The sequence below is a fragment of the Hymenobacter siberiensis genome (assembly GCF_018967845.1).
In the GTDB taxonomy this organism is placed as follows: domain Bacteria; phylum Bacteroidota; class Bacteroidia; order Cytophagales; family Hymenobacteraceae; genus Hymenobacter; species Hymenobacter siberiensis.
In genome coordinates this window covers 1,949,829-2,180,514 of the sequence record NZ_JAHLZZ010000001.1, presented here as the reverse complement: position 1 = coordinate 2,180,514, position 230,686 = coordinate 1,949,829, and the positions used below count along the sequence as shown (strand labels likewise).

Sequence of the window (230,686 nt, the reverse complement as noted above, 5' to 3'; positions counted from 1 at the left end):
TTGGTCAGGCCGGTGGCGGGGCTCCAGCTATAGGTGTAGCCAGCCACGGCCGCCGAGCCACCCAAGGAGGCCGAGCCGCCCGAGCAGAACGTCTGGGCCGTGCCGGCATTCACCGTTACCACCGGGTTCACCGTCACACGCACCGTGGAGCTGCCCACGCAGCCATTGGCCGAAACGGCCGTGAGGGTGTACACGGTAACGCGCGGGGCGGTGCCGGTGTTGGTGCCCGTAAGGGTAGGCTGCGCCGACGAGGTGCTGCTCAGGCCCGTACTGGGCGACCAGCTGTAAGTAAGGCCGGCCACCGGCGCGGTGCCCAATTGGGCAGTCTGCCCCGAGCAGAGCACCCGGTCGGGACCGGCGCTGGGGGCGGGCAGCGGCTCCACGGTAATGGTCACGGTGGCCGTGGCCGAGCAGTTGCCGTTGTCGCCGGTGAGGGTGTAGGTAGTCGTGGCGGTAGGCGAGGCGATGGGGTTGGCCACGCGGGGGTTGTTGAGGCCGGTGCTGGGGCTCCAGGTATAGTTCTGTGCACCCGAGGCCGTGAGCGTGGTCGAGCTACCGGCGCAGATGGTCTGGTCCGGCGATACGGTGAGCGCCGGCGTGGCACGCACCGTCACCGTGGTCTGGGACGTGCTGGCGCAGCCGGCGGCGTTGGTCACCGTTACGGTGTAAATGGTCGATGCCGTGGGCGTTGCCGTGGGGCTGGCCACGGTGGTACTGCTCAGGCCGGCGGCCGGGCTCCACGAGTAGCTGGCACCACCGCTGGCATTCAGCGTAACCGACTGGCCGGCGCAGATGGCCACGGCCTGCGGCGTTACGCTGGCGTTGGGCAGCGCGTTCACAGTCACGCTCACCGATGATGTGGCCGAGCAGCCGTTGGCGCTGGCCGTCACGGTGTAGGTGCCCGAACGGTTCACGGCGACGTTCGAGAGCGTGGGATTCTGCAGCAGCGAGGTGAAGCCGGACGGGCCGGTCCAGGCGTAGCTGGCCCCCGGCACGGTCGTAGCCGTGAGCAGCAGGTTGCCGCCCACGCACAGGGGCGAGTTGCTGCCCGCCGTCACGGTGCCGATGTTAGTGATGGTGAGGTCCTGACCATTGTCCGGGCCGATGGTGGCCGGGCTGGAGGCCACTACCCGCACGCGGTAGCCCGAGCCCGTGACCACGCCCACCGGCAGCGCACCGTTGATGGTGCCGCCCGCCGTGCCCGACAGCGAACCAATAGCGACCGGCGCGGCAAACGAGCCCGTTTCGTCCGAAAGTTGGGCCGTGAACACATTAGTCGGGTCGAGGCTGCCACTCACCGTGTAGCTCACGCGCACCACGGTACTTTGGCAAAAATTCGGCCCGTTCAGCACCGAAGTAGTGATGGTAGCGGCCTGGCCCGCGCGGGCCCCGATGATGCTGACCAGCAACAGCAAGTAAAAGAGTAAACGGTTTTTCATGGAGAATGATGTGAGAAAATGGACAGAACGATGGCGCAATGGCCGGCTAGTTAGCACCCCCACATGAGGGCCACATGATGAGCACGCCAAACCGCCGGTCCCGCCTTCGATGCCCCGCCGCCACGAAAGTTTAAGCCGGCATTAATCTTCTTAACTACTTCATTTTCCGCTCATTTCCCCTTCATCTTTCTCCGCTCCTCCTTTTCCCCAATGCAACAGCCCGCCGGCACTCCCTGAGCATCGGCGGGCTGTATTATTCTCAATGCATAGTGGTCAGACAGCCTGACCATTGTAGAAAGCACGTCGTGCCAAACGCAGCCGAAGCATGACGTGCTTACTTGCTGCACAAAGGCCGGCTACTGCGCCGTGATATCCGCAAACTCGTATTTCCGGGCTACTTCCAGCGGCTGGCCATCGGCTTCAGCGTAGGGGTACACGAAGTAATTGAGGGGCGGACCAGCTTGCCGGGGCGTCAGCTGCACATCACGGCCCCGAGTGAACTCGACGCGGTTTTCGTCGTGGGCCCCGAAGAAGTAGGCGCGCTTGTCGGGGTTCTTAGCGGCTTCGGAGGCATCGACGGGCACCCAGCCAGTTTCCGGGGTGAAGAACTCGGCCCAGCAATGGTAGCCTTTGATTTCGCCGTGGCCGCGCTCGGCGGGCAGCGGCAGCCCAATGCTGAAGCGCGCCGGAATGCCCAGGCTGCGGCAGTAGCCGATGATAATGGCGTGGAAATCGGTGCAGTTGCCGTGCCGGGCGTCGCAGGCGTAGTAGATATCGCCGCGCCCCCAGCCCTGGCCGGTTTTGTCGTAGGTCACGGTACTCACCACGTGCTCGTAGATGGCGCGGGCTTTTTCGAGCGGCGTTTTGGCTCCGGCTTTGGCCACCACTTCTTCGGCCTGCTGATGAATGGTGGGGTCGAGCGGCACGAGGCGGTCGGGGGCCAGCCAGCGGGCCAGATTGGGGTCGGTTTTTTCCTTGACGAATTTGGCCGTGGGCGCATTGGCGCGCAGGTTGAGGTGCTCGCAGCGCGTGATTTGGGCGGTGAGCTTCACCACCAGCGGCGCGGTAGGCACGGTGGCGGCGCGCAGGTGCAGCATCTGGGTACCGTATTCGCCCTGCTCGATTTTGTAGGGCACCGGCGACTCAATTTTGAGGTCGCGCACCTCCTGCGAGGCATCGGTGTGGGGCACGGGTAGCCACAAATCCAGGGTTTTGGTGCCGGCCGGGGGCACGGGCACGGTGGCGGTGCTGGTGAGCACGAAGGTGCGGCTACGCGGCGCGGCGGCCGGCTGGCCCGGGGCACTCAGGCCCGGCAGGTGCACGGCCGCACCCAGCAGCCCCACCCAAATGGCGGGGGAAATCAACAACGAAACGTTCACGGCAACAAGGCAACTGGTTGCTGCTGGCGGGCGTCGGCCAAGCTGGAAGCCGGTTTCTTGTTACTGGCTGCTGGTTGCCGGGTTTTAATTCGTGGGCAGTCGACAACGAATTAAAACCCAGCAACGAGGAGCGCGAAACCAGAAACCTACTCTCGGCGGCCACCACTGCGTGCGATGCCCGCCAACGCGACGCTTACATAAGCGCCCGCCAGTCGGGGCCGACCAGACCCCAGCAGTAAGGCAAAGGTACGGCGCGGCCAACCACGAGCCGAACCGTGCGTACCAGCAGCAGCTTCATATCTTCTGCGTTTCCATGCTCTTCCTCGCCAAATCCATCACGCCTTTCGACTGGCAGCACCTGCTCTGGACGGCCGACGCACCGCCTACTTTTCTTTTTGAAGTTGTGTTTCGGTGTGTGGTGACGTACTGCTGCTGCTGGCCACGCTCCGCGTGACGGGCCGGCGCGGCGTGCGGCAGCTCTCCATTTTCGAGCTGAGCATTATTCTGGCGCTGAGCTCGGCGGCGGGCGACACCATGTTTTACCACGACACGCCGCTGCTGCCCGTCATCATCGTGTTTGCGGTAGTCAGTGCCCTGTACTGGCTATTCAACCGCCTCACCGAGTGGTTCCCGGTCTTCGGCGACTGGCTGGAGGGCAAGCCCGTGCTACTCATCGAGAAAAGCCGCATCAACATGAAAAAACTCGACAGCCTGAACCTGACGCAAAAGGAGTTATTCGGTGAGCTGCGTCAGCAGCAGGTGGAGCACCTCGGCCAAGTGCGCCGCGCCTACATGGAAGCGACCGGCAACCTCAGCGCCTATTTCTTCGCCCCCGATGCGGCCGCGCCCGGCCTGCCCATCTGGCCCGAGCTGCTGGCCCAATCGCAGCACCGCGTGGCGGCGGCCGGCGCGCACGCCTGCGGCAAGTGCGGCCACGTACAGAAGCTGGCGCGGGGCCAGGCCGCCACCCGCCCGGTGTGCGAAGGCCAGGACTGGGTGCCGGTGTGCAGTGCGAAAAGGGAGGCGTGAGGTTAAGCGGCTCGTTGAAGCGGGCCTACCGGTCAGCCCGCCCAGGGCGGGCTGACCGATTTTTGTGAAAATGACTATCGGTGGTGCTTCAACCGGTCAGACCGCCCGGGGCGGTCGGACCGGAGCAAACGAATCTGGTGTCACTTTAGGCCTGCGCGGCTCCGCGCTACCTTCGCGCCATGAAGCCCACTGCCCCGCCGGTTCTTGCGCTGGCCTCGTTTCCGGGGCCGCTGGCCCGCACGCCTTACTACTGCGACCGGCTGGAAAGCCACGTCGTCCGGTTTCCGCACGTGAATGCGCCACATGGGCACGACTTCTACCTGCTGCTCTACATCACCGAAGGTGCCGGCACGCACACCGTCGATTTGGTAACGTATGAGCTGCGGCCGGGCAGCCTGTTTTTTCTGGCTCCGGGGCAGGTGCACCACTGGCACCCGGGGCTGGATGCGCGCGGCTTCGTGGTGTTTTTCAGCGCCGACTTCTACCTGTTTCGCTACCCCGGCAGCGGGCTCTACGACTTTCCGTTTTTCGACAGCGCGCACCCGCCGGTGCTGTACCTGCCGCCCACCGAAGCCGAAATCCGCCCGCTCATCGAGCACCTCTTTGCGGAGTTCACAGTTCCGCAGCCCAACCAGGCAGAGGTTTTCCGCGCCTACCTGCACCTGTGCCTGGAGCTGGCGGCGCGCCACTACGCCGCCCCGGCCCCGGCCGAAGTGGGCCTGGCCCAGCAGCAAATCCGGCAGTTTGGGGCGCTGCTCAACCAGCACTACCGCAGCCTGCGCGGCGTGCGCGACTATGCAGGGCTGCTCCACGTATCGGCCAACCATCTCAACGCCCAGTGCCGCCGGGTGCTCAACAAAACGGCCAGCGACCTCATTCACGAGCGCATCATCACCGAGGCGCGGCGGCTGCTAAGCCACTCGGCACTGGGCGTGGCGCAGGTGGCCTACGAGCTGGGTTTCGAGGATGCGTCGTACTTCGGGCGCTACTTTCGTAAGTACACCGGCCGCACGCCCGAGGCGTTTCGGCAGCAGCGTTGATTTGTCCGGTAAGTGCCCGCAAACGGGCTGCAAAGGCGGGCGCCGCACCGGGTAACTTTGGGCCACCAACACGGCAAGTGCCGCGCCGGCCGCCTGCGCATGGGCGCGGGCCGCATTTTCCCGTATAGCTCAGCTACTGTTATGCTCCCCTCCCCCACTCCGGTTATGGCCGACTCTACAACTGATACCTACGAACTCGTTGACTCCACCGCGCTGGCGCTGGCCCAGCTGCGCTGCCCACGCTGCCACCAAGGCAAGCTGTTCACCCACTCTGCCCTGAACCTCAGCAAATTTGCCCAGATGCCCGCGCAATGCCCCGTGTGCAGCCAGACGTTCGAGCCCGAGCCCGGCTTCTACTTCGGCTCGATGTACATCACCTTTGGCTTCAACGTGGCCACTACGCTGGTGCTGGGCGTGCTCATCTATTACCTGATGGGCAACCCCGATACCTGGGTGTATGTGAGCATCGTTACGGCCGTCACGGTGCTGCTTACACCGGTTATCCTGCGCTATTCACGGGCGATGATGCTGTATTTGTTTGGTGGCACCCGCTACAATCCCAACCTGGCCCGGCGGGGTGAATAGTTAAGAGTTAAGAGTTTAAAAAAAGCCCGCCTGAATCGTCAGGCGGGCTTTTTTTAAACTCTTAACTATTTCAACACCTGCGCCCGCCACACGTTATTGCCGGGGTTGGCATCGGGCAGCAGCTTGGTGGGGTTCAGCTTCACCAGCGTGAGGGGAGTGGTGGAGTTGTAGCGGAAGGTCCAGGTACCGCTGCGCTGCCACACTTCCACGGGCAGGCGCACGCGGGTGGTTTTGCCGCCGGTTTCGGTCACGTCGGCAATGATAGGCATGGCGGCCTGGCCCAGGTTTTCGACGGTGATGAGGGCGCCTTGGGCGGGGTCCTGATTCACGTAGGTGACGGTGGTTACGGCCTGGTCGAGGGTCCAGTTGTTGTACACCCACTCGCGCCAGAACCAGGTCAGGTCCTCGCCGCTGGCATCGTTCATGGTCCGGAAAAAATCTTTAGGCTGCGGGTGCTTGAAGGCCCAACGCTTGATGTAGGTGCGGAATGCGTAGTCGAACCGTTCCGGCCCCAGAATCTCGGCGCGCAGCAGAAACAGGCCATAGCCCATCTTGCTATAGGCCGCGTAGCCGAGGTAGTTGGAGGGCGTCACGTCGGGCACGGTGTAGGGCGGTACGGTGGCCGGGTCCATGATGTAGCGGATGTTGCCCTGCACCAGCCGGGCAGTATCATTTATCTGCTTGGCATATTCGCCGTTATTGAAATTGTTGCTCGACAAGATGTTGATAAAAGTGTTGAAGCCCTCGTCCATCCACGGGTACTTGCGCTCGTTCGAGCCCACAATCATCGGGAACCAGTTGTGGCCGAACTCGTGGTCCGTTACGCCCCACAAGCTGGCTTTGCGGGCCTTCGCGCCACAGAACACGATGCCCGGATACTCCATGCCGCCCACCACGCCGGCCACGTTAGTGGCCACCGGGTACGTGTATTCGTACCACTGCTTCGAGTTGTATTCGATGCTCTTCTTCACGTACTCCGTCGAGCGGTTCCAGGCCGTATCCTGGGCCGATTCGACCGGGTAGAGCGACTGCGCCAGCGACTTGCGGCCGCTGGGCAGGTTCATCTTCGCCGCATCCCACACGAAAGCCGCCGAGGCCGCCCAGGCCACATCGCGCGCCCGCTGGCACTTAAAATGCCAGGTGAGGCGGCCGTTTTTGCCACCGGGCCGCGAGCCAGCCTGCGTCACTTCGTCGGCCGAGCGCACCATCACCGTCTGGTCCGAGCCAGCAGCTTTGGCCAAACGGTTTTGCTGGGCGCTGGTCAGCACCTCGGTGGGGTTTACGAGCTCGCCCGAGCCACCCACCAGGTAGTTGGCGGGCACGTTCAGGGTGTAATCGAAGTTGCCGTATTCGAGGTAAAACTCGGCCGTGAGGTAGGGCAGCGTGTTCCAGCCTTCCACGTCGTCGTACACGGCCATACGCGGGTACCACTGCGCCACTTCAAAGATTTCGCCGTTTTTGGTTTGCAGGCGGCCCAGCCGGTCGGAGCCGTATTCGGGGATGCTGAAGCCGTAGGCGATGTCGATTTTCAGCTTGTCTCCGTTGGGCTTCAGGGCCTCGGGCAGCATGATTTGCATGCGCGTATCGGTTACGCGGTAGTTGGCTTTCAGCTTCTTGCCGTGCAGCTCGATGTTCACGGTCTGCAGTGAGTCGCCGCCCTGGAAGCCGCGCGAGTTGTTGCCGAAGCGCCCGCCGCCCACCGGCGTGATAGCCGCCCCGCGCGAGTCCTCGCGGTACAGGTTCTGGTCGACCTGCAGCCACACGAAGGCCAGCGCATCGGGCGAGTTGTTGGTGTAGGTGATGGTGGCGGTGGCCGTCACGCGGGCCGTTTTCTCGTCGAGGCGGGCGTCAATTTTGTAGTCGGCCGCGTTCTGCCAGTACTGCGCCCCGGGCTGGCCGCCGGCCGTGCGCGTGGGCGTGCTCAGCTGCTCAATAAAACTTGGGTTGAACAGCGTGCGCGAGTCGTAGGCCGGACCGGTATTGATGGTTTGGGCCAGGGCCGAGCCGGCCGTGAGCAGCGCCGCGCCCAGCAGGAATTGTAGTTTCATGTGAAGTATCAGGAGGAAAAGCGAAAATGAATCGCACAAAAGAACGTCATGCCGAGCGGAGCCGAGGCATCTCGCGTGGGGTAGTAATCAACTCCGCAGGACAAATGGATTAGTGGTGACACGCGAAATGCCTCGGCTCCGCGCGGCATGACATTGTTTATCAGCATTTCCCCGCCCTTACAGCCGCTCCCGCACCAGTTCCATCAGCCCGTTCAAATCCGCCGCGTCCATCTCCGACGCTTCGATGAAGGGCGTGAGCGCGCCGCCTTCGCCCACGGCGAAAGCGGCCGGCAGCGGGTGCCGCGCCCACTGCGGATAGTCGCGCACGAACTCGTCGCGGTGCAGAAAAGCCACCGGCACGGGCAGCGCCTTGATAAACGCGCGCCACTCCGGCTGCATCGAAGTAGCGCCGTAGGTAACCGCGCACAGCGAGCACTGGTAAGTGCTGGGCGAAAGGATTTTATGAAACATATCCTTGAGGCCGGCCAGGCGGCTGCCATCGGCATTGTACACGAAAACGAGGCGTTGGGGCATGAGCACGAATAGCCGGCAAAGGGCCGGGTCGCAAAGTAAGGCGCGGCCGGGGCAGGAGCTCCGACGCGCCCGCAGCACCCGCAGCACCCGCAACCCCAACGCGCCCAGCCTTGGCAACTGGTAGTTTCAGCAGCAGCGTGAGCAGGAGCTTTATAAAAACTTGGGAGAGGAATGCCGTGCCAAGGTACTGCCGGACGCATCTTTGCGTGTACACCCGTTTTCGCTACTCTTCATCTAGTTCTATCGCTGCCATGACTGCCTACGACCTGACGGAAATACTGCGCAACCTGTTGTCCCTGCCTGCCGAGTCGGAGCTAGTCGAATTTAAAGAAGCCAAAACCACTTTCGATTCCGACAAGCTCGGAGAGTATTTCAGTGCCCTGAGCAACGAGGCCAATTTGAAAAGCGCACAGGAAGCCTGGCTGGTTTTTGGCGTAAATAATGCCCAGGAAGTAGTTGGAACGGCATTTCGTGCCGACCCCATAAAACTGCAAAGCCTCACAAAAGAAATAGCCGACCATTGCACCAACCGACTCACGTTCCGGGGCATTCATGAACTCACGCACGAAGGCAAGCGCGTTATTCTGTTCGAGATTCCGCCGGCCACAGCAGGGTATCCCACTGCTTGGAAAGGTCACCACTACGGCCGCGATGGTGAAAGCCTAGGGCCACTAAATACCGACGAGCGGCACCGAATTGAAGGCCGATTTCAGCAGCAGCTCGGTTTTGAGCGCGGCATTGCCTACGCCAACGCCAGCATTTCGCACATCCTAGAACTGCTCGACTGGCAGAAGTATTTTGCGCTATGTGAATTTCCCGAACCGACCGATGCCCAGGAAATAGTGGTGCGGCTGGCAAGTATTAAAGCTGTAGTGAGGGCCGATGGGCAATTGCACATCACCAATTTAGGAGCGGTACTGTTTGCGCGCGATTTGCGCCTTTTTGAGCATTTGGCTTATAAACCCTATCCGCATCATACTCTATGAAGGAACCGGGCGAACGGGCGCCAAGATGGAACAGACAGGCCAGTTGGGTTACGCCATAGGATTCAATCGGGCGGCCAACTGGTTGAATGACCGGCTGCCTAGCCAAGAAGAAATTGGCCGGGCACTTCGCACCACGGTTCCAACCTACCCCATCAAAGCCGTGCGCGAGTTGATGGCAAACGCGCTGATTCACCAAGACTTTACTGTAAGTGGTTCAACTTTGATGGTAGAGGTATTCATCAACCGCATTGAAATCACCAATCCTGGCACTCCGCTAATCAACGTATTGGAGTTTCTGAACCACATTCCCGTTAGCCGGAACGAAGCCATTGCAGCCACAATGCAATCATTCAACTTCTGCGAACGGCAAGGCAGCGGCATCGACCGCGTTGTGGAAGAATGCGAGAAGCATCAGCTTCCCGCTCCTGACTTTATTCGCGGCGACAATTACACCCAAGCCATTCTCTATGCTCCTCGACCGTTGCGGGAGATGGACCGCCGCGACAAAATCAGGGCGTGCTACCAACACGCCTGCCTGAAACACGCCAACGGCCAACAAATGACCAACCAATCGTTCCGCGAGCGCATGGGCATTGCCGAAAAAAACTACTCCATTGCTTCCCGCATCATTGCCGAAACGATAGAAGAAGGCTTAATCCGGCCCTACGACCCAGAGAACAAATCCAAAAAACACGCTGAATACATTCCTGTTTTTCATTAAATCTTATGTGACTGTCATGTGATTTGCACCAATAAAAAGCCGGTTTTTATTGGTGCAAACACACTTTTTTTATGTGACTGTCATGTGATTTTGCCTTTTATAACGTGCCCGCCTCCCCCGCCCCCCTGCCCTACCTTGTTTTCGATTTCGACAGCACCTTCACCCAAGTCGAAGGCCTGGACGAGCTGGCCGATATTGCCCTGGCCGGCCGCCCCGACGCGGCCGAGCGCGTGGCCCAAATCCGGGCCCTCACCGACCAGGGTATGGCCGGCGAAATCGGTTTCCAAGAGTCGCTGGCGCGGCGGCTGGCGCTGCTGGGGGCCAATGAGCGCCACCTCGCGCCGCTGGTGGCCCGCCTCAAAACCAAGGTGAGCGAGAGCATCCGGCGCAACGGCGACTTCTTCCGGCGCTTCGCGGATAGGATTTACGTGGTGAGCAGCGGCTTTCGGGAGTTCATCGAGCCGGTAGTGGCCGAGTTCGGCATCACGCCCGGCCACGTGCTGGCCAACACCTTCACCTTCGATGCCGAGGGCGACATTACCGGCTGCGACCCGGCCAACGTGCTGAGCCGCGACGGCGGCAAAATCCGCCAGCTGGTGCTGCTCAATTTGGACGGGCCTGTGTACGTGCTCGGCGACGGCTACACCGACTACCAGATTCGCGAAGCAGGGCTGGCCCACCGCTTCTATGCTTACACCGAGAACGTTAGCCGCCCCACCGTGGTGGCCCAGGCCGACGAAGTGCTGCCCACGTTCGATGAGTTTTTGTACCAACTAAGACTTCCCATGACTTTATCATACCCCAAAAACCGCATCAAGGTGCTCCTGCTGGAGAATCCGGATGCCCGCGCCGCCGAGCTTTTCCGCCAGGAAGGCTACCAGGTGGAGGAGGTGAAAGGCGGCCTCGACGAGGATGAGCTCATTGCCCGCATCGAGGGCGTGAGCCTGCTCGGCATCCGCTCGAAAACGCAGGTAACCCAGCGCGTGCTCGACGCCGCCAACCGACTTGTCGGCATCGGCGCATTCTGCATCGGCACCAACCAGATTGACCTCACCGGGGCCATGAAAAAGGGCGTGGCCGTGTTCAACGCGCCGTTTTCGAACACCCGCTCAGTGGTTGAGCTCACCTTGGCCGAGCTGATTGTGCTGGCCCGCCGCATCCCCGAGAAGAATCCCAAAATGCACCGGGGCGAGTGGGATAAATCGGCCAGCGGCTCGTTCGAAATTCGGGGCAAAACGCTGGGCATCGTGGGGTACGGCAACATCGGCTCGCAGCTTTCGGTAGTGGCCGAAGCCGTGGGCATGAAGGTGATGTACTACGACATGGCCGAAAAGCTCCAGCTCGGCAACGCCGTGAAGGCCCGCACGCTGGAAGAACTATTGGCCCAATCCGACGTGGTGACGCTGCACATCGACGGCCGCCCCGAGAACGAGAACTACTTCGGCGAGAAGGAATTTGCCCAAATGAAGCCGGGTGCCCTGTTCATCAACAACGCCCGCGGCCATGTGGTAGATGTGCCGGCCCTGGCGGCGGTGCTGCGCAGCGGCCACCTCGGCGGCGCGGCCGTGGATGTATTCCCCCACGAGCCCAAAACGAACAACGAGAGCTTCGAAAGTGAGCTGCGCGGGCTCACCAACGTGCTGCTCACGCCGCACATCGGCGGTAGCACGACCGAGGCCCAGCGCAACATTGCCGAGTTCGTGCCCGAGCGGCTGATGCAGTACATCAACACGGGCAACACGCAGCAGTCGGTCAATTTCCCCAATATTCAGCTGCCCACGCAGCAGGCCCACCGCCTCATCCACATTCACGCCAACGTACCCGGCGTACTGGCCAACATCAACAACGTGCTGGCTGCCCACCAGGTCAACATCCTGGGCCAGTACCTGAAAACCAACGAGCACATCGGCTACGTGATTACCGACATCAACCGCGAATACGACCACGACGTGATTCAGGCCCTGCGTGCCGTAGAGCATACCATCAAGTTCCGGGTGCTATACTAGAAAGCAGGCATTCCGGTGCAGAACGAATCGGTGACACACGCTGAGCAATTCCCCTGGATTCCCCTATCCAACTGGTGCGTGGAATGCCGGAATGAAAACCCCTCAAAACGAACACGGCCCCGGCACTCCTTGCGGAAGCATGGGGCCGTAAGGCTACGCTACGCCGGGTTTTTCCGGATGATGTAAAAGCTCATCTCCCGGCGAGTCACAAACCCCAGGTGATGGTATAGCTTGATGGCCCGAACATTATCAGATTTTACGTGCAGAAACGGGATACCCGTTGCCGCCACAATGCGCTGTGCCTGAAGCAGAATGAGCTGGCCGGCATAGCCCCGGCCCAGGTGGCCAGGATGGGTGCACACGGCGCTGATTTCAGCATACGGCTCCGGATGCATGCGCTGCCCGGCCATCGCCACCAGCTCAGGGCCTTCAAAAATGCCTTCGTAATGCCCAAACGCAAGAGTATTGGGCAAAAACGGTCCGGGCTTGGTTTGTTTGGTGAGAGCCAGCATGGCGGGCACGTGCGCTGGCCCCAACCGGATGGGCGGCGGACCCGACAAAACGGCCGCTGCCGGCTGCTCCTGCACCATTTGCCCTATCTGTAGTTGCTGCACCACCTGCCATTGGGCCGGAATAGCCATTGGAACCGGGCTCACCACGCCCAGCACGCGGCCGGCGGGCACCAGCGCGTGCAGCAACCCAAAAGCCTCCGGCGTGAAAGCTTCGAACCCGACAAACGGCGACACATCTTCCGCAAAGCACTTCACCGATGCCGGACCCTGGGCCAGGGCGCTATTGCCCGAAATCAGCGCGTTCCAAACGGGGTTATCGAGTAGGTGGGCCATGGCAGTTACGCGTTTTGCGCGCAGCCAAAAGTAAGTACTGTGGCTATTTGCACGGCCGCAACTCGCAGAACTGGCACGGACGACAAAACCCAGGATGCGCTACTGCATAGCGAACAAAAAAGCGCTAATGTTTCCGAAAGAGTCCCGTTTACAGCCGCTCGCGCACCTGGCGCAGCACCCGTTCTACCTCGTTGCGCATGGGGCCGCTCTCCACTACATGGTTGTTGTTCATGAACGTGAAAGCCAGCAGCCGGCCGCTTTTGGTGCGCAGGTAGCCGCACACGTTCAGATTGTTGCTGAGGGTGCCGGTTTTGCCCCACACCCAGGGACCGGTGGCATCGTGGTAGCGCTTGCGCAAAGTGCCCTGGCCGCCGCCGGCCGCCAGCAGGCTCAGCAGGCGGCGCTCGGGCACTTCCTGGTGCAGCTTGAGGAGCAGGCCGGTGAGGGTGCGGGGCGTGACGAGGTTGAGGCGCGACAGGCCCGAGCCATCGACCCACAAAACCGGGTCGGACAGCGTGCTGAGCAGGCTTTTGCGGGCGTAGCGTATCACGCGGCCGGTGCTGAGCGAGTCGCGGTAGCCGATTTTGGTGCTGCACATCAGCAGCAGCTGCTCGGCCAGGAAATTATCGCTCACGCGCAGCATACGGCGGTAGAGGGAGTCCACGCGCAGCCCGTGGAGCGTGCGGATGGAGTCCTGCCCGGGCCGGGGCCGCCAGATGGCGCTACTAGTGGCCCGGCGCAGGGTGTCGCCCAGCAGCCGCAGCATCAGCCCGCGGCTCGTCATGAAGGGCGTTTCATCGACCCACCTGCGGGCGGTGGGCAGCACGTAGAAGCGGTTTTCGTGCAGCGCGCGGATGATATGCGTGTCGGCATCGAGGCCGGGTGTGCGCAGGTCGGCCGGGGCCGGGGCCACCAGCAGCGCAAAATAGCGCGGCAGCACCCGGATGCGCGACTGCGGCACCAGCCCCGGCCGCACGGCTGCCACGCCGCCGTGGCGAACCGGCGCGGGCGGCGTGGCGTAGAAGCGCACCGTATTGCCGTAAATCGGGAAGGCCGTGCGCTCGGCCTGGAAGTAGTAGCCGTAGTCGTCCCAGGTCCAGCCCGGGCCGAAGGGCGCCACGGTGGCTATGTCGCAGTAGGCCAGGGTGTGCTCCGGCCGGTTCAGCAGGAAGCTGAAGGCGCGGCGGCTGGGCACGTCGCCGTGCAGCAGGGTGGGGTCGCCGGTGCCCTGAAAAAACAGGGTGTCGCGGCGGCTGAAGTAGCGCAGGCTGGGCAGCGAATCGGTGAGGATGTGCAGACCGGCGTAGAGGCTGAACAGCTTCATGTTGCTGGCTGGGGTAAAGTATTTGGCCTCCTGATAGCCATAGAACGGCCGGGTGCTGTCGGCGTAGGCCAGGCTCATGCCCACCTGGTGCTGGCGCAGAATGGGCGAGGTGGCCAGCAGCGAATCGAGCCAGGGCAGCGGCTGGCCGGCCCGCACCGCCAAAGGCACGCCAGCCGGCTTATCGGAGACCGACTGGGCGCAGGCCGATAATTGGGTAATGCCCAAAGTGAGCAGCAGGAAATAGAATGGGCGTAGCATCGGCCGCAACTTACGCAGCAAATGGGGCTGGGGTGGCTTTTTGATTAGTGATTCAGGTTGGACGCATTTAAATGGAGTCATGGGCCTCCATTGTCTCACAGGGCATTTTAGGCTTTAAAAAAGCGTCAGGTCCAAAATGAAAAAGTGCCCTGGTAGGCTGGATTCAGTCCTCAAAATTTATATACGTTCAACCTGTTAGTAATTAGCGGTTTTAATATCACACAGCAAAAACGCCATGCCGAGCGCAGCCGAGGCATCTCGCGTGTGGTAGCAATTCAATCGTCAGGATTAATGGTGGCACGCGAGATGCCTCGGCTGCAATCGGCATGGCGTTCTGAAAAATCAAAATCTGCCCCCGCCCTGTTCTTGTCAACTTTTCCATCATACGAAGAAATCAACCCCTGAATTATGTCCACCCACGCCTTATTCGCGCCCTTCGCGCTGAAATCCCTCCATCTCAAAAACCGCATTGTGATGGCTCCCATGACCCGCTCCTTCTCGCCTAACGGCGTGCCGGGCACCGATGTGGCGGCCTACTACCGCCGCCGCGCCGAGGGCCAGGTCGGCCTCATCCTCTCCGAGGGCACCGTGGTGGAGCGCCCGGCCTCGTCCAACGACCCCAACATTCCGCATTTCTACGGCGAGCAGGCGCTGGCCGGCTGGCAACACGTCATCAATGAAGTGCACGCTGGCGGGGGCAAAATGGGCCCGCAGCTCTGGCACATGGGCGTGATGAGCGAGCACCGCTCGGGCTGGAAGCCGTCGGAAAACTTCGAAGGCCCCTCCGGCCTGCTCAAGCCCGGCGAGGCCACGGGCAAGACCATGACCGAAAATGACATCGCCGACACCATTGCCGCCTTCGGCCGGGCCGCCGCCGATGCCCAGCGCCTGGGCTTCGACTGCCTGGAGCTGCACGGGGCGCACGGCTACCTCATCGACCAGTTTTTCTGGGCCGGCCTGAACCAGCGCACCGATGCCTACGGCGGCGATGCCCTGGCTGGCCGCAGCCGCATCGCCGTGGAGCTCGTGCAGGAAGTGCGCCGTCAGGTGGGCGAGGATTTCGTCATCAGCCTGCGCCTCTCGCAGTGGAAGCAGCAGGACTACGAGGTGAAGCTGGCCCACACACCCCAGGAAATGGAAGCCTGGCTGCAGCCCCTGGCCGAGGCCGGCGTGGATATTTTCCACTGCTCACAGCGCCGTTTCTGGGAGCCGGAATTCGAGAATGAAGGCTCCGATTTGAACTTTGCCGGCTGGGTGAAAAAGCTCACCGGCAAAACCACCATCACCGTGGGCTCGGTGGGCCTGTCGGGCGAATTTCTGGCCGGCTTCGCGGGCGAAGCCTCCGAGCCGCGCGCCCTCGATGAGCTGCTGCGCCGGCTGGACCGCAACGAATTCGACCTCGTGGCCGTGGGCCGCCAGCTGATTGTGGACCCGAACTGGGTGGAGAAGATTCAACAGGGCCGCTCCGAAGAGCTGAAAGGCTATAGCCGCGAGGTCCTGCGCACGCTGGTGTAAGCCCGGCAGTTTGTTTTTTCAGTAGCGCGGATGGCAAAGTCCGCGCTACTTTTTATCGCTCAATGTGCTTCACCTTGGCCTCGTCCAAATCGAGCTGGGCTTCCTGCTGGCGCAACACCTCGTCGTCGTACGAGTCGTGGTGGCGCAGGTTCGTCAGGGCCTCGCGCTCTACCCGCAGCACGTCGAGCAGCACGCGGTGGTACTGGCGCAGCGCATCGCGCCCCGATTGGTCGGCATCGAGCGAATTGAGGGTATGGCTCGTGAGGCTCACCTCGGTTTCCATGCGCTGATGGAGGCGGGCAACCAGCTCATTGCTCTGAATTTCAACTCCGTATTTTTTCTGCATGTACTTCACGGCGGCCGTGCGCAGGTGTAGGCGCACGCTGGCTTCCTGCTCTTCGAGCGGGTCACGGTCTTCCAGGGCTGCCACTTTGGTGAGGCGAACGATGAGCGGCAGCGTGAGGCCCTGCACCACCAGCGTGACCAGAATGACCACGAAGGTGATAAACAGGATGAGATTGCGCTGCGGGAAAGCCTGCCCGTTGGCCAGCAAAGGCACCGACAGGGCCGCCGCCAACGACACCACCCCGCGCATGCCGGCCCACCCCAGCACCAGCGGCCCCTGCCAGCCGGGGCTGGGCTCGCTCGCCCGCACGCTCCGGCTCAGCCAGCGCGGCAGGAAGGCCCCCGGATACACCCACAGCAGCCGCACACCGATAACGACGCCACTCATAATCAGCCCATAAATGATGGCCTGCCACAGGGAGTAGTTCCCTAGCCCATTCACCACAATGGGCAGCTGCAGGCCAATAAGCATGAATACCAGCGCATTAAGCATAAATATCAAGCTCGACCACGAGCTATTGGCCTGCAGGCGCGTGTTGGCATCGAATACCCGGTGCGAGAAATACGACATCAGCAGGCCCCCGCTCACCACGGCCAGCACCCCCGATACCTTTAGCTCCTCGGCCAGCAGATACATCACGTAGGGCGTCATAAACGTGAGCACCGTGTTGATGTTGGCCGTGGTGGGCAGGTACTTATGAACGAGGTAGAAGCCGCCCGCCACCAGCAGCCCCACGGCCAGCCCGCCCCCGGCCACCAGCAGGAAGCTCACCGCCGCCTGCTGCCACACAAACGTGCCCGACACCGCCGCCGCCAGGGCAAACTGAAATACAATCAGGCTGCTGGCATCGTTCAGCAGCCCCTCTCCTTCTACGATGGAGGTGATGCGCTTGGGCACGCTCACGTCTTTGAGCACTGTGGCGGCGGCCACGGCATCGGGCGGCGAGATGATGCCGCCCAGCAGAAAGCCCAGCGCCAGCGTGAAGCCCGGAATGAGCCAGTGGGCCACCATTGCCACAACGCCCGACGTGAAAACCACCAGCCCGAAGGCCAGCAGCATAATGGGCCGCCGCCAGCGCCAGAAGTCGTGCCAGGGAATGTACCAGGCCCCCTCGTAGAGCAGCGGCGGCAGGAAGACCAAAAAAATCACTTCGGGCGCAATCCGCACTTCCGGCAAGCCCGGCACAAAGCTGATGCCCAGCCCGCCCAGCACCAGGAAAATCGGATAAGAAATACCGAGCTTCTGCCCCAGCATCACCAGCAGAAACGTTGCAAAGAGCAGGGCAAGCAGGAGCAGGAGGCTGGAGTGCAGCATGGGCAGTGGGTTGGGTTTAACAACCCAAAGAAACGCCAGCCAGCTTGCGCCCGCGCAAAGTCGGGCCGGGCAAGCCCCTCATGCAGAGTTGCAGAACGTGCTTACCCAGCGATGCTCCTACCTGGTGCCAGAGCCGCCGGCCCACCGTCGGACGCTTGGGCCGGTCGAAAAGCACCACGTAGAGCACCCCGAGCAGGGGCGTGAGCAGCAGGGGCGTTAGCAGCCGCAGGTGCCAGTAGTGAACCGGGCTCAGCCCCCAGGCCTGGACGAGGTGATTGGTAAAATGCGCCATTACTAAATATATACATTTTCCATAAATTCTGCAATCGTTCCCGAGCAATTCTGCAATCCTTTGTTCATACTGCCCCAATGTTTTTTCAAACGGCAGTATCTGCCCTGGCCCCATGAGCTTAGCGGGGCCCGGCAGGCTGCCGGGTCCTGTTTGCCAGACCCGCCCTGCGCAGATTTTTGGGCGTACCAAATTCGGCTGCCGTACTTTTGACCCCCGTCATGCCCGAACGCTCCAACCCCTCCCCCAGCGCGTCGGCAGCGAAATACATTTTCGTTACCGGCGGCGTCACTTCTTCACTCGGCAAAGGAATCATTTCCGCCTCGCTGGCCAAGCTTTTGCAGGCCCGCGGGTTCCGAGTCACCATCCAGAAGTTCGACCCCTACATCAACATCGACCCCGGCACCCTCAACCCGTACGAACACGGCGAGTGCTACGTGACCGACGACGGGGCCGAAACCGACCTCGACCTCGGCCACTACGAGCGGTTCCTGAACACGCCCACCTCGCAGGCCAACAACGTCACCACCGGCCGCATCTACGACCACGTCATCCGCCGCGAGCGCGAGGGTGCGTTCCTCGGTAAAACCGTGCAGGTGGTGCCCCACATCACCGACGAGATTAAGCGGCGTATGCTGCTACTGGGCCAGAACAGCCAGTTCGACGTGGTGATTACCGAAATCGGCGGCTGCATCGGCGACATCGAGAGCCTGCCCTTCGTGGAGGCCGTGCGCCAGCTCCGTTGGGAATTGCCCGATGCCGACTCGCTGGTTATTCACCTCACGCTGGTGCCGTATCTGAAGGCCGCCGGCGAGCTCAAAACCAAGCCCACCCAGCACTCAGTGCGCGACCTGCGCGAGGCCGGCCTCCAGCCCGACATCCTGGTGTGCCGCACCGAACACCCCATGCCGGCCGAGATGCGCCGCAAAATCGCGCTGTTCTGCAACGTGAAAATCAACTCGGTTATCGAAAGCCTCGATGCCGACAGCATCTACTCGGTGCCGCTGCTCATGCGCAAGGAGGGCCTCGATGAGCGGGTTATCAAGCGCCTGAAGCTGACCGGCGGCACGCTGCAGCCCGACCTGGAAGCCTGGAAAGATTTCCTCGGCAAGCTAAAAAACCCCACCGAGGAAGTGACTATTGCCCTGGTAGGCAAGTACGTGGAGCTACCCGACGCCTACAAATCCATCAACGAAGCCTTCGTGCATGCTGGCGCTCAAAACGAGTGCAAGGTGACGGTGCGCAGCATCCAGTCCGACAATATCACGCCCGAAAACATTGCCGGCCTGCTGCACGGCTGCGATGGCGTGCTGGTAGCGCCCGGCTTCGGCGAGCGCGGCTTCGAGGGCAAAATCGCCGCCGTGAAATACGTGCGGGAGAATAATATTCCTTTCTTCGGCATCTGCCTGGGCATGCAGGTGGCCGTGGTAGAATACGCCCGCAACGTGCTGGGCCTGCCCCATGCCAACTCGACCGAGATGGACGCTCTCACGCCCAACCCCGTGGTGGCCATGATGGAAGAGCAGAAAAACGTGACCCTGAAGGGCGGCACCATGCGCCTCGGGGCCTACGCCTGCGACCTGCGCCGGGGCTCAAAAGCCGCCAAAGCCTACGCCCGCAACCACATCAGCGAGCGCCACCGCCACCGCTACGAATTCAACAACCAGTATCTCAAGCAATTTGAGGATTCGGGCCTGCAAGCCACCGGCACCAACCCCGAAACGGGCCTGGTGGAGGTAATTGAGTTGCCCTCGCACCCCTGGTTTGTGGCCGGCCAGTTCCACCCCGAGCTGAAAAGCACCGTGGAAAATCCGCATCCGCTGTTCGTGCGTTTTGTGCGGGCCGCCATTCAGCATAGGAAAGGATAAGTGGCCGCGATTACAGGCAGTCGCCTGTCATCCTGAACGCAACGAAGGACCTTATCACCGCCAAGCAGTTTGCTGTAATGGGAAACCATGCAAACGCGATAAGGTCCTTCGCTGAGCGGACGCCAGATGAAGGATGACAGGCGACTTCATTCTTAATTCCTCATTCTTCCTTAAGCGCAGCGTCCCGCCGTACCTTTGCCCCTTCGCAACCTTTTTTACTAATGGATAGAAATTCAGCAACCGGCCTATTCCTTATCTCGGCCTTGCTCCTCGTGTACCTGTTCTTCTTCAGCCCGAAGAACCCCGACGAAAAAGCCACTGGCAAAACACCGCCCGGGACTACCGCCGCTACCAAGGCCCCGGCCATTCCGTCCGTAGCCGCCCTGGCTCCGGAAGCGGCTCTCGACACCACGGCCGGCGCAGCCAAGGACATGAGCCTGGCCAACGAAAACATCACCGTCACTTTTTCGACCCGTGGCGGCCGCGTCACGGCCGTGCGCCTGAACAAATACAAGACGTTCTTCGGCAAGCCGCTCGATTTGTTCGATGCCACGAGCGCCCGCATGGACACCAAATTTCGGACCGTAGATGGCAAAACCATCCGGTTTTCGGATTTGAACTTCCAGGCCGTTCCTTCGCAGTCGGCGGCCGGCTCGGTGCTCACGTTCAGCGCGCCGGTGGCGGGCGGCAGCATCGTGCAGACCTACTCACTGCCCGCCAACAGCTTCGAGCTGAAGTACGACCTGCGCCTGCTGGGCCTGGAGCGCACCGTGGCCCAGGAGCCGCTCACCTTCACCTTCGTGGACCAGGTGCGCCAGACCGAGCAGGACCTCAAACAGAACCGCAACCACACCACCATCAACCACTACCTGGCCGCCGGCGACCAGGGCGCGCTGGCCGAGGCCAGCGAGAAGCCCGAGGAATACAAGGCCGCCGGCCCCGTGAAATGGGCGGCTCACAAGCACGACTTCTTCGTGGCCGGCCTCATCGCCGACCAGCAGCCATTCGCGGGCGGCGCGTTCAACGCCGACGTGAACCTGGAAGACTCCACGACCATCAAAACCCTGAGCTCGACGCTGACCATTCCGGTGGCCGAAGTGGAGCAGGGCCGGGGCCAGTACCGCTTCTTCTTCGGCCCGAACGCGTTCAACCTGCTGAAGCAGGTAACGCCGGAGTTCGACCGCAACGTGTACCTCGGCTGGGGCCTCTTCCGCTGGGTGAACCGCTTCGTGGTGCTGCCGGTGTTCCACTTCCTGGAGCAGTTCATCTCGTCCTACGGCGTAATCATCGCGCTACTGGTGCTGCTTATCAAGCTGGTAACGTGGCCGCTCACCTACAAAACCTACGAGAGCCAGGCCCGCATGAAAGTGCTGAAGCCGGAGATTGATGAGCTGAAAGCCAAGCACGGCGACGACGCCACCAAGGTGCAGCAGGAAACGATGAAGCTGTACCAGGAATTCGGCGTGAGCCCCCTGAGCGGCTGCGTGCCCACCCTGCTCACGCTGCCGATTCTGTTCGCCATGTTCCAGTTCTTCCCGAACGCCATCGAGCTGCGTCAGCAAAGCTTCCTGTGGGCCAAGGACTTGAGCAGCTACGACGTATTCATCAAGCTGCCCTTCTACGTGAAGTGGTACGGCGACCACGTCTCGATGTTCACCCTCATGATGACGGCTTCGACCCTACTCATGACCTGGCAGAGCAACCAGACCAACACGGCCATGCAGGGCCCGATGAAGACTTACAGCTACCTGATGCCCATCATCTTCCTGTTCGTATTGAACAGCTTCGCGGCGGGCCTCACCTGGTACTACTTTGTGTCCAACGTCATCACCTTCGCCCAACAAGCCGCTACCAAGGCGTTCGTGGACGACACCAAAATCCGCGCCCAGCTCGACGCCAACAAAATCAAGAACAAAGACAAGAAGCCCGGCGGCATCCAGGGCCGCATTGCCGAGGCGATGAAGGCCGCGCAGGAGCGCGAGGCGCAAGCCAAGCGCAAATCGTAGCCAGCACTGCTACTATTTGAACGTCATGCTGAACTGCGTTCAGCATGACGTTTTTGGTTTAACTAATTCTAAAAGCCGGCAATCCGAAACCATAGGCACGGTTTTCGTATTGCCGGCTTTTTATTGCCATCTTTCACCCCAATCTTTCTGCACCCCAACCGCCATGCGCCATTTCTCGCTCCTGCTGCTGCTCAGTGTCTTTAGCCTCAGCTTCATGCTGCCCGCCTGTGCCCAGCGTGTGCCCACCAAAAAAGCAAAGGCGAAAACAGCCGGCCAAACGACCGTAGCTCCCGTTCAGGCGGCCACTCCTGCGGCCGAGGGCCCCGTTATCACCTTCGAGCGCACGCCCTGCTACGGCATCTGCCCGACCTACACCATGCAGGTGTATGCCGATGGCCGCGTGGCCTACGAAGGTCGCCGCGCCGTGCCAGTGCTGGGCAAGCACGACCTGAAACTGTCCGCCGCCGCCGTGGCCGATATGCTGCGCCAGGCCAAAGAAGCCCACTTCGATACATTCGATAAGCGATACTCGCGCAATACCTCCGACCTGCCCAGCACCGTCGTAGCCATCCGCCAGCCCAACGGCACGCTCAAAACCGTAACGGTTGAGGAAGGTGCCCCCGAAAACGTGAAAAACCTCTTCATTTATCTCGGCAACCAGTTCGACCAGCTGGCCCAGCTGAATGGCATAGAGAAGTAGTAATAGCGGCCCAGGCTGATAACGCCATGAAGCATCCGGTTACGTCTGAACCACTCGTTCGGACGTAACCGGATGCTTCATGGCGTTATCAGCCTGGGTGTTTGATTGGCGCGGCCACCAGTGCCATTACCGGAACACTGCTCGAAAAGCCCGCAGCGCCACCGGATGGTAAATGGTGGCGTGTATTTCCTGTGGCATGGCCTCGTAGTGCCAGTGGCCGGCGCAGGGGCCAGCGGCCTGCACCAGCTGGAGCGTGGCGGCCGTATCGCCCTAGCTGCTGGTAGCCAGGTAGGCGCTAACGGCCGGGCGGCCGGGTGCCTTCAGCCGGGTAGCAGCCTCTTTGGCCAACTGGCCATTGTTCCACCACAGACTGAGGTCGAAGGCGAGGTAGGCATTGAAAAGCTGGGGCTCCAGCAGCAGGGTTTCGACCACGAACAGGCCGGCCAGCGACTCGCCCACAATAGCCGTTTCGGCGGTGGTGCGGTAGCGCTGCCGCACCTGCGGCATCAGCTCCTCGCGGATAAACTGCCGGTAGGCGGCCGAGCCACCCACTTTGGGCGCGATTTTGCGGTCTTCGGCGCTGGTGGTGGGGCCGGTGAGGTCGCGGCGGCGCTGGGTATTTTCGATGCCAACCAGGATGAAGGGCCGCATGGTACCGTTGCCGGTCAGCACCTGCACCAAGCCCGCGATGTGCAGAAAGTCCTCCCCGATTCCGCCATCGGGCATGTACAGCACGGGCAGCCGGATGGTCGCGGAGTCGGTATAGGCCAGCGGCAGGTACACGTTGATGCGCCGGGTTTCGCCCAGCGCTTTCGATTCGAGGGTAAAGGTTTGGCCGATGGTCAGCGGGCTGGCGGCGGCAGTCGCCCTGGTGGCCTGCGCGCGCACGCCTTGCTCACCGGCCACTGCCAACACCACTGTCGAGAGCAAAACCAGCAAATTCCGCATCGCCAACACCGTTTAATTTAATGTGAATGGTTACTCCTTACGCACCCGCTCCAGCAGCAGCTGGTTCATGGGATTCGGGGTGAGGCCACGCACGTTGTTCTGCGTCAGGCGCACTACCTCGTCGTAATAAAGGCTGATAACGGGCGATTCTTCTACCACAATGCGGTCCATGGCCTGGTACAGCGCCGTGCGTTTGGCCACGTCCTGGGTGCGGCGGGCTTCGTCGTAGAGCTTGTCGTAGGCGGCATTTTTGAAGTGGGTTTTGTCGGGGCCGGCGGGGCTGAAGTTGGGGCTGTAGAACAGCGCCAGGTAGTTTTCCGCGTCGGGATAGTCGCCCAGCCAGCTTTTAGCGAAGAAGGCCACCCGGCCGTTGTCCACCAGGTCCTGCTGCGCGGCCGATTGGTTGATGTCAATCTGCACCTGCACGCCCACGTTGGCCCATTGTTTCTGCATGTATTCGCCCAGCTCCTTACGTTCCAGCACGGTGCTAAGGCGCAGTTTCAGGGGGCGCTGGGGGCCGTAGCCAGCGGCGCGCAGCAGCTGGCGGGCCTTCTGCGGCTGGTAGGTGTAGCCGGGCACCTCTTTTTCGGAGAACGAGGGCAGGGCGGTGGGCACGAAGCCCGAGGTGCCGGCGTGGCCCACCCGGTTCAGCAGGTAGGTCAGCATTTCGGGCTTGTTGAGGGCGTAGTTCAGGGCCTGGCGCACGCGCTTGTCGCGCAGGGCCCGGCCCTGCACGGCCTGTTCCCCAATCAGGTTGGCCGAATCTAGCTGAAAACCCAGGTACTCGGTGTTCAGGTATGGCGCTTTCTGCACCGTGAACTTGCCCTGGAAATCGGCCCGGATGGTACCATCGGGGTGCATAATGAGGTCGCGCGAGCCCGCCCGGATGCCCGACAGGAAATCGAGCTTACCCTGCATAAAGGTCAGAAACTCCGTTTTGCGGTCGGGCAGAAAGCTCACGGCCACGGCATCCAGATACGGCAGTTTGCGGCCCTGCTGGTCGGTGCGCCAGTAGTTGGGGTTGCGCTCGTAGAGCAGGATATTGCCTTCATCCCAGAGCTTGAACCGGAATGGCCCCGTGCCCACCGGATGCTCGCGGAAGTCCTTGCCGTATTTCTCGACCGCCTCGTGCGGCACCACGTAGGCATAGGGCATGGTGAGAATGCCCAGAAACGGAATAAACGGCTCCTTTAAGTGAATGCGCAGCGTGGAGTCGTTGGCCGCCACGAAGGCCGTGTCGCTGATGCTGCCATCGGGTTTCTCCAGCACCTTGCCCCGAAAAATCCAGCCGCCCGAGCTGGCCGTGGCCGCATCTAAAATTCGTTTGAAGCTGTAGACGTAGTCGGCCGCCTTCACTTCCCGGCCCTTGCCGCTGGCAAAAACGTCGCTGTCGTGAAACCGCACGCCCGGCCGCAGCACGAAATTATACGTCCGCCCATCGGGCGAAATCGTATAGCGGCGGGCCAGCGCGGGCACCGGCAACAGCGTCGAATCCAGCTCCATCAACCCGTTGAATAGCTGCGACACCGCCCACGAGTTGGCCTGGTTGCGGGCAAAAGCGGGGTCGAGCGAGGACAGGGCTTCGGGCTGGTTGTAGCGGAACACGCGGCGCTCATCGGCGGCCGGGCGGGCCGCGTCGTGGCAGCCGGCCAGCACCAGCGCGCCCACCGAAAGTCCAAACAGTTTAGCCGAGCAGCCAGCCCAACGAACCAAAAAAGGGGCCATGCGAACAGGGAAAGAATGTATCTTTGTGCAATGCTACGGCAGGAAAGTTTCTCGTTTCTTGTTTCTGGTTTCTTGTTTAGTAGTGCGGGCTCAGTGGGCCAGCACCCAAAACGACCATTAACAAGCGACTAGAAACCAGAAACTAGAAACTAACTCCAATGGGAAAAATCATCGCGGTAGCCAATCAGAAAGGCGGCGTGGGCAAAACCACTACCTCCATTAACCTCGCGGCGTCCCTGGCCGCCCTGGACTACCGGACCCTGCTCGTCGACGCCGACCCCCAGGCCAACGCCACTTCGGGCGTGGGCTACGACCCCAAGGACATCCAGAACAGCATCTACGAGTGCATGGTGGACGGCATTAATGCCCGCGACATCATTGTGCCCACCAACATTCTGCCCCACCTCGACCTCATGCCCTCCCACATCGACCTGGTGGGGGCCGAGGTGGAGATGATAAACCTGCCCAACCGCGAGGAGAAAATGAAGGAGGCCCTGCGCCCCCTCGCCGACGAGTACGATTTCATCATCATCGACTGCTCGCCCTCGCTCGGCCTCATCACCGTCAACGCCCTTACGGCGGCGCATTCGGTTATCATCCCGGTGCAGTGCGAATATTTCGCCTTGGAGGGCTTGGGTAAGCTCCTGAATACCATCAAAATTATTCAGAGCCGCCTCAACACCGAACTCGAAATCGAAGGCATTCTGCTCACGATGTACGACGTCCGCCTGCGCCTCAGCAACCAGGTGGTGGAGGAAGTGCGCATGCACTTCCAGCAGTTGGCCTTCGATACCATCATTCCCCGCAACGTGAAGCTGAGCGAGTCGCCCAGCTTCGGCATCCCCGTCATCCTGCACGATGCCGAGAGTAAAGGCTCTATCAGCTACCTCAACCTGGCCCGCGAAATCGTGGAAAAGAACAGCGTGGAAGCCACCGAGGAAACGGCGGAGGACGAGCGGATTTAGGGTTTGATTTTCGGTTCAGATTATGATTGATAGACGAACCGACCCGGCTGCTTGGGCAACTTTTATGTACGAGTTAGAGGATGCGCAAGAGCATCTATCAAACTTGTGCAAAAAACTGTATAACAACTGTGAATACGGCGAGATTGAACTCCAAATTGATATCGCCCACGTCTATTCCCATCTGAATCGGGCTTGGAATGGAAGGAATGCCACAGAGAAACAATCTGATGATGCATCACTTTGGCGCCAATGGAGCCGATTCCCAACTGATGTAGAACCTCTATAAAGATAATCTGAGCAGTTGAAAAGCCCCAGCGGGGCGACATATCGGTAGCAACTCCAGCTTCTCCAGATTCTTAAAGCCCCAGCGGGGCGGCATTCGTTGAACGAGTGTCGCCCCGCTGGGGCTTCGCCATTCTCACGCCCTGGTTTTGCTACCGATATGCCGCCCCGCTGGGGCTCAAATCTAACTGTATTAAAGCCTAATTTCAACCTCAACCGCTCGCCCCAAACTTATCGGCTTGCCCTTCGCCCAACAATCCGTAATTTTGACATCCGTTGCCGAGTGCCTTTTATGGGCCCGGCCGATGAACTATGGCTTTAGAGAAGAACGAAGAGAAATTGCAAGCTGCCCTGGCCGCCGCCGCCGCAGTGAAACGCAAGAGCGGGCTGGGCCGGGGCCTCAACGCCCTGATTGAAGGCAGCTACGAGAAAAAAGGCGACCGGCCCAACTCCGGCGACCGGCTCGTGTCGCACCCCGTCAATTCGGTGGGCTTCATTTCCGTCGAGCACATCGAGGCCAACCCCTACCAGCCCCGCACGCACTTCGATAAGGAAGCGCTGCAGGAACTGGCCGACAGTATTAAAATTCAGGGCATTATTCAGCCCGTAACGCTGCGCCAGCTCGGCACCAACTCCTACCAGCTCATCAGCGGCGAGCGCCGCCTGCAGGCCTCCAAACTGGCCGGCCTGGATACGATTCCCGCCTACATCCGCAAGGCCGACGACCAGCAGATGCTGGAAATGGCCCTGATTGAGAACATTCAGCGCGAAAACCTGAATGCCATCGAAATTGCCCTCAGCTACCAGCGCCTGCTGAGCGAGTGCAACCTGCGCCAGGAAGAGCTGGGCGACCGCGTAGGCAAGAACCGCACGACCGTGACCAACTACCTGCGCCTGCTGAAGCTGCCGCCCGATGTGCAGATTGGCCTGCGCGATGCCGAAATCAGCATGGGCCACGCCCGCGCCCTCATCGGCCTCGACGATGCCAAGCTGCAGGTCGAGCTGTTTCGCAAAACCGTGGCCGAGGAGCTCTCCGTGCGCCGCGTGGAGGAGCTGGTGCGCAACGGCTACGGCCGCAACGGCACCGAGGCCAAGCCCAAGACCGACGGCGATGCCACGCCCGCGCCGCCCGCCGTGCCGGTGGCCGAAATCCGCCGCGCCGAGCGCCACCTCACCGACCGGTTTGGCTCGCGCGTGCAGGTGCGCCCCACGCCCAAGGGCAACGGCGAAATCAAAATCGCCTTCGATTCGGTGGAGGATATGCAGCGCATTCTGCACATTCTGCAGCCATCGTAACCCGTCCGTATTGGTGCCCGCGCCCGTTAGGGGGCGCGGAGCACGCTAAATACCGGCCCTTGCCGTTAGCTGGTTTGTTATGAAAAAACGGATTTCCTTTCTGGCCTTTGCTGGGTTGCTTCTGGGTAGCCTGCTGGCCAGCCACGCTGGCTACGCGCAGGTATTCGACCCGAACCCGGCGCCCACTCGTACCCCGGCCGCCATTCTGGCCGACACCACCGAGCGCCGGGAAGTGGTGGTGACGCCCGCCGCCAAGAGGCAGAAAGCCGCCGCCGACTCGGCCAAGCGCACCGAGCACATGTTCCGCGCCTTTGGTTTCAAAGGCATCCGCCTTACGCGGCCCGGCAAGGCGGCCATGCTGGCCCTAGTGCTACCCGGCGCGGGCCAGATTTACAACCACCGCTACTGGAAGCTGCCGCTGGTGTACGGTGCGTTGGGCGGTGTGATTTACGGCGAATGGTATTACCAAAAGCACTACCATGATTTTGCCTACGCCTACAATGAGGTAACGTCCGGCCGAAAAAAAGTACTCGACCCGGAATTTAAAAGCGGTGCTGAACTAGTGCGTAGCAGAGAGGGTCTCAACAGCGGCGTGATATTCTACCGGGGCTACCGCGACATTTTCTACCTCTACATTGGCCTGGCCTACGGCCTGCAAATCGTGGATGCGCTGGTTGATGCCCACCTCCAGGATTTTGACGTGAGCGATGACCTGAGCCTGCACTGGGAACCCCGCATGCTAGCCGTGCCCGGGCAAACGAGCTTCCTGCCCACGGCCCCGGGCGTCATGTTTGCGCTGCGGGTGAAATAAGCATTCCGGCCACTTTCCCCTCTCCATCTGCCAGTTACTGCATTCCGACTACCTAAACAAATGAAAATTCTCCTCATCGGCTACGGCAAAATGGGCCAGACCATTGGCGCGCTGGCCGCCCAGCGCGGGCACGAAATTACGGGCATTGTGGACCCGCACGCCAGCCAGTCGAACATCCGCGATTTCACGCCGGAAACCGTCGACGTTGCCATCGAATTCACCCACCCTGACTCGGCTTTTGCCAACGTGATGACCTGCCTGGGGCAGGGTATTCCCGTGGTGTGCGGCTCTACAGGCTGGCTGCATCATTTTGAGGAAGCCCGCGCCCTTACCACCCAGCTGGATGGCAGCCTGTTCTACGCCTCCAACTACAGCGTGGGTGTGAACCTGTTCTTCCACTTCAACGAGTACATCGCGGCCAAAATGGCGCAGTACGGCAGCTATGACGTGGCCATGCGCGAAATTCACCACACCCAGAAAATCGACCAGCCCAGCGGCACCGCCCTCACGGCGGCCGAAGGTATCCTGCGCCACTTCCCCACCAAAACCACCTGGCGCAACGCCCCCACCGAACTGCCCGCCGAGCTGGCCATCATCAGCGAGCGCACCGGCGACGCGGTGGGTACGCACATCGTCACCTACACCTCCGACGTGGATACGCTGGAGCTGAAGCACGAGGCCCACAGCCGCGAAGGATTTGCCCTGGGGGCCCTGCTAGCGGCCGAGTGGCTGCCCGGCCGCCCGGGCGTTTTCGGAATGAAAGAGCTGCTGGATTTGTAGTCCTTCCGGCTTTAGAGGCTGGCGCTGCGCGGCCCCGGCATTCTGCTACGTTTCTTTGACTGATATTCATTGCCAAGCCCAAGCTTGCTCCCCCCATGTCCCTGCTCAAAACCGACCCCACCACTCCGCCCCAGCCGACCAAAACGAAAACCCGCGAATGGGCCGATTCGCTGATTTTTGCCATCGTGGCCGCCACGCTCATTCGCTGGGCCACGTTTGAGGCGTACACGATTCCCTCGCCCAGCATGGAATCGTCGCTGCTGGTGGGCGACTACCTGTTTGTGAGCAAGCTGCACTACGGCCCCATCACGCCCCAAACGCCCTTGCAGGTGCCCCTCACGCACCAAACCCTTTGGGGCACGGGCATGAAAAGCTATTCCGACCTCATCCAGCTGCCCACGTTCCGGCTGCCGGGCTTCTCGGAAATCAAGCGCAACGACGTGGTGGTGTTCCATGTGCCCCACGAAACGCAATACCCCGCCGACCTGCGCACCAACTACATCAAGCGCTGCGTGGCCGTGGCCGGCGATACCCTCGAAATCAGAGACGGCAAGGTATTCCTCAACGGGAAGCCCGGCGTGACGCCTCCCGGCCTGCAAACCACGTACTTCATGCAGGTCGACAACCCCAACGATGAGGTGCTGGCCGCCCTGCGCGCCCAAGGCGTGGTCGACTACGACCAGCCCGGCGGCATGCCCCAGGCCGTGCCCGGCCCCACCCAGGGCACCTACGGCTACACCATCAGCTGCACGCAGACGGCGGCCGATTACTTCAAAAAGCAGCCCTACGTGAAGGACATGACGGTGCTCCAGCCGCAGGTTATGCTATTCCCCGACGTGGCCGATTTCCACGGCTCGATGGCCATAAGCGCCACCCCGCGCAACTGGAACCTCGACAACTACGGCCCGCTGCCCATCCCCAAAAAGGGCCAGACCATTGCCCTCTCCCCCGCCAACGCCGCCATCTACTTCAAGATAGTGGCCCGCTACGAGCATAACGAAGGCATTACCTGGCAGGATGGCATGATTTACCAGAACGGTAAAATGCTCACCAGCTACACCCTGAAGCAGAACTACTACATGATGATGGGCGACAACCGCCACAATTCGGAAGATTCGCGCTTCTGGGGCTTCGTACCCGAAGACCACGTCGTGGGCAAAGCCGTCCTCATCTGGCTCTCAACGGACCCCAACGCCGACTTCTGGCACAAAATCCGCTGGAGCCGCTTGTTCAATATCATTCATTAGGTCAGTTGAGAGTTAAAAGTGAGGAGTCAAGAGTTGCCAGGGCCATTCCTGCTAACTCTTAACTCCTCACTTTTAACTCTTAAGTAGGTAGTCAGTAATGAGTATTCAGTAGTCAGATTTCAGCTATTTAGGAATCAGTCAATTGATTTCTGTCTGACTACCGATGACTGATGACTGACTACTTAACTCCCTTTACCATTTCACCGGCGCCAACTTGTGCTCTACCAGCCAGGCATTGGCTTTGCTGAAAGGCTTGCTACCGAAGAAACCCTTATCGGCCGCATAGGGAGAAGGATGTACTGATTTTATAACCAAGTGCTTGCGCTCATCAATGAGCTCCAACTTCTTGCCCGCGTAAGCGCCCCAGAGGATGAACACGACGTGCTCCTTCTCGTTGGAAACCTTGCGAATAATCTCATCAGTAAATTCTTCCCAGCCTTTTTTCTGGTGCGAGGCCGGCTCGGTGGCGCGCACCGTGAGCGTGGCGTTCAGGAGCAGCACACCCTGCTCGGCCCAGCGGTCGAGGTTGCCGTTGGGCGCGGGGGCCGTGCCGGGGATATCGGCTTGCAGCTCCTTGAAAATATTGATGAGTGAGGGCGGCGTGCGCTGCCCCTCCTGCACCGAGAACGACAGGCCGTGCGCCTGATTTTTGCCGTGGTACGGGTCCTGCCCCAGAATTACGACCTTAACCTTATCGAACGGCGTGGCCTCGAAGGCGTGGAAAATATTGGAGCCCGCCGGGTAAACCGTGGCCGTGGCGTATTCGCCTTTCACAAACGCGATGAGGCGCTGAAAATAAGGCTTTTCGAACTCGGCGGCCAATACGGGCCGCCAGCTTTCGGCTATCTTTACCATTGAAGTTTTTGAGAAAATAAACGGGATTTGTGCGGCGTTCTGGAGCCAAATTTGCGTAAAACCAATTCTGGCGGGCGGCTGTTACGCCCGCAGCTACCTTTTAGCTCCGCCGATTATGCCCACCACCACTACGCAAGGCGTCACCGTTTCGGTTACGACCAATTACCTGCCCGACTACTCCAGCCCCGGCCAGGAGCATTTTGTATTCGCCTACAAAATCGATATTCGCAACGACAGCGAGTTCACCGTGAAGCTGTTGCGCCGCCACTGGCACATCCACGATGCCAATGGGGTGGTGCGCGAAGTAGAGGGCGAAGGCGTGGTAGGCCGCCAGCCCGTGCTGGAGCCCGGCGAGTCGCACCAGTACGTGAGCGGCTGCAATCTGAAATCGGGCGTGGGTAAAATGTGCGGCACCTACCTCATGGAGCGCCTGGCCAACGGCCAGGAATTCACGGTAGAAATCCCGGAGTTCACCCTGATGGTTCCGTATCGTCTTAACTGAGCTATTAGCTGGCAGCCATTAGCTGTTAGCTTTGTCCTGCTGATGGCAGCAGTAGCTAACGGCTAGCAGCTGAAAGCTAACAGCTAAAATCAGGTTGTTTCAACTCCTCGCCTACCTCCGCTTCTGGCTTCGTTCGGGCAATGCCCATGGCCTACACTCGCCGTTCGTGTTCGGCCTATACACTTCGGCCGTTCGGCACGAGGGCACCTACGGGACCTACGGGGCCATTGAGGCGCGGCGGCAGCAATTACTCGGCAGCCCGACCAGCATCAGCGTTACCGATTTGGGGGCGGGCTCGCACACCGGCGCGGGCAGGCAGCGGCGTGTGGCCGACATTGCCCGCACGGCAGCAAAGCCGGCCCATCTGGCGCAGCTGCTGTTTCGGCTGGTCAATTATTTCCGGCCCGCTACCATTCTGGAGTTGGGCACTTCCCTGGGCCTCACCACGGCCTACCTGGCCGCCGCCGACTCGCGCCATCCCGTCATCACCTTCGAGGGCTGCCCCAACGTAGCGGCCGTGGCCCGCGAAACCTTTGCGGCGCTCAGCATCGGCAATGTGCGCATTGTGGAGGGCAATATTGATGACACCCTCGCTCCCACCCTGGCGGCGTTGGGCAAACCCGTGGACTTTGCCTTTTTCGATGGCAACCACCGCTACGAGCCCACGCTACGCTACTTCGAGCTATGCCTGGCCCACCGCACCGACGAATCGGTGTTTGTGTTCGACGACATTCACTGGTCGGAGGAAATGGAGCGGGCCTGGGAGGCCATCAAAATCCACCCCGACGTGACGGTGACAGTAGATTTGTTTTACGTCGGATTGGTCTTTTTTCGGAAGAACCAGCCCAAGCAGCATTTCTCGCTGCGGGTATAATTGTACCGTGTGTACCGTGGACTCTGCGAGTCCGCGCGTGGACGAATATTCTGAACTGATGCCTGCGCAGACTGGCCCACGCGCGGATTCGCAGAGTCCACGGCACAAGGCTACGGCAGCTGGTTCAGCTCCACCTCGCCCCGGTCCTGAATGGCCTGGCGCACGCGCGTCAGCTTTTGCAGCAGGGCTTCGAGCTGGTCGAGCGGCAGCATGTTGGCCCCGTCGGAGAGCGCCGTGGCGGGCGTAGGGTGGGTTTCGATGAACAGGCCATCGGCTCCTACGGCAATGGCGGCTTTGGCAATGGTTTCGATGAGGGCGGGCTGGCCGCCGGTCACGCCGCTGGCCTGGTTGGGCTGTTGCAGCGAGTGCGTCACGTCCATCACCACGGGCACCTCGAAGCGGCGCATGGTGGGCAGGTTACGGAAATCAACCACCAGCTCGGAATAGCCGAAGGAATTACCGCGCTCGGTGAGGATGACGTTGGGATTACCGGCCTGGCGCACCTTGTCCACAGCCCATTTCATGGCCTCGCCGCTCAGAAACTGGCCTTTTTTGATGTTAACCACTTTGCCGGTTTGGGCGGCGGCTACCAGCAAATCAGTTTGCCGGCACAGGAAGGCCGGAATCTGGAGCATGTCCACGTACTCGGCGGCCAGCGCAGCCTCGGTCGATTCGTGAATGTCAGTGACCGTGGGCACGCCGATTTCACGCCCTACTTTTTGCAGAATGCGCAACGCCGTTTCATCGCCAATGCCGGTGAACGAGTCCAGCCGCGAGCGGTTGGCCTTGCGGTACGAGCCCTTGAAAATGAAGGGAATCTGGAACTTATCCGTCATGTGCTTGATGCGCTCGGCAATGCGCAGGGCCATGTCCTCGCCCTCGATGACGCAGGGGCCGGCCATGAGGAAGAACTGACCGGAGTTGGTGTGGCGGAAGTGCGGGAGGGTGTTGGCGAGGGCTTGGAGCATGGGTTTTGGGGGATGTAGCGCGAAACGGAAGCTTCGCGGAGCGTAGAACAAATTGGCAAGTGACGCGGCCGGACGCGAAGCTTCCGCTTCGCGCTACAACCTATTTCTTCTTCAGACAAATAAACAGCTCCCGCCCCTGCCGGGGCTTGAGCGAATTGGTAGCCGTTTCGAAATGGCGAAACGCAAAGTAGGGCGCGAAGTACGCCCGGTATTCTTCCCGGCTGCCACCGAACGGCGGCTCCTGCACGGGGCCGAAATCGGTATCGAATAGCAGGCCCATGAGCGTACCACCGGGCCGCAGCAGGTGGGTGCACTGGCGGGCATACGCCGGGCGCAACGCGGGGTTGAGGGCGCAGAAAAAGGTCTGCTCCACAATTAAATCGTAGGCCGGGGCGTTGGGCAGGGCAAAGAAGTCAGCCAGCAGCAGGTGTTCCCGGGGAAATTCGGGTACGCGGGCGGCCAGCGCCGCCAGGGCTTCCGGGGCAATATCGGCCACGAATACCTGCTGGAAACCCAGCTGGTGCAGATATTCGGCCTCGTAGGCCCGGCCGGCTCCGGGAATGAGGATGCGCGGCTGCGCGGCCACATCGAGCTGGTCGAAATAATCGCGCAGCGGCGGGGTAATGGTGTGGGCATCCCACCCGTCGCGGCCGGCAGCGTAACGTGCTTGCCAGTAGGCCGCATCGAAGTTCGCAGAAACCGTTTCCATGTGGCCGAAGTATAGAATAAACTTGCCAGGGCAATAAAGTCCCCTATTTTTACGCCAAAGGTACGCGGCGCACCGCGCCACCATCCTTGATTTTTTTCCCGCTACTCTCGCTTAACTATTCCCGCATGGACCCGAACGAAACCCCCGAACCCCGCTCCAACAACAGCCGCGTCCTCCTTTGGGTAGCCCTCGTGCTGGTGCTCCTAGGCATCAACGGCGTTCTGTTTTACCTCAACCAGCAGAAAGGCCAGCAGAACGAAGTACTGACTACCGAAGTAAAAGCCAAGGACAGCAAGCTTCAGGAGCAAATCAAGCAGTACGAAGCCCTGAAGGCTGATTTTGAGCGCCAAAGCTCAGAGCTGCAGGCACTGGGCCTGAGCAACGACTCGCTCGAATCCAAAATCGCCGGCGTGAATGCCGACCTGCTGAAGCTGCGCTCCTTTAAGGCCGGCAGCTTTTCTATTGCCCAGCAAAATCTGTTCAAGAAGCGCGCCCAGAACCTGGAAGGCCAGCTGCGCAAAAAGGACGACGACATTGCCCAACTGAAGAAGGACAACGAGTCGCTCTACACCGAAACCACCACCCTCAAGGAAAAGCAGAACCGCTTGACCGACACCATCAGCACGGTGGTGCGCAGCAATAAGGAGCTGGCCGAGAAAGTGGGCGTGGCCTCGCGCCTGCAGGCCGACAACATCCACGTCGCCATCATCACCTCCAAAAACAAGGAGAAGGAGGACGATAAGGAGGAGTTCAAAGCCAAGCGCGTGGAGAAAGTCAAAATCACTGCCAACCTGGCCCGCAACGACGTATCGCCCAAAGAAACCAAAGCAATCTACCTGCGCATTCTGGAGCCCGATGGCGCGGCCCTCTACAACCTGAGCACCGGCGGCGGCACCTTCACCGTGGACGGCCAAGAGGCTTTCTACACCCAAAAGCAGGACGTGGTGTACGACAACACCAAGCAGAAACTGGAATTTGTGTATGCCAAAGGGGCCGAGTACAAGAAGGGCCTGCACACGGTGGAGCTGTATGAGAGCGGCCAGCTGATGGGTAAGACGACGTTCACGCTCAAATAAGTCTGAACCGCAGATTCGTCGGATTTTGTTGCCGATTTTCAACGTATACCGAATACCCACAGTCATCAAAAAAGGCTGCCAATCGGCAGCCTTTTTTGATGACCTAAATCGGCCACAAAATCCGACGAATCCGATAAATCCGCGGTTCAGACAGCTCGCTCGAACTCATCCAGCTGAGCTGTAGCAGCGGCAATATCCTCAGCAAACAGCGTGATAACTGCGCCTTGCGGGGCCGTTTTTAGCACGTGGGCGATGGCATCGGGCTCCTTCTCGATGTAGGTAATTTTCAGGTCGGGCTTGTCGAGGCGCAGGCCGCGCTCCATGATTTCACGCAGGAATTCCTTCGTCTTACCGCGCAGGTCGCGGTCCTGGCGCAGAATAACTTCATCGAAGATGCGGCCCGCGATGCGGGCAAAGCCCAGCGTATCCTCGTCGCGGCGGTCGCCCAGGCCCGATACCACCCCGATTTTGTGCGTGGCCGGCGTAGCTTCCATGAACTCGGCGAATTTGGTAATGCCCGCCGTGTTATGGGCGTAGTCCACAATCACGTCGAACTTGGGGAATTTATAGACGTTCATGCGGCCCGGCGTTTTCGTGGCCGAGGGTACGAAGGTGCGCAACGCGGTTTTGATGTCATCGCTCTCAAACCCGGCCAGGTAGCCGGCCAGTGCCGCCGCCAGACAGTTCTCAATGTTGAAGCCCGCCCGGCCTTCAAACGTCACCGGAAACTCGGCGGCCCGGTCGATGCGCAGCTTGTAGCTGTTGCGGTAAATCGTGACATAGCCTTCCTCGTACACCGCCGCCACGCCGCCGGCCTCCACGTGCTCCAGAATACGCGGGTTGTGCTCGTTCATGCTGAACAGGGCCACGCGGCAATCTACAGTGCGGGCCATGGCGTACACCAGGTCGTCGTCGGCGTTGAGCACAGCCCAACCGTTTTTGCGCACCGTGCGAGGCAGCACGCCCTTCACGGCGGCCATTTCCTCCACGGTGTAGATGTCGCGCATGCCGAGGTGGTCGGCCGCCACGTTGGTCACCACTGCAATGTCGCAGCTATGGAAGCCCAGGCCCGAGCGCAACATGCCGCCACGCGCCGTTTCGAGCACGGCGTAGTTCACCGTGGGGTCCTTTAGCACAAACTCGGCGCTCTGGCCGCCGGTGCAGTCGCCGGTTTGCAGCTGCACGCCCTGGATGTAGATGCCGTCGGTGGTGGTGAAGCCGACTTTATAGCCCTTGCTGGCCACAAGATGCGCAATTAGGCGCGTGGTGGTGGTTTTGCCGTTCGTGCCGGTCACGGCAATAATCGGAATACGGGCCGTGCTGCCGCGCGGAAACAGCATATCCACCACCGGCGCGGCCACGTTGCGGGGCAGGCCTTCAGTGGGCGCGATGTGCATGCGGAAGCCGGGCGCGGCATTCACCTCAATCACCGCACCCCGGCTCTCGTTCAGCGGAATAGCAATATCGGTGGCCATCAGGTCGATGCCGCAGATGTCGAGACCCACGATGCCGGCGGCGCGCTCGGCCATCAGCACGTTGTAAGGGTGCATCTGGTCGGTCACGTCGGTGGCAGTGCCCCCGGTGCTGATGTTGGCCGTACTTTTCAGGTATAGGATTTCGCCGGCGGGCAGCACCGATTTCAGCGTCAGCTTGCGGGCTTTGAGAATATCCAGCGTGTGCTTGTCGGCCTTGATGCTGGTGAGCACCTTTTCGTGGCCAATGCCCCGGCGCGGGTCCTTGTTTACCTCATCAATGAGCTTCTGAATGGTGCTTTTGCCGTCGCCGGTCACGGCGGCCGGTGTGCGCTTGGCAGCAGCAATGAGCTTGCCGTTCACCACCAGCAGGCGGAAGTCGAAGCCTTCGATAAACTGCTCCACAATCACGGCCCGCGAGTACACCTGCGCAGCTTTCAGGCCCTCGGCGGCATCTTTCCAGTTCATGATGCGGATAGTGGCGCCCTTGCCGTGGTTGCCGTCGAGCGGCTTGGTCACGATGGGGAAGCCCAGTTCGTCGATGGCATCGCGCAGGCCCGCCTCCGAATACACGGTGGTGCCGCGCGGCACGGGCACGCCCGCATCATTCAGCATTGCCTTGGTGCGGTTCTTATTGCCGGCCACTTCCACGCCCGCGTGCGAAGTCAGGCTGGTGGTGGTAGCCCAGATGCGGCGCTGGTTCACGCCGTAGCCCAGCTGAATGATGCTGGTGTTCTTGAGCTGGATATAGGGAATGTTGCGCGAAGCGGCCTCCGCCACGATGCTGTAGGTGCTCGGCCCGAAGAATTCATCTTCTCGGATTTCGTGCAGCTCGGTGATGATGGGCTTCAAATCCACCTTTTCCTTGCGACATACGGCTTCTACCACTTCCACGGCAGCCTCGGCGGCGCGGCGGCCAGCGCGCTCCTCCTGGTAGGCAAATACCACGTACTCCACCCCTTCCTCCTGCGCCGGGTAGCTCTTGCCCCAATACACGAGCATGGCGGCCTGCCGCTGCAGCTCCAGCGCTACATGCTGGATAACGTAGCCCAGCGGCTCGCCATCGTTCAGCGCCTCCAGGGTCAGGGGCTGGTGCTTGGCGGCCTGCTTACCGCTCATGCCGCCCGGCTGCACGGTCCCGATGTTGGGAAATAGCTTCATCAGCCGCCCGGCAAACCCCGGCACGGCATTCGACCACTGGCCGGCAAACTCCTGTAAATCAACTTTGGCAACGATGAGCTTATGGTGCTTCACAGACCAGTAGCTCGGCCCGCGCATGGTGCGGAGGTCAACAATCTTCATAAGGGATGGGGTGGTAAAAGTCGGAGTTCAGGCGCAAGTACGGCCAATGGCCCAGCTTGGCTACGAAATGTAGGCATAATGCGGCCAAAACCCGCCACCCGCCCCATTATCCACGAAAAAAGCCCCATCGGCCGGGTGGCAAATGGGGCTTTTCGAAGCATTGCTGCTGAGGTGACGGGCGGATTCGAACCGCCGTAGGAGGTTTTGCAGACCTCTACCTAGCCACTCGGTCACGTCACCAGTAGTGGTCTTTTGGGAGAGCAAAGGTAAGCAGCCGGTTTGGGCTGGGCAAGGTTTCGGCACAAAAAAAGCCCCGGCGCATGCGCCGGGGCTCCTTTCTGCAACTAAGCTAGGCGGTTAGGCTTTGGCTTCGTCGTCTTTTTTGTCGGCAGCGTCGTCACCGGCAACCAGGCCTTTGGCCTTGTCCACCAGGTCACCGGCTACTTCCGAAGCCTTGTGGAAAGCTTCCGAGTGCGTCACAGCGTCTACAGCGTCGGCAGCGGCGTGCTTCACGGTGTCGAGGGCAGCAGCAGCAGCACCGGTGATACCGGCCAGCAGGCTACCTTCCTCAGCAGCTTCAGCGGGAGCGGCTTCGGCGGCAGCAGGAGCAGTGCCTTCGATGGTGGCAGCAGCCTTAGCGGCAGCCTCCGGCGTAGCACCAGCGGTAGCACCTTTGCCAGCGGCAGCACCGTCCTCCAGCGCCTGGGCGTTGTCGGGGCCAGCGGCGGGAACGTCGGCAGGCTTGGTAGCAGCAGCAGCTTTCAGCTTCTGCTCACCAGCCTTGCGCTCGTTGCCCATCATCTGGTCGCGCAGGGCGCTCAGGGCGTCGAGGTCGCCGAGGGTCGACTTCTCTTCCGTCTTCTTCAAGTCGCTGATTTTGCCTTCACCCTGGGTTTCGCCCGCTTTGGTGTTGGTTTTCTTCTTGAACTTGGAGTTACGGCTATCGTCTTCAGCAGCGGCAGCCTTGTCAAACACAGCCGTGTGCGAAAGCACGATGCGGCGGTCATCCTTCGAGAACTCCGTTACGCGGAAGTCCAGCTGCTCGCCGTTCTCGGCGTTCGAGCCATCCTCTTTCACCAACGACTTGGGGTAAGCGAAGCCCTCGATGCCGTAAGGCAATTCGAGTACCGCGCCACGCTCCGACTTCTCGGTGATGGTAGCCTTGTGTACCGAGCCGGGGGTGAACACCGTCTGGAAAGTATCCCAGGGGTTTTCTTCCAGCTGCTTGTGGCCCAGGGCCAGGCGACGAGCGCCGAGGTCCAGCTCCAACACTACTACGTCCAGCTTATCGCCCACCTTCACCATTTCCGATGGGTGCTTGATTTTCTTGGTCCACGACAGGTCGGAAACGTGCACGAGGCCGTCCACACCCTCTTCCAGCTCAACGAACAGGCCGAAGTTGGTCAGGTTGCGCACGAGGCCGCTGTGCTTGCTGCCCACGGCGTACTTGTCGGCGAAATCGCCACGGGTCCACGGGTCTTCGGTCAATTGCTTGATGCCGAGGCTCATCTTGCGGTCTTCGCGGTCGAGCGTCAGAATCTGCGCTTCTACCGTGTCGCCCTGCTTGATGAAGTCCTGCGGGTTGCGCAGGTGCTGGCTCCAGCTCATTTCCGAAACGTGGATGAGGCCTTCCACACCGGGTACCACTTCCATGAAAGCGCCATAGTCGGCCACGTTCACGATGCGGCCCGATACTTTGGAGCCCGGCTGCAGGTCGGCCGGCAGCGAATCCCACGGGTGAGGAGTCAGCTGCTTCAGACCGAGGCTGATACGCTTCTTGGCTTCGTCGAAGTCCAATACTACGATGTTCAGTTTCTGGTCCAGGGTCAGCACTTCGCTCGGGTGAGCGATGCGGCCCCACGAGATGTCCGTGATGTGCAGCAGACCGTCGACACCGCCGAGGTCGATAAACACGCCGAAGTTGGTCATGTTCTTGATGTTGCCTTCCAGAATCTGGCCTTTCTCAAGGTTGTTCAGGATAGCCTCACGCTGCTTCTCGAGGTCTTTCTCGATGAGTACTTTGTGCGAAACCACTACGTTGTCGAAAGCGGAGTTGATTTTCACCACTTTCACTTCCATGCGACGACCAACATAAATGTCGAAGTCACGGATGGGCTTCACGTCGATTTGCGAGCCGGGCAGGAAGGCTTCTACGCCGTCGAGCTCCATGATGAGGCCGCCTTTGGTGCGACGCTTCACTACACCTTCGAGGATGGTATCCAGCTCGAGGGCATCGTAAATAGCCTTCCAGGCCTGCTTGATTTTAGCTTTCTTACGGCTCAGGATGAGCTGGCCGTTGATGTCTTCCTGGTCTTCGATGAATACCTCCACCGTGTCACCGATTTTCAAGTCGGGCAGGTCGCGGAATTCAGTAATCGACACCAGACCATCGGATTTGAAGCCGATGTTCAGGATTACGTCGCGGTCGGTGATGCCAACCACGGTACCCGTCACTACTTCTTCTTCCTGGACAGTGGTCAGCGTGTCGCCGTACATCTGCTCCATCTCGGCGCGCTGGTCGGCCGAGTAGTTTCCACCAAAACCGGTGGCTCCGACATTATCCCAGTCGAAATCGTCAATCAATTCTGCCATAATAGCTTTTGGGTACCGCTTAGATAAACGAGAAGGCCGGTACCCGGGCCAATTCGCGGTTCTTATTGAACACCTTGCCGTTGTGCACCAAGGCCCGCCACCCTGGCGGGGGCGCAAAGGTACGGGTTTTCAGACGGTTTTGCTAACAACTTATTCGGCCAGCACCCTAGCTATTCCTACATTTACGCACCCTTTCAGCCGCTATGCGCTACTTCCATATCTTCTCATACTGCACTTGCTCTATTGCTGGGCTGACAGGTTGCAGTGCGTACAATAGTGCCGTTCGCAGTTTTTATAATCTTCACACTAATAGCTACCGACTTGCAGAGGCACGCATTATTCAATTATACCGGGAAGGCACATTTCGAACAAACGCTGACTCCCTGACGAACCTAATCGGCCGTAGCATCCCCAATTTTCCCCTCGACAGCGCTACAAATGGGTGGTCGAGCGATGGGTACCGGAAGTATCCGCTCGGAACTGCTGTTCAGCAGGACTTTGTGGTGTTTTCGCCCATCAGTCAGACCTACTATTTCTATGAAATAACGAACTGCGGGGTGCTTTCGGATGTGATATACACCTGTCTTCTATCATGCAGCGAGACCCGGATACCGGACGAAGGATAAGTGTTCAGTGGCAGGATGCGGGCCCAAGCCTGCAGGAATTTGAAAACAAGTTGTTGCTAATCATCCTTCAAAAATTTGAGCAGCGCAAACAAAGGAGCTACAGCTTATTATTGTCGGAAGCCACAATCTTACTCTTGTACCACGCAACCTAGCTCGATACCATAGAGTAGAGGAAGAAGTCAATTCACAAAAAACTTCTTCTAATGGCTTACATCAAAGCAGGCAACGACGCAGCTGGGCATCCGGTCCAGATTTTTTACGAAGATTGGGGCCAAGGTGCACCGGTAGTGCTCATTCACGGCTGGCCGCTCGACCATACCATGTGGGAGCATCAGGCGGTGGCGCTGGCGAAGGCCGGCAAGCGCGTGATTGCCTACGACCGGCGCGGTTTCGGCCGTTCGTCGCGTCCGTGGGGCGGCTACGACTACGACACGCTGGCTTCGGACCTGAACGCGCTGCTGACCGAACTCGACCTAACCAGCGTGACGCTGGTGGGCTTCTCGATGGGCGGCGGCGAAATTGCCCGCTACATCGGCAACTACGGGCAGGAGCGGCTGGCCCGCGTGGCCTTCGTGAGCGCCGTGACGCCTTTCATGCTGCAAACCGGCGACAACCCCGACGGCGTGCCGCAGAAAGTATTCGACGGCATGCACGAGGGCATTCTCAAGGACCGGTTTGCTTTCCTGGAGAGCTTCGCCAAGGATTTTTACGGCCAGAGCATGATTAGCCACCCCGTGAGCCAGGCCGTACTGAACTGGAACCAGACGGTGACCACGCTGGCCGCGCCCAACGCCACCGACGACTGCGTAACCTCATTCTCGGGTACAGACTTCCGCGACGACCTGAAAAAGGTGACCGTGCCTACGCTCGTGATTCACGGCGACAAGGACCAGACGGTGCCCTTCGCGGTAAGCGGCGAGCGCACGGCCAAAATGGTGGCTGGCGCGGAGCTGAAGGTGTATGAAGGTGCGCCTCACGGCCTGTTCTTCACCGAGAAGGACAAGCTGACGGCTGACCTGCTGGCCTTTATTGGTTAGCAAAAGCTGTTTCGCAACAATGCAAAAGGCCCCGACGCAATTGCGTCTTGTCCTTACCCAAAACTTTTGAAGAGCGCCGGCCGAGAGGCCGGCGCTCTTTTTGTAGGCGGTTGGTAGCTTGCGGGCATGAGCATTTCAACCGGTTTTGGCAACGCGCAGCAGTGGGCGCACACGCATTTTGAGGGGGTGTCGCTCGGCGACGTGCGTCGCAGCCGGCGGGTATGTACGCTGGCGGCGGGCTGGGCGCGCGAGCCCGGCGCCAGTATTCCGCGCCTGAGCCAGGGGCAGGTCTACGCCGGTAAGGCCGCCTACCAGCTACTGGGCCACGCCCAGGCCACCCCCGATGTTCTGCAAATCCATCACCGTCAAGTGGTTGCACAGCAGCTGCAGGCCCCCGGCACGTACCTGCTGGTCGAGGACACCACGGAGCTGAGCTGGCCCGAAGCGGCCGAGCGCCGGGCGGGCCTCGGGCCGGTCGGGCCAGGCAAGGCCACGAGCCAGGGCGTTCTGCTGCACTCGCTGGTGGCCGCCGCCTGGCCGGCGCAGGACCCGAACCCGACGGCCAAACGGCCCGCCTTGCCGCTGCTGGGCCTGCTCGACCAGCAGTATCACGTGCGCCAGCCCGTGCCCGAAGCCGAAAAAGCGCACCCGAACGGCGGCTCGCGCCCCCGCCAGGGCCGCGTGCGCGAATCGGCCCTGTGGACCCAGAGCCTGCGGGCGGTCGGCAGTCCGCCGCCAGGGGCCCGCTGGGTGGTGGTGGCCGACCGCGGGGCCGACATTTACGAGCACCTACAGCAGTGCCAGGCCCAGGGGCTGGGCTTCGTGGTGCAGGCCGCCCAAAACCGGGCCCTGGTAGCCGGGGCGGCCAAAACGCCGGCCGGCCGCCTCTTCGCCTCGGCGCGGGCCCAACCCAGCGCCGGCACGTTCGTGCTGGCCCTGCGCGGGCGGCCCCGCCAGCCGGCCCGCGAGGTGGTGTTGCAGGTCAGTTTCACCCTGGCCCTGGCCCTGCGGGCCCCGCAGCGGCCGGGCGGGGCCACCGGCAAGGGCGAACCAGTGCCCGTCGGTCTGGTGCGGGTCTGGGAAGAACGGGGCCCGGACGCCGCAGGGCCCGGCCTGGAGTGGCTGCTGCTCAGCGACCAGCCCGTCACCGACTTCGCCCAGGCCCTGACCTGCGCCCGCCAGTACGCGAGCCGCTGGCTGATTGAGGACTTCCACAAGGCTCTAAAAACGGGGCTGGGGGCCGAAAAGCTGCAACTGCAAACCGCCCACCGGCTCTTCGCCGCCGTGGCCCTGCTCAGCGTGGTGGCGCTGGCGCTGGTGGACCTGCGCGAGAAAAGTCGGCTGGAACCGGATGCCCCGCCGAATCCGCCGGCTTGACGACCAATGAGTTGCGGGTGCTGCGCCACCAGCGCCGGCGCCCGCTGACCACGGTGCGCGAGGTCTACCTGGCCCTGGCCGCACTCGGCGGCCACCTGGGCCGCACAGGCGACGGGCCGCCCGGCTGGCAAAGCCTCTGGCTCGGCCGCCGGAGCCTGCGCCTGCTCGTGGAGGGGGTCAACAGGGCCGCCCAACTACTAGACGAATGACAGACAAAAAAAGCGCCGACCTACCGGCCGGCGCTTTTTGAGTTTTGGGTAAGGACAAGACGCAATTGCGTCGGGGCCTTTTCTGTTCTTCTGTTATCGTTCAACGACGAGACGCAAATATGCGTCTCTACGCGGCGCGGCCCATCTGGCGCAGGAACATGACGTGCGACACGACGGCCGAGCGGGTACGGGCGTAGTTATTGTATTTCACATCGAACTCATCGCACACCTGCTGCACAATCTTGCTGATGGCGGGGTAGTGCACGTGCGAAATCTTGGGGAACAGGTGGTGCTCAATCTGGAAATTGAGGCCGCCTACCAGCCAGCTAACCACTTTGTTATCGGTAGCAAAGTTGGCCGTGGTGCGTACTTGATGGATGGCCCACTCGTCTTCGAGCTTGCCAGTGGTGGCGTGGGGCATGGGGAAAGCGGCATCTTCCACAGTGTGGGCCAGCTGGAATACCATACTCAGGACCAGGCCAGCAACGGCAGTGCTCAGCATAAAGCCGGCAAACCAGGGCAGGAAGCCAACCATGTAGATGGGCAGAGCCACATAGAGCAGGAGGTTCAGGACTTTAAAGCCCCAGAAGCTGACGTGCTCGCCGGTATTCATTGGTTTGAGGCCGATGGCGCCGATTTGACGGGTGAAGTATTTCTGGTAGTCCATGGCGAAAATCCAGGACGTGTAGAGCATGCAGTAAAGGGCCCAGAAGTAGAGGTGCTGGTAGCGGTGCAACGGGTGCTTGGGCTGGTCGGGGGTCATCCGCATCCAGGGCTGGATGTTGATGTCGTCGTCGTGGCCCTCAATGTTAGTGTAGGTGTGGTGGATGAGGTTGTGCTTGGAGTTCCACATGTAGGGGCTGCCGCCGAGCACGCCGAGCGTGTAAGCCGCGATGCGGTTCATCCAGGGGTAGCGCGAGAAGCTACCGTGGGCCCCGTCGTGCATCACGTTGAAGCCGATAGCCGCGATAACGCAGCCCAGCAAGGCGCATTCGAGCAAGGCCCAGCCGGTAGCAGGCGTGAAGAATACGAGATGCACGTAGAGCGCCACCATGATGCCGACCAGCAATATCGCCTTGAACAAGAGGCTGGCATTACCCGTCATTGGCCGGCCGGATTCTTCAAAGTATTGATTTATCCGGGTTTTCAGCTCGGTGTGAAACGAGCGGGTGGCAGCGAATTTGGGTAAGGCCATGGACAGGAATTGGGGGATGATGAAGGACAAATGTACTTCGCCTCAACCCTGCCCGACCAAACTTAGTTTAGATAGGCGTGCCAGTTCTGGTCGATAGTGCCGGCCGAGAGGCGGAGGAAGCCCGCCAAGGTCGGCTTTTTGGGCTGCTGCCGGATGGTCAAACCCGCTTCATTAGGCGTTTGGTGGCCTTTGGCGTGGTTGCAGCGGGCGCAGGCCGTGAGCAGGTTGGTCCACGAAGATTCTCCACCGCGCGAGCGGGGCACGACGTGGTCGAGCGTGAGATTCTTGGGCGAGCCGCAGTACTGGCACTCGAAATGGTCGCGCTTGAAGATGTTGTGGCGGCTCAGAGCAATGCCCTTGTAGGGCACGCGCACGTAGCGCTGCAAGCGGATGATGCTTGGCTTGGGGTAAGCCTGCGAAATCGTTCGGAGCGTGCCGTCGGACTTGGCTACCATTTCCGCTTTGTCGAGAAACAGGAGCACAAACGCCTTTTGCACGCTGCACAGGGTGATGGCGGTATAGTCGCCATTCAGCACTAACACTTTTTGGTCCATACACGCGTTGGGTTTCGGATAACCCGCCGAAAGCTAGCGGTTTCCGAGCAGATAAACAAGCGTGTGGGGGTTAAGTTCAGCTGGGCAATCAGGGACGAAGCAAGACCGTCATGCAGAGCGCAGCGAAGCATCTTGCTCGCAGCAGTAATCCAATCGAATGAATTAGTGGTGGCAGGCAAGATGCTTCGCTGCGCTCTGCATGACGGCCTTTTTACTCTTGCTCCCCCCTACTCCGGCAACAGGCGCTTTATCAGCCGCAGCTTGTGCGAATACTTTTGCCGGTCGCGGTTGTAGATGCCGTTGTGGTCGAGCGGGTCGAGGCGGACTTCGCCGTGGGCGTGTAGAATCTGGCCCTCGTCCATCACCATGCCGACGTGCACGATGCGGCCTTCGGCGTTATCAAAGAAGGCGAGGTCGCCGAATTTGGCCTGGGGCACGAAATGCACGGGGCGGCCGTGGTCGATTTGCTGGCGGGCATCGCGCGGGAGCTGGATGCCGAGCAGGCCATAAAGCTGCTGGCAGAGGCCGGAGCAGTCGAGGCCGAAGACACTCTTGCCGCCCCACACGTAAGGTGCCTTCAGGTACATGACGGCGATTTTGCGCAGCAGAGCCGCCTGGCGGGCGGTATCAGGCGCGGCGGCGGGGTTGGTGGCAGTGCCGTTGTAGAAGTAGTTGCGCTCGCCGATACGCACATTCATGCCATCGAAAAACGGCAGGCGGCAGCCCAGGGTGAGCGGGATTTTGGTGGTAGCGTCGCTCACGGCCTGCACTACGTCGAGGGCGCGGGGGTGGTCCTGGGCGCGCCAGGCGGCGTAGTACTCGGGCGAAACGGGCGTGTGCTGCTTGGCATCAATCCAACCTATGTAGTCGTCGGCGGCGAGCTGGACCTGCAGCCAGCTTTCCTGCTTCACCAAAATGTGGTAGCACTCGCCAAAAAGCAGTTGGGTAACGAGCTCGGCCCGGTCGTTGGGCTCGGCGCGGACGGGGACGGCGCTGAGCGCGCAGATGCCGGGATTCAAAATAATGTGAGAATGTGGGTGATGTGGAAATGTGAAAATTAATTTCTGTTCACGCTTTCACAGACTGCAAAGATGCTACTATCGCCTCAAACAGAGTCATTCAATTATCACATTTCCACATCACCCACATTCATCACATTCTTTCCATGTCGCGCTTCTGGGCTTTTTCCTTGAGGTCGTTGCGCTTGTCGTAGAGCTTTTTGCCCTGGGCGAGGGCGATTTCGATTTTAGCAAAGCCGCGGTCTGTCACGAACAGGCGCAGGGGGATGATGGTGAGGCCCTGGTCTACAGCTTTGCCAGCCAGCTGCTTGAGCTCGCGCTTGTTGAGCAGGAGCTTGCGGGTACGCATGGCGTCGTGGTTGTTGTAAGTACCTAAGGAATAGGGCGCGATGCGGATGCTGTGAATCCAGAGGTCGCCGCGCTGGTCGAAGGTGCAGTAGCCATCGGTGAGGTTCACGTTGCCTTCGCGGATGCTTTTTATTTCGGTGCCTTGCAACATCACGCCCGCGTCGTACTTGGCCAGGAAGGTGTATTCGTGGCCGGCGCGGCGGTTTTTGATGTTGATGATAACAGGTTTATCGTCTTTGGCCATGATGGGAATTCGGTAGTCAGTGTGGCATAAGCTTCAGCTTGTGCGTTTTATCGTTGAACGTTCGTCCGCACAAGCTGAAGCTTATGCCACAAACCTACGTCAGCTTCAGGCGCGGGTTGGGGCTGCTGAGCTGGGTGGCGAAGTCGCCGGCTTCATACTGAAAATGCGCGGTCATGGCGACCATGGCGGCATTATCGGTGCAAAAGGCGAAATCGGGAATGAAAACCTGCCAGTTTTGGGCCACGGCTTCGGCCTCCAGGGCGGTACGCAGGCCGGAATTGGCGGCCACGCCGCCGGCCAGCGCCACCTGCGTCAGGCCGGTATCGGCGGCGGCGCGGCGGAGCTGGCGCAGCAGCGTAGCCACAATGGTGTGCTGGATGCTGGCGCAGAGGTCGGGCAGGTTTTCGGCCACGAAATCGGGGTTGGCGGCTACTTCCTTTTTCAGGAAGTACATCACCGACGTTTTCAGGCCGCTGAAAGAAAAATCGTAGCCGGGCATGGCACCTACCGGGAAGGCGAAGCGCAGCGGGTTGCCCTGGCGGGCCAGCTTGTCGAGGTGCGGGCCGCCGGGGTACGGCAGGCCGAGCAGCTTGGCGGTTTTGTCGAAGGCTTCGCCGGCGGCATCGTCGATGGTCTGGCCGATGACTTCCATTTCCAGGGCCGATTTCACTACCACCAGCTGCGTGTGGCCGCCGCTCACGGTGAGGCAGAGGAAGGGGAAATCCGGCTTGGGGTCGCGCAGGAAATGGGCCAGGATGTGGGCGCGCATGTGGTTCACGGCCAACAGCGGCTTGTCGAGGGCCAGGGCTAAGGTCTTGGCGAACATACCACCTACCAATAAGGAACCCAGCAGGCCGGGACCCTGGGTAACGGCCACAGCATCGAGGTCGTCTTTGGTGATGCCGGCTTCTTTGAGAGCGGCCGTGACGACGGGCAGCAGGTGCTGCTGGTGCGCGCGCGAGGCCAGCTCGGGTACTACGCCGCCGTACTGCTCGTGGACTTTTTGGGTGGCCACGACGTTGCTCAGCAGCTGGCCGCCGGCCAGGACGGCCGCGCCGGTGTCGTCGCACGACGATTCGATGGCGAGGATAATGGGGTAAGCGGGCATGGGTTTAATCGAAGTTGGGTGCGCAAAGGTCGCACTACGGCGCAATAGCGTTGAACCACGGCCCAATGGTGGCCGTTCCATTGGCCTGATAGTTGGCTACGCCGACCTTTGATTGCCGGTAACGACTAAAAAACCGCAACTTTGCGGATTAACCCGCGTTTCCCGCGTTCATTCCTCCTGCCCCGGTGCGTCGTTTCCTCTTCATTCTGCTAAAAATACTACTGGGCATGGGCCTGCTGCTGGTATTGGCTATTGTGGGGGCGCTGGTGGCGTTGCGCATTCCAAGCGTGCAAACACGGCTGGCCCGCGAGGCGGCCGACATGCTGACGCGAAAACTGGGCCAGCAGGTGACGATTGGCGGGGTTGATATCCGGCCCTTCTCCCGCGTGCTGCTCGATGGGGTGAGCGTGAAGGACCGGCGCGGCGGCGAGCTATTCAGCATTGGCCGGGCCGATGCGGATATTTCGTTGTTTTCGGTATTCGACCCGAGGCATTTGCACATTGCCACGCTCACGCTGAATGAGCCGCGCTTCGAGCTGAAAAACCTACCCGGCCAGCCCGACTCCACCACCTTCAGCCAGTTTATGGCCTCGGTGAAGCGGCTGATTGGGCCCTCGACAGACACCAGTAAGTCGGCCCCGTTCGATTTTCAGATTGCCAACGTAGCCCTGCGCAACGGCCATTTCGCCATTGAAAAAGGCGACCTGCCGCACGCCAAAACCTACGGCCAGAGCATCGACTACGACCATTTGCTGGTGGACAGCATCTACGCCGACATCTCCAAAATTCGATTCGAAGACACGCTGCGCATGCGCATCAGCCAGCTGCACGCCGTGGAAACGCCCTCCCGGACGCCGCTGCGCGAAATCACGGCGGATATGACGTATGGGCCGCATTTCTGGGAATTCAAGGACTTAAGCCTGCGCGTGGGCCGCAGCCAGATTAAGGATTATGTGCGGTTTGAGTTTCGGGTATTTGGCAACTTTACCGATTATAATGACTCGATGAAGACCATTGCGCACCTGCGCAACTCAAAGGTTTATTCGGATGATATTGCCAAGTTTGCGCCGCAGCTGAGCGAAATGCACGAGTCGGTAGCCATTTCGGGCGATGCCTCAGGCTACGTGCGCGATTTCAAGGTGAACAACCTGGACGTGCGCTACGGCACCGGCACCCACATTGTGGCCAAGCGCGCCCACGCCGACGGCCTGCCCAACTACAAGGAGAGCTTTATCGACCTACGCCTGCTGCCCTCGGTGGTGGTGGCCAATGACCTGAAAAAGTGGCTGCCGGCGGCGGCCAACACGATTGTGCAGCGCCTGGGCAAAGTAAAATTACAGGGCCAGGTGCTGGGATTCTACAACGATTTCGTGGCCAATGCCTCGTTTGATACCGCCCTGGGCTTCGTGGCGACGGACGTGAACCTCAAGACCAAAACCGACCTGACGCACGCTACTTACGAGGGCACGGTGCGCTCCAATGCGTTCGAGCTGGGCAAGTTTCTGGGCGATGAAAGTGTAATCCGGGACGTGACGCTGAATGGCCGTGTGGCGGGCACGGGCTTCCTGCCGGCTTTCGCGCAGGGCAAGGCCAAGCTCACGGTGCCGGCCATCTGGCTGAATGGTTACCGCTACCACAATATTGCGTTTGATGGCGACTTCCGGCCGCTGCACTTCAACGGCCACGCGAGTGTGAACGACCCGGCCGTGCGCCTGGTGGCCGATGGCCACATCGACCTGGAGCGCAAGCACGAAAGCGTTGACCTCAAGACCAAAATCGACTTCGCCAACCTGCGCACCCTCGGCCTGATGAGCCAGCCGCTAACCGTGAGCACCACGGCCGACGTGAAGTTTAAGGGCGTGCAGCTCGATTCGCTCATTGGCTACGCCTACCTGCGCCACTCGCGCTTCATGTTCGATGGCCGCAAGCTCGACCTCGATACGCTGGACGTGGTGAGCACCCGCAGCCGGCTGAACCAGCGCCGCGTAACGCTGCGCTCGGAGGCGCTGAACGCCAGCCTGGCCGGCACCTTCAATACCTCCGATGTGGTGCGCGACGTGCAGACGCTCATCACCGAGTACCGCCTCAATTTTGAGAGCAATGCCGCCGCTACGGCCGATTATTACCGGCGCAAGCGCCAGCGCACACTGCCGGTGTACCAGGTTGACTTACTGCTGAATCTGAAAAAAGCCAACCCGCTCCTGACGCTGTTTGTGCCCGATTTGCGGGTGGCCGATGGCAGCCGCATCGACGGCTCGTTCCGGAACGGGGCCACGTCGATTTTCCAGCTCGGCGGCCACCTCGACAGCCTGCGCTACGGCCCGGTGCAAACGGTGAACGACGACTTCGACTTCCTCACCTCGAAGCTGCCTTACAAATCCGATATTCTGGCCCAGGCCAGCATCACGAGCGACCGACAGGTACTACCGGGGCTGGGCCGCACCGAGAAATTTATTATGGAAGGCGTGTGGGACCAGCAGCGCATCAACTTCTCGACCTCGCTGGCTCAGACGGGCACTACCAACAAGGCCACCATTAACGGTTCGCTGGGTTTCCTGGCCCGGGCGGTAGAGGTGATTTTTCGGCAATCCGACGTGCACCTGCTGGATGAGAACTGGACCATCGCGGAGAACAACTCGGTGCGGATTTCGAACTACGGCAAGGAATTCGACATCAAGAACCTGACTTTCAGCAACGGCGAGCAGTTTGTGGGCGCGCAGGGCATCATCTCGCCCGATGCCAGCCAGCCGCCATTGCAGCTGCAAATCAAGGATTTCGAGTTGGCCACGCTCAAAACGCTGACCGGCCAGAACCTCTCAGGCCGCGTGAATGCCCAGGGCACCGTGAGCGGCGTGTACGGCCCGCTGGCCATCAGCAGCACGCTGGGCGTGGACTCGCTGAAATACGACGGCACGCTGATTGGGCAGGTGGCAGGGCGCGGCGACTGGGACAACGCCGCCGGCAAGTTGCGCGTGAACATGGACGTGGCCCGCGCCGGCCAGTCGGTACTGACCGTGCTGGGCGAAATTGCACCGCGAGACCAGACCAACCAGTTCAACCTCACCGGCACCCTGAACGATGCGCCCATTGTGCTGGCGCAGCCTTTTCTGGGGTCGCTGTTCAAAAACCTGGGCGGCACCGGGCGCGGCGAGCTGCGCCTCACGGGCCTGTTTGGCGCGCCCAATCTGCTGGGCTACGTGGATGTGAGCAACGGCCGCCTCACCTTCGGCTACCTGGGCACCACATACACTTTTGCCGACCGCATCAGCTTTACTGACAAGTCGATAGAGTTCCACAACATCAGGCTGCGCGATGTGCTGGGCAACACCGGCACCGTAGACGGCATTGTGAACCACCGCGGCTTCAAGGATATGAGCCTCGACATTGCGGCTAATTTCCGCAAGATGCAGGTACTCAACACCACGCGCAAGGATAATGAGCTTTATTTCGGCACCGCCTATGCCACCGGCACTGCCCGCATAACCGGCCCCACCGATGACCTGGACGTGACCGTACGGGCCAGCAGCGAGGCCGGCACCCGCGTCAGCCTGCCCCTCGACAACACGGCCAAGGCCGAGAAGGCCGGCTACATTAAGTTCGTGAATAACAATCCGGTGGGCGATACCGTCATCACGAAAAAGGCCATAGTGGTAGCCGCGCAGGACAAAGTGGACCTGTCGGGCATCAAGCTCAACATGAACCTGACCATCACCCCCGAGGCTTATGTTGAGATTCTGCTCGATGAAAGCACGGGGGATGTGATTCGCGGCTCGGCCGCCGGGCAGTTGCGCATGGCCATTGATACGCGCGGCGAATTCAACATGTACGGGCAGGTTGAGATTGTGCGGGGCGCGTACAATTTCACGCTGCAAGGCCTTATCAACAAGGAGTTTGTGGTGCGGCCCGGCGGCATTATTTCCTGGAACGGCGACCCACTGGCCGGCGAGATGAACGTGACAGCAACCTACACGCAGCGTACCTCGCTGGCCCCGGTGCTGGGCGCGGGCTCGTCGGGCAGCGTGGCCGTGGTGCCCGTGACGGCCGTGATGAACCTGACCGGGCCGCTGCTGCTGCCGGCCATCAAGCTCAACCTGGAGTTCAACGACACGCCGGGCACGCTCCAGGGCGACCTGGCGGCCTTCACCACTTCGCTACGCAACGACGAGCAGGAGCTCAACCGTCAGGTTTTTAGCTTATTGGTTTTCAAGCAGCTGTCGCCGCCAGGCTCATTTGGCAACACCATTTCCATTCGGGGGCAGGACAACACGGCCTTCAAAAGCCTGGGCCAGGTGCTGAGTACCCAGCTCGGCCTGCTCACTTCGCAAATCGACCAGAACCTGGAAATTGACTTCAACATCAACGGCATCACCCCCGAGCAGCTGCAGGCCCTGCAAGTGCGCCTCAGCTACTCGTTCTTGAATGGGCGCCTGCGCGTGACGCGGGAAGGCGGCTTTACCAACAACCCCAACCTGGTGAACAGCGCCACGGGCGGCACTTCCACCATCCCCACCAGCACCGGCAACACGGCCGGCCAGGCCTCCCTGCTCGGCGACCTCAGCCTGGAATATTACCTGCGGCCCGATGGCAAGTTTCGGGCGAAGCTGCGCTACGAAACCACCCCCCGCGACCTGGAAACCATCAATCAGCCCCGGGCGGGCCTTTCGCTGCTGCACACCGAGCAGTTCAACTCGTTCGGGGAGCTGTTCACCCGCAAAAACCCCGGAAAGAAGGAGCGCAACACCCAGAAAGCCCGCGAAAGCAAAGAAGTGATGACGGTAGACGAGGACCCGCGCACGAACTTGTGAGGAGTTGGGGGATAAGGAATAGGGGATAAAAGAATACTGCCCGTATTCCTTTATCCCCTATTCCTTATCCCCTGCTACCTTTGCCGGATATGGCTGCCCCAACCACCTCACATTCCCGCAAGAAAAAGCTCGGCTCCTACCCTACTTTGCTCGTGGTGTTCAGCATTACGCTGGCCTTGGTGGTGATTGGCCTGTTCGGTCTGCTGCTGGTACACGCCCAGAAGCTGAGTGAAGTGGTGCGCGAAAACCTGGAAGTGCAGGTGTACCTCGACCGCGACCTGCCCGAAACGGAATTGCTGCGCCTGCAGCAGGACCTGGGCCAGCAGCCCTTCGTGGCCGAGCGCAACGGCAAGCCCCAGATTCGCTTTGTGAGCAAGGAGGAAGGGGCCCGCCAGCTGCTGCAAAGCACCGGCGAGGATTTCCGCCAGTTCCTCGGCGACAACCCGCTGCGCGATGCTTACGTGCTCAAAATCAAGCCCGAATTCACCGACACTACGCATCTGGGCCAGCTCAACCGCAACATTTCGGCCCAACGCGGCGTGTTTGAGGTGCAGTATCCGCAGGATTTGTTCGCCAGCATCAACAACAACCTGACGCGGGTGAGCCTCGTGCTGCTGGGCTTTGCGGCGGTGCTGGTGCTGGTGGTGGTCATCCTGATTAACAATACGATTAAGCTGGCGCTGTTTTCGCAGCGCTTTCTCATCCGGTCCATGCAACTGGTGGGCGCGACGCGGCTCTTTATCCAGCAGCCGTTTTTGCGGCGGGCTACCTGGCAGGGCCTTGCCAGTGGCCTGCTGGCGGCCCTGATTCTGGTGGCGCTGCTGCAATACGCCTACCTCGAAGTAGAGCCGCTGCGCCTGTTGCGCGACGACCTGCGCCTGGGCTTGCTCCTGCTCGGCGTTATCGGGCTGGGCGTGGTGATTGGCTTCTTCAGCTCGGCCCGCGCTGTGCACAAGTACCTCAAAATGTCGCTCGACGACTTGTATTAAATCATTTATCAATTACCATTTAACAGCCGTTCGACGGGACTAATAGCGCCAATTGAACGACTGTTAAATGATAAATGATAAATGAAAAGATTGTTAAATGATAAATGTTAATTGTTAAATGAATCCTTCTCCCGCTTTCCGCTTCGCCTTTGGTCCCCGCAACTACCGCCTGATGTGGGCGGGCCTGGCCCTGCTGGCCGCCGGCTTCATCACCATGATGTTTGGCGACAAGGCCAATTACGGCGAGGATTTCGTGGGCATCACGCTTGGGCCGTTGCTGCTCATCGCCGGGTTTGCCGTGGAGTTTGCCGCCATTATGGTGCGCGATAAGTCGCTGGTTGCCGCCCCCACCGCCTCGGTGGTCACGCCGGCCTTCACGACCGATGCTCCCGGCGCGACCACTACGCCCGCTGCCGCGCCGGCTTACAAGCGCCCTTACTAGCGCCTGGCAGCGAGCGGTTGGCCTCTTCCATTTGCATTGGCCACGACTCGTTATTAGTTGCTTACCGTTAACCGACCACCTGTTTAAATGACTTATTGGCACGCGCTGCTCCTCGCCATCGTGGAGGGCATTACCGAGTTTTTGCCCGTTTCCAGCACCGGGCACATGATTATTGCTTCGGCCCTGCTGGGTATTCCGCCCACGCCGTTTTTCAAGCTCTACCTGGTGGTTATTCAGCTGGGCGCGATTCTATCGGTGTTTGTGGTGTATTACAAGCGCTTTTTTCAGAATATTGACTTCTATCTGAAGCTGTTGGTGGCTTTTTTACCCATTGTGGTGGTGGGGCTGCTGTTCAAAAAGCACATCGACGCGCTGCTCGAATCCGTGACCACCGTGGCCATGATGCTCGTGGTGGGCGGTGTGGTGCTGCTGTTTATCGACCGCTGGTTTCCGCAGGAAGACCCGCAGGAAGGCGGCCACCCCGTCACCAATCCCAGCTTTAAGGAAGCGCTGATTATCGGCCTGTTCCAGTGTTTGGCCGTGGTACCGGGCACCAGCCGCTCGGCGGCCACCATCATCGGCGGCCTCACCCAGAAGCTCACGCGCCGGGCAGCGGCGGAGTTTGCCTTCTTCCTGGCCATGCCCACCATGGCAGCGGCGGCGGTGAAAGACATTTACGATTACTACAAAGACGCCAGGGCGGCCGGGGCCGATGTATCGCACCTGTTCTCGGCCACGGAGCTGAAGCAGCTGGCACTAGGCAACGCAGTGGCGTTTGTGGTGGCGCTGCTGGCCATCCGGCTGTTTGTGGGCTTTGTAGCGAAGTATGGCTTCCGAGCCTTTGGTATCTACCGCATTATCGCGGGCGGTATTCTGTTGATTATGTTGGCATTGAAGCTGCCCTTAAACCTGGTATAATGACGAAGACCCTGGCCGATTACGACTTTGAAACGGGCGAAGTATTACTCCTCGACAAGCCCCTGACGTGGACTTCCTTCGACGTGGTGCGCAAGGTGAAGAACACGCTGCGCATCAGGAAAATCGGCCACGCCGGCACGCTCGACCCCTTGGCTACCGGCCTGCTCATCCTCTGCACGGGCAAGAAAACCAAGGAAATCGACCTCATTCAGGCCCAGGAAAAAGAATACACCGGCACCTTCCGCCTCGGCGAAACCACCCCCAGCTTCGACCTGGAAACCGCCGTGGACATGGCCCGGCCCTACGCCCACCTCATCGATGAGGAGATTATGGCCGCCACCGCTCAGTTCATGGGCCTTATCCAGCAAACGCCGCCCATTTTCTCGGCTGTGAAAATCGACGGCAAGCGTGCCTATGAGCTGGCCCGCACCGGCCAGGAGGCTGAAATAAAAGCCAAATCGGTCGAAATCAAGACCTTCGAGCTCACGCGCATCGCGCTGCCCGAAGTCGATTTTCGGGTGGTGTGTTCCAAGGGCACCTACGTCCGCAGCCTGGCCCGCGACTTGGGCGTGGCCCTGGGCTGCGGCGCGCACCTCACGCGGCTGGTGCGTACCCGCATCGGCGAGTATCGGGTAGAGGATGCCTTTACGCTCGAAGCCATTGAAGCCCTGCGCCCGCCCCGGCCCGAGGGCGAAACGCCCGCCCGGCCCCGCCGCGAGCGGCCCCACACTGCCCCCAACCGCGCTGGCCTGCAATATTTTGCCGCGCTCCAGGCCGATGCCCTGGCGGCCAAGGAGCACGAGGCCGCAAAAGATGCCACTGACGCACCCGAAACGCCAACGGAGTAGGTTGTAGAGGCGCAGGATTGTGCGGCTCGTTGTTGAACGACCGGAACCACACCGTTCGCACCGCATAAAGCGCATAAAGCGCGTAAACAACATCAGCAACGACGAGACGCCAAATAGGGCGTCTCTACCCTCGTACAACGCCATAACCGCTACCTTCGTGGCGCTCTATTTACCTTCCATTTGCATCCCCGGCGCCTTATGCACGTCATCCGCGACCCGGCTTATTTTCCGTTTCTTGGCAATGCTGTTGTTACCAGCGGCACGTTTGATGGCGTGCACGTGGGGCACCAGCGCATTCTGGCGCGGCTGTGCGAGGTGGCGCAGGCCAGCGGCGGGCCGTCGGTGGTGATTACCTACTGGCCGCACCCGCGCCTGGTGCTGGGCCCGCCCCCCTCCCACCCCGAGCTGCTGGATTTGCAGCTGTTGAACACGCTGGATGAGCGCATTGCCAGGCTGGCCGCACGCGGCGTGGACTACCTGCTCATCGTGCCGTTTACCAGGGAGTTTGCGCAGTGGACTTCGGAAGAATACATTCAGAACCTGCTGCTGAAAACCGTGGGCGCCAAGCAGCTGGTGATTGGCTATGACCACCGATTCGGCAAAAACCGCGAAGGCGGCTTCGACTACCTTAGTCAGAACGCCGACCGCTACGGCCTGACCGTGGAGGAAATCCCGCGCGAGGACGTGGACGCCGTGGGCGTGAGCAGCACCCGCATCCGGCAGGCGCTACGCGAGGGCGACATTGCCACCGCCAACCGCTACCTGGGCTACCACTATCCGCTCACGGGCCTGGTGGTGCATGGCCAGAAGCTCGGCCGTACCATTGGCTATCCCACAGCTAATCTGGCCATTCTGGAACCATTGAAGCTGGTGCCGGCTTTGGGCATTTATGCGGTGTGGGCCACTACGGCGGCGGGCACGCGGCATCAGGCCATGCTCAGTATTGGGGTGCGGCCCACAATTGGCACCGATTTGGCTCAGACAATTGAGGTGAATCTCCTGGATTTCGGCGGTGACTTATACGACCAGCAGCTGACGCTGGAGTTTGTGGCCTGGCTGCGGGGCGAAGAAAAATACAACGGCCTGGACGCGCTAACTGCCCAATTGGCGTTGGATGCGCAGAACACGCGGGCCGCGCTGGCTTAGCCGGCCGCTATTATTATACCTTATTGTTTCGTAATGAGATATTTGCGTTTATTATCGATTTGCTGCTGCTGGTTGGGAACGTGGAACGCGGCGCACGCCCAAGGCAAGCTGACCGGCGTAGTCCTGGATTCGGTGACGCACGAGCCGCTGGCGTTTTCCAGCGTATTCCTGGCCAACACCACGCTGGGTGCGACGACTACCGAGCAGGGCCAGTTCACGTTCCCGAAAGTGCCGGCCGGCACTTACGACGTGGTGGGCTCCTACGTGGGCTACCGCCTGGCCAAGCAGTCGGTGACCATGACGGCCGCCGCTCAGCAAATCACGCTGCAGCTGGCCCCCACCGGCAACCAGCTGGGCGAAGTGGTGGTGAAACCGGAGCCCAACAAGCCGGAGGAGTATCAGAAATTCGCAAAACTATTCATCGGCGGCAGCACGTTTTCGGCGCAGTGCCGCATCAGCAACCCCGACGATGTGCGGGTATTCTACGACGACTCGACCAAAACCCTGACCGCCCAGGCCAAGGAATTTGTGCAGATTGACAACGAGGCCCTGGGCTACCGCCTGAAATACTACGGCCTGTACTTCGCGGCCGACGACGACGACGGCTCGATTTCTTACTACGGCCAGCCCGTATTTGAGGAGCTGAAGCCGCGCGATGAGCGCCAGCGCAAGCAGTGGGCGGCCAATCGCCTCACGGCCTACACGGGCTCATTTATGCACTTTCTGCGCAGCGTGTACAATAACCGCGTGCAGGCCGAGGGCTTCCTGACGCAGCAAATCATCGTGGGCGCGAACCCACGCTTCGAGCGCGCCGAAGAGAAGCGCCTCGCCCTGCTGACCAGCCGGCCCGATAATAAATTCACGGCCGCCGAGCAGGACTCGCTCGATAAGTGGGAGGACATGGCCCCGGTTATCGCCACGCTCAACCAGAAGCCGCTGCCCATCGACAGCATCCGGCGGGTGGAAACCAACGGGCGGCGCACGTTCCTACGCTTCACGGGCGAGCTGCAGGTGGCGCACTTCGGCGAGGCCCCCGACCCGCTGTACCGGCGGCCGATGTCGCCGTTGGGCTACCCCAAAATCCCGTATCCGGCCAAGCGGCAGGTGTCGCGCCTCAAGCTGCAGGGCCGCGAGGCCGCCATTCAGGCCAACGGCTCGCTGCTAAACCCGCTCGACGTGTACAACGGCGAATACTGGGGCTTCGAGAAAATTGGCGAGTTTTTGCCGTTCGACTACATGCCGCCCACGGTATCTTCGGCCGCGCCGCGCCGGTAGGGGCCGGGCCGGTTTTTCCGTTTACTACTATTCCTGGTCTGCCCGAATGCGCTTCTCCCCGGTGCTTCTGCTGTTGTTGCTGCTGCTGATGCGGCCCGATGGTGCCAGGGCGCAGGATAGCCTGAGCGGCGTGGCGCTCGATTCGGTGACGCAGCAGCCGCTGGCCTTTGCCAGCGTGTTTCTGGCCAACACCACGCTGGGCGTGACCACCACCGAGCAGGGCCAGTTTAGTTTCCCGAGGGTGCCGGCCGGAAACTACGACGTGGTGGGCTCCTACGTGGGCTACCGCCTGGCCAAGCGAAAAATCACCATGGGTGCCTCGCCCCAGCAGCTCACCTTGCAGCTCGCGCCCATCCCCAACCAATTGGGCGAGGTGGTCGTGCGTGCCAAACCCCGACGCAACCCCGACCGGGCGGCAAACTACCAGAAGTTCGTGACGTTATTTCTGGGCCAGACCACGTTTTCGCGCCAGTGCCGCATCCGCAACCCCGACGAGGTGCTGGTGGACTTCGACGCCGACAAAAACGTGCTCACGGCGTCGTCGCCCACCTATGTGCAGGTCGATAACCAAGCCCTTGGGTATCGTATCAAATACTATGGATTGCAGTTCGACTACTATTTCAGCAAAAACCTGGTCAAATTTTACGGGCAGCCAGCATTTGAGGAAATGTCCCCGCGCAACGAGCAAGAGCAGCTCCAGTGGGAACAAAACCGCGCGAAAGCCTATCGGGGCTCGCTCACGCACTTCCTCAAAAGCGTGCATGACAATCAGGTATCGGCCGAAGGCTTTTTGGTGCAGCGGCTGCGCATGGTGCTCAACTCCCGCTACGCCCGTGCCGACAGTCTGCGCTGGTCGCTGTTTCGTGCGCGCCGCAATACCGGCCTCTCACGCGCCGACAACGACTCGCTGGCGCGCTGGGGCAAGGAGGCGGAAATCTATTCCACGCTTTATACCGCGGCCCGGCCCATCGACAGCCTTCGCCGGGTGAGTGCACCTGCGGCACAGGTTTTCCTGCGGTTTACCGATTATTTGCAGGTGACTTATTCCCGCGAGTCGCCTGACCCGCATTACCTGCGGTCTGCGGTCAGCAACGTGCGGATTGCGATGAACCCGCCCACCGAGCAGGTGTCGCAACTGAAGCTGCTGGAGCCCGAAGTGGAGATTCAACCCAACGGCCAATTGACGAACCCGATGGCCGTATTTACCGACGAATACTGGGGGTTCGAAAAAATGGGTGAATTTTTACCCGTGAATTACCTGCCGCCGGCTTCGGCCGCCCCAATCCCAACCCACCCATGATAGACAAAACCGTTCCCAACGTGCAAGCCGCCCTGCAGGGCCTCGCCGATGGCATGACCCTGATGCTCGGCGGCTTCGGCCTATGCGGCATCCCCGAAAACTCGATTCAGGAAATCCTCCGCCTCGGCATAAAAGACCTCACCTGCATCTCCAACAATGCCGGCGTCGATGACTTTGGCATTGGCCTGCTGCTGCAAACCAAGCAGGTGCGCAAGATGATTTCGAGCTACGTGGGCGAAAATGCCGAGTTTGAGCGCCAGCTGCTGAGCGGCGAGCTGGAAGTGGATTTGATTCCGCAGGGCACCCTGGCCGAGCGCATCCGGGCGGGCGGGGCGGGCATTCCGGCCTTCTTCACCCCCGCCGGCTACGGCACCGAGGTGGGCGAAAACAAGGAAAGCCGCGAGTTCAACAGCAAAATGTACCTGCTGGAAATGGGACTTACGGCCGATTTTGCCTTCGTGAAAGCCTGGAAGGGCGACACGGCCGGCAACCTCATCTACAAAGGCACGGCCCGCAATTTCAACCCGATGATGGCCACGGCCGGCAAAATCACCGTGGCCGAGGTGGAAGAGCTGGTGCCCGCCGGCGAGCTCGACCCCAACCAGATTCACACGCCGGGCATTTTCGTGCAGCGCATCTATCAGGGTGAGCAGTATGAGAAGCGCATCGAGCAGCGCACGGTGCGGGAGGAAGCGAAGCGTCAGTAGTCGTTGATGAGTAAGCGTATGCTCCGGTCTGACCACCTAGAGCGGTCAGACCGGAGCATACGCTTATATTTAAAAGTTACCATAACCTACTACTACAACTGCGCCTTCCCCCTTTCAACCCTTCCCTTTTAATTTTTAACTGACTCATGCTAGACAAACACGGCATCGCCCGGCGCATCGCCCAGGAAGTGAAAGACGGCTCCTACGTCAACCTCGGCATCGGCATTCCCACGCTGGTGGCCAACTACATCCCGGCCGGCATCAACGTGGAGCTGCAGTCCGAAAACGGCCTACTCGGCATGGGCCCCTTCCCCACCGAAGACCAGGTCGACCCCGACCTCATCAACGCCGGCAAGCAGACCGTGACCACCCTACCCGGCTCCAGCATCTTCTCCTCAGCCGATTCGTTCGGCATGATTCGCGGCGAGCACGTCGACCTCACCATTCTCGGCGCAATGGAGGTATCCGAGCGCGGCGACATTGCCAACTGGAAAATTCCCGGCAAGATGGTGAAGGGCATGGGCGGCGCGATGGACCTCGTGGCATCGGCCAAGAACATTATTGTAGCCATGCAGCACGTGGCCCGCGACGGCTCCAGCAAGCTGCTATCTGACTGCACCTTGCCCATTACGGGCCTGCGCTGCGTGAAGAAAATAGTGACCGAGCTGGCCGTAATCGACGTGACGCCCGACGGCTTCGTGCTGCGCGAGCGCGCCCCCGGCGTGAGCGTAGCGCAGATTATTGCTGCCACCGCCGGTAAGCTGGTAGTGCCCGAAGGCGAAGTACCCGAGATGACGCTGTAGCATAACTACCTGTATCATAATCTTCAGCTTGTGATGAGCGCGGCGAGTTATGGCAACCGCGCCGCCTGACGATACTACTCGCGGCGCTCGTCACAAGCGAAAGCTTATAGCACTTGGGCTCAGGCCTATTACCGGCCGTATCTTCGTGACCACCCATTTGCCCCGACAATATGCGCCAACTCCTACCCTTACTGCTACTTACTGCTGTTCCCACGCTGGCTCTGGCCCAGGTTTCGCCCATAATTGACCGGTCCGATATGCCGGCCACCACGACTACTGTGGATAGCCTGCGGCTGAGCGTGGCCAGCCTGGTGCTGCCCAACACGGTGCCGCCCCTGAGCCGGCGCGGGGCCAACCAAACCTGGAACTACAGCACCCTCACCCCCACCTCGCAACGGGTCGAATCGTTCGTATCGGTGAGCAGCGTGACGGCTACCTCGCTCACGTATTCCTTCATATTCGGGCCGTTTGGCGGGGCCAACCGGGCCACCGTGGCTTCGCCGCAGGCGCTGCCGCTGCCCGTGGCCCTGCCCATTCCCCTCACCGATTCTTACCAGTTCTACGCTACTTCGGCGGCGGCGGCGGCGCAGCAGGACTTCCGCTCGGTGGGCTTCGGGGCTTCGCTGAATGGCACGGCCATTCCGGTTACGTATGCCAGTGCGGCCCAGCAGGACGTGATTTACCGCTTCCCCCTGAGCTTTGCCAGCCTGCCCGATTCCAGCAACTCCTACTTTTCGACGCCAACGGCCATTGCTACGGTCGGCTACCTGAGCCAGAAGCGCAAGCGCGTGAACAAGCCCGATGCCTGGGGCACGCTTACCACGCCTTTTGGCCAGTTCCAGACGGTGCGCGTGGTCACCAAACTCATCGACCACGACAGTGTAGCCATTGGCGGCACGCCCGGCCAGGGTTTCGATGTGCCCCTGACCCGCGAGTATAAGTGGCTGGCCAAGAGCCAGCACGTACCACTGCTCACCATTACCACCCGCACCATAGGCGGCACCGAAACCGTGACCGGCGTGGAGTACCGCGACAGCTACCGCCGCATTATCCGCACAGCCAACCGCGACGCGGCCACCAACGCCATGCTCACCGCCTCCCCCAATCCCTCGGCCAGCGGCACGTCCCTTACCCTGACGGTGCCCGCCGGCAGCGGGCCGCTCACGGTTTCGGCCACCGACGTGGTGGGCCGACAGCTGTTTCAGCGCGACTTTAGCAGCAATTCGGGTACCCTTCGCATTGATTACGAAGCTTTTGGCACCTTCCGAGGCGTGCTGCTGCTAACGGTGCAAACGGCGCGTGGCACGGCTACCCGCCGACTGGTGCGCGAGTAGTATTGGGCGAACATTGCACCGTTTTGGCAGTTTTTCCGTTGAAGTACCCGTTGGCGAACGCCGCCAGCGGGTTTTTTTACGGGTAAATTTGTTGCGCCGGGCCCCGCCCGGCCACCGGGCCCATTGGCGGCCCGGCTTTTTACACAGCGCTTTTTCGATATTATGGCAACTTCTTCTAACGGCAAACCGGCCGCTTCCAATGGCCACGCCGCCCCCGGCGGCTCCCACGCCAAAAAGGTAGGCAAGGCAAGCCTGGCCCTCACTGCCGAGCGCCTCACGCCTACCGCCGTGCCGGCCCACAAGCTGGTGCTGCGCACGCTGCGCCGCTCCGATTTCAAGGCCATCAAGGAAATTATGGACCAGGTGTATTCCAACATGGAAGGCGCGTGGTCGGCCGACGAGTTCAGCGCCCTGATTCGCAAGTTTCCGGAGGGCCAGATTGGCATTGAGGACAACGGCCAGCTGGTAGCTGCCGCGCTGGCCATCATCGTGGATTACAGCAAGTACGGCGACAAGCACACTTACGCCAAAATTACCGGCAACGGTAAGTTCGATACCCACGACGATGCTGGCGATACGCTTTACGGCGTCGATGTATTTGTGGACCCTGCCTACCGCTCGCTACGCCTGGGCCGCCGCCTCTACGACGCCCGCAAGGAGCTGTGCGAAAACCTGAACCTGCGCGCCATGGTGGCAGGCGGCCGCATTCCCGGTTACGCCGCCTACGCCAACGAAATGACACCTGCCAAGTACGTGGAAAAGGTGCGCAACAAGGAGCTGACCGACCCCATTCTCACGTTCCAGCTCTCGAACGATTTCTATGTACGGAAAATCATCCGCGGCTATCTGCCCTACGACTCCGAATCGAAAGCCCACGCCACGCTGCTGGAGTGGATTAATGTGTACTACGAGGAAACGGAAAAGCTCATCGGCAACGAGAAAACCAACGTCCGCATCGGCATTGTGCAGTGGCAGATGCGCGCCACCAGCAGCCTGGAGGATTTGCTCCAGCAAATCGAGTTTTTCGTGGATACCGTGAGCGGCTATAAGGCTGACTGCGTGATGTTTCCGGAATTCTTCAATGCCCCGCTCATGGCTCTCACCAACGAGGATTCGCCGGCGGTGGCCATCCGGGCCATGGCGGCGTTTACGGAGCCCATCACGGTTAAGATGATGGAGCTGGCCGTGAGCTACAACATCAATATCGTGGCCGGCTCGATGCCCGTGTACCGCGATGAGAAGCTGCACAACGTGGCCTTCCTCTGCCGCCGCGACGGCACCGTGGACGAGCAGTACAAGCTGCACGTCACACCCGATGAGGCCAGCTACTGGGGTATGCGCGGCGGCGATAAGCTGAAATGCTTCGACACGGATTTTGGCAAAATCGGTATTCTGGTGTGCTACGACGTGGAATTCCCCGAGCTTTCGCGCATGCTGAGCGACGAGGGCATGAAAATCCTGTTCGTGCCCTTCTGGACCGATACCAAGAATGCCTACCAGCGCGTGCGCCTCTGCGCCCAGGCCCGCGCCATCGAAAACGAGTGCTACGTGGCCATTACCGGCTCGGTGGGCAACCTGCCCCGCGTCGAGAACATGGACATTCAGTACTCGCAAAGCGCGGTATTCAGCCCTTCGGACTTCGCCTTCCCGCACGATGCCATCGTGGCAGAAGCCACCCCGAACACGGAAATGACCCTCATCGCCGACCTCGACCTTGACTTGCTCAAAGACCTGAACAGCAGCGGATCCGTGCGCAACCTGCGCGACCGCCGCAAGGACCTGTACTCGGTGAGCTGGGTAAAGAAAACCGAGCGCGACGACGAGCTACTGGCCCAGGGCGAGGAGCGGCTGCCCAAAACCAGCTCGCGCCGCAAGGCCATTGCGGCGGGGTAAGCCCGCTGTCTCTCCATCTTTTAAAAGGGGCCCCGCACTTGCACGTGTGGGGCCCCTTTTTATTTCCCAACAGTACGGCTCGTTGACAAAACCCGAATTATTTTTGGCCTCCTGATTTTCTTCCTTTCCTTATTCACACTGCCTTCTTTATGAAAGCTATTCTACTGGTTGGCTTGGTTGTTCTGAGCGCGGGGCCAATTCATGCTCAAAAAAAGCAGGAAAACGCGGCTACCTCCCGGCCAAAGCTGGAGCAAGGCACCACGACGGCCGAAGGCAAGCGCACCGGCAAATGGAACTTCTACAACAACAAAAAAGCGCTGGAGCTAACGTTTGATTACGATTCGAGCCGCATCAATTTCCTGCTGCCCGATACCACCCGCTACCTGGTGCGCATCGGCGAGGAATGGACGCCGCGGCGGATGGCCCGTGCGCCGCGTCTGCTGGGCAGTACCGACCAGCGGCTGGATGACCTGCTTCGCAGCCTGCGCTACCCGATAAGTGCCCTGCGCCAGCAGCTGCAAGGCACGGTGGTGATGGGGTACACGGTGGACGTAACCGGCCACACCCGGGACTTTACCGTGGAAAGCAGCCTGAGCCCCGACTGTGACCAAGAAGTGTGGCGAGCTATAAAAACCCTGCCTGACAATTGGATACCAGCCGTTTATACCGGCCGGCCAACCCCCAGCCGCTTCTACTTATCGGTAAAATTTCAGATGATAAACGAAGCTGAACACGAACGCCAGCAACGCGAGCTAAAGCGGCTGGCTCAGCAATCGGCCGATGGAGCTAGCCCTTCCGTGGCACCCGTACGGGCCAGGTATGCCCATGAAATTATCGTCACGGCGCTCGGCATCGAGCGAGGCACCCGCTGAGCGAGCTGGCCCTTCATTACCGCCGCGTGGCAGGGTTTTACGCAGTAGCAAGGCTGAAATCTGACAATGAAGCTGTTTGGAAAGTCAGCCCAAAGTCGTTGCTCCGGTCCGACCGCCCTAGGCGGTCGGACCGGAGCATACGCTTACTTCTGCGCCAGCACTTAAGATTGATGCGAACGGCGCGGGGACGCGGACTACAAAGTCCGCGCTACATCCCCAACGACACTTTGACAATAGCCCTGCTTTACATCAGCTTATAATAAACCGCCGTGGCGTGCGGCCTCCCGTCGAAGTTGATGAAATACGCCGGAATAGCGCCCACAAAAACATAGCCCAGGCTTTGATACAGCTGCTCGGCAATGTCGCCCTGGCGGGTATCGAGCACCAGCGTGGTGCGGCCCAGGGCGCGGGCGTGGCCTTCCAGCGCAAGGAGCAACTGCCGGGCCAGACCCTGGCGGCGCGCCTGCCGGTGCACCAGCAGCTTCGATACTTCGGCGCGGAGCAGGGAGTTGGGGCGGGTGGCCAGGTCGAGCTGCACGGTGGCCAGTAGCGCACCGGTACTAGGCTGGCGGGCAATGAGGAGCAGGCGATGGCCGGCTTCCATCGCGCCGAATACGCTGTGCCAGTAGTCCCGGGCTTCGGCAGCGGCTAGTGGAGGCAGGAAACCGACGGCCGCACCGGAGTCGACAGCATCGTGCAGCAGGGCATGGAGCTGGGGCAGCAGCGCCCGGGCTTCGGCGGTGCTGAGGGAAGTGATGAGAGGAATCATACGGGGGGCAAGAAAACCATCCGGCTGCTAATTGGCTTGCACAAACGGCTTGCCCGCGCGGCGAGCCGGGCTTTTGTGTGTAAACTTCGGCCCCGATACTTCCCGTTATTTTTTCATCACACCAAACACGTATGCGCGCTTTCATCACCGGAGCCAACCGGGGCCTGGGCCTCGAACTTACCCGCCAGTACCTGGAGCGCGGCGACCACGTATTCGCTGCCAGCCGGCAGCCCGCCCAAGCCGCCGAGCTGCAAACCCTGAGGCAGCAATACGCCGACCGCCTCGTGCTGCTGTCCCTCGACGTGACCGACGCGGCCTCCATCGCGGCGGCCGTGCAAGGCGTGCAGGCCGTAACCGACGCCCTCGATGTGCTGATTAACAACGCCGGCGTATACCCGCACGCGGGCTCCGGCGATGCGCACCAGCGCCTGGGCCAGCTCACCCACGACGATGCCATGGAAACCATGCAGGTGAATGCCATTGGGCCGCTGCTGGTGTCGCAGGCACTGCTGCCGCTGCTGCGCGTCGGCCATAAAGGCCGCATTCTCAGCATCTCCTCGGGCCAGGGCTCGCTGACCTGGAAAGCCACCGGCGACCCCTACCACTACAGCGCCAGCAAGGCCGCCCTGAACATGTACATGCGCAGCCTGGCGGCCGAAATCGGCCATATGGGCCTGATTTCGGTACTGGTAGACCCCGGCTGGATGCGCACTGAGATGGGCGGCGACCATGCCACCCAGGAGCCGGCCGATTCGGCCCGCGGCATTATCCGCATGGCCGAGCAGCTGCACACTGAGGAAAACGGCAGCTTCGTGACCTGGCAGGGCCAGCCCGTGCCGTGGTAGCAGCCGGGCGCGCCGGCCTTGTTCTTACCCACACCCGGGGCCGTTGCACTGGTTGGACCGCCCTGGGCAGTCCGACGGGTTGTCGTACGGGCGAAACTGTGCTTGCTTCAACCGGTCGGACCGCTTAGGCCGGTCAGACCGAGGCAACGGCTCGCCATTAAACAGCCTTCAAATAGCTGTGGGCAAGGACAGAGACGCCAGGCGGAAGCCGCAAGGCACCAATTAAAAGGACCCGTTCCGTTGAAAATCAATGGAACGGGTCCTTTTAATTTTCCGGGCAGGGCAGTTGGCTGATTACCTGGGCATCAGCATATCTCAATAGTATATATAAAAGCACTCACAAAATATTTTGAATGGTAATTCCTTTAAATATCTGCCTGTTTATTGGCCTGAAACACGCAATTCTTATTTTCATTTAGCGACCAGCGTGCATTAATCAACAATTCGCAATTACATTCGACAATTCACTTGCTCAACTTTTCACTTAATCACTCACATGAGAAAACGCTTACTCTTATTCCTGTTCATGGTTCTGGGCTTCGCGGCGCACGACCTCAGGGCCCAAGACCGAACCATTGCCGGCACGGTAGCGGGCTCGGATGGGGCTTCCATCCCGGGCGTGACGGTGCTCGTGAAAGGCACCAAAATAGGTACCTCTACCGATGCGGACGGCAAATTTTCCCTGGCAGCCCCCGCCACGGCTAGCACCATGGTGTTTTCCTATGTGGGCTATGCCACGCAGGAAGTAGCCATCGGCAACAAAACGTCCTTCAACATCGCCTTGGCAACCGACACCAAGAGCCTCGAAGAGGTGGTGGTGGTGGGCTACGGCACCCAGAGCCGGCGCGACCTGACGGGCAACGTGGCCTCCATCAGCGGCAAGGAGATTGCGACCTCACCGGTGCAGAGCTTCGACCAGGCCTTGCAGGGCCGCGCTTCGGGCGTGAACATCACTACGCCCAACGGGGTGTTGAACAACCCGCCCGTCATTCGTATCCGGGGCACGAACTCCATTAACCTGAGCTCGGCCCCGCTGGTGGTCATTGACGGCATTCCGGCCTACAGCGGCAATACCTCGGCCGTGGGCAGCGTGCCCAACAACCCGCTCAGCAACCTGAACCCGGCCGACATTGAAAGCATGGAAGTGCTGAAGGATGCCTCGTCTACGGCCATCTACGGCTCGCGGGCCGCCGGTGGGGTTATTCTGGTAACGACCAAGAAGGGCAAAAAAGGCCAGAGCCATCTCACCTATGATACCTGGGTGGGCTGGTCGAAACCGGTACGCCTCTACGACGTCCTCAACGCCCCCGACTACATCAGCATCAAGAATGAGGCCGTGCGCAACCTGAATGCCAACCGCACGTCGGTGGGCGGCACGCCCAACAACGTGGAAGGCTTTAAGGCCACTGATGCCAACGGCGTCACGGCCGATACCCGCTGGTATGACTACATCTACCGCACGGGCTTCTCGCAGTCGCACAACCTGAACTTTTCGGGCGGTACCGACAAAACCACCTTCTACTCGTCGTTGGGCTATACCAACCAGAAGGGCATGCTGGAGCGCAACGAGTTCCAGCGCATTTCGGCCCGCGTGAACGTTGACCACAAGCTCTTTAGCCAGGTCACGGTAGGCATGCGCGTGGCTTACTCGAACACCCACAACGCTTCGCCCAACTCGGGCTCGGTGGCCGACGGGGCCTTTGGCACGGGCGGGCTGGGCCGGCTGCCGCTGGTGCTGCCGCCCAACGTTTCACCCTACAACCCCGACGGCACCTTCAACGTGAGCGGGGCCGGCGTGGGCCCGGGACCCAACACCAACCCCAGCTCGACGACCGGCGCGCCCCTACTGCCGGGCTACTACAACCCGCTGGTGGATTTGGCCTATAACTACTTCAACTCCGACGGCAATGAAGTGCAGGGCAGCGTGTATGCCAACCTGGAAGTGGCGAAGGGCCTGAACCTGCGCACCACCTACGGCCTGAATCGCATTTCCTTCGAAGACAAATCGTTTTACACGGCCCTGGCCGGCGATGGCCAGTCGACGGGCGGCTCGGCCAGCAACTACTACCGCACCAACAACCGCTGGAACTGGCAGAACACGCTGCAATACGACCACACCTTTGGCGAGAAGCATAACCTGTCGCTGCTGGTGGGCAACGAGCAGCAAGCCACCGACATCCAGCGCTGGGGCGCCACCCGCACCTCGGTAGCCGACCCGTACTTCACCACCTTCCAGGGCAACTTCACCAACATTGCCGAATCGGGCCGCTTCCAGGGCGTCAACTACCTGGTGTCGTTCTTCGGCCGCCTCAACTACAGCTTCAACCGCAAGTACCTGGCCACGCTGAACGTGCGCCGCGACGGCTACTCGGCCTTCGCCAAGAAATTCGGCAACTTCTACGGGGCATCGCTCGGCTACGTGGTATCGGAGGAAGACTTCTGGAAAAACTCCTCTTTCTCGCAGACCTTTTCGTTCCTGAAGTTTACGGGCAGCTACGGCAGCGTGGGCAACAACCAGGGCATCGGCGATTTCGTGACGCAGCAAACCTACGGCTCGGGCCTGTACGCCTCGAACGCAACGCTGTTCTTCGGCAACGCCGGCAATCCGAACCTGACCTGGGAAACCAGCAAGAAAACGGACCTGGGCGTGTCGTTCGGCTTTTTGCAGGACCGCCTGACGGGCGATTTCTCCTACTACCGCAACCTGGTGGACGGCCTGATTCTGGACGTGCCCCAGGCACCTTCCAAAGGCATTCCGAACAGCGCGGGCCAGGGCAACCTGGGCAACTCCTACCTGCTAAACGTGGGCTCGATGGAGAACACAGGCGTTGAGCTCAACCTGCGCTACAATGTGCTCCAGGGTGGCAAATTCACCTGGTCCGTTAATGGCAACCTGACCACGCTCAAAAACCGCGTGCAGGCCCTGGCTTTTGAAGGCCAACGCATTGGCACGGCTACTTCGAACCTCGAAACCGCGAACTACACCAAAGTGGGCCAGTCGGTGGGCGAAATCCTGGCTGTGCCTTCGCTGGGCGTGAACCCGGCCAACGGCCGCCGCATGCTGCAAAAGGCCGACGGCACCGTGGTGCAGTACGAGCACCTGGGCTCGGGCTGGACTACCCTCGACGGCAAGCCCACCACGGCCCCCAGCCAGCTGGTGGATGGCGTTTATTACGGCCCGGTATTGCCCACCTGGTATGGCGGCCTCGACAACACGTTCCGCTACCGCTTCCTCGATTTGGGCGTATTTGTGCAGTTTTCGGGCGGCAACTACATCTACAACGGCACCAAGGCCGGCCTGCATGACCAGCGCTTCTGGAACAACCAGACCGACATCAAAAACCACTGGACGACGGAGAACACCAACGCCGAGTGGCCGCGCGTGGTTTACGGCGACAACGTGTCGAACGGCTCGGCACTGGTGATGTCGTCGAACGTAGAAAAAGGCGACTTTGCCCGCCTGCGGCAGGTATCGCTGGGCTATACCTTCACCCCCGCCTTCCTTACCCGCATCAACGTGGCCAACGCCCGCCTCTACGTGCAGGTGCAGAATGCCTTCCTGCTCACCAAATACTCGGGCATCGACCCGGAAATCTCGACCAATGGTGGTAGCAACACCGGAGCTGGCGTCGACCGCAACTCCGTGGGACAGGCCCGCACCTACACCGTGGGCTTCAACATTGGCTTTTAATTGATTCTTCTGATGAAACGATATTTACATCATCCCCTCGCCCTGGCTGCCTGCGCGGCCCTGCTGGCCCTCGGTTCGGTTTCCTGCCAGGACCATCGCCTCAATCCCATTCCCGAAACAACGGTGTCTGACCAGGCGGTCTTCACCACTCCCTCGCGCATCACCGCGCAGGCCAACAACCTGTATAGCTACATCAAAACCGGCGGTTTTCTCGGTGGCCGCTTTCAGATTTTCAGCGATATCCGGGCCAACGACTTCATCAACCGCACGTCCAACGGGGTTACGGGCGTGGGCGTGTGGAACCACACCCTCACGGAAGCTTCGCAGAACGACGTTATCAATACCTGGGGCTTTGGCTACGCGGCCATCAACCAAATCAACGTTTTTCTGGATGGCCTCGATGCTAACGCGGCGAGCATGGTGGCTCCGGCTTTTCCGGCCAACTACACCACCACCACGGCCAATAACTACCGCGGCGAGGCCCGCCTACTGCGAGCGCTGAGCTACTACTCGCTGCTCCAGCTGTACGCCCGCCCTTTCGTCGACGGCAATGGCAGCAAACCCGGCCTGCCCCTGCGGCTGAAAGGCGAAACCAACGACGCTAACAATAACCTGGTTCGCAGCACCGTGGCGCAGGTGTACGACCAGATTCTGCAGGACCTCAACTTTGCCGAGCTCAACCTGCCCCTGTCCTACACGGGCTCGACGGCGGCCACACTGAATACGACGCGGGCCCAGCGCAACACGGCCATCGCCCTGAAAACCCGGGTGTACCTGAGCATGGGCCGCTACGCCGATGTTATCACGGAGGCCAATAAGCTGGTGCCTGCCGTGGCCCCGTTTGTGGCTCCGACCGGCGTGGCCAACGCGCTTAATCCGTCGATTGCCGCCGTATTTGCACCACCGCAGGAAACGACCGAAACCATTCTGGCTTTTCCCTTCACCGCGCAGGATGCGCCCGGCACCCAAAACCAGCTGGCGTATTATTACCTGCCCGCCTCGCAGGGTGGCAACGGCGAATACAGCCTGAACTCTTCTGCCGGCGGTATCCTCACCGACCCGGGCTTTACGGCCACCGATGCCCGGCGCACGGCCCTGGTGACGACTTCGGGCACGGAGTCGTTTCTGAAAAAATACCCTACCGGCACGCCCTACACCGACAAAGCTCCCGTTATCCGCTATGCCGAAGTGCTGCTGAACCTGGCCGAAGCCCGCGTACGCAGCACCAACACGGTTGACCCGCAAGCCTTGGCCCTGCTCAACGCCGTGCGTGGGCGCTCGAACCCGAGCGGTGTGTACACGGCAGCCAGCTTCGCCTCGGCCAACGCGATGATTGATGCCTTGTTGCTGGAGCGGCGCATCGAGTTTCTGGGCGAAGGCCTGCGCAACTTCGACATCATGCGCCTGAATGCCACCATTCCGGGCAAAGGTTCGGTACCGGCCATTCCCAATACCAGCACCAACTACGTGTGGCCCATCCCTTCCACCGAATTGGCGGTGAATACGCTCATGACCCGCAACTAACCATTAATCAATAGGTTAGCCACCTGCACGAAGCTGGACTTATCCAGCCGCAGCGGTTTTTTTTCGCACCCCTTATTGTCCGCCAGGCGGGCCGTAAGGGGTGCTTTGGTTTGCGGACGGCTACTGGCCTGGCCAACAGGGCAGTAGCCACTTTTGTGCCTCACCGATTATTTGAATTAAAACCAGATTAAAGTAAATATGCTTTGGCGCCTCCCTCGCAGCTAAATACTCTTCACCATATCTTCACAAAATACCTGATTGTCATGCAACACCTTTCCACTTCGCTAAAGCTGGCCGCTGCAACGGCCGGACTGTTTCTGCTGAATGCCGCGCCGGGCCACACCCAAACGGTTTACGGCCTCCAGACTTCTGCCACTGCCACCAGCCTGCCTGGTCACGTTTCAGGCCACGACTCCGGGCACGCTCACGGCCACGACGGCCATCACCGGCCTGGGGGACCGGCCAAACGCTGGTAGGGCCCGACAGCCGCCCCAACACCGGCCAGTTGTTTGCCCTGGGCTACGTTGCGGCTACCACGCAGGTGCAGCTCTATATTCTGAACGCCACTACTGGCGCGCTTACTACCGTAGGCACGGCCCTCACCCTGAACCTGGGCACCAACACGACCCGCATCGGCTTCGATTTTAACCCGACCTTAGACCGCATCCGCCTCACGGACAACAACAAAAGCAACTTCCGCCTAAACCCCACCAACGGCGCGCTGGCCGCCACCGACGGCAACCTAGCCTACGCCACTACCGATGCCAACGCCGCTGCTACGCCCAACATTGGGGCCGTGGCCTATACCAACAGCATGGCCGGCCCCCTGGCCACCGCCACCACCCTCTACAACTACGACCTGAGCCTGAACATCCTCACCACTCAGAACCCGCCCAACAACGGCACTCTAAATGCGGTGGGCGCTTCGGGCATTACGGCCAACGCCACGGCTTCGAGCCTGGACATGGATATTTACTCGTCGGTGGCCGGTACCAACACGGCCTGCTCACTTCAAAAGCAGAGCCTTTAGCGTATTTAATACATTGGTATGCTTGCCATTATTGGGTAACTCCGTTGAATGTTGTACATTTAGTTTTCAGAGTCCAAACCATTTCATCACTCCATTTTTTGCCCGTGAGTAAACCTTTTACTTTTCAAAAGCTGAGCCTGGCCCTGCTCGGCCTGCTACCGCTGTCTGCGCTACACGCGCAGTCCATACCCTCCCAGCAGGCCATGGAAAAAGTGCTGGCCGTGCGCAGCCAGTGGGCCGGCCCCGGCTTCGCGCCTGCCGACCTGCGCCTGAGCAGTGCCTACGCCGACGCCAACGGCCTGGAGCACATGTATGTGCAGCAATTGTACCAGGGCATTCCGGTATTTAATAAGGTGCAGTCGCTGGCCTTTATGGGCGGGCGACTGGCCTCCCACGCCGGGGCGTTTGTGCCGGCTAAGCAGCTGGCCGCCGTGCCCGCCACGCCGGCCATCACGGCTACTGTGGCCGTGAGCCGCGCCCTGCAGCACCTGGACCAGCCCTTTGCCGCTACCCCGATGCGCCTCACGGAAGCGAACGGACCCGAAGCCCGCCAGACGTTCGCCGCCAGCGGCGTGGCCCGGCACGACATCGTGGCCAGCCTGACCTGGGCGTTTGATGAGGCCGCCAAGCCCCACCTAACCTGGAACGTGAACATCGACCTGCTGGGCTCGCCCGACTGGTGGAACGTACGGATAGATGCCGCCACGGGTACCTTCGTGAGCCAGGACAACTGGACGGTGAGCGAAGCCGCTGCCCACCGCGCCCAGCCAGCCGCCACGGCCGCCAAAGGCACGATGAGTGCCGCCGCGCAGTTTTTGCCACCGCCCCCGCCGCCCACCACCACTGCATCATCGTACCTGGTGGTGCCCTTCCCCCGGGAGCGGCCCGCTGCTACAGGTCTTCAGACCGAAACCGACCCGTGGCTGAAGGCTGGTGCCACCAACAATGCCACCACCCACGGCTGGAACTTCGACGGCACCACCAACTATGCCTTCACGCGGGGCAACAACGTGGCGGCTTACGACGATGCGGCCAACGTTAACGCGCCCGGCAACTACGCCAACTCGCAAACGGCGGCTCCGAGCCTCAGCTTCAACTACACGCCTGACTTTACGACTACGCCCGGCGGTGCTATCAACCGCAACGCGGCCGTGGTGAACCTGTTCTACTGGAACAACATCATTCACGACATCACCTATCAGTACGGCTTCACGGAGGCCGCCGGCAACTTCCAGGCCGATAACCTGGGCCGGGGCGGCAGCGGCAACGACTACGTGAAGGCCGAAGCCCAGGACGGCGCCGGCACCAACAACGCCAACTTCAGCACGCCGGCCGATGGCAGCAGCGGCCGCATGCAGATGTACCTCTGGACTGCCCCTGCCCAGGCTTACGCTCTGACCGTGACGGCCCCCAGCACCTTGGCCGGCAGCTACACGGCCGTGGAGGGCGGTTTCAGCACCGCCAATGGTCTGGCCACGCTGGGTCCCATCTCGGGGCAGCTGGCACTGTATGGCGATGCGGGTAACCTGGGCTGCGTGGCCGCTACCGGCACCGCGCTCACCGGCAAAATCGCGCTGATTTACCGGGGTACCTGCAGCTTTGCTCCCAAGGTGAAAAACGCCCAGCTGGCCGGTGCCATTGCCGCCATTGTGGTGAATAACGTGGCCAACGCCCCCACGGTAATGGGCGGCACCGACAACACCGTTACCATTCCTTCGGTGATGATTTCGCAAGCCGACGGCGCGGCCCTGGCCGCCCAGATTGCCAACAACGTGCAAGTGACCCTGCCCCGCGCTCCAGCTCCCAACCCCATGCTGGACGGCGACCTCGACAACGGCATTGTGGTGCACGAATATGGCCACGGCGTATCGACCCGCCTCACGGGCGGCCCCTCCAACAGCAGCTGCCTCAACAACGCTGAGCAAGGCAGCGAAGGCTGGAGCGACTACCTGGCCCTGATGATGACCACCGACTGGGCCACCGCTGCCCTCGCCGACGGCCCCAACGCCCGCCCCGTGGGCACCTACGCCAGCGGCCAGGCCGCTACGGCCAGGGGCATCCGCCGCTACCCCTACTCTACCAGCCTCACGGTAAACCCACTGACCTACGCCAACGTGGCCACCAACCCCGAGGTGCACGCCATTGGCGAAATCTGGTGCGCGGTGCTGTGGGACATGACCTGGAACGTGATTCAGCAGCGCGGCCGCATCGAGCCCAACCTGTATAACGGCGCTGCCAACGGTGGCAACAATGTTGCCATGCAGCTCGTGATGCAAGGCCTGAAGCTGCAGCCCTGCCAGCCCGGCTTCCTCGATTCGCGCGATGCCATTCTGGCCGCCGACTCCCTGCTCTATCAGGGCCAGTACCACTGCACCATCTGGAACGCCTTTGCGCGCCGGGGCATGGGCTACAGTGCCGTGCAGGGCTCTTCGGGCAGTGCTACCGACCAAACGGCGGCTTTCGACATGCCGCCGCCCGTCACGCTGCAAAAGGTAACGCCGCTGGTTTCCGGCAACACGTTCAGCAACGAGTACAAGCTGACCTGCAACTGCAGCCTGCCCACCGCTCCCTACACCCTCACCACCGAGCTGCCCACGGGCATGCAGTTTGTAAGCAGCACCACCGGCGGCACGCTGATAGGCAACAAAGTGACGTTCAGCAATCTCAACTTCACCGCACTGGGCCAGACGCGCACGCTGCGCTTCCAGAGCCAGGCCACGACGGCCGGGGCCTGCGCCCCGGTTACGCCCGTGAACGACAACCGCGAGGCCAACACGGCAGGCGGCTTTGCAGCTACGCCCATCACCGGCACGGCTACCTGGGCCACCAGCACGGCCCACGCCAACAGCGGCACCACCTCGTGGTGGGCCACGGCCCCGGCCACGCCCACCGATTTCGTGCTGACGTCGGCCCCGTTCACGCCCACGGGCCTGTCGGTGCTCTCCATCTATCACTACTTCGACTTTGAGGGCAGCTACGATGGCGGCACGGTGGAAATTTCCACCAACAACGGCACCACCTGGCAGAACCCGGCCACCCTCTGGCTGCAGAATGGCTACAACAGCACTTTCGATGCCAGCACCACCGCCCCCGGCCAGAAGTGCTTCTCGGGCCGGAGCGTAACGGGCACCGCCGGTTTCATCCGCTCGGCGCTCGACCTGCGCTCCTTCGCCGGCATGCCCATGCTCGTCCGTTTCCGCACCCGCACCGACGATGGCAGCCCTGGCACGTTTGAGGGCTGGTTTATCGATGACATCCAGGTTATCAATGGCTGCGGTGGCAACCAGATTGTGGAGCTGCGCAACGGTGCCAACACCCTGCAAAGCACGCAAACGGTGACCACCTACCTGCTGCCCGCCGCCGTAACGGCCCAGAAAGCCGGTTTGGCGCAGGCCAGCGAGTTCACGGCCCAGCCCAACCCCTTCGGCTCGCAGGGCCTGCAGCTGCGCCTGAACCTGCCTTCGGCCCAGCCCCAAATGGAGCTCACCCTCTATGACGTGGCCGGCCGCCAGCTGCTGCACCGCACCGTGGAGCGCGTGGCCGCCGGCACCAGCAACCTCACCTGGAACGAAGCCGCCAGTCTGCGCGCCGGCCTCTACCTGGTGCGCCTGCAGCTGCCCGACGGCAGCAGCACCATGCTGCGCGTAGAGCGGGAATAACCGCTGATTAACCAGTTATTAAAAAGGCCCGCTGAGTTTCAGCGGGCCTTTTTCGTAGGAAGTAAGTCACCTGCCGGTCTGACCGCCTGGGGCGGTCAGACCGGCAGGTGAGATTTGCATACGATTGATTTTAACAGTCCGCTCAGCCCTCAGCCGTGCACGGCCAGATGCGCGTGGTCGCGCAGAATGGTTTTCAGAAACGGGCCATCCTGCAGGCTGGTCTGGATGCCGGTGATGGACTTCACCTTGTTGGCCACCTCGTTCAGCAGCAAATAGTTTTCCTGCTTGCTGCCGTGGTGAAGCAGCTTGCGGATGAGCGCCACATCGTGGTCGGACAGGGCGGCGGCCTGGGCAAATACCGGCTGGTAGCCCGCAATGGCCGTTACCTCGGCCGCCAACGGCGTGGCGTAGCCGGACCGCTTTTTGAGGCTGATGACGGTGGTACCGGCCGCGAGGTCGCCCAGGCGCTGGCCCCGGCCGTTGAGCAGGATGGTAACCAGGGCCACCACGCCCGCAGTGGCCACAATTTCGATGGGCCGCAGCAGCCAGCGCAGCAGGTAGTCGCCGAGGCCGGCACGGGTGCCATCCATCCGCACCACGCGCAGGCTAAGGGCTTTTTTGCCCAGCGTCTGGCCGTTGAGGAACACCTCGCAGGCCAGCATGTAGAAGGTGGTGGGCAGCAGGGGTATCACCTGGCCGGCGCGCCCGCCGGGGCTCAGGTGGTACTGGCCATTGAGCACGCTCCAGGCAATGAACCACACGAAATACAGGCCATAGTCGATAATTGACGCCACGATGCGGTCGCCAATGCTGGCAATCTCATATTCGAGGGAAACGTTCTGGGTCGTCTGAATGCGGATGGTACTCATGAGCGGGCAGGCAGTAGTGGGGTAAGTAGCGGCCAGGATTTGGCCGCGAAAAGTACGCCAGCGCCGGGCATATAACTAGCTGGGCAACACTCTCAGCCCACCATCTTTTTTTCTAACATTCTGCGACTACAGCCGCTTGTGCTACCTTTAAGGTCCTATCCCACGCCCCATGCGCGAAGCCCTTTTTCTGCGGCAAAACCAGGCCCGGTGGCAGCAATACGAAACCCAGTCCGCCGCCAATCCCGACGAGCTGGCCGCCCGCTTCGTAGCCCTGACCGACGACCTGGCCTACGCCCAAACCTTCTACCCGGAGTCGCCCACCACGGCCTACCTCAACGGCCTCACCGGCAAGCTGCACCAAGCCATTTATAAGAACAAAGCCGAGGGCCGGGGCCGTTTCGGGCATTTCTGGGTGCGCGAGCTGCCCTTGGTGGTGAGCCGCCACCAGGGCGTGCTGGCCTGGACGCTGCTGTTTTTTGTGCTGTGCACGGCCCTGGGCGCGCTTTCGGCGGCGTACGACGACACCTTTGTGCGCAGCATTCTGGGCGATGGCTACGTGAACCAAACGCTGGAAAACATCCGCCGGGGCGACCCGATGGCCATTTACAAGAGCGACGAGGAAACGTCGATGTTTCTCTTTATCACCTTCAACAACATCAAGGTGGCGCTCACGGCCTTTGCAATGGGCATCACGGCGGGGCTGGGCACGGGCGCGGCGCTGTTCTACAACGGCCTGATGCTGGGCTCGTTCCAGTATTTTTTCTACAAGCAGCACGTCTTGGCGGCCTCGGTGCTTACCATCTGGATTCACGGCACGCTGGAGATTTCGGCCATTGTGCTGGCCGGCGGCGCGGGGTTTGTGATGGCGAAGGGCATCCTGTTTCCGGGCACTCACGGCCGGGCCGAGTCGTTCCGGCACGCGGCCCGCGAGGGCGGTAAGCTGGCGCTGGGGCTGGTGCCCATTTTCATCCTGGCCGGCTTTCTGGAGAGCTTCGTGACGCGCCACACCGAGATGCCGGTGGCGGCCAGCGTGGCCATTATCGGCGGCTCAGCGGCATTCATTCTGTGGTATTTCGGGTGGTACCCGTGGCGGCTGCGGCAGCAGGGCGCGGCGCTGGCCGCACCTAAATCCTGATTTTTTGCCTTCCTTTTTTCGGTTATGATTCCACGTACTACCACGCGCTTCACCCAGGAGTCGGATTTTCGCCAGCTGCGGGATTTCGGCCAGAAGTTTTCGGCCACCTTCGAATTTATCGGCGCTCATTGGCGGGGGCTGGGCCAGGCCATGCTTTACCTGGTGCTGCCAACGGCCATCTTGCAGGGCATATTGACAGCCCTGCTCCAAAATCAGATACTAACCCAGGCCCTGCACGTAGCTGGCACCGGCGCGAGCAAGCTGCAACAGCTGACGATGCTCAACGGCATGTACCAATCGCCCATTTACTGGATAAACGTGGCCATCAGCGGCATTTTCATTATGTTTCTGGTGCTCACCGTGTACGGCTACGTGCGCTGCTGCCTGCGGCCCGTGCCCTCGCCCGCGCCCATCGCTGTGGGGGAAGTGTGGGAGGTGGTGAAACGCGAATTCATCGGCTCCTACCTGTCGTATTTCGGCTTGCTGATATTGATAATTATTGGCTTTTTTCTACTTGGTTTCCCCGGTATCTACCTTTCGGTGGCCTTCAGCTTGTTTTATATTACAAAAGTGGTGGAGGGCACGGGTTTTATGGGCACCTGCCGGCGCTGCCTGCAGCTGGTGCGGGGCAAGTGGTGGTCTACGTTCGGGCTGATAATGGTGATGTCGTTTGCGCTGGGCATTGTGCTAGCCGTGGTGGGCAGCGTAGTGGGCGGCGTGTCGTATTTCGCGGCCAAGCAGGTTGGCTTTCTTCAGACCACTGACCCCAGCAGCTCATTGGGTTTGTTCACCGTTATCACGTCGGCTCTTACCGGCCTGATAAACCTGCTCATTTACCCGCCTATCTTACTGGCCATTGCCTTCCAATATTTTAACCTGGTAGAGCGCCGCGATGGCGTGGGCCTGCGCAACATGGTGAACCAGCTGGGCCAGGCCCCGGCCGCCGTGCACAATACCGACTACCGCCCCGACGACGAAGGCGAATACTAGCATTACTTTCGGCAGTGGCTATACCAGCCAACTTGCTGAAAACCTGAACTTATACCTTCTCCCCGCTTTATTCGTGTCTGCTTTCTCATCCTGGTTTCGGGTCTTGCTGCTGCTGTTGGTGCTGACTGCGCCGGCCCGGGCCGCCCTGCCCGATGCTCCGGAACGGCCCGCTGCCGCCCAGCCGCTGCCACCCGATACCGGCCCGGCCCCGCGCCTGCGCCGCCCCGATGCCGCCCGCCTGCAGGAGCTGCGCGGGCAGCGCGAGTTTCAGTACCTTGAGCCCACGACCCGCGCCGAGCAAAGCGCCTGGAGCCTGTTTTGGGCGCGGGTGTGGCAGACGATTATTGAGTGGCTGAACAGCCGTAGCTACGGCCACTTCTGGCGCTGGGTGTTTTATGCGCTGTTTTTAGGGGCGGGCGTATTTGTGGTACTCAAGCTTTTGCAAATCGACTTCACGGCCATGTTGGGCCGCTCGCCCCGCCGCGTGCCGCTGGCCTACGACACCGCCGCCGAAAATATTCACGAAGTGGACTTTACCACCCGACTGGCCGAGGCGGAGGCGGCCGGCAACTGGCGGCTGGCCGTGCGCCTGGGCTACCTGCAGCTGCTGAAAACCATGTCGGACCGTGGCCTCATCAACTGGCAGCCCGATAAAACCAACCACACCTACCTGGCCGAATTGCCACCGACCGGAACGCTACGGGCCGATTTCCGGGAAATAACCCGGCAGTTTGAGTTTGTGTGGTACGGCGAGCTGGCCCTGTCGGCACTCCCATACGAGCGGGTGCGGGCCGGGCACCGCGCCTTCCAAACGCTGGTGGCCGGCGGCAGTGCCGCCCGGCGCGCCGCCTGAGTTAATTTTCCTGTCTCATGACCTCGAATTTCCGCTGGTATCTGCTGGGTTTGCTGGCCCTGTTTGGGGCCTACGTGGCGCTGGAATACTACCGGCCCAAACCGGTGGACTGGCGCCCCACGCTCATCAACAAGGACAAAATCCCCTACGGCACCTATGTGCTGTACGACCAGCTGCCACGCCTGCTCGGCACCGATTCCGTTGAAGCCACGCGCCTGCCCATCTACAACCAACTCACCGGCGTGGCCCTGGAAGTGACCGATGCGCTGGCCGAAGCACAGTCGCGCACCATTACCACCGAAGCCCGCCCGGAGCCCGCGCCCGACTCGGCCACAACTACTGAATCCGATTCAACCACTTCCGAATCAGATTCTTCTACATCAGATTCAACTGCTGAAAATGATTCCGGCGATACGGCAACGGCCTCGGCCGACACGCCGGCTACTTCGGAGGAAGTCACGGATGCCGACGAAACCACGCCACCGGATAGCCCCGCCCAAACCGAGAACTCAGCCGATGAGGACGAGGATATACCGCAACACGATTTGGTAGCCAAACACCTGCGCCACGTCCGCGCCAACTACCTGTTTGTGAACACTGAATTCGCAGCGGAAAAGGCCGACGCGTACGCCCTGCTGCGCTTCATCGCCAGCGGCAACGACTTGTTCATCGTGGCCGAGAACTTTGGCGATTCCACCAGCGCGCTACTCGATACGCTGGGCATCCGCACGCGCGTGGTGAAGCTGCCCACCCACGCCGGCCCGCATGGCCTACCCGTGCCCGACTCGGTAACGATGCGCTTTACCAACCCCGCCCTGGCCGGGCCGCGCTACCGCCTGCCCGGCGGCGATGCCAACGTGCGCTTCGTGGTGGATTCAGGCCGCGTGGGCCGCGCCCTGGCCACCGATGCGCAGGGCCGCCCCGTGTTCGTGCGCCTCGACTACGGCCGGGGCCATGTGTACCTGTGCACGGTGCCCATTGCCTTCACCAACCAGTTTGTGCTGCGGCCGGCCACCAGCCAGTTCGCGGCCACGGCCCTCTCCTACCTGACCGCCCGCCTCACGTGGTGGGACGAGTACCAGAAGCAGGGCCGCTTGGGCAACCAGTCATTACTGCGCCTCGTGAGCAGCCACGAAGCGCTGAACACGGCCTGGTACCTGCTCATTATCGGCGGGCTACTGTTTGTGCTGGTGGAGGCGCGGCGCCGGCAGCGCATCATCCCCACCATCAAGCCTTTGCCCAATACCACGCTACTGTTTACGCGCACAGTGGCCAGCCTCTACCGCCAGGGCAGTAGCCATGCGCTGATTGCGGAAAAAAAAGTGGGACTGTTTATGGATTACCTACGTACCCGCTTCCAGGAATCGAGCCCGGATTTTGGCGATGAGAATTTTCGGGAGCGGCTCAGCCAGAAATCCGGCCTCACCCGGCCCCGCGTCGATGAGCTGCTGCGGTTGGTGAACTTCGCCCGCACAGCCCCGCGGATGAACGACCAGCAGCTGCTGCAATTGAGCCGAGCACTGACTGACTTTAAGCGCGAAGCCCGCCGCTAACCCCTGTTCGCCATGCTCACCGTAGCCAAGCTCGCCATCCTCATCAAATACCACTGGGATTACCGCCGGTTCAATAAGCAGGGCCTGCCCGAGGAGAAAGAGCTGCTGGCCGACCTCGACCTGCACGCCCTGGCCGAGCTCCTACAGGACCTCACGCTTTATCACAAAAACCTCGTTTCCAACGAGTAATCCGTTAAAATTCACGCCACCCTGCGCACCGTTTGCGCCGATTACGAAACCGCTCAGACCTTACTTGGCTACGCCAGCACTTTGTAGATGGAACCCGAAAACCTCGACCTGACGCCCCTGTTGCCCGCCCCGGCACCCTTCGAACTGACTCCGGTTCCCGAGCCGGAAAACGCCTTTTCCCCGCGTACCGACTTCGCCCGCCTCACGGCCCAGACGGTCGCCATTCGGGATGAAATCGGTAAAATCATTGTCGGCCAGACCGACTTGCTGGAGCTGCTCCTCACCGCCGTGCTGGCCGATGGCCACGTATTGCTCGAAGGCGTACCGGGCGTAGCCAAAACCCTCATGGCCAAGCTACTGGCCCGCACGCTGGCCGTGCCATTCAGCCGCATCCAGTTCACCCCCGATTTGATGCCTTCCGACGTGCTGGGCACCTCGGTTTTTCGGCAGAACAAGGCCGATTTCGAGTTTCGGCCCGGTCCCATTTTCGCCAGCGTAGTGCTGATTGACGAAATCAACCGCGCGCCCGCTAAGACGCAATCCGCTCTGTTTGAGGTGATGGAGGAGCGTACCGTGACACAGGACGGCACCACCTACGCCATGCAGGAGCCCTTCCTGGTGCTGGCCACCCAAAACCCCATCGAGCAGGAAGGCACTTACCGCCTGCCCGAAGCCCAGCTCGACCGCTTCCTCTTCAAGCTGCACGTGGGCTACCCCACGCTGGCGGAAGAAGTGCAGATTCTGACCGGCCACCACGGCGGCCAGGGCAGCACCAACCTGGAGGCCGTGCAGCCAATCCTCTCGGCCGCCGACCTGGCCCAGCTGCGCCAGCAAGTGCGCCAGCAGCGCGTGGAGGCCAATATTCTGGAGTACATCGCCAAACTAGTGGGCCAGACGCGGGCGCACAAGTCGCTGTACCTGGGTGCCTCGCCCCGCGCTTCGCTGGCCCTGCTCAACGGCGCGAAAGCCCTGGCCGCCCTGCGCGGCCGCGACTTTGTGACGCCCGAAGACGTGCAGTTTCTGGCCCCCAGCGTGTTGCGCCACCGCATCATGCTCACGCCCGAGCGCGAGATGGAAGGCGGCACGCCCGATGAAGTGGTGAAGCAGATTATCCAGAGCGTGGAAGTTCCACGGTAGGTGCATCTGTCATTGCAAGGCCGTAGGCCGTGGCAATCCTTCCTCTCGATGCGACCATCCTTGAGATTTGACCAAACGCTTAAAATATCCTTTGCGATGACTTACTCTACCGAGTGGCTGCTTAACCAGCTGGAGCAGGATGCCCGAGTCAAGCACCTGTTTTTCTGGGGCAACCAGCCCAGTAAGGACGACACCATCACCAAAGCCTGCCTGAGCCAATGGTGGCTGGCCGATTTTGTGGTGGCCGGCATCACCTACCGCTCAACCGAGCATTGGATGATGGCCGAAAAGGCGCGGCTGTTTAATGATGACAACATACTAGCCGAAATTCTGGCCGCCAAAAGCCCGGCCGAAGCCAAGAAGATGGGCCGTGAAATTCAGGATTTCGAGCCCGAAACATGGGAAGCGCACAAGGTTGAAATCGTGCTGGCCGGCAACCTGCACAAGTTTGGGCAGCATCCGAATCTGGCGAAATTCTTACTCTCCACCAACGACCGTGTGCTGGTTGAAGCCAGCCCGGTGGATAATATCTGGGGCATCGGGCTGTCGGCCGACGCCGCTGATGCCAAAAACCCCGCCCGCTGGCAAGACCCTAATCTGCTGGGCTTTGCACTTATGGAAGTCCGGGACCAACTGCGTAACTCATGAGCCTTTTTCTTACGTCGCGCTTCTTTCAAACCCTGGCGGCCCTCACGGCCGGCTTCACAGCGGCCTTCTTCCTGCCCTGGCTGCTGGGGCCGATGAAAATCGCCCTCGGCCTCTTCGTGGTGCTGGCGCTGCTTGATGCGCTATTGCTTTACGCGCCCGCCAGGGGCCAGACCGCGCCGGTATTTGGGCGGCGGGTGCTGGGCGATAAGCTGGCCAACGGCTCGGACAACGACGTGCAGATTTACCTCGAAAACCGCTACCGCTTTGCCATCCAAACCGAGACGATTGACGAGATTCCGCACCAGTTTCAGCGGCGCGACGTGCTGTTTAAAACGGCCATCCGGCCCGGCGAAACCCAGATTATCGACTACCAGCTGCGGCCCACCAAGCGCGGCGAATACGCGTTTGGGGCGCTGAATATTTACGCGGCCTCGCCGCTGGGGCTGGTGCGGCGGCGGTTCCGCTACGCGCAGGGCAAGGTGGTGCCCGTGTATCCCTCCTTCCTGCAAATGCGGCAGTACGAGTTGCTGGCCATCCACAACCGCCTCACGGAGGTGGGCGTGAAGCGCATCCGGCGGGTGGGCCACAGCATGGAGTTTGAGCAAATCCGGCCCTACGTGCCCGGCGACGACCCACGCAGCATGAACTGGAAAGCCACTGCCCGCCGCGCCGGCACCGGCGCCGCTGATGCACTGGTAGTAAATCACTTCCAGGACGAGCGCGCCCAGCAGGTATACTGCCTCATTGACAAAGGCCGGGTGATGCGAATGCCGTTCGACGGCCTGAGTCTGCTCGACTATGCCATTAATGCTACGCTGGTAGTCAGCAACATTGCCCTGCTCAAGCACGACAAGGCCGGCCTGCTCACCTTCTCGAACCGGCCCGGGGCCATGCTGGCCGCCGACCGCCGCCCCGGCCACCTGCTGAAGCTACTCGAAATCCTCTACCGCCAGAAAACCAAGTACCTCGAAACTGATTTCGAGCTGCTGTACGCCACGGTGCGGGCGCGCATCAAGCAGCGCAGCCTGCTCATTCTGTTTACCAATTTCGAGACGCTGCACGGCATGCAGCGCCAGCTGCCCTACCTGCGCCGACTGGCCAAAGACCACTTGCTGCTGGTGGTGTTCTTCGAAAACACCGAGCTGCGCGCCTTCCTCGAAACCCCGGCCGCCACTGCGGAGGACGTTTACAACCAGACCATCGCCGAGAAATTTGCCCAGGAGAAGCGCCAGATTGTGCTCGAATTGCAGCGCTATGGCATCTATTCGCTGCTCACCGCGCCCAAGGATTTGACGGCGAACACCATCAATAAATACCTGGAATTCAAAGCCCGGGGACTGATATAGACCCGCGGCCTAATCATCGAAACCGGTAAGCTGAGCATCATCGAACCGCACGGTGGCCTGCCCATAATGCAGAAACACCACCGCGATGTGGTCGAACTCGTCTCGCGGGGCTTTGATGTAGAAATGCAGCTCCTGTGGCCAGTTGGGTTGCAGGGCGCGCTGGAACTGCACCGTGCGCTCACGGACAATGCGCGAGCCCTGGCAAAACCGCACCACAAACTGCGTCATTTTGCCTTCCGGCTGTTCGCCCTCGGTGCTGCTGGCCAACGCGCTGCCCTGCAACCACTTAAACTGCCCAGACCGGGCCGCAATCGTGTATTCGGAGCTGTGCGGGTGGTCATTATCGAGCAGCAGCGAGCATTTACCTTTCAGCGCCGGCTGTCCGCAGGCGCCGTCGTCGCTGGTTTCAAAGTCCTGCTGCCAAAGCAGCCGGGAGTTGCGCGGCGTGCCCGTGAAATCGTAGTCCGTATCAAGTAGCAGCCGGGCCTCGGCCGGCACGGTGTTGTGCCCGAGTATGCGCCACCAGTACGCGCGCGACATTTGCCCCACCACCAGCATGCCGCCATGAGCCTGGTAAGTCAGCCAGAGATTGTAGTAGCAAGTAAAAGCGGCAAACCCGATGTAGGCCAGCAGCCACGGCCGCCGCGTCAGCAGCCAGCAATGGGCCGCCGCAAAGGGCCAGGCCAGTACGGCGTAGCTCTGCACCATGGCCCGCTGGCCCAGCGAGCCGCCATACAGCCATTCGTCCCAGGCGAAGGTGACGTATATAAACAGCGCGATAAGTACCAGCATGGGCCAGAACGCGGCCGCCTGCTGCCGTCGCAGCGCCCAAAACCCCACCAAAGCCACCACCAGTATGGGAGAATACACCAACCAGCCACTCTTGAAGCTGAAAAGACCCAGCAACAGGTGCGGATGAAACCAGCTAAAGCCCTGGCCCTGGTAGCTATACACCACCCAATCGCCGCTCACGTAGTGCCAGTACAGCGGCTGAATGCTGAGCACGGCCCCGCCCACCAACCCCGCTGCCAGCAGCAGCCCCGCGTGCTGCCGCCAGAACGCCAGCCGCTCGCGCACCACCGGCCAGGCGGGGCGCAGGCCCCACAGCAGCGGAATCAGACTAGCCAGGATTTCGCTGGGACGCGTGAGGACCATAATGCCCACCGTAGCCCCAATGGCCAGGGCCCGTCTCAGAGTGGGCCGCTCGTAGAAATCCGGCGTGAGCAACAGCAGCACCGCGTACCAGGTAAACAGCCAGTTATGCGTCATGGCTCCGCCCAGAGCCGTGTAGTTCAGGTAATTGGTTCCCAGCACGATGGCCAGCAGCGTGAGGGCCGTGGGCCACTCGCCGAAGCGCGGCAGCAGCGCCCGCCGCACCAGCGCCAGCCCCAGCACTGCCACCAGCAGGCTGGCCAGCAGCAGGGCAATTTGGTAAGGCGGCGAAAATCCATCGGCGGGGTAGCCCAGCGGCGCGGCCAGCGCGTGCGCCACCAAGAAAAAAGGCAGGTATTGCACGGCCATGCCCGCCGAATATTTCATGACGTAATGCCCGCTGCCCGGATGCTGAAAGGCCTGCTGAAAGTCGGGGGTGGGCGCGTAGTCGTGCAGCATTTGCTCGTAAAAACGAAGCTCTTTCAGGTCGTGATAAATGAAAATGGCGGGTAGGTAGAGGTAGTAGCCCGACACGTCCCACGCTATTACCCGGACGGGGCCACGGTCACTGGAGCCGGGCACGAGGTGGTTTCCCACCAGCCCCACGCTCACAATGAAAAGGCTGCAAAACAGCCACGCCAGCCAGGAAGGTGATTTCATAAAAGGGCAAATCGGTCTAATCTTCGGCAAATTGGGAAGAAATGGCCGTTCCAGAATGGGCGAACCCCGTACTTTGTCGAAATGATGAGATTCTGGAGTTGTCTTGGTGCATTGCTGGCACTTTTTAGCCATATTTCGCGGGCCCAGTCCCGCCCCAGCCTCCTGCCCCTACCGGCCGAGATACACTGGGGCCAGGGCCGCCTGAACCTGAGAACACCGCTAAAATTGCAGCTCAATACCTCGCCCGACCCGGCGGTAGCGGCGGCGGCCCGCCGCATGCTGGCCCGGCTGCAAGGCCCGGCCGAACCAGCCAAAGGGCCGGTGCTGCAAATCCGCTACGGCCGCACGGGCCTGCCCGAGAAGCTTGATGAAGAGCGGTATAGCCTGCGCGTGACCCCGGTGGGCGTAAGCATCGACGCCCCCACCAGCCTGGGTGTGCTGCGGGCACTGGCCACGCTGGAGCAGCTGCCCATTACCGAGAAAAAGCAGCGCTACCTGCCCGAAGTAGATATTCAGGACCAGCCACGCTTTGCCTGGCGCGGCCTGCTGATTGACGCGGCGCGGCACTTCATGCCGGTGGCCGTCATCAAGCGCAACCTCGACGGCATGGCCGCCGTTAAGCTAAACGTGCTGCACTGGCATCTCACGGACGACCAGGGCTTTCGCATCGAGAGCAAAGTTTTTCCGCGCCTGCAGACCGTGGGGAGTACCGACGGGCTGTACTACACCCAAGCCGAGGTGCGCGAGGTGGTGGCCTACGCGGCAGCGCGGGGCATCCGGGTGGTGCCGGAGCTCGACATGCCCAGCCACACCACCAGCTGGATTGTGGCCTACCCGCGCCTGGCCTCCAACGACTCGGTTTATGCCCCTTACCAGAAGTGGCGCACCACCAACGTGGCCATCGACCCCACCCGCGAAACCACCTATACCTTCCTCGATTCGCTGCTGACCGAGATGACGGGCCTCTTTCCGGACCCCTACTTCCACGCCGGCGGCGACGAGAACGATGGCCGCAACTGGCGGCGTACCCCGCACATCGTGGCGTACATGAAGGCGAACAAAATGGTGAAGGACGACGGCAAAACCGTGGACAAGCATCAGCTGCAAACCTATTTCAACCGCCGGGTGCTGGCCCTGCTGCAACAGCGCGGCAAAACCATGATTGGCTGGGATGAAATCCTGGGGCCCGACTTGCCCAAAGAAGTCGTCATCCAGAGCTGGCGCGGCAAAAAAGGCCTGAGCGATGCCGCCAAGCTGGGCCATCCGGTGCTGCTTTCAAACGGCTATTATCTCGACCTGAACTACAGCGCGGCCAGCTCCTACCTCACCGACCCGCTGCCGGCCGACACGCCCCTCACGCCCGCCGAGCAGAGGCTGGTGCTGGGCGGCGAGGCCGCCATGTGGGCCGAATTCGCCGACTCGACGGTGCTCGACTCGCGCATCTGGCCCCGGGCGGCAGCCGTGGCCGAGCGGCTGTGGTCGGCCCAGGCGGCCACCCAGGACGTAGCCGATATGTACCGCCGGCTCAATCTGCTTTCGCCTCAGCTTGAAACGCTGGGCCTGCGCCACCGCCGCGCGCCCGAGCTGCTGCTCAGGCAAATGGCCGGCACTACCAGCATGTTACCGTTGCGCACCCTGGCCGAGGTAATTGAGCCGGTGAAGGAATACAAGCGCCATTTTCAGGGCTATGACTACACCACCGCCAGCGTTCTGAACCGCCTGGCAGATGCCGCCCCGGCCGAGTCGGAAGTAGCCCGCCAGTTTGCCGTGCTGGTAGATAGCGTGGTGGCTTTCAAGCCCACTTCCCCCAACTGGCTACCTGCCTCGCTGCGCCAGTTGGCTCGATTACAGACCCAGGCCGTGCGCTGGCAGGCCAACGACATCCTGCTCCAACCCCTGCTGGCCACCAATCCCAGCCTGACCGAATACGGCCCGCTCTCCACCCACCTCGCCGCCGTGGCGACGGTGGTGCTGGAGCGCCTCACGCAGCTACAAACCGGCCAGTCATCCTCGCTGGCCTGGCTGGCCGCCACCCGCGCCACCCTTGATGCCGCGCAGGCCCCCGCCGGCCAGGCCGAGTTGGCCGTGGTGAAGGCGGCCCGCAAGCTGGCGGGACTGTAGAGGCGCGCGCACGGCCGCCAGCTTATTCTTTCACTCACTCTTCGTTTCTCGGCCTTTATGACAACGTTTCGCATCCGGCCCGGCAGTTTCCGGGAGCTGCGCAGCAAGCTTCTTGTTCGCAGTGGCCTGGATGCCCGCCCAAGTGGAGCACCCCGACGAGCTAGCGCAAGCACTGCGCCGCTTTGGGCCGGTACTGGCTCTGCCCGCGCCTACCTGGTACAAGACCTACGCCTCACTGCTGGGTCTGCCGACGCTGCCCTTGATGTGTTTTCTCTACACCAGCCCCAGCAAAATAGTCACGGCTGGCACCGGGTTGGTGCTGATAGGTGGACTGGGCTACGCGCAATGGGTTATCCGGCGGAGCCAAGATATTGACCGCCTCACCAAGCGCTATAGCTTGGCAGGGTGGCTGGTAATACTTTCGCTGCTGGCCACCTTGGTTTTCAAACTCAGCATGTAGCGGGCCGGGCGGTTACTTTGCGGGCTCATTCCTGCCTGCTCCTTGAACCGTTCCCGGCTGTACCTGTCATTACTGCGCGTGGGCCTGCTGCTGGCCCTGGCCCCTTTTCTACTACTCACCTCCTTCAACCAGCCGTTTTTCGACGACTTCCGCAACGCCTATTGGATGCGGGAGCACGGCACTTGGGACGTGCAGCTGTGGCTGTTTCAAACCTGGACCGGCCGCTTCACCACCACCTTCATCATGACGGTGCTCAACCCCGTGGCCTACGACTGGCTGGCTGGGGTGAAATTGATGGCGGCCGCCGCATTTGTTGCGCAGTGGGCCAGTCTGGCGCATTTGCTGCGAGTGCTGGGGCACACGGCTTTGCGCCGCGCCTGCTCCTGGAGCCAAGCCCTGTGGGCGGCGGGGTTGCTGCTGGCGCTATTCTGCAATGCCGCGCCCTCGCCGTTTTCGTTCCTGTACTGGTTCAGCGGCATCGTGGCCTATCAGCTGCCGCTGATGGGGCTATTGAATTTCACGGCCCTGGCCCTGCGGGCTGGCTGGGGGCCTACCCCGACGCAGTGGCGCAACGCGGGACTGGCCTGCCTTCCCTTAGTGCTGGCCCTCACCGGCAACGAGCTGACGCTGGTGCAGGCTGTGCCCGTACTCGGGCTGCTGGGCTTCGCGCTGCCCAAAGATGCCCGCCCCAAATTGCTGCTGTGGCTGGCCATCGGATTAGCGGCTGTCGCGCTGGCGGCGGCGGCTCCCGGCAACTGGGCCCGCGTAGCCGCCATGGCCCCGCCCTCCGACCCTTACCACGCCTACCGCTGGCTGGTACTCGCCCCCCGCGCTTTGTATTCGATGGTGCTATTTTTAAGCAAGCCGCTGATTGCGCTGAGCGTGCTGGCGGCCGGAGTAGCGGGGCTTCTAATTGGGCGGCAACAATTAGACTTGTTGCGAGCTATTAATCAAAGATTTAAGCTGAAATTCCACAAGCCCGCACACACTCCCAGCACGTCATTGTACAGGTTCAAATTATGCAAACGTAATCGGTCTTCCAAAATTCGATAACGTTTCAATCCGCCAATGCTATGCTCTACGGTAATTCGTTCACTTGCTTGTTTTGTATTTATTTCTCGTTGTTCATCGGTGAGTTCTTTCCCTTTCGGCTTTTTGATAGGAATAAAAACTTTCCGGCAAACGTAGTCTTTCGCGAAGCCCAAAAACCCCAGGTCCAACCGCACCTTGAACTTTTTAAACCACTCTTTATCAACTGGTAAAATGCTTTTTAGCACACTGTAGTCGTGGTGTCTTCCGCCGTAACAACGGCTGATAAAACCAATCCAGCGAATGGTCGTTGAAATAACTATCTCTTTTACGGCGTGTATTTTTTTTTACCGCTATAGTAGTCTTTTTGCATCTCTTTATTTCCTGGTCGTTGCTTGCGTTGCTCTGTTCCATCGACCAATAACGTCTCGTGTTCCTGAAAATAGGCTTCAAATTCGGCCACTGTCGCAAATTCCCGCTTTGGCGCATGCCCGGTTTGCTCCAGCGCTTCTTGGAGCACCGTAATGCCTAATTCCTGGTTGCGTTTCGCGTTGGAACCGTCCATCCCACTGACCAATCCCAACAAATCATACGTCAAGTTTGCTTTGAAGCTGAATAGGGTGAAAAGCAGTAATTCTTCTTCTGTTTTAAGGGCTACTTCATACGGCGCAAAAGCCCCACGTTCAATCATATCTGTTCCATTTAACCGAAAATACGCCTGCTTAAAATGCGCCAAAAGCTGCGCAAAACGCTCCGCCGTGAGTCCCGTGGCAGCACGCCATTTACGCGAAGTAGTGAGGTTTTTTACGGAAAAGTTCATGTTCTAAATTTAAGTACAGTTTGTCGAAAATTCCGCACTTCACTCACTTCGCAACAAGTCTATTAATTAAAGACCAAGCCGCTAGTGGTCTTTCGCATCGGCAATGGTGGGCGGTGGCATTGGCGTTTGGGCTGCTGAATTTCATTGGTTTCCTGCTCTTCCGGCACTTAGTAGTAGGTACGCCATTGCCCCGCGCGCAGAACGAGATTCTGCTTGTGCTCCTGCTTTCCACGGCCGGGCTGGGGTGGCTGGTGGGGCAGCCGCCGCTGCGCTCCGGTGGCGGGGGCAAGGCGCGGCAATGGCAGTTTCGGCTGTTGCTTGTACTGCTGTTCATGAGTGCGTTCGGGGCGGGCCATGTGCCCGAAGCCTGGCGGGAGCTGGTCACCAGCGCTGCCCCGTTCGATGCCCAGATGCAGGCCCGTTTTGCCGCGTTGCGGGCGGCGCACAGCATCGGTACGGTTCAGGTTACGCTGCCTCCATTACGCCTGCGCTACGGCCGGGTACTGGCGCCACTGCATCAATTCAGCTCGGATATTGAGTTTGATATCGACCTCACGCCGGGCTGCGCGGGCACGATTAACGGCGTGATGGAGCGCTACTTCGAGGTACCCGACGTGTGCTGCGACGCGGCCGCCCCGCCTCTGCCCGCCACTCAATCACCCTGATGCAATAGCGCAGATTAGCCCCGCAGCGGCTAACTTGCTTATTATGCAAGCTGACATTACCCGGGCCCTGGCCAACCTCGACTTCACGGCCATCGACTTCGAAACCGCCAACGAGCGCCGCGACAGCGCCTGCGCCGTGGGCGTGGTGCGGGTGCGCGGCGGCCAGATTGTGGAAACCTACGCCACCCTGCTGCGCCCCCGCGTGCTGCGCATGGACTGGCGCAACCAGCAGGTGCACGGCATTTCGGAAGCCGAGCTGCACCACGCCCCCAGCCTGGCCGACGTGTGGCCCCAGCTCCTGCCCTACCTGCACCAGCAGCCCGTAGCGGCCCACAACTCGGCCTTCGACGTGAGCGTGCTCGAATACAGCTGCCGCGATTTCGGCCTGCCCATTCCCGCCTTCCACGCCCTATGCTCGGTGAAGCTGGCCAAACTGTGCTGGCCCCATTTCGAGCGCCACAAGCTCGACCATGTAGCCGGGCAGTTTGGCATCGCCCTCAACCACCACGATGCGCTGAGTGACGCCCGCGCCTGCGCCGAAATCACGGTGCGCGCCTTCCGCTCGGGCACGGCCTTGCCGCTATGCTTCAAGCAGCGCGAGCTCACAGCCGGGCTGGCGGCCCGGGCGGCCAAACAGGCAGCGAAAGCAGGGATTGAAGGACGTTGGTAAACCAGAAATAACGGGACAGCGTTATGCACTGGAGTTGTTTAGAAAGTCACAAAAGGTACTCAAACGGTCATGCAGCGCGCAGCGCAGCATCTTGCTCGCATCGTTGAACGGGCCTGACGATGCGAGCAAGATGCTGCGCTGCGCGCTGCATGACCGTTCGGGGACTTTCTAAACAGCTTCAATGGTTGTGGTTGGCGAACTCAAAGCCTTTGCGCTAAAAGCTGATTGGGGCTACCAGAAAGTCAATTTCATGCAAAGCCTGTTTGCTTACCATCCGCTATTGGAAATATCGCGCATTTTCACAACCGCTTACGCCCGCATCGATGCCTATAGCCAGGGCAAGCTGGAGTTGGAACCGCTGCCCGCCGGCATATCGGCCCGCAACATGGGCAAAAATGACCTTTGGATTGCCGCCACGGCCCTTTATTTTGGCGTGGAACTACACACTACGGATAAGGATTTTGACCACCTCGGCCCGCTGGGCCTGAAGGTAGTGCGCGGCTAACCGCTGTTAAAACAGCACCGCCACCTGCATGCGGCCAGTGTGCACGGTGTTGAGGTTGCTGGCTTTGCGGCCGTCGTAAGCCAGCGTGATATTGAGGCCGTTGCTAAGGCGCTGCTCCACGTTCAGGTTCCAGGTGAAGTTACTGCCGGGGCGCAGGGCGTTAAGGATTTCAATGGCCACCACGGAGTTAAGGGCGGCGGGGTCCACGTCGAACTGCACGCGGGTGAAGTGAGTGGCGGCCGAAATGGTACGCTTGCTTACCTGGCTCAGGCGGGCTTCCAGGCCCAAATCATCGAAGAAGCCGGGGTGGGTTTCGGCTGGAGTAGGCGTGGGCAGCGTGGCCAGGGGCGCATCGAGCGTGTTTTGCTTGAAGGTGTGGGCGTAGGTGCCCGTCAGGCGTAGGGAAGGCGTGGGCTGGTAACTGATTTCGGGCTGAATGGCGTAAATCAGCAGGCGGTAGTTACGGGCCAGCAGGTAGCTACTGGTCGCTTCGCGGATGTCGCGCGAGCCCGTGAGGCGGCCCGTGAAGGAGGTAGCCAGCGTGCGGCGCAGCAGCACGCTCTGCGTGGTGAGGTTGCGCAAATCGGAACCCTGGGCGAGCAAGGTTTTCTGCTGGGTCTGCTGCACCGTGAATTCCGCCCCGAAAATGGGATTCGACCGGTTGAAATACAGCGTGTTGCGAAACAGCTGGTTGAAAGCCAGCAGCTGACTATCCTCCTTATCAAAGCTGAACGGGCTGAGGCGCTTGAGCACTGCGGGGTCGGTGGTGCGGCGGTCTACCGTGATGCTGGTGAGCGTGGCGAAGCGCGCCGCCACCGCTCGCCAGCCGCCGGCTTCGCGCCAGCCGCGCGGGGCGCTGGTGGTGAGGCGGTAGGCCAGCCGGTTGGTGAAGGCGGTAATGTAGTCGGTGGTGGGCAAATACACTTTGATGTAAGTGCGGTACTGCGCATCCGGCGTTTGGGCCTCAAAAAACTCGTCCTTGTCCTCGCGTTTATTGCCGTTGAGGTCGCCGGCGTAGTAGTGCGTGCCCTGCCCCGCCGGCACCGCCAAAAACGAATAGTCGCGCTTGAGCTCGCGGCCGGTGGCCACGCTGTAGTTCAGCTCGGAGCGAATCTGGTTTTGCAGCAGGCCGGCGTTGTAGAACACCTGCCCCAGCACTGTACGGTTGCGCGCCAAGCCCAGGGAGTCGAGGTCGCGGAAAGTGCCCAACACCCGGATATCCTGGGTTTTACCCAGGCGCGAGGCCAGCGTACCCTGCCAGGTTTGGGCAGTGCCACGCCGTTGCAGGGCGTTTTGCTCGCGGTTGGGGGTCAGGTCGCGGCGGTAGGCGTAGTCGAGCCGAAACTGGGTGCGGGCCGAGTCACGGCTCTGGATAAACACGTCGTGCTCATCGAAATAGTTGGCCGAGCGAATGGTATCAGTAGTCGCGGAGCTAACGCGGTTTTTATCGAACCGGTAGGTGTAGCCGGGCACAATGCGGCCGCCCACGAAGCGCCCCGTGGCCTCGCCCCGCGCCCAGCTGGAGTGGAAGCGCCCGGCATCGGAATTCAGCAGAAACAGCGAGCCGCGCATCTCCAGGTTGCCCACCTTCTGGGCCGCGTCCAGCCAGTGCTGGAGCCCGTTTACCTCGCCCGGCCGGAAACGGCGGCTCAGGCGGTAGTTGACGCCATTGTTCGCGTCTTTATTAGCCCCCACACTGAAATTGAAGATATTATCTTCCTTCGCTACCGGCGTGGTGCCAGTGGCCGCCGTGGTGCTCACGTTGCTCCAGTTGCGGTCGAATTCAATATCGCGGTAGCGGTCAATCGGCGCGAAACGCTTGCCCGTGTACTCATAATCGAGGGTTGAGCGCAGGCGGTAATCCTTCAAAACGCCCGTGGCCAGGGCGGCGGGCAGGCGGCGGTCCTGCACCACGTAGCCGACGTGCATGGCCCCGTCCTGGTCGCTGGCCGGCGAAAAGCGGTTGCGGTCGAGGCGCGAGCGGGCCACGTCCGCAAACACCGTCGTGCTGCTGTCCAGCTGGTAGCTGAGGCCGGCCGTCACCATCTGCTTCAGCAGCGGCGTGGGGATGAGGCGCACCGGGCGGTAGCGGCCCAGGCCCGGCCCCAAGTATTCGTACACGGTGCCGTTGGTGGTGAGGAAGCGCGGGTTGGTGCTGCGCACGTAGTCGCCGTTGCCCTGGCCCACGTCGGTGAAGCGCACGGTATAGGAGCCGCGCAGCGAGTCAATCGGCGTATCGGCCCCCACGTAGGTGAACACCGGCACGCGCTGGCTGCCCACCAGCCGTAACTCGCGGTGGTACTGCACAATGCGGCGGTCGTAGGCCATCGAGTCGCCGCCGGTGGCGGTGGCCACGGCCACGTTGCCGGCCCGGCGCAGGGCGGCGCGCAGGGTGTCGTTCAGGTTGAGGTTGGGGGCGTTGTCGGGGTTGTCGGCTTCCTGGTAAAGGTTGGCGTGCACGCTCAGGCGGCCCAGCTGCTGGTAGTGGCTGGCGGCCACCAGCGAGCGGGAATAGTTGAGGTCGGAATACTCGAAATCAATCTTAATCCGCGAGTTGCGGGTGATGAGGTGGCGCGGCGTGAACGTGACTTCGGCCAGGTTGTAATCAATGGTATAATCGGCATCGAAGCCCCGGCTTTGCAGGCGGCCATCGAGGTACACCTTCTCCGAATTGGCCAGCACGATGATGAACTGCTCCCCGTTAGGCCCGTTGAGACGGTACGGCCCCTGCACGTTTTCAATGGGGGCCACATCTATACTGGCAAATTTGCCCTTGGCCGTCCCGCCCGCTATCGAGGTCGACGAGCGCCATGCCAATCCCTTGCGCACCCCGGCGCTACGCACGGTGGTGCCGGTCAGGCCAGCCTGGTTGCCCACTCCCGGCAGCCGGTTGGGGTCGGTGAGCTGGGGCTGGCTGATGGCCGGCGGGTTGAGCGTGGCCGGCGACGGACCAGCCACGCCGCTGCCCGGCACCTGCCCGGCCACCCCGTTCAAAAATACCGCGTTGGCCACGCCCTGCGTCGCTCCGAAGCCGCTCAGCCCCACAATGGGTGGGCCGAAATTAGCCTCCACGGCCGCGCCCTGGATGTTTTTGTAGTAGCGCAGGAAGTAGTCGGGCTTATTGCGCAGTACCACGTCGCCGGCCGTCAGGTTCCAGTTGGGGTTGGTGAGGGTGATGTAGATTTTATCGAATTGCTGGAGCTGCTGGGTGTTGCCCTCGGGCTGGAAGGGCACATTCTGGTCCGAAATAGCGGCCGTGAGGTGGATATTCTCCGCCAGCTGGCCTTCCAGCTGCAGGTTCAGGGCCGAGTTCACAAACACGTTCTGGGTATTGCCAAAGCTCAGGCCCCGCGACAGATTGCCGGTTTTGCTCACGCCCGGCGTGTTCAGAATCTGCTCTTTCACCGAAAAATCCTCGAACCGCGAAACGACCTGCCGGAATCCCAGGCTGTCCATCAGGCTGCGGGGCCGCCGGAAGCGGGCCGCCGTGAGCCGCAGCGGCAGTACCCGGTAGCACACCAAAATGGAATCGGCCAGGCCGGTGCCGCTGCTGTCTCGCAGAGCGGGCCGCACCCAACGGTAGCGGTCGGTGCGTCCATCGTAGTCGGCCCCGCGCCCACTGATGAGTACCGACGAGGGCACCACCGTCAGCGAATCCAAGAGCGCGAAACTGGTGGTGTCGCGGCCCGGCGCGAGGCGCACCCAGCGGCAGCGCCGGGTGCTGGGCGGCGGAGCCTCGCCCTTTGAAACAGGCCGAATCTGGGCCTGCGCCTGCCAATCAACAAAAAAAAGCGCCGCAACGAGCAGGCCCACCAGGGGGAAGCACAGGCGTAAGCGACGAATCATGCGGTAAAGGTCGGGTTTGGCGGGTAACGACACGAACCGGGGGTTTCGTGCCGTGACAGGGGCATTCGGACTGTTTTATCCCGCCAGCGGCAGCTCGATAAAAAAGTCCGTGCCCTCCCCCACTTTGGTTTCGAACCAGATTTTACCCCCGGCGCTCTCAATGCCGCGCCGAGCCACCGCCAGCCCAATGCCCGAGCCGCTGGCCTTGGTAGTAAAATTGGGCACGAAGATTTTCTCGCGCACCTCCTCGGGAATGCCCGCGCCGTTGTCGCGGATGGCCACGCGCACGCTACCCGCGCCAGCCGCTTCCAACGACACGTCAATGTACGGGGCGCGACCTTCGGGCACAGCCTGGCGGGCGTTTATCAGCAGGTTGTTGAAGGTGCGGACCAGCAGGTTTTCATCGGCAAACACCACGTAGCGGCCGGTTTCGGCATCTGGCGGCAGGTGCAGGGCCAGGGTACCATCGTCGGTATCGGGCTGGTGCAGGCCGGCGCAACGGCGCAGCACGGCGGCGATATCCAGCCGCTCGGGGCGCATGGTGGGCAGGTTGGTGAAGGTGCTGAAGCTGGTGGCAATGTCGCTCAGTACGTCAATCTGGGTGATGAGCGTCTGGCTGATTCGGCCAATCAACTCCTCGGCATTGGGGCGGCGCTCGGCAATGGCTTTCTGCAAAAACTGCAGACTCAGCTTCATGGGCGTGAGTGGATTTTTGATTTCGTGCGCCACCTGCCGGGCCATCTCGCGCCAGGCCGCCTCCTTTTCCTGGGCGGCCAGCTCGCGCTTACTGGCCTCCAGCTTGGTGAGCATGGTATTGTACTCGCGCACCAGCAGGCCAATCTCGTCGTCGGAGCTGTGGTAGTCCAGCAGCTCGTTTTCGCCAGTGAGCGTGGTTTTAGTGAGCTTTTCGGTGATGAGCTTGAGGGGAGCCGTGAGCTGCCGCGCCGCCACAAACGCCAGCCCCAAAAACAGCAGAAACATCAGCGTGAAGATGTTGAGAATCGTGGTAAACAGCTCTGTAAGCTTGGTATTCAACGCTTTCTCCGAGTCGAAGAACGGGATGCCCACGTAGCCCAGAATCGGGCCGGTGGGCAAGGCCGTTTCGTCGAACGACGACCCGTCGTCATCGTCAAATACCGAATGCACCGCGTAAACCGGCCCTTTCTTCGCAGGGCCATCGGCACTGCCGTGCCCCAATGCGTGCCCGGCCAAGTCGGTCACCACGGCCTCGCCTGCCCCGGCCCGCACCGGCAGGTACAGCGAATTGAACGATAACGACCCGGCCCGCTCCGTGAGCAGGACGCGGGGCCGGTTGCGCTCACCCAATGCCACCATGGCCTGCGGGTTCACCAGCGGCCCCAGCAGCCCGGCATCGAAAATGAGGGGCTGGCTGCTGGCCAGCAGCTCGCCGTGGGCATCATAAAGGTTGAGGTCGGTTTCGGTGAGGGCGGCCACGTTTTTGACCAGCACGGCCAGCGTGGGGCGGGCCGTGCTGTCGGAAAGCAGGTGGCGCTGCCGGCGCAGGCTTTCCAGGGCCAGCTGGCCGCGCCGCTCATACGTGCGGGCCAGGTCGAGCTTATACGAGTCAATAAGCTGGCTGGCCGTGGCCACGCTCACCACCAGCAGCGGCACCACAATGCCCACGTTCAGCAGCAGCTGAATGCGCGTGCTGAAATTGAGCCGGGGCAGTGCCCGGCCGCGTACCAGCAGGGCCACGCCGCCCAGCAGCAGCCAGAAAAACGTCGATAGCAAGAACTGAAACGAAAAATTGGCCAGCCAGTCCCCCAGCGAATACGTGGCCGTGGTCACCACCACGGTCCGGTCCAGCGAGCCCCGCACAGCAAACTGATGGAAGCCCTTGCGCGTGAGGCCCGTGGTGTAAAGGCGCGGCTCGGTCAGCAGAGCCGTGGGTAGGCGGTTGGCGTAGTCAAAATCGCCTTCGCTGTACACCAGCCGGCCGTGGTTGTAGCCGGCGTAGCTCAGCTCGGTGGCCAGGCCGGGCTCAAAGAATTTCTGGTCCACCAGCAGCTCCGGCAGTACGCTGTAGGAAGTGAGCTTCTTGAGCGTCAATTCTACCCGCACGGCGCCCAGCGGTAAGCCAATTCCATTCACCCGCTGCCCCGGCACGGTGATGTGCGCCACATAGCGCCGCGAGCCAAACGGATTATCAGACTGCACCAGAAACACGCCGGCCTGCCCCGTAGGCTTGGCCAGCCGCTCGGTAATTGCGCGGGTTTCGCGTAGGCTGGGAGTTCCCGTTGGGGCGCCTAACGGGTCGCCCGCCGCGTCATACAGCGTGATATTGCTCTCGTATTTGTCAAAATAGTGGCTCAGGTATTGCCGGGCAATGCGTTCGCGCACCACTTCGGGCCGCCCGAAAGCAGCCGTGAGCGCCCGCCGGACAAACGGGTCGTGCGCAATTTTGTGCATCTGCTCACTCAGCAGAAACTCCCCCTGAAAATCGTTATCAACCAACAGATTACCCGCCAGACGCTGCTTATCAACCAACACCTGCTTTTCGAAGCGGGAGTACAGCGCCAGTGCCCCGGTAGCCGCCGTAAGGGCCAGCAGCAGTACCAACAGCACCGACGATTGGTAATTACTGGTAGTGGGCGCGGCCCGTAGGTTTATAGCCCGCACCAGCGCGGCGAACAAGAGTAAAACCCCCACCAGCAGCACCCACGGCTCACCCAGTACCAGCCCCGACCCCAGCACCGGCAGCGTAGCCAGCGCGGGAGCCAGCAGCAGCAGCCGGCGCGGTACATGCTGCAATAACGCGCCTGCCAGCTGCGTCAGGCCGAACAGTCCGGCCAGCCACGCGGCGGTGTGCAACAGCACCGCCAGTGCCAGCACCACCCAGAAACCCGTTATCTGCACGCTTCGGCTCACATCGAGGCTCAGTTGGGAACCGCCAAAAACCGTGTTATAATAGCTAAACAACAGTCCCAGCCAACCACAAAAAGCCGCCCCCACCGCTACTGCGGCCACAACCTGTCGGCTTAGCGCACGCGGGGCCCGCACCCGCTGCGGCACTTGGAAATACCGCCACAATGCCACACCGCCCACGGCTACCAACAAAGCCAGCAGGGAATCGAGTAATAAGTCGCCCAGCGAGGGCGCCCACCACGCGGCCGCACTCACCCAGGGGTCAAACAAGGGCAGTTCGATAAAAGAATATGGCAGTCCCAGGTACAACAGTAGCGCCCGCAGCATCACCAAAGGCATCACCAATGAGGCCACGGCGGTCAGCGGCCGCCCGGCCTGCCACCAGCGCCACGCCAGCAGCAGCCACCCCATGGCATACAGTAGGCTGCCCAACGCCAGCAACGCCAGCGGCACGTACTGCCCGGTGAGCGGATTGGGCTGCAACCGCTTGATAGAAAAAAGGTAGTGGCCATCGGGTGCGTCAAACCGAGCCGAGCCGTGGACCGAGCTATCCGCCACCACTTTCAGTTCCAGCCCGCGAATCAGTGCCTGCTCGCCGCCCTCCCGCAGGTAGCGGTTGGTGATGCCGTAGTGCCGTTCCAGAGGCAGGTAAACGAGAACCAGGTACCGCCCCGCCAGACGGCGCAACTGCAGGAACTGGCCCATCGGCGTTTCCACAAGGCGCTCGGCAGCTGTGCGGGCCGCATCCTCCTGCGGCCGCAACGTTGCATCGGACCAGTAGCGCAGGGCTCCGTTTTCCAATACGCAAGTGGGGTACGTAGTCTGGGAAATAAGCTTTTGGAAGCTATAGTTACCGCGCGACAGCTCGGCCGCCACCGTATCGGCTTCGCGACGGGCCGTGGTTTCGGCATTCCGCACCAGCTGTTGCAGGCGCACCACATCGGTACGCTGCACCATGCCCGGGGCTTGCGCGTAGCGGCTGGCCAGGTAACCACCTACAAAACACAAAACCGCCCCCAGCAGCAGCAGCCAGGGTAGACGCCGTTGTGAGTAAGCTGGTTTCAGGATTGAGCCGGGGGAAGAAAGCGGGTGCAAAAAAGAAGCGATGAAGTCGTTAATCCGGCGCAGTAAAGGCAGCCCACCCAAAGTAAGCACGTTACCGGGTCATGAGGCCTTGCTTTTCGAAGCAGTGCCAGCATTCGAATGAGATGCCTCCCGCAAAGGAGCCCTCATTCGAGTGAACCGCAAAATCCAAGCCTAATAAAAAAGGCTGCCCATGGGCAGCCTTTTTGCAGTCCTCAAAATATTTATTTCTATCGATTTAGATAACGCGGGTCGAAGCTAGCACCGCCAACCCCGTAGAGCATCACGGCCCGCGCATAGCGGAATAGTAGCGGCGTTACGGCCAATACGGCTACGACCACAGTTATCACATAAACCCACAGGGGTGAGTCGTTGGCGAGATAATAGAGCAAAAACCCAATTCCCAGCAGCGCTGCTGTCGAGAAACCCGAGCTTATGTACATCGCACCATAGTAAAATCCCGGCTCCGGCTCATAAGTCTAATGACAGACCGGACAGGCTTCGGGCATTTCCATAAAACTAGTGCTGAACGCCGCATGTGTAAAGAGCTTACCCGTATGGCAGCGCGGACACCGCAGTTCCAACAGCGCCCGGGCTGTAGATGCAACAGCCTTAGTGGGCTGCTGCACTATGCTTTGACCGCCTTGGGGTGCGTGCGACGATACCAGAAATAACCTACCGCTCCCATCAAAATATAGGGAACCGTCATTATATAAAGGATGCCCTTGTTGAGACCGGCCACGTCGTAATCATCACGCTCCTGCCGGGCCGCTTCTACTTGCGACTTACACATCGAGCATTGCGCCTGGGCAGCCAGCGGCGCCAAGCTTAGCATCACACCCAGGAACAGGGTAAAAGCAGCGGCAAAAAAGGTCTTTTTCATAATAAACCAACACGGAGATTAAAGCAAAGTTTCTTATTATCAGACATAATACGGCGAAATCATAAAATACACAATAACGCCCGTGACTGATACGTACAGCCAGACCGGAAAGGTCCAGCGCGCAATGGCTTTGTGCTTGGTGTACTGTCCCGTGAGCGCGAAATAGAGCGTAAACAGCACGAGTCCTACCGTCACCACCGCGAGGCTGATATGGGTAAGAAGCAAGACGAAATAAATAAGACGGGCAGCCCCTACCCCACCAAAGTGCGTGCTTTCTACCTGCGAATGATACGCCACGTACGACAGCAGAAACAGCCCACCCAGGACGAAGGCCGTGCCCATGGCCGCCCGGTGGGCCAGCACGTTCTTCCGGCGGATAAAGTAATACCCAACCAGCAGGGCCACGGCCGTCAGTGAGTTCAGGCCGGCATTCACGGCTGGCAGCATGCGCAAGTACGCATCAGCCCCATCAATCTTGAAAATGCCCTTGAAATAAAACAGTATTGCTACCAGCAGCGGCACCACGATGCCCAGGCCACCAAGGATAATTCTGTAGCGCGTATAGTCCCCGGGGGCCATTACCGGGGGGTGCAGTTGTTCAGTGGGGGTGTTCATAATCGTAGAGCTGCACCGTTACTTCCGTGAGTAAGCGGTCTATTTCGCGTCCGTCGGTGCCATCATAAATGCCACGCACCCGGCGCTGATTGTCAACCAACAACAGCCGGCCGGCGGGGATGTTAGCCGTGTACACGGCCCCAGCCAGTCGCTTGGGGTCGGCGGTGAGGCGAAACTCCTGCTGCGTGAGTTTTTTGAGGGTATCGGCCGCACCGGTCAGGAAAAACCATTTGCCCGCAGTGGCACCGTATTGCTCGGCCAGCTTCGTCAGGGCAATGGTCTGGCTGGGTTCACCATTCAGCACGAAGGTGACCAGGCGCACGCGGGGCTCGTGCCGGAACTTCTCCTGCACCCGCAGCAATTGGCGGGCTACGCGGACGCTGGCTTCATCGGCACCAAAAAACTGGGCGATGTATAAGCCCTGGCCCAACTCCCGGCTGCTCACATCCCGCCCATTAGCAGACGACAATTGAAACGGCGCTATTTGGTGGAAAACAGTATCGCGCTGCCACTCCCCGCCAACCTGCGTGGAATCCACGCGGTCGGGCAGGTAAGTTGGCAGCGCGTAACGGTTGGAGCCGAAGCGGAACAGGAACAGAAAGGCCAGTACTGGCACCAATAGCAGTAGCCCCAGCAAAATGGTTTGGCGGGGCCGCATCCGCTATTTAAACATGCTTTGCAGCACTTCGCCCATGAACGAGCCTTCGGTAACCAGCGCCACCAACAGCCATACCAACAGGGACACCGGCACCAGAATGGTCCAAATCAGTCCTTTGGTTTCGTGCTTCAGGTGCATGAACTCAGCCACAATAAAGAATGCTTTCATGATGGTGAGCACGATGAAAATGCTATTGCGCAGCGTACTCGGGGACATCAGGAATACGAAAACGAATTCGACGGCCGTGATACCAACCAGGATGCCGAATACCCGCCAAATCCAGGCGGTGTTTGGCTTGGCGATTTCACCCGGGGCAAGGGTGTGTTCAGTAGTTGCGTGAGAAGCCATTGGGTAAGTTATGAGTTATGAGTTAAAAGTTATAAGTTAAAAGCGTGGGTTAGCGAGTGGATTTGACCAACTGATAACCCTTAACTTTTAACTCATAACTCTTTTTCAAACGAGGTAGAAGAAGGTGAATACGAACACCCACACCAAGTCTACAAAGTGCCAGTAGAGGCCGATTTTCTCAATCATCTCGTAGTGCCCGCGCTTTTCGAAGGTACCGTTGGTGGTAGCAATAAAGCACCACACCAACAGGCAGACGCCCGAGAATACGTGCGTACCGTGGAAACCGGTGATGAAGAAGAACAAGTCGGCGAATAGCACTGGCCCGTACTGGTTCATTGCCAGATTAGCTCCGTGGAACACGGTACCGTCGGCCATTACCGTGCCTTCGGTGTGGCCGTGGATGAAGTGACCCCACTCCCAAGCCTGACTGGCCAAAAAGGCAGAGCCAAACAGGATGGTCCAGAGCAGCCACTTTTGCACATCGGCTTTATCCATGCGGTGGCCGGCTTCTACGGCCAGCACCATCGTCACGGAGCTCAGAATCAGAATCATGGTCATCAGGGCCACGAAACCGAGCGGAACGTTGGCCTCGCCCATGCCGGGGAAGGCATTGAATACGTGGTCAGGGATGGGCCACCAGCGCGTGCTGAACACAAAATCTTTAGCTTCACCCGTAAAAACCTCGTGCTTATGGCGAATCATGCCATAGGTGGTGAGGAAGGCGGCAAAGGTAAATGCGTCAGAAAGCAGGAAAAACCACATCATCAGCTTACCGTAGCTCGCTTTGAAGGGTTCGTTGCCGCCATCCCAGTTGCCGGTGCGCGGGGCATCGTGAGTAGCGGAAGCCGCGGGATGCGGCAAAGTGGTCGGTTGGGCCATAGCAGACAGCGTAATGTCGTTTTAGTGGTTCAAAAGTAAGAACAAATACAGGTACAGCCAAAGCCCGCCCAAGAAGTGCCAGTATAAAGTAGCGTTGCCGATGGAGAGCAAGGCACGCGAATGCACCTGATAATTAAGCGTCCGCCTGAGTACTACGGCCAGAAAAACAAGCCCCGTAACCAAGTGAAAAGCGTGCACACCCATCAAAACGTATACGAATGAACCGGAAGGATTGGCATCGGCTCCGCCAAAGTACGTATTGCCGCCCACCAGGTCGCCGAAGCTATGGTACTGTCCCACCAGGAAAGCCAACCCAAGTACCAGCGTGACAATCATACCGATTTTCACCCGGTTGATTTCGTCCTTACGTGCTGAGAGATAGGCCCATTGTATGCTCGCACTGCTCAGCGCAATCAGAATGGAGTTGATGAGAAGTGAAGCGGGCAGGTCAAACTCGCGCCAGTTGCCTTCATCGCGGCGCACGATGTAGCCGCTGGTAAAAGCCGCGAACATCATCACAATGCTGAAAATAAGCAGAATAAGCAGCACGCGCTTAGGGTGCCAGCCTAGTCCAACTTCCTTTTCGGATAACGTTTCAGAAGGATTCATAATCTAGATATTAGGGGAATTGGTTGACGTTTTTTAGTTGCTGGCAGCCCGGTTTTTTATTCCCGGCAGGCAACTAGCTATTAACAACCAACAGCTATATTTTGTCCAGTACCAAAGCAATTTGTACGATGGGCAGGTACAAAAAAGAAGCAAACATGATGCGCAGTGCCGCCTTGCGCGACTGCGTACGCATCAGCTGCACCGTGAGCAACAGAAACAGCACGCCCGCCACTACCGCTACCAATGCCGATATACGACCGGAAATATTGAATTCCAGCGGCAACAGGCTAAGCGGAATCAGCAGCAGCGTATAGGTCATTATCTGAAACGCGGTGCGCAGGTCGCGGTTGCCAGGCGAGGGCAGCATTTTGAAGCCGGCCCGCTTATAATCGTCGTCGGCCACCCAGGCAATGGCCCAGAAGTGCGGAAACTGCCACATGAACTGAATCCCGAACAGCACCCACGCCTCTACCCCAATGTAGCCAGTGGCCGCCACCCAGCCGATAAGCGGCGGCAAACCACCCGGCACAGCGCCTACGGCAACACAAATAGGCGATATCGTTTTAAGCGGCGTGTAGATGAATCCGTACAGGATAAGCGACAGAAGCGACAGCCCTGCGGTGAGCGGGTTGAACAGATACCACAGCAGCCCCAACCCAGCTACCCCCAGCAACACGCAGAAGACCCAGGCTTCGCCCGGCGATAGAATGCCCATTGGGAGTGGCCGCTTGGCCGTGCGGGTCATTAACTTATCCAGCTCCCGCTCGTGAACCTGGTTGATAATGTTGGCCGAGCCAGTCACGAGCAGGCCACCCAGCATCACCAGTAAAGCCCGGCTCCAACTGAAATCGTGTGCTCCCAGCATATACCCGATGGCGCTGGAAAACGCTACAGTGAGCGAAAGCCGGAATTTGAGCAGCTGAAAATAGGCGCGGGCCTTAACCATCAATTGTACTTATAATTTCGTTGTGAGGTCCAACTTGTCGAAGATGCACCCAACGGGGCCGCGAAGTTACGCAACAACCCGCCGGGGTGCATCCGTGGGCGCAATAGTTTCCGTGCTTTTACGCGCACGGGCCACGGCCAGCAGCGTCAGAAACTGTACGCCAAACAATACAGTAGCCAGAGTAAGATGCACTGGCTGCACCACGGCCGGCAGTGCAAACGACGCTAGCACGATTCCGGCCAGAATTTCCAGGCTAATCAGGCTGAGCGTGGCTGTAACCAAATTGCGCAGGCGTTTTTGGACAAGCTGCCAAATCTCGTAGCCCAGATACACGTTCAGCAGCAAAACCGCAGCCGATACCGTACGATGCAGGCTGAACACGCTACCCAGCTTGCTCACCCAGTTTTCGCGCCCTACATAGTCCGCTGCGGCCGATACAATGTCTACTTGTTCGCGCACCTGCGTCCCCAGCACAATCTGCCAGAACGTGAGCAGCAGCGCGGCCCAAAGCCATATTTGCAAAGCGGCCGCTGGACGCTTCATCCCGACACTCGCATCAATCAGTTCCGCTTCCGGCAATCGCGATGCAACATCGCTTTGCCCCCACCGTGCCCGGTCAACAGCGTACAGTAGCAGCGCTACTATCACCAGCGCCAGCGCCATGTGCACCGTTACCATCACGGGCAGCAAATTGGTGGAAACCACCAATGAACCAAGGTAGCCTTGCACCCCCGTCAGAATAAACGAAGCAAATGCCAGCCAGAAAATAGTGCGGTCGCGCCGCCAGTAAGGCAGAGCGAACGCAACGGTGAGAAAAACAAATACTCCAATTAGCGCGCCCAACAATCGGTTTACGTACTCAATCCAGGTTTTCACCGGGTTGAAATCCGTTTCGATGTATTGCGTGGGATGGGCAAATATGCTGCCCGCAACCTGCGCAAAGCCCATTCGTTGCAGCGTTCGGGCCAGCTTCTGGTTTTTGGCCACCCGTTGCGCCGTGTATATCTCTTTGTAATCTGGAGGCAGCTGGCTGGCTTCGGTTGGAGGCACCCATTGGCCAAAGCATTTGGGCCAATCCGGGCAGCCCATGCCACTGCCGGTACTCCGAACTACTCCACCCACCAGAATCAACAGGTAAACGCTTACGACGGTGAGAATGCCCACAAAACGGAAACGCCGTACGGCAGGACTCAAATGAAATTTCTCCATAGTGAAAAGACGGCTACCTCTGCCCTACGCAACCGCAGGACACAAGTAAAACAGATTATTTAAGGGATTGATTAAATCCCATGAACCAAAAACGGGCCGCCGGTTAGGCGGCCCGCTTCGGGACTTTACCAAGTAGCTTGGTTAATCAGGCTTTTGCTAACTAATCAGCCAACTCCTGCTCATAGGGCAGGTTAGACGACTGCGTTTGCGAGTACGGTACGTTCTGGGGGATAAAGTCCACATCCGAACCGGGCTTGCTGTAGTCGTAGGGCCAGCGATATACCGCTGGAATCTCGCCGGGCCAGTTGCCGTGGCCGGGTACTACTGGTGTCGTCCACTCCAGCGTATTCGAGTTCCAAGGATTCTCCGTAGCCCGGCGGCCACGGAAGATGCTGTAGAAGAAGTTGAAGATGAAAATAAACTGGCCGAAGAAAGTGATGATGGCCGCAACCGAGATGAACTTGTTCATATCCGCGAATTGCGAGAAAGCATCAAATCCAGTCCAGGCATAGTAACGACGGGGGAAACCGGCAATACCTACATAGTGCATCGGCATGAATATCAGATACACACCAGCGAACGTGAGCCAGAAGTGGATGTAACCCAGCTTCTCGTCCATCATACGGCCGAACATCTTGGGAAACCAGTGATAAACACCGGCAAACAAGCCGAAGAATGCCGCGCTACCCATTACCAAGTGGAAGTGAGCAACCACGAAATAGGTGTTGTGCATCTGGATATCCAGCGTTGCATTACCGAGAATGATACCCGTGAGGCCACCCGAGATAAACAGCGATACAAAACCAATAGAGAACAACATGGCCGCCGTGAAACGGATATTACCGCGCCAGAGCGTAGCCAGCCAGTTGAATACCTTCACACCCGAAGGCACAGCGATAATCAGCGTCAAGAACATGAATACTGAGCCTAGGAAGGGGTTCATTCCCGTTACGAACATGTGGTGAGCCCACACAACGAACGACAGCAGCGAGATACCAATCAGCGAACCAATCATGGCGCGGTAGCCGAAGATGGGCTTACGAGCATTAGTGGCCAGAACTTCCGATACCATACCCATAGCAGGCATGATTACGATATATACCTCGGGGTGCCCCAGGAACCAGAACAAGTGCTGGAACAATACCGGCGAACCGCCCTGGTTACTCAATGCCTGACCGGCAATGTAGATGTCCGACAGGAAGAAAGAGGTACCGAAGGAACGGTCGAACACCAGCAGCAAAGCAGCCGCGAACAGGACCGGGAACGCGAGGATACCCAGAATGGCAGTCAGAAAGAAAGCCCAAATGGTAAGCGGCAGCTTGCTCATGCTCATACCACGGGTACGCATGTTGATAACCGTGGTCACGTAGTTTACACCACCCAGCAGCTGCGACACGATGAAGAACACCATGCTCACCAACCACAGCGTCATGCCAGCGCCGGAGCCGGGAATGGCCTGCGGCAATGCACTCAGCGGCGGGTAGATTGTCCAGCCAGCTGCTGCTGGACCGGTTTCAATAAACAGCGAGGAGAACATGATAATGCTCGACAGGAAGAAGAACCAGTACGAGAGCATGTTCATGAAGCCCGAAGCCATGTCGCGGGCACCCACTTGCAGCGGAATCAGGAAGTTTGAGAAGGTACCGCTCAAACCGGCAGTCAGCACGAAGAATACCATGATAGTACCGTGCATCGTTACCAGTGCAAGGTAAAACTCAGGGTTCAACTTACCAGCCTGAATCCAGCCACCGAGAACGGGTTTCAACCACTCCATCGTGCCTTCGGGCCAGCCAAGCTGCAAACGGAATAAGCTCGAGAGAGTACCACCAATGATGGCCCACAGCATACCCGTAATCAGGTACTGCTTGGCAATCTGCTTGTGGTCCTGACTGAACACGTACTTCCACATCCAGTGCTGGTCGTGGTGCTCGTGCTCGTGGTCATCGTGTAACAGGTGGTCGCCGTGCTCGATAGCCGGCACCGGAGCGGAACCAATACCGCCCTGCGTTTGCACGCCTGGAGAAAGATTTGGTTTGGGTGTCATGTCTGACATAGCAGAATACCGTTAGTAGTTATTAGTAAGAAGCAGCCAAAGGCACGGGAGCAGCTTCTTTTTCCTGAGGCGCGGTGGCTACGGGAGTAACCATCGATTTGACCTTCTGTTTGAAAGCAGCCAACACATCTGGGTTTTTTTGAGCAAATGATTGCTGAGCGGCGTACCAGTTCTGGTAATCGTCCGGCTCATCTACAATCACGGTTGCCTTCATAGCGAAGTGGCTACCACCGCACACCTGGTTGCAAGCCAGCTCATAGTTGAACTTGGGGTTGCCCAGCTTAGCGCGCATCTCATCGGTGGTGGTGGTCGGCGTGAACCAGAAACGGGTCGGCATACCGGGCACTGCGTACATCTGCACGCGGAAGTGCGGCATATAAACGGCGTGCAGCACGTCGCGCGAGCGAATCTTAATCAAAACCGGAACGCCTTTAGGAACGTGAATTTCGTTGGTAGTGAAGTCGTCAAGCGAAGACTTATCGCTCAGGTCAAAGCCCCACTCATTCACCGCATCAATCATGCGGTAATTGATAACACCCAGTTTCATGTCGCGGCCGGGGTAACGTACCAACCAGTTAAACTGCTTGCCCATTACTTCCACTACCACCGAGTTTTTGGGAGCCGGACCAGTAATACGGGTCCATGCTTTCCAACCAGCGAAAATCAGCGAAGCCATTACAATGGCCGGGATAATCGTCCAGATAACCTCAATCGTGTTGTTGTGCGCAAAGAAATAAGCCCGACGGCCTTCCTTGTGCTGGTACTTATAAGCATACCAGAAAAGCAACACCTGAGTGATAGCAAATGCTACCCCAATCACTGTCATCGTAATCCAGAACATATGCTCCATCTGATGGCCGTGTACGGAAGCAATGGGAGGATTCATCTTACTGAAGTTTTCAACAAACGAATAAGCAAACCACGCGCCCCCGCCAATCATGAAAACCAGCATTAGAATAGCGTTAACGCTATTGCTAGTGCCAATATCGCGGGTGAAAGTACCCGAGAATATAGAGGTAAAAATCTGCAGGCGAAACAGCAGGCCGAATACGACCAACAGCAGCACCGACACCAGCAAAATGGTAAGAGCAGTCATTGAGTTTTTAGTATTGAGTACTAAGTATTAAGAACTGAGCGCAGATTTTGTTATCAGCCTGCGCTCAGTTCTTCAATCTAAATTCTAGGTAGTGTGGTGAATGCTCTCGTCGAGGAACGGGTGATTAACCGGTACCAAAGAAGCCGAAGCCAGACGACGCGTAAACAAGATGAGGAACGCCCCAAGGAAGATTGCAGCAATACCAATCTCAATCAAGAACCCATTATCACCACGCAAAGTGCCCGGCATCAGCATCAAATAAAAGTCGGACCAGTGGCCACACAAAATGGCGATGGCAACGATTTTCATGATAATCATCTGGCGCTTCGCATCGCGGGTCATCAACCCCAGGAAGGGGAAAACGAAGTTGATTGCGATATTGAAGAAGAACAGGAAAGTGTAGCGGCCTTCAAAGCCACCGAGGCGCTGATTAAAGTAAACGGCTTCCTCGGGAAGGTTTGCATACCAAATCAACATGAACTGCGAGAACCATACATAGGTCCAGAAAATGCTGAAACCAAACATCAGCTTACCCAGGTCGTGGATATGGCTGGCGTTCAAGGCGCGCAGGTAACCAGCTTGCTTCAGGAAAATCGCAGTCAGTGCAATAGCTGCAATGCCGGATACCCACCACGAAGCGAAAACGTACCAGCCGAACATGGTGCTGAACCAGTGAGTATCAACTGACATCACCCAGTCCCAGGCCGACATCGACGAAGTAACCGCGTACAGTACCAGAAACAGCGCTGAAGCATTGATGCTTTTGTGAAACCAAACGGTACCACCATTAAGGTCCTCTTGCAGCGACAGCCGACGCAACTTCCAGCTGAAGTAAGCCCAGATACCGATGTAGATGATAGTGCGGATGAGGTAGAAAGGCAGGTTCAGGAAACCGCTTTTGCCGGCGATGATAGCATCGTAGTTCGGGCTGCCTTTATCCATGATACCCTCGTGGGTCCAGTGGAAAATGTCGTGACGACCAACCAGAAAAACAATAAGCATAATCACACCACCCGGAATAACCCAGGCGCTGAGGGCTTCGGAAATGCGCTTCACCATTACCGACCAGCCAGCGTAAGCTACGTAGTTGATGGCCATGAACACCGTACCAACGGTGGACACGCCTAGGAAAAACAGGTTGCTGTGCCAGAGGCTTACAAGCACGCGCTTAACCAACACGGAACTACCCTCTTCATGGGCGGCACTGTGCGCAGCGGCTGCATGACCTGCAGCTTCGCTATGCTCGGCTGCCCCCCAGCCCATTACCTGAGCCAGGATACCAATAATGAGTAATACCACACCGGTGACGATGATGGCAATAAATGTTTTACGGGCGCCATCCGTAACGACGAGCTGTTCAGCCGTGGCGCTTTCGTGGTGCGTCAGAGTTGCCATAGTGCGTTAGTTGGCGGTGCCGTTAGTTGCTTGGGTTTTGCCTTCGCCGGGGGTTTCAGCTCCGGTGCCAGCCTGTGCCTGCCCTACGGGGGCAGTGTTGGTGGCATCTTTCGTTTCAGTCGAGTCGCTGGTAGTCGTATTGGTCGGGCCTTTAGAAATCAGCTTGCTGAGTGCATCAGGGCCTTCTCCAAGTTGCAGAACGTGCACATACATGGCAATTTTCCACCGCTCTTCGGGATTCACCTGCGAGCCGTGGGGCATCATGCGGTTGCGGCCCCACTGGATGACGTGATAGATGTGGCCATCATTCATCGTCTTATAAGCACCAGCCGAGTAGTTTGGCACACCTTTGAAGATAATACCAACCGGACCCTGGCCATTGCCTTGCTCACCGTGGCAGTGCGAGCAAATGCGCGTGTAGAGCACTTTGCCTTCTTCCAAGTTAGCCTTGGTATATGCATAAGGGTTGTGAAGCACCCGCTCCGCAATTCGTACACTATCCTTCGGGATGTGGTCGAAATAGTTGAGCTTACCACGGGGCACAGTTCCGTTGGCAGGAGTGCGCTCGTTGATACCAAACGAATTCACGGTGTTAAACGTGGTCTGGCGCAAGGGCTCGTAGGGGATGGATTCGTACATCTCCGGGGCATATTGTACGCCGGGGTCGTTTCCGTCGTGGGTGCAGGCCGTGGTGGCCAGTCCCAGGGACAGCAGCAGCGCCGAAACGCGCAGGCTCAGGGTCAGCGGATGCATCATTAGTTGTTGGTCATTTCTTTTTGGTTGACTTCCGAAGCGCCGTTCTCGCGCAGCAGCTGGGTCAGCCGGGGAAATTGCGAGCTGGTTTCATCCAGTTCGATGGCCATTACGAACTTGTCGTCGGTGGCGCGTACGTCCATCACCGGCACCTTAAAGCGCGGATACAAACCCGTAATTGTGAAGAAGGTAATAGCCATGCCGTGACAGGTGAAGAACACCGTCAATTCGAAAGCCACCGGTACAAAGGCGGGCAGTGAAATGTGCGGCTTACCACCGATAATCATCGGCCAGTCGAAACCGAGCATGTAAATCTGCATCCACAGTGAAAAAGCCAGGCCCGTCATGCCAAAGAAGAAGGCAGCAATAGGCAGGCGCGAACGTTCGATGCCGAGCGCATCGTCAATGCCGTGCACCGGATAGGGCGAAAATACGTCGTGGATTTTCACACCGGCAGCGCGCACGTTCTCAACGGCGTGCAGCAGTACATCCTCGTCTTCGAAGATGCCAAGGGCGAAGCGCTTAGTCATGCTGGTTATAAGTTACGGGAGCCGAAGCAGGCACACCTGGCGTAGAAGTTTGAACAGGGGCGTGGTGCGCCTTTGAGGGATTGTAAGTCGGACCGTTATCAACGGTGTACTTCAAGATGGCTTTCACCTCGGCCATGTTAATCACAGGGAAGAACTTAGCAAAGAGCAGGAACAGCGTGAAGAACAGGCCGAGCGTACCAACGTACAGGCCGATATCGATAATCGTAGGCGAGAACATTGCCCAGCTCGACGGCAGGTAGTCGCGGTGCAGCGAGGTCACGATGATTACAAAGCGCTCGAACCACATGCCGATGTTAACCACAATCGACAGTGCGAACGTGAGCGGAATGCTGTAGCGTACGCGGCGGAACCACACCAACTGCGGCGTAATTACGTTGCAGGTCATCATCGAAGCGTAAGCCCACCAGTAAGGGCCGGTAGCGCGGTTGATGAAAGCGTACTGCTCAAATTCAACCTGCGAGTACCAGGCGATAAAGAATTCCGTGATGTAAGCCACACCCACGATGGAGCCGGTTACCATCATGATTTTGTTCATGAGAGCGATATGCTCCAGCGTGATGTAATCTTCGAGGCGGAAAACCACACGGGTAATCAGCATCAGGGTAAGCACCATAGCGAAACCCGAGAAGATTGCACCAGCTACGAAGTAGGGCGGGAAGATGGTGGTGTGCCAGCCCGGTACTACCGAGGTAGCAAAGTCCATCGATACAATGGTGTGTACCGAGAGTACCAGCGGGGTCGAAACACCAGCCAGAATCAGCGAAACCGTTTCGTAACGCGACCAGGCTTTGGCCGAGCCTTTCCAGCCGAAGCTCAGCATAGAGTAGCTGAACTTGGCGATAGGCCCCTTGGCACGGTCACGAATCGAAGCGAAGTCAGGAATCAGACCAATGTACCAGAACACCAGCGACACGGTGAAGTAGGTCGAGATGGCGAATACGTCCCAGAGCAGCGGCGAGTTAAAGTTGGCCCACAGCGAACCCAGCGTGTTTTGCAATGGGAATACGTAGAATGCCAACCATGGACGACCCATGTGCAATACCGGGAACATGGCGGCGCAGATTACGGCGAAGATGGTCATGGCTTCGGCGGCGCGGTTGATGGAGCTCCGCCATTTCTGACGGAACAACAGCAGTACCGCCGAAATCAGCGTACCGGCGTGGCCGATACCTACCCACCACACGAAGTTGGTGATGTCCCAGGCCCAGTTCACGGTTTTGTTCAGGCCCCACTCGCCGATGCCGTACCATACGGTGCGGTATACGGAGTAGAAGAACACTCCCAGAAAGAACAGCGCCACGCTCAGAGCAGCCATCCAACGGAGGTTGGGCTTGGCTTCTACCTGATAGCAGATGTCTTGCGTTACGTCGTGTAACGTCTTACCGCCAGTTACGAGCGGCTCGCGTACGGCTGATACGTGCTGCATAATTGATATAGATTAAGCGTTTTCTTAAGCTTCTTTGCTAAAGAACTCCGACTCGGAATTCCGAATCTTAGTCAGGTACGTCACGTTCGGCTGCACGTTGATGGAGTCGAGCGAGTGGAAAGCGCGCTCACCATCTTCGCGACGGAGGAGCTTGCTGATACGGCTTTTAGGGTCTTTCATATCACCGAACACGATGGCATCGGTGGGGCACGACTGGGCGCAGGCGGTTACAATCTCGCCATCAACCGGGCGGCGCTTCTGCTTTTTGGCTTCGAGCTTACCGAGTTGAATGCGCTGCACGCAGAACGAGCATTTCTCCATCACACCGCGGGCACGAACCGTTACGTCCGGGTTCAGCACCATACGGCCAAGGTCAGTGAACATATGGCCGTTCACGATTTCGAACTTCTCGTTAGAGTAGTACGAGAACCAGTTGAAGCGACGCACTTTGTACGGGCAGTTGTTGGCGCAGTAGCGCGTGCCGATGCAACGGTTGTAAGTCATCTGGTTGAGGCCTTCCGAGCTGTGCGTGGTAGCCAGTACCGGGCACACCGTTTCGCAGGGTGCGTGGTTGCACTGCTGACACATCATCGGCTGGAAAATAACCTGCGGATTCTCCGAAGGGTCTTCCATGGCAGCATAAGTAGCCACTTTGCCTTTGGTATCGAAGTCGCTCTTGTGCGTATCCGAGCTGTAATAGCGGTCGATACGCATCCAGTGCATCTCGCGGCGGTTGATAACCTGCTGCTTGCCCACTACGGCGGTGTTGTTTTCGGTCTGGCACCCAATCACGCACGAGCCGCAGCCAATGCACGAGTTGAGGTCCACGGCCATGCCCCAGTGGTGGTTGTTGTACTGGTAGTCCTGCCACAGCGATACTTTGCTGGGCGCTTCCAAGCCATCGGGCGTAAAAACTTTTTCGTACTCAGTTACTTCTTTCGGATTCTTCTTGTAATTGGCCAGCGTGTTCTCCTGCACTACCGGGCGGCGGTCCATCAGCGTCTGGTGCGTCTGGGTCTGCGCGATGGGCGAGGTTGCGCTGGTCTTTTCCAGTGTCACCACGTTCATGTACTGAATACCATTAGCCATCAATGCCAGCGGAGCAGCATTTTCACCTACTCTATCACCGGCTTTGCCAGCCATTGTACGGCCGTAGCCGAGGGCGATGCTCACGGTGCCGTTGGTCTGGCCGGGCTGAATCAGTACGGGCAGCTCAATGCTGTGGCCGTTAGCCGTCACCTTTACTACGTCGCCCTGCTCCCACTTATTGGCAATAGCCATGGCGCGGGGTATGGCTACATAGTTACCCCAGGTTGCTTTCGAAATTGGGTCAGGCAGTTCCTGCAGGAAGGGGTTGTTAGCTCCGCAGCCATCAGCACTAAGTCCTACTTTTTCGTAGAGGGCCAGCTCAACGCCATTCTGCTTGGCGGCACCGCTCAACTGCGAGGCAGCGGCGGCGGCGCTCATAGCCGTCATGGCCGGAGCAGCGGGCAGGGCGGTGCCCATAGCCACACCATCGTGAACCACTTTATCCCAAGCAGCATCTGTGGGGGTGATACCACTCCAGTTGGCGCGCAGGAAACGGTAGTAAGTCGTATTGTTACCAGCCCAATGCAGCAGGCTTTCCTGAGCCTGACGCGTGGTGAACAGTGGCGTAATAACCGGCTGAGACAGGCTTAGGAAGCCAGTTTTTGGCTCGAAGTCGTTCCACGATTCCAGCCAGTGGCTGTCAGGGGTAGCGTACTGGCAGAGGCTGCCGGTTTCGTCCAAACGGTCGTTGAACGAGATGGTGAGCGGCACTTTGGCAATGCCCGCCTTCACCTTGTCGCCCATCGGGTGGTTGAACACCGGGTTGGCATTGTAGAAAATAACAGCGCCTACGCTGCCGTTATTCATGTCATTTACCAGCGCGGCCATCCGAGCGTCGTCGCCCTGACGCACGTTGCTCGAAGCGGCATCGATGGTGGTGCCAGCATTACCGAGCGCCTGGTTGATGGCAGTAACCAGCGACTGCACGGCCGGGTCGTTCGAACCCGAAACCACGAGGCCGGCACTGCCGCTTGCCTTCAACTCAGCAGCAGCAGTAGCCAGTTGCTTACCATAAGGAACGGAAGTCGAAACGCTGCCGCCGCTTACCACGGCATTGTACAGTGCGAGTGCTATTGCACCCTGCTCCGAAGGCTTCACCGGCACACGCACGTCGGCATTGGAGCCGGTGAGCGACATGGCAGTCTCGAACTGGAAGTGGCGCGACATGGTGCGCTTGTCCGTGCTCACCTTACGGTTGACTGCGTACTGCTTGGCATATTCTACCGGCGAAATCCAAGTACCGAGGAAGTCGGCACCGAGGCTTACGATGACGTTGGCTTTGCTGAAATCGTAGCCGGGCACCACACCGCCGTTGGCTTGCAGCAGGCCGGTGGCCGACTGCGCATCATACATGACGTGGGTCGTATTGGGGTAGCGGGCTGCGAATTCGGCAATGGCCTTCTTCGTGCTGGGGCTGATAATCGTGTGCGACACGATGGCAATGCGGCCCGTGGTACCCGCCAGCTTCGTACGGATTTCCTGGTCCACCTGCTTCATCTCGGCCTTCTGACCTTTGATGGCAAAGTGCTGCAAACGACCACCGTCGTAAAGGCTCAACACGGCGGCCTGAGCGCGGGCCGACAGACCACCTTTGGTGATGGGCGACTCGGGGTTACCTTCCAGCTTAATCGGCCGGCCTTCGCGGGCCTTTACTAATACGGCGTTGTAGTCCGAGCCAATGAAGTAAGTAGAAGCGTAGAAGTTGGAAATGAGCGGGTCAATTTCCTCGGGCTTGTTCAGATACGGAATGGCCTTAATAACCGGCGTCTCGCACGAAGCGAGTACGGCGGCACCTACGCCGAAACCCATTAGCTTGAGGAAGTCGCGGCGGGGAGCCGAGGTATCGTCTTTGCTCTCGTGGCTTTCCTTTACCGGCATGAACTCGGCAAAGGCCGATTGCATGAACTCCGGGGCGCTTTCCAGTTCCTCAATTCCTTTCCAGTACTTCATTTGGGAGGGTAATCAGTAATCAGTATTGGGTAGTCAGTAGTTAATAACGAGCAGGCTAGAATACTGACTACCCAGTACTCCCTACTGAAATCATATTATTAGTAGTGGCACTTCGAGCACTCGGTGCCGCCGTTCGACGACACGGTGAAGGGAGCGCCGGCATTCTTGGTGTCGTGCAGCTTCACGAGGTTGTCGTAGTACTTGTTGTCCTTCGTGTTGAGGGGCATCTCGCGGTGGCAATTGATGCACCAGCCCATGGTGAGGGCCGAGTATTGGTATACCACTTCCATGTTCTGGATGGGGCCGTGGCAGGTCTGGCACTGGAGGCCAGCCACCTGCGTGTGCTGCGAGTGGTTGAAGTAAGCCAGGTCAGGCAGGTTGTGAATACGAACCCACTGAATTGGCTGCTTGCGCTCGATAGCGCGGTAGATTTTCTTGATTTCGGGCGACTCTGTCTTAATCTGCGAGTGGCAGTTCATACAGATGTTGGCCGAAGGAATGTTGGCGGATTTACTCTTGTATACCGACGTGTGGCAGTAGGCGCAGTTAATCTGGTTGGTGCCAGCGTGCAGCTTGTGCGAGAAGGCAATGGGCTGCGTGGGCTGGTAGCCCTGGTTCAAGCCAACGGCCATTACGCTTTGCACACCTTCGTAAAGTAAAACAAGCGCGAAAACGACACCTACAATACCACGCAATACGGGCGAGCGGTAAAACTTGCCCCAGTCGAAGCGCTGCTCCAGAACTTCGATGTCGCGGCCGTCGAGGTCTTTACGTCCCCGCAGCACATCCTTCATCAGGTTACCAATGATAACGAGGGTTACCACCAGCACAATCAGCACTACTACAAGGACAATGAGGAGGATGTCCATGTATTTGCCCGCACCGGCTTCGGTACCGCCAGCAGCAGATCCATCGGCAGCAGCACCGGTGGCGGGAACACCACCGGCTACAGCAGCGGTTTTGCCTTCTTCCGAAGTGATGTACGCAACGATAGAAGTGATTTCCTTGTCCGACAGGGCGAAGGAGGGCATCTGCTGTTTGTTGAACTTGTTGTAGAGCGCTACGGCATAATCATCGCCGCTGGCTACTACTTTGCTGGAGTTCTTAATCCAGGGCAAAATCCAGGAGATGGGACGACGCTTGGTGATGCCACCGAGGGCGGGACCAACTACCTGCTCATTCACAGCGTGGCACTGGGCACAGTTGCCTTTGAAAAGCGCATCGCCGGCGGCGATGGCAGCAGCATCGCCACCGCCGGCAGCCGGAGCAACAGCGGTTGCGGGAGTAGCTGCGGCGGTGGCGCCGGGAACTACCCCATCCTTTTTAACATCGGCGGGTGCCTGGGCCGAAGCCTGCTGGATGCCAGCAAACGTGAGCACTAGTGCCAGCAACAAATGAGGTAACGAACGAAGTCGAATGCTATTCATAAGAAAATAGACGGTAAAACGAAATGCTAGGGGCATTTCAAGGCCACAAATGTAGGTCAGGAATCGTAGGCGGCAAAAAGTAAAAGGCAATTTCCGGGCATTTGCAGCCGTTTGGATTGGCGATTATATAGGTTTTTGGCCGCAAGGCAGATAATGGCAGAGAGCGAATGAATGAGCCGTGACAGCATCAAAAGCAACCGGCGAATACTAGTTAGGAGGTGATTTCTAAAGCACTAAATCTGAACTACCAGCAGCCGCTTTTGTTAGCTCGCGCCAAGTATTTTGACGGATATTTTTCATGTGATGAGTAGTGGCGGGGCCCTGATTTTTACCTCATCCCATTTCCTGCTTACGATTATTAGGTTAGCAACGGCCATGTCAGAGGAAGGCGAGTGGTAGGATTACGGAATGGGCAGCGCGGGTATCAGGCAATTTGGACGGATGAGTAGGGCGGCCTTGGCAATGTGCCGGAAAGTCAGTACCTTTGCGCCCCAATCAATTTTTTTCACCCACAATTCACCCCCATCGTAATGGAACAAAGAAATTACGAGACGGTCTTCATCGTAACTCCCGTATTGAACGAGAGCCAGGTGCAAGAAACGGTCGAGAAGTTCACTCAGGTGCTTAAGGAAAATAGCGCCGCCCTTTTGTCAAACGAAGCCTGGGGCCTGCGCAAGCTGGCTTACCCGATTCAAAAGAAGAACACAGGCTACTATTTCTGCCTGTCGTACACTGGCGAAGGCAACATCGTAGACGTGCTCGAACTGGCTTTCCGCCGCGACGAGCGTGTTATTCGTTTCCTCACGACCGTGCTCGATAAGCACGCCGTGGAGTACAACGCCCGCCGCCGCAACGGCGAAATGAACCAGCAGAAGGCTGCCAAAGAAACCGAAGCCGTAGCCCAATAATTTAGCAACGACATGGCATCTCCCGCATTCAACCGCAACAACGACCGGTCGGCTATGAACAAGCCGCAGGACACTCGTAAGAAATATTGCCGCTTCAAGAAGAACGGCATCAAGTACGTGGACTACAAAGACCCGAACTTCCTGCTGAAGTTTGTGAACGAGCAGGGCCGCGTGCTGCCCCGTCGCCTCACCGGCACCAGCCTGAAATTCCAGCGCAAAGTGACTCAGGCCATCGCTAAGGCCCGCCACTTGGCCCTGATGCCGTACGTAGCCGACGCCCTGAAATAAATTTTGAATGTTGAGGGTTGAGTGTTGAATGTTGAGTGTGGATTTTCCAACTCAACCCTCAGCATTCAACACTCAGAATTTCTACAAGACATGGAAATCATCCTCAAAGACGACGTTAAGGGCCTCGGGTACAAGAACGACATCGTGACCGTGAAATCGGGCTACGGTCGCAACTTCCTGTTGCCGCAGGGTCTGGCCATGCTGGCCGACAAGACGAATAAAAAAATCACGGCCGAGAACGTGCGTCAAGCCGCTCACAAAGCCGATAAAATCAAAGGTGACGCTCAAGCCATTGCCGACCAGATTGGTAACATGGTGCTGGAAATCCCCGCTAAGGTGGGTGAGAGCGGCAAAATCTTTGGTCGCGTAACCACGCTGCAATTGGCCGAAGCGCTGAAAGCCAAGGGTGTGGACATCGACCGTAAGCGTTTGTCGTTCGACCAGGAGCCTGCTTCGGCTGGTGATTACACCGCCACGGCTAACCTGCACAAGGAAGTGAAGCACACGATTAACTTCCGCGTAGTAGCCGAGTAGTCTCGGTTTCTTTGCTAGATTGAAAAAGCCCTGCCTGCTGGTAGGGCTTTTTTTATTCCGGTTCTCGGGCCATAGCCCGGTTACGGGCTATTTTTGCTTTAATGTTTAGAACTGAATTGACAATTGCCCCGGCCACCGGCCAGCTGACGCGCACGGCGCGGGTGCTCACCATGGGCTCGTGCTTCGCCGACAGCATTGGTACACGACTGGCTTCCAATAAGATAGAAGCGCGGGTAAACCCGTTTGGCACCGTATTCCAGCCACTAGCGCTGGCGCGGCTGCTGCGAGCCGCCGCTGGCGAAGACGTGGATTGGCAGCGGCATCTTGTGCAGGCTCGTGGCCGCTGGCAGAGCTACGACCTGCACGGCAGCATCGGGGCCGATTCGCCGGTGGAGCTGCTACAGCACATTCAGGACCTGGTGCGGCAAACGGGCGAGTTTCTGCGCAATACCGATGTGGTATTGCTGACGCTGGGCACGGCCTGGGCCTACCGCCTGCGCGAAACCGGCGAGCTGGTGAGTAACTGCCACAAGCAGTCGAGTGACCTGTTTGTGCGCGAACTGCTGACGCCAGATGAAATCATCAATGCCTTGGCGGAGACGCATGCTTACCTGCGCCGCATTAACCCGGAGCTTCGCTTTGTACTGACGGTGAGCCCCGTACGGCATCTGAAAGATACGCTGCCGCTAAACTCGGTGAGTAAGTCCGTGTTGCGGCTGGCCACGCACATTGTGAGCGACCTGCTGCCGGGCGTGGCTTACTTTCCGGCTTATGAGCTGCTGGTGGATGATTTGCGCGACTACCGCTTTTACGCGGCCGATATGCTGCATCCGTCGGAAGTGGCGGAGGACTATATCTGGGAGAAATTTGCCCGCACGTATTTCGACGCTGATTTTGGGCGTTTCCGCAAGGAGTGGGCGGCTGTTCGGCAGTCGCTGGGCCACCGGCCGCTGCATGAGGGCGCACCCGAGCACCGGCAATTCCTGGAGAGTACCCGCGAAAAGCTCGAGCAGATGAGCCTACGTAAAGTGGACGTGGCCGATGAGCTGCGCACGGTGCAAACGCGCATTGCGGCACTTCCAGAGCCGTTGCAGCCGCAAGCAGCGGCCGATTTGGACGACGACGAGGAGCGGATTGATATTGGCGAGGGTTCGGTGGCCTCGGTAGCGACACGCGTAGCTCCGACTGGTGAAGCTGCAACAGCTGAAACGCAGCAATCAGCTAACGATAATACTAGTAGCCGCCCACCTCGTTTGTCGCCGGAAGAATTCCGGGCGCAGCGAACGGGCCGTTCGGACCGACCTGAGCGCGGGCGGCGTGACGGCCGTGGCAAAGGCCAGGTGGCTTCGCTTACCGAAACGGAGGCATTCCAGGCCGCGAGTTTTGGGGAAGCAGACGAATTTGCGCAACAGCCCTTCCTCGGCGATAAAGATTCGGCACCGGCGGAGCTAACTCCCATTGCAGCTGCGCCCGAAGCAACCATTGGTGCGCCCGTTTCGGAACAGGATGCGGATGACCAGGAGCCCGGCCGCAAGAAGAAACGCCGCTCGCGCGGTGGTGCCAAGCGCACGGCACGAAAGCACGCCCTGCGCCTCGCCGCCGAATCGGAGGTGGATGAAAGCCAACTGCCGGCATCGGAAGCGGCTTTGGAAGCGGCGACCGACGCATTGCCGAATGAGGCAGGCGGGCGTTCGGATGGGCAGAAATCGAGCGTTATCACCAAATCGCAGCCGGTGAAACGGGGCGGCCGACGCAATGAACCGGGCCGCGTGCCGCGCGTAGAGCTGTTTGCTGCTCCGGCAGCCGATGGGGCTTTCGTTACGCAAGCATCTGCTATTCAGACCGAAGTGCCGGCACCGATTGACTTCGACTCGACGATGGATGCACCGCAGGTAGTGAGCAGTAATGCTGAGGCAGATTTGACTGCTTCCAGCGCTCCTTCCCGCAACAGCCGCAATCGGAACAAGAAAAAGGCCCGCAAACAAACGGCTGATACCAATGCGGCGGGTAGCATTGAGTCGGGTGCTTCTGGACTGGAAATGAATCATTCATCGCCGGTTGCTGGTAGCGAGCAGCTTGCTGCGCCCCGCGAATCGGAGCCAGCCGTTGAAAGCCAGCGCGGAAATACGCGGCAGTCGCAGGAAACAGTGGCAGCGCTGCCAGTAAGTGGGCAGGCCATGGCCGCCGTTTCAGCGGTGGCCGCCGATGCTGCTGATACTGGTGAAGCCCCCGTGGCAAAGCCAGCCCCGGCCAAGCGCACGGGGCGTAAGAGCCGGGCCGCTATTGGTGGCCGGGCAGAAAAGCCGGCCATTGATACGCCGGTAATTCCGGTGATTGACCCTACGATTGTTCGTACGCAAGTAGCCGCCGGCCGCATGATGGGCTCCTCGGCCACGCTGGTAGCGCAGACTCCCACGCCGAAAGCGGCCGCGACCAAAGCGGTGGCACCCAAGGCGGCCGTGGCTAAAGTGGTAGCACCGGTAGCGCCTAAAGCGGCCGTGGCTAAGACGGCTGCTCCGAAAGCTAAACCGGCTAAAGCGGCTGCAGTAGCACCAACGGCTGTCCTGCCTAGCGCAACATTAGCGGCTGTTGCTACGCCCGCTACAACGACTCCAGCCCCTTCAGCATCGAAGCGTAAACCGGCCGCGAAAGCCAAGGCTGTAGCGGCTCCGGTTTCGCCCGTAGCGCAGGAGCCGGTTGCTGCTACAAAAGTGGCCCCGGTAGCTGCAGTTAAGGCCAAATCAGCTAAAACGACTCCGAAGCCTGTTGCTGCTGCAGTTGAAAAGAAGGTGGCGGAGGCAGCTAAGGTGGTGTCCAAAAAGGCGGCGGCTAAAGCGGCTCCGAAGGCAGCAGCGACCAAAGCAGCTGCTCCGAAAAAAGTAGTAGCCAAGACTGAGAAAGCGGCTAAACCGGCGGCTAAGTCAGCGGCCAAGCCATCGGCTAAACCCAAAACACCTAAAAAGTCAGCTTAGCTTTCAGATTTTAGGCTGGTGAAACCCGGCTAGTTGCGTTATTTATTTCCCAGACCCGGCTTTTTTCGCCGGGTTTGGTATTTCAGCACCTCCCCTACTCCGCTTCTATATGGCCCACGCTGCTTCGCACACCAACCGCCTCGCCCAAGAAACCAGCCCCTACCTGCAACAGCACGCCCACAATCCTGTAGACTGGTACCCGTGGGGTCCCGAGGCGCTAAACCGTGCCCAAACCGAGCAAAAGCCTATTCTGGTGAGCATCGGCTACGCGGCCTGCCACTGGTGCCATGTGATGGAGCGCGAATCGTTCGAGAACGAGGCCGTAGCGGCAGTGATGAACGCGCATTTTGTGTGCATCAAGGTTGACCGCGAGGAGCGGCCCGATGTGGACCAGATTTACATGGATGCGCTGCACGCCATGGGTTTGCAGGGCGGCTGGCCGCTGAACGTGTTTCTGACCGCCGACGCCAAGCCTTTTTACGGCGGCACCTACTTCCCGCAGGGCAATTGGACCAAACTGCTCACCAACATCGGCCAGGCTTACGCCGGTGAGCACCGCACCGAGTTAGAACAGTCGGCCGAGCGGTTTATGGAGGTGATTGGCAAGAGCGAGCTGGCCAAGTATGGCGGGCACAACCGCAACGCGGCCCAGGAAGCCGATTACGCGGCGCTGGAGGCCATTGGTGTAGCACCCGAAACCGGCCCGGTCGGCGTTTCCGAAGAGGAATTCAAGCTACTGGTGTACAATCTGAGCACCAGCTTTGACCGCGAGCGCGGCGGCACGAACCGCGCCCCGAAGTTTCCGATGCCCAGCATCTGGCGTTTTTTGCTGCGGGCCCACGCCATTAGCGGCAGCCGGGCCGTGCTGGACCAGGCCGTACTGACCTTGCGCGAAATGGCCTGGGGCGGGATTTATGACCAGGCGCACGGCGGATTTGCCCGCTACTCGGTGGATGGCGAGTGGCTGGCCCCGCACTTCGAGAAGATGCTGTATGACAACGGCCAACTAGTGAGCCTGTACAGCGAGGCTTTCCAGCTGACGCAGGACGAGCTTTTTCGGGAAACGGTGTACGATACCATCGAATTTATCCGGCTGGAGCTGACCAATGATGAGGGCGGCTTTTATTCGTCGCTCGATGCCGACAGCGAGGGTGAGGAAGGCAAGTTTTACGTTTTCACGAAGCAGGAACTGCAAGGGATTCTGGGCGATGAGGAGCCGCTGTTTTCTGCGTACTACAACTGCACGGCCGTGGGCAACTGGGAACACGGCCGCAACATCCTGCACCGCCGCGAAACCGATGTAGACTTTGCAACCGCTCATCAGCTGGCACCGGGCATTCTGCCCGAGCTGGTGACGGGCTGGAAACAGAAAATAATGGCCGTGCGCGCCACCCGCGTGCGCCCCGGCCTCGACGACAAAGTTCTCACCGGCTGGAATGCGCTCATGCTCCAAGGCCTGACGGATGCCTACCGCGCCTTCGGCGAGCCCGAATTCCTGGCCATGGCTGAGCACAACGCCCGCTTCATCGAAGCCAACCTGCGCAACGGGGCGCGCCTGTATCGGACCTGCAAAGACGGCCGCGCCAGCATCAGCGGCTTCCTGGAAGACTACGCGCTGGTCATTCAGGCTTATATCAGCCTCTACGAGGTCACCTTCGCCGAAAAGTGGCTGCGCGAAGCCGAGGTGCTGACGGAATACGTGCTGGCCAACTTCTTCGACCCCACCGAAACGCTGTTTTTCTACACCGACAGCAACGCTGAGCCGCTTATTGCCCGCAAAAAAGAGCTGTTCGACAACGTGATTCCGGCGTCCAACTCCATCATGGCGCACAACCTGCGCCGCCTGGGCCGCCATCTTGAGAAGGCGAAATACACGGACCTGGCGGCCGAGATGCTGCTTCAGCTGCGCCACCTCGTGGTGAAAGAGCCGCAACACCTCACCAACTGGGCTTCGCTCTACGCCGCGCTGCTGCGGCCGGGAGCCGAAATTGCCATTCAGGGCCCGGAAGCGGACACGTATCGCGAAGGGATGAGCCGCAATTTCCTGTTCGATACCGTGCTGGTAGGCACTGAAGCCACCTCGGAGCTGCCGCTGCTGAAGCTGCTGCCCACGCCCACAGATGGACGCACGGCGGTGCACATCTGCCGCAACTATGCCTGCCAGGCCCCGGTTTATAACGTAGCCGATGCGCTGGCGGCGCTGTAGTATGCTGGCTGCGGTTTAGCGCGCCATTAGCCCGTGCGCCGGTCTTAGCGTGCTGGCCGCAGTTTAGCGCGCCGCGCGTAACTGCTGGCCGATGGTAATGCGAGTTTGCAACTCGCTGCCGCAACGCAGCAATTGGTAGAGCAGTCGGCGTGAGTCACAGACTCACCTTACCGTCGGCCAGCAGTTACGCGCTGCGCGCTAAACTGCGGCCAGCATGCCCCAGCATGCCCCAGCATGCCCGCCGGCAATTAGCCCGTGCGCCGGTCTTATCTTTACTATCCGCCCCTACGCTATACCTGTTTTGAGTCTTACGCTTGATTTTATTTCCCCGGCCGCCGCGCCCGCGCCCGACCGGGTGACGCTGTTTGCCGACGTTATTCTGCCGCTGCCCCTGCCCCGGCTCTACACCTACCGGGTGCCGTATGAGCTGAACGACAACGTGGTGATTGGTGGGCGCGTCATCGTGCAGTTTGGGGCTAAAAAGACGCTTAGCTGCATTGTGGCGGCTGTGCACGAAACCGCGCCCAAGGACTATCAGGCCAAGTACATTCTCGAATTTATTGATGATGCGCCGGTGGTCACGCAGGCACAGCTCAAGCTCTTTCGCTGGATGGCCGACTATTATATGTGCACCATCGGCGAGGTGATAAACGCCGCGTTGCCTTCGGCGCTCAAGCTCAGCTCGGAGTCGCGCATTCAGCTGCACCCCGGGTTTTCGCGGGAGGAAAACGAGTACCCGCTCTCCACGCAGGAGGAGCTGATTGTGGACGCGCTGGGCGCAGTGGAAGATGGCAAAGCCCTGACCTTTACCGAGGTTGGCGACTTGCTGGGTATCACGTCCTTCCACAAGGTCATCAAGTCCTTGATGCACAAGGACGTCATTTTCCTCTTCGAACACACGGCAGATAAGTACGCGCCTAAGGTGGTGAAAAAGGTGCGGCTGGCGCACCATTTCGTATCGGAGGCTTCGCTGGAGCAGCTATTTGAGCAGCTCACCAGCAAGCCTAAGCAGCTCGATGTGCTGATGAAGTACATGCAGCGCGTGCCCGTGTACCAGAACGAGCACGCCAACCAGAACGGCATTGAAAAGGCCTACCTGGCCAGCAACCCGCACCTTTCGGCCTCGGCGGTAAACACGCTCATCAAGAATGGCGTACTGGAGCAGTTTGATGTGATTGTAAGCCGCTTTCCGGTCGAAAACGAAGGCGCCATTCACCTGAATTTCGCTCTGACGGAGGCCCAGACCTCGGCGCGGGATGAGATTATGGCGCACTTCGGCGAGAAGGAAATTGTGCTGCTGCACGGCGTGACCGGCGCGGGCAAAACCGAGATTTACATCGACCTCATCCGCAAGGCCATGGAGGGCGGCGGGCAGGTGCTGTACCTGCTGCCCGAAATTGCCCTCACGGCCCAGATTGTGACCCGGCTTATTCGCGTGTTCGGCTCGCGGCTGGGCGTATATCATTCCAAATTCTCGGATAACGAGCGGGTGGAAGTATGGAATGGCGTGCTCTCGGGCCGCTTTCAGGTGGTAGTGGGGGTGCGCTCGGCAGTATTTTTACCATTTGATAATTTGTCGCTGCTAATTGTAGACGAGGAGCACGAGTCGAGCTACAAGCAGTACGACCCCGCCCCGCGCTACAACGCCCGCGAAGTAGCCCTGATGATGGCCAACTTTCAGGGGGCCAAAACCCTGCTGGGCTCGGCTACGCCGGCCGTGGAGACCTACTACCAGGCCAAGCAGGGCCGCTACGGGCTGGTCACGCTCAGCAAGCGCTTCGGCGAGGCGGGCATGCCGGAGGTGGTGCTGGTGGACACCCGCAAGGCCCGCGAGCAGAAAACCATGCACAACCACTTCACCGCCGACCTGCTGGGCGAAGTGGAGCGCACCCTGGGCCGCCAGGAACAGGTGATTCTGTTCCAGAACCGGCGCGGCTACGCGCCCGTGGTGGCCTGCCAGGACTGCGGCTGGATACCCAAATGCACCAACTGCGCCGTGAGCCTGAGCTACCACAAGCACAGCCACGAGCTGCGCTGCCACTACTGCGGCTACCACGACAGCATGGTAACCCAATGCCCTGCCTGCGGCTCGCGGGCCGTGAAAACCCAGGGTTTCGGCACCGAAAAGATTGAGGACGACCTCAAAATCATGCTCCCGCAGGCCAACATCCAACGGATGGACCTGGACACGACCCGCGCCAAAAACAGCTACCAGCAAATCATCGGTGACTTCGAGAAGCAGACCACCAACGTGCTGGTAGGCACCCAGATGGTAACCAAAGGCCTCGATTTCGCCAACGTGAGTCTCGTGGGCATCATCAACGCCGACAGCATCATTCATTACCCCGATTTCCGGGCGCACGAGCGGGCCTACCAGATGTTTGTGCAGGTGAGCGGCCGGGCCGGGCGCAAGGGCAAAAAGGGCAAGGTCATCATCCAGACCTCGGACCCCACGCAGGTAATTTTCGACAAGGTTATCCGCAACGACTACATCGAGTTCTACAACTACGAAATCGTGCAGCGGCACGAGCACGGCTATCCGCCCTTCATGCGCGTCATCAAGATGACGGTGAAGCACATCGACCAGGGCGTGGGCGAGGCAGCAGCTATTCTGCTAACCCAGGAGCTAGTGGACCGGCTGGGCCGCGCCGCTGTGCTGGGTCCGGAAGCGCCCTACATCTTCCGCATCCGTAATTTCTATCTACAGGAAATCACCATCAAGCTCGACCGGGCCCACACCGTGCTCAAGCAGGCTAAGCAGATGATTTGCGAAGCCATGGACGTGGTGAAAGACCAGAAGGAATTCCGCCAAGCCCGCCTCGTGGCCGATGTCGACCCGATGTGACCACGGATTTTACGGATTTGGTGGACGTGCGAGCATGTGCCGTCAAAAATTAAAAAGCCCCGATTGCACAATGCAATCGGGGCTTTTTGGCAATAAATCACTGGCTGGGATTACATCTGGTCGAGCAACCACAGGATGATGAAAATCAGGCCGATGATGGCGATGATGGTACCAATCAGGCCATTGAGCAGGCCCACCAGCAAGCCCACGAGCAGCAGGATAATGCCAATGCGCAGGTTACCGCTGATGGCCGCCGTGCTGGACGTCGAAGCCGTGTTATCGTGCTGGCGAACCGAGCCCGACTTCTGCATCAGCTTGTCCATTTTGCGGGTCACCTTGCTCAGGGCCATGCGCTGCACCAAGTTCAGCTTGGGAGCCGGAGCGGCCACAACCGCAGCGGGCACCTGAACGGCTGTGGCGGGCGTTGCAACGCGGGCCGTGGTTTTAGCTGCTGGCGCGGCAGCAACTGTAGCCAAAGCGGCGGGCTGCACCGTGGCTACTGCGGCCGGGGCGACAGTGGCAACGGACTCGGCAGCGGGCATAACGGCCGTTGCGGGCGTGGCGGCGGGCACGGGAGTGGCCACGCGCGTAACGCCGTGGTAAGAGCTGCCCTTGGGCAGCATTGCGTACTCGGAACGGCTGCAGCTACCCAGCGTGAGGGCACAAGCAGCCAGCGCAACGAGTTTGGCGAAGGGAGGAAAAAAATTCTTCATAAGGTTACGGAGTAAAAAAATTGAATGCCCATTCTACGACAAAAATTGTGAATAGGCGATTATTTGGAAATACTTTTTTGTCCCATCACTTTTTAAAATCGGTTTTCAGCACGGTTCATGCTACCCTTCAGCTTGTTTCCAGTAGCGGCCGGGCTGAACGCAGCCCAACAAATTGCTGTTGAATAGCCCAGATGTGCTTACTTGCAAACCGTATGAAATACTGTTTTTCTACCTGGCAACGGGCTTTGGGCGTAGTGGGAATAGGAACGGGAGCCGGAGTGCTGGTATTGAGCTGCACGCAGCTCCCGGCCGAAACCCGGCCGTCGATAGGGAATGAGCAGCGCTTGCAGGCCCTGCAGGTAGCCGATACCAGCGGCTACGAAACAGCCTCGCCCCGCGACCCCAACGGCATTGGCACCTATTACCTGGGCCGCCAGATTGCCCACGTAATGGGCCACGAAGGCGCGAGCTGGCTGGAACGCAACGGCCGCCGCCAGGAAGAAGGCACCGACCTGCTCCTGAAAGAGCTAAACCTGAAGCCCACCGATGTGGTGGCCGACATTGGGGCTGGCACGGGCTTTTTCTCGTTTCAATTAGCCAAAAGAGTCCCCAAAGGCGCAGTGTTGGCCGTTGATATTCAGCCCGAAATGATTGCGGCGCTGCAGGACAATAAGCGCCGCCTGAAGGCAACCAACGTGCGCTCCGTGCTGGGCACTACCACCAACCCCGGCCTGCCCGCCGATAGCGTGGACCTGGTACTCATCGTGGATGCGTACCACGAGTTCGACCATCCGCGTGAGATGGGCCAGGCCATTCGGCGGGCGCTGCGCCCCGGCACGGGCCGGCTGGCCCTGGTCGAGTACCGAGCCGAAGACCCCAGCGTGCCCATCAAGCGCATTCATAAAATGAGCATTGGGCAGGCCCGCAAGGAAATGGCCGCCGTGGGCATGGTTCTGGCCGATTCCATTGAAACGCTGCCGCAGCAGCACCTGCTGCTGTTCAGAAAGTAGCCTCCCTTGCACCGTAAGCTTCAGCTTGCAACAGGCGGCAGCGAGTTCAATCGTTGCGGGCGTTTCACTCGCTACGCTCGTCGCAAGCTAAAGCTTACGGTACAGTGCGACCTTTGCGGAATGAACCCCGACCCGCGCCTGCTTTCCATTCAGGATTTCACTTATCCGCTGCCCGCCGAGCGCATTGCGCCCGAGCCCCTCCCCGACCGCGCTGCCAGCAAGCTCCTCGTGAGCCGCCACGGCCAGCTTACCGATAAAAACTTCCGCGACCTGCCCGGTGAGCTGCCGGCCGGCGCGCTCCTCGTTTTCAACGACACCCGTGTAGTGCGGGCCCGGCTGTTGGCCCGGCGGCCCACTGGCGGGCAGGTCGAGCTGTTTTGCCTGGAGCCAGTGGCCCCGCATCGCAGCCTGGAGCTGGCCCTTCAGCAAACCGACCACTGTACGTGGCGCTGCCTGGTGGGCAATGGCCGCCGCTGGAAAGCAGGCCCCGTGATGCTGGACTTCACGGCCGCCGATGGCCAGCCCGCCACGCTGCATGCCGAGCGCCAGGCGCAGGAAGCCGGCACCGCCCTCATTAATTTTCGCTGGGAGCCGGCCGAGCTGCCTTTTGCCGAGGTGCTGCGTGCCGCCGGCCACCTGCCCCTGCCGCCTTACATCGACCGACCCGACACCGCTACCGATGCCGTGCGCTACCAGACCGTGTATGCCGCCACCGAAGGGGCCGTGGCCGCCCCCACCGCTGGCCTGCACTTCACCCCGGAAATTCTGGCTGAGCTACAGGAAAAAGGCTTTGCCACGGGGCACGTTACGCTGCACGTAGGGGCCGGCACGTTCCAGCCCGTGAAGGCCGACCACATGGCCGACCACCCCATGCACACCGAGCCCATTCTGGTCACGGCCGGACTGTTGCGCCAGCTGCTGGCCCATCGGCCCCGGCCGGTGATTGCCGTGGGCACCACCAGCCTGCGCACCCTGGAAACCCTGTATTGGCTGGGTGTGGGCCTGCTGCACGCCGCCGCCGATGCTACCGACCCAGCCCCAGCCCCCGCGACTGAGCTGCTGCTAACGCAGTGGCAACCCTACGAAATGGCCGGCGCAGCGGCCCGTATCAGCCCCGAAATGGCTCTTACGGCCCTACTCCAGCACCTCGAAGCCACGGGCACCGATACCCTGCAGGCCAGCACGCGGCTGCTAATTGCGCCCGGCTACCAGTTCCGGCTGGTCGATGGGCTTATCACCAATTTTCATCAGCCCGAAAGCACGTTGCTGCTGCTGGTGGCAGCACTGCTGGGCCCCGGCTGGCGCACAGTATATGAGCATGCTTTGAGCCACGGCTACCGGTTTCTGAGCTACGGCGACAGCTCGCTGCTGCTGCCGTGAGGCAAGCAAAAAACGGTTTTCAGGGACTGGCCCAACTGCGGCATACTCCTTGCACCAACCTTTGCCCGTAGGGAGCGTACAAACCCCTCACAACCCTTTTTCCTTCTCCTGACTCTGATGAAAAAAATAACCCTGTTGCTCGCATTTTCCGCTTTTGCTACTGCTGCTTTTGCGCAAACCACTCCTTCTACCGAAGTGAAAATGCGCGACAATGGCACCACCAAAGTGGTAACCAAAACCGGCAAAACCAACGTTGGCCAAGCCCTTGACAACACAAAAGATGCCGCCGGCAACGTGGCCCACAAAACGGGTAGCGCCATCAAGCGCGGCGCGCGCAAAACCGGCCGCGCTGTGAAACGCGGCACCCAAAAAGTAGGCAACAAAACGGTAGAAGCTACCCAAAAGGCAGAAGCCAAAACCGAATAGTCCTTTCCAAGAACTGTTCCTTTCCGCTTTCCAGCAAGAAGAACCCCGGCCAAGGCCGGGGTTTTTTCTTGCCCGCTTGCTAAGCGAAAGGGCTACTCCGCGCTGGGCTTTTCGCGCACTTCGTGCAGTACTTTTTCTACGATGCTGCGCCCAAACAGGCTGAGGCCCGAGTTGAGCACTACCAAGGCCGCCGTGCCGGCAGCCAGCCACTTTGAAGCGGGCTGGCGCTGGTCTTTCAGGCTGCCGGCCCAGTGCACCATGCTGGCGCCCGCGCCAATGGTAGCCAGCCCCAGCGGGGCAAAAATCAGCCATTTTGATTTATGCGTCATCGAATAAAAAAGGAATAAGGGTGTAATGATGAGCCACGCGCGGCGATTCAGCTTCTGGGCTGTTATCAGCACGTACCTTTCGGCTTTCTGCTTACGCACCGTACCGAGCCGTGTTTCGACTACGGATTCCGCCTTCGCTTTATGACGCCTTACGAACAACTGCTGCACCTCGCCTTCACCGCGCCCAACGACGTGAAGTATTATCTCACCCCCAATGCGTTGCAGGCCTACGACCTGATGCGTAAAGCCCCGCCCGCGCAGCTGCCCTTCCGCTTCGAGCAGGTGCGCCTGGGCCTGGCCCTGAGCCTGCTCAAACTAGTATCGGAGCTGGGCGACCACGACGAGAGCCGCCAGGTGCTTGATGTGCTGCACCGCGCCCTGAACGAGGCCCGCTCGCCCGAGGACATCGACCGCATTATCGGCCGCGAGGCGCGCTTGTTCGACCGCCTCTACGAAAACCTGTATGTGAACGAAGAAGGCGAAGAGCTGCTCAACCTCTTCGGCCGCACGCTGGATGCCGACGCACCCGAAGTGCTCGAAGCAGTGGCGCAGGAAGGCGTGGACCTGGCCCGCACCCTCGATTTAGACTCCGACGAGGACGAGTAAACCACATTTTTTATTCGGAGTATTCCCAATCCATCCCCATTTCTTAACCCCTGCCCATGGCACTTTCCATTCTTGGTTTTATTATTCTGGTACTGGGGCTGAATGCCAGCCGCTTCTCCGAGCGGCTGGAGCGCCTGCGCGGCGGCCTCATTTTCCTGGGCGGCGCGTTTCTGATTCTGGGGCTGGCCCTGAGCACCATCGTGCAGGTCGGAGTGGGCCAGGTGGGCGTGCAAACGCTGTTTGGGCAGGTGCAAAAGCGGGTGCTGCAACCCGGCCTGAGCACGGTGAACCCGCTGGTGGACGTGACCCGCTTCGACACCCGCACGCAGAACTACACCATGTCGGCGCAGCACGGCGAGGGCTCCCAGGCGGGCGACGACGCCATTCGCGTCCTCTCGGCCGACGGCCTGGAAGTGATTATCGACCTCACTGTGCTTTACCACGTACTGCCGGCTCAGGCCCCCAAAATCCTGGCCACCATCGGCGAGGACTACCAGGACAAGATTGTGCGGGCCATTTCGCGGACCCGCATCCGCGACAACGCAGTTTATTACGATGCCGTGGCGCTGTACTCCACGCGCCGCGAGGAGTTCCAGACGCGCATTCTGGCCGCCATCGAAAAGGATTTTCGCACCAACGGCCTGCAGCTCGACCAGCTGCTTATCCGCAACATTCAATTGCCCGAGTCGGTGAAACGCAGCATCGAAAGCAAGATTTCGGCCGAGCAGGATGCACAGAAAATGCAGTTTGTGCTGCAAAAGGAAAAGCAGGAAGCCGAGCGCAAGCGCGTGGAAGCCCAGGGCATTGCTGACTACCAGCGTATCGTGAACACCGAGCTGAGCGACAAGCTGCTGCAGTACGAAACCATCAAGGCCAACCAAGCTATTGCCACTTCGCCCAATGCCAAGGTTATCATCATGGGCGGCGGGCGTGGCGCTACGCCGCAGCTGCTGATTGGCGATAAGTAGCACCATATCTGCATCTACAAAAAAAGCCCTGGCAGTGTGCCAGGGCTTTTTTTGTAGATGAAAACGTGGGCAGTTTAGTAGCCGTCGTTCTGCTGCAGGTTGGCGTTCAGGTCGCGCTCGCGCTGGGGGATGGGGAAAATCAGCTTAGGCGAGCTGTAGGGCAGGCTGCCAACGGGCGCGGCGTTGCGCTTGAGGTCGTGCAGCAGGAAGCCTTCGAAAGCCAACTCCAGGTGCCGCTCTCTCAGGATAGCAGGCAGCGTGAGTGTAGTGAGGGCCGGCAGTTTTACGCGGGCCCGCACGCGGTTCACATCGGCCAGCGGAGTAGCACCCAGTGTGGTATTAGCACGGAAGTTGCCCTCGGCACGGGTGAGGTACATTTCGGCCAGACGAATGAGGTGAATGTTGCCGTGAATGTTGTCGAACTTCAGGGTAAGCGCCGCGTCGGGGCCGTTGCTGGTGTCGAACAGGTTCAGGCGGTCATCGGCCGCATTGTAGAGGCCCAGGTGCAAATCGAGCACGGCCACATCGCCCCGGCCGTTGCTGGAGTAGAACGTATTCAGGTCGTTGGTACCGCTTTGGGTGGTGAGCTGAACGTCGAATATGCTTTCGCTGGTGTTGGCTTTATTGGCAAACTCATCGGCGTAGCTGGGTACCAGCGAGTAGCTGCCGGTCTGAATTACCTTGTTGGCCTCGGCGGCGGCATCGGCGTAGCGGCCCTGCTGCAGGTACACCCGCGAGAGCATGGCCGAAGCGGCCGCGCTGGTAGCAAATACGCCGTTGGAGGCGGGTAGTTGACGCTCGGCATCCAGCAGGTCCTTGATAACCTGGGTGTAAATCTCGGCCACCGAGTTGCGCTTAGCCAAGCCCGTCACCGTGAGGGCATTGGCGGGGTTATTGGGGTCGGTGGGGGTAACTACCAGCACCACGCCGGGGTTGCTGGCCGGCGTGCCGTCGTTCCAGGCGCGGGCATAGAGGCGCACGAGGTCGAAATACAGCGAGCCGCGCAGAAACTTGGCACCACCGGCCACGGCATCGGCCTTCGTCGAGGTTACTTTGCCAAGGTTGGCCAGCACCGTGTTGGCCACGTTGATGGTGCGGTACGCATTAATCCAGGTGAAAGACACGAAGGAGTTATTCACCAGAATGCGCTTGTTGAAAATCTCCTTTGGCTGGCTGTAGGTGCCGCCAAACTGAATTTCGCCGTTGTCGCCCAGGAAATCGGAGTAGTACTGGAAGCCACCACCGTAGAGGTACTGGTCGCCGGCCAGCTCGTAGCCGCCTTTCAGCAGCGTTTCCACGTCGTTGGAGTTGTTGAGGGCCGTTTCGGCGGGCACCGAGTTCACGGGGGCCACGTCGAGGCGCTTGCCGCAGCCGCTCAGCATTGCCGCGCTGAGGCCGGCAGCCAGGGCCAGGGGATAAAATACCTTTTTCATATAGTTCGAACTGTCGGAAGTGAGGAAAAGAGCCCGGGCTTAGAAGCCCACATTGATGCCCACGGTGTAGGTGCGGGCTTGCGGGGCCGAGTAGAAGTCGTTGCCCTGGCCAATGTTACTAGCTTGGTAGTCGGCGTTCACTTCCGGGTCCCAGCCCTTGTAGGGCGTGAAGGTGAGCAGGTTGACACCAGTGAGGTAGATGCGCACGCGCTCAAGCATGGCCTTGCCCACAACGGCGGCGGGCAGGGTGTAGCTCAGCGTGGTCGTCTTCAGGCGCACGTAGTCGCCGTTGGAGAGGTAGCGAGTCGAGTTGGCGGTGCCGTTGCCCTCAAACAGACGGGCCTGGGGCACATTGGTGATGTCGCCGGGCTTCTGCCAGCGGTTCAGCTGGTCGGTGGTCTGGTTGTCGAAGCCGTTGCTGGCATTGGCGGCCTGGTACTGCCCGCCACCGTCAAAAATCTTGTTACCAAACACGCCCTGGAACGTGAAATTCAGCTCCACACCTTTGTAGCTCAGGGTATTGGTTACGCCGCCCACCCAGCGCGGGTTGGGGTTGCCTACTACCACGCGGTTGGCATCGTTGTAGTTGCTGGTCGTGCCAGCGCTGTGGTCAATGGTTGTGCTGCCGTCGTCGTTCGTCTTATTCTTCCAGTACAGGGCATCGCCGTTGGCGCGGTCTACCCCAGCGTATTCCACGGTGTAGAACACGCCGATGGGCTGGCCTTCCACGGCGCGGTTCACGTAGCCGCCGTTCAGGATTTGCTTGTCCAGGTTCGTGATTTTGTTCTGGTTGGTGGCCGCGTTGAAGGTGGTGGTCCAGGCGAAGGCACCCACCGCGTTGCGGGTGGTCAGCGAGAATTCCAGGCCCTTGTTTTCGAGGCTGCCCACGTTGCGGAACTGTCTGGTGTAGCCCGTGACGCTGGGGGTGTTCACCGCCAGCACCAGGCCGGTAGTCTTTTTCAGGTAGGCATCCACCTCACCGGTAATGCGGTTATCGAGGAAGCCGAATTCGAGGCCGGCGTCGGCCTGCGTGGTCGATTCCCACTTCAGGTCGGGGTTACCCAGCGTCTCGTCGGGCCGGATGGTGGGGCCGCCCGAGTAGGAGCCACCCGAGTACAGGGAACGAGATATGAAGTCGCCGAAGCCCTGGTTGCCGGTTTTGCCGAAGCTGACGCGCGGCTTGAGCAGGCTCAGCACTTTCTGGTCGTGCAGGAAGGCTTCATCGGTAACTACCCAGCCCAGCGAAGCAGCCGGGAAGAAACCATAGGGATTGTTTTTGCCGAAGCGCGACGAACCGTCAACGCGGCCGCTCAGGGTGAGCAGGTACTTGCTGGCAAAGGCGTAATTGACGCGGGCGAAGTATGAAACCAGCGTGCTGCCCGTACTGCGCGACGAACCGGCGTTAATCAAACCAGCGCTGGTGATGTACTTGAAGGCATCGCTCGGAAACTGCTGGCCCGACACGCTGTTGCTGTTGATGCGCCGCTCTTCGTACGACGTACCCACCACGGCCTCCACCGAGTGCAGCTCGGCAAAGCGCTTCTGGTAGGTCAGAAAGTTGTTGGTTGTGAAGCGGTTGTTCTGCACATAGGCGTTGTAGCCGTTGCCGTTGCTGGTGAAGTCGGTGTTGCGGGCCGTGAGGCGGCCCTGATAAGAAGTCTCGTTCTGGTTCAGCAGGTCCATGCCCAGCTCGCTGCGGAATGAGAGACCATCGACGATTTTAAACTGCCCGTACACGTTGCCCACCGTGCGGTATACCGTGGTCACAAACGAGGCGTTTTCCACGCTCAGCAGCGGGTTGTAGTACACCGGAAAGTTGGTGTTGGGCTGGCCGGTGGCCGGGTCCAGCGCCCCGCTCAGCAGCCCCGTGCGGGGGTCGATGAGGGGCGTGATGGGCGACAAGGCCACCAGCTGAAGCGGCGTGCCGAAGGAGTTGTCGTTGTCGAGGCGGTTGTTTTTGGTACGGGCCAGGTTAATGTTCACGCCCAGGGTCAGGCGCTTGCTGGCATTGTGGTCCACGTTGATGCGGGCGCTCATCTTCTCAAACTTGTTGTTGATGAGGATGCCCTTCTGGTTGGTATAGTTGCCGGCGATGTAAAAGCGGGTTTTCTCGTCGCCGCCGTTGGCACCCAGGTCATACTGGCTGAAGGGAGCCCGCTGAAAGGCTTCGTTCTGCCAGTTGGTGTTCACGGCCGCCGTCTTGTAGTCATCGTTGCCGGCCGAAAAGCGGCGCAGGCGGGCCTCGGTGTAGGCCACGTAATCGAACGAAGGGTCGCGCACGTTTTCGTTCGCGGCAGCTTCGCGTTCCAGCATCACGTAGTCGGCCGAGTTCAGATACGACTTTTTGCGGGTGGGCTCGCTCACGCCAGTCTGGTAGCCCAGGTTGAACTTGGTGGGGCCGCTCTTGCCGTGCTTGGTGGTGATAAGGATAACACCGTTGGACCCGCGCGAACCGTAAATGGCCGACGACGAGGCATCCTTCAGAATGCTGATGGACTCGATGTCGTTGGGGTTGAGGTCGGCAATCGGGTTAGTAGGGGCCGAGGTGCCCGACTGGTCTTCCGAGGTAATGGGGATGCCATCAATCACGTACAGCGGCTGCGTATCACCGCTCACCGATGTAGTGCCGCGCACGCGCACCTTCACGGCCTGGCCCAGCTTGCCGCTGCCGTTCTCAATAAATACGCCGGCCGCCTTGCCCTGAATGGCTTGTTCGAACGACGTAACCGGCGTGTTGGCAATTTCCTTGGACGAAACCGTAGCCACGGAACCTGTGAGGTCGGTTTTGGACTGGGTGCCGTAGCCTACTACTACCGCTTCGCTCAGCTGTGTGGCCGACACGGCCAGCGTCACGTTGATAGCCGTTTGGCTGCCCACCGCAATGGTCTGCGCCGTGTAGCCCACCGAGCTGATAACCAGCGTAGCCCCTGGCTTCACGCTCAGGCTGAAAGCACCGTTGGCCCCGGTGCTCACGCCGTTGGTAGTACCACGCTCCAGAATGGTAGCACCAGGCAGGTCACCACCATCTGAGCCGGTAACGTGGCCACTAATGGCCACCGACTGTGCCCAGGCCGGAGCCGATAGCAGACAAGCCGCCGCTATCATGGCTGGTCTTATGGGGACGAATAAACTTTGTTTCATGTCCGTGTTGAATGGTGATTAATGAATCCGAAAAAAATGACAAAACCGTGCTTCAAACGTTTTGTTAAAAAAAACGCAATAGTTGACCCGGAGTGATGAATTGAGTTTAACTCCAACTACACGATGTTGAAACAAATATAATTACACACCTTTCTCCTCCAATAGTTTTTTATTGGGACAGCCCCTACTCCGTTGGGCACTGCCATACCTGCTACCTTTGCTGCCTCAACCTTGTGCTGTCCTCAGTGCCAGCCTCGCTGACTCCCTTTTTGCCTCAATGCCAACCATTCATTACCTCACCACGGCCGACGCTATTGCTACCGCCGCCGCACATTTCGCCACCTTGCCGCGCATCGGCATCGACCTGGAATTTGACGACATGCGCCACCGTTACGGGCGCCATCTAGCACTTATTCAGGTATTTGACGGCACTGAGGCGTATCTGATTGACCCTTTGCCCCTGCCTGACATGGCAGCCGACCTGGAACCACTATTTGCGGTGCTCCGCGACCCGGCCGTGGCCAAAGTGTTCCACTCCTGCAAGTCAGATATTCTGCTGCTTGACGAGGTATTCAGCGTTAATTGCCGCACCATTGTGGACACCAGCGTTCAGTTTACTTTGCTGGCTGCTGAGGATAATAATATTTCGCTGGGCCGCCTTATTCAGGCCGAACTAGGCTTCGAAGTCGACAAAGGCGAGCAGAAGTCGAACTGGCTGAAGCGCCCGCTCACCGAAGCCCAAAAGGAATACGCCGCCAACGACGTACTCTATCTCTTCGAGCTCACCGACCGCCTCAGTGCCCGCCTCACCGAGCTGGACCGTGCCGACTGGGCCGCCCAGGAAAACCTGGCCCTCGAAGCCGTGCGTTACGGCCGCGACGACCCGCGCCCGTGGTCGCGCAACGCCGCTAAGTATAAGATTTCGGCCCAGGAAATGCCCATGTTCCGGGAGCTGTTTATGCTGCGCGATACCGTGGCCCGGCAGCTCGACCGCCCGCCCTACCACGTTCTCAGCAACGACCGGTTGGCCGAGCTGGCCCGCAATCCGCTCGAAACCGCGCTCCAGCTGCGCACCGCCAACGGCCTGCACCCCGAGCTGAAACGCTCGCCCTACGCCGAACAGCTCCTCGCCATCGGCACCACCGACTTGGAGCCCGATGCGCCGCTGCCGCTCGAGCAGCGTAAGTTTCCGTTCCGCCGCCGCCTCAACGGCCCCGCCGCCGCCCGTGCCGATGCCCGCGAAGCCCTGCTTATGGCCCTAAAAGGCCACCTTACCACCGACCACGGCAGCACCATGGCCAACATGGTCCTCAGCAACCGCCTCATCACCGACATCATCGAGCTGGGCACCGAAGCCGCCCTGCGCCCCTGGCAGCAGCAGCTGCTGAAGGGTTCGGCCGAGAAGCACGGCGAGGATTACGCGTCGATTGAGCAGCTATTCTAGACCACGGATTAGCGCGGATTTTAGCGGATTTCACGGATTTTGTAGTCGTCTTTTCGCGCCAGTTTTAAATCAGGTTTTCATAAAAAAGGCTTGCCTGACGGCAAGCCTTTTTTATGAAGCGTATTCTCCAGTCCGACCGTCCTAGGCGGTCGGACCGGCGGTCGTTAAACCGAAATCGCTGGTGCTCCAACCGGTCCGACTCGAATACGGTTACTTCTGCGCCAGTACTTAGAATTGCGCCTCCTCGGTGCTGCCCACCAAGGCGGCGGTGCTGGTCTGGTTGCTGGTCACCACGTTCTGCACGGCATCGAAATAGCCGGTGCCTACGAATGACTGGTGCTTGACAGCCTGGTAGCCGTCTTTGGCCAGGGCGAATTCGCGCTCCTGCAGCTCCGAATAGCCGGCCATACCGCGCTGGCGGTAGGCCTGGGCCAGCTCGAACATGCTGGTATTGAGGGCGTGGAAACCAGCCAGCGTGATGAACTGGAACTTGTAGCCCATAGCGGCCAACTCCTCCCGGAAGGTTTCCATCTGCTCCACGCTCAGCTTCGAAGCCCAGTTGAACGACGGCGAGCAGTTGTACGCCAGCAGCTTGCCGGGGAACTGGGCATGAATGGCTTCGGCAAACTTGCGGGCATCGTCCAGGTCGGGGTGCGAGGTTTCCATCCAGATGAGGTCGGCGTAGGGCGCATAGGCCAGGCCACGGGCAATACCGGCCTCAATACCGCAGCGAACGCGGTAGAAGCCTTCGTTGGTGCGCTCGGCTTCCTGCAGGATGAAGGGTTGGTCGCGGGGGTCCACATCGGCGGTGAGCAGGTCGGCGGCGTCGGCATCGGTGCGGGCCACGATGAGCGTGGGCACGCCCATCACATCGGCGGCCAGGCGGGCGGCCACCAGCTTGTTGATGGCTTCCTGAGTGGGCACCAGTACTTTACCGCCCAAATGCCCGCACTTCTTGGCCGATGAGAGTTGGTCTTCGAAATGCACGCCAGCAGCCCCGGCCTCAATCATCATCTTCATCAGTTCGAAAGCATTCAGATTACCCCCGAAACCCGCCTCGGCATCAGCCACGATGGGCGCGAGGTAGTGAATGTCGCTCCGCCCGTCGAGGTGCTGAATCTGGTCAGCGCGCAGCAGGGCGTTGTTGATGCGGCGCACCACGGCCGGCACGCTGTCCACGGGGTACAGGCTCTGGTCGGGGTACATGTGGCCGGCACCGTTGGCATCGGCCGCCACCTGCCAGCCGCTGAGGTAGATGGCCAGCAAGCCCGCCTGCACTTCCTGCACGGCTTGGTTGCCGGTGAGCGCGCCCAGCCCGGCCACGTACTCGCGGGTGTGCAGCAGGTCCCAGAGCCGCTCGGCGCCCTGGCGGGCCAGCGAGTATTCGATGTGCACGGAGCCCTGCAGCTTCACCACATCCTCGGGCGAATAAGGGCGTTGAATGCCAATCCAGCGGGGATTGTGGGCCCAGTCGAGGGCGATTTCGGCGGCGCGTTGGGGTTTGGTCTTCATGGGGCTTGGGATTAGGTTGGTGGTGGGTTGGGTTTGGGCAAAGAGGTACTGGGCTGCCCATCGGGCGGCTTTTTTGGGAGTTCGGAAGTGGGATGTAGCGTGGACTTTGCGAGTCCACGCTACTGCGTATTTACGCCAGTTGCTCGTAGGCCGGCACGGTCAGGAATTCGATGAACTGCTCGCTCATCACCAGTTTATCAAAAAGCCGGGCGGCATTCACGAAATGACCTGTTGAGTAGGCCTCCTCCCCTACCTGCGCCTTGATTTTTTCCAGCTGCCCGGGCACCAGGCCACGGTACAGCTCCGTGGTGACGGGGCGGCCATCGGCCAGCACGGTACCCGGCGTGTGCAGCCACTGCCACACCTGCGCCCGGCTGATTTCGGCCGTGGCGGCGTCCTCCATCAGGTTGTAAATCGGCACGCAGCCGTTGCCGCCCAGCCAGGAGGCCAGGTACTGAATGGCCACGTCGATGTTCAGCTTCAGACCATCCTCGGTGATGCTGCCGGTGGGCGCTTTCACCAAATCGGCGGCCGTTACGTGCACATCCAGGCGCTTGTTCTCGATTTGGTTGGGGCCGGGCATGAGGCGGTTGAAGACTTCAAGCGCCACCGGCACCAGGCCGGGGTGGGCCACCCAGGTACCGTCGTGGCCGTTGGTGGCTTCGCGAATTTTATCCTGCCGCACCTTTTCCAGGGCCGCATCGTTGGCGGCGGGGTCGTTTTTGATGGGAATCTGGGCGGCCATACCGCCGATGGCGTGCACGCCCCGGCGGTGGCATGTTTGCACCACCAGCGCCGAGTAGGCGGCCATGAAGGGCACCGTCATGGTCACCTCGGCGCGGTTGGGCAGGCGGAAATCCGGGTTCAGGCCCAAGCGCTTGATGTAGCTGAAAATGTAGTCCCAGCGCCCGCAGTTCAGGCCCGCGCTGTGCTCGCGCAGCTCGTACAGGATTTCATTCAGCTCGAAGGCGGCCGGTAGGGTTTCAATCAAAACAGTGGCTTTGATGACGCATTTCGGCTGTTTCATCGACCATTGCGCGAAGCCGAACACGTCGTTCCACAGCCGGGCTTCGAGGTGGCTTTCGAGCTTGGGCAGGTAGAAGTACGGGGCCGTACCCCGGGCGCACAGCTCGTGGGCGTTGTGGAAATAGTAGAGGCCGAAATCGAGCAGCGAGGCGCTGATGGGCTCGCCATCAATTAGGATGTGCTTCTCGACCAGGTGCCAGCCCCGTGGGCGCACCATAAGCACGGCCGTTTTCTCGTTCAGGCTATACTCTTTCGTAGGCGTGCTGAGCGAAATAGTGCGGCGCACGGCATCGCGCAGGTTAATCTGACCCTCGATGACGTTGTTCCAGGTGGGCGCGTTGGAGTCCTCCAAGTCGGCCATGAACACGCTGGCGCCGGAATTCAACGCATTGATAATCATCTTCCGCTCCACGGGACCAGTGATTTCCACGCGGCGGTCGAGCAGGTCTTCGGGCAACGGGGCCACGGTCCAGTCCTGGTCGCGAATGCGCTGGGTTTCGGGCAGAAAGTCCGGGAGGATGCCGGCCTCAAAATCGGCCTGGCGCTCGGTGCGGCGGGCCAGCAGGGCCTGCCGCGTGTGGTCGAAGCGGCGGTGCAGCTCGGCCACGAAGGCCAGGGCCGAGGGCGTGAGGATTTCGGCAAACGCCGGTGAGTATGCGCCGATGACTTTCACCCGCTCGGGAGTGAGGTAGGTGGGCGCTGGGGTGGGGGCAACGTCGGTGAAGGTCATTTTTTTAATGTGAGAAGGTGGAAATGAGAAAACGACTTCGTTCAGTCTTTCTCTCGCGGCTGGTGCATGACAACCGACACAAACATAGCAAAGCGAATTTAAATATCTAGCGAATATTCGCTAAAATCAGAAAATTTGCTTCCTCGCTTACCTTTGTTAGAAAGCTGGCTTCGTCACGAAACGGTTTCTTAACGGCTTGAAACGGCTTTTTACGGCGGCAGGCGTTTGCCAATCCAACCAAAAGAAATTTCTCGCATTTTCAAATCCCCACATTTTCAAATCAAAAAATGCTCAATCACGGCCAGGTCGTTCGCCTCATTTTTGGTCTGAAGCTGCGCGAGTTGCGGCAGGAGCGCAGCCTGAGCCCGGCCGAGCTGGCGCGGGTCTGCGATGTCTCGGTGAGCTACCTCAACGAGATTGAGAAGGGCAAGAAGTACCCCAAGGCCGACAAGATTCTGAGCCTAAGCAAGGCCCTGGACGTGCGCTACGACCAGCTGACTTCACTGGAGCTCCCGCGCCGCCTGGAGCCCATCGGTGAGCTGCTGAACTCCAAGATGCTGAAGGAGTTTCCGCTGGAGATGTACGGCCTGGAGCCCACCCGCATTATCGAGCTGATTGCCAACGCCCCGGCCCGGATGAATGCCTTCATCAGCACCATCTTCGAGATTGCGCGCAACTACGAGATGCGCCAGGAACACCTGTTTCTGGCCGCGCTACGCTCGTTTCAGGAGATGCACGACAACTACTTCGAAGACCTGGAGCAGGACGTGCGCGCCTTCGTGGGCAGCCATCAGCTGAGCACCGCCGCGCCGTTCGACCTCAGCCAGCTGGAGCGCGTGCTAACCGGGGAATACGGCTACACGCTGGACCGCGAAACGCTGGGCCGGCACGCCGTGGCCACCCAGGCCCGGCTGCGGTCGGTTTTCCAGCCCAAAACCAAACGCCTGCTGCTGCGGCCGGGCCTGAGCCGGGGCCAGCAGGCGTTCGTACTGGGCCGCGAAGTGGCCTTCAACTACCTGAAGCTGACGGAGCGGCCTTACGTGAGCAGTAGCCTGCAGGTGAGCTCCTTCGATGAGGTCCTGAATAACTTTAAGGCCTCCTACTTTGCCGGGGCGCTGCTGATGGAAGAGGAAAGCCTACTGCGCGACGTGAAGAAGTTTTTCGGGGCCAAAAAGTGGCAGCCCGAGCTACTGCTGAACCTGATGACGCAGTACGACGTGAGCCCCGAAATGTTTATGCAGCGCCTCACCACCCTATTGCCGCGGCATTTCGGACTGCAGAGCCTGTTCTTCCTACGCTTCGACCAGACCGACGCCACCGCGCCCTACGAACTGACTAAAGAGCTGCACCTGGCCCGCCTGCACAACCCCCACGGCAACGAGCTGAATGAGCACTACTGCCGCCGCTGGGTGAGCCTGCGCCTCCTCGACGAGGCCCGCGCCCTGCCCCTGCCCGACACCGACGACGCCCCCGTGACGATGGCCGGCGCGCAAAAATCCCGCTATTTCGGCACCGAGGATGAGTACCTCTGCTTCACGCTGGCCCGTGCCGGCACTCCCACCCAGGTGGCCCTAAGCGTGACCGTGGGCCTGCGCTGCGACGACAACCTAAAGTCCCACATCCGCTTCCTGGCCGACCCGGCCCTGCCCTTCCGCATCGTGAACGAGACCTGCGAGCGCTGCCCGATTGTCGACTGCGAGTCGCGCGCGGCGGCTCCGACGGAAATTGTGCGGCTGGCCGAACGCGCCGCGTTTGAGGCGGCCGTGGCGGAGCTGGTGGCGGGGTAGGTGGCCAGATGAACGCCTCACCCCCTAGCCCCTCTCCGGTGGAGAGGGGCTAGGGGGTGAGGCCGACGCGGAGGGCGTCAAGGCCCTAACTTTACCCCTCACCACGCCCCGACGCATTTGCCCCCCCGCTCCCGCCGCCTGCTTCCCTACTTCCTGCTGCTGGCCCTGCTTGCATCCGCCGCCGGCTACACGGTCTGGCGCGTGGCCTACCGCCCCAACGTCACAGCCTTCGCCGAAGGCCCGGCCTACCTCTACATCCGCACCGGTACAGGCTATGCGGCGGTGCTTGACTCTTTGCAAAAGCATGAGCTGCTGCTGGAACCGACCACCTTCCGCTGGGTGGCCGAGCACCACGACTACCCCACCCACATACTGCCCGGCCGCTACCGGCTGGACCCCGGCATGGGTAATATCGACCTGGTAAAGATGCTGCTGTTTGGCCGGCAGGATACGGTGAAGTTTGAGCTAAAGCCCTTTCATTACCTCGACCAGCTGCCGCGCAAAGTATGCGGCCGGCTCGAGACCGACTCTTTTAAGCTGGAGCTGCTGCTGGGCGATAACGAGGGCCTGCAACGCCGCTACCATCTCGACACCTGCACCATTCGCACCATGTTTGTCCCGGGGCAGTACCGGTTGCTGTGGAACACCAGTGCCCCGGTTTTTCTTGATTCGGTGGCCGCCCGCTACCGCCGATTCTGGCGGCCGGAGCGGCAGGCCCGGGCCGATTCGCTGAAGATGACGCGCACCCAGGTGAGCGTGCTGGCCAGCATTGTGCAGCGCGAAACGGCCCAGCCCACCGACAAGCCCCTCATTGCCGCCGTGTACCTCAACCGCCTGCGCAACGGCCAGCCCCTGCAGGCCGACCCCACCCTGCTCTGGCCCCTGCACGGCCTGGGCACCCGCAAGCGCGTGCTGAACGTGGACAAAAAAGTGGACTCACCCTACAACACCTACCGGCACAAAGGCCTGCCGCCCGGCCCCATCACCACGCCCCTGCCGGGCTCGCTGCTGGCCGTGCTCAAGCCGGCGCACAACCAGAACCTGTTCTTCTGCGCCCGGCCCGACGGCAGCGGCTTCTCCGACTTCGCCGAAACCTACGCCCAGCACAAGCTCAATGCGCGTCGCTACCAGCACCGGCTAGACAGCCTGGGGGTGAAGCGCTGAAAAAATCCCTGCGCCGCCAGCCAGCTTTTTGCCGAACTAAAACCCGCTCTTCCAAACACTCTGCCCTGGGCTTGAGCACTTCACAGCACCTGCGCAGGGCAGCTTGGCGAGACTGCGACAGTGGTGGTCGCATTTCATTTCTTAATGTGGGCCACGGGCCTGGGGCTGGGCTGCTACCGGCTGGCTGTGTACATTTGTTTCCCAATTTTCCGCAAAACCGCCCGTATGCGCCAACCTCTTCTTTTTCTGATTCCTGTCTTCTGTGGATTAACGGCTTCGTCGGCCCTGGCCAGCGGATATGACAGCGGCCCGCAGGGTGCCCGGGTACTGGGCCTGGGCGGGGCCAGCACGGCCTACATCAACAGCATTGCCAGCCTGAGCACCAATCCCGGCCTGCTGGGCCAGTGGGCCGACTCCCTCACCCGCATCAGCATTGGGGGCATGGGCCAGATACGGCGCGCTTCCTTTGTGGGGCAGGACACCTACCAGCGCACCGACCAAGACCTGGTGGTGCAGCCCGGCGGCTACCTCTACGCCACCCACGCCCTGAACAAGCGCGTGGCCCTGGGCCTGGCCGTCACCACTCCCTACGGCTACCACACCAAGTGGCCCAGCACCTGGGAAGGCCGCTCCGTGATTCAGGAAAGCCAGCTCAATACCTACTTTGTGCAGCCCACGGTGGGCATCCGGCTCAACGACAACTTTAGCGCCGGCGTGGGCTTTGTGTACGCGTTTGGCAAGTACAGCCAGCGCAGCGCCCTGGGCCAGTACGACGACCAAGCGGCCCAGACCCAGCTTAGCACCAGCGGCTCGGGGTTTGGGGTGAACGCGGGCCTGTACGGCCGCAGCGGCGACAAACTGTCATTCGGCATCAGCTACCGCAGCAGCGTGCAGCTGAAAATGAACAACGGCACCCTCACCACCACCGGCGTGCCCGCCCGCGATGCCGGCCTGGCCCCGGCCGGGTCGGCCTTCACCACGCGCATTACCATGCCCAGCACACTTTCTGTGGGCATCGCCGACCGCATCACCAAGAAATTGCTACTCACCTTCGATTTCTCGCTGAGCGGCTGGAGCTCGGTCGATTCGCTGAAGTTGAGCGTGGCCGCCACGGGCAACACCCCCGCCCGCACCCAAAGCAGCGTACGCCGCTACGAAGACGCCCTGAGCTTTCGGGTAGGTACCGAGTACCAGGTCAACCCCAAGCTGACCGTGCTCGGCGGCTTTCACTACGACGAGACGCCCGTGCGCGACGAGTACATCAACCCTGAGTTCCTCGATGCTAACCGCCTGGGCATATCGGCCGGCCTGAGCTACCAGCTCAGTTCCCGCCTGGCGCTGGAGGCGGCCTATGCCTTCGACTACAGCCAGCTGCGCACCGCCCGCGTGGCCCCCACCAACGCGAAGGTGTCCAATGTAGCCGGCACCTACCGCATGGCCGTCAATACGGCCTCGATGGGCATTGCGGTGGCCTTCTAAGCCTGCCATCGGCTCCGCACCCCCTCATTCTGCATTTTCGATTTCGATTTCCGCGATGAAGCATTTTTCTTTTACGCTCCCGGGCCGCGCTGCCTATGTGGCCGCCACCGCGTTGCTGCTGAATGCCTGCGCTCCGGCTCAGGATACCCCTACTCCCACCGCTGGCCTGGACCTGAGCCACTACCTGGCCGTGGGCGACACCTACACGGCCGGTGTGAGCGCGGGCGGCCTCACCCGCGCCAGCCAACAGTATTCTTTCCCGAACCTGCTGGCACAGCAGTTTCAGGGCATCTCGGCCGGGGCGGCCTTCACCCAGCCGCTGCTGGAAGCGGGCTCGGGCACCGGCTACCTCAACTTTGTCGATTTTATCGCCTCAGGGTTGGCGCGCACCACCCGCGTGGCCGGGCAGGCCTTCCGGGGCAACCTCATTATCACTCCCGGTACCTGCGGTACTCCCGACACGACGCGCCTGCTGGCGCGCGCTGCCACGGCCAGTGCCCTGCCCCAAAACCTGGGCATTCCCGGCATCACCCTGGCGCAGCTGGAAATAGTGGGCCTGGGCAACGAGGTCAACGCCAAGCCTGGCACGCCTTTCAACCCTTATTTTGAGCGCCTGCTGCCGGCCGCCGACAGCCGTACCTATCTGCAAGCCGTGACCGATGCGGCCGCCACAGCCACCTTCTTCACCTACTTCCAGGGCCTCGACGACCTGATGCCCTACGTGCGCAGCGGCGGCCAGTGCGGAGCCAACGCGGCCGCGCTGCCCAGCATAACCGTTATGCGGAACAATGCCCGCAAAGTGCTCGACCGCCTCACGGCCAAAGGCCAGCCGGGTGTCATCATCCGGCTGCCGGCACTCACGAGCCTGCCGTTTTTGCGGGCCGGCCAGGGCCTTGGCCTGCAGGCCCGCCTGCAAGCCAGCTTTGGCGACACCGCCCGCATTTATATCGAAGACCCGATTGGCCTGCGTGGGGCCCAGCCCATTACCAATGGCGACTATGTACTGGCCACGGCCATTGCACGCATTGGCCGCCCTACGCCCGTGGTAGTGAACGGCGCGACGCTGATGCTGCCCTACGGCCGCGACAGCCGCAATCCGGTGCGCGACGCCGACGTACTCGATAACTCCGAAGAGCTGAGCCGGATTGCGGGGGTGATGAGTAGCTACAACAATGAGCTTGACCGCCTGGCCAGCACCATCTACAAGCTGCCCATCCTCACCCCTTCGGCCAGCACAAGCACGCTGGATTCGGAAGTACTGCTTTTTAATCAGGTAGCCGGTATTATTTCGGTGGCCGGCGTACAATACTCATCTGAGGTGGTGCGGGGCAATTTCTTTTCGCTGGATTACTATACGCTCACGCCGCGCGGCAATGGGCTGCTGGCCAATACCATCATCGCCGCCCTCAACCGCGCCTACCGCACCAAAATCCCGGCCATCGACGTGAACAAGCTACCGGCAACGGCGCAATAGCGTTGGTACGACGGGTTGAGCCCATTTATTCAGCCGAAAAAATCTCCGTGGTTAAGCCCTCCTTTGAGGACCGAACCACGGAGATTTTTCGTTGGCACAACATCCAACTCATTCCGAAGCAGCTTTCAGCTTGATGTATGGCCGATTGAACGAGGTACTGCACCAACCTGAAAAGCACTCTATTTCAGCCGGTACAGTCGCAGGGGCAGTGAGTCGGCCCGAGCGGCCTGCCAGGCGGCTAGGGTTTCGGCGTAGCCCAGCCCCGTGTATTCGGAATGCTCCAGAAACAGCAGCGGCTGCTGCAGCGCCGGCTCAGACCAGCCCGCCACCGGACGCTGGGCCTGGAGCGAATCGAACCGGGCCACCCCCGTTACATGCCGGTAGCCATCGAGCAGCACGTATTGCACACCCTGGCGGCGCAGGGCCGGCAGCTCGCGCTCGTCGGTGATAACGGTCAGGGTTTGCTGGTTATCGAGATAGGGCGCCAGGCCCAGGCTCACGGTGCTGGCTACGCGAGTGGCCCCGTGCTGCCGCAGCCACGCCGCCACCTGCGGGTAGTGCGTGGGCAGCGGCGCATAAAGCTCGCGCTGAATACGGAAAATATTCTGGCCCACTGCAGCCAGCAGCACCACGGCCAGCGCCCAGCCGGGCAGCATGCGCCGGCCGCTCAGCACGGCCAGTGCGGCCAGCGGCAGGTAGGCAAAAAACAGTCCCCGGGGCGCTTTCACCAGCAGCGACATGCCGGCCAGCAGCAAGGCTGCCCACACCAGCAGGTAGGGCATCACCGTGCAGGTGCGCGCCTGGCGCTGCAACCGGCCTGTCCATTGCCGCAGCACCAGTCCGCCCGCCAGCACCAGCCCCAGCAGCAGGAGCGGCGATTCAAAGCTGAGCAGGTAGCGCAGGTAGTAGGTAAAATCGGGGTGCAGGGCGGCTTGCCGGCCCGCCAGGTTGGGGGTGTTGGGAAAGGCAATAAGTACATAGAAAGCCGGCCAGCGGTACCATGGAAGGCCATTCAGCCACCCCAACGTGCACAGCAGCACATAAGGCAGCGCCAGAATGCCCAGCACCCGCCACCACACGCCGGGCCGCCACCACAGGCCATCGCGCTGCCACACTTCCAGCACCACCAGAATGGGAATGGTGAGCAGAAATTTGTGGTCCACGCTCAGGCCCAGGGCCAGCCAGGCGGCTACGTGCGGCAGCGAGGCAGCCTGTGGCCGCTGCAAACGCGCCAAGTGGCTCCGCAGCAGGCCAGTGAATAGAATCAGGTTGAGGGAGCTCATGGTGAAGTCACGCCCCGAGAACGTGAGCAGCAGTGAGGTGCCGCCCAGCAACGTCAGGCCCGCCGTTTCGGGGCCGGAGAGGTTAGCTTGCCGGCTCACCCAGGCCACAAAGAAGCCCAGCCCCGTTATCCCCAGCAGCGCATTGATGGTTTGAAACGCCAAAAACCGGTGCGTGAACCCAACTACCGGCAGATAAACCAGGGAAAATGCCGGGCTGCCGTGATGGAAGAACTCGGAAAAGTCGCCGTGCGCCAACCGCTGAATTATCTGCCAGTTGTGTACCGAATCGAAGTCGAGCCCACCGGTTTCGGGTAGCCGCCAAAGCCGGCTGATGGCCACCAGCAGCAACGCCCCCAGCAGCCACCAGCAGCGGCTGGCAGATAAGGGGGCGTTATTTGCGGGAGCAGAAGTAGTCATGGGCGGATTGGCGCTAAGGTCGGCACGCCTGGCGCAACATTCGGCTTCATTTCCCACTTTACCCGTTTCACTTTAGAAAATATGCGTCTCGTTATTCAGCGCGTTAGCGAAGCCTCGGTCACCGTTGAGGGCCAGGTTACGGGCCAGATTGGCCCCGGCCTGCTGGTGCTGGCCGGCTTCGCCCCTACCGATAACACGGCTTCGCTCACCTGGATGTGCCGCAAGCTGGTGCAGCTCCGCATTTTTGGCGACGACAACGGCCAGATGAACCGCAGCGTGCAGGACATCAGCGGGCAAATTCTGGTGGTGAGCCAGTTTACGCTGCTGGCCGATGCTCGCAAGGGCAACCGCCCCAGCTACATTGGAGCGGCCCCGCCCGCCGTGGCCGAGCCGCTATACGAGCAGTTTGTGGCGATGGTGGCCGCCGAGCTGGGCCGGCCCGTGCCCACCGGCATCTTCGGGGCCGATATGAAAGTCCGCCTGCTCAACGACGGCCCGGTAACCATCGTGCTTGATTCCCCGGCTTAACCTCTTTCCCCAACCCGCACCCATGACCATCGCAGAAGCCCAGAAAACCGTCGATACCTGGATTACGACCACCGGCGTCCGTTACTTCAACGAGCTGACCAACATGGCCATCCTCACGGAAGAAGTGGGCGAAGTGGCCCGCCTCATCTCCCGCCAGTATGGCGAGCAGTCGTTCAAGGAATCGGATAAGGGCCGCGAGCTGGGCGACGAGCTGGCCGATGTGCTGTTCGTCGTCATCTGCCTGGCCAACCAAACCGGCATCGACCTCACCGAGGCCATGACCCGCAACCTGGCCAAGAAAACCCAGCGCGACAGCCAGCGCCACCAGAATAACGAAAAGCTGAAGTAGTATAAGCGAATGCAAAAAACGTCATGCTTCGCGGCTACGCTCAGCACGACGTGCCTCTAAGCGTTAGCCAACCGGTCCTCCTGCCACACGGGCAGTACGTCGGCGTAGGAATCAATCCGCAGGCAGAATTCAAAATCCTTGCTGGCTTCCAGCGAGTTGAGCCGCCGGACGTGGGCCGACTGCAGCAAGTACGCGGACAAATCAGCCTTGCCGTGCTCCCACAGGTGCAGCGCAGCCAGCGTGGCATCAGAGCCGTGCACGTCGAAATCCGGGGCCAGCTGCGCGGCCAGCGCGCCACCATACACAGTGTCTTCGAGGCAAAACTGGCCTTTCCAGCCGGCGCACACCACCAGCACATCGCGCTGCTGGCGGCGGGCAAAACCGGCCACAGCGGCCAGATTCAGGAAACTGCCCACCACTACCGCCTCGGCTGCCAGCGAGCGGCGCAGAGCCGCCGTGCCGTTGGTGGTACTGATGGTAAGGGAGCGGCCGCGCACCGGCCGGGCAGCATCCAGAAAGCCGAAGGGCGAGTTGCCCAGGTCGAAGCCGGGGGCGGCCAGGCCATCGCGCTCGGCGGCGGTCAGGCTGCCGTGCTGCTGGCCGTAGGCAGCACATTCTTCCAGCGAAGCCACCGGAAAAACGTGCGTAACCCCTTCGCCCAGCGCCGTAACAATGGTGCTGGAAGCCCGCAGAATATCCACGATAACAGCCACTTTGCCGCGCAGGTCATACAAAGGCAGCAGTTCGGGCGAAAAACAAATATCTAGTTTGGGCACTGTTTGAGTTAAGAGTTAGGAGTTAAAGGTTAAGAGTTGACCGTTGGAGACCTTAGAGTCCTTTGTCAACTCTTAACTCCTAACTTTTAACTCTATTCCTCCGTGCCTTTGGTCAGCGGCAGCTTGCTTACCGTGGCGGGCAGGTTTTTGCCGCGAATCTGCACGAAAATTTGGGTGCCGGGGGCTGCCAGCTCGGTTTTCACGTAGCCCATGCCGATGCCTTTGCTGAGCGAGGGCGACTGCGTGCCGCTGGTTACATCGCCGATTTTCTGGCCGTCGGCATCCACCAGCTCATAGTGGCCGCGCGGGATGCCGGTGCCGTCCATCACGAAGCCCACCAGCTTTTTGCTCACGCCGGCTTCTTTATGCTTTTTCAGGCTGTCCGAGTTGGTGAATTCCTTGGCGAACTTGGTAATCCAGCCCAGCCCGGCTTCCAGGGGCGACGTCGTGTCGTCGATGTCGTTGCCGTAGAGGCAGTAGCCCATTTCGAGACGCAGGGTGTCGCGGGCTCCCAGGCCGATGGGCTTGATGCCGTAGGGCTGGCCGGCAAGCATGATTTTATCCCAGACCATCGCGGCGCTTTCGTTGGGAATGTACAGCTCGAAGCCACCCGCACCGGTATAGCCGGTGGCCGATATGATGACATCGGGCGCACCGGCGAAGGTGCCCTGCACGAAGGAGTAGTACGGGATGGTGCTCAAATCCACATCGGTCAGCGACTGCAAGGCGGCCTGCGCCTTCGGGCCCTGCACGGCCAACAGGCTGGTGCGGTCCGAGATGTCTTCCATCTCCACGCCCTGCGTGTTGTGCTGCTTAATCCAATTCCAGTCTTTCTCGATATTGGACGCATTGACTACCAACAGGTAATCCTCATCAGCCAGCTTGTACACCAGCAGGTCGTCCACGATGCCACCGTCGTTGTTGGGCAGGCAGGAATACTGGGCTTTACCGTCGGCGAGCTTACTGGCATCGTTGCTGGTCACGCGCTGGATGAGGTCGAGTGCCTGGGGGCCGCGCAGGCGAAACTCGCCCATGTGCGACACGTCGAACATGCCCACGGCGCGGCGTACGGTGTGGTGCTCGTCGAGGTCGGAAGAGTAGCGCACCGGCATGTCGTAGCCGGCGAAGGGCACCATTTTGGCACCCAGCTCGCGGTGCTTGCTATCGAGGGTAACGGTTTTCAGGGACACGGTCATGTATTGGACGGGTTAGCGGATGGGTGGGTAGGTGAATTGCGCTGCAAAGGTGGGGCAAAAAAGAAAAGCCGCTTCGGTAGGAAGCGGCTTTTTTAGTACCGTGGACTGTTGCGAGCTCGGCGGCAGTGCCCCGGCCCACTTGCAAGCCATCGCTTTTTTAGTACCGTGGACTGTTGCGAGTCCGCGAGTGGGTCGTTCAAATATCATTTACGTGCGGACTCGTAAAGTCCACGGAACATTACACAGGCGCTACCCAGTTGTGCACGTCGGCACCTTCGCCAGTGCGGATGGCATCCAGGGTGGCCCCCACGCGCTTCGAGAAGGCATCGGGGCGCACAGCGGGCAGCTCGTAGTCGTGGCCCTCGTAGCCGATAACGGCAATGGGCGCAATGGTCGCGGCCGTGCCCACGCCGAAGGCTTCCTCCAGCGTACCGGCCTCCAGGGCCTCAATAATTTCGCGGCTGCTCACTTTGCGCTCTTCCACCGTCAGGCCGAAGTCGCGGGCCAGCTGCAGTACGCTGCGACGGGTAATACCGTCAAGAATGCTGGTGCTGAGAGCGGGCGTAATCACGCGACCATCAATCACGAAAATGGCGTTCATCGTGCCCGATTCTTCCACGTAGCGGTGCTCCGAGGCATCGGTCCAGATGAGCTGATTGTAGCCTTCCTGCTGGGCCAGCTTGGTGGGGTACATGGCTGCGCCGTAGTTGCCGGCGTTTTTGGCGTAGCCCGCGCCGCCCTCGGCCGAGCGCACGTACTTCTGCTCGAAGCGCACGCGTAGCGGCTTGCTGTAGTACAGGCCCACAGGGCAGGTGAAAATCATGAAGCGGTACGCCTCCGAAGGCCGCACGCCGATGAAGCCATCGGTGGCAAACATGAAGGGCCGGATATAGAGCGAGCTGCCCGCAAACGTGGGTACCCAGCCGGCATCAAGCTTGATAAGCTCGCGCAGACCCTGCATGAACAACTCCTCCGGAATGGTGGGCATGCACATGCGCTCGGCCGAGGCATTGAACCGAGCCCAGTTGTCGAGGGGGCGGAACAGGGCCACACCGCCGTCGGCCTGGTGGTAGGCCTTCATGCCTTCAAAAATGGCCTGGCCATAGTGCAGCGTCGAGTTGGCGGGGCTCACCGAGATATCGCCATACGGCAGAATCTGAGCGTCCTGCCACTCGCCATCGCGGTAGTCCACCACGAACATGTGGTCGGCGAAAGCTTTGCCGAATTCGAGGTTCCCAAAGTCCTGCGAGGCCAGCCGCGGGGCGGTGGTTACCTGCGTGTGAATCGAAAGAGTGTCTATCATAAGAAAGCGGTTACGGGTACGCGTGGGTGGGATTTTCCGAGTACGGAATTAGAGAGCGTGTGGGTAATTAAACGGGTATTATACGGCTGGAAAAGGTCGTTATGCTGTACGTAGCGGAAGCATGACGACTACTTTGCTGTAGGCATTGAGCCTGAACGGGTTCACATGCGGGCCTGCCAGGTCACTTCTTCCACGCCCAGCTCGTGGGCCATGGCCCGACTCAGCACAAACAGGAAATCGGACAGGCGGTTCAGGTAAACCACCACCAATTCGGCCACAAAAGCATCCTCGGCCAGGTGAATGGCGAGGCGCTCGGCGCGGCGGCACACGCAGCGGGCTACGTGCGCGTGGCTCACGGCCGGGTGCCCGCCGGGCAGAATAAAGGCGCGCAGCTCGGGCAAATCAAGGTTCAGGCGGTCCATTTCGTCTTCCAGCAGCGTCACGTCGGCGGCGTGCAGGTCGGGCAGCTTCATTTTCGATTTCTCTGGGTCGGCGGCCAGGGCCGAGCCGATGGTGAACAGGCGGTCCTGAATTTCCTTCAGCAGCGGCCGGCGGCCGGCATTCACCTCCTGGTCGCGCACCAACCCGATATGGGAGTTCAGCTCATCTACCGTGCCGTAGCACTCAATGCGCAGGCTACTCTTGGGTACGCGGGTGCCGCCAATGAGCGAGGTAAGGCCTTTATCGCCGGTTTTGGTGTAGATTTTCATTTTGATTGATAATTTATTTGACCGTCATGCAGAGCGCAGCGAAGCATCTTGCCCGCTACCACTAACAAAAGCCACCCTTGCAGGTCGATTACTATTGCGGGCAAAATGCTGCGCTGCGCTCTGCATGATGTTATGTTCCACAACTTCAGTGGCCGACTACGGCATGCTTCATAATATCGCGGTTGATTTCATCCGTTTCCACCAACCCGTCGCGCAGACGCACGATGCGGTGGGCGTAGCGGGCGATATCCTCTTCGTGCGTCACCATAATAATGGTATTGCCCTTGTCGTACAGCGCCTCAAACAGGTCCATGATTTCGTGGCTGGTTTTTGAGTCGAGGGCACCGGTGGGTTCGTCGGCCAGTAGCACGCTGGGGTTGTTCACGAGGGCGCGGGCAATGGCTACGCGCTGACGCTGGCCGCCGCTCAGCTCATTGGGGCGGTGCGAGGCCCGGTCGGCCAGGCCCACTGCGCGCAGGCTTTCGAGGGCGCGCTCGGTGCGCTCGCGCTTGCTCAGGCCGGCGTAGATGAGCGGCAGGGCCACGTTATCCAAGGCGCTGGCGCGGGGCAGCAGGTTGAAGCTCTGGAAAACGAACCCGATTTCTTTGTTGCGCACCTCGGCCAGCTGGTTGTCGCTCATCCGGCTCACGTCCTGCCCATTGAGGATATACTGGCCTTTAGTAGGTGTATCGAGGCAGCCAATGATGTTCATCAGCGTTGACTTGCCCGAGCCCGACGGCCCCATAAACGCCACGTATTCACCGCGCGGGATTTTGATGGTAACCGAACGCAGCGCGTTGATTACCTCCGCGCCCATCACATAGGATTTGGCGATGTCAGTGGTTTCAATAACGTTCGGATTCATGGGGCGAAGGGCTTATTGCAGAGGTGAGGGAGCAGGCGCTTGGGAGAAGGACGCACCGGCAGCCGCGCGGGCTGCCTGACGGGCGGCATACTCCGTTGCTAAAGTAGCATACGTAGCGGGTGGCAGCAGCCGGCGCAGCTGGGCCAGGGCATCGGCGGCGTATTCGGTCAGGCCGGCATCAGCGGCGGCCAGCACGTAGGCCTTCAACAGCGGCAGCGACTGCGGGTTTTCATCGAGCCCGGTGCGCAGGGCCGAGTAGGCGGCCGTATAATCGTGGCGGCGCGTGTAGAAGCCCGCCGCCGCCAGGATGGCCGGGGCGTTGAACGGCGCTTCGCGCACGATGCGCTGGTAAAGCTGTTTCTCCACAGCCGGCTGGTTGCGCAGTCGAGCCAAAACAGCGTTTCCGTAGAGTTCGACACCGACTGGCAAAGATTCTTTTGAGTAAGGACTTGTCGTATAACCAACAATTTTCTTAAGCCATGCCTCTAAATCCTCGGGCTTTCTGTCTCTGGCAATTGCATCAATATGAGTCTTCCAACCCAGTCGGTCTTCAAAGTCTCCCCAATTGCTATCTATTTCCCTTAAGATGCGCCGCGCATCTTGCTTATCAACCGAATCCGTTAGGGCACCCAGCTCTTTTCGAATCACTCCCAGTGAATCCGGCCCATAACTAGCAAGTAGAGCAAATGAGCGAGCCGAAAAAGTGCCTCTGAATCCATTTTGAGCAGCCAGCGCAATTTGTTCGGCAGCAACAGCATATTGCTCTTGTTGTAGCTGCCACAGACCTAACAAGTACTGGAAATAGGCCGAGGTAGCCCCGGTGCCCGCCGCCAGCGGCAACAGCAGCTGCCGCGCCACCTGCTCCTGCCCCAGCGCGTGCCGCGCCAGCGCCTGCAGAAACAGGAGCTGCTCGTAGTAGCTGGCATTGGCGGGCTGCGTGGCCAGGCGGTTCAGCTGGGCCAGCAGGGCGGGTGTGAGTTGGTCTTTGTGCCGGGCCACATCCCACAGCACTACATGGTAGAGCTGGGCAAAAGTGGCTTCGTCCAGCACCTGCAAATCGGCGGGTGGGGCGGTGGGCGCGGGTTGGAGCGGCGTGGCGGTTCGCAGCTGGAGCAGCGTGTAGTTGCTCCGCAGGGCCGGCTCGGTGGTTTTTAGCGTCAGCTTAGCCGCGCGCTGGCGGGCATCGGCCAGCAGGTTCTGGCTGAGCAGAAAGGCCAGTTGGTTGGTGCTGCTGGCGTAGCTGCCGGGGGCCAGCTGCTCGGCTTTGTCGAGGTAGAAGGCAACGGAATCTGTTATCGTAGTGCGGGTAAAGAGCTGGGCCAAATCGCCGGCCAGGGCTGCGCTGCGCGGGTAGGCCCTGAGGCCGCCGCGCAGAATATCAAGCCCCTCAAACAAGTCATCCGGGTCGTTATAAAGCGTGGCCAGGCGCAGCGACACCTTCTCATCAGGCCCGCGCAGTAAGGCGCGGCGCAGCGAGTTTATCTCGTTCTGGCGCTGCTGCCGGAAACGAAAAATTGCCGCCCGGCCAAACTCGGCGTGCCGGTTGGCGCGGTACAGCACGTCGCCGCTTTCGGCGTAGTAGCGCTCGGCCAGGCCGGCCAGGCTGAGGTCGTCGGGCGCGGCTTCGCTTTGCTGGCGCGTGAGGTCGCCAAGGTTGTTGTACTGGCCGGCCATCACCTGGTCGGGCAGCGGGAAGTTCTGGCGCGACTCCACCGCAATAAGGCCGCCTATCGCCAGAATATACACCGAGTAGAACGGCAGCCGGCGCGGCTCAAACACCACCCGGTACACCCGCAGCCGCTGCCGAATGAGCGGCGCAAAATTCATGAGCACATACAGCAGAAAAGGCGCGCCCAGCAGCAGCAGCGCCAGCCCCGTGAAGCGGCGGGCGGCCACCAGCAGCGGCGTATTGGCCGTGGCAAACGCATAGCCCAGCGCCCCGGCCGCCCCCAGCACCACCATTGGGTACAGCTGCGCCGCGCCCCGGGCATACGGCACCCACGCCGCGTAGCTGGGGGCCCGCAGGCGCAGGCCCAACCAGCCAGCCACCACGGCCGGCAGCAACAATACCAGCGGGTCGAGGCTCAGGCCAGGCAGCAATTGCAGCACGCCGTCGTTCCATTCATACAGCAGCAACACGCCCAGGTACAGCAGGCTGGCCGCCACAAACGGCAGCAGCCCGAACCGTCCCCCCGGCTGCTCCGCCTGGGTATTGAACCACAGCAGGGCCCGGATATTCTCCATGCCTACCCACAGTACCAGCAGCGCCACCAGCACCGCGCCGCCCGGCGTGGCATACGCCGCCAGCTGCAACACGGTATCTGCAATAGGCAGCTGGCTTTGGGCGAGCAGCAAGGCGCTCAGCCCGGACACCACGGCGCCCATTGCCACCGCCCGCCGCCATAGCGGCCAGCCCTCGGCAAAAGCGTGCAGCATGAAGCCGACGCCGCCCACCATTCCCAGCATCAGGTACAGAAAATACCGCTCGCTGGTATTGAAAAGACCCAGCGACTCGGTGTTGAGCGACAACAGCAGGAAAATAATCGGCACCATGCCTGCTACGAAAGCAGTGCGGGCCAGCGTGCTCACCACCGCTACCCAGCCCGCCAGCAGCACCGCCAGCAGCACCAGGAACACGCCTGCCGCCACGGGCTGCGTGAAGGGCCCCGCCACGTCGTGCGTCAGCGTCACAATGAAGCTGCTGGCCTGCACCGGCAGGTGCACCGGCCCGGCCGCCACGCTGTCCAGCGTCAGCGGCAGGGCTTGCAGGTGCGCCACCTCCCGCACGGGCAGGGTGCTGTTTTCACCCGTGAAATAATAAAAGATGGTCAGGCCCACGGCCAGCGCGGCCAGCCACACCAGCCAGCCGGGCCGCGTGGTAGCGCGAGTGCTTACGGATTGCGGCGTCACCAGCTATTCCAGCACTTTGGGCACCCGGAAGTAGTCCGAGTCCTTGCGGGGTGCATTGCGCAGGCCATCCTGGTGGCTAACGGTATTGCGGGCTTCGTCGTCGCGCAGCACGTTGATTTCCTGCGAGAGGTGCACCAGCGGCTCCACGCCCGTCGTGTCGAGGCCTTCGAGTTGGGCCACAAAATCCAGAATGTTGTTCAGGTCACCGAGCATTTGCTGCTCGCGGGTTTCGTCGAATTCGAGGCGGGCTAAGTGGGCCAAGCCGCGCAGGGTGCCAAGGTCGGTGCTCATTTAGAGTTATGGGTTAAATGTTAGGAGTTAAGAGTTGGTGGGCTGCCCGGATGGCGCAACGGCCGCCGGCGCGCGCCAGGTGCTGGGTCCGGGTTTTACCGCGCCCGCAGGCAGAAAATCGGCGGCCAGCTGGGCATATACCCGCGCCTTCAGCTCGGGTATATCGGTCAGGGCGAGGCCGGCTGTGGAAATGGGCGGATGGAAAACGATTTTGAGCCGGTGATAGCGCACGCGCAGGTCCTTTTCCACATCGGGCATAAACATGTGGTTGAGCGGCATGCCCACCGGCACGATGGGCACCCCGGCCTCAATGGCCATCTGAAACGCGCCGTCAAGAAACGGCAGCAGCTCCTTGCCGGGTGTGGGCGAAATCCGGCCTTCGGCGAATATGGCAATGCTCCTGCCTTCCGCCAGCGTGCGGCGGGCCGCCACCATGGCCCGGCCCCGGCTCACGGCGCTGGCCCGATCCACGGTAATATATACGTTGCCAAAAAGTGGCCCCCACACCGGCACGCGTGCCAGCGAGGCCTTGCCCATCATATTCAAAAAGCCCGGGATGTACTTAAACAGCATCATGATATCGATGTACGAGCCATGATTGGCCACGTATACGCAGGGCCGCGGGGTGGGGCCTTTGCTTTCACGCACCACTTCCACCGGCATGCCCCACATCGTAATGGATAGCCACGACCAGAAGCGATTCAGCGCGTGCACCACCCCTCCCCCGGTGGGCCGCCGACTGAAATACCACTGGAAAGGGTAAATCAGCACGAAGGGAATAATGAACCACACCACCGCCCACGTAGTGTAAAGGCGCTGGCCGAGGTAACGAAGCATATGGCGCATAATGGCAAAGTTAGGCTAGTTGGCCGTTGTGCATTGTGCACAGGCGGTGAGCCAGGCAGCACCAACCTCCACAAAGCGGCAAATTTCCGTCTCCAACCCATTGCTAGGCACGGCCAGCCAGCACTTTTTCGGCCTTCAGCAGGCCGGCTACGCTGATGCCATCCGTAATCCGGTCATCCATCACCATCCGAATGGCTTCGGCCAGCGGCAGCTTCCAGAGGCGCAGGTCTTCGGTTTCCTCCGGCTCTAATTCCCCCTGCGTGAGCTCTTCGGCCAGATATACGAAGCCCTCTTCATCCGTCACCGAGTTGGACGTATGCAGGCGGGCAATGCGCGTCCAGCGCGCCGCCGTGAGACCGGTTTCTTCTTTGAGCTCGCGCTGGGCCGATTCCAGCACATCCAGTTCGACCAAGCCGCCGCCCATGGGAATTTCCCAGCTGTACTCGTTCAGCGGGTAGCGGTACTGGCCCACCAGCCAGGTATTGCCCTCCGCATCAACGGGCACAATGCCCAGCGCCTTGTTCTTCATCGTCACCACGCCATAGATGCCCTGGCCACCGCCGGGATTCTGCACTTGGTCTTCGCGCACCGAAATCCATGGGTTGTGATACTTGATTTCACTGCTGACGGTGTGCCAAGGATTATGGGTTTCGTCCACATCGGGGCGGGCTACGAATTGCATGGCTATTGACGGGATGGTTATGGAGTAGAGAATGCAAAACTACGCCCACCAAGGCCTTCACGAGTCGCCGTTCGCAGATGCCTATCTGCCATCCGCCGTGTAAAATGGACCGTTGGCAGCTTATATGCCCTGATTAATCCAATACGACTTGCATCCCCCCCTCCGGGCTTCGTAGCTTTGACCTATAAGTACCCCCGCACGGGCTGGAAATGTGGAAAGGAAGGACCTCTCGTGCGGCGGCGCTCTGGCTGAACAGGTGGGGTAGACACCTCTAAGCCGGACCCGCCACTTTAAGGCCGTCACCCTCGGGTGGCGGCCTTTTTTTGTGCCTGCCGGTGGGCAAATACTTACCAGCCCAACACTTAACCCACGGCGGCCGTGTTTCGTATAAGTTAACAGGAACTCACCGTTCACATTCCGGCGCGCTCCCGCACTACTTATGGCCGATTCCTCAAAAAATAAGAAAGCTGATACCGCCAAACCCGAGCTCCAGGCTGGCGACCCACTTTTTAACCTGCACCACGCCCAGGCCGAAGCCGAGCTAGCCAAGCATAACGGCGGCCTCGGGCCCACTACCAACGTCTACGTCACCAACGACGAGGAGGAGAATATCGACGAGGCCATTGCTCCTATTGATAGCCAGGGCTTTACCCGTGGCGAAGATGAGCCCGGCGTCATTGGCAGCAACGCCGGCGACCACTAATAAGCTTACTTCTGCCCCACGGGCAGTCCTTTTATATAGTACAGAAAAGCCCTTCCGGTAGCCAGATTAGCTACCGGAAGGGCTTTTTGCTGCACCGCAACCGGGCAGCTTACACGTATTTTTGCTGGCTCTTTTATTATTTATTATTCTATGCTCCTTGCCTCCCACACTGGCCATGCCCTCGAAGCGGGCCTCGACGAAGCCGGCCGGGGCTGCCTGGCGGGCCCGGTGTTCGCGGCGGCCGTTATTCTACCACCTGATTTCGACCCGCGCTTCCTCAACGACTCCAAACAGCTCAGTGCCAAGCGGCGCGATGCCCTGCGACCCATCATCTGTGCCGAGGCCATTGCCTGGGCAGTAGGCCAGGCATCGGTAGAAGAAATTACCAGCATCAACATTGCCCAGGCCAGCTACCTGGCTATGCACCGGGCCGTGGCGGCGCTTGCCGTCACGCCGGGCCACCTGCTGGTTGATGGCAACCGATTTAAGCCAATGGCCGGCTTCCCGCACACCTGCATTATTGGCGGCGATGGCTTGTATCGCAGCATTGCCGCAGCCTCCATCCTGGCCAAAACTTTTCGGGATGAGCACATGGCGGCCCTGGCCGAAGAATTCCCGGAGTACGGCTGGCAGCAGAATGCGGCCTATCCTACGGCTAGCCATCGCGCGGCTATCCGCGCGCACGGCCCCAGCCCGCACCACCGCATGGGGTTCCGGCTGCTGTAATGGCCCGGCATTACAGCGGTAGCCGGAAATGTAGCACGGACTTTGTAGTCCCCGCACTACGTTCTGCTGCGTGACAGCAGTGAATAAAAGGCCTAGCTCTTGAGCTTCAGCAGGTCGAGAAACAAGCTGAATCCATCCAGGCTGGTACCACCCTCGCCGAAGGTATCGAAGCTGAGGGGCTTGATGATGTAGCCGCTCACGGCCAGCTGCTGCGCTTTCAGGCGGTCCGACTCAAGGTCGGAAGTCGTCATGATGAAGACGTTCAAATCCATGAATTCCGGGTCGGCGCGCAGCACTTCCAGCAATTCCAGGCCATTCATGCGCGGCATGTTGATGTCGAGCATCACCAGGCTAGGTTTGGCTATCTGGGGCTCATCGCCCTCGCCGCGCAGCATGCGGAGGGCATCACGGCCATTGCGGGCGTGGATTAGGGGCACGTTGATGTTTTGGCGGCGCAGCTCGCGCTGCACGTTCATCACGTCCATTTGGTCGTCTTCCACAAGCAGGATGCTGGGCGTGGGATAGTCGGCGGACATAGGCTAGGCAATTGGCAAAAGCGGGAAAATACCCGCAAACGGCAGTGCAGAACTGCTATAAACTAGAGGTTGATACGGTAGAATTAACCGTTGTGGTCACCGTAGCAGCCATATTTTTGGTTTTGGCCGGGTACTTGGGCCAGGTAAAAATAAACTTAGCGCCCTGACCTTCCGCCGATTTGATGCTGATACGCCCCCCTTGGCGCTCCACAATTTTTTTCACGATGGCCAGCCCCACCCCGGTACTCTCAAAGGTATCGCGCTCCGTCAGGGTCTGAAAAATAACAAAAATACGGTCGTGGTATTCGGGGTCAATGCCCGGGCCATCATCGGCCACCGAAAACGAGTAGAACTCGCCGGCATCGTCGCAGCCAATGTGCACGGTGCCCTTTTCGGGATGGTCGTGGTATTTCACGGCATTGCTGATGAGGTTGGTGAAGACCTGCTGAAGCTGCACGGCATTGGTGGTGAGCGTGGGCAGAAAGAAGGGGAGCTCAACCTTAAAGCCGGTGGGCAGGTGCAGGCTGTCGATTATTTCGCGCAGCAGGGTGCGCACGAATACCGTTTCGTTGGCCTGTATTACCCTGCCCACCCGCGCCAAATCCAGAATGCCACTGATAAGCTTTTCCATGCGGTGCACGCGCTGGCGCATCATGCCCAGAAACTCGCGAATGTGAGGAGGCAGCGCGTCTTTGCCCATGTCCTCCTCAATCCAGCGGGAAGCACTTTCGATGCCACGCAGCGGCGCCTTCAAATCGTGCGACACTACGTAGGCAAACTGGTCCAGCTCCTGGTTGCGGCTTTCAAGCTGGTTGATGTTGGCCCCCACGGTGCGGGCCATCACGTTCAGGGCCGCCGTGAGCTCACTCACCTCGTCCTGCTCATTGTCCACAATCTGGGTGTCGTAGTCGCCACCGGCCATGCGCCGGGCCAGGTTCAGCATGCCCCGCAGCCGCCGGGCAAACGTGCGCACGACGTACAGCGCCCAAAGCAGCCCCAGCACCAGCGCCATAATTGCCAGCCCTACCGACAGCCATTCGGCTCGCACAATGCTGTCGTTCAGGCGCTGCCGCATAGTTTTGCGGGAAGCAGCTTCCGTCAGTTCAAATTTATTCAGCCGGAATCGGATATTATCCATCAGCTGCTTGCCGGTAAGGGCTTCGGCCAGGCGGCGGTGCGGCAGGTCGTCGAGGCCACGTTGCAGGGGGTTGCGGCGGCGGGCTTCTCTTTTTTCAGCAATCAGCAAATGACTGTAGCCCATCCATTGCTGAAAAAGCCGCTGAGTCTGGTCAGTCAATTCAACCTGCTCGGGAGTTTCATCTACCAGCGTGCGCAACTGGGAAAACCGGCCAATCAAGTCGCGCTCGCCCGTATAATAGATATCCAGCGTCATCTCATTGCCAATGAGCATGTAGCCCCGAAACCCGGTTTCCATGTCGACAATGCTGCGCAGCATGCTCACCGCTTCGTTCGAAACGTGCTGAGATGCTTCTACCTGCCGGGAGTTGCGCAGCACCTGGCCCGCCAGCTTGTAAGAGAACAGAACAATTACCGCAAACAGCGCCAGCAACAGCACAAATCCGGCAAACAACTTCGTGGTGAGGGTAATTTTCATGCACTGGTGCGCGGGCGCAACGCTTCGGGTCAGGCCTTGGTACGAAGCTTGGTCTCCATGGTTTGGAGCAGGCCCATCATTTCATCGGCAATAACCTGGAGGGGAGCGTAGCCCGCGCCTGCTTCCTCTATGCGGCCGGCCAGGTAGAGGTCCATCAGGCGGGCGGCTTCCTTGTGAATCAGCACGTGTTGCTGGTCAAACCGTCGGGCTTCGGGCAGGTGCGCGTACACCCCGGTTCCGCGCAGGCGGGAGGCTATCCATAGCCCCATGCTACACTGCTCGGGGTCGCGCAACGAGCTTTCGGCACCACCATTACCAAAGAGAAAAGAGCGCAGCTTGCTCTTAAAATGCACATGTTTGATGCGCGCGGAATCAAAATCCTGCTTCAGGTCGTCCGTTGTCATGAGCAAAGCTATACCCGTAAGCGAGTAATATGGTGCAAGCCACCCGTTGCGAAACCGGGAGCTGCCCCGTTGAGTGGGGGGGAAATAGCTGCGAAACGCTGCCGGCCCCAAAGGTACGCCACAAGGCCAAGGCCGGTTGCCGCTTTGAAATTCGGTACTTTCGCGATTCACTTATTATTCCGGGTGAGCCGGCGGCATTGCCACTGGCCACCTTTCACCATTTCCCCCACCATGACCCAAGACCAGATAAAGGACTTGAAGGGCCGCGCCGAGGCCCTGAGGAGGTATCTTTGACTACGATGCCCGCAAAGAACAAATAGCCGCCGCCGAGGCCCAAACCACGGCCCCCGGCTTCTGGGACGACTCCAAAGCCGCTGAAATTACCCTGCGCGAAATCAAGGCCATTAAAACCTGGACCGATGATTTTGAGGGCGTGCAGCAGGCCCTTGCCGATACCGAAGTGCTGTTCGATTTTCACCGGGAGGGCGATGTGCCCGAAGCCGAAATGCAGACCGACTACAACGCCACGCTCAAGAAACTAGAGCAGCTGGAGTTCAAACGCATGCTTTCGGACGAGGAAGACCAGCTTTCGGCCATCATCGACATCAACCCCGGGGCCGGGGGCACCGAAAGCCAGGACTGGGCCGAAATGCTCATGCGCATGTACATCATGTGGGCCGAGAGCCACGGCTTTGGGGTGAAGCAAATCAGCTACCAGCCTGGTGAGGGCGCGGGCATCAAGTCCGCCTCGCTCGAAATCGACGGGGACTTCGCCTACGGCTACCTGAAGAGCGAAATCGGGGTGCACCGCCTCGTGCGCATGTCGCCGTTCGACAGCAGCGGCCGGCGGCACACGTCGTTTGCCTCCGTGTTTGCCTACCCGGTGATTGATGACACCATCAATATCGAAATCAACCCCGCCGACATCTCCTGGGACACGTTCCGGGCCGGCGGCGCGGGGGGCCAGAACGTGAACAAGGTGGAAACGGCCGTGCGCCTCACGCACGCGCCGTCCGGCATCATCATTGCCGTGCAGATTGAGCGCAGCCAGCTCATGAACAAAGAGCACGCCCTGCGCATGCTCAAATCGCGCCTCTACCAGATTGAGATGGACAAGCGCCACGCCGAGCGCGACAAAGTGGAAGCCACCAAGAAGCGTATCGACTTCGGCTCCCAGATTCGCAACTATGTGCTTCACCCCTACAAGCTCATCAAGGACCTGCGCACCGGCATCGAGCGCACCGACGTGCAGAATGTCCTTGACGGTGACCTCGATGAGTTCATCAAAGGCTTCTTGATGCGGAGCTAGGGCTGAGAACGGGCAGCTAAGTAGCCGCTCAACAATAAATAGGCTGTCATTTGTTTATTATCAGCAAGGCGATTACCAGCTCACGGCCATCTGATAAACAATGATTAACAACTTGATGTAAAAAAAGGGCTGCCCGATTGGGCAGCCCTTTTTGGTATATACACTGAGTGAGCAGCTTACAGCTGGACCCAGAAGATACGGTCGTACTGCGTAGTGGTGAGCGGTACGTTAGCCTTGTTGGTGTTGATTTCCGACTGAGGATAAAGCAAGCGCTTAGCAAACTGCCCCGGTACCGATGCCTGAATGGAAACGGGAACCATTGGCAGCATGGTGCGACGGAAATCGTCCCACGCTTCCGTACCAGCGATGGTGTTCTCCGCCAGGAATTTCTGCGTCAGAATTTTCTCCACCGTGCTAACCGTGCGGGTACCCGTGGTAATGGTGCCATATGCATCGGTAGCGGGCGTGGTGGTGGCATCCCAGTCGACCAAGCCATTGCCCACGTTGGCCGCGATGTACTTGGTGTAGTTACTCACCGGGTCAATATCACCGCCATTCACGAGCCGGTTTACGGGAGAAGGACTCGGAGCATTGCGGAAGGTCGTGTTGAACGAGGCCTGAATACCAGCCAGGAAATCCGCCTTGGCGTTGCCGGTTAACAGGCTCCGGCTTTCGGCTTCGGCCTTCGAGAACAGATGCTCGGACAGCAGCATAAGTGCGGTAGGCTGGTTGGGGCTCCGCAGAAACGTTCCGGCAAAGGTGCCAGCTGGGCTGTTGAGCAGCGCCGCCTGAAAGGTAGAGCCCGTAGTAGGCGACGGTATCACCGACTCGCCCAAGTTGCTGCCTACGTACGTACCATTAGCAGTCTGGCTGCCATTGGCATCCTTCGTCGCACCAACCTGCCGATACTCCTGCGTGATACGGGGGTCGTTGTTGTTGACAAACAAGTTGACGAGGTATTTCGTCGGCAGAATGAAACGGTAGGTGCTCGTCGTATTAGCCGAGCCCACTGAAAACCCATAAGTATTATAGAACGGATTCTGCTGGCCGCTGCTGGCTGCGTAGCCAGGCTGCGCGCTCACGTCGGCCGTGATGTAACCATTGTTGGCCGCGGCATCCGTTTGCAGCGCAGTCATCTCCGTTTTCACGTAAGCGTTCAGGGCCGCCACGTTGGACTGGCGTAGCAGGATGCGCAGCCGCAGGCTATTGGCAAACTGCTTCCAGCGGGTCATGTTACCACCGAAAACAACGTCTTCCGGCCCTACGGCAAGGCCAGCAGTGGCGGCATTGATGTCCGTTACTGCCCCTTTGAGCTGCACGATGAGGTCTTTATAGATTTCCTCAGCCTTGTCGTACTTGGGCGTAATGTTTGCCTTACCCTTCAATGCATCGGTGTAGGGAACGTCGCCGTACTCATCCACCAACAGCAAAAAGTTGTAGGCTTTCATGATGCGGGCGATAGCCGCGTGGTTCGGGTGTGTGGTCGCGCCAGCTGTTTGAATGAGGTTGTAATCATTCAGGTTGTCGTAAGTGCCGTTGAACAATCCCTGCTGGTAAGTGCTGGAATAGTTGTAGTTGCGCTCCTCATTAAAGCCGCTCACAGCATTCGACTTAGTCCAGAAACCAGTCGCAAAGTTGGCGTAGGCGTTATAGGCCGTGTAGTTGGCACCCGTTACAGTCAGGGCGTTGCCCAACAGCTGGTCAGGAGTTACTGCCGTGGCCTGGTTGGGATTGACGTTGACGTCAAGAAACGACTCACAGCTACTCGCCATAGTGGTAAGCGAGGCTGCAAATAGCAATTTTGCTAGCTTATTCATCTCAGTGAAAAATTAAAGAGTTGCGGTGAGGGTAACTCCGTAGAACTTGGTAGGAGGCGTCTGCAGGAAGGTGTTGATGCCAATGGCATTGCTACCAGGTTGCGTGGCGCTGAACTCCGGGTCGGTATAGATGTTTTCTTTCGGAACCCAGGTGAAGACGTTCCGACCGAAGAAGTTCACCGAAGCACCTTTCACTACGCCTAAACGCGAAGCCACTGATGCTGGAATGGCGTAGCCCAACGATATTTCCCGGATTTTGAAGAAGGCACCCGAGGTCACATAGTTTTCAGCAATGCCCCGGTTCCAGGTGGGGTTGTTGGCCCAGAACTCCGAGCCGCCGGGCGTTTTCACAGCGGCGTCGCCGCTGTTGTCGATATAGGTGGTAACACCACCAGCAGTAACTGGGATAGCCGAGTTGGGGTATACAAAGTCCTGACGGCCGTACTGAACGCTGCGGGCACCACCACCGGTGAAGTCCAGGTCGGCGCCAATGGCGTGGTAAACCACGTAGCCTGTGCGCAGTTCACCCTGGCCAGCCAGCGTGAGGCCTTTGTACGATACGCTGGTGTTGAAGCCATACTTGTATTTAGGCTGCGTGTTGCCGAAGATTTTGGTACCCGGGTCCTTCAGCGGTACGTAGCGCACCAGGGTCGGGTCGCCGGGGTCCGTTACCTTGGTCATGATGATTTTGCCAGCCTGCGGGCCCTCGGCCACGCGCTGATAAAAAGTGCCCTGAATAACGGGGAAGGGCTGACCAACTACGGCCACCAGGTCGGTGTTTACATCCGTGCGGCCGGAGCCACCCAAGCTCAGTTGGGTCAGGCCGGGGGGCAGCGATACAACTTCGTTGTTGTTGTAGTTGAAGTTGCCACCCAACGTAACGGTCAGGCCATTTGCTGCGCGAACGGGCGTCAGGTTCAAGTCAGCTTCTAAGCCGTAGTTGCGCACTTCACCGGCGTTCAGCAGCAGCGTCTGGTAACCCGTCGAGAACGGAATAGTCGTGCCGATGGTCTGGTTGGTGCTTCGCTGGTTGTAGTAAGTAACACCAGCCGTCACCCGGCTCTTCAAAAAGCTAAGCTCAATGCCGGTTTCGGCCGAGCGGGTGTTCTCAGGCAGCAAGTTGGTTTGCACCAAGCCACCGTTGGCAGTGAACGAAGGGTTCGACCCGAAAGGGAAACCGCCGCCGTTCGAATAGGTAGGATTCAAAGAATAAGCACCACCGGTTTCGGCTACGCCGATGCCCGTAGCGCTGGGCAGGTTAATCTGGCTAACCAAGGTATAGCCACCGCGCAGCTTGCCGTAATCCAGGAAGGAGACGTCCTTCAGCGCCGGAATAGCGTTGCTGAATACGAACGAAGCGTCTACGCCTGGGTAGAAGAAGTTCCGGTTGCCTTTCTCCAACACCGAAACGTTATCATAACGGCCCGAGCCATGCACGAACAAGAAGTCTTTGTAACCCAGGGTCAGGTCGGCATAGAATGCGTACAGACGGGTCTGGAACCGGCCGCTGAAGCCGTCCAGGTTGCCGATACGGTTGCTCAGGTTGATTTCCTCGGTTGGAGCCGGTACGGCCAGGGCCGTCGAGGCAATCTGGTTGTAGCGGCTGTCGAGCAGCTGCACGTTGTTGCCGAGGATGGCCTTCACGTTGATATCCCCGAAGGTTTTATCAGCGCTGATGAAGAAATCCGAGTTAACGCGGCTCAGGCTGGTGTTCCGGTCGCGGAAGAAACCCGGGTAGGGCGAAATCTGCTTGGGGCTGTCGCCAGCGAGCGTGAACTTGTTCTGGGTGGTCAGGCTCTGCTGCGAAGTGGTAGTAGTACCGATGCGGTACTGCAGGCGCAGCCAGTCATATATTTTAAATGACGCATTGATATCGCCTTGCACAGTGTTGCGCTTGTCGCGCGAACGGTTGTAGTCGAGCACAAAGTACGGGTTGTAGTAATAGGCGTTGTAGTAGCCGTAGTTGGAATCCGAGAACTTATCGTTCTGGTAGTCTTTGTACTGGCTCAGTGGGGCCAATACCGACGTGTTGAACACGTTCCAGTAAACCGAAGTGCTCTGGTCCAGGTTCGAAGTCACGTCAGACTGACGGTTGATGTAAGCAACGTTGAAACCTACGTTCAGACGGCCGAAGTCGCGCGAGGCGTTGAAGCGGAAGTTATTACGGTCGAATTTGTCCTTCGGCACAATGCCGTTGTTGTGTATGTTCTGGTACGAGGCAAAAAACTTGGTCTTCTCGTCACCGCCCGAAAAGCTCACGCCGTTCTGGGTCTGGTAGCCCGTGTTGAAGAAGTTCTTACGCTCGTTAGGCCGTGCTTCATACTTGAGCATCTGCACCGTTCCGTCGGGCAAGGTGTAGCCGAAGGGCCGCATCGACCCATCGAAGCGAGGACCATACTGCTGGTTTTCGAAGCCTTGGTACTGGTGCTCGTATTCAGTGTCGACCGAGTTATTGGTGGTGAAAGGAGTGGCACCGGAATTGGTAAAAAAGTCGGGGGAGCCAGGGCCAAACTCGCTTTGAAACTTGGGCAGGAACGAGATGGACTCGAATTGCGAAGTGTGCGAGAACGTTACCTGCGAGGTACCGGCAGTACCTTTCTTGGTAGTAATAATCAAGGCACCGTTAGAGGCCTGCGAACCGTAGAGAGCCGCAGCGTTGGCACCCTTCAGCACGGAGGTAGAAGCAATGTCGTCCGGGTTCAAGGCACCCAGCACTTCATTGGTCGTAATCACGCCGTCAATTACAATAAGGGCTTCGTTGTTGCCCAGCAGCGAGCGGCTGCCGCGCAGCGTTACGCGAGGAGTTGCATTAACACCGTTGTCCAGCGTCTGAATTTGCAAACCCGATACTTTACCGGCCAGGCCGTTTACAAAGTTTGTCGGCCGGGCTTGGGTCAACTCTTTGGAATCGATGGTAGCCGTAGCGTAACCCACTTCCCGAGCCTGGCGCTGAATGCCCAGTGCTCCGGTCACTACTACTTCGCCCAACTGCTTGGCATCCGTAACCAGCGAGATGTTATAAGTAGCATCAGCCCCAATGGGCTTCTCAACAGTGGAGAAACCAATGGAGCTAAAAGACAGCGTAGTAGCTGTACTAGGCACACTCAATATGAAGGTGCCGTCGGCGTTTGTAGAAGCCCCTACGGTAGTGCCCTTTGCCAGTACAGTAGCTCCGGGTAGTCCTTGGCCGGTGGCCCGGTCAGTCACTCGCCCGGAGAGCGAGCGGTCTTGGGCATTTACCTGCTGCAACAGGCAGGTCATCAATAAGACGACCATAAAAAAGAAGTGTTTCATGTAGTAGTGAAAATGGTGAGTGAGTTGGAAAAAAAGTGGCAGGAATGGAAAAAAAAGGAACTTAACGCGACTAATCTACCGGCAAGGTATTACAAGTTTTTTGTTACGCCAGTATTTTAGGGTAGTCAAGAGTCAATAACAATATTAAACTTATTAGATACCTAAACCAACATTAACACGCCAATCCACGCTCGCCAGACATCACATTGCGGCCGCAAGTATTTTGTAGTCTATTGGTTAAGTAATCATAATGTTGTGGGCAGTATGATACAGGCTCCTAATAAGAGCGGGCCGGGATGAAGATTAATTTCATCGGAGCCCTGTGAGTAAATCGGGGCATAAAGCACGTAATTCTGGCTGGGCACCTCGATAATTCATGAATCCATCATGGTCAGGATAGGTGTGGCCAGTAGTCAGGTTTTGAGGATACAATTGGCCAGACGGGCCAGTTGCCGTGCTGCAGCGGTAATCATCCTATGCCCCCAGGACAACTATTGAATATATAAAAAATACAATTTAAAGCACTGCTTTTCATTACTCCTTTATAGTTAGCGCAATGACGCAGCCGCCACTTATCGAACTGCTGCGGAAGCGAGCCCTCAGCAGCTAAAGGATTGTTAAAGCGAAATATCGCAGCGCTACTGTTGGGACGTTTTCGGCAAATGCCGTACTTTCATCTTTTTAAACTGCCACCCCCATATTTTTTCCCTCTTTTTTTCACACACCCACTATTACAACTCGATGAAGAGAACCTTACTATTAAGCCTGCTCTTGCTGCTAACCCTGGCCGGGCGGAGCTGGGCGCAAACGCGGCAGGTATCGGGCCGCGTGCTCGACAAAACCAATAACGAAGGCCTACCCGGGGTGAGCGTTATCGTGAAAGGCACCACCACGGGCACTGCGACCGATGCCGATGGCAAATTTGAGTTGAATGTGCCTGTTACGGCCACTACGCTGCAATTTAAGTACCTGGGCTACATTACTACCGACCAGGCCATTGGGGCCAGTGGGCCGGTAAATGTTGCGTTGGCGCTTGACAACAAGCAGCTGGACGAAGTAATGGTAACGGCCCTGGGCATCTCGCGCGAGAAGCGCGCCCTGGGCTTTGCCGTTTCGGAGGTAAAGGCCGAGCAGATTGTGCAAAAATCGGAGCCCGACCTGCTGCGCACCCTCACCGGCAAGGTGCCGGGTGTGAACATCCTGAGCTCGAGCGGAGTACCCGGTGCGTCTTCGCGCATTACCATTCGGGGCAACACCTCGTTTTTTGGCGATAACCAGCCCCTGTTTGTTGTGGATGGAGTGCCTTACGACAACACCCAGACGGAATCGGACAGCCCACTGGTGAACGGCGCCTCCTACTCCAGCCGGACGTCGGACGTGGACCCGAACAACGTTGCGTCCATCAATGTGCTGAAGGGAGCGGCGGCGGCGGCACTGTACGGCTCGCGGGCCGCCGGCGGCGTTATCGTGATTACGACCAAAACCGGCGGCGGCGGCCGTGGGGCCAAGGGCATTCAGATAGGCTACACCACGGGCTATGCCATTGAAAAGGTAGCGGCGCTGCCAAACTACCAGAACAAGTATGGCGCGGGTGCCAACTTCGTGAACTCTGCGGCCAACGGCTCGTGGGGCCCCGAGTTTGGCAATGCTGCTCAGGGCGCGCCAGCTACCATCGAACACCCCCAGGCCGGCAACGTGGACTTTCCGAACATTCCGGCGGGTACGCGCATTCCGTACCAGGCCTACCCCAACAACGTCAAAGACTTCTTCAAAACGGGTAACTTGTACGAAAACTCGGTTTCGCTGAGCTCCACTTCGGACAACTCAACCTTCTCGACCATTATCTCGCGGGCCGACCAGCAGGGCACCATCCCCAACTCGTCGTTTGTGCGCAACAACATCAGCGCGGGCGGTTCGGGCCGGTTCAATAAGCTGACCGTAAATGGCAACGTTGCTTATACCAACACCAACCAGCAGGGTCCTATTGTGGGCGCCAACAACTCGGCTTCCGGCAGTGCCTCGGCATTTGCCCGCACCTTGTTTCTCACCCGTAGCCTCGACCTACAGGGCCTCCCCTACCAAGACCCGGTGACGAAAGGCCCCGTGTTTGCCTGGCTGACCACCCAAGCCGACAACCCCCTGTGGTCGGTGGAGAATGCCATCTACAAATCGCGCGTAGACCGCGTGGTGGGCAGCGTGGGCCTGTCGTATGCCTTTAAAGACTGGCTGTCGCTGACGTATACCGGCGGTATCAACTCCTACACTGACATTCGGTCGAGCACCATCCGGCCCGGCTCGCTGGCCAACCGGGGCGTGAGCCAGATAATTGAGGATAACATTCAAAATACCGAGTTTGAGCAGACTGCCCTGCTGAACTTCAACAAGAACCTGACCGAGGACATCAGCCTGACCGCCAGCGTGGGCCAGAACATCAACGCCCGCAAGTACGAAGGCAAGTCTTACCTCGGCACAGGCATCATCACGTTTGGCATCGACAACATTGAGAATACCACGGAGAAAAGCACCTACGGGTATGCCTACGCCGAGCGCCGCCTGATGGGCCTGCTGGGCAACGCCACCGTTGGCTACAAGAACTTCGCCTTCGTGACCGTGACGGGCCGCAACGACTTCTCGTCGACTCTTAATAAGAACGGGGTCATCGGCAATACGGGCCGCTCCTTCTTCTATTCGAGTGCCGCTGGCTCGCTGGTATTGAACGAAGCCCTGAAGCTGGATTACCGCTGGCTCGACCTGCTTAAGCTGCGCGCCGCTTACGGCCGCGTGGGCCGCGATGCACCGGCCTACGCATCCGGCCCCACGGGCTATGTCACCAACCCCAGCGCTTCCCTGCCTTTCAAGGGCGTGCCCGGCATCGGCATCAGTGGCGTGGTAAACAATGCCAAACTGACCCCGGAATTTACGTCTGAGTTAGAAGTAGGTACCGAGCTGGCATTGTTCCGCAACCGCATCTCGTTCAACGGTACATACTACGACAAACGCACCACGAACCTGATTGGGGTGATAACCTACCCTTCGGCCACCGGCTATGGTGCCGCCCAGACCAACTTTGGCGAAATCACCAACAAGGGTTTCGAAGTAGCCTTTACGGCCGTGCCGGTGGATGTGGCAGGCTTCCGCTGGAGCAGCACGTTCAACTTTAGCCGCAACCGTAACATAATTGCCCGCACCACGGACAACGGCGACACGCTCATCCTGGGCAACACGTTTGCCGGCAGTGTGCGGTCGGTGCACATTCCCGGCCAGCCCTATGGCGTGTTGCTGGGCACGGCACCCGTGCGCGATGCCAACGGCGAGCTGTACATCAACCCGCTGGATGGCCGCCTGATTCTGTCGCCGAAGCTCAAGGTTATCGGCAACCCCAACCCCGACTTCCTGATGGGCTTCATCAACCAGTTCACCTACAAAGGCATCACGCTGAACGTGCTGGTGGACTACCGCAAGGGTGGCTCGCTGTATGCAACCACGCTGCAGGAAGAGCTGGGCCGCGGGGTAACGAAGGATACCGAGGACCGCAACCGCCTGGTTGTACTCAACGGCGTTCGGTGGGACCCGGTGACCAAGAAGGCCGCAGTTGACGCCAGCGGTACGGTTATCCGCAACACGACGGCCATCACGGTCAACGACCTGTATTTCTCCAGCGGCGGCGTGGGCGGCGGCGCGGCTTCTAACGGCTATAACGAACAGTCCATCTACGACGCTACTACGGTGCGGCTGCGGGAGGTTTCGATGGGCTACGACCTGCCCAAAGGCTTCCTCGGCAAAACGCCGTTCAGCCTCGTCAACATTTCCGTTTCGGCCCGCAACATCTGGTGGTACTCGCCCAACTTGCCCAAGAACAGCAATTTCGACCCCGAGACCAGCACCTACGGCGCCAGCAACCAGCAGGGCTACGAGTTCACCAACGCACCGACCACCAAGCGCTTCGGCGTGAACGTGCGGGTGAACTTCTAATTATTTGATTGATTTCGGCTTTTTGTCCTATGAAACTTTTTAAATTTTGCCTGATACTGGCTTCGGCTGGTACGTTGGCCGTGGCCCCGGGCTGCAAAGATTTCTATAACGTCAACGTAAACCCCCTGACCCCGACGGCAGTGGATTTGAATTCCCTGCTGCCCGTGGCGCAGGTGAACATGGCTGAGTACCTGGGCGACAACATCGGCGGCCTGAGTCAGTACACCATGGCCCTGATGCAGCAGCTGTACAACACCCGCAACATCGGCAACTTCCAGCAGACCGGCGACGCGTTCAGCGGCGAGTGGGCGGGCCTCTACCGCGGCGTGCTCATCAACAATGAGCGCATCATCACGCAGGGCACCACCGAGCAGCGCTGGAACTACGTGGGCATTGCCCAGCTCCAGAAAGCCTACGTGTTCAGCCAGATGGTAGACGTATGGGGCGATATTCCTTATTCGGAAGCCTTGAAGGGCGAAGTGAACCCGGCCCCGCGCTTCGACAAGGACGAGGATATCTACAACGGCACGACCACCATTCAGGGCCTGTTCTCGCTCATCGATGAGGGCCTGGCCAACCTGGCCAAGCCCGGCTCCGTGCCAACCAAACCCACTTTGAGTGCCGTTGACCTCATATACAAAGGCGACCTGGATAAGTGGGCCCGCTTTGGCCGCACCCTCAAGCTGAAGCTCTACAACCAGCTGCGCAAAACCACTACGGCGACCACGGTTCAGAGCCAGGTTGGCCCTTTGCTGACTGGCCCGCTCATGGAGGAGACTGGTGACTTTCAGCTGGGCTACCTCAACACCACCAACCCTGACAACCGCAACCCCGGCTACGTAACCGACTACAACGCCAACCCGGAAAATCGCATTGGCCGGTATTTCTACGAAGGCATGCTGACGCTGAACGACCCGCGCAAGCCCTATTACTTCTTCAACCAGCTGGCCGCCGGCACCACGACGACTAATCAGGACTACATCAGCCCGCTGGACCCCAGCTTCGTGACGGTGCGCCCCGGCACGTCGAGCCAGTACGCCAGCGTGGCTACTACGGCCAGTGTTCAGACTGTGCAAGGCCTGTACCCGGTAGGCGGCCGCTACGACGACGGTAAGGGTGGCAAAACCGGCACCACCTCGGGCAAGGCGGAAGCCCCCCAGCGCCTGCTCACGTACTACAGCCGCAAATACACCGAAGCCGAGCTGCGCCTGACGGTATACAACGACGTAGTAGCCGCCCGCACCGCCTTCGACGCCGCCGTGCAGGCCTCCTTCAACAAAGTGAATGCCATTGCTACGGCTGATGGCAGCCCCGTTATTCCGGCCGCCAGCATCACAACCTACAAAACCAGCGCCCTGGCCCGGTTCGATAACGCGCCCTCGGCCGAGGACAAGCTGGAGGTAATCATGTACGAGAAGTACGTGGCGAGTTTCGGTTACGGCGTAGATGTGTACACCGACTTCCGCCGCACCGGCCACCCCACCATCCGGGTATCGCGCGAGGCCGTATCGCTGAGCGCGCCCAACAGCGGCCTGCTGGTAGACGACGGTGCTACCCGGGCCAACGGCCCGTTTCCCCTGCGCCTGTACTACCCCACCAACGACCTGACGTTGAACCCGAACTCTCCCCGCTCCCAGCGCGACGTGACCGCGCCCATTTTCTGGGACAAGTAGGAAGCGGTTCCCTTCTCTTTAATCCCTGACTTCATCTTTATTGATTCATGAAAAACTACTTTGCCAGTTTCCTGCTGCTGCTCTCGGCAGTTGCGGGGCTGTCGTCTTGCCGCGAGAGCAGTAAGCTTCCCGAGCCCAAAAACGAAAGCGTTCCGCTGATTATCCCGGAAGTAAACGCCACCAAGTCCTTTTTTCCTTTCAGAAGGAGCCAGCTGTCCGAGCAAATCCGAATTGACAGCCTCTCTTCCCGGCCCGACTATTATACCCGGCCCGGGTTTGAGTTCGTCGTGAACCCGTCGCAGGGATACGCCGAGCTGCAGACCGTTGAAGTGTACAAGAGCTTCCGGCGGGGTACTACGTTTGGCCCCCGGGTGAAAATCGCGGACCTCACCAGCTTCCCGGCTACCATCAGCCTCACCAGCCAGCAGGCGCTTAAGGACTTGTATCCCAATGCCATACCGGGCACCCTCGCCGTTCTGGCCAATCCGACTGTTCTCACGCTAAATAACCGCATTGTGCGGAACGACGCCATTGTATTCACCTTCGAGTACGTGCTGAAAGACGGTCGGCGCATCGTCCTCACGCCGGTTTCGACTGACAATACGCTATTGGCCAGTTCGCTGCTTAACGCGCCTTTGGCAGCAATCGCCGTGTTCAGGTAGAACCTGCCGAGCAGTTCATCAACGGGGCTGCGCAATAGTTTGCCTATAACCCGGCGAAAATCTGCCAGCCCTCTGCCAGCCCCTGGTCAACTGAAAAAGACGTCCTTCGACGCTACTCGCGACTTGCTGAACAGTAAACGACTATAGACTTACAGTCCATAGGTTTGATTTGCGAATGAAATTCGCTGGTTCCGGCTAAAGCCGACTGAAAGGCTGCCACTCAAGTGGGCGATGCCAGAATGAAATTCTGAGTCCTCCCTTGGCTAGACGTTGAGCTGATTCAGGAGTTGTTTAGAAAGTCACAAAAGGTCCCCGAACGGTCATGCAGCACGCAACGCAGCATGACCGTTCGGGGACCTTTCTCAACAACTTCTCAAAAAGCACTCTCTAATAGGTGACTGATGAGGCTTGTAAAGCACTTGAAAGTGAGTAGCAACTAAAGTCTTGCCCTAAAGGGCATAGCTTTAACTAGCGTGCTTAAAAAGTAAAAAGCGCCCCTGGAATTTGCTAATTCCAGGGGCGCTTTTTTAGGCAGTAATGCCGTGCAAATCCCTGACTATTATCGAAGTACATTTCAGTACTCTACCCTACTATTTTTCCAGTGCATTGATGGCGAGGGATTTGCCAGCAAAACCAGCGCAATACTGTTTCCACCATTCGGGCGAGCTTTTCAGCCGACCCGGTACGGGCACGGAGGAGCCATTGGCCCAAATGGTGGAAGCGCTACTGCGCTAGTTTTACTAGCAAATCCCTCGCCATCAATGCACTGGAAAAATAGTAGGGCAGATTAATATTTCAGTTAAAAAATATATATAATTACTTACTTTTATACATGCGAAATTACATTATTGAATTCTGAACAATCGCCACAAATGGAGTCCCATTACACTTTAGGCTTGCAAGCCAGATATAAAATTTTATGTCCTAATGTTGACTTTATGGCAACTGTATGGGAACAATGGCTTATTTTTGATAATCTTAAAGCATTACCCCATTTTTTACTTTTTTTCAATCTTAACACTTAGTCCATGAAAAAAATCTTACTCATGAGTGTCATGCTCATGTTTACACTTCTTCACGGAGCGATGGCGCAAACGCGTACCGTTTCCGGAAAGGTAACAGACCAGAAGTCCTCCGAAGGCTTGCCCGGAGTGACTGTGCTTCTGAAAGGAACCACGACCGGAGTATCAACGAATGTGAGTGGTGAGTACATCCTGACCGTGCCCGAAACTGGTGGCACGCTCGTGTTCTCATCGGTTGGTATGGGAACCCAGGAGCGGGCCATTGGCTCCGCCGCCCAGATAAACATTGCGATGGCCCAGGACACTCGCCAACTAAGCGAGGTCGTGGTAACGGCCCTTGGCATTGAGAAGGACGTACGCTCGCTGGGCTACGCGACCCAGGAAATCAAAGCCGACCAGATTTCGCAGAAATCGGAGCCCAACGTGCTGAACGCGCTGCAGGGCAAAGTTGCTGGCGTAAACATCACCGGGGCCAGCGGCCTGGCCGGTTCGTCCACCAACATCAACATCCGGGGTATTACTTCGCTGCAGAACAGCAACCAGCCGCTGTTCGTGGTGGATGGTATTCCGATTAGCAACGACCTCGACCGTACCAACGGCGGCCCGCTGGGCACGCTCGGCGGTGCCCAGACGTCGAACCGGGCCCTCGACATCGACCCCGAAACCATTGCCAGCATCAACATCCTGAAAGGGCCGGCCGCCGCCGCCCTCTACGGCTCGCGGGCCGCTTCGGGTGCCATCATTATCACCACCAAGTCGGGGCGCAACGCCAAGGGCAAAACCGAGGTGACGGTGACGTCGAGCTATAACGTATCGAACGTGTATGGCCTGGCCAAGCTGCAAAACGACTACGGCCAGGGCACCCAGGGCGTAGTGGTTACTGCCGGCGGCCTGGGCGACGTGAACACGGCTTCGCGAGCTTCTTTCGGCCCCCGCTTTGGTACGACGCCAACCCTGGCCAACGGCCTGCTCCTGACCGATGGCAGCAGGCTGCCTTACGAGGCATATCCCAATAACATCCGGGACTTTTACCGTCAGGGCCGCGTGCTGAATAACGGGGTAAACATTGTGGGTGGCAATGCCGACCAGAATGTATCGCTGAACGTGAACAACACCGACCAGAAGGGCATCACCGAGAATTCTTCCCTGAAACGCACCAACGTGCAGCTAGGTGGCAACGTGAAGCTCATCAACAAGCTGCGAGCCGGTGGCTCCGTTAGCTTTATTCAGACCAACCAGGTAGGTCCGCTGATTGGCAATGGTAGCTCGGCCTTTGGCCAGCTGCCCGCTATTCCGCGCAGCTACAACCTGCAGGGGTTGCCCTCGCAGGACCCCAACACGGGTGCCAACATCTTCTTCCCGGGTTCGGACAACCCCTACTTTAACCTGCGCAACAACCCCACCACCTCTAATCTGACGCGCTTTATTAACGTAGCTAACCTCAGCTACGACGTAACGCCTTGGTTGAACGTGGCCTATCGCGCTGGTCTGGACACGTACACCGACCGTCGCAAGCAGATTTTTGCGCTCGGCTCGGCGCGGGTTCCCGGTGGCCAGGTACTCGACCAAGCCATCTACCGCAGCGAAGTCAACGGTGACCTGCTCGTAACGCTGAAGAAGGACAACATCGTCACCGAAGGCCTCAACGCTTCGCTGCTGCTCGGTCAGAACATCAACCAGCGTCGGGTGCAAAGCATTCAGTCGCAGGCCGATGCCCTGGCTTTCCCGTTCTACAACGCGCAGGCTGGTACGCAATTCACCGCCTCGGGCGAGAACTCCTCCGTGCGCCGCCTGTTGGGCTACTATGCACAGCTCTCGCTGGCCTACAACAACTATCTTTTTGTGGAACTGACCGGCCGGGCCGACCAATCGTCGACGCTGCCCGTGGCTAACAACACGTTCTTCTACCCTGCCGCGACCGTAGGCTTCGTCTTCAGCGACGCTTTCAAGCTGTCGAATGACATCTTCACTTACGGCAAGCTGCGGGCCAACGTAGCCCGTGTGGGCAAGGATGCAGGTACGTACGCTCTGGAAACCTACTACAACTCGGCTTCCCTGGGCAACAACGTGGGTAACATCAGCTTCCCCTTCACGATTAACGGCATCACTTACCCTGGCTTTGGCGTCAGCAGCGCCTTGGGCGGTGGCACTACGCTGACCCCGGAATTCACGAAGTCGTTTGAGGCAGGCACCAACCTGGGCTTCTTCAACAACCGCCTGACGTTCGACCTGACGTACTTCAAGACGATTAGCGAAAACCAGATTATTCCGGTTACCACGCCCGGCTCGACGGGCTACCTCTCCCGCGTTACCAACGTAGGCCGGGTAGATAACACGGGGTTTGAGGCGTTGATGATTGTGTCGCCCGTTCGTACTACGGATTTCAAATGGGATATCAATGCCAACTTCACGCACATCAAGAACGAGGTTATCTCGATTGCTCCTAATGTAATAACCGCCTCGGTAAACGGTAGTGCCTTCATCGGCAGCGTGCCGTCCTTCCAGGTCGGCCAGCCCTACGGCATCATCATCGGCAGCAAGGTTCCACGGGTACCAGCTACCGACGCTAATGGCAATGCCAACGCCCCCAGCGTGGTGGGCCGCTACATCATCAACCCGGCTACCGGCAGTTTCGACAGCAACACCGTTCCCAACTCCATCCTAGCCAACCCGAACCCTCAGTGGCAGGGTGGTATCACGAACACCGTGAGCTACCGTGGCCTGTCGCTCTCGTTCCTGGTCGATGCTACCTACGGTGCACAGCTGCTGTCCTTCACCAACGCCGTGCAGAAGTCGAACGGTCACCTGGCCGAAACGGCCGTTAACCGCGAGGCCCCCCGCGTCATCCCCGGCGTTATTCGCAATCCTGACGGTAGCTACCGCGAAAACAACATCCAGATTGATGCGCAGCAATACTACGGCGCAATTGGTGGTCTGCAGAGCGAGTTCAACGTGTACGATGCATCCGTATACCGCCTCCGCGAAGCTTCGATTGGCTACACCCTGCCCAAGGCCCTGCTGGAAAAAACGCCCTTCGGCCAAGCCAGCATCACGCTTTCGGGTCGCAACCTGTTCTATTTCGCTCCCAATGCCAACTTCGACCCCGAGACGAACACGCAGGGCGCGGGCAACATTCGTGGCCTAGAACTACAGGGTCCGCCAAACACGCGCAACTATGGTGTAAACCTGCGCTTCACACTATAATTTGAGCACTTTCTTCTATATGAAAAAGAACCAATTCTGGGGCCTTGCCCTGGCAGCAACGGTCGTGCTTTCTTCTACCAGCTGCAGTAAAGATGAGTTTCTGGACGTGAACCAGAATCCCAACAGCCCTGCTGCCGTGGGCATGCCGCTACTCCTGACGAGCACCCTGCTCACGACGGGTTTCGCCAACACCAACGACCTGGGCCGTGTCACCTCACTGCTGGTGCAGCACATCGCCGGCATTGCCAACCAGTCGGCTACCTACGATGTGTATAACATCCGGGGCTCGTTCGACAACCAGTGGAACGGTGAGCTCTACAGTGGCTCGCTGGTGAACACCAAACTGTTGATTGACCAGGCGGTGCAAAAAAACAGCCCCGCCTACGGCGGTATTGCCAAGCTGATTCAAGCCTACAACTACGCCCTCACCACCGACCTCTACGGTGATATCCCCTACTCTCAGGCCTTACAGGGAGTAGCCATCCTCACTCCCCGCTTTGATAAGCAGGAAGACATCTACAAGGGCAACACGGCCAAAGGCATCAAGAGCCTGTTTGAGTTGGTGAAGGACGGCCTGGCCGACCTCGATAAGCCCAGCACCCTGAAGCCCAGCATTGCTGATGACCCGGTTTATGGTGGTGACCTGACCAAGTGGAAGCAAATGGGTAACACCCTGCTGCTGAAATTGGCCAACACCATCAGCAAGAAAGAGCCGGCGTTGGCTGGTCCTATCATTGCGCAGGCCGCCGCCGGTGCTATCACCACGAACGCCAACGACTTTCAGATACCCTTCGGCACGTCGACGACCAATCTGAACCCGCTGTACCAGTTCAATTTCGTGACGCGTCCCGACGACCAGATGCTAAGCCAGCGTCTGCTCGACAGCATGAGCGTGCGCCGGGACCCCCGCCTGCCGATTTACTTCAACACGACGCCCACCAACACGGCAGCCACTACTACTCCGCTGGGCATTTTCACGGGCTACCAGAACGGCTCGCCCAACGCAGTACCCGTACGGGCCAACCGCTCGCGCTACAATGTGTACATCCGCGGGGCGAGCGGTGAAGCTCCGGCTCGCCTGCTCACCAACTTCCAGCGCCTGTTTATCCTAGCCGAATCGGCCGTACAGGGCCTGCCTGGATTCACCCTGCCGGCCGGCACCACGGCCCAGTCGCTTTACCAGAGCGCCATTCGCGCTTCGATGACCAAAGCTGGCGTAGCCGATGCGGACGTGACGGCTTACTTCGTGGCCAACCCCCGGGTAGCGCTGCTGAGTACCAATGCTACGGTAGCCCAGAACCAGATTATTACCCAGAAATGGATTGCCTGGGTTGGCAACGGCTACGAAGCCTACAACGACTACCGCCGTACCGGTTTCCCGAGTTTGCCAGTAGTACAGAACGCCGCTGGCGACGACCCCTCAATCATCCCCCGTCGCATTCCATATCCTAACTCGGAGCTGAACGCCAACACGAACGCCGAAGGCCTGGACAAGAACATCCGGACCAGCGCGCCAGTGTGGTGGGCGCAGTAAGCCGCCCCTTCGTTTAACTTCTGATCCGATTTTCGACATGAAAAAGCATCTCATCAATTTATTCGCCTTGGTTTTGCTGGCCGGAAGCGCTGTTTCCTGCAAGAAGGCCTACGATAATAATAACCTGGACCCCCTGGCACCCAGCCTGGCCGACATTCCGGTGACCGTCACGAACTTCAACGTGTTCGAGCGCTTCCCAGTGTTTTTCGCTACTGCTCCCGCTGGCGCTTTCACGATTACGTTCTCCATTCCAGCCGATAAAGGCAAAATCAAGGAGATTACCAAAGTAACGACGGGTAACAACGGCCTGCGCGACCTGCAGACCGGTGCTCCCGCCGTGCTCTACAACTACAACACGGCAACCAGCGCGGCCGTAGCAATTCCGGGTAATGGCTCCAATACCATCACCTTCACGTCGGATCTGGATACCTACACCAAGTACCGGACCCGCGTAGGGGCAGGCGTTGCCACGGTTAATCCCGTGGTATCGACTAACCCGCAGGCCCCGACCCAGATTGAGTACTACTTCCTGCTGACGCTCGATAATGGCACAACCATTATCCCGGAGCGCGTGCGCGTGCGCGTTCAGTAAACCAAGGTACAAGATTGAATAAAAAAACCCCAGCCAAATTGGCTGGGGTTTTTTTGTGGGAAAAAGCGGCGAAACGCCTCACAGGATATACTGGCTCAAGTCGCGGTTTTTCACCATGTCATTCAGCCGCTCGTTCACGAGGGCGGCGGTGATGAGGATGCGGGCGTTGGCCCCAATCTTGTCGGGCACGTCGTAGAGGATGTCGTTGAGCAGGCGGCTCATGACGGTGTGCAGGCGGCGGGCGCCAATGTTCTCAACCTCGGCATTGACCTCGAAGGCAATTTCGGCAATGCGCTCCAGCGCAGCATCCTCAAAGGTTAGCTCGACCTCTTCGGCTTTGAGCAGTGCCTCATATTGCTTGGTGAGGGCATTTTTGGGGTCTTTAAGAATGCGGAAGAAGTCGTCCTTAGTCAGGCTTTGCAGCTCGACACGGATGGGGAAGCGGCCCTGCAGCTCGGGAATGAGGTCGCTGGGTTTGGAGACGTGGAAGGCCCCGGCGGCGATGAACAGGATATGGTCGGTGTTGACGATGCCGTACTTGGTATTCACGGCCGAGCCTTCCACGATGGGCAGCAGGTCGCGCTGCACGCCCTGGCGGCTCACGTCGGGGCCACCGCCGCCGTTTTTGACGCCGCTGCTGGCTACTTTGTCAATCTCGTCGATGAAGATGATGCCGGCATTTTCGCATTGGCGGATGGCTTCGTCCTTCACGTCGTCCATATCGATGAGCTTGGCGGCTTCTTCGTCGAGGAGGAGTTTGCGGGCTTCGGCCACGGTCACTTTGCGCTTGCGGGTCTTTTTGGGCATCATGTTGCCCAGCATGTCCTGCAGGCCCGAGAGTGTACCCTCGTCCATGCCGGGAGGTGCGCCCATAATGCCCACACTGGGGCCGGCCTGCGCCACCTGAATTTCGATTTTGCGGTCTTCGAGCTCGCCATTTTTAATCTTCTGACGGAACCGCTCGCGGGTACGCTCGTTGAGCTCGGCATCGGAATGGGGCACGTCATCGCCTCCCCCACCGCCAAAGCCGAGGCCGGTTTTGGCACCAGCGGGCTGCTGAATGGCCGGAATCAGGGCATCGAGAATGAGCTCCTCCACGGCGTCGGCAGCCTGGGCTTTCACGGCCTCCTGGCGGCGGGCCTTCACGCGGTTGAAGGACTGCTCGGCCAGGTCGCGCACCATGCTTTCCACATCGCGGCCCACATAGCCCACTTCGGTGAACTTACTGGCTTCCACTTTCACAAAGGGCGCATCGGCGAGGTTGGCCAGGCGGCGGGCAATTTCGGTTTTGCCCACGCCGGTGGCCCCAATCATGAGGATGTTGTTCGGGACAATTTCAGCCTGCATATCGGCCGGAGCGTGCAGGCGGCGCCAGCGGTTGCGCAGGGCAATGGCCACGTGGCGCTTGGCCTCGTGCTGGCCGATGATGTATTTATCGAGCTCGGCCACGATTTGGGCCGGGGTGAGAAAATCTTGGTTGAGCATGGGAAGTGTACGGGAACGGGGTAATGAAAGAACGAAGCTGTTTAGAAAGTCCCCGAACGGTCATGCTTCGCTGCGCGCTGCATGACCGTTCGGGGACCTTTTGTGACTTTCTAAACAACTCTAACGTCATGCGGAGCGCAGCGAAGCATCTTGCCCGCAATAAGCAATCCAATCGATGGGTTTACTTACGGTGAGCAAGATGCTTCGCTGCGCACTGCATGACGTTCTAAACAAGCGGGACTTTATTCCTTCTTCTTAAACAGCGAATTAAAGTTGCGCGAAATGGTGAAATATTCGCTGGAACCGGCCGCCTGCAGGGTGGCATGGGTATAATCAATCTGAAACGTGCTAATCTTCAGCATCACGCCAAAGGCCAGGCCGGCGCTGCCGCTGGTATTGTCGAGGCGCAGCTCGCGGCGCTGCAAGTGGTTGTAGCCGGCCCGGAGCTGAAAGCCCTTGCCGAGTATCAGGGCGGCGCTGACGGTGAGGTGCCGAGCCAGGTTGTCGCCAAAGCTTTTGGTGGCCTTCTTCTCGTTGCCGCTGGCGTCGAGGGTGCCGCGGGCATTGGGGTCGAGGTACTGAATGTCCCACTGCTGCAGATGATGTGCCGTGAGCGAGAAGCGCAGCGGCATGTGCTCGGGCTTCACGGTGGCCCCAATCTGCACATCGAGCGGCAGCCGGCCGCGCTCGGTGCCAAGATAGGGCGAGAACTGATAGCCGGCATTTTTCACAGCCAGGCCCGCCGTGAAATCAGCCGTGGGGTGCTTGTACACTACGCCGGCATCGGCCACACCGGCCAGCGAGCGGCTGCCCGCAATGCTGGATACGGCCAGCTTAGTGGTGGCGCCAAACGTGAATTTGCCCTTGGTGTAGGAATCACTCACGCCCACGGTGTACTCGTTCACGCCGAACGTGCCGAGGCTGTTGCCGGCAGGGTCGTAGCTCTCGAAGCTGCCGTAGTTGAGGTAGGTGATGCCCACGCCGAAGCGCCCGGCTTTCTCGGTATTGAACACGTAGGCGGCGGTGCTCTGCTTGATATCGGCGAGGTAGGCCACGTAGCTCAGGGCCAGACGGCCATCCATGTCAGCATTGAGCAGCGCCGGGTTGCCATAGAGCATAGTGGGGTCGTCGTTGCGGTCTGAGACGCTCATGCCGCCCAGAGCCGCCAGGTGCGCGCTGGGCGGCAGGTCCAGAAACGGAAACACGGTGCGGCCGCCCAGCTGCTGCGCGGCCACCGAACGCACGGCCAGACTAGCCCCAACAACACAAAAACCAATAATCCGGCGGGCGGAGAGGTGCTTCATTGTTCGAAGATAATAGGTGTGTAGTAAGCTTTAGCTGGCACCGCAGGGCCGTGTAGCCGAAAGAACGCAGCCTTGGAGTTGGTAGTATTCATTCGCCCCCACGGCCCTGCGGTGCCAGCTAAGGCTTACCGCACAGCCCTACTGCACCTCCACGCTGGGGCCGGGCGCGGGCACAGGCTCGTCGCGCACGGGCAGCTTTTGCGGGTGCGGCACCAGCTCATCGAGCAGGGCCACGCGCAGCACATCGTCCACCCGGTCGGCGTAGTGAATGGTGAGGCCTTTGAGGTAGTCTTCCTGGATTTCCTCGATGTCCTTGCGGTTTTTGGGGCAGAGGATGATGTCCTTCATACCGGCACGGCGGGCGGCCAGCAGCTTCTCCTTGATGCCGCCCACGGGCAGCACCTTGCCGCGCAGCGTGATTTCGCCGGTCATGGCCAGACGCGGGCGCACCCGGCGCTGGGTGAAGGCCGAGGCCATGCTGGTGAAAATGGCGATGCCCGCGCTGGGGCCATCCTTGGGCACCGCGCCTTCGGGGAAGTGAATGTGCAGGTCGTACTGCTCAAACAGGCGGTAGTCGATGCCGATTTCATCGGCCCGCGAGCGCAGGTAGGAAAGCGCCGTAATGGCCGATTCCTTCATCACATCACCGAGCTGGCCGCTCAGCGTGAGCTTGCCGCGGCCCCGGCTCAGCAGGCTTTCCACGAAGAGAATATCGCCGCCCACCGAGGTCCAGGCCAGGCCCGTTACCACGCCAGCCGTGTCGTTGTCCTGGTACTGGTCGCGGTCAAAAATGGCCGAGCCGAGGATTTTGCGCACGTCGGCCGGTTCTATCACCGCCGGCAGCAGCTCCTTGCCGGCCTTGCGGCGGGCCAGGTTACGCGTTACGGCGGCCAGCTTGCGCTCCAGGCCGCGCACGCCCGATTCCCGGGTATAGTCGTCGGCCACGCGATGCAGGGCGGCATCGGTGATTTTTACTTCGGTTTCGCCCAAGCCATGGTCTTTCAATTGCTTCGGCCATAGGTGTTTGCGCGCAATCTGAACCTTTTCCTCCTGAGTGTAGCCGGTGAGGTCGATGATTTCCATGCGGTCGCGCAGGGCGGGCTGAATGGTATCGAGCGAGTTGGCCGTGGCAATGAACAGAACCTTGCTCAGGTCATATTCTACTTCCAGGTAGTTATCGGTGAAGGTGGCATTCTGCTCCGGGTCGAGCACTTCGAGCAGGGCCGAGCTGGGGTCGCCGCGAAAGTCGCTGCTCACCTTGTCAATCTCATCGAGAATGATGACCGGATTGGAGGTACCCGCCTTCTTAATCTGGGCGATGATGCGGCCGGGCATGGCCCCCACGTACGTTTTGCGGTGGCCCCGGATTTCGGCTTCGTCGCGCACGCCACCCAGGCTCATGCGGATGTACTTACGGCCCATGGCAGCCGCAATGCTGCGACCCAGGCTGGTTTTGCCCACGCCGGGCGGGCCGTAGAGGCACAGAATCGGCGCTTTTAAATCCTGCTTCAGCTTGAGCACAGCGATGTACTCCAGGATGCGCTCCTTAACTTTTTCGAGGCCGAAATGGTCGGCGTCGAGGATTTTCTTGGTTTGCTTGAGGTTGAACTTATCCTTGGTGTACTCGCCCCAGGGCAGGTCGAGCAGGAACTCGACGTAGTTCATGTTCACCGAATAATCGGGGGCCATGGGGTTGGTGCGGGCCAGCTTCTCCATCTCCTTCTTGAAATGGAGCGCCACGGCCTCGGGCCATTTCTTGGTTTCGGCGCGGGCCCTGAGGCGGTGCACGTCTTCCTCGGTGCCGTCCTGGCCCAGCTCGTCCTGCAGGGTTTTGAGCTGCTGGCGCAGGAAATACTCGCGCTGCTGGGCATCAATTCCGGTGTGGGTTTTGGAGCGGATATCCTGCTTGATTTCGAGTAATTCAGCCTGGCTGAGCAGGGCTTCGAGCAGCAGGCGGGCCTGGGCTTCGGGGTCGGCCAGTTCCAGGAGGCGCTGCTTGGCGGGCAGGTCGAGCTGCACGTTGCTGGACAGGAAGTGCGTGAGAAAAGCCGGCGACTGAATGCCATCGAGCATGGCCCGGGCTTCCATCGGAATCTCGGGCGTGAGCTCCAGCACCTTGGTCGCGGCCTCGCGCAGGGCCTGCAACAGGCCAAACTCGCCGGGAATTTCGGGGTTCAGCGATACTTCGGGAAAATAGCTGACGCGGGCCACCAGCGGCGTGAAGCTCAGCTGCTCTTCGACCGTGAAGCGCACCTGGCCCTGCAGGATGATGGTAATGTGGCCATCGGGCTGCTCCAGCAGCTTCAGAATACGGGCCAGCGTGCCCACGGATTGCAGCTCGTCGGTGGTGGGCTCGTCGGCATCGGGATTGAGCTGAGCCACCACGCCGAGGAGCTTGTCGGCGGCGTAGGCTTTGCGCACCAGCTTCACGCTTTTTTTGCGGGATACCGTTACGGGCAACACCACGCCCGGGAAGAGGACGGTGTTGCGCACTGCCAGCAAGGGCAGCGTGGGCGGGGCATCGTCGCCGCGCAGGAGGTGGTCGGGGTCGGCGGCCATAATGGCGATGGCTTCGGGTTGAGAGTTAGCGTCGCTAAATGTGCGAATCGGGGCCGCAGCGGAAGAATAAAGGGAAGCCAGATGCATGAACGGAGATAAAGCAGAAGCAGCGGCCGCAGGTGCCAGATTGGCAGTTTGCGGCCTTTCGGTTGGGAAGATACAAGGTACGCTTTCCCGGCGCGTTTGGGCTTCAAGGGCCGTGCCAGCGGGCTAAAACCGCCAAAGCGGCGCACCTGCGGCCGGAGCAGATGCCGAATATGGCTAATTCGTTAAATTGTCGGCAACTTGCGCAATATTATATGTTTAAAACTCTACCCATGTCGGCTTTATTGCGTCGAAGCTGGTTGCTGCTGAGCGCGGCCGCGTGGCTGCTGACTTCGCCCACCGCCCTGGCCCAGCGCCGGCCCACCCAACGGATTCCCGCCGCCGCCTCCCCTTCTGCCGACACCACCAGCGGCGGGGCTTCGGCCGCGCCCAAAAAGGCCGCTACCAGCCGCCCGGCCGCCGCAGTTCCCAAGCCAGCCATAATGCCCGGCGCCTACCGCGTGCGCGGCCTCAACAGCCGCGTGAGCCGCAAGCTGCACCTGCGGGCCGATGGCACGCCCGACTTCGTCAATATCAACAAATACCCGTTTTTTGAGGACAGGAAGGCGCTAAAAGCCATTACCAAAGCGGAAAAGCGCCGCCAGTACCACCAGACCCGGCTGCTGCTCGAAGACTACGTAGCCCGGTTCGGGCCGGTCAATTTCGAGAAGAACACCAATATGCTCTGGCGGCTGGGCCAGCTGCTGGAGCGCGACAGCCAGTCGGTGAAAGCCAAGGCCTACTACCGCCTAGCCCTGAAGCACAGCCGCGCCGATACCAAGCGCGTGCAGCTTTACTACGACTCGCTGGAGCAGAAAAACACTGCCCTATACGTCCCCCTGAAAACGTACTACGACCTGGTGGAGTACCGCAAGAACCTTAACACCTTTCACCCGCCCAAGGGCGTGTATACGAGCATGGGCGACGCCATCAACAGCAAGGCGGCCGACTACGGGCCTGCACTAGCCGGCAACGACTCGCTGATAATCTTCAGCAGCAAGCGCAAGCGGCGCGGGCTGACCGGCGTGGTAGACGAGGACCTGTACACCTCGCACCGCGAGGGCGTGAGCTGGAGCGATGCCGAGCCGCTGCCCAAGCCCATCAACTCGCCTAACAACGAGGGCTCGGCCTGCCTGAGCAAGGACGGGAAGACCATTTACTTTGCCCGCTGCGAGTGCGCCACCTGCCACGGCAACTGCGACCTATACACCGCCACGCGCGGCAAAGACGGCAAGTGGAGCGCCCCCAAAAGCCTGGGGCCCATGGTGAACTCGCTGGGTTGGGACTCGCAGCCCACCCTCTCGCAGGGCGAGGATACGCTGTATTTCGCCTCGGACCGGCTGGGTGGCTTTGGGCTGTCGGACATTTACTATACCCACAAGCTGCGCGACGGGCGCTGGAGCCCGGCCGAGAACGCGGGGCCGGTGGTGAACACCCGCGAGAGCGAGGTGAGCCCGTTTTACCACCCGCTCTACCACGTGCTGTACTTCAGCTCGCGGGGGCAATTGCTGAACTTTGGTGACTTCGACATTTACAAAACCTACCGCGTGGGCGGGCGCTGGCAGGAACCCAGGAACATTGGCCCACTGGTGAACGGCAAGGGGTCGGAGTATTATTTCACCATCGATAGGGAGAGTAAAAACCTGTACTACGCCCGCTCGGAGGCGCAGGAAATCAACAACCTCGACCTCTACTCCTTCCCGCTGCCGATGGAGGCACAGCCGCTGGCCACCACCAAGGTGGAGGGCACGCTGATGGACTCGGTGAGCAGCAAGCCGCTGAAGGGCATCGTGAGCATCATCGATACCGACAACGGCATTGAGGTGGCCAGCAAGTTTATCCGGCCCGATGGCACATTTGACTTTGAGCTGATTGAGGGCTCGCACTACGCCATGCTGATTCAGAGCAACGACTTTTTCTCGGTCGAAAAGCAGTTTGCCCTGAAGGGCGACACGGTGATGACGCTGCTCACGAACAGCATCGACTACAAGCTGCCGCTGATTTTCAAGAACCTGGAGTTTGAGCAGGGCAAGGCGGCCGTGCTGCCCAGCATGCACAGCACGCTGGACCGCATCGCGCTGTTCCTGGTCGACCACCCCACGTTCCGGCTCAGCATCACGGGCCACACCGACACCAGCGGCGACCCCGACGTGAACGAGAAGCTCTCACAGGACCGCGCCGAGGCAATCCGCCGCTACATCGAGCGCAAGGGCAAGATTGCCCCCAACCGCATCGAGAGTTTCGGCTACGGCTCCAGCCACCCGCTCAAGGACGAAGTGACCGAGGAAGATGCCAAGGTGAACCGCCGCGTCGAGTTCAAGCTGGTGAGACCCGAAGCCAACGACAAGCCCGCCGACGGCGGCGGGGACTGGAAGTAGGGCACCAAGCCCTACTCCACTGCCAGCACCCGCACGGTTTTGCCATTGAACAGGGCTTCCTCCCCCGCCCGCAGCCCTTTCAGTGCCACCGCCACCGGCGCGGCGGGCGACACGCCAAAAACATCCATCCCCTCCAGCTTGCCGGCGCTGATGCCGAGGTAAAACGTCCCCATACTGGTACTTACCAGCGCCCCGGGGCGCACGGTATCGCACGGCGCGTCGGGGCTGATGCGGGCCAGCTCGGCTTGCAATTGCTGGGCCTGCTGCATGTGGGCGGCATTGCGGTCGCGCTCGGCGTTGGCCATTTCGCGGCCGGTTTCATACTTGTCGCCGGCGCTGCTCTTGGTTTCGGAGGAGGAGGATTCCTGGGCGGCCTGCATGGCGGTGCGGGCGGCAGCAATGCGCTGCTCGATGAAGGCGTCGCAGAGGGCGTGGAGGGCGGGTTTGGCAGGGTTCATTTAGGAAGGCTGCAGATGAATAACCACTCGTTCGGGAGCAACGGCCGCTACTTGCCGTTCGCATTTCCATTTCGACTGCGGCGTCAATCCCTGAATTGTACTGCCATCGGTAATGATATCGCCATGCTCGTACACGTAGTAGGCATAGTTCCATAAGGCTTGCCCAACGACACCCTCGTCCAGATTTGCAAAGCGAATCTGGAAATCGGGCAAGCCAAGCAAATGCAAACCCACGGTATCCATAAGGATTTCACCGCTCGAACCGTTACTAATATTGAAGAGGCGCACGTTTACCAGCCCGTGCAACGGACGTTGGTCAGGGTTGGTCCAGGAATCAACTAAATCATCAGGCGCAATTAGTTTCTGAGCCGCTACCGAGTATTCTGCCTGCGGGCCAACCACGCGGGTAACGGCTACCAGAAAGTCCATGAATAGTGTGAGTCGGACTTTATAATCCAATGTCCGGGACATGAAGTCTGAAACCAGAAACTCGTACCGACAAGCAGCTGCCGTCTCATCAGCTTTCGCCCAATGCCAGTTCTGCTGTAATGCTTCGGGGGCAACTTCTGCCTTTTCATCTCCCGCATTTGGCAGGAATATCGTGCATTGAGCCGCGATAATTCCATCCTCAAACTGCACTTTAATATCGGGGAAGAAATAAAGCAGTGCACTTTCACTATCGGGACTGTGAACTCCGGGATGAGCTGTTTGCAGTTCGCTCGTGATGCGTGCTTTATTGATAGCAGGCTTATCTGTAAACAGCAGCTTGGCCGTCAGCATCTGGGGGTAGTTTCTCAGCGGCTCATCCGCCACTTCTTGCTTCTTCTGCTTTTTACCAAAATCAAAAAGTCCCATAAATGGCGTACTGGCAGGGTTGGTATATACTTGGGTATGATGTTTGAAGCTTTTGCAGCTTTCAAGTAGACAGTTCGTTACCCATTGTGTTGCTACCGTCCTGTTCACGGCCTTGCTCACAGAGCGCATGCAGCTCACGCTTACGTTGCTGCAAATGCCAGACGATTTCCCGCTTTTCAGCGAAAGCCATTACCTGCCAGCGGACGCGGTTTTCTGCGTCCTCATCGTAGTGGAGCGGCACAATCCGAAAAGCGGTTTTATCGAGGCGGAGCATGGCTAAAGTTACGGATTTCTACCCCGCCGCGATAAGTCCCGCCGCCACCTTCCTATCATTCCCCAACCTCGGCACCTTGTTCTGCCCACCCAGGCGGCCCAGGCTTTTCATGTAGCGCTGGAAGGCCCCGGCGGGCAGCGGCGTGAGCTGCAGCGGCACCAGAATATTACCCTGGCGCAGGTCGTCGTAGTAGGTATTGCGGCGGCGCAGGGCCGTATCTAAAGCGGCGGCAAAAGTGGTAAATTTCTGAGGCGGGCGGGCAAATTCCACCAGCCACTCGTGGCGCGAGGGCATAGCGGGGTCGTCGCTCACGAGCGGGGCCACGGTGAATTCGGTGACTTCGACCTCGGGGGTTTGGGCCATGACTTCGCGCAGGGCCTGCTCCACCTCCTCCCCTATCACGTGCTCGCCGAAGGCCGAGAGGAAGTGCTTGATGCGGCCCGTGACCACCACGCGGTGCGGGCGCAGGCTCACGAAGCGCACCGTGTCGCCGATAGAATAGCCCCACAGGCCGGCGTTGGAGGTGAGCACCACGGCGTAATTGCGGTCCAGTTCCACGTCGGCGATGGTAAGGCGGGGCGCATCGGGCTCGAAGAACCGCTCGGCGGGCACAAATTCATAGAAGATGCCGCTGTTCAGCAGCAGCAGCAGGCCGGGGTTGCCGGGCTCGTCCTGGAAGGCTAAGAAGCCTTCGGATGCCGGAAACAGCTCGATGCTGTCCACCGGCCGGCCGATGCTTTCGAAGAGCTTGGCCCGGTAGGGCTCGAAGTTGACGCCGCCGTACACGAAGAGGTTGAAATCGGGAAAAATGTCCTTGATGGGCCGACCGGTGCGGGCGGTGAGGCGGTCGAAGTACATCTGTACCCAGGGCGGAATGCCGGAAATCAGGGTCATTTTCTCGCCCAGCGTTTCGTCCACGATGCGCTCCAGCTTGGTTTCCCAGTCCTCGATGATGTTCGTTTCGTAGCTGGGCAGCTGGTTGCGGCGCAGGTAGGCGGGCACATGGTGGTTGGCAATGCCCGAAAGCCGGCCCGTGCGGATGCCGTGATGCATTTCCAGCGCTGGCGAGCCCGACAGGAATATTAGCTTGCCATCGAGAAACCGACTGCGGCCGGTGCGGTAGATGTAGTAGAGCAGGGCATCGCGCGCGCCGTCAATGTGGTTCGGGATGCTATCTTTCGTAATCGGGATGTACTTGGTGCCGCTGGTGGTGCCGCTGGTTTTGGCCAGGTACAGCGGATGGCCGGGCCAGAGCACGTCGGCCTCGCCGGCCTGCGTGCGGTCGAACCAGGGCTTTAGGGCTTCATAGTCGCGCACGGGCACCTGACGGGCCAGGTCGGCGGGCGTGCGGATGCCGCCCAGGTCGTGAGCACGGCCGAAGGCAGTACCAGCCGCCGTGGCCGTCAGCTTCGCCAACAGCTCGCGCTGGGTAGTTTCGGGGCGGTGCTGCCAGCGTTGGTAGCGCCGGGCAATGTAGCGGGCCAGGGGCTGGCTCAGGATGGCTTTCAATCCCATAAATGCTAAGTAAAAAGCCGTTGGAAGGGCTGCGAAGGTACGTTGGGCCAGATGCGCGGTTTTCCGGAAGACAACCTCGCTACCTTGCGGCCGTTAGCAATTGACGGCCGCGCTGTTTTTTCGGACGGCAAGCTAAAGCTTACCTCACTCATTTACTCACTTACTCATTTACCACATCATGGCAGACCATGCAGGCAAAGCCGTCTGGAACGGCGACATCAAAGGCAGCGGCACTCTCACTACCGACAGCGGCGCGCTGAATGCGCCCTACTCCGTTGGCAGCCGCTTCGAAGGCAAACAGGGCACCAACCCCGAAGAGCTCATCGGCGCGGCCCACGCCGGCTGCTACACCATGTACCTGACCAGCGTGCTCACCAAGCACGGCCACACGGTGCAGAACATCACCACCACCAGCACCGTGACGATGAACCCCAACAACGGCCATCCCGTCATCGAGCACATCCACGTGAGCACCGAAGGCCACGTCACGGGCGGCAACATCACGGCCGACGATTTCCAGAAGCACGCCGAAGATGCCAAGGAAAACTGCCCGGTATCGAAAGCCCTGAGCGCCGTGCCGAAAATGACGCTGGAAGCGAAGTTTTCGGGCTAGGTTTCGCCAGCTGAACGACGAAGAAAAGCACGTCATGCTGAGCGGAGCCGAAGCATCTCGCTCGGGGCAGTAATCCAATCGCAAGAAAAGATTTACCACCCCACGCGAGATGCTTCGGCTCCGCTCAGCATGACGTTCTTATTTTTGCAGGCTACACGTTCTTTTCAGCCCTGATAAACAACAACTCGCTCCTGACCCTTAAATTTGTCCTTATGCCCACTGGTACCACCCGCATTCGCCTCCGCCCCGCCAATACTTCCCGCGTCCCGTTCTGGGGCCAGCTCGCCATTGGCCTGTTCTGGCTGGCCTACGTGCTGTTTGGCATATTGAGCGATACCGGCGCGCAGGATTACCACTTTCTGCATTGGGTGTTCCTGGTTTTCACGTTCGTGTACCTCGGCTACGTGCTGGTAAACAATGCCCCCATCTTCGGCACCCAGAGCTACCTCGAGTTCACGCCCGGCTACATTGTGCACAAAAACGGCCTGTTCCGACCCAAGCAGGTTTTCGCCGCCGAAAATATCGCTGCCCTGGAGCTGAAGCCCATGGTGCTGCGCGTGCGCCAGAAAGACGGCGAAATCTACGCCCTCAACCTGCGCGAAGTGAAAGGCAAAATGCGCAAGATGAGCTTCCGCGAGCAGGTACGGGCATTTGCCGCCAAGTATAACCTGCCATTGCAGGAAGTAAGCCCGACGGCGGCAGCCTAGACTCTATTCCTCAGAAACTGAAAGGGGCTCCAGACGCTGCGCGTGTCTGGAGCCCCTTTTTTGCGCTATCAAAGCCGCGAGTCTTACTTCTTGGCGAATTTCTTGCGCAGCTCGTCCACCTGGTCGCGGAATTTCTTGTCCGAATCCACCAAATCCGACACGGTTTGCACCGAGTGCATCACGGTGGTATGGTCGCGGCCGCCGAAGTGAAAACCAATGGTTTTCAGCGTGTGTGAGGTGTGGTGTTTGGCAAAATACATGGCCACCTGCCGGGCCGTCACCACTTCCTTCTTGCGGGTTTTGTCCTTCAGCAAATCGACCGAGATGCCGAAATACGCGGCCACGGTCTTTTGAATGAAGTCGAGGTTCACCTCGGCCTCCACTTCCTCGATGATGTGGCGCAGGGCCTGCTTCACCATTTCCAGGTCGATGTCGCGGCGCGATAAGCTGCTCTGGGCCACCAGCGAGGCAATGACGCCTTCCAGCTCGCGCACGTTGGTGTGCACCGAATTGGCCAGATAATCAACCACATGGTCCGGCGGAATATCAATTCCATCCTGCTCCATCTTGTTGCGGATAATAGCTACTCGCGTCTCAAAGTCAGGGCTCTGCACATCGGCCGTCAGGCCCCACTTAAAGCGGTTCAGCAGGCGGTCTTCCAGGCCCAGCAGGTCCTTGGGGGGCCGGTCGGAGGTCATCACAATCTGCTTGCCCGACTGGTGCAAGTGGTTGAAGATGTGGAAGAACATCTCCTGGGTCTTGCCCTTGTTGGCCAGAAACTGCACGTCATCCAGAATCAGGGCATCGACCTGCAGATAGAAGTTCGCGAAGTCCTGCACCTGCGCGCGCTGCACGCTGTCGATGAACTGGTTGGTAAACTTCTCGGCCGATACGTAGAGCACGAACCGCTCGGGCGCCGTAGCCTTGATGTGGTTGCCGATGGCCTGCACGAGATGGGTTTTGCCCAGGCCCACACCGCCGTACACCATCAGCGGGTTGAAGCTGGTGGTGCCGGGCTTGTTGGCCACGGCGAGGCCGGCCGAGCGGGCCAGCCGGTTACAGTCGCCCTCGATGTAGTTGTCGAAGGTGTACGAGCCGTTGAGCTGCGACGGTACCAGGTTGCCATCCACGGGTTTGGCCTGGTCGAAGGGGTTGCGGGGCGGGGACAGGGTGTCGGCCCCGCCGCCGTTGGCGAAGTTGTTGCCGCGCGGCGTAGTACGCACCGCACCCGAGTTCACGTAGCGGGCCGAGGCGGCGCGGGCGCTGCCGGCCAGCGGGTTGCCCACGGCAGTTGTGCCCGGCATGGGCTGGGGCGCGTCGCGCGGGTCGGGGGCGGCCTGCTTGCGGGTGGGCGGCAGGTGCAGGGCGCGGGGCGGCGTCTGCTCGTTGCCCTGGTCTACCACCACGCTGTATTCGAGGCGGCCTTCGGAGCCCAGCTGCTGGTAGAGGGCGCGGCGCAGCTCATCCACGTAATGCTCTTCCAGCCAGTCGTAGAAATAGGCGCTCGGCACCTGAATGGTGAGCACGTTGCCCTTCAGCTCGACCGGCACAATGGGCTGGAACCAGGTCCTAAAGCTCTGCTCCCCGATTTCCGCCGAGATGCTGCGTAAGCAGCCAGCCCAAACCGTGCGAAAATCCTTGAGCATTTGAACGATTGAAAGGAAACCGGCGAAAAACCGGGAGCAAAAAAGGAGCCGAAATCAGCCGCCCGAACCGGGCGTTATTTTTTAGAGGGGAACAAAATTGTGGAAAACTTCGCACTTAAAAAAGCCGAAATGACCTTGTGTATGTCGTGCTTTTAGCAGGCGGCCCGAACCGGCACCACGGCGGCACTTGCCAGCCCGGCGCGCTTATTTTTTATTGAGAATTCATAATCCAGCCGGCCCAGATTGATGCCCGACCAGCCCACCTGGTTGATGAGGGTGGCGTGGCCGTCGGGACTGGCGATGGGCTCGGGCGCGGCCATAAACGTGTGGGTGTGCCCGCCCAGTATGAGGTCGATTCCAGAAACCTGGGCGGCCAGCTTGCGGTCATCGAGCTTATCGTTTTCGTACTTGTAGCCCAGGTGCGAGAGGCAGATAACGAGGTCGCAGCGCTCGGGGCCGCGTAGCTGGGCGGCCATTTCCCTGGCCTTGGCCACGGGGTCGAGGTAGATGGTCTGACCGAAGTTTTTATCGGCTACCAGCCCGCTCAGCTCGATGCCGATGCCAAACACGCCGATGCGGATGCCCTGTTTCTCGAACACCTTGTAGGGAGCAAAGCGGCCGGCCAGCGGCGTTTTCGAAAAGTCGTAGTTGGCGATGAGGAAGGGAAAGGTGGCGTTGGGCAGCTGGCGCTGCAGGCCCTCAATGCCGTTGTCGAAGTCGTGGTTGCCGAGGGTGCTGGCGTCGTATCCCATCTGGCTCATCAGCTTGTACTCCAGCTCGCCGCCGAAGAAGTTGAAGTACGGCGTGCCCTGGAAGATATCGCCCGAGTCGAGCAGCAGCACGTTGGGCTCCTGGGCCCGCACCTCCTTGATAAGCGCGGCGCGCCGGGCCATGCCACCCAGCCCGGCCCACTGCCCGCCATTGTCGGGAAAGGGCTCGATGCGCGAGTGCATGTCGTTGGTATGCAGAATGGTGAGCTTGAGCGGAGCCTTGGCGTTAGTGGCTGCGGCAGCCGAGTTGGCCAGGCCGCCCAGCACGGTGAGGCCGGCGGTGCCGAGGAAGGAATTGCGGAGAAAATCGCGACGTTGCATAATCTTGATGACGCAAAAAGTCAATTACAACAAACTATTTATGGTAGGAAAGAGCCAAAATGGCTCGGTCTCCTTTTTCAATCCTCCGCCAGTTTACAAAGGCGGAGCAACTCCTGAAACAAATGCGCTTCCCTAGCAGCAAAATCAGCAGCATGCTCTAAATGGAGTTGTTTAGAAAGTCACAAAAGGTACTCAAACGGTCATGCAGCGCGCAGCGCAGCATCTTGCTCGCATCGTTGAACGGGCCTGACGATGCGAGCAAGATGCTGCGCTGCGCTCCGCATGACCGTTCGGGGACTTTCTAAACAGCTTCAATAATTTGGCGGGTATCGATAACAATAGTCATTCTTAATTGGCTTTCACGCGGCCTTCGACCCGGGCCGTGACCGGCTTGCCGGCTTTGGTGAGAGCACGGACGTGGTCGGCGATGGCGGTGCGGAGCAGCACGTTGGTGTGGCGCGGCGTGAGGATTTTAAAGAACGAGAGATTGTCGCCGCCAGTGGCCAGGTAGTCGGAGATGGCAATGGGATAGGTGCGCGAATCGTTCACATCGAAGGGCTGGTCGCCGATGCGGATATCCTTGGGCATGCCATCGAAGGTGACCGAGTAGGTAGCGCCGGATATGGCCATTTTGATGTGGGCGGCGTAGTCAAACAGCTGCTGCACCACCGGCCCGGGAGCGTCGAGGACCACCAGCTCATTCTCAAACGGCATCAACTCAAACACCGAACCCAGCGTGACGGGGCCAGCCGCGAAGCCGGCGCGCAGGCCGCCGTTGGTCATCACGCCTAGCGCGATGGGCTGTTTAAGCTCGGCACTGGCACGCTCGCGCTGCAGGTCAGCCACGAAGTTGGACAACGGGTTTTCACCGGCTGCTTTTGTGAGCGCGACCGGGGCGGTACCGAGCACCTCGGTCATTTGGGCGGTCACCTTGTCATGGTAGGGCGCAATGAGGGCGGCAATGGCGGGGTCCTCGGCCTGGGTTTTGCCCACCACCTGGCTTGTGGCGGGCACGAAGTGGGCCGTGGGTGCATAGGCAGCACGCTGGCAGGCGGGGGCCAGGGCAACGGCTATAAGTGACGGGATGAGAAAGCGGAAGAAACGCATGATGCTATTCGGAATAAAAAAGGCCGTTAACTCGGCTAACGTGACTTTATCAGGTCGTAGCTCAGCAACAGGTAAGCCCGGTTGATGATGGTGGTAATGGCAACGGCTTCGCTGAAGCCATTGGTTCGCTCGGCACGAAATTCGGCGGTTAAGTGACGCTTGTTTGGCAATAGCGCCGAGGCGCCCAGCCCCGCCAAAACACTCTCCTCGCTACCCCGGGGGCTTTCGAGTATTGGTCGCCAGGGCGAATAGGTTGAGGTAGGCTGTGCCCGGTAGCGGTATTCATTGGAACTATTGAGTGCAAAGGCAACACTGACACCGGCCTCTATAAATGGCTGAAAGCGACCATTGAGCGGCATGTAACGAAACAGTACAGGCACCCGCAGCTGGTCGAACTTTATCCGGACTTCCTGATAAGCCGCATAGGCATAAGCGGAGGGTGCGAAAAACTCATTGCTATACTGCTGAGGCTGGTACAAGAGCTCTATTCGAACGCCGAATCGATTGGCCCACACCGGCAGGTACTGTTGCAATGCCAAACCAACCACCGGCCGTATTCCCCCACTGATGGGGGTATTTTTCATCGGAATTTCTCCGTCGAAACGCAGGCTGCTGGCCTGCGCCCCGGCCACAGCCTCCAGCAAAAAATAGCTCCGCTGCTTAGCGTTTGCCACTGCTGACACTATCTGGCTGCCACCTACACACGCATTGTACTGCTGAAAAATTCGAATGAGACTACTGGAGGCGAACGGCAACTCGCTCACTTTGCTATGCACCGCCGGACAAGCCTGGAATGCTTCGGCAAGAGCAATCCGAAACAAAGGGTTTTTGCGCGTGTACTTGCTACCGTTTATCGTCACAGTTTCAGATAGCTGCACCAGCGGCTGCACGGGACTATTGCCGGAGCGAAAGTAGTAGTGGTTGCCGCTGTTGATATCGCTCAGATAATATAAGCTGGCCGGACCTTGCACCAATACTTCTAAAAACAGTCTTTCGGAAGTGGTATCGGCTGCCGGGTTCTGAGCCGGCACTCGCCGGGATTGGTAAAAACGGTCGTGCGGAAAACCATACCCCTGTAGTTGGTTGGGCAGAAGCTTCTCAATGGCCGCCGCATTATCAGCCCGAAACCGACACTCGTAGGCGCTGCGGTTGCCACTCCCGTAGTCCACGCTGCCGCGTAGTGTATCGCCCTTCAGCGCAACGATATAACCGGGGCGAAAATTGGCCTGCGCATGCACGGCAAAAGGCAGTGCCAGTACCGCGAGCAAGGCGACAAACGATTGGTAAAGAATTTTCAGCACAAACTGTGGAATCAGAATAGCCTGCAAATGTAGGGGCTCACAAGCAGGAGTAATGATAATCACCGCCCTTATTCTGCGCTTGAGGCGGTATCTTTCGCTCCTCATTCGGCTGAATAGCCAATTTCTAGCAGTAGAAAGATATGTCCGACATCCTCACGGCCGCGCCCGTTTCCTTTGCCGAATTCCCAGCCGTGACTACTGCCGAGTGGCAGGCCCGCCTGGTCCGTGAGCTCAAAGGCCGGGACCCGGCCACGCTGCGCTGGCCCCTGCCCGACGGCTTTGCCCTGGAGCCGTTCTACCACCGCGAAGCCCTCGCCGCGCTGGGTGGCCCACCCGCGCCCCTGCCCCGCCCCTTGCAACCCTGGCTGAACGTACCGGAACTGACAGTGCCCATCGGCACCGACGGGCGTACCCAGATTGACCAGGCCGCCGCTGCCCTTACTAACGGGGCCGACGGCATCCATTTCATTATCCACGACATTCCGGCGCTGGCCGTGCACTACCTGGCCGAGCAGCTGCCGCTGGCCCGCACCTTCGTGGGCTACACCGTGGTGGCCGCCCCCGACGAGCTCCTGACCCAGCTGGTGGAAGCCGCGCCCGGCACTGCCCTGCGCGGCTTCATGCGCTTTACCCCCGGCCCCGTGCCCGAGGGGGCCGAGAGGGCCGACTACCGCGCCGCCCTGCGCCGCTGCGTGCGCCTGACCACGGGCATGCCCGATTTCCGCGCGGTAGCTGTGAATGGGGCCTTTTTCGGCAATCGCGGGGCTACTGCCACCCAACAGATTGCCTTCAGCCTGAACACCGCCGCCGCCCTGCTGGCCGAGCTGCCCGATGCCGAAACCACGGCCGCCGAAGTGGCCGCCGCCCTGCACCTGCACATCGCCGTGATGCCCGGCTACTTCCTCGAAATTGCCAAGCTGCGCGCCTTGCGCCGGCTGTGGGCCACGCTGCTGCACGGTTTTGGCCTGCCCGCCGGGCTGCATGCCCACCTGCGCATCCACGCCACCACGGCCACCTGGACGCAGACGACCCTCGATGCCCACACCAACCTGCTGCGCCACACCACCGAGGCCATGAGCGCCGTATTGGGCGGGGCCGATTCGCTGAGCGTGGCTCCGTTCGACTGCCTGTTTGCCGATGCCAACGAGTTTTCGAGCCGGTTGGCGCGCAACCTCTCGGTGCTACTGCGCGAAGAAGCCGGCCTGGGCCGGGTACAGGACCCCGCCGCTGGCTCCTACTACCTCGAAACCCTCACCGACCAGCTGGCCCAGGAGGCCTGGGCGCTGTTTCAACGCATGGAGGCGGCAGGCGGGCTGCCGGCGGTGCGGGCCCAGGTGCTAGAAGAAATCAAGGCCGTGGCCACCGAAACCTTCCGCCGCATTGCCAGCGGCCAGCAGGTGATTGTGGGCACCAACCGCTTCCAGAACAAGGGCGAGCAGTTCAGCTTCCACCCCAAGAAGCTGCTGCGCTCCGCTGATTTTGATGTGACGCGGGCCGCCTACCCCACCGAGGTACTGCGCCTGGCCACGGCCCTCCACTTTGAGCGCCGCAACCGCAAGAGCAAGCGCGCCGCCGTGGTGCTGCTGGGCGGCGATACCAACCAGGTTATTCTGGAGTCGTTTCTGCAAACGCTGCAGAAGCACGAGCGGCCCGAGCTGGCCGCCAGCCACCCGGCCGGCACGCTGTCGCTGCTCTACTCCTCGGCCGAGGAAGCAACACTGATGTACGCCACGCCCGAGCAGTTCCAGAAGTTTGCCCGCTTCATCTATCAGATTCCGACTGAGAAGCAGCAGTTCATCCCGCCGGCCCTGCTCAGCTCCGACCTGGCCACCATGCACGACGCGGTGCGGGTGTTCGGCTTCCAGGAAATGAAGGTGCAGGGCTATACGACCGAGGAAGTACTGGCCCGATTGCAAGGGCGGTAGTTTATCAATTATAAATTTTGAATTATAAATTATAAATGAGTGGCTTGGCGGGCGGTTAATCATACTGTTCGTAGTGACTTTACTCATTTATAATTTATAATTTATAATTCAGAATTCCCCATAATGAAGCCCGACTTCTCTTCGATTCCCTACAACGCCGCCCCTGCGCCCGCCGCCGCCGCTGCGCCCGAAACGGCCGCCACGCTCACGCCCGAAGGCATTACCATCAAGCCCGTATACGGCCCGGAGGATGTAGCCCACCTCGACCACTTGGGTTTTGGGGCGGGGGAGGCCCCTTTCCTGCGCGGCCCCTACGCCAGCATGTACACCCAGAATCCGTGGACCATCCGGCAGTACGCGGGCTTCTCCACGGCCGAGGAATCGAACGCCTTTTACCGCCGCAACCTGGCCGGCGGGCAGAAAGGGCTGAGCGTGGCCTTCGACCTAGCCACCCACCGGGGCTACGATTCTGACCACCCCCGCGTGCAGGGCGACGTGGGCAAAGCCGGGGTGGCCATCGATTCGGTGGAGGATATGAAAATTCTCTTCGACCAGATTCCGCTCGACCAGATGTCGGTGTCGATGACCATGAACGGGGCCGTGCTGCCCGTGCTGGCCTTCTACATTGTGGCGGCCGAGGAGCAGGGCGTGAGTCCGGAGAAGCTGGCCGGCACCATTCAGAACGATATTCTGAAGGAGTTTATGGTGCGCAACACCTACATCTACCCGCCCGCGCCGAGCATGCGCATCATCGCCGATATCTTCAGCTACACGGCGGCCCGGATGCCCAAGTTTAACAGCATTTCCATTTCGGGCTACCACATGCAGGAGGCCGGGGCTACCGCCGACCTGGAGCTGGCCTATACCCTGGCCGACGGTCTGGAATACGTGCGCGCCGGCCTCGCGGCGGGCATGGAGATTGACGAATTCGCTCCGCGCCTGAGCTTCTTCTGGGCCATCGGGATGAACCACTTCATGGAGATTGCCAAGCTGCGTGCCGGCCGCATGCTCTGGGCCAAGCTCATCAAACCCTTTAATCCCATCAACCCCAAAAGCTTGGCCCTGCGCACCCACTGCCAGACGTCGGGCTACTCCCTCACCGAGCAGGACCCGTACAACAACGTGGCCCGCACCGCCATTGAGGCCCTCGCGGCCGTGCTCGGCGGCACCCAGAGCCTGCACACCAACGCCCTCGACGAGGCCATTGCCCTGCCCACCGATTTCTCGGCCCGCATTGCCCGCAACACGCAGCTCTACCTCCAACTCGAAACCGACGTAACCAAGGTGGTAGACCCCTGGGGCGGCAGCTATTACGTTGAAGCCTTGACCCACGAGCTGGCTGACAAGGCCTGGGCCCTCATTCAGGAAGTAGAAGAGTTGGGCGGCATGGCCAAAGCCATCGAAACCGGCCTGCCCAAGCTGCGCATCGAGGAAGCGGCGGCCCGCAAGCAGGCCCGCATTGACTCGGGCAAGGAAACTATCGTGGGCGTGAACAAGTACCAGACCACCGAGAAAACCGAGGTCGAAGTACTTGACATCGACAACGATGCGGTGCGCGAAAGCCAGATTGCCCGCCTGAAACAAGTGCGCGCTGACCGCGACCCCGTGGCCGTAAAAGTAGCCCTAGCCGCTATTACGGAGGCGGCCGGAGTTCGCCTTGATGAGTTAGGAGTGAAGAGTGAAGAGTTAAGAGTTGAAGCGGGAGCCTCTGCCGAATCAACTCTTAACTCTTCACTCTTCACTTCTAACTTGTTGGCTTTAGCCATCACCGCCGCTCGCGCCCGCGCCACCCTCGGCGAAATCTCCGATGCCCTCGAAGCGCAGTTTGGCCGCCACCAGGCCACCACGCGCACCGTGGCCGGCGTGTACTCGCAGGAGATGAGCCACAACGTGGCCTTCGAGCAGGCCCGCGCCGCCGCCGAAGCATTTGCTACCCACGAAGGCCGCCGCCCCCGCATGCTGGTAGCCAAAATGGGCCAGGACGGCCACGACCGGGGCGCAAAAATCATCGCCACCAGCTTCGCCGATGTGGGCTTCGATGTCGACATTGCCCCCCTCTTCCAAACCCCCGCCGAAGTAGCCCGCCAGGCCGCCGACAACGACGTGCACGTGGTGGGCGTGAGCAGCCTCGCGGCCGGCCACAAAACCCTGCTCCCGCAGCTTCTGACGGAACTCAAGGAGCTCGGCCGCGAAGACATTCTGGTGATAGCCGGCGGCGTAATTCCCGCCCAGGACTACCAGTTCCTGTTCGATGCCGGCGTGGCCGGCGTGTACGGGCCGGGCACGGTCATCGCCACGGCGGCGCTGGAGATTCTGGGGAAGCTGGGGGAGTAGTTACCCCAGCGTGGTTGGCTAGCGTCAATCCAGTTTAGTTGAAAGGCCCGCTGGATTAAGCGGGCCTTTTTTGTGTGCCCCGCCGCCCCCGGCACACGGTGGCGGTTATTAAAACTTGCCCGCATTTAATATAAATATTAATATTTAAATGTATATATTTAAACTACTCATTTCGACTTGCCGATGCTGCGCCGCCGGCCGGGCCGGGGGCTTTGCGTCGCGCCCGGCCGCCCGCCCCGGTCCTCCTTCCTGACTCTCCCACCTTTTAATTGCTCACTGCTATGAAACACCTGCTTATCCTCTGTTTGCTGCTGGCCGGCTTTGCCCTGCGCGCCCAGCCCAATACCTGGACTTTCGCCCTGCCCGCCACCGCCGGCGTGGCCGCCGTGGCCGCCGATGCCGACGGCAATGCCTACGTCACGGGTAGCTTCATGGGCGGCTCCGCACAGCTGGGCGGCACCACCATCAGCAGCAGCCTGCCCGGCCGGTGCCTCTACATTGCCAAGCTCAATCCCCAGGGCCAGGTGCTGCGCGTGACCAAGCTGGAGGGGGCCGAAGAAGGCAGCAACACCACCGACATTGCCGTTGACGAGGACGGGAACACCTACGTCAGCGGCCGGCTACACGGCACCATCACGTATCCCGGTGGCCAGACGGTGGGCGCCATCGCCGAGAATTTCGGCTACTCCGTAATGCTGGTGAAGTGCGGGGCCAATGGCCGCGTGCGCTGGGTGAAGCAAGCCCACGGCAACCAGGGAGGGGCCTACGGGGCCAGCCACGGCATGGGTGTGGCCGTGGACCGGGCCGGCAACAGCTACATCAGCGGCGACGTCACGGGCGGATACGTAACCGCCGATACCATTGTGCTTGGCGGACGGCGCCGCGATGGTTTTTTGGCGAGCTACGACCGCAACGGGCAGATACGGTGGGCCAAAGCCCCGGTCAGCCTGAAAGGGGCTTCGGGCTCGAGCTTTGCGCGGGGCGTGGCCGTGGACAATGCCGGGCACTGCTACCTCAGCGGCTACACGGCCGGCGGCTGGCGGCTCGATAACGTGTCGCTGCCCGTTGGCCCCAACTCCGACTACCTGGCGCTGTTCGACTCGGACACCGGGCAGGTGCAATGGGGCAAATATGTGCCCAGCAACAACTGGGGCGGCGCCATTGCCATCGATAAGCAGGGCGACGCCTGCATCGGCGGCGACTTTTTGGGCACGGCCGATTTCGGCAACGGCGTCACCCTCACCAGCACCGTCCCCACCGGCTACGTGGCCCGCTACGATGCCACCGGCGACGTGGACTGGGCCACGGCCATCAACACCTCGGTGAAGGGCGTTGTCGTCGACCAGCAGTCGCGGAAGGTATTCGTGACGGGCAGCGCCGGCACGCAGGCTTATCTGGCCCGCCTCAATGCCAATGGCCGCGTGCAGCAGCAGGAGCTGGTGGGCGGCCCCGGCACCAGCGGCGGCGGCAGCATTGCCATCGATGACGATAACAACGTGTACACGGCCGGCTCCTTCACGGGCAGCTGCCACTTTGGGGCGCTGGCCCGGAGCAGTACCACAACGCAAGGGTACCTGGCCCGCTACGGCAGGCGCCTCCGAGGCCAAGGCGGGTGCGATGACGATTTCCGTACCCCCGCCCTCGACCTCTTCCCCAACCCCGCCCAAAACCAGCTTACCCTGCGGCTCGATAACCAGACCCCAGCCGGCCAGGCCACGCTGTATGACCACCTGGGCACCCCGGTAGCCAACCGTGCCATTCAGCCAGCCGCGGCCGATATCCAGTTCGACACCTCGGCCCTGCCCGATGGCCTGTACGTGCTGCGGGTAGTGGCCCAGGGCAAAATCACCACGCAAATGGTCACGGTGCAGCACTAGCGCAGCGCGGGCCTTACCTTATGCGCCCTGGCCGGCTGTTGCAGCGGGCCGGGGCGTCACCTTTTTTATCGCGCTGTCATGCACCTGCTCAGCTAACTGCTCATCGGCCTGGTGGCCCTCATTCACGGCTACATTCTGTAGCTGGAGATGTTTGCCTGGACCACCCGGGGTCCCAAAACCTTCCGGTCCCTGCGGCCCGAACTGTTTGCACCCACCAAAGTGCTTGCCGCCAACCAAGGTCTTTACAACGGGTTTCTGGCGGCTGCCCTCATCTGGGCACTGCTGATAGCGGACCCAATCTGGCACCGCAACGTGGGCGCATTCTTCTTGAGCTGCGTGGTCGTGGCGGGCATATATGGCGCGCTCACGGCCGACGGGCGCATCCTGCTGGTACAAACCGTGCCCGCGCTGCTAGCTCTGGCCGCCCTGTTGCTGGCCTGATTGCGCTACCTAGTCGCGCGAGCGGAAGGCAAAGGGCACCGACATGGTGCGGGCCACGCGCACGGGCTTGCCGCCCATCAGGCCGGGCGTCCACCACGGCATGAGGCGGATTGTGCGCAGGGCTTCTTCGTCGAAGCCGTGGCCGCAGCCTTTAGCCACTTCCGCATCGACGATGCGGCCCTGCTGGTCCACCACAAAGCTCACGTACACCGTGCCCGACAGACCTTGCTTGAGGGCTTCTTCGGGGAAATGGGCCGTTTGGCGCACAAACGCATAGTAGGCCGACTCGCCGCCCGGGTAAGCCGGCAGCACTTCCGAAAACTTAAGCACCGTGGCCGAGCTGGCAGCCTCGGCTTCTACTTCGACGGCTACGGGCACCGGGCCGGTGGGCGGCGCCACGGCTTTGGTGAGCGACTGCATTTTCACGGTCAGCGAGTTGCCGGCGGCTACGGCCATGGTCTGGTCGCGGTAGCCCTGGCATTTGAACAGCAGGACGGATTTTACGCTGGTGAGCGTGAGCAGAAAATCGCCGGCGGCATTGGTACTCGTGGCCTGGGGAGTGCCCTGCACCGCCACAAACACACCCGGCAGCGGCATTCCGACCTCGTTAGTAACGCGGCCCGCCACGGCGGAAGCCGCCAAAACAGTAGGCAAGCCTGGGGTAGTTTTCGAAGCAGCCGATGGGCCAGCAACCAGCAATTGCGCAGCAACAAACAGTATAGAGAGCAGCATATGGGCAGGATTTTGGTAGAGGAAATTAGTTATTCACAAAGTAGTTACGCGTAAAACCCAGTGGTTTGATAAGCCACAATCGTTTTCAGCAGGGAAAGCCACTGTGCAGGCGGAACAAGTATAAACCTGAATTATTAATTTTTTCCGGGCAAATATTTAATAATTCACAGAAAGCAAATGTTTGCTCGTCTTACTTATTTTATAATAAAGCTTGTGCGGAATAATGCGTTAGGTTGATGCGCGAGATTCAGCAGTGGCCGAAAAGCATCCCAAGACGCATTGTTGCAAATCGTCTGTTTGTGCATATAAGCATTTTTCCCGCATTAACATTAATGTGGGAATGTACTGGCAAAGGCCAGCCGTTTGCTAACAGCCGTTACATTTATGCAAATTAAACATAAATGATGCACAAATCAAACCCATAGCTTTGTCGGCAGGGCCATTGCACCAATTGCACAGTTAGCGTTACTATAGTTGAGCTAATATTCACAACGCATTGACCAATAACACGCTTTGAACAAGGCGAGTTGTGAGGAGGCTGTTGTAACTATTTGAGCAGCCAGTAAATCATTTCACCGAATCCTGGCGCTGGAAAGGGCCTTCCGATTCAGAAATCGACACATGTTTTTTTAAGCTCAACCTGAAAACGCTAACTACGCATTTGGTGCAATGACCCTACTTTGTCGGGGCAGTATTGTCTTTCAATAAATATTTATAATATCAACTGAAATCAAGTCATGATTAAAATTACATTATGGAGTTGTTTAGAAAGTCACAAAAGGCACTCAAACGGTGATGCAGCGCTGCGCGCTGCATCACCGTTTGAGTGCCTTTCTAAACAGCTTCTATTCCAAGTATTATCTTAAAAGGCACTTTAGATTGACAAATTGCGCAGGGTGTTGCGCAAACGAAGGCCCCGCCAACACGCGGGTGAGCATGTATGCGGGGCCTTTGTTTGCGGCTGGAAGCGCGCTAATTACCAGAAACTCGGTGGGAGACTATTCCGCCGCCTGCTCTTCGCCGCCCAGCAGCGCCAAGGCTTGCTCGTTGCCCTGCTGGCCAGCTAAGTGCAGCGCGGTGAGGCCTCGGGCATCGGCAATGGTCCGGTCGGCGCCGGCATCGAGCAGCAGCTGCACCAGCTCGTTGCGGCCAAACATGGTGGCAAACATGAGGGCCGTGCCGCCGTTGCCGTTCTGGAGGTTGAGGTCGGCCCCGGCGGCAATGAGCCGCTGGGCAACGCCGGGGTAGCCTTTGAAGCTGACGCCCATCAGGGCGGTATTGCCGCTGGTGTCCTGGGCGTTGGGATTGGCCCCGGCATCGAGGAGAAAAGTGGTAGCGTCGGGATGGTTGTCGTAGGCCGCCAGAATGAGTGGGGTGAAGCCCTTGGGGTTGGCCGAGTCGATGGTGAGGCCAGTGGCCAGAAGGTCGCGCAGGGCGGGCACATCGCCGCGGCGGGCAGCATCAAACAGGAGTTCCTGGGAACGGGCAGTGGTAATATCCATGAACGAAGGAAATTAGTGAGGAATGGAACACAGAACGGGGCGCGGTGTTGGGCAGCCCCAGGCTCGTGCTTACGGATTACTTCGGTATTTGATATGCAGGACTGGTTTGACGACTGGCTTTCGGCCTCAGAAACAGAGCAGCATAACGAGCGTCAGAATGGTGAGCAGGGCCCCGACGGCGGCGGTATTCACGTAGGTTTCGGGCGAGTGGCCGGGCCAGGTGCCCACGGCGGCCACGGCGGCCAGCAGCAGCGGCAGCAGGAAAAAGGTGCCGTAGATGGTGCCGCCGTAGGGCCGGAAGGGAGCCGGGCCGTCGGGCGACCCGGGTGCGCGGATGCGCTGCACGATGCCTAGTAGGGGCGTTTGCCACACCGCGATGGCCTGGCCCATGCGCACCCGGTGGCCAATGGCGCTGGGCAACCGGAAGCTGGTGTGCACCGTGTGCACGCGGTAGGCCATCTCGGGGGCGGAAAGTGCGGCCGGCACCGATACCGGGAAGCGGCTCTGCACGGTTTCGTGGGGGTATTGGCGCAGCGGCAGCGCCCAGTCGAGGCCCAGCAGCAGGCAGCAGGCCAGCAGCGCCACATTCAGGCTGCGGGCCAGGCGGGCGTGGTGGTACCAGCGCGCCTCGGCGGCCGCGTAGTGGGGCGGCAGCGCGGGCATATCGGGCTCCTGGGCCAGCAGCACATCGTAGGCCACGCGGCGGCGCGGGTGGCCCAGAATGCCGTAGCCGGCCTCTACCTCGGTGAGGCGGACGCGCATGGCGGGGTCGGCGGCCAGCTGCCGGAGCCGGGTGCGCTGGCGCAGGTAGCCCTGCTCAATTTCCCGGGCCGTGGCCGTGGCCCCAACCCCCAAAACGTGGTAATAATTCTGCATAGACGAAGCGCGGCAATGCCCGAAAATACAGACGCGCAGCTATTTTCAAACGCGGCCGGGGCCGGCGCTATTGCCCGGAGCCCTGGCCCCGGCCGCTTACCAGCGCCAGGCCCGTAATTAGCGGCCCATGATGCCTGTTCCCGAAGTTTCTCCGGCCCTGCTACCGCTGCCCCCCACCCCCACCACCCCGCCCTGGAGCATGCTGGAGGCGGCCGTGGTGCGCGGCAAAACGCGGCTCATTGCCTGCAAAAACATGCAGCCGCTGAAGCTGCTGCAACCCGCATCACCCGGCAGCTTTTGCCATGTAGTGCTGAGCAGCTACGGCGGCGGCCTGGTGGCGGGCGACGCTATCTGGCTGCGGGTGGCGGTGCAGGCCGGGGCGCAGCTGGTGCTGAGCACCCAGGCCAGCACCCGGGTTTTCCGCTCCATTGATGGGGCCGTGGCCAAGCAGCACACCGTGGGCGAATTGGGCGACGACGCCCTGGCCGTGGTATTCCCCGACCCGGTGGTGCCGCAGGCCGCCAGCCGCTACCGCCAGACGCAGGAGTGGCACCTGGCCCCCACGGCGCTCCTGTTGCTGGTCGACTGGTTCCACTCCGGCCGCATGGACCAGGGCGAGCGATTTGCCTTCACGTCCTTTCAGTCGGAGCTGCGGGTGCGGGTGGGCGGCCGGCTGGCGCTACTGGATAGGTTCGGCTTTCAACCCGAGGAAAACATAGCCGCCTCGCCGGCCAACTTCGCCGGGTATCAGAGCTTCTTCTCGGTTTTTTTAGTGGGTAATCCGGAGGATGCGCGCTTTCAGGTTTTAGCCGAGGTGCTGGCGCGGCAGAAGATGCCGGGCGGCACGGGGCCGCACTTCCGGCTGAGCAGCCAGGAGGTGGTGGTGTCGGTAACGCGGGCGCGGGAGAATGTGTGTCTGCTGCGGGCCGCCGCGCACAGCCGCATGGCCTTGCAGCCGCTCTGCGATGCGCTGCTGGCGGCCCTGGCTAGCGAGGATTTGCTGGGATGGAACCCGTTGGGCAGGAAAATGTAGCGCGGACGCTGTAAGTCTGGGCTGCTCCCTAATTCCCTACGCGGACTTCTTCTTCGGTGCTGGCGGCGGCGTGGCGGGCCTGGGTTTTGCCGCTGCCGATTTTGCAGGTGAAGGCCAGGGTCAGGCGGCGGCTTTCCCACTGGTTGTTCCAGGTCTGGTTCACGTTGTTGTATTGGAGGGTGCTGCGGAAACGGCTGGTGTTGAACACGTCGCTGACGCGCAGGCTGAAGCTGGCTCTTTCGGCCCAGATTTGCTTTTTCAGGCCCAGGTTTACCGAGCCGCTGGCTTTAGCCTGGTAGAGGCCCTGCACGGCGGGCGAGCTGTATTCGCCGCTCACCGTGAGCTTGTAGCTGCGAGGCAGCACGAAGGTGTGGTTGGAACTGGCTTCCCAGCTGTAGCTGGCCAGGCGCACCGCTTGGTTTTCGACCTGGGTAGCCACTTGCGTATAGCTGCCGCTCAGCTGGTTATCCACGCCCCACCACTTCGTGATATCGGTGTGGCCGCCCGAGCTCAGGGTGAGGGTGCTGGCCTGGGCCAGGTTCTGCGGAGTGCTGGTCGATACCTTGGTCACGTCGTTCTGGGTCACTATAGGGTTCACCGAGTTGGTTTCGTGCAGGTAGCTCAGGCTCAGGATTTGGAAGTCTTTGTGCAAGTAGTTGAACACGAACGACTGCGAGAGCGAGGGGGCCAGGAAAGGGTTCCCCTGCTGGGCGGTGTAGAAGTCGGAGTAGTTGAGGAAGGGGTTCAGGCTTTGGTAGTTGGGGCGGGTGATGCGGCGGCTGACGGAGGCGCTTACCTGGTCCTGCTCCGTTATTTTGTAGCTGGCGAAGGCGCTGGGGAACAGCTGGAAGTAGCGGCGGTCAACCTGTTCGCCGGTAGTGGCCGAGTGGCCGCTGGTCTGGGTTAGCTCGCCGCGCAGGCCCGCTTTCAGTTCCAGCCGGCCATAGCTGGTGTTCACGCTCAGGTAGCCGGCCGAAATGTGCTCGTCGTACTGGAACTGATTGGTGCGCAGCGCATCAAGCAGCCATTCGCTGCCAGCCAGCTTATCGAACTGAATGGCGCTGCGCGACGTCACCCAGCTGGTTTTCGCGCCGGTTTCGGCCCGCCACTTGGTGCCGGCGAAGGGGTGCACGTAGTCGATTTTGGCGGCCCGGATGGTAGTTTCGGACGAGGCCGCGCTGCGCAGCTGCTCGGCCGGGCGGCCCTCTTCGCTGCCGGCCGCAAACACCAGGTTGCGGAAGCTTTGGTTGCTGGCGCTGGCGTAGTGCACGTAGTCGAGGTCGGCGCTCAGCTCGCGGCCGGTGCTGTCGAGGGCGAAGCGATAGTAGCCGTTCAGAGCCAGGTTATTATTATTGCTGGTTTCGGGGTTGGTCATCTGGCGGCGGCCGCCGGGGTTGCCGGCCGCGTCGGTGGTCACCGAGTTGCTGGTGCGCACGGCGTCGGTGATGGTTAAGCCGCCGCGCAGCTGCAGACCGATGCTCTGGCGGGCGGTCAGGGCCACGTCGGCACCGGTGGCGTAGGTGCCAGCGTACATGAGCGGCCGCCACACGTTTTCCTGGTTGAAGAGGCTGTCGCGGATGGTGCGAATCATGGTAAGGCGGTTGAAGGAGTTGTAGCGGCCGCCGTCGAGGCGGGCGAAGAGGCGCACCTTGCCCACGTTGTAGCTCAGGTTGGTGCCGGCCCAGCTTTTTTCGTAGCGGCCCTGGCCCAGGCCCAGGTTGTAGGTGCCGCTCAGGCCCGGGCGCTGGCTGCGGCGCAGCTTGATGTTGAGCACGCCGGCCGTGCCGGCGGCGTCCAGCGAAGCGGGCGGGTTGGGCAGCAGCTCAATCTGGCTGATGGCCGAGGCGGGCAGCGACTTCAGGTAATTGCTCAGGGCCGCGCCACTCATGTAGGTCAGCTTGCCATCGATGAGCACGTTCACGCCGGTACTGCCCCGATACACGATGTTGTCGTCCTTGTCCAGCGTCACGCCGGGAGCTTTTTTCAGGATTTCGAGGGCGGTTTCGCCGGCCGTGTTCAGGCGCTCCACGTTCAGCACGGTACGGTCGGCGTGCAGCTCCAGTATGGGCGTGGTGCCGGTTACGGTCACTTCCTGCAGGGCGGTGGCGGCGGGGGCCAGGCGCAGGGCGGGTACGGTCACGGCTTCTTTGCCCACCACGAAAGCGGCGCTACGGGCGCTGGCATAGCTCATCAGCAGGGCCTTCACGCAGTAGCGGCCGGGCTTGATGCTGGTGAAAGCATAGCCGCCCTGTTCGGTAGTCGTTTGGGAATTGGCAATGGTGGAATCGGGCAATTGCAGCAGCACGGCGGTGGCGAAAGCCAGCGGCTGGCCGGCGGCATCGAGGATGGAACCGGTGGCGGTGGCCGACTGAGCAGCGGCGCGCTGGGCGAGCCCCGGCAGCACGAGCAGCAGCAGAAAAAGGCGGAGGCGGAGTAGCGTTTTCATCACGAAAAAGGGGTTGGCTGAATGACGAGTCAAAGGTGAGCGCGCCCATTTTCAGGACAAAAAATAGTATGCCAACCCGCCAAAACCCGGTGCCAGCGCCCTTTTCGTGCCTTTCCCCGGTTGGCATCCCAAAACCGGGGGTTGGCATAAAAAAGGTGCGGGGCGCGGCCGGGAGCGGTAGTTTTGGTCACTCAATTATTATCCCCCTACATATGGCTTCCCTCCTGACCAAATCCGCTCTTCGCTGGCACGTTCTGGGCTGGCTGCTGTATGGCGGCTACGAATTCCTGGGCTTATTCCTGCATCATCAGGCGGGACTGCGCATCGGGTTTTGGCTCACGGCCTCGGTCCTGTTTATTCGCTTCGCGGAGTTCTACCTGTGCTACCTGGTGGTGTATCCACGGTTGCTGCGCTCGGGCCGCGCCCCGCAGCTAGTGGCGGCGCTGCTGGGTGTGCTGGCGCTCTACATCGGGGCGCGGGCGCTCATTGAGGAGGTGATTTATCCCGCCGTACTGGGCTTCCACAATTACTCGCCCGACACGAAGGTGTGGTACTACATCTTCGATAATATGTTTTTTGGCAGCCCCATGATTGTCGTGAGCGCCGCCCTATGGGCCGGCAGCGCGGCCGTGCACCGCGAGCGCGAAAACCGCCAGCTGCGCACCGAAAAGCGCGCCGCCGAAGTCGCTTTCCTCAAGACCCAAATCAACCCGCACTTCCTCTACAACACCCTCAACATGCTCTTCAGCATGGCCTACCCGGTGGCCAAACCCGTGGCCAACGCCATCCTGAAACTCTCGGAGCTGATGCGCTACATGCTGCACGAAAGCCCTGACGGCCAAGTCGACCTGGAAAAAGAAATCGAGTACTTGCACAATTATTTAGACCTCTACCGCCTGCGCTTCCCCGACAGCTTCCACGTCGATTTCGCCGTGACCGGCGAGCCCGCCGGCCGCCGCGTGGCCCCGCTCGTCCTCATCCCCTTCGTCGAAAACGCCATCAAGCACGGCGTCCTCGACGACCCCGCTCACCCCGTCCACATTCGCCTGAATATCGAAGGCGAGCAGCTGCAGTTCGAAGTCGAAAACCAGCGCAGCGACGATAACAAGGATGCTACCACCGGCATCGGCCTACCCAACCTGCGCCGGCGGCTGGCGCTGCTATATCCGGAGCGGCACACGCTGCACGTTGGGGCGGCGGAAGAGCAGTTTGTGACTTCGTTGCGGCTGGTGGGGTGAAGCCGTTTGTCATCCTGAGCGCAGCGAAAGACCTTATTACCGATGAACAGTTTGCGGTAAATAGTTGGATTAGTATCCATCGTTCGACCGTGATAAGGTCCTTCGCTGCGCTCAGGATGACAGATGGATTGCTGCCTGCCGTTCTTTACCCTTCCTAAACTCCCCCCGCCCATGATTCGCTGCCTCGCCGTCGATGACGAAGCCCCTGCCCTGCTCATTCTCGCCGATTACATCGGCCAGCTGCCCTTCCTCACGCTGGTGGGCACCACCACCAACCCCATCGAAGCCCTGACGCTGGTGCAGCAGGGCCAGGTCGATTTGGTGTTTCTCGACATCCAGATGCCCAAGCTCACTGGCCTGCAGTTCCTTAAGCTGGCCGGCAACCGCTGCAAAGTCGTCCTCACCACCGCCTACCCCGAATACGCGCTCGAAGGCTACGAAAACGACGTGGTGGACTACCTGCTCAAGCCCATTTCCTTCGAGCGGTTTTTCAAAGCGGCGCAAAAGGCCCTGGCGCTGCTGCCCGGCCCCGCGCCGGAGCCCGCCGCGCCCGCCCAGCTGGCAGCGCCGGTTTCGGCCGTGCTGGCCCCGCCGCCCACCGGCCATATGTTTGTGAAAGGCGAGAGCAAGAACAAGTTTCTGCGCGTCAACTACGCCGACATTCTCTACATCGAGGGGCTAAGCAACTACGTGTCCATCCACCTGCCCACGCAGCGCGTGGTGACGTATCAAACCCTGAAGGAGCTGGCCGAGACGCTGCCGCAGCCGCCGTTTCTACGGGTGCACAAGTCCTTTATCGTGTCGCTCGACAAGATTCGCATGGTCGATGGCAACACGATTTATATTCAGGACAAGGAGATTCCGGTGGGCGAAACGTATCGAGAAATGCTCTACCGGCAGATTCGGGAGCAGTAGCGCGGACTTTTAGTCCGCGAGTGAACGGGATTAACTCACGGACAACTCTACCCTACTAAATTTTAGGGCATAAAAACGGGGCAGCCCGACCTTTGGGGTTCCAACCACCAAAAACCCGTTCTGCCCCGTGAAGCAACACTTCGCTGCCAAAATTACGACGCTTTTGCAACAGGCCCCGTTTGTGGGCCACTTGTCCCGCCAAAAGTTTGTGGGCCAGTTTATTCTTGGCCTGATAAAGAGCCGCAACGTGCAATTCGGCGAGGTGGCCCAGCACCTCAATGACGCGGCCAAGCCCGCCTCGAACGAAACGCGCATTCAGGACTTTTTCCGCGAAGTAGACCTCAATTACGTACTGTTGGCCAGACTTTTACTGAGTTTGTTGCCTGCGCAGGGCAAGCTGCGCTTATGCCTCGACCGCACGGAGTGGGACTTCGGCCAGTGCCAGGTGAACATCCTGCTCGTCACCGTCGGCACGGGCGAGGTCCACGTGCCCCTTTATTGGCACCTACTCGACAACCGCAGCGGCAACTCCAACGCCGCCGACCGCATCGCCGTGCTCGAAAAATGCGTGGCCTTGCTGGGCAAAGACCGCATCGGCCTGGTCGTGGGCGACCGGGAATTTGTCGGCCATGCGTGGTTCAAGTGGCTCAAAGACAACGGGCTTAATTTTGTCATGCGCCTGCCCAAGCACCACTGCCTGACCCACGCCGACGGCCGGCGGCAGGCCGTGGCCGACCTGGGCCTGGTGCCGGGGCAGGTGCGCCGCTTCGCTCACGTGCAGGTCGACGGGGTTTGGGGGCAGGTCTGGGTCAAGGCCGTGGCGGCGGACGCGTTTGTCTTCCTGTTTGCCACGGCCGGCCTGAACCACCTCGAGCAACTCTATGCCAAGCGCTGGACGATTGAGCAATGCTTTCAAAATCTGAAAGGGCGGGGCTTTAACCTGTAAGCCACCCACTTGCGCTGTTTCCAAAAGCTGCGCAAGCTCGTGGCCCTGGTCAGCCTGGCCTACGCGTTTTGTCTGGGCGTGGGCGCGGCCGCCCACGGCGGCCGCCAGCCCATTGCCCGCAAAAACCACGGCTACCGGGCCGCCAGCCTGAGCCGCCACGGCCTCAATCTGCTCCGCCAACTCGCCCGCCCGCTGACCCTGCCCGAGGACCCATTGGCCTGCTTGGTTGAAACGCTACTGAACTGGATTACGAGGCAACTTGCTAAAAATCAATTACTAAAAATAGTAGGGTAGAGTACTCACGGACTAAAAGTCCGCGCTACTACCGCCTATCCTCGCGCACGGCGGCCAGCGCCCGCGCCTTAGCGGCTTTGATGTGGCCGATAATCTCCTCCAACCCAAACCCATCCACGGCCCGCGCAAACAGGAACGGGCCGTCACCGCGCATCTTCTTCGAGTCCCGTTCCATCACGCCGAGGTCGGCTTTAATCAAGTCTTTGAGGTCGATTTTATTGATAATGAGCAAGTCCGACTGCGTGATACCCGGCCCGCCCTTGCGCGGGATTTTATCCCCGCCCGACACGTCGATAACGTAGATAGAATAGTCCACCAGCTCGCGGCTGAAGTGGGCGGCCAGGTTGTCGCCGCCGCTCTCCACGAATAAAAAATCCAGCTTGAACTCAAAGCGCTGCATCAGTCCTTCGAGGGCATCCATGTTCAGCGAAATGTCCTCGCGGATGGCCGCGTGCGGGCAGCCGCCGGTTTCCACGCCCACAATCCGGTCTGCGCTCAGGGCGCTATTCCGGATGAGGAATTCAGCGTCTTCGCGGGTGAAAATGTCGTTGGTAACCACGCCCAACTCGAACTCGTGCCGCAGCCGCTCGCAGAGCGCTTTCAGCAGGGCCGTTTTGCCCGTGCCCACCGGCCCGCCAATGCCCACGGTGAAGGCCCGCTTGCGGAAATTGCGGTAGGACGGCAAGCGGCGCGTTTCGCGCTCGTTGAAGTCGCCGGGCGATTCGTAGGCTTCGTGCTGGTGGCCGTGGAGAAGCAGGGCGAGTTTTTCGACAAAAGCCATGAGTAGTAGCGCGGACTTTTAGTCCGCAGATGTGTGGATTGATTTGGACTCACGGACTAAAAGTCCGCGCTACATTAGTTCTGGAAAAGCTTGGAATAAATATCCTCGTGCAGCACCTGCGCCACATCGAGCATAAACGCCGAGCGCACGGCTTCTCCATATCCTTTCCCTGCCTGCGCCGCCAGAATATGCTCGAACACTGCGTAGAAATCGTGTTGCAGCTGGTGCCCCTCCAGCGGCCCCAGCAACCCGAGGCGAATGGCGGCGCTGAGCTGGTCGCGCAGCAGCATGTGCAGGTACATGGCCTGTAGCTCGTCTAGCGCGAAACCTGCCCGCTGCAAGGCCAGCGTGAAAACCAGCGTGAAATGCGGCGGAGTTTCCTGCGTGGCAAACCAGTTGGTAATGCATTCCAATTCGGCTTCCGGGTAGAAGGTGGCCAGCAGTTTCAGCCAGTTGCGGCCCTGCACGGCGCTGGCTTTGTAGAGGCCAGGCACTAGGAGTTGCGCGTTGTATTCTTCGGCGAGGGTTAGAAATTTGGGGCTTTTTTCGGTAAGCTGGAAGGCGGAATGCATGAACGGCAGCTCGACGCTGCCGGCCTGCTGCAGGTAGGCATACAGGTACTGGCGCAAGTCGCCCGAGGAGCGGAGCAGGCCGAAGGTGTGGCTGCTTTCCAGGCCGTAGGAATAGGCGAACGAGCCGGTGGGCAGGGCCGAATCGACGAGGTGCAGGAGGCGGGCGAAGTGCATGGGATGTAGCGCGGACTTTTAGTCCGCGGGTGGATTGGCTGACTCGCGGACTAAAAGTCCGCGCTACATTAAAACAGATTATACAGCTGCGCCAGCGGCAGCACCTCCGCCGGCTCGCAGGTCAGGTGCAGCCCGTCCACCATTACCCGGTACGTCTCCGGGTCTACCGAAATGTTGGGCAGGTAGTCGTTCAGGGCCATGTCCTTCTTGCCGATATTCCGGCAGTTCTTCACCGCCACTACTTGCTTCGTCAACCCATAATCGGCCCGCACTCTTTCAACCGAAGCTCCCGATACGAACACCATCGAGCTCTTCCCAATGGCCCCGCCCAGCGCGCCGAACATGGGCCGCGAAAAGGAAGGTTGCGGCGTGGGAATGGAGGCGTTGGCATCGCCCATCTGGGATTGGGCAATTATGCCGCCTTTAATAATCATCTCCGGGCGGGCGCCGAAAAAGGCGGGTTTCCAAAGCACTAAATCGGCCAGCTTGCCGATTTCGACGGAGCCGACTTCGTGCGAAATGCCGTGGGCGCGGGCCGGGTTGATGGTGTACTTGGCCACGTAGCGGCGCACGCGGAAGTTGTCGGCCTGGCCGGTGGCGGCGTCTTCGGGCAGGGGGCCACGCTGCTGCTTCATTTTATGGGCCGTTTGCCAGGTGCGGGTGATGACCTCGCCCACCCGGCCCATGGCCTGCGAGTCGGAGCTGATGATGCTGAGCGCGCCCATATCGTGCAGGATGTCTTCGGCGGCGATGGTTTCGCCCCGGATGCGGCTTTCGGCGAAGGCCACGTCTTCGGGAATGTTGCGGTCGAGGTGGTGGCAGACCATGAGCATGTCGAGGTGCTCGTCGATGGTGTTCACCGTGAAGGGCCGCGTGGGGTTGGTGCTCGAGGGGATGACGTTGGGCTCGCCGCAGATTTTGATGATGTCGGGCGCGTGGCCGCCGCCCGCCCCTTCGGTGTGGTAGGAATGGATGGTGCGGCCCTTGAACGCCGCCGTGCTGGTTTCCACGAAGCCGCTCTCGTTCAGCGTATCGGTGTGGATGCAGACCTGCACGTCGTATTCCTCGGCAATGCTGAGGCACATGTCGATGGCTGCCGGGGTGGTGCCCCAGTCCTCGTGCAGCTTGAAGCCCAGCGCCCCGGCCTCGGCCTGCTCGCGCAGCCCCTCGGGCCGGGAGGAATTGCCCTTGGCCAGAAACCCGAAGTTGAGCGGGTAGGCCTCGGTGGCCTTCAGCATGGTTTCGAGGTAGAACACGCCGGGCGTGCAGGTGGTGGCGTTGGTGCCCGCCGCCGGCCCGGTGCCGCCCCCAATCATGGTGGTCACGCCGGAAGCCAGCGCCTCGGGAATCTGCTGGGGGCTGATGAAATGGATGTGGCAGTCGATGCCGCCGGCGGTGAGCAGCTGGCCTTCGCCGGCAATGACTTCGGTGGTGACGCCCACCACCATGCCGGGCGTGACGCCGGGCATGATGTGCGGGTTGCCGGCCTTGCCGATGCCCACGATGCGCCCGCCCTTGATGCCGATGTCGGCCTTGAAAATACCGGTGTAATCGACCACCAGCGCGTTGGTGATGACCAAATCCAGCGCATCCGCTTGGCCGATGCCGGCGGCCTGGCCCATGCCGTCGCGCAGCACCTTGCCGCCGCCGAACTTGCATTCCTCGCCGTACACGCAGTAGTCGCGTTCAACTTCAATCAGCAGGCCGGTATCGCCGAGGCGCACCCGGTCGCCGGTGGTGGGGCCGTACATGTCGGCATACGCGCGACGGGAAATGGGGAGGGACATATTTTAAAATGGTGGTCTGACTGCTGAAGTTAAATATGCTTACCGGCGAAGTGTGCGTATTTTATTAATGCTGTAAGGCCACATAAAGGCAAAAAAGCAAATGAGCAAAACTTGTGAAATTGATTGTCCTTTCACGTCATAATCTGGAGCAAGAAATAAATCAGGATATTCCGGCAAGTGCCGTAGCTGCGTTTCTTTATCGTGCCTTATCGCGTCGAAAAGACTGCGGCCAATAGTCAAAATCGGCTTTTTTTGGTTCAGATAATTAAAATGAAGCGAATAAGTATGCCTGCTTCCAATCGTTACTTCTCTTACCTCTGTTATTTCAACGGACACTAATTTCCCATTTTTCGAGACATCATATTTATGAATTGCGTCCGGAATCGTGTATAAAAAGACACTTAGTAGCACAGTGCTTATTAGAAGCATTAGCCACCAAGTTGCGGGTGAATTCTCATCAAGCGAAAAGCTCATTTGCTGGTAGATTTGACTTGGGTTAAAGCGGCTTCAGTTTCTCCAGCGCCTGCTGCTTCTTGCCAGCATCATCCAGTTTCCCATCAATGAGCCCATTGCCGCCGTACACGATGCGCTCGCCGGCCAGGGCCACCAGGCGCACGCGCTTGCGCTCGCCGGGCTCGAAGCGCACCGCCGTGCCGGCCGGGATGTTGAGGCGGAAACCGTAGGCGGCGGCGCGGTCGAAGTGCAGCGCCGCGTTGGTTTCGAAGAAGGGATAGTGCGAGCCGACCTGCACGGGCCGGTCGCCCATGTTCACGACGTCCACGTCCACCGTGGCGCGGCTTTCGTTGAGGATGAGTCCGGCTGGGTGCAGCTGGTATTCGCCAGGTTGGGGGTGGCTGGCGTTGGCGGGCGCGGCGCCGGGGGCCGGGGCGCGGCTCAGGCCGGAGCCGTAGAGGGCCAGGGCGGCATCACCGGTTTCGCGGCAGATGGGGTGGTGCACGGTCACGAGCTTGGTGCCGTCGGGGAAGGTGCCTTCGATTTGGACTTCGTGAATCATGTCGGCCACGCCGGGCAGCACGTCGGCCAGGCCCAGCAGCTGCTTGCCCTTGTCCATGAGCACGGCCACCCGCTCGCCGTCGCGGATGAACTCCAGCAGCTGCGTGGCGATGAGGGCCAGGGCTTCGGGGTAGTTCAGGAGCAGGCCGCGGGCGTAGCGCTTCTGCGCCACGAAACCGGCCTGGTGGAGAACGAGCTTGTCGAGGTCTTTGGGGGAGAGGTGCATGAGTAGGGTGCGGGGCTTGCCCCCGCCCGGCGTTCGCGCCGCTTTGGGTTATGGTTTCAGCGAATGTCGTGCAACGACGGGCGGGGGCAAGCCCCGCACCCTACAAGTTCTCATAAATCATGTGCCAGCCGTACACGATGCACACCAAGGAAGAAAGCGTAATGGCTGAGGTTTTCAGCACCCGGCTAATCCGCATACGTTTGGTAAACGGCACACTGCACAGCCCGGCCACGATAAACATGCCCAGAATAGAGCCCACGCCGAATACCGCGAAGTAGCCCACGCTCACCCAGACGCTGCGAATTTCGCTCATCACAAGCAATACCAGCGCGCCGCTGCCAGCCAGACCGTGCAGCAGGCCCACGGCAAAGGCCGCCCGCGAAGGCGCAGCGCCCGGCCGCACTTTGGCGGGCGGCCGGCGCTGCTCCAGCAGGCGGCTGACGCCCATGCCCACAAGCAACACCCCGACCGCGACTTCAAACCACGGCGAAGTAAGGAACGTGACGCGGCCCAACAAGATAACGGCTCCCACCAGTACCAGCGTGGTGGTGTGGCCCAGGCCCCAGTAGATGCCGTCGCGCAGGGCCGCGGCCAAGGTATCGCGGCGCGAAATCAGATTCGCCACGGCCAACAGGTGGTCGGGTTCGAACGCATGCCCCATTCCGGCCACTGAAGCAAACAAAATGGGCAACAGGCCTTGCATTTTAGGAGATGTGAAAGAGAAAGAGCGACTGGAAACGTTTGGGGCCCGCAAATTTTATGGCAACCGTATTTTTTTGAAAAAGTAATCTAAACTTTCCGGAATAGCTGCTGAATCTGAGAAAAGCTCCCGTAACTTACCATTCCGCACCGCTTGGCAGACGGCTGGGGAACGTTCATTCACTAGCCGCAGGGTACGCTAACGACTGGTTTTGACTTTGTACAATCGCTGCGCCCAATCCATTATCCAATAGCTATTTATTAGTTAATACTACGCACTGGAAATAGTAAAGCCGCGGATAACGCCAATTTACCTCCCGGCTGCGGGCCGTTACTTGTGAACAAGTGTGTGCAAGCAGCTGATTTTATGTCTGCCCGTGCGGATGTTCCCGCCGAGCGGCGGCACCCTTTTTCATGAATTATTAGAATTCCGATGCAACCCACCGACACCGCCCAGGGCCTCTACCGCCCCGAATTTGAGCACGATGCCTGCGGGACCGGTTTCATCACCCACCTCAACGGCCGCAAAACCCACCAGACCGTCGTCGATGCGCTGACCATGCTCGAAAACATGGAGCACCGCGGGGCCTGCGGCTGCGATACCGACTCCGGCGATGGAGCCGGCCTGCTCATTCAGATTCCGCACTGGTTCCTGCTCGAAGAATGCACCGCTCTCAGCATCCGTCTGCCCGAGCCGGGCAGCTACGGCGTGGGCACCGCCTTTTTGCCGAAGGACGAAGCCCTGCGCGCCGCCTGCCACGATGTGATAAATGGCGCGGCGGCGCGGCTGGGCTTCCCACTGCTGGGCTACCGGCCCCTGCCGGTGAACCCGGCCGGCATCGGTCCCACGGCGCTGGCCGCCGAGCCGGTGATGGAGCAGGTGTTTTTCGGCCGCCCGGCTGGCATCGTCACCGCCGAGGACTTCGAGCGCAAGCTCTACGTGCTGCGCCGCCTGATTTTCAAGACGGTACGCGAAACCGTGCCGGCCGCGATGGACGTGTTTTACTTCGCCTCGCTCTCCTGCAAAACCATCGTGTACAAGGGCCAGCTGACCACCTACCAGGTGCGCGGCTACTTCCCCGACCTCAGCGACGAGCGGGTGGTATCGGCCTTCGGGCTGGTGCATTCGCGGTTTTCGACCAACACGTTTCCGAGCTGGAAGCTGGCCCAGCCCTTCCGTTTCCTGGCGCATAATGGCGAAATCAACACCCTGCGGGGGAATCTGAACTGGTTTTACGCGGGCTTGCGCAACTACGTGTCGCCCTACTTCTCGGCGGCGGAAATGGACATGCTGCTGCCGGTGGTCGATGCCGGGCAGTCGGACTCGGCCTGCCTCGATAACGTGGTGGAAATCCTACTGCACTCGGGCCGCCCGCTGCCGCACGTGATGATGATGCTGGTGCCCGAAGCCTGGGACGGCAACACCCAGATGGCCCCGCTGAAAAAGGCCTTCTACGAGTTCCACGCCACGTTTATGGAGCCCTGGGACGGCCCGGCCGCCCTCATCTTCACCGATGGCCACCAGATTGGGGCTATGCTCGACCGCAACGGTCTACGCCCCCTGCGCTACCTCGAAACTACCGATGGCCGCGTACTGGTGGCCTCCGAAGCCGGCGTACTCCACATCGACCCCGCCACCGTGGTGCAGAAGGGCCGCCTGCAGCCCGGCAAAATGCTGCTGGTGGATACCGTGGCCGGTCGCATCATCACCGACGAGGAGTTGAAGGCCCAGGCCGCCGGCCGCCAACCCTACGGCGCGTGGCTGAACGAGTACCAAATTCGCCTCGAAGAGTTGCCCGAGCCGCGCCAGATGTTCACCAATTTGGCCGCCGACGCGGTTTTCAAGTACCACCAGGTGTTCGGCTACACCCGCGAGGACATCGACGCGCTGATAACGCCGATGGCGCTGGACGCCAAGGAACCTATCGGCTCGATGGGTGTGGACGTGCCGCTAGCTGTGCTTTCAGACCAGCCGCAGCACCTGAGCAGCTACTTCAAGCAGTTTTTCGCGCAGGTCACCAACCCGCCCATCGACCCCATCCGGGAGCGGCTGGTAATGAGTCTGGCCACGTTCCTGGGCAACAACGGCAACATCCTCGACGAGGACAAGCACCACTGCCACTGCGTGGCCCTGCGCCAGCCCATTCTGAGCAACCACGAGCTGGAAAAGCTCCGCAGCATCGACACCGGCATGTTCAATGCCAAGACCTTGCAAACGTATTTCAAGGCCGACGGCCTCCCCGGCTCCCTAGAGCGCGGCCTCGCCCGCCTCTGCCGCTACGCCGAAGATGCGGTAAATGACGGCTTCGAGGTGTTGATTTTGTCGGACCGCGCTTTGGATTCGGAGCACGCGCCCATTCCGTCGCTGCTGGCCGTGTCGGCCGTGCATCATCACCTGATTAAGCTCGGTTTCCGGGGTTCGGTGGGCTTGGTGGTGGAAGCCGGCGACGTGTGGGAAGTGCACCATTTCGCCTGTTTGCTGTCGTTCGGGGCCACGGCCATCAACCCCTACCTGGCGCTGGCCACCGTGCGCACCATGCGCGAAGCCGGCCATCTGGCTACCTCGCTGGACCAGTCGCAGCTGACCTACAACTACATCAAAGCCGTGTGCGACGGCCTGCTGAAGATTTTCTCGAAAATGGGCATTTCGACTTTGCAGAGCTACCACGGCGCGCAGGTATTTGAGATTCTGGGCATCAACCAGGCCGTGGTGGATGCTTATTTCTGCGGCGCGGTCACCCGCATCGGCGGGCTGGGACTTGATGAAATTGCCCGCGAAACACTCTATAAGCACTTCCAGGGCTTCAAAACCACCACGCCCGAGGAGCAGATTCTGCTGTCTGACGGCGGCCTCTACCACTGGCGGCGGCGCGGTGAGGCGCACATGTTCAACCCCGAAACGGTGCATCTGCTCCAACTCGCCACGCGGACGAACAACTACGCCACCTACCAGCGCTACGCTAAGCTCATCAATGAGCAGACGCGGCAGATGTTCACGCTGCGCGGGCTGCTGGATTTTGCCCACCACCGCGACCCGATTTCGATTGACGAGGTGGAGCCGGCTGAGGGCATCCTGAAGCGCTTTGCCACCGGGGCCATGTCGTTTGGCTCGATTTCGCACGAGGCGCACAGCACCCTGGCCATTGCCATGAATCGCATCGGCGGCAAGAGCAACACCGGCGAGGGCGGCGAGGACCCGATGCGCTACGAGGTGCTGCCCAACGGCGACTCCATGCGCTCGGCCATCAAGCAGGTGGCCTCGGCGCGCTTCGGCGTGACGGCGCATTACCTGACCAATGCCGACGAGCTGCAAATCAAGATGGCCCAGGGTGCCAAGCCCGGCGAGGGCGGCCAGCTCCCCGGCCACAAGGTGGACGAGTGGATTGCCAAGGTGCGCCACGCCACGCCCGGCGTGGGCCTGATTTCGCCCCCGCCCCACCACGACATCTACTCCATCGAAGACCTCGCCCAGCTCATCTTCGACCTAAAAAACGCCAACCGCACCGCCCGCATCAACGTGAAGCTGGTGAGCAAGGCGGGCGTGGGCACCATCGCGGCCGGCGTGGCCAAGGCGCACGCCGACGTGATTCTGATTGCCGGCTACGACGGCGGCACGGGCGCCTCACCCATCAGTTCCATCAAGCACGCCGGCCTGCCCTGGGAGCTGGGCCTGGCCGAAGCCCACCAGACCCTAGTGCAAAACCAGCTGCGCAGCCGCGTGGTGCTGCAGGCCGACGGCCAGCTGAAAACCGGCCGCGACCTGGCCGTAGCGGCGCTTTTGGGGGCCGAAGAATGGGGCGTAGCCACCGCCGCGCTGGTAGCCGGCGGCTGCGTGATGATGCGCAAATGCCACCTCAACACCTGCCCCGTGGGCGTGGCCACCCAGGACCCCGAGCTGCGCAAGCTCTTCACCGGCCAGCCCGAGCACATCGTAAACCTGTTCCGCTTCCTGGCCGAGGAGCTGCGCGAAATCATGGCCGAGCTGGGTTTCCGCACGATAAATGAGATGGTGGGTCGCCCCGAATTCCTGAAGGTACGCGAGGGCATCACCCACTGGAAAGCCCGCCATCTCGACCTGAGCGGCATGCTGCATCCTGCTGCCAACATCTCTGGCGGTACCCTGTATCAGAGCGAAGCGCAGGACCACGGCCTCGATAACATCCTCGACTGGCAGCTGCTGGCGCACGCCCAGCCGGCCCTGGACCACCAGACGCCGGTCTACGGCGAGTTCGAGGTGCACAACACCGACCGCACCATCGGCACGCTGCTCTCGAATGAGATTGCCAAGCGCTACCACGCCGCCGGCCTGCCCGACAACACGATTAACTACCGCTTCCACGGCTCGGCGGGGCAGAGTTTCGGCGCGTTCAGCGTAGCGGGCCTATCGTTTTCGCTCGAAGGCGAGGCCAACGACTACGTAGGCAAGGGCCTCAGCGGGGCCCGGCTGGCCATTTTCCCGGATGCCGCCGCCACGTTCGTGCCCGAAAACAACATCCTCATCGGCAACGTGGCGCTGTACGGGGCCACCTCCGGCGCGCTGTTCGTGCGCGGGCAGGCTGGCGAGCGGTTCGCCGTCCGCAACTCCGGTGCCACCGCCGTGGTGGAAGGCGTAGGCGACCACGGCTGCGAATACATGACGGGAGGACGCGCCCTCATCCTGGGCCAGACGGGCCGCAACTTCGCCGCCGGCATGAGCGGCGGCATCGCCTGGATTTACGACCCCAACGGCACCTTTCCCGAAAACTGCAACCCCGAAATGGTGGAACTAGACCCCCTCGACACTGAGGACGAGGACCAGATTCAGGCGCTGCTCCGGCAGCACGTGGAGCTGACTGGCAGCCAAGTGGCAGCCTTCCTGCTGGGCAGCTGGGCGGAGGAAGCCGGCAAGTTTGTGAAGGTGTTCCCAAGCGAGTATAAGAAGGTGCTGGCGAAGGCTCGGTATGCGACGGTGGGGTGATATTTGAACGTCATGCAGAACGTCATGCTACGCTCTGCATGACGTTCTAAAAACACCTTCAAATCCTACCCACCATGTACGTGTACATGCTCACCAATCCCAATCGAACCGTTCTCTACACTGGTGTCACGAATGACCTAAACCGCCGCCTAGCCGAACACGGCGACACGTTAGGCAGCGGTAACAAATTCACCGGCCGCTACCAAGCCAATTTATTCGTCTACTTCGAGCTCTGCCCTGACCCCAAGTAAGCCATTACCCACGAGAAAGAGCTGAAAGGCTGGAGCCGCGCCAAAAAGGAAAAACTCATTGCTGGCTTCAACCCCAATTGGGAAGCCATCGACCTAGAAACCTGGACCGGTCCAAATAATGAAATCTAAGAAATCAGAACGTCATGCAGAACGGAGCGCAGCGACCTGCTGACGTCTGATTACTAATCTATTATCAGCACGCGAGATGCTTCGCTGCGCTCTGCATGACGTTCTAAATAATCCCAACGACCCATGGCCAACCCCACCGGTTTCAAAGAATTCTCCCGCGAGCTCCCTTCCAAAGCCGCGCCGCAGGAGCGCGTGGCCCACAACCGCGAGTTCGTGGGCACCTACGCCGAAGACCAACTCACCCAGCAGGCGGGCCGCTGCATGGACTGCGGCATCCCATTCTGCCACTCGGGCTGCCCGCTGGGCAACATCATTCCCGAATTCAACGATGCCGTGCGCGAGGAAAAGTGGGAAAACGCCTACCAGATTCTCTCCGCCACCAACAACTTCCCGGAGTTCACCGGCCGCATCTGCCCCGCGCCATGCGAGGCGGCCTGCGTGCTCAGCATCCACAGCAGCCCGGTGGCCATTGAGGAAATCGAAAAGCACATCATCGAAATTGCCTTCGCCAAGGGCTACGTGCAGCCCACGGCGCCGGTCCTGAAATCGGGTAAGACGGTGGCCGTGGTGGGCTCCGGCCCGGCGGGGCTGGCGGCAGCGGCGCAGCTGGCGCGGGCCGGCCACACCGTCACCGTGTTCGAGCGCGACGACCGGCCCGGCGGCCTGCTCCGCTACGGCATCCCCGATTTCAAGCTCGATAAGTGGGTCATCGACCGCCGCATCAAGCTGCTCGAAGACGATGGCATCAGCTTCCGCTGCAATACCGAAATCGGCCGCGACGTGTCGGGCACCGAGCTCACCCGCAGTTTCGATGCCGTGATGCTGGCCGGCGGGGCCAGCGTGCCGCGCGACCTATACC

General features: G+C 60.1%; 180 protein-coding genes, 1 tRNA gene and 1 pseudogene (2 of these 182 only partly in view). 96 read left to right on the top strand and 86 right to left on the bottom strand.

The window, feature by feature from the left end; all coding sequences use genetic code 11:
* Nucleotides 1-1,439: the 5' portion of a T9SS type A sorting domain-containing protein gene (locus KQ661_RS09375; protein WP_216686260.1), read on the bottom strand. 2,809 nt of this gene lie to the left of the window's left edge; 1,439 of the gene's 4,248 nt are visible here — the first part of the coding sequence; it begins with the start codon at nucleotides 1,437-1,439; the stop codon falls past the left edge of the window.
* 356 nt (nucleotides 1,440-1,795) lie between these two features.
* The gene (locus KQ661_RS09370) at nucleotides 1,796-2,818 is read right to left on the bottom strand and encodes a transglutaminase-like domain-containing protein (protein WP_317196084.1); all 1,023 of its coding nucleotides are present in this window, start codon (nucleotides 2,816-2,818) and stop codon (nucleotides 1,796-1,798) included.
* A gap of 411 nt (nucleotides 2,819-3,229) precedes the next feature.
* On the opposite strand from KQ661_RS09370, the gene KQ661_RS22095 reads away from it, so the two are divergent.
* From KQ661_RS22095 to KQ661_RS22090, 3 genes are all read left to right on the top strand, one after another.
* Complete coding sequence (locus KQ661_RS22095) at nucleotides 3,230-3,847, top strand: DUF421 domain-containing protein (protein WP_216686259.1); 618 nt, start codon at nucleotides 3,230-3,232, stop codon at nucleotides 3,845-3,847.
* Nucleotides 3,848-4,026: 179 nt separating this feature from the next.
* On the top strand, nucleotides 4,027-4,887 hold the full coding sequence (locus tag KQ661_RS09360; RefSeq protein ID WP_216686258.1) for a helix-turn-helix domain-containing protein: 861 nt from the start codon (nucleotides 4,027-4,029) through the stop codon (nucleotides 4,885-4,887).
* Nucleotides 4,888-5,028: 141 nt separating this feature from the next.
* Nucleotides 5,029-5,472 (top strand): DUF983 domain-containing protein, encoded by a 444-nt coding sequence (locus KQ661_RS22090; RefSeq protein ID WP_235726954.1) that lies wholly within the window; start codon nucleotides 5,029-5,031, stop codon nucleotides 5,470-5,472.
* Nucleotides 5,473-5,537: 65 nt separating this feature from the next.
* Here the strand turns inward: KQ661_RS22090 and KQ661_RS09350 are convergent, their stop codons facing one another.
* Both KQ661_RS09350 and KQ661_RS09345 read right to left on the bottom strand, forming a co-directional pair.
* Nucleotides 5,538-7,520 carry a M1 family metallopeptidase gene (locus KQ661_RS09350; RefSeq protein ID WP_216686257.1) on the bottom strand — a complete coding sequence of 661 codons (1,983 nt, stop codon included), beginning with the start codon at nucleotides 7,518-7,520 and terminating at the stop codon, nucleotides 5,538-5,540.
* Between the two features lie 177 nt (nucleotides 7,521-7,697).
* Nucleotides 7,698-8,054 carry a hypothetical protein gene (locus KQ661_RS09345; protein WP_216686256.1) on the bottom strand — a complete coding sequence of 119 codons (357 nt, stop codon included), beginning with the start codon at nucleotides 8,052-8,054 and terminating at the stop codon, nucleotides 7,698-7,700.
* A gap of 251 nt (nucleotides 8,055-8,305) precedes the next feature.
* Here KQ661_RS09345 and KQ661_RS09340 point away from each other — a divergent pair, with 251 nt between their 5' ends.
* From KQ661_RS09340 to serA, 3 genes are all read left to right on the top strand, one after another.
* Nucleotides 8,306-9,040, top strand: a complete 735-nt coding sequence (locus KQ661_RS09340) for an ATP-binding protein (protein ID WP_216686255.1) — start codon at nucleotides 8,306-8,308, stop codon at nucleotides 9,038-9,040.
* Entirely contained in the window at nucleotides 8,997-9,761 is a 765-nt protein-coding gene (locus KQ661_RS09335; protein WP_216686254.1) for an ATP-binding protein, read from the top strand. The genes KQ661_RS09340 and KQ661_RS09335 overlap by 44 nt, the downstream gene beginning before the upstream one ends.
* Nucleotides 9,762-9,865: 104 nt before the next feature.
* Nucleotides 9,866-11,767 carry a phosphoglycerate dehydrogenase gene (gene serA / locus KQ661_RS09330; RefSeq protein ID WP_216686253.1) on the top strand — a complete coding sequence of 634 codons (1,902 nt, stop codon included), beginning with the start codon at nucleotides 9,866-9,868 and terminating at the stop codon, nucleotides 11,765-11,767.
* Nucleotides 11,768-11,925: 158 nt separating this feature from the next.
* On the opposite strand, the gene KQ661_RS09325 is transcribed toward serA, so the two are convergent.
* Nucleotides 11,926-12,612 (bottom strand): GNAT family N-acetyltransferase, encoded by a 687-nt coding sequence (locus KQ661_RS09325; RefSeq protein ID WP_216680369.1) that lies wholly within the window; start codon nucleotides 12,610-12,612, stop codon nucleotides 11,926-11,928.
* A 148-nt stretch (nucleotides 12,613-12,760) separates the two neighbouring features.
* Nucleotides 12,761-14,194: a D-alanyl-D-alanine carboxypeptidase gene (locus tag KQ661_RS09320; RefSeq protein ID WP_216686252.1), complete on the bottom strand. Its 1,434-nt coding sequence runs from the start codon at nucleotides 14,192-14,194 to the stop codon at nucleotides 12,761-12,763.
* 408 nt (nucleotides 14,195-14,602) lie between these two features.
* Between KQ661_RS09320 and KQ661_RS09315 the strand changes: the two genes are divergently transcribed.
* A complete protein-coding gene (locus tag KQ661_RS09315) occupies nucleotides 14,603-15,709 on the top strand; it encodes an NADH:flavin oxidoreductase (RefSeq protein ID WP_216686251.1) in 1,107 nt (368 codons plus the stop codon).
* A gap of 52 nt (nucleotides 15,710-15,761) precedes the next feature.
* Here KQ661_RS09315 and KQ661_RS09310 read toward each other — a convergent pair whose 3' ends face one another.
* Both KQ661_RS09310 and KQ661_RS09305 read right to left on the bottom strand, forming a co-directional pair.
* On the bottom strand, nucleotides 15,762-17,369 hold the full coding sequence (locus KQ661_RS09310) for a Na+/H+ antiporter (RefSeq protein WP_235726953.1): 1,608 nt from the start codon (nucleotides 17,367-17,369) through the stop codon (nucleotides 15,762-15,764).
* A gap of 16 nt (nucleotides 17,370-17,385) precedes the next feature.
* Nucleotides 17,386-17,661: a hypothetical protein gene (locus tag KQ661_RS09305; RefSeq protein ID WP_216686250.1), complete on the bottom strand. Its 276-nt coding sequence runs from the start codon at nucleotides 17,659-17,661 to the stop codon at nucleotides 17,386-17,388.
* 218 nt (nucleotides 17,662-17,879) lie between these two features.
* Between KQ661_RS09305 and KQ661_RS09300 the strand changes: the two genes are divergently transcribed.
* The 3 genes from KQ661_RS09300 (at nucleotide 17,880) to KQ661_RS09290 (ending at nucleotide 22,232) form a co-directional block, all read left to right on the top strand.
* Nucleotides 17,880-19,526: a CTP synthase gene (locus tag KQ661_RS09300; RefSeq protein WP_216680365.1), complete on the top strand. Its 1,647-nt coding sequence runs from the start codon at nucleotides 17,880-17,882 to the stop codon at nucleotides 19,524-19,526.
* A 221-nt stretch (nucleotides 19,527-19,747) separates the two neighbouring features.
* A complete protein-coding gene (yidC, locus tag KQ661_RS09295; protein ID WP_216686249.1) occupies nucleotides 19,748-21,532 on the top strand; it encodes a membrane protein insertase YidC in 1,785 nt (594 codons plus the stop codon).
* A 163-nt stretch (nucleotides 21,533-21,695) separates the two neighbouring features.
* Nucleotides 21,696-22,232: a DUF6438 domain-containing protein gene (locus KQ661_RS09290; RefSeq protein ID WP_216680363.1), complete on the top strand. Its 537-nt coding sequence runs from the start codon at nucleotides 21,696-21,698 to the stop codon at nucleotides 22,230-22,232.
* A gap of 270 nt (nucleotides 22,233-22,502) precedes the next feature.
* Here the strand turns inward: KQ661_RS09290 and KQ661_RS09285 are convergent, their stop codons facing one another.
* Both KQ661_RS09285 and KQ661_RS09280 read right to left on the bottom strand, forming a co-directional pair.
* Nucleotides 22,503-23,180, bottom strand: coding sequence for an alpha/beta hydrolase (locus KQ661_RS09285; protein WP_216686248.1), 678 nt, complete (start codon nucleotides 23,178-23,180; stop codon nucleotides 22,503-22,505).
* A 30-nt stretch (nucleotides 23,181-23,210) separates the two neighbouring features.
* Nucleotides 23,211-24,905: an ABC transporter substrate-binding protein gene (locus KQ661_RS09280; protein WP_216686247.1), complete on the bottom strand. Its 1,695-nt coding sequence runs from the start codon at nucleotides 24,903-24,905 to the stop codon at nucleotides 23,211-23,213.
* A gap of 158 nt (nucleotides 24,906-25,063) precedes the next feature.
* On the opposite strand from KQ661_RS09280, the gene KQ661_RS09275 reads away from it, so the two are divergent.
* From KQ661_RS09275 to lepB, 5 genes are all read left to right on the top strand, one after another.
* The gene (locus KQ661_RS09275) at nucleotides 25,064-25,870 is read left to right on the top strand and encodes a ParA family protein (RefSeq protein ID WP_168674432.1); all 807 of its coding nucleotides are present in this window, start codon (nucleotides 25,064-25,066) and stop codon (nucleotides 25,868-25,870) included.
* 594 nt (nucleotides 25,871-26,464) lie between these two features.
* Nucleotides 26,465-27,448, top strand: coding sequence for a ParB/RepB/Spo0J family partition protein (locus KQ661_RS09270; RefSeq protein WP_216680360.1), 984 nt, complete (start codon nucleotides 26,465-26,467; stop codon nucleotides 27,446-27,448).
* A 79-nt stretch (nucleotides 27,449-27,527) separates the two neighbouring features.
* The gene (locus tag KQ661_RS09265; RefSeq protein ID WP_216680359.1) at nucleotides 27,528-28,259 is read left to right on the top strand and encodes a DUF5683 domain-containing protein; all 732 of its coding nucleotides are present in this window, start codon (nucleotides 27,528-27,530) and stop codon (nucleotides 28,257-28,259) included.
* 60 nt (nucleotides 28,260-28,319) lie between these two features.
* Nucleotides 28,320-29,039 carry a 4-hydroxy-tetrahydrodipicolinate reductase gene (gene dapB, locus KQ661_RS09260; protein WP_216680358.1) on the top strand — a complete coding sequence of 240 codons (720 nt, stop codon included), beginning with the start codon at nucleotides 28,320-28,322 and terminating at the stop codon, nucleotides 29,037-29,039.
* A gap of 95 nt (nucleotides 29,040-29,134) precedes the next feature.
* Nucleotides 29,135-30,286: a signal peptidase I gene (gene lepB, locus KQ661_RS09255; RefSeq protein WP_216680357.1), complete on the top strand. Its 1,152-nt coding sequence runs from the start codon at nucleotides 29,135-29,137 to the stop codon at nucleotides 30,284-30,286.
* 192 nt (nucleotides 30,287-30,478) lie between these two features.
* Here the strand turns inward: lepB and KQ661_RS09250 are convergent, their stop codons facing one another.
* Nucleotides 30,479-31,141: a uracil-DNA glycosylase gene (locus tag KQ661_RS09250; RefSeq protein WP_216680356.1), complete on the bottom strand. Its 663-nt coding sequence runs from the start codon at nucleotides 31,139-31,141 to the stop codon at nucleotides 30,479-30,481.
* 115 nt (nucleotides 31,142-31,256) lie between these two features.
* Here KQ661_RS09250 and apaG point away from each other — a divergent pair, with 115 nt between their 5' ends.
* Both apaG and KQ661_RS09240 read left to right on the top strand, forming a co-directional pair.
* On the top strand, nucleotides 31,257-31,643 hold the full coding sequence (gene apaG / locus KQ661_RS09245; RefSeq protein ID WP_168674439.1) for a Co2+/Mg2+ efflux protein ApaG: 387 nt from the start codon (nucleotides 31,257-31,259) through the stop codon (nucleotides 31,641-31,643).
* A gap of 94 nt (nucleotides 31,644-31,737) precedes the next feature.
* Nucleotides 31,738-32,517, top strand: a complete 780-nt coding sequence (locus KQ661_RS09240; protein ID WP_235726952.1) for an O-methyltransferase — start codon at nucleotides 31,738-31,740, stop codon at nucleotides 32,515-32,517.
* Nucleotides 32,518-32,627: 110 nt separating this feature from the next.
* On the opposite strand, the gene kdsA is transcribed toward KQ661_RS09240, so the two are convergent.
* On the bottom strand, nucleotides 32,628-33,485 hold the full coding sequence (gene kdsA, locus KQ661_RS09235; protein ID WP_216686246.1) for a 3-deoxy-8-phosphooctulonate synthase: 858 nt from the start codon (nucleotides 33,483-33,485) through the stop codon (nucleotides 32,628-32,630).
* A gap of 100 nt (nucleotides 33,486-33,585) precedes the next feature.
* Nucleotides 33,586-34,194 (bottom strand): methyltransferase domain-containing protein, encoded by a 609-nt coding sequence (locus KQ661_RS09230; protein WP_216686245.1) that lies wholly within the window; start codon nucleotides 34,192-34,194, stop codon nucleotides 33,586-33,588.
* A gap of 125 nt (nucleotides 34,195-34,319) precedes the next feature.
* Between KQ661_RS09230 and KQ661_RS09225 the strand changes: the two genes are divergently transcribed.
* On the top strand, nucleotides 34,320-35,270 hold the full coding sequence (locus tag KQ661_RS09225; RefSeq protein WP_216680353.1) for a hypothetical protein: 951 nt from the start codon (nucleotides 34,320-34,322) through the stop codon (nucleotides 35,268-35,270).
* A gap of 146 nt (nucleotides 35,271-35,416) precedes the next feature.
* Here the strand turns inward: KQ661_RS09225 and cphA are convergent, their stop codons facing one another.
* From cphA to rpsA, 3 genes and pseudogenes are all read right to left on the bottom strand, one after another.
* Nucleotides 35,417-38,044 (bottom strand): cyanophycin synthetase, encoded by a 2,628-nt coding sequence (gene cphA, locus KQ661_RS09220; RefSeq protein WP_216680351.1) that lies wholly within the window; start codon nucleotides 38,042-38,044, stop codon nucleotides 35,417-35,419.
* 169 nt (nucleotides 38,045-38,213) lie between these two features.
* Nucleotides 38,214-38,284: transfer RNA gene (locus KQ661_RS09215), tRNA-Cys, on the bottom strand.
* 546 nt (nucleotides 38,285-38,830) lie between these two features.
* Nucleotides 38,831-40,636 (bottom strand): annotated as a pseudogene (gene rpsA, locus KQ661_RS09210) (30S ribosomal protein S1); the annotation flags it as partial.
* Nucleotides 40,637-41,465: 829 nt separating this feature from the next.
* Here rpsA and KQ661_RS09205 point away from each other — a divergent pair.
* The 3 genes from KQ661_RS09205 to KQ661_RS09195 all read left to right on the top strand — a co-directional run bounded on the left by KQ661_RS09205 (nucleotide 41,466) and on the right by KQ661_RS09195 (nucleotide 43,885).
* Nucleotides 41,466-42,299: an alpha/beta fold hydrolase gene (locus tag KQ661_RS09205; protein WP_216686244.1), complete on the top strand. Its 834-nt coding sequence runs from the start codon at nucleotides 41,466-41,468 to the stop codon at nucleotides 42,297-42,299.
* A gap of 126 nt (nucleotides 42,300-42,425) precedes the next feature.
* Entirely contained in the window at nucleotides 42,426-43,676 is a 1,251-nt protein-coding gene (locus KQ661_RS09200) for an IS4 family transposase (RefSeq protein ID WP_216686243.1), read from the top strand.
* A complete protein-coding gene (locus KQ661_RS09195; protein ID WP_216680348.1) occupies nucleotides 43,673-43,885 on the top strand; it encodes an IS4 family transposase in 213 nt (70 codons plus the stop codon). Before KQ661_RS09200 ends, KQ661_RS09195 begins: the two co-directional genes overlap by 4 nt.
* Nucleotides 43,886-44,012: 127 nt before the next feature.
* Here KQ661_RS09195 and KQ661_RS09190 read toward each other — a convergent pair whose 3' ends face one another.
* From KQ661_RS09190 to tsaD, 5 genes are all read right to left on the bottom strand, one after another.
* Nucleotides 44,013-45,080, bottom strand: a complete 1,068-nt coding sequence (locus KQ661_RS09190) for a fatty acid desaturase family protein (protein WP_216680347.1) — start codon at nucleotides 45,078-45,080, stop codon at nucleotides 44,013-44,015.
* A 62-nt stretch (nucleotides 45,081-45,142) separates the two neighbouring features.
* On the bottom strand, nucleotides 45,143-45,634 hold the full coding sequence (locus KQ661_RS09185) for an HNH endonuclease (RefSeq protein ID WP_216680346.1): 492 nt from the start codon (nucleotides 45,632-45,634) through the stop codon (nucleotides 45,143-45,145).
* A 227-nt stretch (nucleotides 45,635-45,861) separates the two neighbouring features.
* Nucleotides 45,862-46,653 carry a C40 family peptidase gene (locus KQ661_RS09180; RefSeq protein ID WP_226915781.1) on the bottom strand — a complete coding sequence of 264 codons (792 nt, stop codon included), beginning with the start codon at nucleotides 46,651-46,653 and terminating at the stop codon, nucleotides 45,862-45,864.
* A gap of 133 nt (nucleotides 46,654-46,786) precedes the next feature.
* Nucleotides 46,787-47,245, bottom strand: a complete 459-nt coding sequence (smpB, locus tag KQ661_RS09175; RefSeq protein ID WP_216680345.1) for an SsrA-binding protein SmpB — start codon at nucleotides 47,243-47,245, stop codon at nucleotides 46,787-46,789.
* Nucleotides 47,246-47,339: 94 nt separating this feature from the next.
* Nucleotides 47,340-48,353, bottom strand: a complete 1,014-nt coding sequence (tsaD, locus tag KQ661_RS09170) for a tRNA (adenosine(37)-N6)-threonylcarbamoyltransferase complex transferase subunit TsaD (RefSeq protein ID WP_216680344.1) — start codon at nucleotides 48,351-48,353, stop codon at nucleotides 47,340-47,342.
* Between the two features lie 185 nt (nucleotides 48,354-48,538).
* On the opposite strand from tsaD, the gene KQ661_RS22800 reads away from it, so the two are divergent.
* From KQ661_RS22800 to KQ661_RS09105, 13 genes are all read left to right on the top strand, one after another.
* Nucleotides 48,539-53,158, top strand: a complete 4,620-nt coding sequence (locus tag KQ661_RS22800) for a translocation/assembly module TamB domain-containing protein (RefSeq protein ID WP_216686242.1) — start codon at nucleotides 48,539-48,541, stop codon at nucleotides 53,156-53,158.
* Nucleotides 53,159-53,247: 89 nt separating this feature from the next.
* On the top strand, nucleotides 53,248-54,147 hold the full coding sequence (locus KQ661_RS09160) for a cell division protein FtsX (RefSeq protein ID WP_168674455.1): 900 nt from the start codon (nucleotides 53,248-53,250) through the stop codon (nucleotides 54,145-54,147).
* Between the two features lie 118 nt (nucleotides 54,148-54,265).
* The gene (locus KQ661_RS09155) at nucleotides 54,266-54,589 is read left to right on the top strand and encodes a DUF3098 domain-containing protein (RefSeq protein WP_216686241.1); all 324 of its coding nucleotides are present in this window, start codon (nucleotides 54,266-54,268) and stop codon (nucleotides 54,587-54,589) included.
* An 87-nt stretch (nucleotides 54,590-54,676) separates the two neighbouring features.
* Nucleotides 54,677-55,507, top strand: coding sequence for an undecaprenyl-diphosphate phosphatase (locus KQ661_RS09150; protein ID WP_216680341.1), 831 nt, complete (start codon nucleotides 54,677-54,679; stop codon nucleotides 55,505-55,507).
* Nucleotides 55,507-56,355, top strand: coding sequence for a tRNA pseudouridine(55) synthase TruB (gene truB / locus KQ661_RS09145; protein ID WP_216686240.1), 849 nt, complete (start codon nucleotides 55,507-55,509; stop codon nucleotides 56,353-56,355). The genes KQ661_RS09150 and truB overlap by 1 nt, the downstream gene beginning before the upstream one ends.
* Before the next feature lie 198 nt (nucleotides 56,356-56,553).
* Nucleotides 56,554-57,501, top strand: a complete 948-nt coding sequence (locus KQ661_RS09140; protein ID WP_216686239.1) for a bifunctional riboflavin kinase/FAD synthetase — start codon at nucleotides 56,554-56,556, stop codon at nucleotides 57,499-57,501.
* A 72-nt stretch (nucleotides 57,502-57,573) separates the two neighbouring features.
* Nucleotides 57,574-58,776: a carboxypeptidase-like regulatory domain-containing protein gene (locus KQ661_RS09135; RefSeq protein WP_216686238.1), complete on the top strand. Its 1,203-nt coding sequence runs from the start codon at nucleotides 57,574-57,576 to the stop codon at nucleotides 58,774-58,776.
* Nucleotides 58,777-58,822: 46 nt separating this feature from the next.
* The gene (locus tag KQ661_RS09130; RefSeq protein ID WP_216686237.1) at nucleotides 58,823-60,076 is read left to right on the top strand and encodes a carboxypeptidase-like regulatory domain-containing protein; all 1,254 of its coding nucleotides are present in this window, start codon (nucleotides 58,823-58,825) and stop codon (nucleotides 60,074-60,076) included.
* Nucleotides 60,073-60,783 (top strand): CoA transferase subunit A, encoded by a 711-nt coding sequence (locus KQ661_RS09125; protein WP_216686236.1) that lies wholly within the window; start codon nucleotides 60,073-60,075, stop codon nucleotides 60,781-60,783. Before KQ661_RS09130 ends, KQ661_RS09125 begins: the two co-directional genes overlap by 4 nt.
* A gap of 146 nt (nucleotides 60,784-60,929) precedes the next feature.
* On the top strand, nucleotides 60,930-61,586 hold the full coding sequence (locus KQ661_RS09120) for a 3-oxoacid CoA-transferase subunit B (RefSeq protein WP_216680335.1): 657 nt from the start codon (nucleotides 60,930-60,932) through the stop codon (nucleotides 61,584-61,586).
* Nucleotides 61,587-61,756: 170 nt separating this feature from the next.
* Nucleotides 61,757-62,920: a T9SS type A sorting domain-containing protein gene (locus KQ661_RS09115; protein ID WP_216686235.1), complete on the top strand. Its 1,164-nt coding sequence runs from the start codon at nucleotides 61,757-61,759 to the stop codon at nucleotides 62,918-62,920.
* Between the two features lie 354 nt (nucleotides 62,921-63,274).
* Nucleotides 63,275-64,813, top strand: a complete 1,539-nt coding sequence (locus tag KQ661_RS09110) for a carbon-nitrogen hydrolase family protein (protein WP_394369644.1) — start codon at nucleotides 63,275-63,277, stop codon at nucleotides 64,811-64,813.
* A gap of 149 nt (nucleotides 64,814-64,962) precedes the next feature.
* Complete coding sequence (locus tag KQ661_RS09105) at nucleotides 64,963-65,685, top strand: energy transducer TonB (RefSeq protein ID WP_216686233.1); 723 nt, start codon at nucleotides 64,963-64,965, stop codon at nucleotides 65,683-65,685.
* A gap of 244 nt (nucleotides 65,686-65,929) precedes the next feature.
* Here the strand turns inward: KQ661_RS09105 and KQ661_RS09100 are convergent, their stop codons facing one another.
* Nucleotides 65,930-66,454: a GNAT family N-acetyltransferase gene (locus KQ661_RS09100; RefSeq protein WP_216686232.1), complete on the bottom strand. Its 525-nt coding sequence runs from the start codon at nucleotides 66,452-66,454 to the stop codon at nucleotides 65,930-65,932.
* A 131-nt stretch (nucleotides 66,455-66,585) separates the two neighbouring features.
* Between KQ661_RS09100 and KQ661_RS09095 the strand changes: the two genes are divergently transcribed.
* The 6 genes from KQ661_RS09095 (at nucleotide 66,586) to KQ661_RS09075 (ending at nucleotide 77,203) form a co-directional block, all read left to right on the top strand.
* Nucleotides 66,586-67,299 (top strand): SDR family oxidoreductase, encoded by a 714-nt coding sequence (locus KQ661_RS09095; RefSeq protein WP_216680328.1) that lies wholly within the window; start codon nucleotides 66,586-66,588, stop codon nucleotides 67,297-67,299.
* A gap of 496 nt (nucleotides 67,300-67,795) precedes the next feature.
* Nucleotides 67,796-70,990 (top strand): SusC/RagA family TonB-linked outer membrane protein, encoded by a 3,195-nt coding sequence (locus KQ661_RS09090; RefSeq protein ID WP_216686231.1) that lies wholly within the window; start codon nucleotides 67,796-67,798, stop codon nucleotides 70,988-70,990.
* A gap of 12 nt (nucleotides 70,991-71,002) precedes the next feature.
* A complete protein-coding gene (locus KQ661_RS09085; protein WP_216686230.1) occupies nucleotides 71,003-72,514 on the top strand; it encodes a RagB/SusD family nutrient uptake outer membrane protein in 1,512 nt (503 codons plus the stop codon).
* Between the two features lie 263 nt (nucleotides 72,515-72,777).
* Entirely contained in the window at nucleotides 72,778-72,990 is a 213-nt protein-coding gene (locus KQ661_RS22080) for a hypothetical protein (protein WP_226915780.1), read from the top strand.
* Nucleotides 72,991-73,019: 29 nt separating this feature from the next.
* Nucleotides 73,020-73,544, top strand: coding sequence for a DUF4394 domain-containing protein (locus tag KQ661_RS22075; RefSeq protein WP_235726951.1), 525 nt, complete (start codon nucleotides 73,020-73,022; stop codon nucleotides 73,542-73,544).
* Between the two features lie 104 nt (nucleotides 73,545-73,648).
* Nucleotides 73,649-77,203: a M36 family metallopeptidase gene (locus tag KQ661_RS09075; protein ID WP_216686229.1), complete on the top strand. Its 3,555-nt coding sequence runs from the start codon at nucleotides 73,649-73,651 to the stop codon at nucleotides 77,201-77,203.
* A gap of 149 nt (nucleotides 77,204-77,352) precedes the next feature.
* Here KQ661_RS09075 and KQ661_RS09070 read toward each other — a convergent pair whose 3' ends face one another.
* A complete protein-coding gene (locus KQ661_RS09070) occupies nucleotides 77,353-78,072 on the bottom strand; it encodes an RDD family protein (RefSeq protein WP_216686228.1) in 720 nt (239 codons plus the stop codon).
* Nucleotides 78,073-78,241: 169 nt separating this feature from the next.
* Between KQ661_RS09070 and KQ661_RS09065 the strand changes: the two genes are divergently transcribed.
* The 8 genes from KQ661_RS09065 (at nucleotide 78,242) to KQ661_RS09030 (ending at nucleotide 85,923) form a co-directional block, all read left to right on the top strand.
* Nucleotides 78,242-79,207, top strand: a complete 966-nt coding sequence (locus KQ661_RS09065; protein ID WP_216680323.1) for a stage II sporulation protein M — start codon at nucleotides 78,242-78,244, stop codon at nucleotides 79,205-79,207.
* Between the two features lie 24 nt (nucleotides 79,208-79,231).
* Nucleotides 79,232-80,197, top strand: coding sequence for a hypothetical protein (locus KQ661_RS09060; protein ID WP_216686227.1), 966 nt, complete (start codon nucleotides 79,232-79,234; stop codon nucleotides 80,195-80,197).
* 73 nt (nucleotides 80,198-80,270) lie between these two features.
* The gene (locus KQ661_RS22795) at nucleotides 80,271-81,050 is read left to right on the top strand and encodes a DUF4129 domain-containing protein (RefSeq protein ID WP_216686226.1); all 780 of its coding nucleotides are present in this window, start codon (nucleotides 80,271-80,273) and stop codon (nucleotides 81,048-81,050) included.
* Nucleotides 81,051-81,067: 17 nt separating this feature from the next.
* Nucleotides 81,068-82,603 (top strand): DUF4350 domain-containing protein, encoded by a 1,536-nt coding sequence (locus KQ661_RS09050; RefSeq protein WP_216686225.1) that lies wholly within the window; start codon nucleotides 81,068-81,070, stop codon nucleotides 82,601-82,603.
* 12 nt (nucleotides 82,604-82,615) lie between these two features.
* A complete protein-coding gene (locus tag KQ661_RS09045; RefSeq protein ID WP_216686224.1) occupies nucleotides 82,616-82,792 on the top strand; it encodes a hypothetical protein in 177 nt (58 codons plus the stop codon).
* A gap of 87 nt (nucleotides 82,793-82,879) precedes the next feature.
* Entirely contained in the window at nucleotides 82,880-83,929 is a 1,050-nt protein-coding gene (locus KQ661_RS09040) for an AAA family ATPase (protein ID WP_216686223.1), read from the top strand.
* Nucleotides 83,930-84,025: 96 nt separating this feature from the next.
* Complete coding sequence (locus KQ661_RS09035) at nucleotides 84,026-84,577, top strand: NADAR family protein (protein ID WP_216686222.1); 552 nt, start codon at nucleotides 84,026-84,028, stop codon at nucleotides 84,575-84,577.
* Nucleotides 84,574-85,923 (top strand): DUF58 domain-containing protein, encoded by a 1,350-nt coding sequence (locus tag KQ661_RS09030; protein WP_216686221.1) that lies wholly within the window; start codon nucleotides 84,574-84,576, stop codon nucleotides 85,921-85,923. The genes KQ661_RS09035 and KQ661_RS09030 overlap by 4 nt, the downstream gene beginning before the upstream one ends.
* A 9-nt stretch (nucleotides 85,924-85,932) precedes the next feature.
* Here KQ661_RS09030 and KQ661_RS09025 read toward each other — a convergent pair whose 3' ends face one another.
* Complete coding sequence (locus KQ661_RS09025; protein ID WP_216686220.1) at nucleotides 85,933-87,735, bottom strand: hypothetical protein; 1,803 nt, start codon at nucleotides 87,733-87,735, stop codon at nucleotides 85,933-85,935.
* Nucleotides 87,736-87,816: 81 nt separating this feature from the next.
* Between KQ661_RS09025 and KQ661_RS09020 the strand changes: the two genes are divergently transcribed.
* The 3 genes from KQ661_RS09020 (at nucleotide 87,817) to KQ661_RS09010 (ending at nucleotide 91,369) form a co-directional block, all read left to right on the top strand.
* Nucleotides 87,817-89,856, top strand: a complete 2,040-nt coding sequence (locus KQ661_RS09020; protein ID WP_317196083.1) for a beta-N-acetylhexosaminidase — start codon at nucleotides 87,817-87,819, stop codon at nucleotides 89,854-89,856.
* A gap of 130 nt (nucleotides 89,857-89,986) precedes the next feature.
* Nucleotides 89,987-90,316, top strand: a complete 330-nt coding sequence (locus KQ661_RS09015; protein WP_216686218.1) for a hypothetical protein — start codon at nucleotides 89,987-89,989, stop codon at nucleotides 90,314-90,316.
* A 42-nt stretch (nucleotides 90,317-90,358) separates the two neighbouring features.
* Complete coding sequence (locus KQ661_RS09010; protein ID WP_216686217.1) at nucleotides 90,359-91,369, top strand: hypothetical protein; 1,011 nt, start codon at nucleotides 90,359-90,361, stop codon at nucleotides 91,367-91,369.
* Here the strand turns inward: KQ661_RS09010 and KQ661_RS23040 are convergent.
* The gene (locus KQ661_RS23040) at nucleotides 91,267-91,632 is read right to left on the bottom strand and encodes a transposase family protein (protein ID WP_317196152.1); all 366 of its coding nucleotides are present in this window, start codon (nucleotides 91,630-91,632) and stop codon (nucleotides 91,267-91,269) included. The genes KQ661_RS09010 and KQ661_RS23040 overlap by 103 nt on opposite strands.
* A gap of 41 nt (nucleotides 91,633-91,673) precedes the next feature.
* Nucleotides 91,674-92,165, bottom strand: a complete 492-nt coding sequence (locus KQ661_RS09000; RefSeq protein ID WP_216686216.1) for a transposase family protein — start codon at nucleotides 92,163-92,165, stop codon at nucleotides 91,674-91,676.
* Nucleotides 92,166-92,380: 215 nt separating this feature from the next.
* Between KQ661_RS09000 and KQ661_RS08995 the strand changes: the two genes are divergently transcribed.
* The 3 genes from KQ661_RS08995 (at nucleotide 92,381) to KQ661_RS08985 (ending at nucleotide 94,005) form a co-directional block, all read left to right on the top strand.
* Nucleotides 92,381-92,830, top strand: a complete 450-nt coding sequence (locus KQ661_RS08995; RefSeq protein WP_216686215.1) for a hypothetical protein — start codon at nucleotides 92,381-92,383, stop codon at nucleotides 92,828-92,830.
* A gap of 43 nt (nucleotides 92,831-92,873) precedes the next feature.
* On the top strand, nucleotides 92,874-93,500 hold the full coding sequence (locus tag KQ661_RS08990) for a 3'-5' exonuclease (RefSeq protein ID WP_216686214.1): 627 nt from the start codon (nucleotides 92,874-92,876) through the stop codon (nucleotides 93,498-93,500).
* Between the two features lie 250 nt (nucleotides 93,501-93,750).
* Nucleotides 93,751-94,005 carry a PIN domain-containing protein gene (locus tag KQ661_RS08985; protein ID WP_216686213.1) on the top strand — a complete coding sequence of 85 codons (255 nt, stop codon included), beginning with the start codon at nucleotides 93,751-93,753 and terminating at the stop codon, nucleotides 94,003-94,005.
* A gap of 6 nt (nucleotides 94,006-94,011) precedes the next feature.
* On the opposite strand, the gene KQ661_RS08980 is transcribed toward KQ661_RS08985, so the two are convergent.
* From KQ661_RS08980 to KQ661_RS08895, 18 genes are all read right to left on the bottom strand, one after another.
* A complete protein-coding gene (locus tag KQ661_RS08980; RefSeq protein ID WP_216686212.1) occupies nucleotides 94,012-97,851 on the bottom strand; it encodes a hypothetical protein in 3,840 nt (1,279 codons plus the stop codon).
* A 75-nt stretch (nucleotides 97,852-97,926) separates the two neighbouring features.
* On the bottom strand, nucleotides 97,927-101,832 hold the full coding sequence (locus KQ661_RS08975; RefSeq protein WP_235726950.1) for a sensor histidine kinase: 3,906 nt from the start codon (nucleotides 101,830-101,832) through the stop codon (nucleotides 97,927-97,929).
* A 616-nt stretch (nucleotides 101,833-102,448) separates the two neighbouring features.
* A complete protein-coding gene (locus tag KQ661_RS08970; protein ID WP_216680307.1) occupies nucleotides 102,449-102,703 on the bottom strand; it encodes a hypothetical protein in 255 nt (84 codons plus the stop codon).
* Between the two features lie 39 nt (nucleotides 102,704-102,742).
* On the bottom strand, nucleotides 102,743-103,318 hold the full coding sequence (locus KQ661_RS08965; RefSeq protein WP_216680306.1) for a DUF420 domain-containing protein: 576 nt from the start codon (nucleotides 103,316-103,318) through the stop codon (nucleotides 102,743-102,745).
* Nucleotides 103,302-103,976: a thioredoxin domain-containing protein gene (locus tag KQ661_RS08960; protein WP_216680305.1), complete on the bottom strand. Its 675-nt coding sequence runs from the start codon at nucleotides 103,974-103,976 to the stop codon at nucleotides 103,302-103,304. Before KQ661_RS08960 ends, KQ661_RS08965 begins: the two co-directional genes overlap by 17 nt.
* A 3-nt stretch (nucleotides 103,977-103,979) precedes the next feature.
* Nucleotides 103,980-104,324, bottom strand: coding sequence for a cytochrome C oxidase subunit IV family protein (locus KQ661_RS08955; RefSeq protein ID WP_216680304.1), 345 nt, complete (start codon nucleotides 104,322-104,324; stop codon nucleotides 103,980-103,982).
* Nucleotides 104,325-104,429: 105 nt separating this feature from the next.
* Nucleotides 104,430-105,203, bottom strand: coding sequence for a cytochrome c oxidase subunit 3 (locus KQ661_RS08950; RefSeq protein WP_226915778.1), 774 nt, complete (start codon nucleotides 105,201-105,203; stop codon nucleotides 104,430-104,432).
* Between the two features lie 21 nt (nucleotides 105,204-105,224).
* Nucleotides 105,225-105,812 (bottom strand): cytochrome c oxidase subunit 3, encoded by a 588-nt coding sequence (locus KQ661_RS08945; protein WP_216686211.1) that lies wholly within the window; start codon nucleotides 105,810-105,812, stop codon nucleotides 105,225-105,227.
* A 94-nt stretch (nucleotides 105,813-105,906) separates the two neighbouring features.
* Nucleotides 105,907-106,758 (bottom strand): heme o synthase, encoded by an 852-nt coding sequence (gene cyoE / locus KQ661_RS08940; RefSeq protein ID WP_216680302.1) that lies wholly within the window; start codon nucleotides 106,756-106,758, stop codon nucleotides 105,907-105,909.
* A 66-nt stretch (nucleotides 106,759-106,824) separates the two neighbouring features.
* Nucleotides 106,825-107,967, bottom strand: a complete 1,143-nt coding sequence (locus KQ661_RS08935) for a COX15/CtaA family protein (protein ID WP_216686210.1) — start codon at nucleotides 107,965-107,967, stop codon at nucleotides 106,825-106,827.
* A 160-nt stretch (nucleotides 107,968-108,127) separates the two neighbouring features.
* Complete coding sequence (locus KQ661_RS08930; RefSeq protein WP_317196150.1) at nucleotides 108,128-109,948, bottom strand: cytochrome c oxidase subunit I; 1,821 nt, start codon at nucleotides 109,946-109,948, stop codon at nucleotides 108,128-108,130.
* Between the two features lie 94 nt (nucleotides 109,949-110,042).
* The gene (locus KQ661_RS08925) at nucleotides 110,043-111,116 is read right to left on the bottom strand and encodes a cytochrome c oxidase subunit II (RefSeq protein WP_216686208.1); all 1,074 of its coding nucleotides are present in this window, start codon (nucleotides 111,114-111,116) and stop codon (nucleotides 110,043-110,045) included.
* A gap of 84 nt (nucleotides 111,117-111,200) precedes the next feature.
* Complete coding sequence (locus KQ661_RS08920) at nucleotides 111,201-112,511, bottom strand: quinol:cytochrome C oxidoreductase (RefSeq protein WP_235726949.1); 1,311 nt, start codon at nucleotides 112,509-112,511, stop codon at nucleotides 111,201-111,203.
* 6 nt (nucleotides 112,512-112,517) lie between these two features.
* Entirely contained in the window at nucleotides 112,518-113,267 is a 750-nt protein-coding gene (locus tag KQ661_RS08915) for a c-type cytochrome (protein ID WP_216686207.1), read from the bottom strand.
* A complete protein-coding gene (locus KQ661_RS08910; RefSeq protein WP_216680298.1) occupies nucleotides 113,267-113,794 on the bottom strand; it encodes a DUF3341 domain-containing protein in 528 nt (175 codons plus the stop codon). Before KQ661_RS08910 ends, KQ661_RS08915 begins: the two co-directional genes overlap by 1 nt.
* Nucleotides 113,787-115,241: an NrfD/PsrC family molybdoenzyme membrane anchor subunit gene (nrfD, locus tag KQ661_RS08905; RefSeq protein WP_226915775.1), complete on the bottom strand. Its 1,455-nt coding sequence runs from the start codon at nucleotides 115,239-115,241 to the stop codon at nucleotides 113,787-113,789. Before nrfD ends, KQ661_RS08910 begins: the two co-directional genes overlap by 8 nt.
* A gap of 24 nt (nucleotides 115,242-115,265) precedes the next feature.
* Entirely contained in the window at nucleotides 115,266-118,280 is a 3,015-nt protein-coding gene (locus KQ661_RS08900) for a TAT-variant-translocated molybdopterin oxidoreductase (RefSeq protein ID WP_216686206.1), read from the bottom strand.
* Nucleotides 118,281-118,378: 98 nt separating this feature from the next.
* Complete coding sequence (locus KQ661_RS08895) at nucleotides 118,379-119,707, bottom strand: cytochrome c3 family protein (protein WP_216686205.1); 1,329 nt, start codon at nucleotides 119,705-119,707, stop codon at nucleotides 118,379-118,381.
* Between the two features lie 530 nt (nucleotides 119,708-120,237).
* Between KQ661_RS08895 and rpsF the strand changes: the two genes are divergently transcribed.
* From rpsF to priA, 6 genes are all read left to right on the top strand, one after another.
* Nucleotides 120,238-120,615, top strand: a complete 378-nt coding sequence (rpsF, locus tag KQ661_RS08890; protein WP_168675107.1) for a 30S ribosomal protein S6 — start codon at nucleotides 120,238-120,240, stop codon at nucleotides 120,613-120,615.
* 54 nt (nucleotides 120,616-120,669) lie between these two features.
* The gene (gene rpsR, locus KQ661_RS08885; RefSeq protein ID WP_035561439.1) at nucleotides 120,670-120,903 is read left to right on the top strand and encodes a 30S ribosomal protein S18; all 234 of its coding nucleotides are present in this window, start codon (nucleotides 120,670-120,672) and stop codon (nucleotides 120,901-120,903) included.
* 90 nt (nucleotides 120,904-120,993) lie between these two features.
* Complete coding sequence (rplI, locus tag KQ661_RS08880) at nucleotides 120,994-121,437, top strand: 50S ribosomal protein L9 (protein ID WP_216680295.1); 444 nt, start codon at nucleotides 120,994-120,996, stop codon at nucleotides 121,435-121,437.
* A 101-nt stretch (nucleotides 121,438-121,538) separates the two neighbouring features.
* Complete coding sequence (locus KQ661_RS08875; RefSeq protein ID WP_216686204.1) at nucleotides 121,539-124,409, top strand: GSCFA domain-containing protein; 2,871 nt, start codon at nucleotides 121,539-121,541, stop codon at nucleotides 124,407-124,409.
* 109 nt (nucleotides 124,410-124,518) lie between these two features.
* Nucleotides 124,519-126,615: a thioredoxin domain-containing protein gene (locus tag KQ661_RS08870; protein WP_216686203.1), complete on the top strand. Its 2,097-nt coding sequence runs from the start codon at nucleotides 124,519-124,521 to the stop codon at nucleotides 126,613-126,615.
* Nucleotides 126,616-126,916: 301 nt separating this feature from the next.
* Nucleotides 126,917-129,460 carry a replication restart helicase PriA gene (gene priA, locus KQ661_RS08865; protein ID WP_226915773.1) on the top strand — a complete coding sequence of 848 codons (2,544 nt, stop codon included), beginning with the start codon at nucleotides 126,917-126,919 and terminating at the stop codon, nucleotides 129,458-129,460.
* Nucleotides 129,461-129,570: 110 nt separating this feature from the next.
* On the opposite strand, the gene KQ661_RS08860 is transcribed toward priA, so the two are convergent.
* Nucleotides 129,571-130,173 carry a hypothetical protein gene (locus KQ661_RS08860; RefSeq protein WP_216686202.1) on the bottom strand — a complete coding sequence of 201 codons (603 nt, stop codon included), beginning with the start codon at nucleotides 130,171-130,173 and terminating at the stop codon, nucleotides 129,571-129,573.
* A 212-nt stretch (nucleotides 130,174-130,385) separates the two neighbouring features.
* Here KQ661_RS08860 and KQ661_RS08855 point away from each other — a divergent pair, with 212 nt between their 5' ends.
* The 3 genes from KQ661_RS08855 to KQ661_RS08845 all read left to right on the top strand — a co-directional run bounded on the left by KQ661_RS08855 (nucleotide 130,386) and on the right by KQ661_RS08845 (nucleotide 132,989).
* The gene (locus KQ661_RS08855) at nucleotides 130,386-131,183 is read left to right on the top strand and encodes a class I SAM-dependent methyltransferase (RefSeq protein WP_216686201.1); all 798 of its coding nucleotides are present in this window, start codon (nucleotides 130,386-130,388) and stop codon (nucleotides 131,181-131,183) included.
* A gap of 120 nt (nucleotides 131,184-131,303) precedes the next feature.
* Nucleotides 131,304-132,563: an S-adenosylmethionine:tRNA ribosyltransferase-isomerase gene (locus tag KQ661_RS08850; protein ID WP_216686200.1), complete on the top strand. Its 1,260-nt coding sequence runs from the start codon at nucleotides 131,304-131,306 to the stop codon at nucleotides 132,561-132,563.
* 117 nt (nucleotides 132,564-132,680) lie between these two features.
* Complete coding sequence (locus tag KQ661_RS08845; RefSeq protein WP_216686199.1) at nucleotides 132,681-132,989, top strand: hypothetical protein; 309 nt, start codon at nucleotides 132,681-132,683, stop codon at nucleotides 132,987-132,989.
* A gap of 92 nt (nucleotides 132,990-133,081) precedes the next feature.
* Here the strand turns inward: KQ661_RS08845 and KQ661_RS08840 are convergent, their stop codons facing one another.
* Nucleotides 133,082-133,318 carry a hypothetical protein gene (locus tag KQ661_RS08840; RefSeq protein ID WP_216680287.1) on the bottom strand — a complete coding sequence of 79 codons (237 nt, stop codon included), beginning with the start codon at nucleotides 133,316-133,318 and terminating at the stop codon, nucleotides 133,082-133,084.
* Between the two features lie 141 nt (nucleotides 133,319-133,459).
* Between KQ661_RS08840 and KQ661_RS08835 the strand changes: the two genes are divergently transcribed.
* Together KQ661_RS08835 and KQ661_RS08830 are read left to right on the top strand one after the other, a co-directional pair.
* A complete protein-coding gene (locus tag KQ661_RS08835; protein WP_168675116.1) occupies nucleotides 133,460-133,924 on the top strand; it encodes a hypothetical protein in 465 nt (154 codons plus the stop codon).
* A gap of 56 nt (nucleotides 133,925-133,980) precedes the next feature.
* Entirely contained in the window at nucleotides 133,981-134,892 is a 912-nt protein-coding gene (locus KQ661_RS08830) for a prohibitin family protein (protein ID WP_216686198.1), read from the top strand.
* A 74-nt stretch (nucleotides 134,893-134,966) separates the two neighbouring features.
* Here the strand turns inward: KQ661_RS08830 and KQ661_RS08825 are convergent, their stop codons facing one another.
* Both KQ661_RS08825 and KQ661_RS08820 read right to left on the bottom strand, forming a co-directional pair.
* A complete protein-coding gene (locus KQ661_RS08825) occupies nucleotides 134,967-136,325 on the bottom strand; it encodes a RagB/SusD family nutrient uptake outer membrane protein (RefSeq protein WP_216686197.1) in 1,359 nt (452 codons plus the stop codon).
* A gap of 39 nt (nucleotides 136,326-136,364) precedes the next feature.
* Nucleotides 136,365-139,466 carry a SusC/RagA family TonB-linked outer membrane protein gene (locus KQ661_RS08820; protein ID WP_235726948.1) on the bottom strand — a complete coding sequence of 1,034 codons (3,102 nt, stop codon included), beginning with the start codon at nucleotides 139,464-139,466 and terminating at the stop codon, nucleotides 136,365-136,367.
* Between the two features lie 277 nt (nucleotides 139,467-139,743).
* Between KQ661_RS08820 and KQ661_RS08815 the strand changes: the two genes are divergently transcribed.
* The gene (locus tag KQ661_RS08815) at nucleotides 139,744-140,910 is read left to right on the top strand and encodes a ribonuclease D (protein WP_216686196.1); all 1,167 of its coding nucleotides are present in this window, start codon (nucleotides 139,744-139,746) and stop codon (nucleotides 140,908-140,910) included.
* Between the two features lie 228 nt (nucleotides 140,911-141,138).
* On the opposite strand, the gene aceA is transcribed toward KQ661_RS08815, so the two are convergent.
* Together aceA and aceB are read right to left on the bottom strand one after the other, a co-directional pair.
* Nucleotides 141,139-142,422 carry an isocitrate lyase gene (aceA, locus tag KQ661_RS08810; RefSeq protein WP_216680281.1) on the bottom strand — a complete coding sequence of 428 codons (1,284 nt, stop codon included), beginning with the start codon at nucleotides 142,420-142,422 and terminating at the stop codon, nucleotides 141,139-141,141.
* A 130-nt stretch (nucleotides 142,423-142,552) separates the two neighbouring features.
* Nucleotides 142,553-144,178, bottom strand: a complete 1,626-nt coding sequence (gene aceB / locus KQ661_RS08805) for a malate synthase A (protein ID WP_216680280.1) — start codon at nucleotides 144,176-144,178, stop codon at nucleotides 142,553-142,555.
* 287 nt (nucleotides 144,179-144,465) lie between these two features.
* On the opposite strand from aceB, the gene KQ661_RS08800 reads away from it, so the two are divergent.
* The 4 genes from KQ661_RS08800 to KQ661_RS08785 all read left to right on the top strand — a co-directional run bounded on the left by KQ661_RS08800 (nucleotide 144,466) and on the right by KQ661_RS08785 (nucleotide 150,082).
* Nucleotides 144,466-145,965, top strand: coding sequence for a helix-turn-helix domain-containing protein (locus KQ661_RS08800; RefSeq protein WP_216680279.1), 1,500 nt, complete (start codon nucleotides 144,466-144,468; stop codon nucleotides 145,963-145,965).
* A 117-nt stretch (nucleotides 145,966-146,082) separates the two neighbouring features.
* Complete coding sequence (mltG, locus tag KQ661_RS08795) at nucleotides 146,083-147,129, top strand: endolytic transglycosylase MltG (protein WP_216680278.1); 1,047 nt, start codon at nucleotides 146,083-146,085, stop codon at nucleotides 147,127-147,129.
* Between the two features lie 225 nt (nucleotides 147,130-147,354).
* Nucleotides 147,355-148,608: an OmpP1/FadL family transporter gene (locus KQ661_RS08790; protein WP_216686195.1), complete on the top strand. Its 1,254-nt coding sequence runs from the start codon at nucleotides 147,355-147,357 to the stop codon at nucleotides 148,606-148,608.
* Nucleotides 148,609-148,663: 55 nt separating this feature from the next.
* Nucleotides 148,664-150,082 (top strand): hypothetical protein, encoded by a 1,419-nt coding sequence (locus KQ661_RS08785; protein ID WP_216680276.1) that lies wholly within the window; start codon nucleotides 148,664-148,666, stop codon nucleotides 150,080-150,082.
* Nucleotides 150,083-150,261: 179 nt separating this feature from the next.
* Here KQ661_RS08785 and KQ661_RS08780 read toward each other — a convergent pair whose 3' ends face one another.
* Entirely contained in the window at nucleotides 150,262-151,782 is a 1,521-nt protein-coding gene (locus KQ661_RS08780; RefSeq protein ID WP_216686194.1) for a hypothetical protein, read from the bottom strand.
* An 81-nt stretch (nucleotides 151,783-151,863) separates the two neighbouring features.
* Here KQ661_RS08780 and dtd point away from each other — a divergent pair, with 81 nt between their 5' ends.
* Both dtd and KQ661_RS08770 read left to right on the top strand, forming a co-directional pair.
* Nucleotides 151,864-152,310 (top strand): D-aminoacyl-tRNA deacylase, encoded by a 447-nt coding sequence (gene dtd / locus KQ661_RS08775; protein WP_216680274.1) that lies wholly within the window; start codon nucleotides 151,864-151,866, stop codon nucleotides 152,308-152,310.
* A 22-nt stretch (nucleotides 152,311-152,332) separates the two neighbouring features.
* The gene (locus tag KQ661_RS08770) at nucleotides 152,333-152,659 is read left to right on the top strand and encodes a nucleotide pyrophosphohydrolase (RefSeq protein WP_216680273.1); all 327 of its coding nucleotides are present in this window, start codon (nucleotides 152,333-152,335) and stop codon (nucleotides 152,657-152,659) included.
* Nucleotides 152,660-152,715: 56 nt separating this feature from the next.
* On the opposite strand, the gene KQ661_RS08765 is transcribed toward KQ661_RS08770, so the two are convergent.
* The 9 genes from KQ661_RS08765 to KQ661_RS08725 form a co-directional block, all read right to left on the bottom strand.
* Nucleotides 152,716-153,435, bottom strand: a complete 720-nt coding sequence (locus KQ661_RS08765; RefSeq protein ID WP_216680272.1) for a 2-phosphosulfolactate phosphatase — start codon at nucleotides 153,433-153,435, stop codon at nucleotides 152,716-152,718.
* A 92-nt stretch (nucleotides 153,436-153,527) separates the two neighbouring features.
* Nucleotides 153,528-154,631, bottom strand: a complete 1,104-nt coding sequence (gcvT, locus tag KQ661_RS08760; RefSeq protein WP_216680271.1) for a glycine cleavage system aminomethyltransferase GcvT — start codon at nucleotides 154,629-154,631, stop codon at nucleotides 153,528-153,530.
* 238 nt (nucleotides 154,632-154,869) lie between these two features.
* A complete protein-coding gene (locus tag KQ661_RS08755) occupies nucleotides 154,870-155,934 on the bottom strand; it encodes a branched-chain amino acid aminotransferase (protein ID WP_216680270.1) in 1,065 nt (354 codons plus the stop codon).
* Nucleotides 155,935-156,095: 161 nt separating this feature from the next.
* Complete coding sequence (locus KQ661_RS08750) at nucleotides 156,096-156,644, bottom strand: cob(I)yrinic acid a,c-diamide adenosyltransferase (RefSeq protein ID WP_216680269.1); 549 nt, start codon at nucleotides 156,642-156,644, stop codon at nucleotides 156,096-156,098.
* 145 nt (nucleotides 156,645-156,789) lie between these two features.
* Nucleotides 156,790-157,509: an ABC transporter ATP-binding protein gene (locus KQ661_RS08745; RefSeq protein ID WP_216680268.1), complete on the bottom strand. Its 720-nt coding sequence runs from the start codon at nucleotides 157,507-157,509 to the stop codon at nucleotides 156,790-156,792.
* Between the two features lie 12 nt (nucleotides 157,510-157,521).
* Nucleotides 157,522-160,419, bottom strand: coding sequence for a tetratricopeptide repeat protein (locus tag KQ661_RS08740; RefSeq protein ID WP_216686193.1), 2,898 nt, complete (start codon nucleotides 160,417-160,419; stop codon nucleotides 157,522-157,524).
* Between the two features lie 3 nt (nucleotides 160,420-160,422).
* The gene (gene gatC, locus KQ661_RS08735; protein WP_168671800.1) at nucleotides 160,423-160,710 is read right to left on the bottom strand and encodes an Asp-tRNA(Asn)/Glu-tRNA(Gln) amidotransferase subunit GatC; all 288 of its coding nucleotides are present in this window, start codon (nucleotides 160,708-160,710) and stop codon (nucleotides 160,423-160,425) included.
* A gap of 27 nt (nucleotides 160,711-160,737) precedes the next feature.
* Nucleotides 160,738-161,547 carry a lysophospholipid acyltransferase family protein gene (locus KQ661_RS08730; protein ID WP_216680266.1) on the bottom strand — a complete coding sequence of 270 codons (810 nt, stop codon included), beginning with the start codon at nucleotides 161,545-161,547 and terminating at the stop codon, nucleotides 160,738-160,740.
* Between the two features lie 112 nt (nucleotides 161,548-161,659).
* Entirely contained in the window at nucleotides 161,660-162,238 is a 579-nt protein-coding gene (locus KQ661_RS08725) for an NUDIX domain-containing protein (RefSeq protein ID WP_216680265.1), read from the bottom strand.
* Between the two features lie 439 nt (nucleotides 162,239-162,677).
* Between KQ661_RS08725 and KQ661_RS08720 the strand changes: the two genes are divergently transcribed.
* Nucleotides 162,678-162,941, top strand: a complete 264-nt coding sequence (locus KQ661_RS08720) for a hypothetical protein (protein WP_216680264.1) — start codon at nucleotides 162,678-162,680, stop codon at nucleotides 162,939-162,941.
* Between the two features lie 150 nt (nucleotides 162,942-163,091).
* Nucleotides 163,092-163,667, top strand: a complete 576-nt coding sequence (locus tag KQ661_RS08715) for a ribonuclease HII (RefSeq protein WP_168671803.1) — start codon at nucleotides 163,092-163,094, stop codon at nucleotides 163,665-163,667.
* A gap of 92 nt (nucleotides 163,668-163,759) precedes the next feature.
* Here the strand turns inward: KQ661_RS08715 and KQ661_RS08710 are convergent, their stop codons facing one another.
* Genes KQ661_RS08710 through KQ661_RS08700 form a run of 3 tightly spaced genes read right to left on the bottom strand, consistent with a single transcriptional unit; the run spans nucleotide 163,760 to nucleotide 166,222 of the window.
* Entirely contained in the window at nucleotides 163,760-164,203 is a 444-nt protein-coding gene (locus KQ661_RS08710) for a response regulator (protein WP_216680263.1), read from the bottom strand.
* A 55-nt stretch (nucleotides 164,204-164,258) separates the two neighbouring features.
* Nucleotides 164,259-165,818 carry a sensor histidine kinase gene (locus tag KQ661_RS08705; RefSeq protein WP_216686192.1) on the bottom strand — a complete coding sequence of 520 codons (1,560 nt, stop codon included), beginning with the start codon at nucleotides 165,816-165,818 and terminating at the stop codon, nucleotides 164,259-164,261.
* 29 nt (nucleotides 165,819-165,847) lie between these two features.
* The gene (locus KQ661_RS08700; RefSeq protein WP_216680261.1) at nucleotides 165,848-166,222 is read right to left on the bottom strand and encodes a CZB domain-containing protein; all 375 of its coding nucleotides are present in this window, start codon (nucleotides 166,220-166,222) and stop codon (nucleotides 165,848-165,850) included.
* A gap of 231 nt (nucleotides 166,223-166,453) precedes the next feature.
* Between KQ661_RS08700 and prfB the strand changes: the two genes are divergently transcribed.
* Nucleotides 166,454-167,531 (top strand): peptide chain release factor 2 gene (prfB, locus tag KQ661_RS08695; RefSeq protein WP_216680260.1). Its coding sequence is split into 2 segments (ribosomal slippage): nucleotides 166,454-166,513 and nucleotides 166,515-167,531, totalling 1,077 coding nucleotides; the frame shifts between segments, so codons are not numbered across the junction.
* Between the two features lie 176 nt (nucleotides 167,532-167,707).
* On the opposite strand, the gene KQ661_RS08690 is transcribed toward prfB, so the two are convergent.
* Together KQ661_RS08690 and KQ661_RS08685 are read right to left on the bottom strand one after the other, a co-directional pair.
* Entirely contained in the window at nucleotides 167,708-169,303 is a 1,596-nt protein-coding gene (locus tag KQ661_RS08690; protein ID WP_216686191.1) for a SusD/RagB family nutrient-binding outer membrane lipoprotein, read from the bottom strand.
* Between the two features lie 57 nt (nucleotides 169,304-169,360).
* Nucleotides 169,361-172,642, bottom strand: coding sequence for a SusC/RagA family TonB-linked outer membrane protein (locus tag KQ661_RS08685; RefSeq protein WP_216686190.1), 3,282 nt, complete (start codon nucleotides 172,640-172,642; stop codon nucleotides 169,361-169,363).
* 741 nt (nucleotides 172,643-173,383) lie between these two features.
* Here KQ661_RS08685 and KQ661_RS08680 point away from each other — a divergent pair.
* From KQ661_RS08680 to KQ661_RS08655, 6 genes are all read left to right on the top strand, one after another.
* Nucleotides 173,384-176,614 carry a SusC/RagA family TonB-linked outer membrane protein gene (locus KQ661_RS08680; RefSeq protein WP_216686189.1) on the top strand — a complete coding sequence of 1,077 codons (3,231 nt, stop codon included), beginning with the start codon at nucleotides 173,384-173,386 and terminating at the stop codon, nucleotides 176,612-176,614.
* A 29-nt stretch (nucleotides 176,615-176,643) separates the two neighbouring features.
* Complete coding sequence (locus KQ661_RS08675) at nucleotides 176,644-178,287, top strand: SusD/RagB family nutrient-binding outer membrane lipoprotein (protein ID WP_216686188.1); 1,644 nt, start codon at nucleotides 176,644-176,646, stop codon at nucleotides 178,285-178,287.
* Nucleotides 178,288-178,334: 47 nt separating this feature from the next.
* Entirely contained in the window at nucleotides 178,335-178,949 is a 615-nt protein-coding gene (locus tag KQ661_RS08670) for a hypothetical protein (protein WP_216686187.1), read from the top strand.
* Nucleotides 178,950-179,977: 1,028 nt separating this feature from the next.
* The gene (locus tag KQ661_RS08665) at nucleotides 179,978-183,175 is read left to right on the top strand and encodes a SusC/RagA family TonB-linked outer membrane protein (RefSeq protein ID WP_216686186.1); all 3,198 of its coding nucleotides are present in this window, start codon (nucleotides 179,978-179,980) and stop codon (nucleotides 183,173-183,175) included.
* A 19-nt stretch (nucleotides 183,176-183,194) separates the two neighbouring features.
* Nucleotides 183,195-184,709: a SusD/RagB family nutrient-binding outer membrane lipoprotein gene (locus tag KQ661_RS08660; protein WP_216686185.1), complete on the top strand. Its 1,515-nt coding sequence runs from the start codon at nucleotides 183,195-183,197 to the stop codon at nucleotides 184,707-184,709.
* A 37-nt stretch (nucleotides 184,710-184,746) separates the two neighbouring features.
* Complete coding sequence (locus KQ661_RS08655) at nucleotides 184,747-185,301, top strand: hypothetical protein (protein ID WP_216686184.1); 555 nt, start codon at nucleotides 184,747-184,749, stop codon at nucleotides 185,299-185,301.
* 78 nt (nucleotides 185,302-185,379) lie between these two features.
* Here the strand turns inward: KQ661_RS08655 and hslU are convergent, their stop codons facing one another.
* The 3 genes from hslU to lon all read right to left on the bottom strand — a co-directional run bounded on the left by hslU (nucleotide 185,380) and on the right by lon (nucleotide 190,649).
* Nucleotides 185,380-186,786 carry an ATP-dependent protease ATPase subunit HslU gene (gene hslU / locus KQ661_RS08650; protein ID WP_216686183.1) on the bottom strand — a complete coding sequence of 469 codons (1,407 nt, stop codon included), beginning with the start codon at nucleotides 186,784-186,786 and terminating at the stop codon, nucleotides 185,380-185,382.
* A gap of 242 nt (nucleotides 186,787-187,028) precedes the next feature.
* Entirely contained in the window at nucleotides 187,029-188,090 is a 1,062-nt protein-coding gene (gene porQ / locus KQ661_RS08645) for a type IX secretion system protein PorQ (RefSeq protein ID WP_216686182.1), read from the bottom strand.
* A gap of 138 nt (nucleotides 188,091-188,228) precedes the next feature.
* Entirely contained in the window at nucleotides 188,229-190,649 is a 2,421-nt protein-coding gene (gene lon / locus KQ661_RS08640; RefSeq protein ID WP_216690639.1) for an endopeptidase La, read from the bottom strand.
* Between the two features lie 329 nt (nucleotides 190,650-190,978).
* On the opposite strand from lon, the gene KQ661_RS08635 reads away from it, so the two are divergent.
* Nucleotides 190,979-193,111 carry an OmpA family protein gene (locus KQ661_RS08635; RefSeq protein WP_235726947.1) on the top strand — a complete coding sequence of 711 codons (2,133 nt, stop codon included), beginning with the start codon at nucleotides 190,979-190,981 and terminating at the stop codon, nucleotides 193,109-193,111.
* A gap of 11 nt (nucleotides 193,112-193,122) precedes the next feature.
* On the opposite strand, the gene KQ661_RS08630 is transcribed toward KQ661_RS08635, so the two are convergent.
* From KQ661_RS08630 to KQ661_RS08615, 4 genes are all read right to left on the bottom strand, one after another.
* The gene (locus KQ661_RS08630) at nucleotides 193,123-193,569 is read right to left on the bottom strand and encodes a 3-oxoacyl-ACP synthase (protein WP_216686181.1); all 447 of its coding nucleotides are present in this window, start codon (nucleotides 193,567-193,569) and stop codon (nucleotides 193,123-193,125) included.
* Nucleotides 193,570-194,424: a DUF4261 domain-containing protein gene (locus tag KQ661_RS08625; RefSeq protein ID WP_216686180.1), complete on the bottom strand. Its 855-nt coding sequence runs from the start codon at nucleotides 194,422-194,424 to the stop codon at nucleotides 193,570-193,572.
* Between the two features lie 61 nt (nucleotides 194,425-194,485).
* On the bottom strand, nucleotides 194,486-194,698 hold the full coding sequence (locus KQ661_RS08620) for a hypothetical protein (RefSeq protein WP_216686179.1): 213 nt from the start codon (nucleotides 194,696-194,698) through the stop codon (nucleotides 194,486-194,488).
* Between the two features lie 18 nt (nucleotides 194,699-194,716).
* Nucleotides 194,717-196,213, bottom strand: a complete 1,497-nt coding sequence (locus KQ661_RS08615; protein ID WP_216686178.1) for a GH3 family domain-containing protein — start codon at nucleotides 196,211-196,213, stop codon at nucleotides 194,717-194,719.
* Between the two features lie 178 nt (nucleotides 196,214-196,391).
* On the opposite strand from KQ661_RS08615, the gene KQ661_RS08610 reads away from it, so the two are divergent.
* Both KQ661_RS08610 and KQ661_RS08605 read left to right on the top strand, forming a co-directional pair.
* Nucleotides 196,392-196,826: an OsmC family peroxiredoxin gene (locus KQ661_RS08610; RefSeq protein ID WP_216680246.1), complete on the top strand. Its 435-nt coding sequence runs from the start codon at nucleotides 196,392-196,394 to the stop codon at nucleotides 196,824-196,826.
* A gap of 212 nt (nucleotides 196,827-197,038) precedes the next feature.
* Complete coding sequence (locus KQ661_RS08605) at nucleotides 197,039-197,533, top strand: hypothetical protein (RefSeq protein WP_168671823.1); 495 nt, start codon at nucleotides 197,039-197,041, stop codon at nucleotides 197,531-197,533.
* Nucleotides 197,534-197,616: 83 nt separating this feature from the next.
* On the opposite strand, the gene dnaA is transcribed toward KQ661_RS08605, so the two are convergent.
* From dnaA to KQ661_RS08585, 4 genes are all read right to left on the bottom strand, one after another.
* Complete coding sequence (gene dnaA / locus KQ661_RS08600; protein ID WP_216680245.1) at nucleotides 197,617-199,179, bottom strand: chromosomal replication initiator protein DnaA; 1,563 nt, start codon at nucleotides 199,177-199,179, stop codon at nucleotides 197,617-197,619.
* 152 nt (nucleotides 199,180-199,331) lie between these two features.
* Nucleotides 199,332-200,270 carry a bifunctional metallophosphatase/5'-nucleotidase gene (locus KQ661_RS08595; protein ID WP_216686177.1) on the bottom strand — a complete coding sequence of 313 codons (939 nt, stop codon included), beginning with the start codon at nucleotides 200,268-200,270 and terminating at the stop codon, nucleotides 199,332-199,334.
* A 348-nt stretch (nucleotides 200,271-200,618) separates the two neighbouring features.
* Nucleotides 200,619-201,377: a 5'-nucleotidase C-terminal domain-containing protein gene (locus KQ661_RS08590; protein ID WP_216686176.1), complete on the bottom strand. Its 759-nt coding sequence runs from the start codon at nucleotides 201,375-201,377 to the stop codon at nucleotides 200,619-200,621.
* 35 nt (nucleotides 201,378-201,412) lie between these two features.
* Nucleotides 201,413-202,705: an outer membrane beta-barrel protein gene (locus tag KQ661_RS08585; RefSeq protein ID WP_216686175.1), complete on the bottom strand. Its 1,293-nt coding sequence runs from the start codon at nucleotides 202,703-202,705 to the stop codon at nucleotides 201,413-201,415.
* Nucleotides 202,706-202,818: 113 nt separating this feature from the next.
* On the opposite strand from KQ661_RS08585, the gene KQ661_RS08580 reads away from it, so the two are divergent.
* The 4 genes from KQ661_RS08580 (at nucleotide 202,819) to KQ661_RS08565 (ending at nucleotide 209,255) form a co-directional block, all read left to right on the top strand.
* Nucleotides 202,819-204,603 carry a methylmalonyl-CoA mutase family protein gene (locus KQ661_RS08580; RefSeq protein WP_216680241.1) on the top strand — a complete coding sequence of 595 codons (1,785 nt, stop codon included), beginning with the start codon at nucleotides 202,819-202,821 and terminating at the stop codon, nucleotides 204,601-204,603.
* A 123-nt stretch (nucleotides 204,604-204,726) separates the two neighbouring features.
* A complete protein-coding gene (scpA, locus tag KQ661_RS08575; protein ID WP_216680240.1) occupies nucleotides 204,727-206,937 on the top strand; it encodes a methylmalonyl-CoA mutase in 2,211 nt (736 codons plus the stop codon).
* 281 nt (nucleotides 206,938-207,218) lie between these two features.
* Nucleotides 207,219-208,814, top strand: a complete 1,596-nt coding sequence (locus tag KQ661_RS08570) for a T9SS type A sorting domain-containing protein (protein WP_216686174.1) — start codon at nucleotides 207,219-207,221, stop codon at nucleotides 208,812-208,814.
* A 147-nt stretch (nucleotides 208,815-208,961) separates the two neighbouring features.
* Nucleotides 208,962-209,255 carry a DUF1304 domain-containing protein gene (locus tag KQ661_RS08565; protein ID WP_216680238.1) on the top strand — a complete coding sequence of 98 codons (294 nt, stop codon included), beginning with the start codon at nucleotides 208,962-208,964 and terminating at the stop codon, nucleotides 209,253-209,255.
* A 9-nt stretch (nucleotides 209,256-209,264) separates the two neighbouring features.
* Here the strand turns inward: KQ661_RS08565 and KQ661_RS08560 are convergent, their stop codons facing one another.
* The 3 genes from KQ661_RS08560 to KQ661_RS08550 all read right to left on the bottom strand — a co-directional run bounded on the left by KQ661_RS08560 (nucleotide 209,265) and on the right by KQ661_RS08550 (nucleotide 212,365).
* Nucleotides 209,265-209,909 (bottom strand): TonB family protein, encoded by a 645-nt coding sequence (locus KQ661_RS08560; RefSeq protein WP_216680237.1) that lies wholly within the window; start codon nucleotides 209,907-209,909, stop codon nucleotides 209,265-209,267.
* A gap of 1,076 nt (nucleotides 209,910-210,985) precedes the next feature.
* Nucleotides 210,986-211,489 (bottom strand): ankyrin repeat domain-containing protein, encoded by a 504-nt coding sequence (locus tag KQ661_RS08555; protein WP_216680236.1) that lies wholly within the window; start codon nucleotides 211,487-211,489, stop codon nucleotides 210,986-210,988.
* Between the two features lie 126 nt (nucleotides 211,490-211,615).
* Nucleotides 211,616-212,365, bottom strand: a complete 750-nt coding sequence (locus KQ661_RS08550) for a J domain-containing protein (RefSeq protein WP_216686173.1) — start codon at nucleotides 212,363-212,365, stop codon at nucleotides 211,616-211,618.
* Nucleotides 212,366-212,492: 127 nt separating this feature from the next.
* On the opposite strand from KQ661_RS08550, the gene KQ661_RS08545 reads away from it, so the two are divergent.
* Complete coding sequence (locus tag KQ661_RS08545; RefSeq protein WP_216686172.1) at nucleotides 212,493-213,398, top strand: urease accessory protein UreD; 906 nt, start codon at nucleotides 212,493-212,495, stop codon at nucleotides 213,396-213,398.
* A gap of 28 nt (nucleotides 213,399-213,426) precedes the next feature.
* On the opposite strand, the gene KQ661_RS08540 is transcribed toward KQ661_RS08545, so the two are convergent.
* Entirely contained in the window at nucleotides 213,427-215,844 is a 2,418-nt protein-coding gene (locus KQ661_RS08540; RefSeq protein WP_216686171.1) for a TonB-dependent receptor domain-containing protein, read from the bottom strand.
* Between the two features lie 212 nt (nucleotides 215,845-216,056).
* Here KQ661_RS08540 and KQ661_RS08535 point away from each other — a divergent pair, with 212 nt between their 5' ends.
* The 4 genes from KQ661_RS08535 to KQ661_RS08520 all read left to right on the top strand — a co-directional run bounded on the left by KQ661_RS08535 (nucleotide 216,057) and on the right by KQ661_RS08520 (nucleotide 219,237).
* Nucleotides 216,057-217,082: a sensor histidine kinase gene (locus tag KQ661_RS08535; RefSeq protein WP_216686170.1), complete on the top strand. Its 1,026-nt coding sequence runs from the start codon at nucleotides 216,057-216,059 to the stop codon at nucleotides 217,080-217,082.
* A gap of 171 nt (nucleotides 217,083-217,253) precedes the next feature.
* A complete protein-coding gene (locus KQ661_RS08530; protein ID WP_216686169.1) occupies nucleotides 217,254-217,997 on the top strand; it encodes a LytR/AlgR family response regulator transcription factor in 744 nt (247 codons plus the stop codon).
* A gap of 127 nt (nucleotides 217,998-218,124) precedes the next feature.
* Nucleotides 218,125-218,943: a transposase gene (locus KQ661_RS22065; protein ID WP_216686168.1), complete on the top strand. Its 819-nt coding sequence runs from the start codon at nucleotides 218,125-218,127 to the stop codon at nucleotides 218,941-218,943.
* 9 nt (nucleotides 218,944-218,952) lie between these two features.
* On the top strand, nucleotides 218,953-219,237 hold the full coding sequence (locus KQ661_RS08520; protein ID WP_216686167.1) for a hypothetical protein: 285 nt from the start codon (nucleotides 218,953-218,955) through the stop codon (nucleotides 219,235-219,237).
* 28 nt (nucleotides 219,238-219,265) lie between these two features.
* Here the strand turns inward: KQ661_RS08520 and ureG are convergent, their stop codons facing one another.
* The 6 genes from ureG to KQ661_RS08490 all read right to left on the bottom strand — a co-directional run bounded on the left by ureG (nucleotide 219,266) and on the right by KQ661_RS08490 (nucleotide 224,452).
* The gene (gene ureG, locus KQ661_RS08515) at nucleotides 219,266-220,018 is read right to left on the bottom strand and encodes an urease accessory protein UreG (protein WP_216686166.1); all 753 of its coding nucleotides are present in this window, start codon (nucleotides 220,016-220,018) and stop codon (nucleotides 219,266-219,268) included.
* A 74-nt stretch (nucleotides 220,019-220,092) separates the two neighbouring features.
* The gene (locus tag KQ661_RS08510) at nucleotides 220,093-220,764 is read right to left on the bottom strand and encodes an urease accessory protein UreF (protein WP_216686165.1); all 672 of its coding nucleotides are present in this window, start codon (nucleotides 220,762-220,764) and stop codon (nucleotides 220,093-220,095) included.
* A gap of 68 nt (nucleotides 220,765-220,832) precedes the next feature.
* Nucleotides 220,833-222,551, bottom strand: a complete 1,719-nt coding sequence (gene ureC, locus KQ661_RS08505) for an urease subunit alpha (protein WP_216686164.1) — start codon at nucleotides 222,549-222,551, stop codon at nucleotides 220,833-220,835.
* A gap of 39 nt (nucleotides 222,552-222,590) precedes the next feature.
* Complete coding sequence (locus tag KQ661_RS08500) at nucleotides 222,591-223,025, bottom strand: hypothetical protein (protein ID WP_216686163.1); 435 nt, start codon at nucleotides 223,023-223,025, stop codon at nucleotides 222,591-222,593.
* Between the two features lie 22 nt (nucleotides 223,026-223,047).
* A complete protein-coding gene (locus KQ661_RS08495) occupies nucleotides 223,048-223,791 on the bottom strand; it encodes an urease subunit beta (protein ID WP_216686162.1) in 744 nt (247 codons plus the stop codon).
* A 100-nt stretch (nucleotides 223,792-223,891) separates the two neighbouring features.
* Entirely contained in the window at nucleotides 223,892-224,452 is a 561-nt protein-coding gene (locus KQ661_RS08490; RefSeq protein ID WP_216686161.1) for a HupE/UreJ family protein, read from the bottom strand.
* A 471-nt stretch (nucleotides 224,453-224,923) separates the two neighbouring features.
* Between KQ661_RS08490 and gltB the strand changes: the two genes are divergently transcribed.
* The 3 genes from gltB to KQ661_RS08475 all read left to right on the top strand — a co-directional run.
* Entirely contained in the window at nucleotides 224,924-229,447 is a 4,524-nt protein-coding gene (gltB, locus tag KQ661_RS08485; RefSeq protein ID WP_216686160.1) for a glutamate synthase large subunit, read from the top strand.
* A gap of 74 nt (nucleotides 229,448-229,521) precedes the next feature.
* Entirely contained in the window at nucleotides 229,522-229,698 is a 177-nt protein-coding gene (locus KQ661_RS22790; protein WP_226915770.1) for a GIY-YIG nuclease family protein, read from the top strand.
* 252 nt (nucleotides 229,699-229,950) lie between these two features.
* A protein-coding gene (locus tag KQ661_RS08475; protein ID WP_216686159.1) for a glutamate synthase subunit beta crosses the window boundary here: on the top strand, nucleotides 229,951-230,686 show its beginning. Its footprint extends 737 nt past the window's final position; 736 of the gene's 1,473 nt are visible here — the first part of the coding sequence; the start codon lies at nucleotides 229,951-229,953; the stop codon falls past the right edge of the window.

Excerpts from the sequence above, each read along its gene's own strand:
- KQ661_RS09360 (WP_216686258.1), top strand. The coding sequence starts at position 4,027 with ATGAAGCCCACTGCCCCGCCGGTTCTTGCGCTGGCCTCGTTTCCGGGG.
- KQ661_RS22090 (WP_235726954.1), top strand. The coding sequence starts at position 5,029 with ATGCTCCCCTCCCCCACTCCGGTTATGGCCGACTCTACAACTGATACC.
- KQ661_RS09350 (WP_216686257.1), bottom strand. The coding sequence starts at position 7,520 with ATGAAACTACAATTCCTGCTGGGCGCGGCGCTGCTCACGGCCGGCTCG.
- KQ661_RS09345 (WP_216686256.1), bottom strand. The coding sequence starts at position 8,054 with ATGCCCCAACGCCTCGTTTTCGTGTACAATGCCGATGGCAGCCGCCTG.
- KQ661_RS09340 (WP_216686255.1), top strand. The coding sequence starts at position 8,306 with ATGACTGCCTACGACCTGACGGAAATACTGCGCAACCTGTTGTCCCTG.
- KQ661_RS09325 (WP_216680369.1), bottom strand. The coding sequence starts at position 12,612 with ATGGCCCACCTACTCGATAACCCCGTTTGGAACGCGCTGATTTCGGGC.
- KQ661_RS09320 (WP_216686252.1), bottom strand. The coding sequence starts at position 14,194 with ATGCTACGCCCATTCTATTTCCTGCTGCTCACTTTGGGCATTACCCAA.
- KQ661_RS09315 (WP_216686251.1), top strand. The coding sequence starts at position 14,603 with ATGTCCACCCACGCCTTATTCGCGCCCTTCGCGCTGAAATCCCTCCAT.
- KQ661_RS09310 (WP_235726953.1), bottom strand. The coding sequence starts at position 17,369 with ATGCTGCACTCCAGCCTCCTGCTCCTGCTTGCCCTGCTCTTTGCAACG.
- KQ661_RS09305 (WP_216686250.1), bottom strand. The coding sequence starts at position 17,661 with ATGGCGCATTTTACCAATCACCTCGTCCAGGCCTGGGGGCTGAGCCCG.
- KQ661_RS09300 (WP_216680365.1), top strand. The coding sequence starts at position 17,880 with ATGCCCGAACGCTCCAACCCCTCCCCCAGCGCGTCGGCAGCGAAATAC.
- yidC (WP_216686249.1), top strand. The coding sequence starts at position 19,748 with ATGGATAGAAATTCAGCAACCGGCCTATTCCTTATCTCGGCCTTGCTC.
- KQ661_RS09290 (WP_216680363.1), top strand. The coding sequence starts at position 21,696 with ATGCGCCATTTCTCGCTCCTGCTGCTGCTCAGTGTCTTTAGCCTCAGC.
- KQ661_RS09285 (WP_216686248.1), bottom strand. The coding sequence starts at position 23,180 with ATGCGGAATTTGCTGGTTTTGCTCTCGACAGTGGTGTTGGCAGTGGCC.
- KQ661_RS09280 (WP_216686247.1), bottom strand. The coding sequence starts at position 24,905 with ATGGCCCCTTTTTTGGTTCGTTGGGCTGGCTGCTCGGCTAAACTGTTT.
- KQ661_RS09275 (WP_168674432.1), top strand. The coding sequence starts at position 25,064 with ATGGGAAAAATCATCGCGGTAGCCAATCAGAAAGGCGGCGTGGGCAAA.
- KQ661_RS09270 (WP_216680360.1), top strand. The coding sequence starts at position 26,465 with ATGGCTTTAGAGAAGAACGAAGAGAAATTGCAAGCTGCCCTGGCCGCC.
- KQ661_RS09265 (WP_216680359.1), top strand. The coding sequence starts at position 27,528 with ATGAAAAAACGGATTTCCTTTCTGGCCTTTGCTGGGTTGCTTCTGGGT.
- dapB (WP_216680358.1), top strand. The coding sequence starts at position 28,320 with ATGAAAATTCTCCTCATCGGCTACGGCAAAATGGGCCAGACCATTGGC.
- lepB (WP_216680357.1), top strand. The coding sequence starts at position 29,135 with ATGTCCCTGCTCAAAACCGACCCCACCACTCCGCCCCAGCCGACCAAA.
- KQ661_RS09250 (WP_216680356.1), bottom strand. The coding sequence starts at position 31,141 with ATGGTAAAGATAGCCGAAAGCTGGCGGCCCGTATTGGCCGCCGAGTTC.
- apaG (WP_168674439.1), top strand. The coding sequence starts at position 31,257 with ATGCCCACCACCACTACGCAAGGCGTCACCGTTTCGGTTACGACCAAT.
- kdsA (WP_216686246.1), bottom strand. The coding sequence starts at position 33,485 with ATGCTCCAAGCCCTCGCCAACACCCTCCCGCACTTCCGCCACACCAAC.
- KQ661_RS09230 (WP_216686245.1), bottom strand. The coding sequence starts at position 34,194 with ATGGAAACGGTTTCTGCGAACTTCGATGCGGCCTACTGGCAAGCACGT.
- KQ661_RS09225 (WP_216680353.1), top strand. The coding sequence starts at position 34,320 with ATGGACCCGAACGAAACCCCCGAACCCCGCTCCAACAACAGCCGCGTC.
- cphA (WP_216680351.1), bottom strand. The coding sequence starts at position 38,044 with ATGAAGATTGTTGACCTCCGCACCATGCGCGGGCCGAGCTACTGGTCT.
- KQ661_RS09205 (WP_216686244.1), top strand. The coding sequence starts at position 41,466 with ATGGCTTACATCAAAGCAGGCAACGACGCAGCTGGGCATCCGGTCCAG.
- KQ661_RS09200 (WP_216686243.1), top strand. The coding sequence starts at position 42,426 with ATGAGCATTTCAACCGGTTTTGGCAACGCGCAGCAGTGGGCGCACACG.
- KQ661_RS09190 (WP_216680347.1), bottom strand. The coding sequence starts at position 45,080 with ATGGCCTTACCCAAATTCGCTGCCACCCGCTCGTTTCACACCGAGCTG.
- KQ661_RS09185 (WP_216680346.1), bottom strand. The coding sequence starts at position 45,634 with ATGGACCAAAAAGTGTTAGTGCTGAATGGCGACTATACCGCCATCACC.
- smpB (WP_216680345.1), bottom strand. The coding sequence starts at position 47,245 with ATGGCCAAAGACGATAAACCTGTTATCATCAACATCAAAAACCGCCGC.
- tsaD (WP_216680344.1), bottom strand. The coding sequence starts at position 48,353 with ATGCCCGCTTACCCCATTATCCTCGCCATCGAATCGTCGTGCGACGAC.
- KQ661_RS09160 (WP_168674455.1), top strand. The coding sequence starts at position 53,248 with ATGGCTGCCCCAACCACCTCACATTCCCGCAAGAAAAAGCTCGGCTCC.
- KQ661_RS09155 (WP_216686241.1), top strand. The coding sequence starts at position 54,266 with ATGAATCCTTCTCCCGCTTTCCGCTTCGCCTTTGGTCCCCGCAACTAC.
- KQ661_RS09150 (WP_216680341.1), top strand. The coding sequence starts at position 54,677 with ATGACTTATTGGCACGCGCTGCTCCTCGCCATCGTGGAGGGCATTACC.
- truB (WP_216686240.1), top strand. The coding sequence starts at position 55,507 with ATGACGAAGACCCTGGCCGATTACGACTTTGAAACGGGCGAAGTATTA.
- KQ661_RS09140 (WP_216686239.1), top strand. The coding sequence starts at position 56,554 with ATGCACGTCATCCGCGACCCGGCTTATTTTCCGTTTCTTGGCAATGCT.
- KQ661_RS09130 (WP_216686237.1), top strand. The coding sequence starts at position 58,823 with ATGCGCTTCTCCCCGGTGCTTCTGCTGTTGTTGCTGCTGCTGATGCGG.
- KQ661_RS09125 (WP_216686236.1), top strand. The coding sequence starts at position 60,073 with ATGATAGACAAAACCGTTCCCAACGTGCAAGCCGCCCTGCAGGGCCTC.
- KQ661_RS09120 (WP_216680335.1), top strand. The coding sequence starts at position 60,930 with ATGCTAGACAAACACGGCATCGCCCGGCGCATCGCCCAGGAAGTGAAA.
- KQ661_RS09115 (WP_216686235.1), top strand. The coding sequence starts at position 61,757 with ATGCGCCAACTCCTACCCTTACTGCTACTTACTGCTGTTCCCACGCTG.
- KQ661_RS09110 (WP_394369644.1), top strand. The coding sequence starts at position 63,275 with ATGGACCAGGTGTATTCCAACATGGAAGGCGCGTGGTCGGCCGACGAG.
- KQ661_RS09105 (WP_216686233.1), top strand. The coding sequence starts at position 64,963 with ATGAAAGCTATTCTACTGGTTGGCTTGGTTGTTCTGAGCGCGGGGCCA.
- KQ661_RS09100 (WP_216686232.1), bottom strand. The coding sequence starts at position 66,454 with ATGATTCCTCTCATCACTTCCCTCAGCACCGCCGAAGCCCGGGCGCTG.
- KQ661_RS09095 (WP_216680328.1), top strand. The coding sequence starts at position 66,586 with ATGCGCGCTTTCATCACCGGAGCCAACCGGGGCCTGGGCCTCGAACTT.
- KQ661_RS09090 (WP_216686231.1), top strand. The coding sequence starts at position 67,796 with ATGAGAAAACGCTTACTCTTATTCCTGTTCATGGTTCTGGGCTTCGCG.
- KQ661_RS09085 (WP_216686230.1), top strand. The coding sequence starts at position 71,003 with ATGAAACGATATTTACATCATCCCCTCGCCCTGGCTGCCTGCGCGGCC.
- KQ661_RS22080 (WP_226915780.1), top strand. The coding sequence starts at position 72,778 with ATGCAACACCTTTCCACTTCGCTAAAGCTGGCCGCTGCAACGGCCGGA.
- KQ661_RS09070 (WP_216686228.1), bottom strand. The coding sequence starts at position 78,072 with ATGAGTACCATCCGCATTCAGACGACCCAGAACGTTTCCCTCGAATAT.
- KQ661_RS09065 (WP_216680323.1), top strand. The coding sequence starts at position 78,242 with ATGCGCGAAGCCCTTTTTCTGCGGCAAAACCAGGCCCGGTGGCAGCAA.
- KQ661_RS09060 (WP_216686227.1), top strand. The coding sequence starts at position 79,232 with ATGATTCCACGTACTACCACGCGCTTCACCCAGGAGTCGGATTTTCGC.
- KQ661_RS09050 (WP_216686225.1), top strand. The coding sequence starts at position 81,068 with ATGACCTCGAATTTCCGCTGGTATCTGCTGGGTTTGCTGGCCCTGTTT.
- KQ661_RS09045 (WP_216686224.1), top strand. The coding sequence starts at position 82,616 with ATGCTCACCGTAGCCAAGCTCGCCATCCTCATCAAATACCACTGGGAT.
- KQ661_RS09040 (WP_216686223.1), top strand. The coding sequence starts at position 82,880 with ATGGAACCCGAAAACCTCGACCTGACGCCCCTGTTGCCCGCCCCGGCA.
- KQ661_RS09035 (WP_216686222.1), top strand. The coding sequence starts at position 84,026 with ATGACTTACTCTACCGAGTGGCTGCTTAACCAGCTGGAGCAGGATGCC.
- KQ661_RS09030 (WP_216686221.1), top strand. The coding sequence starts at position 84,574 with ATGAGCCTTTTTCTTACGTCGCGCTTCTTTCAAACCCTGGCGGCCCTC.
- KQ661_RS09025 (WP_216686220.1), bottom strand. The coding sequence starts at position 87,735 with ATGAAATCACCTTCCTGGCTGGCGTGGCTGTTTTGCAGCCTTTTCATT.
- KQ661_RS09020 (WP_317196083.1), top strand. The coding sequence starts at position 87,817 with ATGATGAGATTCTGGAGTTGTCTTGGTGCATTGCTGGCACTTTTTAGC.
- KQ661_RS09015 (WP_216686218.1), top strand. The coding sequence starts at position 89,987 with ATGCCCGCCCAAGTGGAGCACCCCGACGAGCTAGCGCAAGCACTGCGC.
- KQ661_RS09000 (WP_216686216.1), bottom strand. The coding sequence starts at position 92,165 with ATGAACTTTTCCGTAAAAAACCTCACTACTTCGCGTAAATGGCGTGCT.
- KQ661_RS08990 (WP_216686214.1), top strand. The coding sequence starts at position 92,874 with ATGCAAGCTGACATTACCCGGGCCCTGGCCAACCTCGACTTCACGGCC.
- KQ661_RS08985 (WP_216686213.1), top strand. The coding sequence starts at position 93,751 with ATGCAAAGCCTGTTTGCTTACCATCCGCTATTGGAAATATCGCGCATT.
- KQ661_RS08980 (WP_216686212.1), bottom strand. The coding sequence starts at position 97,851 with ATGATTCGTCGCTTACGCCTGTGCTTCCCCCTGGTGGGCCTGCTCGTT.
- KQ661_RS08970 (WP_216680307.1), bottom strand. The coding sequence starts at position 102,703 with ATGAAAAAGACCTTTTTTGCCGCTGCTTTTACCCTGTTCCTGGGTGTG.
- KQ661_RS08965 (WP_216680306.1), bottom strand. The coding sequence starts at position 103,318 with ATGAACACCCCCACTGAACAACTGCACCCCCCGGTAATGGCCCCCGGG.
- KQ661_RS08960 (WP_216680305.1), bottom strand. The coding sequence starts at position 103,976 with ATGCGGCCCCGCCAAACCATTTTGCTGGGGCTACTGCTATTGGTGCCA.
- KQ661_RS08955 (WP_216680304.1), bottom strand. The coding sequence starts at position 104,324 with ATGGCTTCTCACGCAACTACTGAACACACCCTTGCCCCGGGTGAAATC.
- KQ661_RS08950 (WP_226915778.1), bottom strand. The coding sequence starts at position 105,203 with ATGGCCCAACCGACCACTTTGCCGCATCCCGCGGCTTCCGCTACTCAC.
- KQ661_RS08945 (WP_216686211.1), bottom strand. The coding sequence starts at position 105,812 with ATGAATCCTTCTGAAACGTTATCCGAAAAGGAAGTTGGACTAGGCTGG.
- cyoE (WP_216680302.1), bottom strand. The coding sequence starts at position 106,758 with ATGGTTAAGGCCCGCGCCTATTTTCAGCTGCTCAAATTCCGGCTTTCG.
- KQ661_RS08935 (WP_216686210.1), bottom strand. The coding sequence starts at position 107,967 with ATGGAGAAATTTCATTTGAGTCCTGCCGTACGGCGTTTCCGTTTTGTG.
- KQ661_RS08925 (WP_216686208.1), bottom strand. The coding sequence starts at position 111,116 with ATGACTGCTCTTACCATTTTGCTGGTGTCGGTGCTGCTGTTGGTCGTA.
- KQ661_RS08920 (WP_235726949.1), bottom strand. The coding sequence starts at position 112,511 with ATGGCAACTCTGACGCACCACGAAAGCGCCACGGCTGAACAGCTCGTC.
- KQ661_RS08915 (WP_216686207.1), bottom strand. The coding sequence starts at position 113,267 with ATGATGCATCCGCTGACCCTGAGCCTGCGCGTTTCGGCGCTGCTGCTG.
- KQ661_RS08910 (WP_216680298.1), bottom strand. The coding sequence starts at position 113,794 with ATGACTAAGCGCTTCGCCCTTGGCATCTTCGAAGACGAGGATGTACTG.
- nrfD (WP_226915775.1), bottom strand. The coding sequence starts at position 115,241 with ATGCAGCACGTATCAGCCGTACGCGAGCCGCTCGTAACTGGCGGTAAG.
- KQ661_RS08900 (WP_216686206.1), bottom strand. The coding sequence starts at position 118,280 with ATGAAGTACTGGAAAGGAATTGAGGAACTGGAAAGCGCCCCGGAGTTC.
- KQ661_RS08895 (WP_216686205.1), bottom strand. The coding sequence starts at position 119,707 with ATGAATAGCATTCGACTTCGTTCGTTACCTCATTTGTTGCTGGCACTA.
- rpsF (WP_168675107.1), top strand. The coding sequence starts at position 120,238 with ATGGAACAAAGAAATTACGAGACGGTCTTCATCGTAACTCCCGTATTG.
- rpsR (WP_035561439.1), top strand. The coding sequence starts at position 120,670 with ATGAACAAGCCGCAGGACACTCGTAAGAAATATTGCCGCTTCAAGAAG.
- rplI (WP_216680295.1), top strand. The coding sequence starts at position 120,994 with ATGGAAATCATCCTCAAAGACGACGTTAAGGGCCTCGGGTACAAGAAC.
- KQ661_RS08875 (WP_216686204.1), top strand. The coding sequence starts at position 121,539 with ATGTTTAGAACTGAATTGACAATTGCCCCGGCCACCGGCCAGCTGACG.
- KQ661_RS08870 (WP_216686203.1), top strand. The coding sequence starts at position 124,519 with ATGGCCCACGCTGCTTCGCACACCAACCGCCTCGCCCAAGAAACCAGC.
- KQ661_RS08860 (WP_216686202.1), bottom strand. The coding sequence starts at position 130,173 with ATGAAGAATTTTTTTCCTCCCTTCGCCAAACTCGTTGCGCTGGCTGCT.
- KQ661_RS08855 (WP_216686201.1), top strand. The coding sequence starts at position 130,386 with ATGAAATACTGTTTTTCTACCTGGCAACGGGCTTTGGGCGTAGTGGGA.
- KQ661_RS08850 (WP_216686200.1), top strand. The coding sequence starts at position 131,304 with ATGAACCCCGACCCGCGCCTGCTTTCCATTCAGGATTTCACTTATCCG.
- KQ661_RS08845 (WP_216686199.1), top strand. The coding sequence starts at position 132,681 with ATGAAAAAAATAACCCTGTTGCTCGCATTTTCCGCTTTTGCTACTGCT.
- KQ661_RS08840 (WP_216680287.1), bottom strand. The coding sequence starts at position 133,318 with ATGACGCATAAATCAAAATGGCTGATTTTTGCCCCGCTGGGGCTGGCT.
- KQ661_RS08835 (WP_168675116.1), top strand. The coding sequence starts at position 133,460 with ATGACGCCTTACGAACAACTGCTGCACCTCGCCTTCACCGCGCCCAAC.
- KQ661_RS08830 (WP_216686198.1), top strand. The coding sequence starts at position 133,981 with ATGGCACTTTCCATTCTTGGTTTTATTATTCTGGTACTGGGGCTGAAT.
- KQ661_RS08825 (WP_216686197.1), bottom strand. The coding sequence starts at position 136,325 with ATGAAAAAGGTATTTTATCCCCTGGCCCTGGCTGCCGGCCTCAGCGCG.
- KQ661_RS08820 (WP_235726948.1), bottom strand. The coding sequence starts at position 139,466 with ATGAAACAAAGTTTATTCGTCCCCATAAGACCAGCCATGATAGCGGCG.
- KQ661_RS08815 (WP_216686196.1), top strand. The coding sequence starts at position 139,744 with ATGCCAACCATTCATTACCTCACCACGGCCGACGCTATTGCTACCGCC.
- aceA (WP_216680281.1), bottom strand. The coding sequence starts at position 142,422 with ATGAAGACCAAACCCCAACGCGCCGCCGAAATCGCCCTCGACTGGGCC.
- aceB (WP_216680280.1), bottom strand. The coding sequence starts at position 144,178 with ATGACCTTCACCGACGTTGCCCCCACCCCAGCGCCCACCTACCTCACT.
- KQ661_RS08800 (WP_216680279.1), top strand. The coding sequence starts at position 144,466 with ATGCTCAATCACGGCCAGGTCGTTCGCCTCATTTTTGGTCTGAAGCTG.
- KQ661_RS08790 (WP_216686195.1), top strand. The coding sequence starts at position 147,355 with ATGCGCCAACCTCTTCTTTTTCTGATTCCTGTCTTCTGTGGATTAACG.
- KQ661_RS08785 (WP_216680276.1), top strand. The coding sequence starts at position 148,664 with ATGAAGCATTTTTCTTTTACGCTCCCGGGCCGCGCTGCCTATGTGGCC.
- KQ661_RS08780 (WP_216686194.1), bottom strand. The coding sequence starts at position 151,782 with ATGACTACTTCTGCTCCCGCAAATAACGCCCCCTTATCTGCCAGCCGC.
- dtd (WP_216680274.1), top strand. The coding sequence starts at position 151,864 with ATGCGTCTCGTTATTCAGCGCGTTAGCGAAGCCTCGGTCACCGTTGAG.
- KQ661_RS08770 (WP_216680273.1), top strand. The coding sequence starts at position 152,333 with ATGACCATCGCAGAAGCCCAGAAAACCGTCGATACCTGGATTACGACC.
- gcvT (WP_216680271.1), bottom strand. The coding sequence starts at position 154,631 with ATGACCGTGTCCCTGAAAACCGTTACCCTCGATAGCAAGCACCGCGAG.
- KQ661_RS08755 (WP_216680270.1), bottom strand. The coding sequence starts at position 155,934 with ATGATAGACACTCTTTCGATTCACACGCAGGTAACCACCGCCCCGCGG.
- KQ661_RS08750 (WP_216680269.1), bottom strand. The coding sequence starts at position 156,644 with ATGAAAATCTACACCAAAACCGGCGATAAAGGCCTTACCTCGCTCATT.
- KQ661_RS08745 (WP_216680268.1), bottom strand. The coding sequence starts at position 157,509 with ATGAATCCGAACGTTATTGAAACCACTGACATCGCCAAATCCTATGTG.
- gatC (WP_168671800.1), bottom strand. The coding sequence starts at position 160,710 with ATGAGCACCGACCTTGGCACCCTGCGCGGCTTGGCCCACTTAGCCCGC.
- KQ661_RS08730 (WP_216680266.1), bottom strand. The coding sequence starts at position 161,547 with ATGCTTCGTTACCTCGGCCAGCGCCTTTACACTACGTGGGCGGTGGTG.
- KQ661_RS08725 (WP_216680265.1), bottom strand. The coding sequence starts at position 162,238 with ATGCAATTCGTAGCCCGCCCCGATGTGGACGAAACCCATAATCCTTGG.
- KQ661_RS08720 (WP_216680264.1), top strand. The coding sequence starts at position 162,678 with ATGGCCGATTCCTCAAAAAATAAGAAAGCTGATACCGCCAAACCCGAG.
- KQ661_RS08715 (WP_168671803.1), top strand. The coding sequence starts at position 163,092 with ATGCTCCTTGCCTCCCACACTGGCCATGCCCTCGAAGCGGGCCTCGAC.
- KQ661_RS08710 (WP_216680263.1), bottom strand. The coding sequence starts at position 164,203 with ATGTCCGCCGACTATCCCACGCCCAGCATCCTGCTTGTGGAAGACGAC.
- KQ661_RS08705 (WP_216686192.1), bottom strand. The coding sequence starts at position 165,818 with ATGAAAATTACCCTCACCACGAAGTTGTTTGCCGGATTTGTGCTGTTG.
- KQ661_RS08700 (WP_216680261.1), bottom strand. The coding sequence starts at position 166,222 with ATGACAACGGACGACCTGAAGCAGGATTTTGATTCCGCGCGCATCAAA.
- KQ661_RS08690 (WP_216686191.1), bottom strand. The coding sequence starts at position 169,303 with ATGGCGAGTAGCTGTGAGTCGTTTCTTGACGTCAACGTCAATCCCAAC.
- KQ661_RS08685 (WP_216686190.1), bottom strand. The coding sequence starts at position 172,642 with ATGAAACACTTCTTTTTTATGGTCGTCTTATTGATGACCTGCCTGTTG.
- KQ661_RS08680 (WP_216686189.1), top strand. The coding sequence starts at position 173,384 with ATGAAGAGAACCTTACTATTAAGCCTGCTCTTGCTGCTAACCCTGGCC.
- KQ661_RS08675 (WP_216686188.1), top strand. The coding sequence starts at position 176,644 with ATGAAACTTTTTAAATTTTGCCTGATACTGGCTTCGGCTGGTACGTTG.
- KQ661_RS08670 (WP_216686187.1), top strand. The coding sequence starts at position 178,335 with ATGAAAAACTACTTTGCCAGTTTCCTGCTGCTGCTCTCGGCAGTTGCG.
- KQ661_RS08665 (WP_216686186.1), top strand. The coding sequence starts at position 179,978 with ATGAAAAAAATCTTACTCATGAGTGTCATGCTCATGTTTACACTTCTT.
- KQ661_RS08660 (WP_216686185.1), top strand. The coding sequence starts at position 183,195 with ATGAAAAAGAACCAATTCTGGGGCCTTGCCCTGGCAGCAACGGTCGTG.
- KQ661_RS08655 (WP_216686184.1), top strand. The coding sequence starts at position 184,747 with ATGAAAAAGCATCTCATCAATTTATTCGCCTTGGTTTTGCTGGCCGGA.
- hslU (WP_216686183.1), bottom strand. The coding sequence starts at position 186,786 with ATGCTCAACCAAGATTTTCTCACCCCGGCCCAAATCGTGGCCGAGCTC.
- porQ (WP_216686182.1), bottom strand. The coding sequence starts at position 188,090 with ATGAAGCACCTCTCCGCCCGCCGGATTATTGGTTTTTGTGTTGTTGGG.
- lon (WP_216690639.1), bottom strand. The coding sequence starts at position 190,649 with ATGGCCGCCGACCCCGACCACCTCCTGCGCGGCGACGATGCCCCGCCC.
- KQ661_RS08630 (WP_216686181.1), bottom strand. The coding sequence starts at position 193,569 with ATGAACCCTGCCAAACCCGCCCTCCACGCCCTCTGCGACGCCTTCATC.
- KQ661_RS08625 (WP_216686180.1), bottom strand. The coding sequence starts at position 194,424 with ATGGGACTTTTTGATTTTGGTAAAAAGCAGAAGAAGCAAGAAGTGGCG.
- KQ661_RS08620 (WP_216686179.1), bottom strand. The coding sequence starts at position 194,698 with ATGCTCCGCCTCGATAAAACCGCTTTTCGGATTGTGCCGCTCCACTAC.
- KQ661_RS08615 (WP_216686178.1), bottom strand. The coding sequence starts at position 196,213 with ATGGGATTGAAAGCCATCCTGAGCCAGCCCCTGGCCCGCTACATTGCC.
- KQ661_RS08610 (WP_216680246.1), top strand. The coding sequence starts at position 196,392 with ATGGCAGACCATGCAGGCAAAGCCGTCTGGAACGGCGACATCAAAGGC.
- KQ661_RS08605 (WP_168671823.1), top strand. The coding sequence starts at position 197,039 with ATGCCCACTGGTACCACCCGCATTCGCCTCCGCCCCGCCAATACTTCC.
- dnaA (WP_216680245.1), bottom strand. The coding sequence starts at position 199,179 with ATGCTCAAGGATTTTCGCACGGTTTGGGCTGGCTGCTTACGCAGCATC.
- KQ661_RS08595 (WP_216686177.1), bottom strand. The coding sequence starts at position 200,270 with ATGCAACGTCGCGATTTTCTCCGCAATTCCTTCCTCGGCACCGCCGGC.
- KQ661_RS08590 (WP_216686176.1), bottom strand. The coding sequence starts at position 201,377 with ATGCGTTTCTTCCGCTTTCTCATCCCGTCACTTATAGCCGTTGCCCTG.
- KQ661_RS08580 (WP_216680241.1), top strand. The coding sequence starts at position 202,819 with ATGTCCGACATCCTCACGGCCGCGCCCGTTTCCTTTGCCGAATTCCCA.
- scpA (WP_216680240.1), top strand. The coding sequence starts at position 204,727 with ATGAAGCCCGACTTCTCTTCGATTCCCTACAACGCCGCCCCTGCGCCC.
- KQ661_RS08570 (WP_216686174.1), top strand. The coding sequence starts at position 207,219 with ATGAAACACCTGCTTATCCTCTGTTTGCTGCTGGCCGGCTTTGCCCTG.
- KQ661_RS08565 (WP_216680238.1), top strand. The coding sequence starts at position 208,962 with ATGTTTGCCTGGACCACCCGGGGTCCCAAAACCTTCCGGTCCCTGCGG.
- KQ661_RS08555 (WP_216680236.1), bottom strand. The coding sequence starts at position 211,489 with ATGGATATTACCACTGCCCGTTCCCAGGAACTCCTGTTTGATGCTGCC.
- KQ661_RS08550 (WP_216686173.1), bottom strand. The coding sequence starts at position 212,365 with ATGCAGAATTATTACCACGTTTTGGGGGTTGGGGCCACGGCCACGGCC.
- KQ661_RS08545 (WP_216686172.1), top strand. The coding sequence starts at position 212,493 with ATGATGCCTGTTCCCGAAGTTTCTCCGGCCCTGCTACCGCTGCCCCCC.
- KQ661_RS08540 (WP_216686171.1), bottom strand. The coding sequence starts at position 215,844 with ATGAAAACGCTACTCCGCCTCCGCCTTTTTCTGCTGCTGCTCGTGCTG.
- KQ661_RS08535 (WP_216686170.1), top strand. The coding sequence starts at position 216,057 with ATGGCTTCCCTCCTGACCAAATCCGCTCTTCGCTGGCACGTTCTGGGC.
- KQ661_RS08530 (WP_216686169.1), top strand. The coding sequence starts at position 217,254 with ATGATTCGCTGCCTCGCCGTCGATGACGAAGCCCCTGCCCTGCTCATT.
- ureG (WP_216686166.1), bottom strand. The coding sequence starts at position 220,018 with ATGGCTTTTGTCGAAAAACTCGCCCTGCTTCTCCACGGCCACCAGCAC.
- KQ661_RS08510 (WP_216686165.1), bottom strand. The coding sequence starts at position 220,764 with ATGCACTTCGCCCGCCTCCTGCACCTCGTCGATTCGGCCCTGCCCACC.
- ureC (WP_216686164.1), bottom strand. The coding sequence starts at position 222,551 with ATGTCCCTCCCCATTTCCCGTCGCGCGTATGCCGACATGTACGGCCCC.
- KQ661_RS08500 (WP_216686163.1), bottom strand. The coding sequence starts at position 223,025 with ATGAGCTTTTCGCTTGATGAGAATTCACCCGCAACTTGGTGGCTAATG.
- KQ661_RS08495 (WP_216686162.1), bottom strand. The coding sequence starts at position 223,791 with ATGCACCTCTCCCCCAAAGACCTCGACAAGCTCGTTCTCCACCAGGCC.
- KQ661_RS08490 (WP_216686161.1), bottom strand. The coding sequence starts at position 224,452 with ATGGGGCATGCGTTCGAACCCGACCACCTGTTGGCCGTGGCGAATCTG.
- gltB (WP_216686160.1), top strand. The coding sequence starts at position 224,924 with ATGCAACCCACCGACACCGCCCAGGGCCTCTACCGCCCCGAATTTGAG.
- KQ661_RS22790 (WP_226915770.1), top strand. The coding sequence starts at position 229,522 with ATGTACGTGTACATGCTCACCAATCCCAATCGAACCGTTCTCTACACT.